Origin of the sequence: Kutzneria sp. NPDC052558, from assembly GCF_044547355.1 — a bacterium.
GTDB lineage: Bacteria > Actinomycetota > Actinomycetes > Mycobacteriales > Pseudonocardiaceae > Kutzneria.
Genome location: NZ_JBIUAG010000002.1, coordinates 363,472 through 586,325 on the forward strand (window position 1 = coordinate 363,472; position 222,854 = coordinate 586,325).

At 70.7% G+C, this 222,854-nt stretch carries 229 protein-coding genes and 1 tRNA gene (2 of these 230 only partly in view); 103 read left to right on the forward strand and 127 right to left on the reverse strand.

Going from position 1 to position 222,854, the window contains the following annotated elements; all coding sequences use genetic code 11:
- A protein-coding gene (locus ACIG5F_RS04705; RefSeq protein ID WP_396516006.1) for a VOC family protein crosses the window boundary here: on the reverse strand, window positions 1–456 show its 5' portion. Its footprint begins 183 nt before the window's first position; 456 of the gene's 639 nt are visible here — the first part of the coding sequence; the start codon lies at window positions 454–456; its stop codon lies beyond the left edge, outside the window.
- 196 nt (window positions 457–652) lie between these two features.
- Here ACIG5F_RS04705 and ACIG5F_RS04710 point away from each other — a divergent pair, with 196 nt between their 5' ends.
- Window positions 653–2,734, forward strand: a complete 2,082-nt coding sequence (locus ACIG5F_RS04710; RefSeq protein ID WP_396516007.1) for a PQQ-dependent sugar dehydrogenase — start codon at window positions 653–655, stop codon at window positions 2,732–2,734.
- On the opposite strand, the gene ACIG5F_RS04715 is transcribed toward ACIG5F_RS04710, so the two are convergent.
- A complete protein-coding gene (locus ACIG5F_RS04715) occupies window positions 2,731–3,372 on the reverse strand; it encodes an HAD family hydrolase (protein ID WP_396516008.1) in 642 nt (213 codons plus the stop codon). The genes ACIG5F_RS04710 and ACIG5F_RS04715 overlap by 4 nt on opposite strands.
- A 36-nt stretch (window positions 3,373–3,408) precedes the next feature.
- Here ACIG5F_RS04715 and ACIG5F_RS04720 point away from each other — a divergent pair, with 36 nt between their 5' ends.
- Window positions 3,409–4,578 carry an MFS transporter gene (locus tag ACIG5F_RS04720; protein WP_396516009.1) on the forward strand — a complete coding sequence of 390 codons (1,170 nt, stop codon included), beginning with the start codon at window positions 3,409–3,411 and terminating at the stop codon, window positions 4,576–4,578.
- On the opposite strand, the gene ACIG5F_RS04725 is transcribed toward ACIG5F_RS04720, so the two are convergent.
- Window positions 4,555–5,511 (reverse strand): o-succinylbenzoate synthase, encoded by a 957-nt coding sequence (locus ACIG5F_RS04725; protein WP_396516010.1) that lies wholly within the window; start codon window positions 5,509–5,511, stop codon window positions 4,555–4,557. The genes ACIG5F_RS04720 and ACIG5F_RS04725 overlap by 24 nt on opposite strands.
- Window positions 5,512–5,582: 71 nt before the next feature.
- On the opposite strand from ACIG5F_RS04725, the gene lexA reads away from it, so the two are divergent.
- On the forward strand, window positions 5,583–6,248 hold the full coding sequence (gene lexA, locus ACIG5F_RS04730) for a transcriptional repressor LexA (RefSeq protein ID WP_396516011.1): 666 nt from the start codon (window positions 5,583–5,585) through the stop codon (window positions 6,246–6,248).
- Window positions 6,249–6,257: 9 nt separating this feature from the next.
- Here lexA and ACIG5F_RS04735 read toward each other — a convergent pair whose 3' ends face one another.
- A complete protein-coding gene (locus tag ACIG5F_RS04735; RefSeq protein ID WP_396516012.1) occupies window positions 6,258–7,208 on the reverse strand; it encodes an NAD-dependent epimerase/dehydratase family protein in 951 nt (316 codons plus the stop codon).
- 92 nt (window positions 7,209–7,300) lie between these two features.
- Between ACIG5F_RS04735 and ACIG5F_RS04740 the strand changes: the two genes are divergently transcribed.
- On the forward strand, window positions 7,301–7,786 hold the full coding sequence (locus tag ACIG5F_RS04740; protein ID WP_396516013.1) for a CGNR zinc finger domain-containing protein: 486 nt from the start codon (window positions 7,301–7,303) through the stop codon (window positions 7,784–7,786).
- Here the strand turns inward: ACIG5F_RS04740 and ACIG5F_RS04745 are convergent.
- A complete protein-coding gene (locus ACIG5F_RS04745; RefSeq protein WP_396516393.1) occupies window positions 7,777–8,010 on the reverse strand; it encodes a hypothetical protein in 234 nt (77 codons plus the stop codon). The two genes, ACIG5F_RS04740 and ACIG5F_RS04745, sit on opposite strands and share 10 nt — an antisense overlap.
- A complete protein-coding gene (locus tag ACIG5F_RS04750) occupies window positions 7,968–8,798 on the reverse strand; it encodes an oxidoreductase (RefSeq protein WP_396516014.1) in 831 nt (276 codons plus the stop codon). The genes ACIG5F_RS04745 and ACIG5F_RS04750 overlap by 43 nt, the downstream gene beginning before the upstream one ends.
- Before the next feature lie 102 nt (window positions 8,799–8,900).
- Here ACIG5F_RS04750 and ACIG5F_RS04755 point away from each other — a divergent pair, with 102 nt between their 5' ends.
- On the forward strand, window positions 8,901–9,452 hold the full coding sequence (locus ACIG5F_RS04755; RefSeq protein WP_396516015.1) for a TetR family transcriptional regulator: 552 nt from the start codon (window positions 8,901–8,903) through the stop codon (window positions 9,450–9,452).
- Here ACIG5F_RS04755 and ACIG5F_RS04760 read toward each other — a convergent pair.
- Window positions 9,442–9,624, reverse strand: a complete 183-nt coding sequence (locus ACIG5F_RS04760) for a hypothetical protein (protein ID WP_396516016.1) — start codon at window positions 9,622–9,624, stop codon at window positions 9,442–9,444. The two genes, ACIG5F_RS04755 and ACIG5F_RS04760, sit on opposite strands and share 11 nt — an antisense overlap.
- A gap of 12 nt (window positions 9,625–9,636) precedes the next feature.
- On the opposite strand from ACIG5F_RS04760, the gene ACIG5F_RS04765 reads away from it, so the two are divergent.
- The 7 genes from ACIG5F_RS04765 to ACIG5F_RS04795 all read left to right on the forward strand — a co-directional run bounded on the left by ACIG5F_RS04765 (window position 9,637) and on the right by ACIG5F_RS04795 (window position 14,453).
- Window positions 9,637–9,909: a helix-turn-helix domain-containing protein gene (locus ACIG5F_RS04765; RefSeq protein ID WP_396516017.1), complete on the forward strand. Its 273-nt coding sequence runs from the start codon at window positions 9,637–9,639 to the stop codon at window positions 9,907–9,909.
- Window positions 9,902–10,069, forward strand: coding sequence for a hypothetical protein (locus ACIG5F_RS04770; RefSeq protein WP_396516018.1), 168 nt, complete (start codon window positions 9,902–9,904; stop codon window positions 10,067–10,069). Before ACIG5F_RS04765 ends, ACIG5F_RS04770 begins: the two co-directional genes overlap by 8 nt.
- Before the next feature lie 33 nt (window positions 10,070–10,102).
- Window positions 10,103–10,870 (forward strand): class I SAM-dependent methyltransferase, encoded by a 768-nt coding sequence (locus ACIG5F_RS04775; protein ID WP_396516019.1) that lies wholly within the window; start codon window positions 10,103–10,105, stop codon window positions 10,868–10,870.
- A gap of 34 nt (window positions 10,871–10,904) precedes the next feature.
- Window positions 10,905–11,732 carry a hydrolase gene (locus ACIG5F_RS04780; RefSeq protein WP_396516020.1) on the forward strand — a complete coding sequence of 276 codons (828 nt, stop codon included), beginning with the start codon at window positions 10,905–10,907 and terminating at the stop codon, window positions 11,730–11,732.
- Window positions 11,733–11,803: 71 nt separating this feature from the next.
- Window positions 11,804–12,298, forward strand: coding sequence for a D-alanyl-D-alanine carboxypeptidase (locus ACIG5F_RS04785; RefSeq protein ID WP_396516021.1), 495 nt, complete (start codon window positions 11,804–11,806; stop codon window positions 12,296–12,298).
- Between the two features lie 29 nt (window positions 12,299–12,327).
- The gene (locus ACIG5F_RS04790) at window positions 12,328–13,014 is read left to right on the forward strand and encodes a response regulator (protein ID WP_396516022.1); all 687 of its coding nucleotides are present in this window, start codon (window positions 12,328–12,330) and stop codon (window positions 13,012–13,014) included.
- Complete coding sequence (locus tag ACIG5F_RS04795) at window positions 13,014–14,453, forward strand: ATP-binding protein (RefSeq protein ID WP_396516023.1); 1,440 nt, start codon at window positions 13,014–13,016, stop codon at window positions 14,451–14,453. Before ACIG5F_RS04790 ends, ACIG5F_RS04795 begins: the two co-directional genes overlap by 1 nt.
- Here the strand turns inward: ACIG5F_RS04795 and ACIG5F_RS04800 are convergent.
- Complete coding sequence (locus tag ACIG5F_RS04800) at window positions 14,377–15,201, reverse strand: NAD(P)H-binding protein (RefSeq protein WP_396516024.1); 825 nt, start codon at window positions 15,199–15,201, stop codon at window positions 14,377–14,379. The genes ACIG5F_RS04795 and ACIG5F_RS04800 overlap by 77 nt on opposite strands.
- 74 nt (window positions 15,202–15,275) lie before the next feature.
- On the opposite strand from ACIG5F_RS04800, the gene ACIG5F_RS04805 reads away from it, so the two are divergent.
- Window positions 15,276–15,716, forward strand: a complete 441-nt coding sequence (locus ACIG5F_RS04805; RefSeq protein WP_396516025.1) for a MarR family winged helix-turn-helix transcriptional regulator — start codon at window positions 15,276–15,278, stop codon at window positions 15,714–15,716.
- A 38-nt stretch (window positions 15,717–15,754) separates the two neighbouring features.
- On the opposite strand, the gene ACIG5F_RS04810 is transcribed toward ACIG5F_RS04805, so the two are convergent.
- The gene (locus ACIG5F_RS04810; protein WP_396516026.1) at window positions 15,755–17,206 is read right to left on the reverse strand and encodes an MFS transporter; all 1,452 of its coding nucleotides are present in this window, start codon (window positions 17,204–17,206) and stop codon (window positions 15,755–15,757) included.
- Window positions 17,207–17,572: 366 nt separating this feature from the next.
- Between ACIG5F_RS04810 and ACIG5F_RS04815 the strand changes: the two genes are divergently transcribed.
- The 3 genes from ACIG5F_RS04815 (at window position 17,573) to ACIG5F_RS04825 (ending at window position 21,629) form a co-directional block, all read left to right on the forward strand.
- The gene (locus tag ACIG5F_RS04815; protein ID WP_396516027.1) at window positions 17,573–17,914 is read left to right on the forward strand and encodes an Lsr2 family protein; all 342 of its coding nucleotides are present in this window, start codon (window positions 17,573–17,575) and stop codon (window positions 17,912–17,914) included.
- A 489-nt stretch (window positions 17,915–18,403) separates the two neighbouring features.
- Window positions 18,404–19,372 carry a nucleoside hydrolase gene (locus ACIG5F_RS04820; protein ID WP_396516028.1) on the forward strand — a complete coding sequence of 323 codons (969 nt, stop codon included), beginning with the start codon at window positions 18,404–18,406 and terminating at the stop codon, window positions 19,370–19,372.
- Between the two features lie 31 nt (window positions 19,373–19,403).
- The gene (locus tag ACIG5F_RS04825; protein WP_396516030.1) at window positions 19,404–21,629 is read left to right on the forward strand and encodes an ATP-binding protein; all 2,226 of its coding nucleotides are present in this window, start codon (window positions 19,404–19,406) and stop codon (window positions 21,627–21,629) included.
- Between the two features lie 96 nt (window positions 21,630–21,725).
- On the opposite strand, the gene ACIG5F_RS04830 is transcribed toward ACIG5F_RS04825, so the two are convergent.
- From ACIG5F_RS04830 to ACIG5F_RS04840, 3 genes are all read right to left on the reverse strand, one after another.
- Entirely contained in the window at window positions 21,726–22,616 is an 891-nt protein-coding gene (locus ACIG5F_RS04830; protein WP_396516031.1) for a 3-methyladenine DNA glycosylase, read from the reverse strand.
- Between the two features lie 20 nt (window positions 22,617–22,636).
- The gene (locus ACIG5F_RS04835; RefSeq protein WP_396516032.1) at window positions 22,637–24,055 is read right to left on the reverse strand and encodes a purine-cytosine permease family protein; all 1,419 of its coding nucleotides are present in this window, start codon (window positions 24,053–24,055) and stop codon (window positions 22,637–22,639) included.
- A gap of 79 nt (window positions 24,056–24,134) precedes the next feature.
- Window positions 24,135–25,292 (reverse strand): FAD-dependent monooxygenase, encoded by a 1,158-nt coding sequence (locus tag ACIG5F_RS04840; RefSeq protein ID WP_396516033.1) that lies wholly within the window; start codon window positions 25,290–25,292, stop codon window positions 24,135–24,137.
- A 102-nt stretch (window positions 25,293–25,394) separates the two neighbouring features.
- Here ACIG5F_RS04840 and ACIG5F_RS04845 point away from each other — a divergent pair, with 102 nt between their 5' ends.
- The 5 genes from ACIG5F_RS04845 to ACIG5F_RS04865 are packed head-to-tail and all read left to right on the forward strand — an operon-like array spanning window position 25,395 to window position 31,485.
- Entirely contained in the window at window positions 25,395–26,735 is a 1,341-nt protein-coding gene (locus ACIG5F_RS04845; RefSeq protein ID WP_396516034.1) for an ABC transporter substrate-binding protein, read from the forward strand.
- Window positions 26,732–26,872, forward strand: coding sequence for a hypothetical protein (locus tag ACIG5F_RS04850; RefSeq protein ID WP_396516035.1), 141 nt, complete (start codon window positions 26,732–26,734; stop codon window positions 26,870–26,872). Before ACIG5F_RS04845 ends, ACIG5F_RS04850 begins: the two co-directional genes overlap by 4 nt.
- Window positions 26,869–27,825, forward strand: a complete 957-nt coding sequence (locus ACIG5F_RS04855; protein ID WP_396516036.1) for a carbohydrate ABC transporter permease — start codon at window positions 26,869–26,871, stop codon at window positions 27,823–27,825. The genes ACIG5F_RS04850 and ACIG5F_RS04855 overlap by 4 nt, the downstream gene beginning before the upstream one ends.
- Complete coding sequence (locus ACIG5F_RS04860) at window positions 27,822–28,673, forward strand: carbohydrate ABC transporter permease (RefSeq protein ID WP_396516037.1); 852 nt, start codon at window positions 27,822–27,824, stop codon at window positions 28,671–28,673. Before ACIG5F_RS04855 ends, ACIG5F_RS04860 begins: the two co-directional genes overlap by 4 nt.
- A gap of 4 nt (window positions 28,674–28,677) precedes the next feature.
- Entirely contained in the window at window positions 28,678–31,485 is a 2,808-nt protein-coding gene (locus ACIG5F_RS04865; RefSeq protein WP_396516038.1) for a glycoside hydrolase family 2 TIM barrel-domain containing protein, read from the forward strand.
- A gap of 59 nt (window positions 31,486–31,544) precedes the next feature.
- Here the strand turns inward: ACIG5F_RS04865 and ACIG5F_RS04870 are convergent, their stop codons facing one another.
- A complete protein-coding gene (locus ACIG5F_RS04870) occupies window positions 31,545–32,780 on the reverse strand; it encodes a hypothetical protein (protein ID WP_396516039.1) in 1,236 nt (411 codons plus the stop codon).
- 263 nt (window positions 32,781–33,043) lie between these two features.
- A complete protein-coding gene (locus ACIG5F_RS04875) occupies window positions 33,044–33,307 on the reverse strand; it encodes a hypothetical protein (protein ID WP_396516040.1) in 264 nt (87 codons plus the stop codon).
- Between the two features lie 262 nt (window positions 33,308–33,569).
- Between ACIG5F_RS04875 and ACIG5F_RS04880 the strand changes: the two genes are divergently transcribed.
- Window positions 33,570–34,439 carry a DUF4436 family protein gene (locus ACIG5F_RS04880; RefSeq protein WP_396516041.1) on the forward strand — a complete coding sequence of 290 codons (870 nt, stop codon included), beginning with the start codon at window positions 33,570–33,572 and terminating at the stop codon, window positions 34,437–34,439.
- Here the strand turns inward: ACIG5F_RS04880 and ACIG5F_RS04885 are convergent.
- The 15 genes from ACIG5F_RS04885 to ACIG5F_RS04955 all read right to left on the reverse strand — a co-directional run bounded on the left by ACIG5F_RS04885 (window position 34,436) and on the right by ACIG5F_RS04955 (window position 48,568).
- Window positions 34,436–36,223: a long-chain-acyl-CoA synthetase gene (locus ACIG5F_RS04885; protein WP_396516042.1), complete on the reverse strand. Its 1,788-nt coding sequence runs from the start codon at window positions 36,221–36,223 to the stop codon at window positions 34,436–34,438. The genes ACIG5F_RS04880 and ACIG5F_RS04885 overlap by 4 nt on opposite strands.
- A 43-nt stretch (window positions 36,224–36,266) precedes the next feature.
- Window positions 36,267–36,755 carry a hypothetical protein gene (locus ACIG5F_RS04890; RefSeq protein ID WP_396516043.1) on the reverse strand — a complete coding sequence of 163 codons (489 nt, stop codon included), beginning with the start codon at window positions 36,753–36,755 and terminating at the stop codon, window positions 36,267–36,269.
- Window positions 36,752–37,231 carry a hypothetical protein gene (locus ACIG5F_RS04895; RefSeq protein ID WP_396516044.1) on the reverse strand — a complete coding sequence of 160 codons (480 nt, stop codon included), beginning with the start codon at window positions 37,229–37,231 and terminating at the stop codon, window positions 36,752–36,754. Before ACIG5F_RS04895 ends, ACIG5F_RS04890 begins: the two co-directional genes overlap by 4 nt.
- A gap of 89 nt (window positions 37,232–37,320) precedes the next feature.
- The gene (locus ACIG5F_RS04900; protein ID WP_396516045.1) at window positions 37,321–38,412 is read right to left on the reverse strand and encodes an MCE family protein; all 1,092 of its coding nucleotides are present in this window, start codon (window positions 38,410–38,412) and stop codon (window positions 37,321–37,323) included.
- Window positions 38,412–39,332, reverse strand: coding sequence for an MCE family protein (locus ACIG5F_RS04905; RefSeq protein ID WP_396516046.1), 921 nt, complete (start codon window positions 39,330–39,332; stop codon window positions 38,412–38,414). The genes ACIG5F_RS04900 and ACIG5F_RS04905 overlap by 1 nt, the downstream gene beginning before the upstream one ends.
- On the reverse strand, window positions 39,332–40,303 hold the full coding sequence (locus ACIG5F_RS04910) for an MCE family protein (protein ID WP_396516047.1): 972 nt from the start codon (window positions 40,301–40,303) through the stop codon (window positions 39,332–39,334). The genes ACIG5F_RS04905 and ACIG5F_RS04910 overlap by 1 nt, the downstream gene beginning before the upstream one ends.
- Window positions 40,304–41,290: an MCE family protein gene (locus ACIG5F_RS04915; RefSeq protein ID WP_396516048.1), complete on the reverse strand. Its 987-nt coding sequence runs from the start codon at window positions 41,288–41,290 to the stop codon at window positions 40,304–40,306.
- Window positions 41,287–42,282: an MCE family protein gene (locus ACIG5F_RS04920; RefSeq protein ID WP_396516379.1), complete on the reverse strand. Its 996-nt coding sequence runs from the start codon at window positions 42,280–42,282 to the stop codon at window positions 41,287–41,289. The genes ACIG5F_RS04915 and ACIG5F_RS04920 overlap by 4 nt, the downstream gene beginning before the upstream one ends.
- 73 nt (window positions 42,283–42,355) lie before the next feature.
- On the reverse strand, window positions 42,356–43,501 hold the full coding sequence (locus ACIG5F_RS04925; protein WP_396516049.1) for an MCE family protein: 1,146 nt from the start codon (window positions 43,499–43,501) through the stop codon (window positions 42,356–42,358).
- A complete protein-coding gene (locus ACIG5F_RS04930; RefSeq protein ID WP_396516050.1) occupies window positions 43,498–44,283 on the reverse strand; it encodes an MlaE family ABC transporter permease in 786 nt (261 codons plus the stop codon). The genes ACIG5F_RS04925 and ACIG5F_RS04930 overlap by 4 nt, the downstream gene beginning before the upstream one ends.
- Window positions 44,283–45,032, reverse strand: a complete 750-nt coding sequence (locus tag ACIG5F_RS04935; RefSeq protein ID WP_396516051.1) for an MlaE family ABC transporter permease — start codon at window positions 45,030–45,032, stop codon at window positions 44,283–44,285. Before ACIG5F_RS04935 ends, ACIG5F_RS04930 begins: the two co-directional genes overlap by 1 nt.
- Window positions 45,029–45,730 (reverse strand): hypothetical protein, encoded by a 702-nt coding sequence (locus ACIG5F_RS04940; protein WP_396516052.1) that lies wholly within the window; start codon window positions 45,728–45,730, stop codon window positions 45,029–45,031. Before ACIG5F_RS04940 ends, ACIG5F_RS04935 begins: the two co-directional genes overlap by 4 nt.
- Window positions 45,731–46,022: 292 nt before the next feature.
- Window positions 46,023–46,517 carry a hypothetical protein gene (locus tag ACIG5F_RS04945; RefSeq protein WP_396516053.1) on the reverse strand — a complete coding sequence of 165 codons (495 nt, stop codon included), beginning with the start codon at window positions 46,515–46,517 and terminating at the stop codon, window positions 46,023–46,025.
- An 84-nt stretch (window positions 46,518–46,601) separates the two neighbouring features.
- The gene (locus ACIG5F_RS04950; RefSeq protein WP_396516054.1) at window positions 46,602–47,771 is read right to left on the reverse strand and encodes a PQQ-binding-like beta-propeller repeat protein; all 1,170 of its coding nucleotides are present in this window, start codon (window positions 47,769–47,771) and stop codon (window positions 46,602–46,604) included.
- A gap of 50 nt (window positions 47,772–47,821) precedes the next feature.
- Window positions 47,822–48,568, reverse strand: a complete 747-nt coding sequence (locus ACIG5F_RS04955; protein WP_396516055.1) for a DUF427 domain-containing protein — start codon at window positions 48,566–48,568, stop codon at window positions 47,822–47,824.
- A gap of 160 nt (window positions 48,569–48,728) precedes the next feature.
- Between ACIG5F_RS04955 and ACIG5F_RS04960 the strand changes: the two genes are divergently transcribed.
- From ACIG5F_RS04960 to paaI, 3 genes are all read left to right on the forward strand, one after another.
- Window positions 48,729–49,961: a DUF6801 domain-containing protein gene (locus ACIG5F_RS04960; protein WP_396516056.1), complete on the forward strand. Its 1,233-nt coding sequence runs from the start codon at window positions 48,729–48,731 to the stop codon at window positions 49,959–49,961.
- A gap of 210 nt (window positions 49,962–50,171) precedes the next feature.
- Window positions 50,172–51,296 (forward strand): helix-turn-helix domain-containing protein, encoded by a 1,125-nt coding sequence (locus ACIG5F_RS04965; protein WP_396516057.1) that lies wholly within the window; start codon window positions 50,172–50,174, stop codon window positions 51,294–51,296.
- The gene (gene paaI, locus ACIG5F_RS04970) at window positions 51,289–51,666 is read left to right on the forward strand and encodes a hydroxyphenylacetyl-CoA thioesterase PaaI (protein ID WP_396516058.1); all 378 of its coding nucleotides are present in this window, start codon (window positions 51,289–51,291) and stop codon (window positions 51,664–51,666) included. The genes ACIG5F_RS04965 and paaI overlap by 8 nt, the downstream gene beginning before the upstream one ends.
- Here the strand turns inward: paaI and ACIG5F_RS04975 are convergent.
- Window positions 51,657–52,640, reverse strand: coding sequence for a glycosyltransferase (locus ACIG5F_RS04975; protein WP_396516059.1), 984 nt, complete (start codon window positions 52,638–52,640; stop codon window positions 51,657–51,659). The two genes, paaI and ACIG5F_RS04975, sit on opposite strands and share 10 nt — an antisense overlap.
- Before the next feature lie 427 nt (window positions 52,641–53,067).
- On the opposite strand from ACIG5F_RS04975, the gene ACIG5F_RS04980 reads away from it, so the two are divergent.
- The 11 genes from ACIG5F_RS04980 to ACIG5F_RS05030 all read left to right on the forward strand — a co-directional run bounded on the left by ACIG5F_RS04980 (window position 53,068) and on the right by ACIG5F_RS05030 (window position 64,348).
- The gene (locus ACIG5F_RS04980) at window positions 53,068–54,561 is read left to right on the forward strand and encodes a sugar transferase (protein WP_396516060.1); all 1,494 of its coding nucleotides are present in this window, start codon (window positions 53,068–53,070) and stop codon (window positions 54,559–54,561) included.
- A 31-nt stretch (window positions 54,562–54,592) separates the two neighbouring features.
- Window positions 54,593–55,468 (forward strand): NAD-dependent epimerase/dehydratase family protein, encoded by an 876-nt coding sequence (locus ACIG5F_RS04985; protein WP_396516061.1) that lies wholly within the window; start codon window positions 54,593–54,595, stop codon window positions 55,466–55,468.
- Between the two features lie 65 nt (window positions 55,469–55,533).
- The gene (locus ACIG5F_RS04990) at window positions 55,534–56,202 is read left to right on the forward strand and encodes a polysaccharide deacetylase family protein (protein WP_396516062.1); all 669 of its coding nucleotides are present in this window, start codon (window positions 55,534–55,536) and stop codon (window positions 56,200–56,202) included.
- 82 nt (window positions 56,203–56,284) lie between these two features.
- Window positions 56,285–57,199 carry a glycosyltransferase family 2 protein gene (locus ACIG5F_RS04995; RefSeq protein ID WP_396516063.1) on the forward strand — a complete coding sequence of 305 codons (915 nt, stop codon included), beginning with the start codon at window positions 56,285–56,287 and terminating at the stop codon, window positions 57,197–57,199.
- Window positions 57,199–58,248 carry a GNAT family N-acetyltransferase gene (locus ACIG5F_RS05000; protein WP_396516064.1) on the forward strand — a complete coding sequence of 350 codons (1,050 nt, stop codon included), beginning with the start codon at window positions 57,199–57,201 and terminating at the stop codon, window positions 58,246–58,248. Before ACIG5F_RS04995 ends, ACIG5F_RS05000 begins: the two co-directional genes overlap by 1 nt.
- Before the next feature lie 63 nt (window positions 58,249–58,311).
- Window positions 58,312–59,643: a nucleotide sugar dehydrogenase gene (locus ACIG5F_RS05005; RefSeq protein WP_396516065.1), complete on the forward strand. Its 1,332-nt coding sequence runs from the start codon at window positions 58,312–58,314 to the stop codon at window positions 59,641–59,643.
- On the forward strand, window positions 59,633–60,811 hold the full coding sequence (locus ACIG5F_RS05010) for a glycosyltransferase family 4 protein (protein ID WP_396516066.1): 1,179 nt from the start codon (window positions 59,633–59,635) through the stop codon (window positions 60,809–60,811). The genes ACIG5F_RS05005 and ACIG5F_RS05010 overlap by 11 nt, the downstream gene beginning before the upstream one ends.
- A gap of 67 nt (window positions 60,812–60,878) precedes the next feature.
- A complete protein-coding gene (locus ACIG5F_RS05015; RefSeq protein WP_396516067.1) occupies window positions 60,879–61,967 on the forward strand; it encodes an acyltransferase family protein in 1,089 nt (362 codons plus the stop codon).
- Entirely contained in the window at window positions 61,964–62,788 is an 825-nt protein-coding gene (locus tag ACIG5F_RS05020) for a glycosyltransferase (protein ID WP_396516068.1), read from the forward strand. The genes ACIG5F_RS05015 and ACIG5F_RS05020 overlap by 4 nt, the downstream gene beginning before the upstream one ends.
- A gap of 16 nt (window positions 62,789–62,804) precedes the next feature.
- Entirely contained in the window at window positions 62,805–63,353 is a 549-nt protein-coding gene (locus tag ACIG5F_RS05025) for a dTDP-4-dehydrorhamnose 3,5-epimerase family protein (RefSeq protein ID WP_396516070.1), read from the forward strand.
- Window positions 63,350–64,348 carry a hypothetical protein gene (locus ACIG5F_RS05030; protein ID WP_396516071.1) on the forward strand — a complete coding sequence of 333 codons (999 nt, stop codon included), beginning with the start codon at window positions 63,350–63,352 and terminating at the stop codon, window positions 64,346–64,348. Before ACIG5F_RS05025 ends, ACIG5F_RS05030 begins: the two co-directional genes overlap by 4 nt.
- A gap of 10 nt (window positions 64,349–64,358) precedes the next feature.
- Here the strand turns inward: ACIG5F_RS05030 and ACIG5F_RS05035 are convergent, their stop codons facing one another.
- The 3 genes from ACIG5F_RS05035 to ACIG5F_RS05045 are packed head-to-tail and all read right to left on the reverse strand — an operon-like array spanning window position 64,359 to window position 67,297.
- Entirely contained in the window at window positions 64,359–65,771 is a 1,413-nt protein-coding gene (locus ACIG5F_RS05035) for an O-antigen ligase family protein (RefSeq protein ID WP_396516072.1), read from the reverse strand.
- Between the two features lies 1 nt (window position 65,772).
- Complete coding sequence (locus ACIG5F_RS05040) at window positions 65,773–66,477, reverse strand: hypothetical protein (RefSeq protein WP_396516073.1); 705 nt, start codon at window positions 66,475–66,477, stop codon at window positions 65,773–65,775.
- A gap of 4 nt (window positions 66,478–66,481) precedes the next feature.
- Window positions 66,482–67,297 (reverse strand): hypothetical protein, encoded by an 816-nt coding sequence (locus tag ACIG5F_RS05045; RefSeq protein ID WP_396516074.1) that lies wholly within the window; start codon window positions 67,295–67,297, stop codon window positions 66,482–66,484.
- A gap of 160 nt (window positions 67,298–67,457) precedes the next feature.
- Here ACIG5F_RS05045 and ACIG5F_RS05050 point away from each other — a divergent pair, with 160 nt between their 5' ends.
- On the forward strand, window positions 67,458–68,588 hold the full coding sequence (locus ACIG5F_RS05050; RefSeq protein ID WP_396516075.1) for an acyltransferase family protein: 1,131 nt from the start codon (window positions 67,458–67,460) through the stop codon (window positions 68,586–68,588).
- Here the strand turns inward: ACIG5F_RS05050 and ACIG5F_RS05055 are convergent.
- The 11 genes from ACIG5F_RS05055 to ACIG5F_RS05105 all read right to left on the reverse strand — a co-directional run bounded on the left by ACIG5F_RS05055 (window position 68,585) and on the right by ACIG5F_RS05105 (window position 79,290).
- Window positions 68,585–69,463, reverse strand: a complete 879-nt coding sequence (locus tag ACIG5F_RS05055; RefSeq protein WP_396516076.1) for a glycosyltransferase family 2 protein — start codon at window positions 69,461–69,463, stop codon at window positions 68,585–68,587. The genes ACIG5F_RS05050 and ACIG5F_RS05055 overlap by 4 nt on opposite strands.
- Before the next feature lie 14 nt (window positions 69,464–69,477).
- Window positions 69,478–71,025, reverse strand: coding sequence for an oligosaccharide flippase family protein (locus ACIG5F_RS05060; RefSeq protein WP_396516077.1), 1,548 nt, complete (start codon window positions 71,023–71,025; stop codon window positions 69,478–69,480).
- Entirely contained in the window at window positions 71,012–72,004 is a 993-nt protein-coding gene (locus tag ACIG5F_RS05065) for a hypothetical protein (RefSeq protein WP_396516078.1), read from the reverse strand. Before ACIG5F_RS05065 ends, ACIG5F_RS05060 begins: the two co-directional genes overlap by 14 nt.
- 8 nt (window positions 72,005–72,012) lie before the next feature.
- Window positions 72,013–73,266: a DUF4910 domain-containing protein gene (locus ACIG5F_RS05070; RefSeq protein ID WP_396516079.1), complete on the reverse strand. Its 1,254-nt coding sequence runs from the start codon at window positions 73,264–73,266 to the stop codon at window positions 72,013–72,015.
- Window positions 73,263–74,288: an NAD-dependent epimerase/dehydratase family protein gene (locus tag ACIG5F_RS05075; RefSeq protein WP_396516080.1), complete on the reverse strand. Its 1,026-nt coding sequence runs from the start codon at window positions 74,286–74,288 to the stop codon at window positions 73,263–73,265. Before ACIG5F_RS05075 ends, ACIG5F_RS05070 begins: the two co-directional genes overlap by 4 nt.
- A gap of 5 nt (window positions 74,289–74,293) precedes the next feature.
- The gene (locus tag ACIG5F_RS05080; protein WP_396516081.1) at window positions 74,294–74,944 is read right to left on the reverse strand and encodes a PIG-L deacetylase family protein; all 651 of its coding nucleotides are present in this window, start codon (window positions 74,942–74,944) and stop codon (window positions 74,294–74,296) included.
- Window positions 74,941–75,717, reverse strand: a complete 777-nt coding sequence (locus tag ACIG5F_RS05085; RefSeq protein WP_396516082.1) for a sugar phosphate nucleotidyltransferase — start codon at window positions 75,715–75,717, stop codon at window positions 74,941–74,943. The genes ACIG5F_RS05080 and ACIG5F_RS05085 overlap by 4 nt, the downstream gene beginning before the upstream one ends.
- The gene (locus ACIG5F_RS05090; RefSeq protein ID WP_396516083.1) at window positions 75,714–76,940 is read right to left on the reverse strand and encodes a class I SAM-dependent methyltransferase; all 1,227 of its coding nucleotides are present in this window, start codon (window positions 76,938–76,940) and stop codon (window positions 75,714–75,716) included. The genes ACIG5F_RS05085 and ACIG5F_RS05090 overlap by 4 nt, the downstream gene beginning before the upstream one ends.
- 304 nt (window positions 76,941–77,244) lie before the next feature.
- Window positions 77,245–77,841 (reverse strand): response regulator transcription factor, encoded by a 597-nt coding sequence (locus tag ACIG5F_RS05095; RefSeq protein WP_396516084.1) that lies wholly within the window; start codon window positions 77,839–77,841, stop codon window positions 77,245–77,247.
- A 340-nt stretch (window positions 77,842–78,181) separates the two neighbouring features.
- Entirely contained in the window at window positions 78,182–78,592 is a 411-nt protein-coding gene (locus ACIG5F_RS05100; RefSeq protein ID WP_396516085.1) for a TIGR03668 family PPOX class F420-dependent oxidoreductase, read from the reverse strand.
- Window positions 78,589–79,290 (reverse strand): TetR/AcrR family transcriptional regulator, encoded by a 702-nt coding sequence (locus ACIG5F_RS05105; RefSeq protein ID WP_396516086.1) that lies wholly within the window; start codon window positions 79,288–79,290, stop codon window positions 78,589–78,591. The genes ACIG5F_RS05100 and ACIG5F_RS05105 overlap by 4 nt, the downstream gene beginning before the upstream one ends.
- A gap of 125 nt (window positions 79,291–79,415) precedes the next feature.
- Between ACIG5F_RS05105 and ACIG5F_RS05110 the strand changes: the two genes are divergently transcribed.
- The gene (locus tag ACIG5F_RS05110; RefSeq protein ID WP_396516380.1) at window positions 79,416–79,847 is read left to right on the forward strand and encodes a nitroreductase family deazaflavin-dependent oxidoreductase; all 432 of its coding nucleotides are present in this window, start codon (window positions 79,416–79,418) and stop codon (window positions 79,845–79,847) included.
- 76 nt (window positions 79,848–79,923) lie between these two features.
- Here ACIG5F_RS05110 and ACIG5F_RS05115 read toward each other — a convergent pair whose 3' ends face one another.
- Window positions 79,924–81,414, reverse strand: coding sequence for a glycoside hydrolase family 28 protein (locus ACIG5F_RS05115; protein ID WP_396516087.1), 1,491 nt, complete (start codon window positions 81,412–81,414; stop codon window positions 79,924–79,926).
- A 366-nt stretch (window positions 81,415–81,780) separates the two neighbouring features.
- On the opposite strand from ACIG5F_RS05115, the gene ACIG5F_RS05120 reads away from it, so the two are divergent.
- The 3 genes from ACIG5F_RS05120 to ACIG5F_RS05130 are packed head-to-tail and all read left to right on the forward strand — an operon-like array spanning window position 81,781 to window position 85,237.
- Window positions 81,781–83,382 carry a GMC family oxidoreductase gene (locus ACIG5F_RS05120; protein WP_396516088.1) on the forward strand — a complete coding sequence of 534 codons (1,602 nt, stop codon included), beginning with the start codon at window positions 81,781–81,783 and terminating at the stop codon, window positions 83,380–83,382.
- Entirely contained in the window at window positions 83,379–83,810 is a 432-nt protein-coding gene (locus ACIG5F_RS05125; protein ID WP_396516089.1) for a hypothetical protein, read from the forward strand. Before ACIG5F_RS05120 ends, ACIG5F_RS05125 begins: the two co-directional genes overlap by 4 nt.
- On the forward strand, window positions 83,810–85,237 hold the full coding sequence (locus tag ACIG5F_RS05130) for a benzaldehyde dehydrogenase (RefSeq protein WP_396516090.1): 1,428 nt from the start codon (window positions 83,810–83,812) through the stop codon (window positions 85,235–85,237). Before ACIG5F_RS05125 ends, ACIG5F_RS05130 begins: the two co-directional genes overlap by 1 nt.
- Before the next feature lie 92 nt (window positions 85,238–85,329).
- Here the strand turns inward: ACIG5F_RS05130 and ACIG5F_RS05135 are convergent, their stop codons facing one another.
- A complete protein-coding gene (locus ACIG5F_RS05135) occupies window positions 85,330–86,823 on the reverse strand; it encodes an FGGY-family carbohydrate kinase (RefSeq protein WP_396516091.1) in 1,494 nt (497 codons plus the stop codon).
- A gap of 18 nt (window positions 86,824–86,841) precedes the next feature.
- On the opposite strand from ACIG5F_RS05135, the gene ACIG5F_RS05140 reads away from it, so the two are divergent.
- Together ACIG5F_RS05140 and ACIG5F_RS05145 are read left to right on the forward strand one after the other, a co-directional pair.
- Window positions 86,842–88,005 carry an NAD(P)/FAD-dependent oxidoreductase gene (locus tag ACIG5F_RS05140; RefSeq protein ID WP_396516092.1) on the forward strand — a complete coding sequence of 388 codons (1,164 nt, stop codon included), beginning with the start codon at window positions 86,842–86,844 and terminating at the stop codon, window positions 88,003–88,005.
- Complete coding sequence (locus ACIG5F_RS05145; protein ID WP_396516093.1) at window positions 88,005–90,245, forward strand: tetratricopeptide repeat protein; 2,241 nt, start codon at window positions 88,005–88,007, stop codon at window positions 90,243–90,245. The genes ACIG5F_RS05140 and ACIG5F_RS05145 overlap by 1 nt, the downstream gene beginning before the upstream one ends.
- Window positions 90,246–90,445: 200 nt before the next feature.
- Here the strand turns inward: ACIG5F_RS05145 and ACIG5F_RS05150 are convergent, their stop codons facing one another.
- The 10 genes from ACIG5F_RS05150 to ACIG5F_RS05195 all read right to left on the reverse strand — a co-directional run bounded on the left by ACIG5F_RS05150 (window position 90,446) and on the right by ACIG5F_RS05195 (window position 100,609).
- Entirely contained in the window at window positions 90,446–91,105 is a 660-nt protein-coding gene (locus ACIG5F_RS05150) for a class I SAM-dependent methyltransferase (protein WP_396516094.1), read from the reverse strand.
- Window positions 91,106–91,115: 10 nt separating this feature from the next.
- On the reverse strand, window positions 91,116–93,458 hold the full coding sequence (gene secA2, locus ACIG5F_RS05155) for an accessory Sec system translocase SecA2 (RefSeq protein WP_396516095.1): 2,343 nt from the start codon (window positions 93,456–93,458) through the stop codon (window positions 91,116–91,118).
- Between the two features lie 101 nt (window positions 93,459–93,559).
- Window positions 93,560–93,889 (reverse strand): hypothetical protein, encoded by a 330-nt coding sequence (locus ACIG5F_RS05160; protein WP_396516096.1) that lies wholly within the window; start codon window positions 93,887–93,889, stop codon window positions 93,560–93,562.
- Between the two features lie 6 nt (window positions 93,890–93,895).
- A complete protein-coding gene (locus tag ACIG5F_RS05165; RefSeq protein WP_396516097.1) occupies window positions 93,896–94,243 on the reverse strand; it encodes a hypothetical protein in 348 nt (115 codons plus the stop codon).
- A 151-nt stretch (window positions 94,244–94,394) separates the two neighbouring features.
- The gene (locus tag ACIG5F_RS05170) at window positions 94,395–95,669 is read right to left on the reverse strand and encodes a glycosyltransferase (protein ID WP_396516098.1); all 1,275 of its coding nucleotides are present in this window, start codon (window positions 95,667–95,669) and stop codon (window positions 94,395–94,397) included.
- Window positions 95,666–96,595, reverse strand: coding sequence for a DMT family transporter (locus tag ACIG5F_RS05175; protein ID WP_396516099.1), 930 nt, complete (start codon window positions 96,593–96,595; stop codon window positions 95,666–95,668). Before ACIG5F_RS05175 ends, ACIG5F_RS05170 begins: the two co-directional genes overlap by 4 nt.
- A complete protein-coding gene (locus ACIG5F_RS05180; protein ID WP_396516100.1) occupies window positions 96,592–97,317 on the reverse strand; it encodes a DUF998 domain-containing protein in 726 nt (241 codons plus the stop codon). The genes ACIG5F_RS05175 and ACIG5F_RS05180 overlap by 4 nt, the downstream gene beginning before the upstream one ends.
- 503 nt (window positions 97,318–97,820) lie before the next feature.
- On the reverse strand, window positions 97,821–99,287 hold the full coding sequence (locus ACIG5F_RS05185; protein WP_396516101.1) for a DUF1996 domain-containing protein: 1,467 nt from the start codon (window positions 99,285–99,287) through the stop codon (window positions 97,821–97,823).
- 15 nt (window positions 99,288–99,302) lie between these two features.
- Window positions 99,303–100,091 carry a DUF4142 domain-containing protein gene (locus ACIG5F_RS05190; protein WP_396516102.1) on the reverse strand — a complete coding sequence of 263 codons (789 nt, stop codon included), beginning with the start codon at window positions 100,089–100,091 and terminating at the stop codon, window positions 99,303–99,305.
- The gene (locus tag ACIG5F_RS05195) at window positions 100,088–100,609 is read right to left on the reverse strand and encodes a hypothetical protein (RefSeq protein ID WP_396516103.1); all 522 of its coding nucleotides are present in this window, start codon (window positions 100,607–100,609) and stop codon (window positions 100,088–100,090) included. Before ACIG5F_RS05195 ends, ACIG5F_RS05190 begins: the two co-directional genes overlap by 4 nt.
- A 178-nt stretch (window positions 100,610–100,787) precedes the next feature.
- On the opposite strand from ACIG5F_RS05195, the gene ACIG5F_RS05200 reads away from it, so the two are divergent.
- Together ACIG5F_RS05200 and ACIG5F_RS05205 are read left to right on the forward strand one after the other, a co-directional pair.
- Window positions 100,788–101,333: a sigma-70 family RNA polymerase sigma factor gene (locus tag ACIG5F_RS05200; RefSeq protein ID WP_396516104.1), complete on the forward strand. Its 546-nt coding sequence runs from the start codon at window positions 100,788–100,790 to the stop codon at window positions 101,331–101,333.
- Window positions 101,330–102,199 (forward strand): anti-sigma factor family protein, encoded by an 870-nt coding sequence (locus ACIG5F_RS05205; RefSeq protein WP_396516105.1) that lies wholly within the window; start codon window positions 101,330–101,332, stop codon window positions 102,197–102,199. Before ACIG5F_RS05200 ends, ACIG5F_RS05205 begins: the two co-directional genes overlap by 4 nt.
- A gap of 73 nt (window positions 102,200–102,272) precedes the next feature.
- On the opposite strand, the gene ACIG5F_RS05210 is transcribed toward ACIG5F_RS05205, so the two are convergent.
- A complete protein-coding gene (locus ACIG5F_RS05210; RefSeq protein WP_396516106.1) occupies window positions 102,273–103,901 on the reverse strand; it encodes a protease pro-enzyme activation domain-containing protein in 1,629 nt (542 codons plus the stop codon).
- A 131-nt stretch (window positions 103,902–104,032) separates the two neighbouring features.
- On the opposite strand from ACIG5F_RS05210, the gene ACIG5F_RS05215 reads away from it, so the two are divergent.
- Together ACIG5F_RS05215 and ACIG5F_RS05220 are read left to right on the forward strand one after the other, a co-directional pair.
- Window positions 104,033–105,019: a hypothetical protein gene (locus ACIG5F_RS05215; protein WP_396516107.1), complete on the forward strand. Its 987-nt coding sequence runs from the start codon at window positions 104,033–104,035 to the stop codon at window positions 105,017–105,019.
- Between the two features lie 140 nt (window positions 105,020–105,159).
- Window positions 105,160–106,704, forward strand: a complete 1,545-nt coding sequence (locus ACIG5F_RS05220; protein ID WP_396516108.1) for an LCP family protein — start codon at window positions 105,160–105,162, stop codon at window positions 106,702–106,704.
- Between the two features lie 37 nt (window positions 106,705–106,741).
- Here the strand turns inward: ACIG5F_RS05220 and tatA are convergent, their stop codons facing one another.
- Entirely contained in the window at window positions 106,742–107,005 is a 264-nt protein-coding gene (gene tatA / locus ACIG5F_RS05225) for a Sec-independent protein translocase subunit TatA (RefSeq protein WP_396516110.1), read from the reverse strand.
- A gap of 310 nt (window positions 107,006–107,315) precedes the next feature.
- Here tatA and ACIG5F_RS05230 point away from each other — a divergent pair, with 310 nt between their 5' ends.
- Entirely contained in the window at window positions 107,316–107,789 is a 474-nt protein-coding gene (locus ACIG5F_RS05230) for a helix-turn-helix domain-containing protein (protein ID WP_396516381.1), read from the forward strand.
- A 438-nt stretch (window positions 107,790–108,227) separates the two neighbouring features.
- Here the strand turns inward: ACIG5F_RS05230 and ACIG5F_RS05235 are convergent, their stop codons facing one another.
- Window positions 108,228–109,721, reverse strand: coding sequence for a flavin-containing monooxygenase (locus ACIG5F_RS05235; protein ID WP_396516112.1), 1,494 nt, complete (start codon window positions 109,719–109,721; stop codon window positions 108,228–108,230).
- Between the two features lie 111 nt (window positions 109,722–109,832).
- Here ACIG5F_RS05235 and ACIG5F_RS05240 point away from each other — a divergent pair, with 111 nt between their 5' ends.
- A complete protein-coding gene (locus tag ACIG5F_RS05240) occupies window positions 109,833–110,411 on the forward strand; it encodes a TetR/AcrR family transcriptional regulator (RefSeq protein WP_396516382.1) in 579 nt (192 codons plus the stop codon).
- Window positions 110,412–110,589: 178 nt separating this feature from the next.
- Here the strand turns inward: ACIG5F_RS05240 and ACIG5F_RS05245 are convergent, their stop codons facing one another.
- The 4 genes from ACIG5F_RS05245 to ACIG5F_RS05260 all read right to left on the reverse strand — a co-directional run bounded on the left by ACIG5F_RS05245 (window position 110,590) and on the right by ACIG5F_RS05260 (window position 115,897).
- Window positions 110,590–111,684: an NADAR domain-containing protein gene (locus tag ACIG5F_RS05245; protein ID WP_396516113.1), complete on the reverse strand. Its 1,095-nt coding sequence runs from the start codon at window positions 111,682–111,684 to the stop codon at window positions 110,590–110,592.
- Between the two features lie 97 nt (window positions 111,685–111,781).
- Window positions 111,782–112,783, reverse strand: a complete 1,002-nt coding sequence (locus tag ACIG5F_RS05250; protein ID WP_396516114.1) for an alpha/beta hydrolase — start codon at window positions 112,781–112,783, stop codon at window positions 111,782–111,784.
- Window positions 112,784–112,938: 155 nt separating this feature from the next.
- Window positions 112,939–113,997, reverse strand: coding sequence for a glycoside hydrolase family 27 protein (locus ACIG5F_RS05255; RefSeq protein ID WP_396516115.1), 1,059 nt, complete (start codon window positions 113,995–113,997; stop codon window positions 112,939–112,941).
- A gap of 817 nt (window positions 113,998–114,814) precedes the next feature.
- Window positions 114,815–115,897 carry an MFS transporter gene (locus ACIG5F_RS05260; protein ID WP_396516116.1) on the reverse strand — a complete coding sequence of 361 codons (1,083 nt, stop codon included), beginning with the start codon at window positions 115,895–115,897 and terminating at the stop codon, window positions 114,815–114,817.
- 111 nt (window positions 115,898–116,008) lie between these two features.
- Here ACIG5F_RS05260 and ACIG5F_RS05265 point away from each other — a divergent pair, with 111 nt between their 5' ends.
- From ACIG5F_RS05265 to ACIG5F_RS05280, 4 genes are all read left to right on the forward strand, one after another.
- Window positions 116,009–116,611 carry a TetR/AcrR family transcriptional regulator gene (locus ACIG5F_RS05265; protein WP_396516117.1) on the forward strand — a complete coding sequence of 201 codons (603 nt, stop codon included), beginning with the start codon at window positions 116,009–116,011 and terminating at the stop codon, window positions 116,609–116,611.
- Between the two features lie 113 nt (window positions 116,612–116,724).
- A complete protein-coding gene (locus ACIG5F_RS05270) occupies window positions 116,725–118,758 on the forward strand; it encodes a DHA2 family efflux MFS transporter permease subunit (RefSeq protein WP_396516118.1) in 2,034 nt (677 codons plus the stop codon).
- A gap of 118 nt (window positions 118,759–118,876) precedes the next feature.
- Window positions 118,877–119,251, forward strand: coding sequence for a hypothetical protein (locus ACIG5F_RS05275; protein WP_396516119.1), 375 nt, complete (start codon window positions 118,877–118,879; stop codon window positions 119,249–119,251).
- Window positions 119,252–119,306: 55 nt separating this feature from the next.
- Entirely contained in the window at window positions 119,307–119,915 is a 609-nt protein-coding gene (locus tag ACIG5F_RS05280) for a TetR/AcrR family transcriptional regulator (RefSeq protein ID WP_396516120.1), read from the forward strand.
- A 42-nt stretch (window positions 119,916–119,957) separates the two neighbouring features.
- Here ACIG5F_RS05280 and ACIG5F_RS05285 read toward each other — a convergent pair whose 3' ends face one another.
- The gene (locus ACIG5F_RS05285) at window positions 119,958–120,179 is read right to left on the reverse strand and encodes a DUF3618 domain-containing protein (protein WP_396516121.1); all 222 of its coding nucleotides are present in this window, start codon (window positions 120,177–120,179) and stop codon (window positions 119,958–119,960) included.
- Between the two features lie 98 nt (window positions 120,180–120,277).
- Here ACIG5F_RS05285 and ACIG5F_RS05290 point away from each other — a divergent pair.
- Window positions 120,278–120,354: transfer RNA gene (locus ACIG5F_RS05290), tRNA-Leu, on the forward strand.
- Window positions 120,355–120,554: 200 nt separating this feature from the next.
- On the opposite strand, the gene ACIG5F_RS05295 is transcribed toward ACIG5F_RS05290, so the two are convergent.
- The 9 genes from ACIG5F_RS05295 to ACIG5F_RS05335 all read right to left on the reverse strand — a co-directional run bounded on the left by ACIG5F_RS05295 (window position 120,555) and on the right by ACIG5F_RS05335 (window position 126,313).
- The gene (locus ACIG5F_RS05295) at window positions 120,555–120,911 is read right to left on the reverse strand and encodes a hypothetical protein (RefSeq protein WP_396516122.1); all 357 of its coding nucleotides are present in this window, start codon (window positions 120,909–120,911) and stop codon (window positions 120,555–120,557) included.
- The gene (gene tmk, locus ACIG5F_RS05300; RefSeq protein ID WP_396516123.1) at window positions 120,908–121,546 is read right to left on the reverse strand and encodes a dTMP kinase; all 639 of its coding nucleotides are present in this window, start codon (window positions 121,544–121,546) and stop codon (window positions 120,908–120,910) included. The genes ACIG5F_RS05295 and tmk overlap by 4 nt, the downstream gene beginning before the upstream one ends.
- Entirely contained in the window at window positions 121,524–122,117 is a 594-nt protein-coding gene (locus tag ACIG5F_RS05305; protein ID WP_396516124.1) for an exonuclease domain-containing protein, read from the reverse strand. The genes tmk and ACIG5F_RS05305 overlap by 23 nt, the downstream gene beginning before the upstream one ends.
- Before the next feature lie 229 nt (window positions 122,118–122,346).
- Entirely contained in the window at window positions 122,347–123,207 is an 861-nt protein-coding gene (locus ACIG5F_RS05310) for a helix-turn-helix domain-containing protein (RefSeq protein ID WP_396516125.1), read from the reverse strand.
- A gap of 10 nt (window positions 123,208–123,217) precedes the next feature.
- Complete coding sequence (locus tag ACIG5F_RS05315; RefSeq protein ID WP_396516383.1) at window positions 123,218–123,730, reverse strand: DUF6879 family protein; 513 nt, start codon at window positions 123,728–123,730, stop codon at window positions 123,218–123,220.
- Window positions 123,727–123,963, reverse strand: coding sequence for a hypothetical protein (locus ACIG5F_RS05320; RefSeq protein WP_396516126.1), 237 nt, complete (start codon window positions 123,961–123,963; stop codon window positions 123,727–123,729). Before ACIG5F_RS05320 ends, ACIG5F_RS05315 begins: the two co-directional genes overlap by 4 nt.
- A gap of 145 nt (window positions 123,964–124,108) precedes the next feature.
- Window positions 124,109–125,008, reverse strand: a complete 900-nt coding sequence (locus ACIG5F_RS05325) for an SDR family NAD(P)-dependent oxidoreductase (RefSeq protein ID WP_396516127.1) — start codon at window positions 125,006–125,008, stop codon at window positions 124,109–124,111.
- A complete protein-coding gene (locus ACIG5F_RS05330; RefSeq protein ID WP_396516128.1) occupies window positions 125,005–125,709 on the reverse strand; it encodes a methyltransferase domain-containing protein in 705 nt (234 codons plus the stop codon). Before ACIG5F_RS05330 ends, ACIG5F_RS05325 begins: the two co-directional genes overlap by 4 nt.
- Before the next feature lie 10 nt (window positions 125,710–125,719).
- The gene (locus ACIG5F_RS05335; RefSeq protein ID WP_396516129.1) at window positions 125,720–126,313 is read right to left on the reverse strand and encodes a TetR/AcrR family transcriptional regulator; all 594 of its coding nucleotides are present in this window, start codon (window positions 126,311–126,313) and stop codon (window positions 125,720–125,722) included.
- Window positions 126,314–126,402: 89 nt separating this feature from the next.
- On the opposite strand from ACIG5F_RS05335, the gene ACIG5F_RS05340 reads away from it, so the two are divergent.
- Together ACIG5F_RS05340 and ACIG5F_RS05345 are read left to right on the forward strand one after the other, a co-directional pair.
- Window positions 126,403–127,311 carry an alpha/beta fold hydrolase gene (locus ACIG5F_RS05340; RefSeq protein WP_396516130.1) on the forward strand — a complete coding sequence of 303 codons (909 nt, stop codon included), beginning with the start codon at window positions 126,403–126,405 and terminating at the stop codon, window positions 127,309–127,311.
- A 24-nt stretch (window positions 127,312–127,335) separates the two neighbouring features.
- Complete coding sequence (locus ACIG5F_RS05345) at window positions 127,336–127,953, forward strand: alpha-ketoglutarate-dependent dioxygenase AlkB family protein (RefSeq protein WP_396516384.1); 618 nt, start codon at window positions 127,336–127,338, stop codon at window positions 127,951–127,953.
- On the opposite strand, the gene ACIG5F_RS05350 is transcribed toward ACIG5F_RS05345, so the two are convergent.
- Complete coding sequence (locus tag ACIG5F_RS05350) at window positions 127,925–128,524, reverse strand: TetR/AcrR family transcriptional regulator (protein ID WP_396516131.1); 600 nt, start codon at window positions 128,522–128,524, stop codon at window positions 127,925–127,927. The genes ACIG5F_RS05345 and ACIG5F_RS05350 overlap by 29 nt on opposite strands.
- A gap of 232 nt (window positions 128,525–128,756) precedes the next feature.
- On the opposite strand from ACIG5F_RS05350, the gene ACIG5F_RS05355 reads away from it, so the two are divergent.
- From ACIG5F_RS05355 to ACIG5F_RS05370, 4 genes are all read left to right on the forward strand, one after another.
- Window positions 128,757–129,284, forward strand: a complete 528-nt coding sequence (locus tag ACIG5F_RS05355) for a hypothetical protein (RefSeq protein WP_396516132.1) — start codon at window positions 128,757–128,759, stop codon at window positions 129,282–129,284.
- Between the two features lie 35 nt (window positions 129,285–129,319).
- Window positions 129,320–129,793: a thioredoxin-dependent thiol peroxidase gene (bcp, locus tag ACIG5F_RS05360; protein ID WP_396516133.1), complete on the forward strand. Its 474-nt coding sequence runs from the start codon at window positions 129,320–129,322 to the stop codon at window positions 129,791–129,793.
- Window positions 129,794–129,807: 14 nt separating this feature from the next.
- Window positions 129,808–130,428, forward strand: a complete 621-nt coding sequence (locus ACIG5F_RS05365) for a hypothetical protein (protein WP_396516134.1) — start codon at window positions 129,808–129,810, stop codon at window positions 130,426–130,428.
- 278 nt (window positions 130,429–130,706) lie between these two features.
- On the forward strand, window positions 130,707–131,042 hold the full coding sequence (locus ACIG5F_RS05370) for a DMT family transporter (RefSeq protein WP_396516136.1): 336 nt from the start codon (window positions 130,707–130,709) through the stop codon (window positions 131,040–131,042).
- Window positions 131,043–131,076: 34 nt separating this feature from the next.
- Here ACIG5F_RS05370 and ACIG5F_RS05375 read toward each other — a convergent pair whose 3' ends face one another.
- Window positions 131,077–131,412, reverse strand: a complete 336-nt coding sequence (locus ACIG5F_RS05375; protein WP_396516137.1) for a winged helix-turn-helix transcriptional regulator — start codon at window positions 131,410–131,412, stop codon at window positions 131,077–131,079.
- A gap of 109 nt (window positions 131,413–131,521) precedes the next feature.
- On the opposite strand from ACIG5F_RS05375, the gene ACIG5F_RS05380 reads away from it, so the two are divergent.
- Window positions 131,522–131,986 (forward strand): group II truncated hemoglobin, encoded by a 465-nt coding sequence (locus tag ACIG5F_RS05380; RefSeq protein WP_396516138.1) that lies wholly within the window; start codon window positions 131,522–131,524, stop codon window positions 131,984–131,986.
- A gap of 176 nt (window positions 131,987–132,162) precedes the next feature.
- On the opposite strand, the gene rdgB is transcribed toward ACIG5F_RS05380, so the two are convergent.
- Window positions 132,163–132,768 (reverse strand): RdgB/HAM1 family non-canonical purine NTP pyrophosphatase, encoded by a 606-nt coding sequence (rdgB, locus tag ACIG5F_RS05385; protein WP_396516139.1) that lies wholly within the window; start codon window positions 132,766–132,768, stop codon window positions 132,163–132,165.
- The gene (rph, locus tag ACIG5F_RS05390) at window positions 132,765–133,538 is read right to left on the reverse strand and encodes a ribonuclease PH (protein ID WP_396516140.1); all 774 of its coding nucleotides are present in this window, start codon (window positions 133,536–133,538) and stop codon (window positions 132,765–132,767) included. The genes rdgB and rph overlap by 4 nt, the downstream gene beginning before the upstream one ends.
- 58 nt (window positions 133,539–133,596) lie before the next feature.
- Between rph and ACIG5F_RS05395 the strand changes: the two genes are divergently transcribed.
- On the forward strand, window positions 133,597–134,217 hold the full coding sequence (locus tag ACIG5F_RS05395; RefSeq protein ID WP_396516141.1) for a DUF2231 domain-containing protein: 621 nt from the start codon (window positions 133,597–133,599) through the stop codon (window positions 134,215–134,217).
- Here ACIG5F_RS05395 and ACIG5F_RS05400 read toward each other — a convergent pair.
- The 3 genes from ACIG5F_RS05400 to ACIG5F_RS05410 are packed head-to-tail and all read right to left on the reverse strand — an operon-like array spanning window position 134,214 to window position 136,437.
- On the reverse strand, window positions 134,214–134,984 hold the full coding sequence (locus ACIG5F_RS05400; protein ID WP_396516142.1) for an MBL fold metallo-hydrolase: 771 nt from the start codon (window positions 134,982–134,984) through the stop codon (window positions 134,214–134,216). The two genes, ACIG5F_RS05395 and ACIG5F_RS05400, sit on opposite strands and share 4 nt — an antisense overlap.
- A complete protein-coding gene (gene murI, locus ACIG5F_RS05405; RefSeq protein WP_396516385.1) occupies window positions 134,981–135,793 on the reverse strand; it encodes a glutamate racemase in 813 nt (270 codons plus the stop codon). The genes ACIG5F_RS05400 and murI overlap by 4 nt, the downstream gene beginning before the upstream one ends.
- 2 nt (window positions 135,794–135,795) lie before the next feature.
- The gene (locus ACIG5F_RS05410) at window positions 135,796–136,437 is read right to left on the reverse strand and encodes a rhomboid family intramembrane serine protease (protein WP_396516143.1); all 642 of its coding nucleotides are present in this window, start codon (window positions 136,435–136,437) and stop codon (window positions 135,796–135,798) included.
- Window positions 136,438–136,499: 62 nt separating this feature from the next.
- On the opposite strand from ACIG5F_RS05410, the gene ACIG5F_RS05415 reads away from it, so the two are divergent.
- The gene (locus ACIG5F_RS05415) at window positions 136,500–137,357 is read left to right on the forward strand and encodes an SMP-30/gluconolactonase/LRE family protein (protein WP_396516144.1); all 858 of its coding nucleotides are present in this window, start codon (window positions 136,500–136,502) and stop codon (window positions 137,355–137,357) included.
- Window positions 137,358–137,383: 26 nt separating this feature from the next.
- Here ACIG5F_RS05415 and ACIG5F_RS05420 read toward each other — a convergent pair whose 3' ends face one another.
- Window positions 137,384–138,136: a sulfite exporter TauE/SafE family protein gene (locus ACIG5F_RS05420; RefSeq protein ID WP_396516145.1), complete on the reverse strand. Its 753-nt coding sequence runs from the start codon at window positions 138,134–138,136 to the stop codon at window positions 137,384–137,386.
- A gap of 58 nt (window positions 138,137–138,194) precedes the next feature.
- Here ACIG5F_RS05420 and ACIG5F_RS05425 point away from each other — a divergent pair, with 58 nt between their 5' ends.
- Window positions 138,195–139,127: a LysR family transcriptional regulator gene (locus tag ACIG5F_RS05425; protein ID WP_396516146.1), complete on the forward strand. Its 933-nt coding sequence runs from the start codon at window positions 138,195–138,197 to the stop codon at window positions 139,125–139,127.
- Between the two features lie 26 nt (window positions 139,128–139,153).
- Window positions 139,154–139,522, forward strand: coding sequence for a nuclear transport factor 2 family protein (locus ACIG5F_RS05430; protein WP_396516147.1), 369 nt, complete (start codon window positions 139,154–139,156; stop codon window positions 139,520–139,522).
- 160 nt (window positions 139,523–139,682) lie between these two features.
- On the opposite strand, the gene ACIG5F_RS05435 is transcribed toward ACIG5F_RS05430, so the two are convergent.
- Genes ACIG5F_RS05435 through clpS form a run of 10 tightly spaced genes read right to left on the reverse strand, consistent with a single transcriptional unit; the run spans window position 139,683 to window position 144,706 of the window.
- Window positions 139,683–140,633, reverse strand: a complete 951-nt coding sequence (locus ACIG5F_RS05435; protein ID WP_396516148.1) for a PLP-dependent cysteine synthase family protein — start codon at window positions 140,631–140,633, stop codon at window positions 139,683–139,685.
- 7 nt (window positions 140,634–140,640) lie between these two features.
- Entirely contained in the window at window positions 140,641–140,919 is a 279-nt protein-coding gene (locus ACIG5F_RS05440; protein ID WP_396516149.1) for a MoaD/ThiS family protein, read from the reverse strand.
- A gap of 60 nt (window positions 140,920–140,979) precedes the next feature.
- Window positions 140,980–141,405, reverse strand: a complete 426-nt coding sequence (locus ACIG5F_RS05445) for a Mov34/MPN/PAD-1 family protein (RefSeq protein ID WP_396516150.1) — start codon at window positions 141,403–141,405, stop codon at window positions 140,980–140,982.
- Window positions 141,406–141,442: 37 nt separating this feature from the next.
- Entirely contained in the window at window positions 141,443–141,952 is a 510-nt protein-coding gene (locus tag ACIG5F_RS05450) for a hypothetical protein (protein ID WP_396516151.1), read from the reverse strand.
- Window positions 141,949–142,188: an ATP-dependent Clp protease adaptor ClpS gene (locus ACIG5F_RS05455; RefSeq protein ID WP_396516152.1), complete on the reverse strand. Its 240-nt coding sequence runs from the start codon at window positions 142,186–142,188 to the stop codon at window positions 141,949–141,951. The genes ACIG5F_RS05450 and ACIG5F_RS05455 overlap by 4 nt, the downstream gene beginning before the upstream one ends.
- Window positions 142,185–142,664 carry a hypothetical protein gene (locus tag ACIG5F_RS05460; RefSeq protein WP_396516153.1) on the reverse strand — a complete coding sequence of 160 codons (480 nt, stop codon included), beginning with the start codon at window positions 142,662–142,664 and terminating at the stop codon, window positions 142,185–142,187. Before ACIG5F_RS05460 ends, ACIG5F_RS05455 begins: the two co-directional genes overlap by 4 nt.
- Entirely contained in the window at window positions 142,661–142,897 is a 237-nt protein-coding gene (locus ACIG5F_RS05465) for an ATP-dependent Clp protease adaptor ClpS (RefSeq protein ID WP_396516154.1), read from the reverse strand. The genes ACIG5F_RS05460 and ACIG5F_RS05465 overlap by 4 nt, the downstream gene beginning before the upstream one ends.
- The gene (locus ACIG5F_RS05470; RefSeq protein ID WP_396516155.1) at window positions 142,894–143,868 is read right to left on the reverse strand and encodes a P1 family peptidase; all 975 of its coding nucleotides are present in this window, start codon (window positions 143,866–143,868) and stop codon (window positions 142,894–142,896) included. The genes ACIG5F_RS05465 and ACIG5F_RS05470 overlap by 4 nt, the downstream gene beginning before the upstream one ends.
- Window positions 143,865–144,422 carry a DUF2017 domain-containing protein gene (locus ACIG5F_RS05475; protein WP_396516156.1) on the reverse strand — a complete coding sequence of 186 codons (558 nt, stop codon included), beginning with the start codon at window positions 144,420–144,422 and terminating at the stop codon, window positions 143,865–143,867. The genes ACIG5F_RS05470 and ACIG5F_RS05475 overlap by 4 nt, the downstream gene beginning before the upstream one ends.
- The gene (gene clpS, locus ACIG5F_RS05480; RefSeq protein ID WP_396516157.1) at window positions 144,419–144,706 is read right to left on the reverse strand and encodes an ATP-dependent Clp protease adapter ClpS; all 288 of its coding nucleotides are present in this window, start codon (window positions 144,704–144,706) and stop codon (window positions 144,419–144,421) included. Before clpS ends, ACIG5F_RS05475 begins: the two co-directional genes overlap by 4 nt.
- Window positions 144,707–144,749: 43 nt before the next feature.
- Between clpS and ACIG5F_RS05485 the strand changes: the two genes are divergently transcribed.
- Both ACIG5F_RS05485 and ACIG5F_RS05490 read left to right on the forward strand, forming a co-directional pair.
- On the forward strand, window positions 144,750–146,033 hold the full coding sequence (locus ACIG5F_RS05485) for a nicotinate phosphoribosyltransferase (RefSeq protein ID WP_396516158.1): 1,284 nt from the start codon (window positions 144,750–144,752) through the stop codon (window positions 146,031–146,033).
- 7 nt (window positions 146,034–146,040) lie between these two features.
- Window positions 146,041–146,610, forward strand: a complete 570-nt coding sequence (locus ACIG5F_RS05490; RefSeq protein ID WP_396516160.1) for an isochorismatase family protein — start codon at window positions 146,041–146,043, stop codon at window positions 146,608–146,610.
- Between the two features lie 13 nt (window positions 146,611–146,623).
- Here the strand turns inward: ACIG5F_RS05490 and ACIG5F_RS05495 are convergent, their stop codons facing one another.
- Both ACIG5F_RS05495 and wecB read right to left on the reverse strand, forming a co-directional pair.
- Complete coding sequence (locus tag ACIG5F_RS05495) at window positions 146,624–147,271, reverse strand: choice-of-anchor P family protein (RefSeq protein WP_396516161.1); 648 nt, start codon at window positions 147,269–147,271, stop codon at window positions 146,624–146,626.
- Between the two features lie 101 nt (window positions 147,272–147,372).
- Window positions 147,373–148,536 carry a non-hydrolyzing UDP-N-acetylglucosamine 2-epimerase gene (gene wecB, locus ACIG5F_RS05500; protein ID WP_396516162.1) on the reverse strand — a complete coding sequence of 388 codons (1,164 nt, stop codon included), beginning with the start codon at window positions 148,534–148,536 and terminating at the stop codon, window positions 147,373–147,375.
- A 299-nt stretch (window positions 148,537–148,835) separates the two neighbouring features.
- Here wecB and ACIG5F_RS05505 point away from each other — a divergent pair, with 299 nt between their 5' ends.
- From ACIG5F_RS05505 to ACIG5F_RS05525, 5 genes are read left to right on the forward strand one after another with little or no spacing between them, the layout of a single operon-like run.
- Window positions 148,836–149,225 (forward strand): hypothetical protein, encoded by a 390-nt coding sequence (locus tag ACIG5F_RS05505; RefSeq protein WP_396516163.1) that lies wholly within the window; start codon window positions 148,836–148,838, stop codon window positions 149,223–149,225.
- Window positions 149,222–149,953 (forward strand): glycosyltransferase, encoded by a 732-nt coding sequence (locus ACIG5F_RS05510; RefSeq protein WP_396516164.1) that lies wholly within the window; start codon window positions 149,222–149,224, stop codon window positions 149,951–149,953. Before ACIG5F_RS05505 ends, ACIG5F_RS05510 begins: the two co-directional genes overlap by 4 nt.
- Window positions 149,954–149,965: 12 nt before the next feature.
- Window positions 149,966–150,553, forward strand: coding sequence for a biotin transporter BioY (locus ACIG5F_RS05515; protein ID WP_396516165.1), 588 nt, complete (start codon window positions 149,966–149,968; stop codon window positions 150,551–150,553).
- Window positions 150,554–150,555: 2 nt separating this feature from the next.
- Window positions 150,556–151,176 carry a lipoyl(octanoyl) transferase LipB gene (gene lipB, locus ACIG5F_RS05520; protein WP_396516166.1) on the forward strand — a complete coding sequence of 207 codons (621 nt, stop codon included), beginning with the start codon at window positions 150,556–150,558 and terminating at the stop codon, window positions 151,174–151,176.
- A 32-nt stretch (window positions 151,177–151,208) separates the two neighbouring features.
- A complete protein-coding gene (locus ACIG5F_RS05525) occupies window positions 151,209–153,242 on the forward strand; it encodes an ATP-dependent DNA helicase (protein WP_396516167.1) in 2,034 nt (677 codons plus the stop codon).
- Here the strand turns inward: ACIG5F_RS05525 and ACIG5F_RS05530 are convergent.
- The 4 genes from ACIG5F_RS05530 to ctaD form a co-directional block, all read right to left on the reverse strand.
- Window positions 153,239–153,595, reverse strand: a complete 357-nt coding sequence (locus tag ACIG5F_RS05530) for an OsmC family protein (RefSeq protein ID WP_396516168.1) — start codon at window positions 153,593–153,595, stop codon at window positions 153,239–153,241. The genes ACIG5F_RS05525 and ACIG5F_RS05530 overlap by 4 nt on opposite strands.
- Window positions 153,592–154,350, reverse strand: a complete 759-nt coding sequence (locus ACIG5F_RS05535) for a peptidyl-tRNA hydrolase (protein ID WP_396516169.1) — start codon at window positions 154,348–154,350, stop codon at window positions 153,592–153,594. The genes ACIG5F_RS05530 and ACIG5F_RS05535 overlap by 4 nt, the downstream gene beginning before the upstream one ends.
- Window positions 154,347–155,573 (reverse strand): phosphoserine phosphatase SerB, encoded by a 1,227-nt coding sequence (serB, locus tag ACIG5F_RS05540; protein WP_396516170.1) that lies wholly within the window; start codon window positions 155,571–155,573, stop codon window positions 154,347–154,349. Before serB ends, ACIG5F_RS05535 begins: the two co-directional genes overlap by 4 nt.
- Before the next feature lie 83 nt (window positions 155,574–155,656).
- A complete protein-coding gene (ctaD, locus tag ACIG5F_RS05545; protein WP_396516171.1) occupies window positions 155,657–157,399 on the reverse strand; it encodes a cytochrome c oxidase subunit I in 1,743 nt (580 codons plus the stop codon).
- A 291-nt stretch (window positions 157,400–157,690) separates the two neighbouring features.
- Here ctaD and ACIG5F_RS05550 point away from each other — a divergent pair, with 291 nt between their 5' ends.
- The 3 genes from ACIG5F_RS05550 (at window position 157,691) to ACIG5F_RS05560 (ending at window position 160,836) form a co-directional block, all read left to right on the forward strand.
- A complete protein-coding gene (locus ACIG5F_RS05550; RefSeq protein WP_396516172.1) occupies window positions 157,691–158,662 on the forward strand; it encodes a zinc-binding dehydrogenase in 972 nt (323 codons plus the stop codon).
- 38 nt (window positions 158,663–158,700) lie between these two features.
- Window positions 158,701–159,690, forward strand: coding sequence for an asparaginase (locus tag ACIG5F_RS05555; RefSeq protein WP_396516173.1), 990 nt, complete (start codon window positions 158,701–158,703; stop codon window positions 159,688–159,690).
- A gap of 135 nt (window positions 159,691–159,825) precedes the next feature.
- Window positions 159,826–160,836 (forward strand): SMP-30/gluconolactonase/LRE family protein, encoded by a 1,011-nt coding sequence (locus tag ACIG5F_RS05560; RefSeq protein WP_396516174.1) that lies wholly within the window; start codon window positions 159,826–159,828, stop codon window positions 160,834–160,836.
- Here the strand turns inward: ACIG5F_RS05560 and ACIG5F_RS05565 are convergent.
- Both ACIG5F_RS05565 and ACIG5F_RS05570 read right to left on the reverse strand, forming a co-directional pair.
- Complete coding sequence (locus ACIG5F_RS05565; RefSeq protein ID WP_396516175.1) at window positions 160,823–160,975, reverse strand: hypothetical protein; 153 nt, start codon at window positions 160,973–160,975, stop codon at window positions 160,823–160,825. The two genes, ACIG5F_RS05560 and ACIG5F_RS05565, sit on opposite strands and share 14 nt — an antisense overlap.
- A 29-nt stretch (window positions 160,976–161,004) precedes the next feature.
- Window positions 161,005–161,298 (reverse strand): SMI1/KNR4 family protein, encoded by a 294-nt coding sequence (locus ACIG5F_RS05570; protein WP_396516176.1) that lies wholly within the window; start codon window positions 161,296–161,298, stop codon window positions 161,005–161,007.
- Between the two features lie 107 nt (window positions 161,299–161,405).
- Here ACIG5F_RS05570 and ACIG5F_RS05575 point away from each other — a divergent pair, with 107 nt between their 5' ends.
- From ACIG5F_RS05575 to ACIG5F_RS05595, 5 genes are read left to right on the forward strand one after another with little or no spacing between them, the layout of a single operon-like run.
- Window positions 161,406–163,127, forward strand: a complete 1,722-nt coding sequence (locus ACIG5F_RS05575) for a sensor histidine kinase (protein ID WP_396516178.1) — start codon at window positions 161,406–161,408, stop codon at window positions 163,125–163,127.
- Complete coding sequence (locus ACIG5F_RS05580; protein ID WP_396516179.1) at window positions 163,079–163,735, forward strand: response regulator; 657 nt, start codon at window positions 163,079–163,081, stop codon at window positions 163,733–163,735. Before ACIG5F_RS05575 ends, ACIG5F_RS05580 begins: the two co-directional genes overlap by 49 nt.
- A gap of 26 nt (window positions 163,736–163,761) precedes the next feature.
- A complete protein-coding gene (locus ACIG5F_RS05585; RefSeq protein WP_396516180.1) occupies window positions 163,762–164,589 on the forward strand; it encodes a metallophosphoesterase family protein in 828 nt (275 codons plus the stop codon).
- Window positions 164,586–165,185: a 4'-phosphopantetheinyl transferase gene (locus ACIG5F_RS05590; RefSeq protein ID WP_396516181.1), complete on the forward strand. Its 600-nt coding sequence runs from the start codon at window positions 164,586–164,588 to the stop codon at window positions 165,183–165,185. Before ACIG5F_RS05585 ends, ACIG5F_RS05590 begins: the two co-directional genes overlap by 4 nt.
- The gene (locus ACIG5F_RS05595; RefSeq protein WP_396516183.1) at window positions 165,178–165,798 is read left to right on the forward strand and encodes a hypothetical protein; all 621 of its coding nucleotides are present in this window, start codon (window positions 165,178–165,180) and stop codon (window positions 165,796–165,798) included. Before ACIG5F_RS05590 ends, ACIG5F_RS05595 begins: the two co-directional genes overlap by 8 nt.
- Window positions 165,799–165,863: 65 nt before the next feature.
- On the opposite strand, the gene ACIG5F_RS05600 is transcribed toward ACIG5F_RS05595, so the two are convergent.
- Together ACIG5F_RS05600 and ACIG5F_RS05605 are read right to left on the reverse strand one after the other, a co-directional pair.
- Window positions 165,864–166,181 (reverse strand): hypothetical protein, encoded by a 318-nt coding sequence (locus ACIG5F_RS05600; RefSeq protein ID WP_396516185.1) that lies wholly within the window; start codon window positions 166,179–166,181, stop codon window positions 165,864–165,866.
- Window positions 166,182–166,209: 28 nt separating this feature from the next.
- Window positions 166,210–166,803, reverse strand: coding sequence for a polymorphic toxin-type HINT domain-containing protein (locus ACIG5F_RS05605; RefSeq protein WP_396516186.1), 594 nt, complete (start codon window positions 166,801–166,803; stop codon window positions 166,210–166,212).
- Window positions 166,804–166,813: 10 nt separating this feature from the next.
- On the opposite strand from ACIG5F_RS05605, the gene ACIG5F_RS05610 reads away from it, so the two are divergent.
- The gene (locus tag ACIG5F_RS05610; RefSeq protein ID WP_396516188.1) at window positions 166,814–167,611 is read left to right on the forward strand and encodes a LamG-like jellyroll fold domain-containing protein; all 798 of its coding nucleotides are present in this window, start codon (window positions 166,814–166,816) and stop codon (window positions 167,609–167,611) included.
- Window positions 167,612–167,661: 50 nt separating this feature from the next.
- On the opposite strand, the gene ACIG5F_RS05615 is transcribed toward ACIG5F_RS05610, so the two are convergent.
- From ACIG5F_RS05615 to ACIG5F_RS05625, 3 genes are read right to left on the reverse strand one after another with little or no spacing between them, the layout of a single operon-like run.
- Window positions 167,662–168,273 carry a pyridoxamine 5'-phosphate oxidase family protein gene (locus ACIG5F_RS05615; protein WP_396516189.1) on the reverse strand — a complete coding sequence of 204 codons (612 nt, stop codon included), beginning with the start codon at window positions 168,271–168,273 and terminating at the stop codon, window positions 167,662–167,664.
- Window positions 168,251–168,553 (reverse strand): hypothetical protein, encoded by a 303-nt coding sequence (locus ACIG5F_RS05620; RefSeq protein ID WP_396516191.1) that lies wholly within the window; start codon window positions 168,551–168,553, stop codon window positions 168,251–168,253. The genes ACIG5F_RS05615 and ACIG5F_RS05620 overlap by 23 nt, the downstream gene beginning before the upstream one ends.
- Window positions 168,514–168,756, reverse strand: coding sequence for a hypothetical protein (locus ACIG5F_RS05625; RefSeq protein ID WP_396516192.1), 243 nt, complete (start codon window positions 168,754–168,756; stop codon window positions 168,514–168,516). Before ACIG5F_RS05625 ends, ACIG5F_RS05620 begins: the two co-directional genes overlap by 40 nt.
- Window positions 168,757–168,947: 191 nt before the next feature.
- Between ACIG5F_RS05625 and ACIG5F_RS05630 the strand changes: the two genes are divergently transcribed.
- The 3 genes from ACIG5F_RS05630 (at window position 168,948) to ACIG5F_RS05640 (ending at window position 177,939) form a co-directional block, all read left to right on the forward strand.
- Entirely contained in the window at window positions 168,948–170,717 is a 1,770-nt protein-coding gene (locus ACIG5F_RS05630) for an HSP90 family protein (RefSeq protein WP_396516193.1), read from the forward strand.
- Window positions 170,714–173,431, forward strand: a complete 2,718-nt coding sequence (locus tag ACIG5F_RS05635) for a hypothetical protein (RefSeq protein ID WP_396516195.1) — start codon at window positions 170,714–170,716, stop codon at window positions 173,429–173,431. Before ACIG5F_RS05630 ends, ACIG5F_RS05635 begins: the two co-directional genes overlap by 4 nt.
- Window positions 173,432–173,961: 530 nt before the next feature.
- Complete coding sequence (locus ACIG5F_RS05640; protein WP_396516196.1) at window positions 173,962–177,939, forward strand: AAA family ATPase; 3,978 nt, start codon at window positions 173,962–173,964, stop codon at window positions 177,937–177,939.
- 58 nt (window positions 177,940–177,997) lie between these two features.
- On the opposite strand, the gene ACIG5F_RS05645 is transcribed toward ACIG5F_RS05640, so the two are convergent.
- From ACIG5F_RS05645 to ACIG5F_RS05655, 3 genes are read right to left on the reverse strand one after another with little or no spacing between them, the layout of a single operon-like run.
- On the reverse strand, window positions 177,998–178,732 hold the full coding sequence (locus ACIG5F_RS05645; protein WP_396516198.1) for a glycosyltransferase family A protein: 735 nt from the start codon (window positions 178,730–178,732) through the stop codon (window positions 177,998–178,000).
- On the reverse strand, window positions 178,732–179,463 hold the full coding sequence (locus ACIG5F_RS05650; protein WP_396516199.1) for a glycosyltransferase family 2 protein: 732 nt from the start codon (window positions 179,461–179,463) through the stop codon (window positions 178,732–178,734). The genes ACIG5F_RS05645 and ACIG5F_RS05650 overlap by 1 nt, the downstream gene beginning before the upstream one ends.
- Complete coding sequence (locus ACIG5F_RS05655) at window positions 179,463–180,200, reverse strand: glycosyltransferase (RefSeq protein WP_396516200.1); 738 nt, start codon at window positions 180,198–180,200, stop codon at window positions 179,463–179,465. The genes ACIG5F_RS05650 and ACIG5F_RS05655 overlap by 1 nt, the downstream gene beginning before the upstream one ends.
- 72 nt (window positions 180,201–180,272) lie before the next feature.
- On the opposite strand from ACIG5F_RS05655, the gene ACIG5F_RS05660 reads away from it, so the two are divergent.
- Entirely contained in the window at window positions 180,273–180,809 is a 537-nt protein-coding gene (locus ACIG5F_RS05660) for a DUF2165 domain-containing protein (RefSeq protein ID WP_396516201.1), read from the forward strand.
- Here the strand turns inward: ACIG5F_RS05660 and ACIG5F_RS05665 are convergent.
- Both ACIG5F_RS05665 and ACIG5F_RS05670 read right to left on the reverse strand, forming a co-directional pair.
- Complete coding sequence (locus tag ACIG5F_RS05665; RefSeq protein WP_396516203.1) at window positions 180,753–182,036, reverse strand: sensor histidine kinase; 1,284 nt, start codon at window positions 182,034–182,036, stop codon at window positions 180,753–180,755. The two genes, ACIG5F_RS05660 and ACIG5F_RS05665, sit on opposite strands and share 57 nt — an antisense overlap.
- A 14-nt stretch (window positions 182,037–182,050) precedes the next feature.
- Window positions 182,051–182,998, reverse strand: a complete 948-nt coding sequence (locus ACIG5F_RS05670; protein WP_396516205.1) for an acyl-CoA desaturase — start codon at window positions 182,996–182,998, stop codon at window positions 182,051–182,053.
- A gap of 128 nt (window positions 182,999–183,126) precedes the next feature.
- On the opposite strand from ACIG5F_RS05670, the gene ACIG5F_RS05675 reads away from it, so the two are divergent.
- The gene (locus ACIG5F_RS05675) at window positions 183,127–184,056 is read left to right on the forward strand and encodes a catalase family peroxidase (RefSeq protein WP_396516207.1); all 930 of its coding nucleotides are present in this window, start codon (window positions 183,127–183,129) and stop codon (window positions 184,054–184,056) included.
- A gap of 117 nt (window positions 184,057–184,173) precedes the next feature.
- Entirely contained in the window at window positions 184,174–185,403 is a 1,230-nt protein-coding gene (locus ACIG5F_RS05680) for a hypothetical protein (protein ID WP_396516209.1), read from the forward strand.
- Here the strand turns inward: ACIG5F_RS05680 and ACIG5F_RS05685 are convergent.
- Window positions 185,356–185,967 (reverse strand): nuclear transport factor 2 family protein, encoded by a 612-nt coding sequence (locus tag ACIG5F_RS05685; protein ID WP_396516210.1) that lies wholly within the window; start codon window positions 185,965–185,967, stop codon window positions 185,356–185,358. The genes ACIG5F_RS05680 and ACIG5F_RS05685 overlap by 48 nt on opposite strands.
- A gap of 71 nt (window positions 185,968–186,038) precedes the next feature.
- On the opposite strand from ACIG5F_RS05685, the gene ACIG5F_RS05690 reads away from it, so the two are divergent.
- Window positions 186,039–186,785: an IclR family transcriptional regulator gene (locus ACIG5F_RS05690; RefSeq protein WP_396516211.1), complete on the forward strand. Its 747-nt coding sequence runs from the start codon at window positions 186,039–186,041 to the stop codon at window positions 186,783–186,785.
- A 75-nt stretch (window positions 186,786–186,860) separates the two neighbouring features.
- Entirely contained in the window at window positions 186,861–188,207 is a 1,347-nt protein-coding gene (locus ACIG5F_RS05695; protein ID WP_396516212.1) for a hypothetical protein, read from the forward strand.
- 140 nt (window positions 188,208–188,347) lie between these two features.
- Here the strand turns inward: ACIG5F_RS05695 and ACIG5F_RS05700 are convergent, their stop codons facing one another.
- On the reverse strand, window positions 188,348–189,238 hold the full coding sequence (locus ACIG5F_RS05700) for a LysR family transcriptional regulator (protein ID WP_396516213.1): 891 nt from the start codon (window positions 189,236–189,238) through the stop codon (window positions 188,348–188,350).
- A gap of 99 nt (window positions 189,239–189,337) precedes the next feature.
- Between ACIG5F_RS05700 and ACIG5F_RS05705 the strand changes: the two genes are divergently transcribed.
- Window positions 189,338–190,213 carry an SDR family oxidoreductase gene (locus tag ACIG5F_RS05705; protein ID WP_396516214.1) on the forward strand — a complete coding sequence of 292 codons (876 nt, stop codon included), beginning with the start codon at window positions 189,338–189,340 and terminating at the stop codon, window positions 190,211–190,213.
- Window positions 190,214–190,228: 15 nt separating this feature from the next.
- Complete coding sequence (locus ACIG5F_RS05710; protein ID WP_396516215.1) at window positions 190,229–191,272, forward strand: YncE family protein; 1,044 nt, start codon at window positions 190,229–190,231, stop codon at window positions 191,270–191,272.
- On the opposite strand, the gene ACIG5F_RS05715 is transcribed toward ACIG5F_RS05710, so the two are convergent.
- From ACIG5F_RS05715 to ACIG5F_RS05730, 4 genes are all read right to left on the reverse strand, one after another.
- On the reverse strand, window positions 191,251–192,870 hold the full coding sequence (locus ACIG5F_RS05715; protein WP_396516216.1) for an ABC-F family ATP-binding cassette domain-containing protein: 1,620 nt from the start codon (window positions 192,868–192,870) through the stop codon (window positions 191,251–191,253). The genes ACIG5F_RS05710 and ACIG5F_RS05715 overlap by 22 nt on opposite strands.
- 136 nt (window positions 192,871–193,006) lie before the next feature.
- Entirely contained in the window at window positions 193,007–194,200 is a 1,194-nt protein-coding gene (locus ACIG5F_RS05720) for an RNA polymerase sigma factor (RefSeq protein WP_396516217.1), read from the reverse strand.
- On the reverse strand, window positions 194,197–194,547 hold the full coding sequence (locus ACIG5F_RS05725) for a YciI family protein (RefSeq protein ID WP_396516218.1): 351 nt from the start codon (window positions 194,545–194,547) through the stop codon (window positions 194,197–194,199). The genes ACIG5F_RS05720 and ACIG5F_RS05725 overlap by 4 nt, the downstream gene beginning before the upstream one ends.
- A 202-nt stretch (window positions 194,548–194,749) precedes the next feature.
- Complete coding sequence (locus ACIG5F_RS05730; protein ID WP_396516219.1) at window positions 194,750–195,688, reverse strand: pirin family protein; 939 nt, start codon at window positions 195,686–195,688, stop codon at window positions 194,750–194,752.
- A 36-nt stretch (window positions 195,689–195,724) separates the two neighbouring features.
- Here ACIG5F_RS05730 and ACIG5F_RS05735 point away from each other — a divergent pair, with 36 nt between their 5' ends.
- Entirely contained in the window at window positions 195,725–197,644 is a 1,920-nt protein-coding gene (locus tag ACIG5F_RS05735) for an acetoacetate--CoA ligase (protein WP_396516220.1), read from the forward strand.
- Here the strand turns inward: ACIG5F_RS05735 and ACIG5F_RS05740 are convergent.
- On the reverse strand, window positions 197,628–198,803 hold the full coding sequence (locus ACIG5F_RS05740) for an LCP family protein (RefSeq protein WP_396516221.1): 1,176 nt from the start codon (window positions 198,801–198,803) through the stop codon (window positions 197,628–197,630). The two genes, ACIG5F_RS05735 and ACIG5F_RS05740, sit on opposite strands and share 17 nt — an antisense overlap.
- Window positions 198,804–198,962: 159 nt before the next feature.
- On the opposite strand from ACIG5F_RS05740, the gene ACIG5F_RS05745 reads away from it, so the two are divergent.
- A complete protein-coding gene (locus ACIG5F_RS05745) occupies window positions 198,963–199,406 on the forward strand; it encodes a DUF6542 domain-containing protein (RefSeq protein ID WP_396516222.1) in 444 nt (147 codons plus the stop codon).
- Between the two features lie 97 nt (window positions 199,407–199,503).
- Here the strand turns inward: ACIG5F_RS05745 and ACIG5F_RS05750 are convergent, their stop codons facing one another.
- The 3 genes from ACIG5F_RS05750 to ACIG5F_RS05760 form a co-directional block, all read right to left on the reverse strand.
- Window positions 199,504–200,397 (reverse strand): glycoside hydrolase family 19 protein, encoded by an 894-nt coding sequence (locus ACIG5F_RS05750; protein WP_396516223.1) that lies wholly within the window; start codon window positions 200,395–200,397, stop codon window positions 199,504–199,506.
- A 168-nt stretch (window positions 200,398–200,565) separates the two neighbouring features.
- Entirely contained in the window at window positions 200,566–202,239 is a 1,674-nt protein-coding gene (locus ACIG5F_RS05755) for an MFS transporter (RefSeq protein ID WP_396516224.1), read from the reverse strand.
- Complete coding sequence (locus ACIG5F_RS05760; protein WP_396516225.1) at window positions 202,236–202,700, reverse strand: MarR family winged helix-turn-helix transcriptional regulator; 465 nt, start codon at window positions 202,698–202,700, stop codon at window positions 202,236–202,238. Before ACIG5F_RS05760 ends, ACIG5F_RS05755 begins: the two co-directional genes overlap by 4 nt.
- A gap of 467 nt (window positions 202,701–203,167) precedes the next feature.
- On the opposite strand from ACIG5F_RS05760, the gene ACIG5F_RS05765 reads away from it, so the two are divergent.
- From ACIG5F_RS05765 to ACIG5F_RS05800, 8 genes are read left to right on the forward strand one after another with little or no spacing between them, the layout of a single operon-like run.
- Window positions 203,168–204,409, forward strand: a complete 1,242-nt coding sequence (locus ACIG5F_RS05765) for an MFS transporter (protein WP_396516226.1) — start codon at window positions 203,168–203,170, stop codon at window positions 204,407–204,409.
- A gap of 14 nt (window positions 204,410–204,423) precedes the next feature.
- Window positions 204,424–205,599 carry a radical SAM protein gene (locus tag ACIG5F_RS05770; protein WP_396516227.1) on the forward strand — a complete coding sequence of 392 codons (1,176 nt, stop codon included), beginning with the start codon at window positions 204,424–204,426 and terminating at the stop codon, window positions 205,597–205,599.
- Between the two features lie 5 nt (window positions 205,600–205,604).
- Window positions 205,605–205,859 (forward strand): acyl carrier protein, encoded by a 255-nt coding sequence (locus ACIG5F_RS05775; RefSeq protein WP_396516228.1) that lies wholly within the window; start codon window positions 205,605–205,607, stop codon window positions 205,857–205,859.
- A complete protein-coding gene (locus ACIG5F_RS05780) occupies window positions 205,856–207,049 on the forward strand; it encodes a hypothetical protein (protein WP_396516229.1) in 1,194 nt (397 codons plus the stop codon). The genes ACIG5F_RS05775 and ACIG5F_RS05780 overlap by 4 nt, the downstream gene beginning before the upstream one ends.
- Window positions 207,039–208,001, forward strand: a complete 963-nt coding sequence (locus tag ACIG5F_RS05785; RefSeq protein WP_396516231.1) for a Gfo/Idh/MocA family protein — start codon at window positions 207,039–207,041, stop codon at window positions 207,999–208,001. Before ACIG5F_RS05780 ends, ACIG5F_RS05785 begins: the two co-directional genes overlap by 11 nt.
- Window positions 207,998–208,966, forward strand: a complete 969-nt coding sequence (locus ACIG5F_RS05790) for a phosphotransferase family protein (protein WP_396516232.1) — start codon at window positions 207,998–208,000, stop codon at window positions 208,964–208,966. Before ACIG5F_RS05785 ends, ACIG5F_RS05790 begins: the two co-directional genes overlap by 4 nt.
- Window positions 208,963–209,976 (forward strand): hypothetical protein, encoded by a 1,014-nt coding sequence (locus ACIG5F_RS05795; protein ID WP_396516233.1) that lies wholly within the window; start codon window positions 208,963–208,965, stop codon window positions 209,974–209,976. The genes ACIG5F_RS05790 and ACIG5F_RS05795 overlap by 4 nt, the downstream gene beginning before the upstream one ends.
- The gene (locus tag ACIG5F_RS05800) at window positions 209,973–211,169 is read left to right on the forward strand and encodes a condensation domain-containing protein (protein WP_396516235.1); all 1,197 of its coding nucleotides are present in this window, start codon (window positions 209,973–209,975) and stop codon (window positions 211,167–211,169) included. The genes ACIG5F_RS05795 and ACIG5F_RS05800 overlap by 4 nt, the downstream gene beginning before the upstream one ends.
- Here the strand turns inward: ACIG5F_RS05800 and ACIG5F_RS05805 are convergent.
- Both ACIG5F_RS05805 and paaK read right to left on the reverse strand, forming a co-directional pair.
- A complete protein-coding gene (locus ACIG5F_RS05805; protein WP_396516236.1) occupies window positions 211,156–211,869 on the reverse strand; it encodes a GNAT family N-acetyltransferase in 714 nt (237 codons plus the stop codon). The genes ACIG5F_RS05800 and ACIG5F_RS05805 overlap by 14 nt on opposite strands.
- A 147-nt stretch (window positions 211,870–212,016) precedes the next feature.
- Window positions 212,017–213,336 (reverse strand): phenylacetate--CoA ligase PaaK, encoded by a 1,320-nt coding sequence (gene paaK / locus ACIG5F_RS05810; RefSeq protein ID WP_396516237.1) that lies wholly within the window; start codon window positions 213,334–213,336, stop codon window positions 212,017–212,019.
- A gap of 136 nt (window positions 213,337–213,472) precedes the next feature.
- On the opposite strand from paaK, the gene ACIG5F_RS05815 reads away from it, so the two are divergent.
- Window positions 213,473–214,465, forward strand: coding sequence for a LacI family DNA-binding transcriptional regulator (locus ACIG5F_RS05815; RefSeq protein WP_396516238.1), 993 nt, complete (start codon window positions 213,473–213,475; stop codon window positions 214,463–214,465).
- Between the two features lie 3 nt (window positions 214,466–214,468).
- Here the strand turns inward: ACIG5F_RS05815 and ACIG5F_RS05820 are convergent, their stop codons facing one another.
- Together ACIG5F_RS05820 and ACIG5F_RS05825 are read right to left on the reverse strand one after the other, a co-directional pair.
- The gene (locus tag ACIG5F_RS05820) at window positions 214,469–215,095 is read right to left on the reverse strand and encodes a TMEM175 family protein (RefSeq protein WP_396516239.1); all 627 of its coding nucleotides are present in this window, start codon (window positions 215,093–215,095) and stop codon (window positions 214,469–214,471) included.
- Window positions 215,096–215,207: 112 nt separating this feature from the next.
- Complete coding sequence (locus ACIG5F_RS05825) at window positions 215,208–218,255, reverse strand: LuxR C-terminal-related transcriptional regulator (RefSeq protein ID WP_396516240.1); 3,048 nt, start codon at window positions 218,253–218,255, stop codon at window positions 215,208–215,210.
- A 223-nt stretch (window positions 218,256–218,478) separates the two neighbouring features.
- On the opposite strand from ACIG5F_RS05825, the gene ACIG5F_RS05830 reads away from it, so the two are divergent.
- The gene (locus ACIG5F_RS05830) at window positions 218,479–219,069 is read left to right on the forward strand and encodes a dihydrofolate reductase family protein (RefSeq protein WP_396516241.1); all 591 of its coding nucleotides are present in this window, start codon (window positions 218,479–218,481) and stop codon (window positions 219,067–219,069) included.
- Between the two features lie 169 nt (window positions 219,070–219,238).
- On the opposite strand, the gene ACIG5F_RS05835 is transcribed toward ACIG5F_RS05830, so the two are convergent.
- The 4 genes from ACIG5F_RS05835 to nhaA all read right to left on the reverse strand — a co-directional run.
- Complete coding sequence (locus ACIG5F_RS05835; RefSeq protein WP_396516242.1) at window positions 219,239–219,778, reverse strand: serine hydrolase; 540 nt, start codon at window positions 219,776–219,778, stop codon at window positions 219,239–219,241.
- Window positions 219,779–219,900: 122 nt separating this feature from the next.
- On the reverse strand, window positions 219,901–220,278 hold the full coding sequence (locus ACIG5F_RS05840; RefSeq protein ID WP_396516243.1) for a serine hydrolase: 378 nt from the start codon (window positions 220,276–220,278) through the stop codon (window positions 219,901–219,903).
- Between the two features lie 89 nt (window positions 220,279–220,367).
- Window positions 220,368–221,183 (reverse strand): transglutaminase domain-containing protein, encoded by an 816-nt coding sequence (locus ACIG5F_RS05845; protein WP_396516244.1) that lies wholly within the window; start codon window positions 221,181–221,183, stop codon window positions 220,368–220,370.
- A gap of 40 nt (window positions 221,184–221,223) precedes the next feature.
- Window positions 221,224–222,854 carry the 3' portion of a Na+/H+ antiporter NhaA gene (nhaA, locus tag ACIG5F_RS05850; protein ID WP_396516245.1) on the reverse strand. The gene runs 256 nt beyond the window's last position, so 1,631 of the gene's 1,887 nt are visible here — the last part of the coding sequence; the start codon falls outside the window, past its right edge; its stop codon occupies window positions 221,224–221,226.

The window sequence follows — 222,854 nt, forward strand, 5'->3', positions numbered from 1 at the left end:
GACGACCTCCTCGTTGGTCACCTCGACCGGCCAGCCGGTGGCCAGGGACCAGAACCGGCCCAGCGTCGACGGATCGGCGGCCTCGACCAGGATCGCCGCGACGGCCCCGGTGTCGTAGCGCGGATGCGGTGGCAGCACACAGAACTCGTTGCCCTCGGGATCGGCCAGCACCTCCCACGGCACGTCGCCCTGGCCGAGGTCGAGGCGGCGGGCGCCCAGGTCGAGGGCCCGGGCCACGACATCGTCCCGGCGGGTGGCCAGTTCGAGGTGGATGCGGTTCTTCACCGTCTTCGGCTCGGTTGCCGCCTGGAACACCAGCCCCAGGTCCCAGGCGTCGTCGGCTGGGGCCCGCAGGCTCGTCCCCGTGTTCGTCCAGCCCAGCAGCGCCGCCCAGAACCGGGCCTGGGCCGCCGGGTCCAGCGCGTCGACCACCACGTCCGCCAGCCGCGAGTCCATGCCCGGCAGCCTAATCCGGCACAGCCCGCTTCGAGTGCGCGCTGGCATTCGGCGCAACGCTGATCGCCCAGCACCACCGGTGGCGGCGCGGCGGTTGACGCGCCACCGGCCGCGCTCTTAGGCTGACTCGCCGATGTAAACGTTTGCAACTCCGCCGCCGCGCCTAGGAGTCCGATGCGAGTGGAAGGTGCGGGTTGTGGCCAGAAGACTAGCCAGACTGGTCGCCGCGGTGGCGGCGGCGCTGATCGTCACCGCCGGGGCGGCCGGTAACGCCTCGGCGGCGGACACCCTGCTGTCCCAGGGAAAACCGGTCGTGGCCTCCTCCTCCGGCGGCTGCTGCCAGCCGGCCAACGCCGTCGACGGCGACACCGCCACGCGGTGGGCCAGCGCGGCGAACATCGACCCGTCCTGGATCTACGTCGACCTCGGCGCGGCCTACGCCGTGCACCGGGTCCAGCTGACCTGGGACGCCTCGTGCGCCGCCGCCTACCGTGTCGAGGTCTCCCCCGACACGACCAACTGGACGGCGATCTACACCACCACCGCCGGCAAGGGCGGCGTGGAGAACCTCACCGGCCTCAACGGAAGCGGCCGCTACGTCCGTGTGTACGGCACGAAACGCTGCCGCACCGACGCCAGCAAGGGCTACTCGCTCGACGAGTTCCAGGTCTACGGCGCCGGCGGCGATCCGACCCCACCGACCCCGCCCGGCACGCCAACCCTGGTCAGCGACACTCCGTCCAGCGTCACCATCAGCTGGCCGGCCTCCACCGACAACGTCGGCGTGGCCGGGTACGACATCTACCACGACGGGCAGCTGTGCGCTCAGGTCGACGGGACCACGTTGACCGGCACGTGCACGGGATTGAGCCCCAGCACCAACTACGGCTTCTACGTCAACGCCCGTGACACCGCCGGCAACGTCTCCCAGCCCAGCCCCACGCTGTCGGTGACCACGCCGCCCTCGGACGACCACACGCCGCCGTCCGCGCCGACCAACGTGCACACGACTTCGGTCACCAGCACCAGCATCGGCCTGGCCTGGACCGCGTCCACCGACAACGTCGGCGTCACCGGGTACACCGTCTACAACGTGGTCAACGGCTCGCCGGTGGAGATCGGGGCGTCCAATGGGGCCACGCCCAGCGCCCAGCTCAGCGCGCTGTCCCCGAACACCACCTACCACCTCCAGGTCACCGCGTCCGACGCGAACAAGAACACCAGCGACCCCTCGCCCGTGTTGGACGTGACCACCACCGGCGGCTCCTGCACGCAGCCGGTCTGCACCGTGACCCAGGTCGGGGCCAGCGACGACGTGGTGTGGGGCCTGGTCACGCTGCCCGACGGCACGATCCTGTTCAACGAGCGGGATGTGCACGACATCGTGCACCTCAATCCCAAGACCGGGGCCAAGAAGGTCATCGGCGCCGTGCCCAACGTGCAGAGCACCGACGGCGAGGGCGGCCTGACCGGTCTGGAGATCAACCCGGTCGGCTTCTCGTCCGACCACTGGCTCTACATCATGCACACTTCCCTGTCGGACAACCGGATCGTGCGTGTCAAGTACGACCCGGCCGCCGACAGCCTGCAAACCTCGACCGAGCAGATCCTGGTCACCGGCATCGCCCGCAACAAGTTCCACAACGGCGGCCGGCTGCGCTTCAGCCCCGACGGCAAGTACCTCTACGCCGGCACCGGCGACGCCCAGAACGGCGACAACGCGCAGAACACCAGCAGCCTCAACGGAAAGGTGCTGCGCATCAACCCGGACGGCACCATCCCGGCCGACAATCCCTTCCACAACGCGGTGTGGAGTTACGGACACCGCAACGTGCAGGGGCTGGCCTTCGACTCCCAGGGCCGCCTGTGGGAACAGGAGTTCGGCAACAGCGTGATGGACGAGACCAACCTGATCGTCAAGGGCGGCAACTACGGCTGGCCCTCGTGCGAAGGCACCTCCGGCAGCTGCGGCAACGCCAACTACATCAAGCCCAAGCACACCTATCCGGTGGCGCAGGGCTCGTGCAGCGGCATCACCATCGTCCGTGACGTGCTCTACGTCGCGTGCGAGCGCGGCGCCCGCCTCTACCGCGAGGTGATCAGCGGTGACAGCCTGACCACCGTGCAGGTGTTCTTCGACGGCGCCTACGGCCGGCTGCGCACCGTGGAACCCGCGCCGGACGGCGGGATCTGGCTGACCACCTCCAACAACGGGGACAAGGACAGCACTCCCCACAACAGCAACGACCAGGTCTTCCACGTGAGCCTGGGCGGCTAGAGCACCGAGTCGACCGCTTCGCCGAGACTGTCCACGATGGACATTCCGGCGAAGTGGTCGCGGTGGTGCAAGGCGTCCCGGCCGGCGTGGTAGAGCCGGAAGCCGGTGCCGCACTCCCGCGCGGCGGCGGCGTCGTCCACGCTGTCGCCGACGAGGAGCACGGTGGACGGATCGAGGCCGAGCTCGTCGAGCTGCCGCCGCAGGTGCGGGGCCTTGCGGCCGTAGGCGCCACGCAATCCGTCCACCGCGACGAAGTAGTCGGCGATGCCGGCCTTGCGCACCAACGGCATCAGCTCGTCGTGCGGGTACATCGACAACAGCGACTGGCTGCGGCCGCTGTCCTGCCACCGCCGCAGCGACACCAAAGCGTCGTGGGTGAGCGGGATGTCGTCCCGTATCTTGAGATACTCGGTCCGGAAGTGCCCGGCCAGCGCGGACTGCTCGTCCTCGGACAGCTCTCGGCCGGCCAGCCGGTCGTAGAACAGCGGAATCGGCTGCGTGTGGTGGCGTTGGTAGGACTCGCGCGTGACGGCCGGCAGTCCGGCGGCCCGGAAGGCCGCGATGGTGGACTCGATCAGGGCCGGCCCGTCGCCGAACAGGGTGCCGTTCCAGTCCCAGACGATGTGCTCAATACTCATTTTTCCCTCCCCCTGCGAGGAGTATATTGGTGTCACGTGCTGACCCGACGCCTGACCGCCGTGCTGGCCGCCACCTGCGCCGTCACAGCCTCGAACCTGTACCTGATCCAGCCGGTGCTCGGGCAGGTCGCCGCCGAGCTGCGGATCGGCGAGGGCGTCGCGGGCATCGTGCCGACCACCACCCAGATCGGCGCCGCCGCTGGCATCCTGCTGCTGGTGCCGCTGGGCGACATCCGGAACCGGCGGCCGCTGATCCTGGGCATGATGGCCGCCACCACGCTGGCTCTGGTCGGGGCCGCGCTCGCGCCCTCGGTGGGCTGGCTGGCCGCCGCCGGCTTCCTGATCGGCCTGTTCACCGCCGTTCCGCAGGTGGTGCTGCCGCTGGGGGTCGCGCTGAACGGCGGCGAGCGCAGCGGTCACGTGGTCGGCATCCTCCAGGGCGGCCTGCTGGTCGGGCTGCTGGCGTCCCGGGCCTATGCCGGCGCGGTCGGCGAGGCGCTCGGCTGGCGGGCGGTGTACTGGTGCTCGGTCGCCATGATGGTCGTGGTGACCCTGGTTCTGCTGCGGATGCTGCCCAGCGCGCCGGCCCGGTCGTCGATCAGCTACCCGGATCTGCTGCGCACACTGCCGAAGTTGGTGCTGGGCAACCGGATCGTGCTGCGGGTGTGCGCCGCCGGGGTGGTCGTCGGCGCGGCGTTCGGCACGTTCTGGAACACGCTGCCGTTCGTGTTGCTCCACGCCTTCGGCCTCGGGCCGGCGGTCGCCGGCCTGTTCGGGCTGGTCGCCGCGGCCAGCGCGCTGACCTCGCCGCTGGCCGGGCGGCTCACCGACCGCCTCGGGCCCCGGGTCGGCCAGCTGGCCCTGGTCGGCGTGCTGGTGCTGGGCTGGGCGGCGCTGGCCGTCGGTCCACTGTGGATCGGCTGGCTGGTGCTCGGCACGGTGCTGCTGGACATCGGCGTGTGGGGCAACCAGGTGGTGAACCAGTCCGTCCTGTTCGGACTGGATCCGGATCACCACAATCGGTTGAACACCCTGTACTTCTTCACCCGCTACCTCGGCATCGCCGTCGGTCTCGCGGCGGGCTCGCAGCTGTGGGTCTACGGCGGCTGGCCGGCCGTCGCCACCCTCGGGCTGGGCCTGGCCGTGGTCGCCCTGCCGGCCGCCGTGCTGGCCGCGCCGCGGTCAGAGCGCCAGCACGCGGTCTAGCCGCTCCCGCCACCACGTCAGCCGTTCACCGGTCATCTCGTACCGTGCCAACAACTCCATGTCCGGGGTCGGCGCTTCTGTCGGCACCGGAAGGAATCCGTCCACCACCGTGAACGAGTCCCGCACCACGTCACCGGTCAACAGCGACAAAGTGCCCAGCCCGCAAGCGAAATCCAGCTCCGGCAACGCCCCGGCCAGCGCCAGCTGCGCCGCCAGGCCCACGCTGGTCTCCAGCGCCGAGGACACCACCACCGGCAGCCCCACCGCCTCCGCCACCCGCAGCGCCCGCCGCACCCCGCCCAGCGGCGTGCACTTGATCACCGCCACATCGGCCGCCTGCGACACGTCCACCGTCAGCGGATCCTCGGCCCGCCGGATCGACTCGTCGGCCGCGATCCGCACGTCCACCCGACGCCGCACCGCCACCAGCTCCTCGATCGTGCGGCACGGCTGCTCCACGTACTCCAGCCCGCCGGCCGCCCGGTCCAGCTCCCGGATCCGCGCCACCGCCGTGTCCACGTCCCACACCGCGTTGGCGTCCACCCGGATCGCGCCCCCGGGACCGAGCGCGTCCCGGACCGCTTGCAACCGCTCGATGTCCTCGCCCAGCGAGTCCGGGTGATCGGCCACCTTCACCTTCGCCGTGCCACAGCCCGACTTCGCCACGATCTCGTACGCCCGGTCGGCCGGCGCCACCGGCACCGTGCAGTTGATCGGGATCCGCGTCCGCACCGGCTCCGGCCACCCGTCGAAGCACTGCTCCCGCGCCGTCGCCAGCCACGTCGCCGCCACCGCGTCGTCGTAGTCGTCGAACGGGCAGAACTCCCCCCACCCGTTCGGGCCGCGCAGCAGCACCCCCTCCCGCACGGTGATGCCCCGGAACCGGGTCGTCATCGGGATCGAGTAGAACCGCGCATCGGAGAAGCTCGACATCACATCACCTTAACGTCTCGAACGCCTGAGCGGATTCGAGACGGGAATGGGAGTGCCTCTATGATCAACGGATGACCGCCTACCACGATTTCGACCCGTTCCAGGACATGGACGTGGAGTCGCTGCCGGAACGGCAGGTGCGAATCCTGGCCACGATCAGGGAGTGGGTGGTCGAGTACGGCTATGCGCCGAGCACGCGGGAGATCGCCGACCGGGTCGGGCTGAAGGCGCAGTCCACGGTGTCCAAGCACCTGGCGGCGCTGGAGGAGAAGGGCTACCTGCGGCGCAGCGCCTCGGTGTCGCGGCCGATCGACGTGCGGGACTTCCTGCGCGGCAGCGCCAAGAGCCGGGAACACGGCGACGGGGCGGTGAGCGTGCCGGTGGTCGGCGACATCGCCGCCGGTATTCCGATCACGGCCGAGGAACACGTCGACGACATTCTGACGCTGCCTCGGGAACTGACCGGTCGGGGCACGGTATTCGCCCTGCGGGTGCGCGGCGACTCGATGGTCGACGCGGCGATCTGCGACGGCGACATGGTCATCATCCGCAAGCAGCAGGAGGCCTATTCCGGGCAGATCGTGGCCGCCATGATCGACGGTGAAGCCACGGTGAAGGTGTACAAGAAGCACAACGGGCACGTCTATCTGGAACCGCGGAATCCGGCCTACGCGGTGATCGACGGCGACCGGGCCGAGATCCTCGGCGTGGTGGCCACGGTGCTGCGCTCGGTCTGACGGCCGGAGTCAAGGCCGGCCCGGACGACCGGCCAGATGCGGTGACAGCTTGAGGATCTGCCGCCGGGCCAGTGACCGGACCAGTGGCAGCACCAGCCGGGTCGGCAGCGCGGGCCGGCTGCACGCGACCACGTCGGCCATGATCTCGTCGAAGGTGTGCCGCTGGAAACGCAGCACCCGCTGGCTCTCCTCGGTGTCCAGCCAGTCCGTGCAGTAGGGCTCGGTGCTGAACGCCGACTCGGGCAGCTCGCCCAGCTTGTACGGGGCCATCGACCGGTACAGCAGGTCCCGGTAGCGGACCTGGCAGCCGGGCCCACCGCCGATCAGCCAGGTGCGGCCCCAGATGTCGGCCTCGATGCCGTTGGCCACGGCCAGCGCGGCGTCGTCCCGGTGCACCAGCTCGATCCGGTTGTCCAGCGGGATCTCGAACATGATCGGGTGCGGCCGGCGGGCGTGCGGCGGCGGCACGTCGGCGAAGCGGTAGACGGCCCACGGCCCCGGCGACTTCCGCACCAGCTCCTCGCAGCGGATCTTGTGCTCGGAGTAGTCGTCGGTGGCCACCACCGGATCGTCGGCCCGGCGCGGCGGCTCCAGGTGCTGGGTCGGGCCGTAGACGTCCAAAGTGGACGCGAACAGGACGCGGGAACCATTGCGGGCCACCGCGTCCAGCACGGCGGTCGTGCCGCCGATGTTGACCTCGCGGGCGGTCCCCGGGTTCTCAGCCACCTGCGGCGGGATCACGAAGGCCATGTGCACCACCACGTCCTGGTCGCGCACGGCCCGCTGCACGGCGTCCTCGTCGCGGATGTCGGCCCACACCACGTTGGTCGCGCCGCGGGCCCGCCGGAGGTTGGCCTTGCTCGGCACGTCGAAGCAGCGCACCTGGTGGCCCCGGCCGCGCAGCCGCGCCACCACGCTTGACCCGATGTTGCCGAACGCCCCCGTGACCAGCACTCGCATGGCACGGGATTGTGCCCGCGGGGCACCGCCGCCGACAGCGACCAAATGGATAGAGCGAGTTGGTTCCATTAGCGGTGTGCTAGGTTCGCCTCGTGCCGGAACCGCTGCCGGTCGAGCTGATGAACACGGTCCGGCCCGACGCCGACCAGCTGGGCGAGGCGCTGTCCTGGCTGGGTCCGGTCGGGCCGGTCGACCTCGACCAACTCCGTGACCTGCGGGCGGCGCTGCGGCGGCTGGCCGCGGACGCCACCGACGATCCCCGCGCGCCGGTGACCGCGATGTCCCGGCCCGACGCCCTGGCCACCCTGAACGCGCTGGCCGGCCTGGCCAGGGCCGAGCTGTCGTGGCCGGCCGACGGCCCGCCGGAACGCACCCTGCACGGCCCGGCGGTCGGGGTGATCGCGACTCTCGGGGTCGAAATGCTTGCCGGCGAGACCCGCGGCCGGCTGCGCGCCTGCCTGGCCCCCAACTGCGTGCTGTACTTCGTCAAGGAGCACACCCGACGCGAGTGGTGCTCGCCCCACTGCGGGAACCGGGCCCGGGTGGCCCGCCACTACCAGCGCCACCGTCAGGACTGACCGACGCACAGTGCGAAGACCGAGTTCACCGGGTCGCAGGACGAGCCGCTGGCCGCTCGGCTGGAGCTGCCCGAGGCGACGCCCTGCGCGTACGCCTTGTTCGCGCACTGCTTGCCGAACAAGCGGGCCGACGCCGAGTTCGTGGCCTCCGTGCTGGCCGCGTGGGCGCGGCGGCACACGTTCAGCCCGTCGGGAAGTCGGCCGAACGACTGACCTCCGCCCACTTCTCCATCTCCGCCCCGCGCCTGGCCTCCGACTCGCGGACCAACTCCACCGCCCGTGCGCCGAGCAGCAGCCGCAGCGGCGCCTCGTCGCCGTGCACCATGTCCACGATCACCTGGCCGGCGCGGACCGGGTCGCCCGGCCAGGTCGCGGACGTCTCGGCGCGGTAGCGGTTCATCGCGCCGACCGTGCCGTCGTAGTCGGGGTCGGTCGCGGCGTCGCTGGAGAAGGAGGCCCAGTCGGTGCGGAACGGGCCGGGCTCGATGATCGTCACCTTCACGCCGAACGGCTTGACCTCGTTGTTCAGCACCTCGGAGAAGCCCTCCACGGCGAATTTGGCCGACTGGTAGGCGCTCAGGCCCGGCGAGCCGCCGACCCGGCCGCCGACCGAGGAGAACTGGAGGATGTGGCCGCCGCGCTGCTTGCGCAGCAGCGGCAGGGCCGCCCTGGTCACGGTGACCGTGCCGAAGAAGTTGGCCTCGAACTGGTCGCGGAAGTCCTGTTCGGACGTGAACTCGATCGGCGCGCTGCTGGCGTAGCCGGCGTTGTTGGCCACCACGTCCAGGCCGCCGAACCGTTCCTGCGCGAACCGGACCGCCGCCTGTGCCGCCTCGGCGTCGGTGACGTCCAGGGCGAAGGTCGCCACCTTGTCGCCGTACTTGCGCACCAGGTCGTCGAGCTGTTCAGGCCGCCGCGCCGTCGCCAGCACGGTGTCCCCGGCGGCCAGCGCCGCCTCGGCCAGCTCACGGCCCAGGCCGCGGGAGCTGCCGGTGATCAGCCACGTCGTCATCTCGGTACTTCTCAGTGTGTAACTAACTGGATGGTTACATCAACCATGACAGCACCGGTGATGTTCCGTGTCAACTATCTGGTTAGTTGATACGCTGGTCACATGGCCAGGGACGCGCACGCCACCCGACAGCGGCTGCTCGACGCCGCCACCGCCGAGTTCGCCGAGCACGGCATCGCCGGCGCGCGCGTCGACCGGGTGGCCGCCGCCGCCGGCTGCAACAAGGCGCTGATCTACTCGTACTTCGGCAACAAGGACCAGCTGTTCGAGGCCGTCTTCGCCCGCGACATCGCCCAGTTCTACGAGCTCGTGCCCTTCGACGCCGCCGACCTACCCGGCTACGCCGGCCGGCTGTTCGACCACTACGAGGCCCACCCGGTGACCCTGCGCCTGTCCACCTGGTACCGCATGGAACGCGCCGACGTCGCCCTGCCGGCCGTCTCCGCCGTCAACAGCGTTCGCCTCGACCGGCTCCGCCAGGCCCAGGCCGACGGCTCCGTGCCCGTCCACTTCGACCCCGTGCAGCTGCTCGTCCTGCTCCAGGCCATCCCCGCCGCCTGGGCCACCACCAACCCCGAACTCGCCGCCGCGTCCTCCCGCGCCTTCCGCCGCCGCACCGTCGTCGACGCCGTGCGCAAGCTCCTCAGTCCGTGATCAGGTGGAACGCGCCGTACTCCGGCATGCCCGGCTCCAGCCACCGCGGCAGCTCCCGCCGGATGCTGGTGATCGCCCCGAACCGCTCCGGCGACCAGCTCTCCCGGGACCGGGCGGCCAGTTCATGGAGGACTTTCTCAGCTGGCTGCGGGAACACGTGCACGAGCCCCACACGTTGAACCGGTTGGCGGCGCACACGCACCTGAGTGAGAGGAGCCTGGTCCGCAAGTTCCGGCAGGCGACCGGGACCGGCATCGTCGACTGGATCGCCCGGGAACGGGTGGAGCGGGCGAAGACCCTGCTGGAGACCACCGACCACCTGGTCGCCGACATCGCGGCGCTGGTCGGCTTCGGCTCGGCCGAGTCGCTGCGCCGCTGCTTCGTCAAACACGTCGGCGTCTGCGCCTACCGCGCGAAGGTCCGGCCGACCCGTCCCTCCGGAGGAAACCATGGCTGAGATCACCGACGAGCAGGCCGCCGCCCGCCGCCGCGAGCGGTTCGGGATGCTGCCCGAACGGGTGCTTCCCGAGCACACCGGGGAAGTCGTGCCGCCCGAACGGTTCGAGTTCACCGGCGTCGACCCGGACACCGAGTGGATGATCCGCTACAGCGCCTGAAACTCGGTTGACCTCATGCGCTGTCATGAGGACATGACAGCGCTACCTGAGCACGTGCTCATCAACCGCGAGTACTGGGATGTCGAAGCCGCGCGCTACGTGGCCGCCGGCGAGCGGGCCTGGCGGAGCAACGAGGTGACGTGGGGCGTCTTCAACGCCCCGCAGAGCGAGGCCGCGCTGTTCCCGGACGACGTCGAGGGCATGGACGCCATCGAACTGGGCTGCGGGACCGCGTACGTCAGCTCGTGGCTGGCCCGGCGCGGCGCCCGGCCGGTCGGCATCGACAACTCGCAGGCCCAGCTGGCCACCGCCCGCCGGCTTCAGGCCGAGCACGGCATCGACTTCCCTTTGCTGCACGGCAATGCCGAGCAGGTGCCGTATCCCGACGCCTCATTCGACCTGGCCGTCAGCGAGTACGGCGCGGCGATCTGGTGCGACCCGTACGTCTGGATCCCGGAGGCCGCCCGCCTGCTCCGCCCCGGCGGCCGGCTCGCCTTCCTCTGCAACAGCGTGGTTTCCGTGCTCTGTGCCCCCGACGACGAGAACGAGCAGCCCACCGGACGTCTGCTCCGCCCGCAGCGGGGCCTGCACAAGACGGCCTGGTCCGAGGGCTGCGTCGACTTCCACCTCGGCCACGGCGACATGATCCGCCTGTTGCACGCCAGCGGTTTCGAGGTGGAGGACCTGATCGAGCTGCACGCCCCCGAGGGCGCGGCCGACTCGTCCTACGCCTACGCGCCGGCCGAATGGTCCCGGAAGTGGCCGGTGGAGGAGATCTGGAAGGCCCGTCGCCGCCCTTGACCTCGACATCACTGGAGGTTCCAGACTTCCGGTCATGACGATCTGGATCTGTGGCACCTGTGGGGTCGAGCATCCCGACACCGAGCAGCCGCCGGCGGGCGACTGCGTGATATGCGCGGACGAGCGGCAGTGGGTGCCGGAGTCGGGCCAGGTGTGGACGACGTTGGCGGAGCTGGCGGCCGACGGGCACGAGCTGGTGCACGAGGAGCTGGAGCCGGGCATCCACCGGCTGAACCGGAAGCCGCCGTTCGGCATCGGCCAGTGGAGCCATCTCGTGCGGACCCCGGGCGGCAACCTGTTGTGGGATCCGCCGAACCATCTCGACCGGCAGCTGGTGGACAAGATCACCGAGCTGGGCGGGGCCGAGGTGATCGTGGCGAGCCATCCTCACATGTACGGCTCGCAGGTGAGCTGGAGCCATGAGCTGGGCGACATCCCGGTCCTCGTGCACACCGCGGACCGGCGGTGGGTGCGGCGGGAGGACCCGGTGATCAAGGAGTGGAGCGGGGCCGTGGAGGTGCTGCCCGGGGTGACGGTGATCGAGGGCGGCGGCCACTTCCCCGGCGCGGCGGTCGCCCACGTCGCGACCGGGTCCGACGGCCGGGGCACGCTGCTCACCGGGGACACCATCGTGCCGGTGGCGGCCAAGGGCTGGGTGACGTTCATGCGCAGCTACCCCAACAAGATCCCGCTCTCGGCCGGGCTGGTGCGGCGCATCGTCGACCGCCTGGAGCCGTACCCGTTCGAACGCCTCTACAGCCTGCTGGGCGGCATGGTGACGACCGACGCCAAGGCGGCGGTGCGCGACTCGGCCGAGCGGTACATCGCCTGGGTCAGCGGGGCCAACGACCACCTCGGCTGAGCCGGACGACTGTCACACTTCCGTCACAGTCCCAGGGCGGGGCGGGCACACCCGGTCGGCACGCTGATCGCATGGACCGAAGCGTGGTGTTCGAGGTGGCGACCAAGGTGCTGGCCCGGCTGTTGCTACCGGCGGCCAAGGTGCGGCGGCCGAGGGCGGCTCACCATCTGGCCGCGCAGTGGGCGTTGGGGCTGAGGTTCCCCCGGGAGTCGCTGGAGGGCCTGCGGCCGCAGACGCGGCGGGCGTTCGAGGCGGCGCGGGCGGAGGCGTTCTGGCGGGACGGCCAGCTGATCGGACTGACCTCGGGGCACCGGGACGCGGCCGAGCAGCACCGGCTGTGCCAGGAGCTGGGCAGCCGGGTGTTGCCGCCGGGCCAGTCGGAACACGTGCGGGGCATGGCGCTGGACGTCCGGCCGACCGAGGGGGCGCGCTGGCTGGAGCTGCACGGCGACCGCTGGAACCTGTTCAGCCGCTACGACAACGAGCCCTGGCACTTCGAGCTGGCGGCGACGCGCCCGGCCCGGCAGCCGCGTCCCGGGGCGGCGCCGGTGCGCCGACCGTGCTAACCACTGTGTGTCCGATCGAGGGAGGCACGGTGGCCCAGCTGTTGCTCGTCGAGGATGACGCCGTGCTGGCCGAGGCCCTGGCCCGGGCCCTGACGGCGCTGGGCCACGAGGTGACGGTGGCGCCGACCGGCGAGCAGGCGCTGGAGTCGCTGTTCGAGCGGCGGTCGCCGACGGATCTGGTGCTGCTGGACGTGATGCTGCCGGGCATCGACGGCTTCGAGGTGTGCCGCAGGATCCGGGCCAGGTCGACGGTGCCGGTGGTGTTGCTGACGGCCCGGGGCGATCCGGTGGACATCGTGGTGGGCCTGGAGGGCGGGGCCGACGACTACGTGGTGAAGCCGGCCGAGCCGCGGGTGCTGGACGCCCGGGTGAAGACGATCCTGCGCCGGGCCTCGTCGAGTCGGCAGCCGCACACCGTGCACACCTTCGGCGACCTGTCCGTCGACAGCGAGGCCATGATCGTCACCAAGAGCGGCGAGGAGCTGCACCTGACGTCCACGGAGATCCGGCTGCTGCTGGAGTTCGCGGCCCACCCGGGCCAGGTGCTGAGCCGGCAGACGCTGCTCAAGCGGGTGTGGGACTACGGCTACGCCGGCGACTCGCGGCTGGTGGACGCGGCGGTGGCCCGGCTGCGGGCCAAGATCGAGCCGGACCCGGGCAACCCGACGCTGCTGCTCACGGCCCGGGGGCTCGGCTACCGCTTGGTCAAACCATAATGCGGTGGCATCCGGGCCTGCGCACGAGCATCGTGCTCACGGTCATCGCGATCACGGTCGCGGCGACCGGAACGATGGCGCTGCTGTCCTACCAGTTGCAGCAGACCGAGATCCGGGAACGGTTCAAACAGGCCGCGCTGGCCGACTTCGGCTCGGACCGGCAGCAGATCCACCAGTGGCTGGTCAACTCCGGGAACACCGGCCAGTCCAAACTGGACAGTGTCGGCCAGTACCTGGACGGCCGGCTGGCGCTGGACTGGTCCCTGCTGAACTTCAACGCCAACCTCGGCCCGCAGTCCTCGCTGGGCCCCGGCGGCTACGTGCCGGTCGCCGGCCGACCCGGCCCGTTCGACCGCAACCAGGTCGACCGGGCCCGGGCCGACGAGACGGCCCGGGTCGACTACGACGACATCGTCGACGGCAGCCTGCACTACATCGTCATGGGCCAGGCCGAGCCGGGCCTGATCCTGGTCGAGATCTACAGCACCGAGATCGCCGACCGGCAGCTGGCCAAGATCCGGCTCCAGCTCACGGCCGCGGCGGCCGGCGTGATCCTGGTCGGCAGCCTGCTGGGCCTGCTGGCCGCGCGGCGCATCCAACGCCGGGTCCGGGTCGCCGCCGGCGCGGCCCGCACGCTGGGCGCGGGCGCGCTGGACACCCGGCTGCCGGTGCAGGGCCGGGACGAGTTCGCCGACCTGGCCGGCTCGTTCAACTCGATGGCCCAGCGGCTGGGCGAGTCCATCGAGCAGCTGCGCCGCAAGGACGAGCAGCAGCGCCAGTTCGTCGCCGACGTCGCCCACGACCTGCGCACGCCGATGGCGGTGCTGATCGCCGCCGGCGACGGCCTGGCCGGGCCGGACCGGGAACGATCGGCCGAGCTGATCGCCGCCCAGACCCGGCGGCTGAGCGCGCTGGTCGAGGACCTGCTGGAGATGTCCCGGTTCGACGCCGGCGCGGCCGAGTTCCGGCCAGAACCGGTTGACCTGCAAGCACTCTGCGTGGACGTGGTGGAGATGGTCGGCGCCGGCATCCCGGTCACGGCCGACGGCGACGGCGTCGTCACCGGCGACCCGCGCCGCCTGCACACCATCGTCCGCAACCTGGTCACCAACGCCCTGCACCACGGCGCGCCGCCGATCACCATCGCCATCGACGGCACGGCCGAGCCGGCGGTCCGCGTGGCGGTGCGGGATCACGGTCCCGGACTGCCGCCGGAGCTGGGGGCCAAGGTGTTCGACCGGTTCGTGCGCGGCGACCGTTCCCGGCGCGGCGAGGGCAGCGGCCTCGGACTGGCCATCGCCTACGAGAACGCCGTCCTGCACGGCGGCCGGATCGAGGTGGCCAGCCCCGGCGGGGCCGAGTTCACCCTTGTCGTGCCACGAACTCCGTCCGGTGGTCTTCGGCCCACTGGCGGAAGGTCCGAGCCGGGACCCCGGTGATCGCCCGCACGGCGTCGCTGACGAGCGCGGGACGGCCGACGCTGGCGGCGAAGGTGTCCAGCAGCGACTCCATCACCTCCACCGGGATGTAGTCGGGTCGCCGGGCGAGGGCCTCCTGCCGGCTGATCCGCGCGACCGGGATCTCGCGCCCCAGCACCTCCCCGAGGATCGCGACCTGCTGCCGGACGGTCAGCGACTCGGGACCGGTCAGCGTCAGCGCCTCGCCGAGGTGGCCGCCGCCGTCCAGCAGCGTCTGGGCCACGGCCGCGATGTCGTCCTGGTGGATGGGCGCGAACCGGGCCTCCGGGTTGGCATCCTCCACAGTGGACCCACGCCGGATGGTCTCGCCCCACCACTGGAGGGCGTTGGTGGCGAAGGCGCCGGGCCGCAGCACGGTCACCGGCAGCCCGGAGGCCAGCAGCTTGTCCTCGACGACCTTGTGTCGCAGGGCGATCGAGTTGGTGGCGGCGTCCGGCTGGTCCACCGCCGACGAGGACACCTGCACGATGTGCTTGACGTCGCGGGCCGCGTCGAGGAACGCGTCGATGCCGTCGGGCTGGGTGTAGAGCAGCACCCGGTCGACGCCGTCGAGGGCCGGCCCGAGGCCCTCCCCGGTGCTCAGGTCCAACCGGAACTCCCCCGGCTCCGGACGGCTGCTCGCGGCCCGGAACGGGGTTCCGGCGCTGGTCAGGCGGGTGATGAGGCTGCGCGCGATGTGCCCGCGCGCGCCGGTGACGAGGACGGTCATGGCCGTGGTTCCCCCTACGATGAGTCATCGAGACGCATTAGCTTTGCAAGCAAAGCTAGTTTGGAGACAAAGACATGTCAACGGTGGACGACAGCGTCCGGGAGCTGCTGCTGTTGATGCCGCGTCTGGTCGGCCGGGCCAAGAAGCTGCCCGTCCCGGCCGAGCTGCGCTCCTTCGCGCTGGCCCCGCGGCACATCACGCTGCTGGCCTACCTGCTGTTCGACGGCCCGCTCACCGTCAACGAACTGGCCGCGCGACTGGAGATCGCGCCGACCACCGCCAGCCTCATGGTCGGCGAGCTGAGCCGGCAGGGCGTGCTCCAGCGCACCGAGTGCCCGGTCGACCGCCGCCGCACCATCGTCACCATCACCGACGATCACCGGCCCGCGGTCGAACGCTGGTTGTCGGCCGGGGCCAACGCCTGGCGAAAGGCGCTCGCACCGCTCACCCGTGAGCAGCGGGAACTGTTCGTGGGCACGCTGCGCGCCTACCAGGAGGCGGTCTGCGAGGGCTGACCGGCGTATACCGCCATCTGAAAAGCACTCGGAAAGGATCAGCCGGCGTCTACATCGGATCCGGCCGGCCGGGCCTCGGCCCGGACCACGCCGACGCGCCGCAGTTCGTACACCGCGATGACTATTGCCACCAGCATGAATCCGATGGCGCACCACAACGTCGTGGACAGCGCGGCCGGAAAGCCGCCGGCGACGCCGTCGTAGAAGACGGTGGCCAGCACGGCGGTGCCGATCGCGGTGCCGATCCGCTGACCGGTCTGCAACGCGCCGCCGGCCACCCCGGCGATGCTGTTCGGCACGCATTCCAGGGTCAAGGTGGTGTTGGGCGAGATGACCGCGCCGCCACCGATTCCGGCGAGCAGCAATGGGATCGCGATCGCGCCGCCAATCGCGTCTTGCGGGACCAGTCGCACGACCACCGCGACGGCGGCCAGCCCTATCATGATGAGACTCAGTCCCGCCACCGTCACCTTGCGACCCAGCCGGGAAACCAGCCGTCCGGCCACCGCCGCCATGATCGAGGAACCGAGCGCGAACGGGGTCACGGCGAGACCGGACTGCAACGGCGTGTAGTGCAGCCCGTTCTGCAGGAACAGCGACATCACCAGGAAAATGCCGGCGAACCCGCAGAAGTAGACCGATCCCAGCAGCAAACCGGACGAGTAGCCGGAAACCTCGGTGAACAACCGCAGGTCCAGCAGCGGCTTGCCGCCCCTGGCGGTCAGCCGCCGCTCCCACCACACGAACAGCAGCCCGAAAACCGGCGTCAGCACGGCGAATAGCCACAACCACCCGGACGGGCCGCTCTCCGTCTCCACGATCGGCAGCAGGACGCCGAGCACCGCGACGCCCAGCAGCAGCGCGCCGACATGGTCGATCTGGCCCCGCAATCCGACGCCGCGGCGGGCGGGATCCCTTTTGGGCAGCCACCGCAACGCCAGCGCGATGGCCAGCGCGCCGACCGGCACGTTGACGTAGAACACCCAGCGCCAGCCGGTCTCGTCGCCGAACGCGGCCAGGATCAGCCCGCCCAGCACCGGCCCGGTCGCGGTGGAAATGCCGATGGTCGCGCCGAGCAGGCCGAAGGCCCGGCCCCGCTCGGGGCCGGTGAACAGATCCTGGATCAGTCCGGAGTTCTGCGGGGTGAGCAGACCCGCGGCCAGTCCCTGCAGCAGTCGCGCGCCGATCAGCAGCGTCTCGTTGGGGGCGGCGCCGGCCAGCGCGCTGGTGAGCACGAAAGCCGTCAATGCGATGAGGAACATCACCCTTCGGCCGAGCACGTCACCCAGCCGGCCGCCGGCAACCAGTGACAAGCCGAAGGTGAGCGCATATCCGGACACGATCCACTGCACGGATCCGGCCGAGGCCCCCAGACCGTTCTGCACCGAGGGCAGGGCCACGTTCACGATGCTGACGTCGAGCAGGCTCATGAAGCCGGCGGCAAGGCTGACCGCCAGTGCTTTCCACCGCCGCGGATCCGGTTCGCTCACCGCCCCATCCTGCGCCACGCATGACGGCGCCGCCCAGCGGGCGGCAATCCTCCGCCGGTGGCGAATCCGGACCTAACGCTCTTCCCGCCACCACCTGATCCGGTGAAGAATCGGCGGTCACAACTGTCGTCGCTGGGCTGTTCGGCGTACTCGGCCGACATGACGGGCGACCGTCGTCTGACAACTTCCGCCCGATCGGCCGCTCGGGGGTGACCGACCCCACCCGGTTAGCCGCTTAATTTTGTTTCGAGTCGGTGAGTCATTATGTGCGGAGTATCGACTAGACTGGCCGCAGTCGCGTCAACGGGGCACGCCTCTTTGACAGCGAGCATTACGCCACGTTCCGACCCAGACGGAGAAACGTCCATGGCACAGAAGACCATCGTCCAGCTGATCGACGACCTCGATGGCGGTGAGGCCAACGAGAGCGTGTCCTTCGGACTCGACGGCGTCGAGTACACCATCGACCTGTCGGAGGACAACGCCAAGAAGCTGCGGGACGGCCTGTCGTCTTTCGTCGAGAAGGCGCAGCGAGTCGGTGGCCGCAAGCAGCGGGGCGGCGCCACCACCGCGGTGAAGGCCGGCGGCGACCGCGCCCAGAACCAGGCCATTCGCGAGTGGGCCCGCAGCCAGGGGGAGAAGATCTCCGACCGCGGCCGCATCCCGGCCGAGCTGGTGGCCAAGTTCCAGGCCGCCCACGGCAGCTGAACACCCAGGCATAACCTTCGATGGCGCCCGCGCACCGCGGGCGCCATCGGCGTGTCGGAACCCCGGCGAGTCGCGCTCAGCGACGCACCGAATGCGGGTTTCCGGCACATTCGACCAGCGGCACGTGCGGATCGCATGTGCCGGTAAAGGGCGGTGGGGCGGCGACGGCCGGCCGTAGCGCGCCGCGCCCGGAAGTGACAAATCCCGCTCTCGGGCGGCCATGACGGATTTCATGGCCGCCGGGGAGCGGGATTCGGTTGCCGTGAGCGGGTCGCGCGGACGTCAGCGGGGACCGCGGACCGGTCGTGCCCCGGCGGGACGGACCTCTGGGGCCGGACCCGCCGCTCCCCTCGACCAGCGGGTCCGTTTCCCCGAAGTCCCCGGTACGTCAACTATGGTGAACAAGCGGTCACGCCCGGAAGGGGTTGGCCGTTGCCAACCCAGGAAACACCCCGGACCGTGCCCTTAGGGGCTTCCATAATCGATCGTGTGCTGATCGTGGTGGACACGGATCCCGGCGTCGACGACGCCTTCGCCCTGGTCGGGCTGCTGGCCCGGGCCCGTCGGGGCGACTGCCGGGTGCTGGCGATCGGCACAGTGCACGGCAATCTGCCGCCGGCCCCGGGCGCGGACAACGCGCTGCGCATCGCCGAGCTGCTCGGCCTGGACCTCCCAGTGGCCGTCGGAGCGGCGAAACCGCTGGTCGGGCCGGAGATGCAGTCGGGCCAGATCGTGCACGGGGAGGACGGCCTCGGCGGCAACGCCGGCCCCGCGCCCCGGTCGAGGCCGACCGCGGAGTCGGCCGCCGAGCAGCTCGTCCGGTTAACCAGAACGCACCCGGGCGAGATCACGGTGCTGGCGCTGGGCCCGCTGACCAATCTCGCGCTGGCCCTTGCGGCCGAGCCGGAGCTGCCGACGCTGGTCAAGGACGTGGTGTGGATGGGCGGCGTGTTCGACCGCCCGGGCACGGTCGGCATCTGCCAGGAGCCCAACGCCTGGCACGACCCGGAGGCGGCCGAGCGGGTGCTGGCCGCCGGCTTCGCGCTGACCGTGGTGCCGATCGAGGCGGTCGAGCACGCCTGGGCCGACGAGGCCTGGGTCGCCGACCTGGCCCGCGTCGACCACCCGGTGGCCCGGGCGCTGACCGCCTGGCACAAGCAGTACCTGGACTTCTACTCCGGCACGGTGGCCTTCGAGCACGGCGGCCCGGGCATGCTGCTGTACGACCCGGTGGCGGCGGCGCTCGCCCTCAACCCCGGGCTCGGCCGGTACGAGAGCCACCAGGTGGTGGTCGAACTCCAGGGCTACCTGCGCGGCGCGACCCTGGTCGACCGCCGGCCGGCCCCGCTGCCGGGGACCGAGCTGCCGGCCCGCCGCCCGGCCCGGGTGGCCGTCGCCGCCGACACGGCCCGAATCCTGGCCGAATTGCTCGCCGACATCGCCGGCCTGGCCGGGTAGGTGTACTACCCTCGGTGACGGGGGTAGGAAAATGCGAGAGAGTTTCGGCCAGCACGTGCGGGCCCTGCGCACGCGGCGTGACCTCTCGCTGCGTGGACTCGCCGAGCGGGCCGGCATCACCCCCGGCTACCTGAGCAAGATCGAGAACGGCCGGTTGCCCTCCGTGGACATGGCCCGGGTGCTGGACGGCGCGCTCGACGCGGACGGCACACTGCTGGCCGTGCTGACGGTCGACCAGCTCCCCCGCCCGGCCCAGCTGCCGCTGGCGATGAGCGGCTTCGTCGGCCGCGAGGCCGAGGTCCGCGACCTGACCGCCGCCCTGGAGCGCCCGGCCGACACCCGGGTGCCGCTGATCATCGCCGTGGACGGCCCGCCCGGCGCCGGCAAGACCACCCTGGCCCTGCACTTCGCCCACCGGGCCATTCCCCGCTTCCCGGACGGCCAGCTCTACGCCGACCTGCGCGGCCACAGCCCGCACGACCGGCCGGCGCCGGCCGTCGAGGTGCTGGCCGACCTGCTGCGGGCGCTGGGCGTGCCGGCCGCCGGCACCGCCGACGTGGAGCACCTGGCCGCGCTCTACCGGTCGGCGCTGGCCGAGCGGCAGATGCTGATCGTGCTGGACAACGCGGCCGACTTCGCCCAGATCGAGCCGCTGCTGCCGGGCACCGACCGCTGCGCGGTGATCATCACCAGCCGGGAGCGGCTGTCCGGCCTCACCCTGCGGGCCAGCCCGCACCGGCTGACCCTGGGCCCGATGTCGGAGAGCGAGTCGCTGGCCCTGCTCACCACCGTGCTCGGCGCCGAGCGCGCGGCCCGGGAGCCGGCGGCGCTGGCCTCGCTGGCCGCCCGCTGCGGCCGGCTGCCGCTGGCCCTGCGGGTGGCGGCCGAGCGGGCGGTCATGATCCCCGACTACGACCTGCGCGACCTGGTGACCGAGCTGGATTCGGAACGCCTGGACGTGCTCGGCGTGGAGGACGCCGACGTCCGCACCGTCTTCTCCTGGTCGCTGCGCCGCCTCGACCCCGACGCCGCCCGGCTGTTCCCGCTGCTCGGCCTGCATCCCGGCCCGCAGATCAGCGGCCGCGCCGCCGCCGCGTTCGCCGGCATGCCGCACGCCTTCGCCCGCCGCGCCACGGCCCGCCTCACCCACGCCCACCTGCTGCGGGCCGTCGGCCGTGACCGCTACACCTTCCACGACCTGATCCGCGACTACGCCGCCGAGCTGGCCGACCGCGAGGTCAGCGACACCTCGGCGGCGGTGCACCGGCTGGCCTCCTGGTACCTGCACTCGGCCGCGGCCGCCTGCCACGTGCTGGCGCCGTTCCGTCTCGACCCGATGGACAAGGGCGAGATCCCGCCCGGCGTGCACCCCCTGGCCTGGACCTCGGACGAGGCCGGGGCGCTGGACGCGCTGCGGTGGTGCGACGCCGAGCTGGCCAACATCGTGCCGATCATCCAGCTGGCCATGGAGCACGGCCACGACCAGCTGGCCTGGCAGCTGCCGGTGACGCTGTGGACGTATCTGCTGCAACGGCGGCCGTGGACGGTGTGGCTGCGCAGCCACGAGCTGGCCCGGCAGGCGGCCCGCCGGCTGGGCGACCGCGCGGCCGAGGGCTGGGTGGTGACCAACCTGGCCGAGGGCTACCGGCGGATGGGCGACCTGGAGCAGGCCGGCCGCCTCTACGACGAGGCGCGGGCCCTGCGCGGCCGGGTCGGGGACCGCTACGGCCTGGCCTGGGCCCTGGCCGGCTCGGCCTTCCTCGCCGCCGATCTCCGCGACCACACGCGGGCGCGGTCACTGGCCGACCAGGCCACGCAGATCTTCGTGGAGTACAACGACATCCAGGGCCAGGCCCTGTGCCTGATGACCCGCGGCGACGTGCTGCGGCTGCGCGGCGACCTGGACGGCGGCCTGGCCCTGTGCACGCTGGCCCTAGGCATGATGGTGGACATCGCCTCGCTGGAGGGGCAGGTCTACGTGCTGCGCAAGATGGTGGAGATCCACATGCTGCGGCACAACTTCCCGCACGCGCTGGCCCTGCTCGACGACGCCGTGAACACCGGCCGGGAACTGCGCGACCGCTGGGCCCAGGCCGAGGCCCTGACCCGGCGCGGCGACGTGCTGATGGAGATGGGCCGCCGCGACGAGGCCCGCGGCTCCTGGCAGCAGGCCGTCGCCCTCTACGACGAGATCGACGACACGACCGGCAGCCGCTCGGTCCGGGAACTCCTCGCCGGCGCACTCCCCATCGCATGACCCCTTGATGCCACATGCGCTTCCCATGTGGCATATCCGGCCCCCCTTTAACCCCACATGCGCTTCCCATGTGGCGTCAGGACGCAAATGGGAAGCTCATGTGGCGTTTGCTTTGGCGAAGGTCAGGGTGGCGCGGCAGCAGGCGATGAGGCGCTCCCGCAAGGGGGCGGCCTGGTCGGCGAAGGCGGCCTGCATGCACGCGTACTCGGCCCGCCCGGCGGCGTCCTCGATCCGCACCGGCTCGTAGCCCAGCGCCGACAGGTCGTAGGGGCTGGCCTTCATGTCCAGCTCGCGGATCCGGGATGCCAGCTCGAAGCAGTCGGCCACCAGCTCGGACGGCACGTACGGCTCCATCTTGTACGACACCTTGTACAGATCCATGTTGCCGTGCAGGCATCCCGGCTGCTCCAGCTCGACCTGGGACTCCCGGGTCGGCTGCAACGCGTTGCGCGGGCGGGCCGGCGGGGTGAAGAAGCGGAACGCGTCGAAGTGTCCACATCGGACGTTCGACGCCTCCACCAGCTCGTCGGTTCCCTGATGCCCCAGGCGAAGCGGCCAGCCGAAGTGCCGCACCTGCTCCGGCGTCTGCCGGTACACCATGGCCCACTCGTGCAGCCCGAAGCAGTTCAGCCGCGGCGGCCGGGCGGCGGTGGCGGTCAGCAGGGCCAGGTAGAACTCGGCGGTGCGGACCCGGGCCTCGGTGCAGGCGGCCGGATCCAGCGTCACGCCATCGGCCACCCGGTGATAGCCCCGGTAGTCGAGGAACTCGTCGGCGTCGCCGGCCAGCACCACGCCCAGGCCGGGATGCCACCGTTCCAGCCGGCCCGGGCGCTGCGAGTAGTAGGTGAACAGGAAGTCGTGCACCGGGTGCTTTTCCTTGGCCAGCGAGCGTTCCCGGTGCGGCTGGGTCCAGCGGCGGACCCGGTCGACGTGCGCGCGCTGCCGGGCCAGCCACTCGGGTTCGGCCAGCACCGTCGTCGCGTCCACCCGACAACGGTAACCGGCGGTCAGGCGGCGGTGGCCCGGGCCCTGAGCGTGGCCAGGGCGTAGAGGATGCCGGAGAGCAGGAAGCCCAGCACCACGCCCAGGTTGGTCATGGCCAGGGTGCTGTTGGCGATGGCCGCCGGCATCAGGTAGCCGGTGATCACCGCCAGGTGCGGGTCGGCCGAGGTGACCAGCCCCAGTCCGACGACGGTGCCGACGACCATGGCGCCGATGCCGGCCCAGTTGAACGCGCCGTAGCGACCGTGCACGTCCTCCAGGGCGGCGCTGTCGTAGCCGTCGCGGCGGTGCATGAGCAGGTCGACCAGGAACACCGCGGCCCACGCCGCCGCGGCGACCCCGGTGATCAGCAGGAACGCCTGGAACACGCTGGCGAAGGTGGGCGCGATGAACACCATGTAGATGCCGCCGACGATCATCAGCACGCCGTCGATGCCGGCGGTCACCGGCCGCGGCAGCCGAACCCCGATGGCCTGCAACACCAGGCCCGACGAGTACAGGTCGACCGCGCCGGCGGCGGTGACGCTGAGGATCACGCTGATCAGGTACGGCACCAGGAACCAGGTCGGGGCCTGGGTCGCCAGCGCGCCGATCGGGTCCTTGGCCACCGCGCCGGCCAGCGCCGGGTCGCTGGTCGACAGCAGCACGCCCAGCAGCACCAACAGGCCCTGGGTGACGCCGCCGCCCGCCGCGGTCCAGCCGAGCACGGCCCGGCCGGGCGTGCTGCGGGGCAGGTAGCGGGAGTAGTCGGCGCCGGCGGCCAGCCAGCCCAGGCCGGTGCCGGCCATGGTCAGCACGATGCCGGCCAGGAAGACCACGCCGGAGCCGGCCTTCCCGGAGCCGAGGTCGAAGTGCAGGTGGGGCAGCACGACGATCAGGTAGACGACGGTGACCACGGCGGTGATCAGGGTCAGCCAGCGCTGCACCCGTTGGATCACGTGATAGCCGTAGACGCCGAGCACGATGGTGCCCAGCGCGATCACCGCGAAGGCCACGGCCACCATGCCGGTGTTGCCCAGGCCGGGCGAGAGCCGTTCGAGCACGGTCCGGGTGGCCAGCGCGCCCAGGGCCACGCTGATCGTCTCCCAGCCGACCACCGTGATGTAGGTGATCAGCGTCGGCAGCCGGCTGCCCAACACGCCGAACGAGGCCCGGCTGAGCATCATGGCCGGCGCGCCGCCCCGCGTGCCGGCGATCGCCACCGCGCCGACCAGCGGGTACGACAGGGCGATGCCGATGACCACGGCCAGCATCGCCTGCCACCAGTTCAGGCCCACCGACACCACGAACAGGCCGTAGCCGACCGGCAGCATGCTCAGGTTGGCCGCCGACCACACCCAGAAGTGCCGGCTCGGCCGGCCGTAGCGCTCGTCGTCGGGAACCTGCTCGATGCCGCGCTGCTCGATGCCCCGGTCAACGGTCACTGTCTGTGTATCCCCGTTCACGCGCTCACCGTAGCGGGGGAAACCGGCTCTCATCGAAAAGCTGTCGAAAGTGAGATCTTCAGGCAATCGGTTCGGTCCAGTCGATGTGGTGGGCGTACAACCAGGCCCGCGACTGCTGCCGGTCGTTGAGCTGCTCGGCCAGCACCTCGTCGCCGCTGTCCTGGGTCTGGCCGTCGTTGGCGCTGGTCGCCACCAGCCGCTCCACGCGCTCCCGCCGGATCCGCTCGTAGGCCGGGAAGGCGGCCTGCCTCGGCAGGTCGCGCAGGCACTTGGCCAGCACCACCGAGTCCTCCAACGCCATCGACGCGCCCTGGCCGGCGGCCGGGGACGCGGCGTGGGCGGCGTCGCCGACCAGCACCATCGGGCCACGGTGCCAGCGGGGCGTGGACGGCACGTCGTAGGCGTTGCCGCCGATGATCTCCGGCCAGGTGGCCTCGACGATCCGCCGCGACGGCGCGGCGTCGGCGATGAAGAACTCGGCCGCCCGGCGCCGCCAGCCGTCGGCGCCGGTGGCGGCGATCTCCTCCCGGGACAGCTCCGGGCCGGGCAGCCGGGCGAACCAGTGGGTCTCGCCGTCCGGCGAGGTGGTGTAGCCGAAGAAGGCCCGCTTGCCCTGGATCATCCGGTACGCGTCGGGCGAGAGCGGCAGCGTCGTGTCGTCGGTGTAGCCGTACAGCACGTTCAGCCCGGTGTAGCGGGGCGGGGGCGCGGACGGGTCGATGAGCGTGCGGACCCGGGAGTGGATGCCGTCCGCGCCGACCAGCACGTCGCCGACCGCTCGTGAGCCGTCCTCGAACACCGCGGCGATCCGGTCCCCCTCGGGCACGGCGTCGACGAGGCGTTTGCCGTGGCTGACCGGAATTCCCCGGCTGTGTGCCTGTTCGGTCAGCGCCCGGTAGAGGGCGGAGCGGCGCATGGTCCGGGGATCGTGGCGGGTCTCGATCTGGCCGGCGATGTGTTGTCGGCCCAGCACCTGGCCGCTGCCGCTGAGGAACTCGACCGTGGTGGCCGGGAAGGACACCGCCTCGACGGCCTCGGCCGCGTCGACCGCGGCCAGCGCGTCCATGCCGTTGTTCATGATGGTCAGGAACGCGCCGACGTCGTCGCCGCCGACCGGATAGGCCTCGAACACGCCGGCGTCGATGCCGGCCTTGTGCAGCGCGAGGGCGGTCGCCGGTCCGGCGACACCGCCCCCGATGATCAGCACCCGGGTCATGGACCGGTGAGCGTACCGCCGCGGGCCCTGGTGGTCCCTCTCGCGAATCTATGATTGTGTGAACAAAATCGCCGCCGCCGTGGGAACGAAAGGGGGCAGCGCGTGACCATCGGTCGCCGACGCCTGCTCGGACTAGGACTCGGCGCGTTGGGCGCCGCCGCGCTGGCCGGCTGTGCGCCGCCGGGCGCGAACCCGGTCAACTCGCAGCCGGTGGTCCCGGCCGCCGCGCCCGGCGAGAAGATCACGCTGACCTACTGGGCCTGGCTCAAGGATCTGCAGAAGGTCTGCGACATCTGGAACGCCAAGAACCCGAACGTGCAGGTCGAGGCGGTGTTCAGCCTCGGAGGGGCCAGCGGCGGCTATCAGAAGATGTACTCGGCGCTGGCCGCGGGCGGCGGTCCGGACCTGGCCCAGGTCGAGCTGCGCAGCGTGCCGGAGTTCATGCTCGTCGGCGGCCTGGTCGACCTGTCCCGTTACGGCGCCGACCAGTACTCCTCGCGTTACGACGCCGCGGCGTGGGGCCAGGTCAACTTCAACGGCGGTGTGTACGCCATCCCCCAGGACACCGGCCCGATGGGCTGGTACTACCAGCCGGCGGTGCTGGCGAAGGTCGGCGGGCAGCCACCGGCCACTTGGGACGAATGGGCCCAGCTGGCCGAGGCCCTGCACAAGAAGGATCCCAGCGTGTACCTGGAATCCTTCTCGGTGGCCGATGCCTCCCCGTTCATCTCCTACGCCGCGCAGGCCGGGGCCAGGTGGTTCACGCCGACCGACGACGGCTGGCTGGTCAACCTGACCGACGACGCCTCCCTGTCGGTGGCCCGGTTCTTCGACAAGGCCGTGGACAACCAGTGGGTGCAGACCGCTTACGACGCCTACAGTCCCGGCTGGACGGCCGCCGCCGGCAACGGCCAGATCGCCGCCCTGACCGGGGCTTCCTGGGGCGACGCGCTGGTCGAGACCATCGGCACCGGCGCGGGCAAGTGGAAGGTCGCCCCGATGCCCAAGTGGCCCACCGGTTTCGGCTCGACCGCCTTGGGCGGCTCCAGCGCAGCGGTGCTGGCCAACAGCAAGCACCCCAAGGAGGCCATGGAGTTCGCGGTGTGGATGACCACCTCCCAGGAGGGCGTCGACGCCATGATCAAGTACTGCGGCATCGGCTGGTCCCCGGCCCGCGACTACATCGGCGCCCAGCGCCAGCAGCCCAGCCAGTTCTTCAGCGGCCAGAACTACAACACCGAGGTCTTCGTGCCGGCGGCCAAGCAGCAGCCGACCGACTGGCACTGGTGGCCCATCACCCAGCGCACCATCTACGCGCTGTCCGACCAGTTCCGGCTCAAGCTGACCAGCGGACAGTCCTTCGTGGACAGTCTGCACATCACCCAGAAGACCACTGTGGACACTCTGCGTCAGATCGGCCTGACCGTGCAGGAGGCGAAGTGAGCACCACAAGCACCTCCGCGCGGCCCACGCCCGCCGCCTTCTCCCCGACCGCGCGGCCGACGCCCGCCATCGCCACCCCCATCCGGCAAGCGCTTGCCGCCGCCGTCGTCCCTGTCACCGCGCGGGAGGCGAAGTGACCACCTCCGAGACCGCCGCCGCCACCCCCGTCGTCGCGGCCCCGCCGACCGCCCCGGCCCGCCGGCATCGCCGGATGTACGTTGCCGCGCCGTGGATCCTGCTCGCCCCCTTCCTGGCCCTGTTCCTGCTCACCGTGCTGGGCCCGGTGATCCTGGCCGTGGTGCAGAGCTTCACCCGCATCAACCGGGCCGGCCTGTTCGGGGAGAAGGGCGTCACCAGCGGGTTCGCCGGATTCGACAACTACGCGCAGGCGCTGTCCAACAGCAACTTCATCCAGGCCATCGGCCGGGTGCTGCTGTTCGGCATCGTGCAGGTGCCGGTGATGACGGTGTTCGCCACCGTGCTGGCCCTGCTGCTGGAGTCGGCGTCGGCCCGCTGGCCGGCGTTCTTCCGGGCCGCCTACTTCCTGCCGTACGGCATTCCCGGCGTGATCGCCACGATTCTCTGGTCGTTCCTGTACGTGCCCGGCCTGAGCCCGATCATCGACGTGGGCAAGCTGGTCGGCCTGGACATCGACTTCCTCGGCCCCAACACGGTGCTGTGGTCCATCGCCAACATCGTCACCTGGACCTACACCGGCTACAACATGCTGGTGATCATCGCCCAGCTCAAGGCCATCCCGTCGGAGATCTACGAGGCGGCCCGGGTGGACGGGGCCTCGCCGCTGCGCATCGCCGCCTCCATCCAGCTGCCGCTGATCCGGCCGGCGCTGATCCTGAGCGTGGTGTTCAGCATCATCGGCACCCTGCAACTGTTCGTCGAGCCGATGGTGCTGCGCACGGTGGCCCCGGCGATCGTCACCGAGTACACGCCCAACCTCAGCGCGTACACCAACGCCTTCGCCTACAACGACTACGGCATCGCCTCGGCCGAGGCCGTGATCACCGCGGTGGCCGCCTTCATTCTGTCGTTCGGCTTCCTGGCCTGGACCAACCGGAAGGGACGGTCATGACCACCGCCCGCAGCCGCGGCTGGACCATCGTGGTCACCGCCGTGCTCGTCATCGTCGCGGTCTACTTCCTGGTCCCGGTGTACTGGGTGATCGTGGCCGCGACCAAGTCCTCCGGGGACCTGTTCACCACGCCCGGTTTCTGGTTCGGGCGCACGATGGAGCTCTGGAACAACATCGTGCAGGTGTTCACCGCGTCCGACCACATCTACCTGCGCTGGCTGTTCAATTCCGTGATCTACGCCGGCGTGGGCGCGCTGGTCGCCACCTATCTGGCCGCGGCCGGCGGCTACGCCATCGCCAAGTACGACTTCCGCGGCCGCAACCTGGTGTTCGCCACCGTGCTCGGCGGTGTGCTGGTGCCCAGCACGGCGACCGCGCTGCCGCTGTTCCTGTTGTTCAGCAAGCTGGGCCTGACCAACACCTACTGGGGCGTGCTGCTGCCGGCCATGGTGTCGCCGTTCGGCCTGTACCTGTGCCGGATCTACGCCAGCGCCACGGTCGACGACTCGGTGCTGGAGTCGGGCCGGCTGGACGGCGCGGGCGAGCTGCGGATCTTCCACTCCCTGGTGCTGCGCAGCATGGCCCCGGCGCTGGTCACCGTGTTCCTGTTCCAGCTGGTGGGCATCTGGAACAACTTCCTGCTGCCGCTGATCATGCTGGCCGACGACAAGCTGTACCCGATCACGTTGGGGCTCAACGCCTGGCGCAGCCAGGTCGACCGGTCTCCGGAGTTCTACCCGCTGACCATCGGCGGCCTGCTGGTGTCGGTCGTCCCACTGGCCATCGCCATGGTTTTCCTCCAGCGGTACTGGCGCGGCGGGCTGACAGATGGTTCTGTGAAGGGTTAAGGGCGTGACGTACTACGAGGACTTCTCCCCCGGCTCCCCGAACCGGCTCGCCCCGCGTTCGTGGGTGCGGTCCAGCGCGCCGACGCTGTCCCTGGGTGGCGACTGGAAGTTCAAGCTCTGGCCGCACGCGGACGCCCCGCTGGAGGATCCGGCCGACTGGGACACGCTGCCGGTGCCCTCGCACTGGGTGCTGCACGGGGACGGCAAGTACGGCCGGCCCATCTACACCAACGTGAAGTACCCGTTTCCGGTCGATCCGCCCTTTGTGCCGGACGCGAACCCGACCGGCGACCACTTCCGCACCTTCACCTTGCCGGACTGGGACATCGACCGGTTCGTGCTGCGCTTCGACGGCGTAGAGTCGACGTACAAGGTGTGGCTGAACGGCGCCGAGGTGGGCGTGGGCAAGGGAAGCCGGCTGCCCACCGAGTTCGACGTCACGGATTTGCTGGCGCCGGGCGAGAACTCGCTGCTGGTGCGGGTGCACCAGTGGTCATCGGCCACCTACCTGGAGGACCAGGACCAGTGGTGGCTGCCCGGCATCTTCCGGGACGTCACCCTGCTGGGACGGCCGGCCGCGCGCGTCGACGATGTGTGGGTGCGGGCCGAGTTCCTTGACGGCCATGGGGTTCTCACGCCCGAGGTGACCGGCTCGTTCCCGATCACCCTGTCCGTTCCCACGCTGGACGTCTCGGTGACCTGGCAATCGGCCGCCGATGTCGCCCCGATCTCGGTCGGGCCGGTCGAGCCGTGGAGCGCGGAATCCCCGCGCCTCTACGACTGCACGGTGGCTTCCGCCGACGAGACCGTCCACTTGCGACTGGGCTTTCGCACCGTGCGTATCGAGGGCGACCAGTTCCTGGTCAACGGCCGCAAGGTGATGTTCTACGGCGTGAACCGGCACGAGACCCATCCCGTGCTGGGCCGGGTGTTCGACGAGGACTACGCCCGCGAGAACCTGCTGCTGATGAAGCGGCACAACATCAACGCCATCCGCACCAGCCACTACCCGCCCGACCCACGGGTGCTGGAGCTGTGCGACGAGCTCGGCCTCTGGGTCATGCTGGAGTGCGACCTGGAGACGCACGGCTTCGAGTTCGATGAGTCCATAGTGGACAATCCCAGCGACGATCCCCGCTGGCGGGACCAGTTCCTGGACCGCATGCACCGCACCGTCGAACGGGACAAGAACCACCCGTCGATCGTGATCTGGTCGCTGGGCAACGAATGCGCCAACGGCCGCAACCTGGCCGCCATGGCCCAGTGGACCCACGAGCGGGACCCCGGCCGGCCGGTGCACTTCGAGCGGGACCTGGCCAGCGCCTACACCGACATGCACTCCCGCATGTACGCCACTCTGGAGGAGCTGGCCCAGATCGGCACCACCGGCTGCGGGCACGGCGGCATCCGGCCGGAGGAGATCGTGCGCCAGCGGCACCGGCCGTTCGTGCACTGCGAGTTCGGCCACGCCATGGGCAACGGGGCCGGCAGCCTGGCCGACTACCAGGCCGTGTACGAGCGCTATCCCCGGCTGCACGGCGGTTTCATCTGGGAGTGGCGGGACCACGGCATTCTCACCAAGGCCGCCGACGGCACGCCGTTCTACGCCTACGGCGGGGACTTCGGCGAGGTCGTGCACGACGGCAACTTCGTGATGGACGGCATGGTGCTGTCCGACGGCACCCCGTCGCCGTCGCTGGTCGAGTACGCCGCCGTGATCGCGCCGATCGTGTTCGGCGACGAGCCCGGCACGTTCCGCAGCCGGTACCACAGCGTCGACACCTCGGACGTCGAGTTCAGCTGGGCCCGAACGGTGGACGGCCGGGAGGTCGAGCGCGGGGTGCTGGAGGTCCTGCCGGCGCCGCCGGGCGAGTCCGGGGTCTTCGAACTGCCGGAGCAGGCCCTGGACGTGGCCGTCGACAGCGAGACCTGGCTGACGCTGGAGGCGGTGTCCGGACATCTCGTCGGCTCCCGCCAGTACCAGCTGTCGCAGCGGTCGCCGGTTTCCGTGACGCCGACCAAGGGTCTCGGCGGCGCCGTCTTCGATCCGCGCACGGGTTCGTTGCTGCGCATCGGTTCCGTGCCGATCAACGGGCCACGGCTGGAGTTGTGGCGTGCCCCCACCGACAACGACGCGCGGGCCGGCGAGTGGCTGTGGCGGGAGCGCGGGCTGGACCGGCTGGAGCACCGGGTCCTGGACGTGCGCATCGGCGACGACGAGGTGATCGTGGCCGTCCGGGTCGCCGCCGCCACCGCTGCCCGCAGCGTCGACGTGACGTATCGGTGGTTCGGCGTTCCCGACGGTGTCGGGCTCCGGGTCGACGCCGTGCCCAGCCAGGGCTGGGACTGCACCTGGCCCCGCATCGGCGTCCGCTTCGAACTCCCCGCGGTGGACCAGGTCTCGTGGTTCGGCACCGGCCCACTGGAGTCCTATTCGGACAGTGCAACCGCCGCCCGGGTCGGCCGGTTCGAGAGCAGCCTTGACGACCTGAACGTCGTCTACGCCAAGCCCCAGGAGACCGGACACCGGCCCGAACTGCGGCGCCTGATCCTGGACAACCGGCTGCGGATCGACACCGTGCCCGACCGGACCGGCCACAGCCCCGGCTTCAGCCTGTCCCGCCACACCCCGCAGCAGATCGCCGCGGCCGCCCATCCCCACGAGCTGCCGCCCAGCGACCGGGTCTACCTGTTCCTGGACAACGCCCAGCACGGCCTCGGCTCCGCCGCCTGCGGCCCCGACGTGCTGCCGGAGCACGCCCTCTACCCCGCCGCCCACTCCTTCACCATCACCCTCCGCACCCACTCCTGAGCTTGGAAGGGGGCTTTCCTCCACTCGGAGTGGAGGAAAGCCCCCTTCCAAGCGCAAATTCAGGGGGTGAGGGCGATGGCGGTCACGAAGGGTAGTAGGCGGAGGGCGGCGGGGTCGGCGGCCAGGGGGACGGCGACGGGGGTGAAGCCGGTCTGCGCGGCCAGGGTTCGGGCCAATTCGTCCACATCGGACGGTGTGGTCTCGTCGGCCCAGCGCCGGGTGGCGGCCAGCGGGTCGCGGCGGGCCTCGCTGTGGGCCTGCAATCCGGCGGCAACGGCGTCGTGCCAACACAATCCGGCGGCCACGCCGACGCCGGGCTCCGGGCCCGGCTGGTCCAGCCACACCCGGCGGCGGCCGCCGGTGACCAGGTCGGTGCCCCACACCCAGCCCGGCCCGGCGGCCAGCGCGCCGTAGCTCGCCATCGCCGCGAGCACGGCCCGCACCTTGGCGGTCTCCGGATCCCGGGCCCAGCCCAGGACCTGGTGCGCTGGCCAGCGCCGGCGCGGATCCGGGACGGTCGCCCAGCTGACGACGCCGGCCTGCTCGACGGCGGAGAGCAGGCCAACGTGCGGGTCGACGAACGCCGGCAGCCGGTCGAGCAGCTCGTCCGGGGCCAGCGGGTCGGTGGACGGGGCGGCCTCGATGGCCGGCCCGCCCCACTGGTAGCGGTGTTCGGTGATCTCCAGGGACGCCAGGTCCAGCCGCAGCAGCACCGGTTCCGTCGCGGCGGACCCGCCGGTCAGGTAGCGGAAGCAGGTCAGCGCCACCTGGGTGCCGATCAGGGCGGAGGCCGGGCCGTCGAGCGGCCGTCCCGGTCGGGCCGCCGGCACGAGCCGCCGCCACGCAGCCTCGACCGGTCGGCCGCCGGCGGTGTGCACCGGGGTGAGCCAGGCGTCGCCGCCCCGCAGCAACACCTGGGCCACCGACACGTTCGCGGCACGGCAGCGCCGGCTGAGCTCGATCAACTCACCGATATCGGACGACACGTGCACAACCAGATCGGCCTCGGCCAACCGGCCGCCGATTCCGTCGGCGGAACCGGTCACGACGCGTTGGAATTCGTCGCGCACCCGGTATTCGGGCACGTCACCGGTGAGCACCAGGGTGTTGCGCCAGCCGGAGCCGATGCCGGACCGCAGCACCGCGCCCAGCACCGGCCCGTCCCCGACCAGCACCACCCGTGCCTGCCGAAGGCGGTAGAAACCCTGCTCAGAGGGGGAATTCTCGATCTCGGAGCGGTACATCACCGCTTCGGTCGCGGTCAGCCCACCCAGCAGCCGCGCGCACTGGCTCACGTCCGCTCACCGAGCCGCACCACGGCCGGCGAACCGCGCCGCAGGTGAATAGAAGGTTAACACCGTGCCATTCGCACCCATTTTACGTCGGTGACCGAAATAGACGGCAGGATGCCTCATGAAATGCCTCGATTCGCCTCGGTCTACCCCCGAACACCAACTGTAGGCATTTCATTCCGCCCATGATCACACCGTCGACCGGTCGTCCGTGGAAGGTGACACGAACCCCCGGATTCGTGGCCCCCATCACAGGTCGCAACGGATCACAGACCCTCGACCAGGGCCCGCACCTCCGGGTCGCGGATCTCGAAGACGCCCAGCACGCCGATGCGCTCCAGCGCCGGCTTCAGCTCCCGCATCTGGTCCACGATCTCCGTCCACTGCGCACTGCCCGGCTCGACCTCGGCCAGCGCTTGCACGTTGCCGACAAACGCGGCGACCGACCCCTTGCGCACGGACACGCCCCCGAACTCGGCGTACTCCTGACCATCGGCCAACACGTCCTCGGGCTTCACCGGCTTGTTCATCACTGAGCTCCCTTCGAGTTGCGTGCCATCTGCACACAACAGGAACACTAGCCGTCATGCGTGCAAATTGCACACAGTTGTCGAAGTGAGCCGCGTCACATATCCAGGACCGTCCAGAATGGACGGGCAAGGCGACCTGCCCGCGGTTGCCGGCTTCCTTGACTTTCCGGACCCGTCTGTCCACGATGCACACCGACTTCGCCGCAAAACCGACAAAGTTTCGGTCTCCTCCGGCGGTGACGCACGGCCTGAGAAGGTGGACATGAGCGACGAATCCGCGCCCCGGCGGCGACCTTGGCTATGGGTGGTTCCGGTGGTGTTGGCCGTGCTCATCACCGCGGGCAGCCTGAGCGTGTACTTCTCGCAGCGCGCGCAGAGCCAGACCGAGACGGTCCTCGGCGACACCGGCGCGGCCGACCGCGTGGACGTGCTGTTCTACGTGCAGAAGCTGGATCCGGTCAGCCAGACGCTGTCCGCGCAGGTGAGCATCGCCCCCAAGGGCCGCTTCGCCGACGCCGACGGCTTCCCGGCCAAGGACATCGTGCTGCACCAGGACGCCAGCAAGGGCGACACGATCACCTTCAAGGCCGGCAAGAGCCCCGGCGTCAACGACGTGCAGGTGCTGCTGTCCGACGGCGTGATCACCGACTACCCGTTCGACAGCTACAAGACCGACTTCGCGTTCTTCGCCGAGAGCAACAACGAGATCGCGCCGGTGGCCGTCACCTTCGCCAGCGGCGACACGTTCTTCGGCCTCACCCCACGCGACAGCAAGACCGACGACGGCGTCTTCACCTTCTCCGCCGACGCCGGCCGCACGGTCGGCATGTTCGCCTTCGCGCTGTTCATCATGCTGTTCATGTGGTGCCTGAGCATCGCCGCCGTCATCGCCGCCACCTTCGCCATCGCCGGCCGGCACGGCCTGCTCTGGCCGTCCATGAGCTTCATGGGCGCGCTGCTGTTCGCCTTGGTGCCGCTGCGAAACGCGGTGCCCGGCGGCCCGCCGATCGGCTCGGTCATCGACTTCGGCGCGTTTTTCATCGCCGAGGCGCTGATCTCGCTGTCGCTGATCTGCACGGTGGTCATCGGCTACCGGGTGGAGCTGGTCAAGAAGCGGGAAGCCGCCGCCTAGAAGCGAATGCCGCCGGCGGCGACCTCGGCGACATAGCCGTCGTAGATCGGCACGTAACCCCGGTCGCGGTCGGCCAGCACGTAGACCGGGCCGCCGCCGGCATAGCCCTCGTCGCGCAGCTCGACCTTGCGGCTCTTGAACGTGGACGTCTGCTCGACCTCGTCGATCACCCTGAGGAACAGGGGAATCGCGTAACCGGGCAGGTTTTTCACCAGGTGCGCGGCCAAGGCCCGGCCGTCGAAGTCGCCCCGGAGCTTGATCGCGGCCATGCCGGCGCGGCCCTCCACCCCGGGCACCTCGACGCCGTACACCACGGCCTGCTCGACCGCCGGCCACTCCGACAGCGCCGCCTCGACCTCGGTGGTGGCCACGTTCTCACCCTTCCACCGGAAGGTGTCGCCCAGTCTGTCCACAAAGGCCACATGCGACCAGCCCTGGTCGCGGACAAGGTCGCCGGTGTTGAACCAGCAGTCGCCGCGACGGAACCCGTTGCGCACCAACTTCTTCTCGGTGGCGTCGTGGTCGGTGTAGCCGTCGAACGGGGCCCGGTCGGTGACCTTGGTGATCAGCAGCCCAACCTCGCCGGCGCCGACCTTGCGCAGGCGCCCGTCGGCGCCCCGGGCCGGCTGCCCGGTGTCGGCGTCGAACGCGACCACGGCGAACGGCAGCGGACAGACCCCGGCCGTGCCGCCGAGGTTGAGCGCGTTGACGAAGGCCAGGTTGCATTCGCTGGCCCCGTAGAACTCGGCGACCCGGCCGATGCCGAAGCGTTCGGTGAACTCGTCCCAGATCTCCGGCCGCAGCCCGTTGCCGACCACCACGCGCACCCGGTGCGTGCGCTCGTTGGGCCGCACCGGCTGGTTGAGCAGATAGCGGCACAGCTCGCCGATGTAGCAGAACGCGGTGGCCCGCGTGCGCTGGATGTCGTCCCAGAACCGCGAAGCCGAGAAGTTGCGGCCCAGCGCCAAAGTCGCGCCCGAGCCGAGCACCGAGGACAGTGACACCGTCAAGGCGTTGTTGTGGTACAGGGGAAGGCAGCAGTACAGGGTGTCGGCCGAGGTGAGCCGCACGCCGAGGTGGCCGAGGCCGGTCATCGCCTTGAGCCAGCGGAAATGGCTCATCGGGCTGGCCTTGGGCAGGCCGGTGGTGCCGGAGGTGAAGACGTAGAACGCCTTGTCGCGGGCGTGGATCAGCGGCGTCTGCACCGGGTCGTGGTCGTCGGCGGTGACCGCCGCCGCGTCCAGGTCCGGGTAGCCGGCCAGCGCATCGTCGCCGTCCGGCAGGCACAGCACCTCCCCACGGATCTCCTTGGCCGGCAAGGACTCCAGCGCCTCACGGCATTCGCCGCCGACGATCAGCACGGTGCTGTCGAGCAGCTTCTGGCTGTGGTTGAGGACTTCGCCGCGCTGGTGGGTGTTGAGCATGCCGGCGACGGCCCCGAGCTTGACCACCGCCAGCACGGCCAGCAGGGTCTCCGGGCGGTTCCCGGCCAGGATGCCGACCGTGCGACCCGGCCGCACGCCGTGGGCGTTGAGCACCGCCGCGTAGCGGTTCACCCAGAGGTTGGCCTGGCCGTAGGACAGCTCCGTGTCCTCGAAGCGCAGGAACGGCCGGTCCGGGTGGCGGTGGGCGGCCCGCTGGAACACGTGGCCGACCGAGTCGCGACTGGTCGGACCCACGGTGACCAGGCCGATCGCGCCGTGCAGCAGGCTGGGCGCGTCCAGCATCATGCCGGGCAGCGCCCTGACCACGTCGACCAGGCCGATCCGCTCCGTCGCGTTCATTTCCGGCATGCTACCGACCGGTAGGTATCGAAACAACGGTTCGCTACTTCGTTCGCAGGTCGGTGATCACCCAGTGGTCGCCTTGACGCTGCGCGGTCACCGTCAGCTCGGCGGCCGCGACGCTGCTCCGGTTGGTGTCGCCGCGGGTGGCCTGCTGGTCCAGGAACACCAGCAGCTGCGCGTGTTCGCCCTGCAACAGGGTCACGCCGCTGTCCACGACCGTGGTCGTCAACATCAGCTTCTGGGCCGGGGCCTGCCTCGTGACCTGGGCGAACAGGTCGTTGTACTGGTTGCGGGCGTTGCCGGCGAGAGCCTGGGCGGCGGCCTGCTCGGTGACGGCGGTGTTGTCGTATCGGTAGGAGAACACCTTACCCAGCGCCGAGTTCACGTCCCCGATGACCTTGCTGGTGGCCGCCGGGTCGACCAGGGCCCGGTTGGCGGTCGCGGGATCGTCCCAGAGGCCGGTCGCCTCGATGCGGAACCAGCTTCCCAGGGCCACCAGGGCGATCGCCGCCGCCACGAGCCACTTCACGACTGCACCTGCACCGGCGCGAGGGCGCTGACCCGCCAGCCCTGGTCGGTCCGGGTGAGGTCGGCCTGGAACCGGGTGCGCTTGGAGGTCTTGGCCTGCCCGTCCGGCGTCACGTCCAGCTGCACGGCGGCGATCAGCTTGGCGGTGCCGGCCCGCTGGTCGAGCGCCGTCACGGCGGCGTCGACAACCTGGGCGGTGGTGACGGTTTTGGCCTGTTCCAACTGTTTGCGGCTGTCCTGGCCGGTTTGCGCCAGCTGGTCGTGCAGGGCGCCGGTGGAGACGGCCAGCCAGGCCCGCAGCCCGTCGTCGATCTTCCGGTAGTCCAGGGTGTTCAGGGTGGCGATGTCCCGCTCGGCCGCCTGGGCCACCGCCTGCCGGTCGAGGGCGTACAGGCGGGCGTCGTCGTGGGCGGCGCTCCACCACGACCAGCCGCCCCACGCGGCGAACACCGCCGCCAGGATCACCACGATCTTCATCTCGGCTCCTTTTTTGTGTCATGAAGGGCCCCTTACTGACGCTGAACGTCAGTAAGGGGCCCTTCATGACGTTCAATGGCCGGCATGACTCATCCGTTCGGGGCGTTCTGGGCGCCGCGGACGCCGGTGCCGGAGTCGGCCGGCAGCGCGCAGCGGGCCTGGGTGTTCAGCGGCTTGCCCGGCGTGACGTCGAGTCCGGTCTTGCGCTCCGTGCCGTCATAGCCGGCGGTGCAGCCGAGCGGGTCGAAGAACGTCAGCGACAGGCCGAAGTCGGCGGCGCCGTCAGCCACGGAACTGGAGCCCGCGGCGATCGCCTGCGGCGCGGCGACCAGGAGTTCCTGGATGGCGTTGTGGCGGCCCAGGGCCACGGTCGAGGTGGTGAGCAGGTTGGCGATCAGCACGCCGAGGCTGGGGTCGGTGTCCCGGATCAGCTGGCTGACCTGGGCCGACAGCTGTGGCACGGCCCCGATGAAGCGGCGCAGATCCCCGTCGGAGCTTTGCAGCTGCTCGGCGATGAGCTTGGTGTTGGCCCCGAACTGGCTCAGGGCCTCGGCTTCGTCGTTCTGGGTCGTCAACACCGTGGTCGAGTCCGTGACCAGCTGGGTCAGCTGCGGCATGTGCCGGGTGGCCGCGTCGACGAAGGAATGCGTGCTGTCCAACAGGGTTTGCAGGTCGGCGGTCGTGCCGCGGGTGGCCGTGTCGAGCTCGTCGACCAAGGTGTGCAGGGAATCCGGCGGCACCGACTGGACCAGGCTGTCGATAGTGGTCAGCAAGGTCTGCGCGGGCAACGGAATCGTGGTGTCGCCTTGCGGAATCACCGAACCTTGTTGGAGCAGCGGGCCGTCGGGCTTGCGGGGCCTGAGGTCCACGTACTGCTCCCCCACCGCCGAGCGGTTGGCCACCACGGCCTCGACATCGGCCGGGATTGCTTGCTGCGTAAGGTTGAGTGTCACGTACACACCGTCGTCGGCGAGCGTGATCGGCCCGACCCGACCGGCCGGCACGCCCCGGTAGGTCACCTCGGCGTTGGTGAAAATGCCGCCGGCGTCGGCCAACTTCATCGTCACGGTGTAGCCGCCGGTGCCGAACAGGCCCACATAGCGGGCGGCGACATAGGCGACGGCGGTCAGGCCGACCAGCAGGAAGGCGGCGACCTTGAGGCGTACCCCGGACGTCAGCATCAGTGGCCGTCCTTCAGGTAGACGTTGAGGTAGTCGCCCTTGATGTCGTCGAGCACCGCGTCGGTGAACGGGAAGGTCACCAGCACCTGCAACGCCTTCGGCAGGTTGTCCCCCGCGGCCGCCAACTGCTGGAGCGTCGGCTGCAAGGCCTTGAGATCGGCGACGAGGTCGTCCTTGCTGCGGTTGACCGTGTCGGTGGCGACCGCGCTGAGGTGATCGAGGGCGTCGACCATTTTCGTCAGATCGTCCCGCTGCTGCGCCAACACGGTCATGCCCGGGGTCAGGCCGTCGATGGCCCCGGTGATCTGGCTCTTGCGGTCGTCCAGCGTCTTGGCCAGCTTGGCCAGGCCGTCCAGGGCCTTGGTGATGTCGTCCCGATGCCCGTCAAGGCCGGCCACCAGGGTGTCCACTTTGGACAGAAGATCGCGGACGTTGTCCTCGTTGCCGCCCAGCGCCAGGTTCACCTGTTGGGTGATCGTCTGAAGCTGGGCCACGCCGCCGCCGTTGAGCAGCATAGACAGCGCCCCCAGCACCTCCTCCACCTGCGGGTTCCGGTTGGTTCGGGCCAACGGGATCGTCGCCCCATCGGCCAGGGCCGGTCCGCTGCCGGTCGTGAGCTCGACGAACTTCTCCCCCAGCAGGCTGGACTGCCTGAGGTAGGCATGGGCGTCCGCCGGCAACCGCACCTCGCCGTTGACCGTCATCGTCACCAGCGCGCTCCAGCCGTCCGGGGCCAGTCGCACCTTGTCGACCCGCCCGACCGGCACGTCGTTCACCTTCACCGCCGCCTGCGGCACCAGATCCAGCACATCGGCGAACTGCGCCGTGACCCGATACGGCCGACTGCCCACATCCGCCCCACCCGGCAGCGCACAGGCGGTGGCCAGCAGAACCGTCGCCACAGCCAGCAATCTGCGCATCAGCCCACCGCCGGCAACGGCAGAACCGGCTGGTCGCCGGGCGCGAACTCCCGGATGTCGACCCGCCCGGACAGCGACTTCGTCGCCGGGTCGTAGGCGTTGAGCACGTTGCCCAGGGCCAGCGGCGCGACCTTCAACGCCTCGTCCAGCGACGCCTTCTCCTTGGCCAGCACCTGACTCACCGCCGCCAGCTTGTCCACATTGGACTTCAGTCGACCCCGGTTGTCCTGGATGAACTTCTGCACCGCCGACAACGCCGTGGCCAGCTGCGACAGCGCAGCCCCCAGGTCGTTGCGGTCCGCCGCCAGGAAGTCCGACACCTGCCCCAGCCGCTCGGTCACATCCCGCACCTGGTCGTCGCTCGCCGCCAGCGTCGAGGTGAACTTCTGGAGGTTGTCCACCGTGCCCGTGAAGTCGTCCTTGCTGCCGGCCAACGTCCCCGCCGCCTGGCCCAGCTGTCGGACCATGTCGTTCAGCTTCCGCCCGTTGCCGTCCAAGACCTCCGCCCCGGTCTTCACCAGCTCCGACAACGCCCCGTCCCCGTTCGCCCCCTGCGGTCCCAGCGCCGCCGCCAACTGGTTCAGGCTGCCGTACAACTGATCCAGCTCCACCGGCGTCGCTGTGCCGTCCTCCCGGATGACCGCGTCCTGGCCCAACTCCGGCCCCTTGGCGTAGGCCGGCGCCAGCTGCACGAACCGATCCGCCACCAGGCTCGGCGCCATGATCACCGCTTTCACCCCGCTCGGCACCCTGATGCCCGGGTCCACGGTCAACCGCACTCTGACCTGCGTGCCGGCCGGGCGGACCTCGTCCACCGTGCCCACCTTGACTCCCAGCACCTTCACATCGGAGCCGGCATAAACCCCCACCGCCTCGGCGAAGTAGGCCGTGATGCGCAGCGGCGCGACGTCGGCCAACGGCCCGAACACCGTGCTGGCGACGATCAGGAGCATGCTCAGGACCTGGTTCATCTAGTTGCCCCCTGATCCCGGCGGACGACAGTCCCGGCCCGGCGTGGCCGGCACCAGGCCGCACAGGTAGGTGTCGATCCAGCGGCCGTTGCCCAGGGCGTTGTCCAGCAGGCGGTAGTACGGGCCGAGCAGGGCCAGCCCCCTGTCCAGGTTGGCCTGGTTGCGGTGCAACACATCGGTGACCCGGTCCAGCTCATCCAGGGTCGGCCCCAGCTGGGCGGTGTTGTCGGCGACCAGGCCGGACAGCTGCTCAGCCAGGGCCTGGCTTCCCTTCAGCAGACCGGAGATCGCGGATCGGCGCTGCTGAACCTCTTGCAGCAGCGCGGCTCCGTCGCCGATGAGCCGGCGGAACTGGTCGTCGCGGTCGGCCAGGGTCCTGGTGATCTGCTGGGCGCCGGCCAGCAGCTCCTTGAGCCGGGTGTCGCGGCTGGAGATCGACTTGGCCAGCCCGGACAGGCCGTCGACGGTGGCCCGGATCTGCGCCGGGGCATTGCGGAACGTGTCGCTGAGGACCTGGAAGCTCTGCGCCAGCCGGGCCGTGTCGATCTGGGTGACCGTGCCGGCCAGGTCGTCGAACGCCGCCACCACGTCGTACGGCGCGGCCGTGCGCTCCCGGGGAATGGCCTGGCCCGGATCCTGCTGCCCGCTGCCTTTCGGGTCCAGCTCCAGGTACTTCTGCCCCAACAAGGTCTTGATCTCGATCGACGCCGTCGTCCGATCCCCGATCCAGGCGTCCCGGACTCGGAACGCCACCCGCACCTGGTCACCGGCCAGCGTCACCGCCGTCACCTCGCCCACCTTCACCCCCGCCACCGCCACCTCGTCGGCCGGCTTGAGCCCCGCCGCCTCGCTGAAGTAGGCCGAGTACCCGGTCGTGCCGAACGGCAGCTCATCGGCGAAGAACACCCCGGCGGTGACCAGGACCGTCACCGTCACCCCGGCCGCCGCGACCATGGCGGGACTGAGTTCAAGGAAGCTGCGCTTCACCGGCACCTCCCTGCCGTCACCGGAATCCCTGGCGTCGTCCCGCCCGGGGGCGTGGGCGCATCCGTGGTCGCGCCGCACAGGTAGAAGTTCAGCCAGGAGCCGTAGGACGCGGTGCGGCCGATGGCGTCGAGTTTGGTCGGCAGGGTGGTGAGGAACCGGTCGACCAGGCCCTCGTTGGCGGCGAGGTTGGCGGCGACGCCGCCGAGTTGGGCGATGTCGTCCTTGAGCGGCTGGCGGCCCTGCTGGAGCAGACCGCTGGTGGCGTCGGCAAGACCGGACAGCCCGCTGACGGCGTCGCCGAGCGAGGTGCGGTCGGCGGCGAGGCCGGAGACGAGTTGCTGGGTGGTGGACACGAGCGCCGAGAGCTGGTCGTCGTGGGAGTTCACCTGGGCCAGCACGGAGTTCAGGTGATCGACGACCTGGCCGATCACCTGATCCCGTTGGGCCAGCGTGGAAGTCAGGGATGCGGTGTGGGCCAGCAGGTCCTCGACGGCGCCGCCCTCGCCCTGCAACACCTGCACGATCTCGCCGGCCATCTGGTTGACGTCGCCGGGCGACAAGGCCCGCAGCAGCGGCTTGAACCCGTTGAGCAGGGCGGTCAGGTCCAGGGCCGGGGAGGTGCGGTCGAGCGGAATCCGGCCACCCGGCGGCAGCAGCTGGTTGGGGTCGCCGCCGCCCTCGCCGAGGGAGATGTAGCGCTGCCCGACCAGGTTCCGGTACTTGATCGCGGCGGTGGTCGACGCGGGCAGCGGATGGTCCCGCTCGACCGTGAACTCGACCTCGGCGACCCGCTGCTCGGCGACGGCGATCCGCGCCACCTGCCCGACCTTCACGCCGGCGATCCGCACGTCGTCGCCAACGGTGAGCGCGATGGCGTTACTGAACTGTGCGGTATAGTTCACCGTGTCCCCCGTGCCGGGACTGGCAATGGCGATCGCCAGCGCCACCGTGGCCACCACGGTGACCACCACAAACACCACCCCCTTCACCAACGCCACCCTCACCCCCACCACCCCCGCGAGTCCCGCTTAGCGACACACCGAATGCACGTTTCCGGCAGAAAGTTCATTCGACCGTCACCTCCGCGCCCCGGTAGAGCGGCCCGACGAGGACGCTGCCCCAGCTGGGCATCTCCTTGCCCAGCAGCGCGCCGATGAAGTCGTTCTCCTGCGCCGAGTTCGGCGCGGCGGTGACCGGGTAGCAGGCCGGTCCGCCACGGTCGTCGTAGACCGGATTGTCCTTGCCGGGCACGTATTTCCCCCTTGCCGGCTCGACGTTCACCGTGACGTGCAGGCCGGGCTCGTTGGTGCCCTTGCCCAGCACCTTGTCCATCTCGGGCGCGAACGCGGTGAGGGCTCGCAGCATGCACGGGTACTCGGGCGAGTACCGGGCCAGCAGGCTGAGGGTCGGCACGCTGGCGGCGGAGAGCCGGATGATGTTGTCCCCGTTGCGTTGCAGGAACGTGGCGAGGTCCTGGGAGCCGGTGGTGAGGTTCTGGAACAGGCTGACCAGGTTGGCCCGCTGGTCGGCGACGGTGCGGCTGGTTGTGGTGAGATCCGACAGCGCCTGCACGACATCGGGCGCGATGCGGCTGTAGTTGTCGGTGACCTGGGCCAGTTCCCGCAGGCCGGCGGTGAACTCGTCGAGATGCGGCGTGAACTGGTCGACGTCGCTGCCGAGCCAGGTGAGGGTCTGGCCGAGCGCCGCGCCGCGCCCGGCCAGAGCCCCGGCCAGAGTGCTCAAAATGGAGGACAACTTCTGTGGCTGCACGGACTGGAGCATCGGCATCAGGTCCCCGACCACCTGCTCCACCTCGACCGCCGCCGCCGAGCGGTCCTGTCCGATCACGTCCCCGCCGGCCAGGTGAGGGCCGGCTTTTCCTTGCGGGGCAACGAGGTCCACGTAGCGTTCGCCGAACAAGGTCTTGGGCAGCAGGCGCGCGGAGACGTCCCGGGGGATCTGGTCGATCAGGTCCGGCCGCATGGCCAGGCCCAGCTCGGCCCCGGATCCGTTGGTGCGAATGTCCCGGACCTCGCCCACCACCACGCCGCGCAGCTTCACCTCGGCGTCCGGGTGGAGCTGGTTTCCGACGTGGTCGGTGCGCAGCGTCACCATCGCCACCGGCGTGAAGTCCTTGCGGTACACGGCGACCGCCAGCGCCACCACCAGGGCCATGATCGCCAGGTAGACCAGGCCGAACAGCCGCTTCATCCCGCCACCTTCACCGTGGTGGTGGCGCCCCAGATGGCCAGGCTCAGGAAGAAGTCCAGCATGCTGACCGCGACGATGGTCGTGCGCACGGCCTTCCCGACCGCGATGCCCACCCCGGCCGGGCCGCCGGTCGCGCGGTAGCCGAAGTAGCAGTGCACCAGCATCACGACCACGCTGAACACCAGCACCTTGCCGAACGAGTACAGAACGTCGTTGGGCGGCAGGAACAAACCGAAGTAGTGGTCGTAGGTGCCGGCCGACTGGCCGTAGAACACCACGGTGATCTCTCGGGACGCCAGGTACGAGCACAGCAACCCGATGGCGTACAGGGGAACCACCGCGACGAAGCCGGCCACCACCCTGGTGCTGACCAGATACGGCAGGCTGCGCACGGCGATGACCTCCAACGCGTCGACCTCCTCGGCGATCCGCATCGCCCCCAGCTGGGCCGTGAAGCCGGAGCCGACCGTGGCCGACAACGCCAGGCCGGCCACCAGCGGAGCGATCTCCCTGGTGTTGAAGTAGGCCGACATGAAGCCGGAGAACGCCGCCACCCCGATCTGGTTCAGCGCCGAATACCCTTGCAAGCCGACGACAACGCCGGTGAACACGGTCATGCCGACCATCACGCCGACCGTGCCGCCGATCACCGCCAGGGCGCCCGAGCCGAAGCCGACCTCGGCCAGCAGGCGGACGACCTCCTTGAAGTAGCGCCGGATCGCGAACGGGACCGCGGCCAGGGCCCGCAGGAAGAACAGCAGCTGATCGCCGAGCGCCTCCATCACATTCCCTTCGACGGCACGATCCGCAGGTACACCGCGGTGATCACGGCGTTGACCAGGAACAGCAGCAGGAACGTGATCACCACCGACTGGTTGACCGCGTCGCCCACACCCTTGGGGCCGCCCTTGGGGTGCAGGCCGCGGTAGGACGCCACCACGCCGGCCAGGAAACCGAAGATCATCGCCTTCAGCTCGCTCACCCACAGGTCCGGCAACTGGGCCAGGGCCGCGAAGCTGGCCACGTACGCGCCGGGCGTGCCGCCCTGCATGATCACGTTGAAGAAGTAGCCCCCGGCCACCCCGACCACGCTCACCAAGCCGTTGAGCAGCACCGCCACCGAGGTCGCGGCCAGCACCCTCGGCACCACCAGCCGGTGGATCGGCGAGACCCCCAGCACCGCCATGGCGTCGATCTCCTCGCGGATCGTCCGCGAGCCCAGGTCCGCGCAGATCGCCGAGCCGCCCGCGCCCGCGATGATCAGCGTCGTCACGATCGGGCTGGCCTGCTGGATGATCGCCAGCACGCTGGCCGCGCCGTCGAAGGACTCCGCGCCGATCTGCGAGGTCAGCGAGCCCAGCTCCAGGCCGATCACCGCGCCGAACGGGATCGACACCAGCATCGAGGGCAGGATGGAAACGCTGGCCACGAACCAGAACTGCTCGACCAGCTCCCGGCCCTGGAACGGCCGCCGCAGCAGCTGGCGGAGAACTTCCAGGCCCAGCGCGAACATCTGGCCCACGGCGGTCATCGCGGGGCCACGCAGGTCGCCGTGCCGCCGCACAGGAACGTCAGCGTCGTCCGCAAGGTGTTGCCCGGCCCGGACACCAGGCCGGTGAACAGCGGGTCGAGGTTCTCGGTGACGCCGCAGTGGCGGAACGGGGGGATGGTGAACGTGCCGGAGATCGTGCCGGTCGACAGCGGGCTGAGGAACGGGCCGCTCTGCACGATCACCGCCTCGTCGCTGCGGCAGTTCGGGCCGACGTTCAGCGCCACGCCGTGCACCTTGGCGTTGGTCAGCGCGAACGCCGCGTGGATGGTCGCGGTGAGGGTTCCGTTCAGCAGCACCGATCGCACCGACGCGGTCGGCACGACCGTGATCGTCGCCGTGGCCGGCATGAAGCCGAAGGTGACGAAGTAGCTGTCCGCTGGCGGCAGCGCGAGGTCGCCGGTGATCTCCACCCGCAGCGGGTTGCTGCCCGGCACGATCACGAACTGCCCGTCCAGCCGGCCCGGCCCGATGACCAGGTCGGAGCCCAGCTTGGCCACCCGTGTTGTCGTGTCAACGCGATAGTGCACCGGCGTCGGCGGGTTGTCGGCCGGCTGCGCGCCCGCCGACGGCGGCGCCGCCCCGCCGGCCGCCGGCGGCGTCGGCGCCGCGTTCGCCGACGTTCCCGCGCCGATCGCGCAGCCGATCAGGACCGCGATCGCCCACCACCGCTTGGCCATGAATTCCCCATCGCGCCGAGAATTGCCTGCCGGCGGACGCTACCCACGGGTAGCCCACGTCACAAGGAAAAGCCCACACCGACGGGGAAGTTGTCAACGACGCACAAATTCCACGAGGCGACCATTGCGCCGAACCGACAAAGCGGAAGACGAATGAAGGCCAAGCCGGGAGAAGACGCAGTCACCACCCCGGGGCTCCAGCGAAACCACCGCACGACACCACCTGGGTTGGTCGGGCCGGGCGACCGCGCGGCACACAACCACGTCCTGCCGTCGAGCGAGGGGCCGCCGGTCAGCACCCCTCGGCCTTGGCGAAGGCGCGGTCGAGGTCGGCGTTCTGGCGGAGGGTGGCCATGGGGTTGCCGGCGTCGGTCAGGCCGACCATCCCCGTGCTGACGTCGGCGACGGCCTGCTGGAGGGAGGCGCCGTCGTCGGGCGGCACCTGGGCGATGCGGGATCTGGCCTGCCGCAGGGACTGCTGGGCGGAGTCGATGGTGGCGAGGGCCTTGGCCACGGCCGAGGAGCCGTCGGGCACGGGCGGCGGGCCGGCGGCGCGGATGGCGGTGGCCTCCCGAGTCAGGTCGGAGTACAGGCCGTCCAGGAAGGAGGCGAGGTCGGCCGGGGTCTGCTGCGGGGCCGCGGTGATCGACGGCGTGGCCTGGCAAACGCTTGCGGCCCAGGCGATGGCCGGCGCGTCGGGGTCGGGGGCGGGCGGCGGCGAGCCGCAGGCGGCGACCAGAAGCAGGCCGAGAAGCGGGGCGAGGCGAGCGCGGGTGAGGCGAATCATGCGGGGAGGGTCGACCCGCGCCGGCACGGGCGACAAGGAGCGCCGCGGAATTTGTCATGGACGGATAGTCCGCGGGGGAAATCGCTAACCGATGGACGTGAGAACGCCGTTGCGGGACCCGACGATGAGGTGGCCGTCGGCGGAGAGGGCGGGATAGGAGTCGACGGGGGCATGGAGATCGACGTCGAACAGCACCGTGCCGGCGGGGGAAAGACCGAAGACGTGGCCGGCCTGGTTGGCGTAGTAGAGCCGGTAGGAACGATCCAGGATGGTGGAGCTCCAGATCTCCTGGCCGTCGACCTTGTACGAGGTGACGACCTTGCCGGTGGCGACGTCGAAGGCGGTGACCGTGCCGCCGTGGTCGCCGACGTAGGCGAGCCCGCTGGCGGTGACGGAAGGGGAGGAGTAGGTGATGAACCGGCGAGCGTTCCAGGCCGGGGAGCCGTCGGGGTGGTAGGCCCACTCGCGGGAGCCGTTGGTGCCCAACAACACCGTGCCGTCGGGAGCCAGCCCGGCCGACACCTCGGTGATGTCGTCCTGGGGGTCGCGGCGCCACAGGACTGTGCCGTCGGAGGAGACGGCGGAGAGGCCGGCGTCGGCGGTGGTGTAGATCCGTGAGCCGTCGGTGACGACGGAGCCGTAAGAGACCTGCCCGACAGACACCGTCCACAGTAGACTATGTGCGGCAACGTCGATGGCGGTGACGTGCCCGGCCAGGTCGCCGACGTAGATCCGTTGGCCGTCAACGGAAGCGGGCGAGGTCGGCGCCCCCGGCAGAACCACCGACCACAGCAGCCGACCGGACGGGGACAGCACCAGCAGCCGAGGGCCGGGTGGTGCGAACACGATGTCGCCGTCGGGCAACACCAGCGACGACACGGAAAGGTCGCCGCCGCCGGTGTATCCGGAGTCGTAGGTCCACCGATCCTGGCCGGTGGCCGGATCGATGGCATGCAGCACGCCGGCCGACGACGAGGCGTAGATGGTTCCGTCGGCCCCGATGACCGGGCCGGGTGTCACCGCCCCTTCGAGATCACGCTGCCACCGCACGGTTCCCGACACAGGACCGTCCGATGTGGACGATCCGCTGTGCCGGGCGTCGCGCAACGCGGCCGGCCACGCCGACCACGTCGAGACGCCCGGCGACGACGACGGCGCGGTGGCCGACGGCGACACCGTGGCCACCGGGGCAGCCACCGAGGCGGAGCAGCCGCCGACGAGCAGCAAACCCATGGCCAGCAGCAACTTCCGCACGACTCCACCCTAACCACGGGCGGGCCGGGAAGATCCTTACGGAAGTCTGACTACGAGAAGTGCGTCCGAGGCCGCTCCAGCTCCACCCCGTCCACGAACACGTCCACCTTCTCGTTGTAGAAGGCGATCATCCCGGCGATCGGCAGCAGCTGCCGGGTCGGGAAGTCGTAGCACCAGGCCAGATCGGCGTGCACGGTGTCGCCGCTGCGCACCGACCAGTACCCGGTGGTCCGCCCCTTGTACGGGCAGGCGGTCTCGGTCGCCGACGGCGCCAGCCGGGAGAAGTCGACCTCGGTGCGGTTGAGGTAGTAACGGGTCGGCAGCCCGGTCTCGAACACCAGCACCGGCGAGGAGGACTCGGCCAGCACCAGCCCGTCCAGCTCCACCCGGACGGTCCGGGTGGAACGCAGCGCGTCGACCCGCGTGTACGGGTTGCGCGGGTGGACGAAGATCTCCTCGTCCTCCTCGAACCAGGAATCCAAGGCGTCCCAGTCGAACTTGACCAGGCCGTCCTCGAACACCCGGACAGTGCTCGGCTTGCGCACCTCGTCCACCCGCAGTCCGTGCCGGCGGGCGGGACCGTGGCGCAGGTGCTGCACGTGGTCCTCGTCGACCAGCACGTCCGGGTCGATGTCGGCGACGGGGATGTAGTACTGCGGATAGAAAGGCCATTCCCAGACGTAGCGGGCGTTGGTCGTGTCGAAGACGGTCCGGCCGCCCAGCACTCCCCGCACGCGGCGGGGCGCCGGCTCGCTGTGGCCGGCCGGCACGGGCGCTTCGGGATAGTCACGCGTCACGGCTTCGAGCCTAGGTTCTTGTCACGAAGCGAGCAATTCCCCCCGAGCCGAATCTGTCATGGAACCGCAAGTTTTCCGGGCCTTCTTGCCCGGCGGTAAGGGCCTCATTAACTTCGGCCGGCAAACAGGTTCCCTTCTGCGACACGAAAGAAGGACAGCTGTGAATCATCGAACATTGGGGGCGGCCACGGCGGCCGCGCTGGTGCTGACCGGCCTGGCCGTCGGGGCCGGCGTGTCGGCGGCGGCGTCCACCGCGGTGGACAAGACGCTGACGTTCACCTGTCCCTTCCCGCTGATCGGCAACCAGGTGCTGTCGGTGCGGATCCGGGCCACCATGTCCACTCCGGCCACGGTCGGCGGCGACCTGGTGACAACCGACTTCTCGGCCACCGCAACGGTTCCGCCCACCGCGACCCAGGGTCTGCAACTGGTCGGGGCGACCACGATCGAGGGCACCGCGAAGGCCGGCGTCACCCTGAACGAGGCCGGCACACCCATCGACATCACCATTCCCGGCCTGACCATCCCGTCCACGCCGGTGCCGGCCTCCGGCTCGTTCGACACGGTGGCCTCCGGCCCGGTGCCGACGGCGACGATCACCAAGGCCGGCGCCACAACCGTGAGCGTGGGCGGCTTTTCCACCACGCTGACGCCGAAGAAGGCCGACGGCACGCCGACCGGCCTGGGCACCTTCACCTCCGACTGCACCCTGGACCCGGGCCAGGACGCGCAGCTGATCAGCTTCCAGGTGTCCGACGGCCCGCCGCCGACCACCACCACGACCACGCCGCCCCCGACGACGACCACCACGACAACTCCGCCGCCCACAACGACAACCACCACCGCACCGCCGACGACGACCACGACGTCGGCCCCGGGCGGCATCACCTACAGCTACGGCATCATCGGCCACTCGGTGATCAAGAAGCTGCACGGCACCGTCCCGATCAACGGCGGCATCACCGCGAAACTGGACCTGGGCACCGGAAAGTACGACGCCGACCTGGCCCTGGCCCCGACCACGGCCACGTTCGCCATGTTCGGCTTCCTGCCGGTCACCACGAGGATCGCCTTCCAGCCCGAGGGCAAGACCACCGGCGCCGTCACCAACGGCGCGCTGGACGCGACCTCCCGGCTGACCGTCAAGATGCCGCGGATCAGCGTGTTCGGGCTGCCCATCAGCCGGTCCAAGTCCTGTGGCGCCAGCAAGCCCTCGGTGGTCAAGATGGTCTCCGGCCCCGGCTTCGACGTGCTCAAGGGCGGCACGCTGTCGGGCAGCTACGCCCTCGCCCCGCTCACCGGCTGCGGCCCGTTCACCGGCTTCATCAGCGCCCTGGCCACCGGCCCCGGCAACACCATCGACCTCACCCTGGCCCCCACCCCCGCGCACTGACCGATGTCATGAAGGGCCCCTTCCTGACGTTGAACGTCAGGAAGGGGCCCTTCATGACAACAAAAATCTGCCGGAAACCTGCATTCGGTATGTCTGTGAGCGGGACTCGCGGAGGTTCTGTGGGGGTTGTGACAAAAACCAAGGCGGACTTGGTGGCAGGCAGTAGGGTCGTGGCAGGAGAATTCCGGGGTCACGATGGGGTGGCGAGCGATGACGGCTGTCCGCACCGACGCGAGCCAGCTGTGGGCCCGCCTGCCCAGTCACCTCGGGGCCCGGTTCCGTCCCTACGCCGGACGGCTGGCCCGGGACGTGGTCCGCGAGATCCAGCATTCGGTGCCGGCCTACGCCCGCCCGCTGCGCGGCAAGTTCGGCCAGGTCCTCGTCGGCGGCGTGGAGCGGGCGATCGTGCACTGCTTCGACAGCGTCGGCAATCCCGGCGCCGAGACCACGGAGTGGACCGAGTGGTTCAGGTACGTGGGCCGGGTGGAATTCAGCGAGGGCCGCGGCACCGAGTCGTTGCAGACCGCCGTCCGGGTCGGGGCCCGCGTCGCCTGGCGCAACCTGTCCAGCGCCGGCCGGGAGCTCGGCGTCCCGCCGGATGTGCTGCTGCTGACGGCCGAAGCGATCTTCGCCTACGTCGACGAGCTGTGCCGGGTGGCGGTCGAGGGCTACGCCGAGGCGAAGCGCCAGGCCACCGCCGGCGACGAACGCCAGCGCACGCAGCTGCTGCGACTGATCCTCGCCGACCCGCCGACGCCGACGGAATCGATTGAGGCGCAAGCGGTCGCCGCCGACTGGCCGCTGCCGCCGAGCGTCGCGGTGATCGCCCTCACCGCGGCCACCAGAGCCCCGATCGACAGCCTGACCGACGGCAGCTGCATCCTCACCGCCGACCCCGACAAGGTTGTCAGCCGCACCTCGGCGCTGCTGGCCGTCGGCCCGAGCGTGCCGCTGGCCCAGGCCCGGCAGTCGCTGCTCCTGGCCCGCCGCGCGATCTGCCTGGCCCAGCGCGGCGTCATCGACGGCCCGGTCGTCCGCTGCGACGACCACCTGCTCACCCTGCTCCTGCACGCCGACGACTTCCTGCTCGACGAGCTGAGCCGCCGCTGCCTGGCCCCGTTCGCCGGCCTGACCCCGAAGCAGCGCGAGCGGCTGTCGGCCACGCTGCTGGCCTGGCTGGACACCCGCGGCGGGGTGAACGAGATCGCCGCCCGCCTGGACGTGCACCCGCAGACCGTCCGCTACCGCATGCACCAGATCGACCGGCTCGTCGGCGAGCTCATCCACGACCCGGTCCGCCGGCTGGAACTGGAGATCGCCCTGCGGCATGGTTGACGTCGTGTACGACCGCGACCTCGCCAGCAAGTCGCTGGGCATCGTCATCGAGCAGGACGAGCCCGGCACGGCCACCGCCACCATGACCGTCACCGAGACGATGCTCAACGGGCACGGCATCGCCCACGGGGGCTACGTGTTCCTGCTCGCCGACACCGCTTTCGCCTATGCCTGCAACAGCTACGGGCCGGTGACCGTCGCCCAGTCGGGGCAGGTGACCTTCCTACGGCCGGCGGCGCTGGGCGACGAGCTCGTCGCAAGGGCGATCGAGCGGGATCGCTTCGGGCGCAACGGGATCTACGACGTGACGGTGACGAAGGGGGACGGCACGGTGATCGCCGAATTCCGGGGCCAGAGCCGTCAGACCTGAACGCCGGTCCACGTGTGCAGCGCCTTCTCCAGCGCCACGGCCGACTCGGTGCTGTCCATGGCCGCCGCGGTGCGCAGACCGCCGGCGACCAGACGCAGCCGCAGCTCACGGTCCAGCATCAGGCGGACCAGCGACTCCGCCATGGTGTGCACGTCGCCGGGCTCGACCAGCAGGCTGTCCCGGTCGTGCTCGGCGAAGTCGGAAAGGGCGCTGCCGCGGACGCCGACCACCGCCGAGCCGCACGCCATCGCCCGGGCGGCGCTGGCCGCGGTGCCGAGATGGACGGCGTCGCGCTGGTACACCTGGCGCACCAGCTCGTAGGTGGGCAGCGACCTCAGGTAGCGGATCCAGCTGGGGAGCTGCTCCGGGCGGCGACCTTCGCCGAAGGCGGTGACCTCCATGGTGGGCAACAGTGCCCTGGTCCGTTCCAACGCCTCCAACGCGGTCGCCGCCCCGGAGTGCGGTCCGACCAGCACGCTCACCCGGTGCCCGCGCGGCAGCGCCGGATGTGGCGGCCGGAAGACCGCGAGGTTGAGCCCCTGCGACACGACTGTCACGGCGGAGCTGGGCACACCGAGTCCGAACAGGGCTCCGGCAAGGCGCTCCGACGTGGCGATCTTGGGCACGGCCAGCCGCAACTCAGGGTCCGCCCCCCACTGCTCACGGGACTGAACCAGCTGCCCTGCCCGGCCATGGCGGTCGGACAACGCGGGCAGCAGCTTCGACGTGCTGGCGTCGGTCGCCAGCACGACATCCCCGTCCGGCACGACGTCCGGGGTCAACCGTGCGGTCGTCACGACCCGCACCGAGGACAGGCCGCGGCCCCTGCGCGACCAGCCGGGCACTCGCAGCCCCGCTCGCGCACGCAGCCGGACCACGCTGATCTCGTGGCCACGGGCCGCCAACTCGTCGGCATATCCCTGGATCACCTGCGCACCGACAACCGGTGTCGGACACACGAAGGTGACACGCATACCGGCACTCCACTCCACTAGAGACGTCAGATGCCCCGCACATCGAGCCCGGGGCCCCGACGTTACGACCCCGTGGGGCCGCACCCGGTTCAACTGCGCCGCCCCCTTCGGGGTTATGCGGCCGTTCAGCCCAATTGCCGACCACACCGGCGGAGCTGTTGTCACCGCCGGTAGTCGACGTGAGGGTCGCTGCGGCAAACGCAGCAACGCCGCTGAGCCGAGTGCAGCACGCCGTCCCTCTACCGGGTGATCAACCCGGGATTTGTTGCCAGCAAAGCGAAAGGGGCGCTGTAACGCGCCGTGTGCGTCCGCCGAGAAGGATCGTGGACGTCCACCTCGTTCTCCGGTTCCAACACAGTTGAGGTCGTCGCAGTCGGTCCTGCACAAGGGAATGTGTATGAGAGGGCAACCGAGGGGGACCCCGAGGATGGCACTGCTGCCGCACGAGCACTCGCACCTGTTGGCCGTCACGTCCACCCGCTTCCACGGCCGGCACCGGCACCACCGGTCGCCGCTGACCGTGTGGGAGAGCCGATACCGCACCGCGGTGATCATGTCCGACGTGCTGGCCACCGCGGTGGCCACACTGCTGGCGACCGTCCTGATCGGACGGGAGCTGCCCGACTACCTGGGCCAGCTGCCGCGACTGGTCAGCGTGGCCGCGCTACTCATCGTGGTCGCCGCCCTGCCGGCCAACCGGGCCTGGGACCCGAAGGTCCTGGGCCAGGGCGCCGAGGAGTTCCGAAGACTCGGCAAGGCGCTGATCGCCACCGCTGTCACGCTGTCGGTGGCCGGCGTCGCGTTCGAGCTGACGCACCTGCGGTTATGGGTGTTCTTCGTGGTTCCGGCGGTCGGGGCGGTGGCGTTCCCCGGCCGCTATCTGCTGCGTCGGCTGCTGCACAGCCGCCGGGGCAAGGGTGAGTGCCTGCTGCCGGTGATGGCCGCGGGCAGCGTGGAGTGGGCGGCCGACCTGATCGCCCGCACCCGCAAGGAACCGCACAACGGCTGGCGGGTCGAGGCCGTGTGCACGCCGGACGGCTTCGGCCAGGACGGCACCCAGGAGGTCGCCGGCGTGCCGGTGGTCGGCGCGCTGGGCGACCTGACCGAACGGGCCCAGCCCGGCGGCTACCGGGTGGTCGCGGTGGCGTCGGATCCCTATTGGACTCCCATGCAGCTGCAACGGCTGGCCTGGGAGCTGGAGGACACCGAGTCGGAGCTGGTGGTCGCGCCGGTGCTGATGGAGCTGGCCGGGCCGCGGCTGCACGTGTCCGGTGTGGTCGGCCTGCCGCTGCTGCGGGTGCAGGCGCCCACGTTCGGCCGGGCCAAGCGGGTGATCAAGAGCATCGTGGACCGGATCGGCGCGCTGGTCCTGCTCACGCTGCTGGCGCCGGTGCTGCTGGCCATCGCCGTGGTGGTCCGGGCCGACGACGGCGGGCCGGTGCTGTTCCGCCAGCGGCGGGTCGGCCACGGCGGCAGGCCGTTCACCATGTGGAAGTTCCGGACCATGGTGGTCGACGCCGACGCGTTGCTTGACCAGCTGCGGGCCAGCAACCAGGGCGCGGGGCCGCTGTTCAAGATGCGGCAGGACCCGCGCATCACCGGGCCCGGGCGGCTGCTGCGGCGGTACTCGCTGGACGAGCTGCCACAGCTGATCAACGTGCTCACCGGCTCGATGTCGCTGGTCGGGCCGAGGCCGCCGCTGCCGCACGAGGTCGAGCAGTACGGCTCGGACGCCGGGCGGCGGCTGCTGGTGAAGCCGGGCCTGACCGGGCTGTGGCAGATCAGCGGGCGCAGCGACCTGCCGTGGGACGAGGCGCTGCGACTGGACCTGCGGTACGTGGAGGACTGGTCGCTGGCCCTGGACGCGGTGATCCTGTGGAAGACCGTGCGCGCGGTCTTCAGCGGAACGGGCGCGTACTGACATGGCCGGCTGGCGGGGAGTGCGGGCACTGGTGACCGGCGCGACCGGCTTCATCGGTTCCCATCTGGTGCGCAGGCTGATCGGCCTCGGGGCCGTCGTGCACGCGGTGAGCCGGCGACGGCGCACGGACGGGGCGGTCGTCTGGCACGTGGCCGACCTGTGCGACGCCGACCAGGTCGCCGCGCTGGTCCGCGCCGCGGGACCGGAGGTGGTGTTCCACCTGGCCAGCGAGGTCACCGGCGCGCGGGAGGTCCGGCTGGTCCGGCCCACCCTGGAGAGCAATCTGGACAGTGCGGTCAACCTGCTCACGGCGGTCGCCGACGCCGTGCCGCCCGGCCGGCTGGTGCTGGCCGGCTCGGTCGAGGAGCCGCGCCCCGAGGACGGCGACGCGGTGGCGTGTTCCCCTTACGCGGTGGCCAAATGGGCCGTGTCGGGCTACGCGCGGATGTTCCACCAGCTCTGGGACGTGCCGGTGACGACGCTGCGCATCGGCATGGTCTACGGCCCGGGGCAGCCGGACCTGCGCAAGCTCATCCCTTATGTGACAACGGCGTTGCTGCGGGGTGAAGCGCCGGAGCTGACCAGCGGGACCCGGCTGGTGGACTGGATCTACGTCGACGACGTGGTCGACGCGTTCCTGGCCGCGGCCGTCTCGGCCGCCGCGCCGGGGCGGGTGTTCGACATCGCCTCGGGCAGCCAGTTGTCGATCCGGGACACCATCGAGCTGTTGGCCAAGATCATTGGAGCGCCGCAGCAGCCGCGCTTCGGGGCCGTCGCCGACCGGCCGCTGGACCGGGCCCAGGTGGCCGACATCGGGCCGGCGGTCGAACTGCTGGACTGGCGGCCGCGCACCGGTCTGGAGATCGGCTTGCGCCGGACAGTCGATTGGTATTCATCCAACCCGTAACGGATTCGACCGGAACGTCCGATATCAAGGCGAATCGGTCGGGGTTCGCTGGAGGTGGGACGCTCATGTCGGTGTCGGTCGTGAACCTCACGGTGCACGGAATCGGGCCGACCGAGCGGCCGCTGGAACCCGACGAGGACCGGACCTGGGTCACCGTCGAACAGTTCGAGCAGGTGCTGGACGCGGCGGTGGGCCGACCGGACGTGCGGATCACCTTCGACGACGGCAACGCCTCCGATGTCCGGATCGCGTTGCCGCGTCTGGTGGAACGCGGCCTGAAGGCCGATTTCTTCGTGCTGGCCGGGTTGTTGGGACAACCCGGCCGGCTCGACCGGCCCGACCTGCACGAGCTGACGCGGGCCGGCATGCGCATCGGCTCGCACGGCTGGGCCCACCGGGACTGGCGGCGGCTGACCGACGAGCAGGCCCGCGAGGAGATCGTGCAGGCCAGCAAGGTGCTGGGCGAGCTGACCGGCGAGCCGGTCACCGAGGTGGCCGTTCCCTTCGGCTCCTACGACCGGCACGTGCTGCGCCGGCTGCGGCACGCGGGCGTGCGCCGCGTCTACACCAGCGACGGCGGCCGCGCCACTGCCGACTCCTGGCTGCAACCCCGCAACAGTCTGCACCACGACATCGGGCCCAAGTGGGCGCACGATGTGCTGACCGGACGGCCATCCCTGCCCCTGCGCGCCCGCCGAACGGCGGCACGGACGGTCAAACGCCTGCGTGGCTGACCGGTAACGCCTTGTGGTGCAACACCTTTAGGGCAATCGACGCTGTGGTAACACGGTCCGCTCGGCACACGATGACGTGCACATGAGGGCACGGACCGCGATCGTGGTCGTCACGTACAACAGCGCGCCCGTGCTGGGCGACTGCCTGCGCTCCCTGGCGCGCGGCGCCGATGGCGTCGAGCTCACCGACGTCGTCGTGGTCGACAACGCCTCCCGCGACGGCACGGTCGAGCTGGCCGAGACGTTCGCCGACCTTCCGATGAGGACGGTCCACATGGGCCGCAACGCCGGCTACGCCGCCGGCATCAACGCCGGGGTCAACGAACTGGATCTGGCCGAGCTGGACTCGATCCTGGTCATCAACCCCGACTGCCGGCTCACGCCCGGCGGCCTGGCCGTCCTGTCGGAGGTGCTGACAGTGCCTGGCCGAGGCATCGCGGTGCCGCGACTGGTCAATCCGGATGGTTCTCTGCAACCGTCGCTGCGGCGTTTACCCACTGTGCGTAGAGCGTTGGTGGAAGCGGTGATCGGCGGCACCCGGGCCGGGCGCATCGGCAAACTCGGCGAACTGGTCACGGATCCCCGTGAATACGAGCAGGCGGCGCCGGCGGCCTGGGCCACCGGGGCGGCGATGCTCATCTCGGTCGACGCCCTGTTGCAGACCGGGCCGTGGGACGAGTCCTTCCTGCTCTACAGCGAGGAGACCGAGTTCGCGCTGCGCGCGGCCGATCGCGGCTGGTCACTGTGGTACGAGCCGGCCGCGGTGGTCGAGCACATCGGCGGCGACTCGGACACCAACCCCATGCTGGCCGCGCTGCTGGCGGTGAACAAGGTGCGCCTGTTCCGCCGCCGCCGCGGAAACATGGCGGCCCTGGCCTACTACTTCGCTGTAGTGCTGGGAGAATCGGCACGGGCGATGGCCGGCCGGCAGACCTCACGGGCCTCGGTGGCGGCGCTGCTACGGCCGTCCCGCCGGATCCACACGTTGGCCGGCTGATGCGCTGGCTGCGGTTCGACGAGCTCGGCCCCCGCGAGCTCGACGCCTGGCACGCCATCCGGTCGGCCAATCCGGCGCTGGACAGTCCTTATTTCCACCCGGGTTTCGCCGCCGCCGTGCACGCGAGCGGCCGGACCGTGCACGTCGCCGTGGACACCGACGACGCCGGCCGTGTCCGGGCGTTGCTGCCCGGTCACCGTGCGGGATCGACGCTGCGGCCGGTCGGGTGGCCCGGGGCCGACTTCCAGGGGCCGATCGTGCGTCCCGGGGAGTCGTTCTCCCCCTTGACATTGCTCAGCGCCGGCGTGCGGTCCTTCGAGTTCGATCATCTGGTGGACGGCGTGGCCGAGTTCGAGCCGTGGATCCGGTCCCGCCGGGTCTCGCCGCACGTGGACGTCAGCGGCGGGCTGGACGGCTACCTCGGCCGGGCCTCGAAGTCGGGGCGGGACAACATATCCCAGGCCCGTCGGCGCGCGGCCAAGGCCGAGCGCGAGCTGGGGCCGGTCAAGTTCCAGGTCGACGTGGTCGACGAGGAACTGTTGGGCCAACTGGTGGAACTCAAGCGCGGGCAGTATCGGGCAACCGGCGCAAGGGACTTCTTCGCCGAGCCCGATCGGCTCAACCTCTTGCGCCGCTTGCTGCACACTAGGGACGAGGGCTTCGGCGGGCTGCTGTCCACACTGCACGCCGGCCCGAACTTGATCGCCGCTCACTTCGGCATCCGCTCGGATTCCGTTCTGCACTGGTGGTTTCCGGTGTACGCGCCCGAGCACGGCCGGCTCGCGCCGGGCTGGATGCTGTTGCGGGAGCTGGTCGTCGCGGCGCCCGCGCTGGGCATCGACCGGATCGATCTGGGCCGCGGCGACGACGAGTACAAGCGCCGGGCCAAAACCGGGGAAACCCAGGTGGGGCAAGGCATCGTCACCCGCAGCGGCGGCCGGCTGGCCCTGCGCCGGGTGGCCGACGGCATGGTCGCGGCGGCCAAATCCTCCCCGCTGGCACCGGGATTGCGCCGAGTGGCGCGAGGGTTGCGGAACCTCAGGAGGTAACGAGGCCGATGCCTTCCCCGATCAATGGGTGCGCGCAGGTCGAGCGCCATGGAGGCATCGCAGATGAAGATCAGCGTGTTCGGGCTCGGGTACGTCGGGTGCGTGTCGGCTGCTTGTCTTGCCGCACAGGGCCACCGCGTGGTCGGCGTGGACGTGAACCAGATCAAGGTGGACCTGATCGCCGCGGGCAAGGCCCCGGTGGTCGAGGAGCGCATCGGCGAGCTGACCGCGCAAGTCGTAGCCAGCGGGGCGTTGCGGGCCACCACCGACGTGGCCGACGCCGTCGCCGAGACCGACGTGTCGCTCATCTGCGTCGGCACTCCCTCGGCTCCCAACGGAAGCCTGTCCACGGTGTACCTGGAGCGGGTGTCGGAGGAGATCGGCGCGGCGCTGGCGGCCAAGGGCGGCCGGCACACCGTGGTCTTCCGCAGCACCATGCTGCCGGGCACCTGCCTGGACCTGCTGCTGCCGATCCTGGAGAAGTCCTCGGGGCTGACCGCGGGCGTGGACTTCGGCGTGGCGGTGAACCCGGAGTTCCTGCGTGAGGGCACCAGTGTCCGCGATTTCTTCGACCCGCCCAAGACGGTGATCGGCGAGTTCGACGCCGCCAGCGGGGACGTGGTGGCCGCGCTGTACGAGGGCCTGCCCGGCGAGGTGTTCCGGGTGCCGGTGCCGGTGGCCGAGATGACCAAGTACGCCGACAACGCCTTCCACGGCCTCAAGATCGCCTTCGCCAACGAGCTGGGCGCGGTGTCCCGGGCGCTGAACCTGGACTCGCACCGGGTGATGGACGTGTTCCTGGCCGACCGCAAGCTCAATGTGAGCCAGGCGTATCTGCGGCCCGGCTTCGCCTTCGGCGGCTCGTGCCTGCCGAAGGACCTGCGCGGCCTGGTGTACGCGGCCCGGCGGGCCGACGTGTCGGTGCCGCTGCTGTCGCACGTGCTGCCCTCCAACGAGGAACATCTCAAGCGGGCCTTCGAGTTCATCGCCGCCACCGGCCGAAGACGGGTGGGCCTGTTCGGCCTGTCGTTCAAGCCGGGCACCGACGACCTGCGCGAGAGCCCCCTGGTGGAGCTGGCCGAACGCCTGCTGGGCAAGGGTTACGACCTGCGCATCTACGACGCGAACGTGACCCTGTCGCGGCTGATGGGGGCCAACCGCGAGTACATCGAGGGCCGGCTGCCGCACCTGGGCGAGCTGCTGACCACCTCAGTCTCCGATGTCATGGCGCACGCCGACGTCTGTGTCATCGGCTGCCGGGACAACGCCGTCCTGGAGGCGCTTCGCCCCGAGAACGTCACCACCGCGGGTGAGCGCGTGATCGTCGACCTCGTCCGCCTCCCCGACGCCGAGCTGCGCCGGGAACGACCTGGATACGTGGGCCTTGGCTGGTAAAGCACTCATCCTCGTGGAGAACCTGTCCGTCCCGTTCGACCGCCGCGTGTGGCAGGAGAGCAAGGCGCTGCGCGACGCCGGCTGGGACGTGCACGTGATCTGTCCACAGGGGACGAAACAGGACCGGGAACCGTACGCCGAGATCGACGGGGTGAAGATCCACCGGTATCCGCTGAAGGCGGCCACCGGCGGACCCCGTGGCTACCTGTTCGAGTACGCCGCCGCGGTGTGGCACACCTTCCGGCTGGCCCGCGGGATCGGGCCGGTGGACGTGGTGCACGCCTGCAACCCGCCGGACCTGCTGTTCCTGGTGGCGCGCTTGCTCAAGCGCGGCGGCGCGAAGTTCGTCTTCGACCAGCACGACCTGGTGCCGGAGCTGTACCTGTCGCGGTTCCACCGCGGCGAGGACTTCCTGTACCGCGCGGTGTGCCGGCTGGAGCAGTCCACCTACCGCACCGCCGACGTGGTGATCTCCACCAACGAGAGCTACCGCCAGGTGGCGCTCAAGCGCGGCGGCATGGCCCCGGACAAGGTTTTTGTGGTCCGCAGCGCGCCGGCGGTGGAGCGGTTCCACGAGGTGGCGCCGGAGGAGGAGCTCAAGAAGGGCAAGCCGCACCTGCTGTGCTACCTGGGCGTGATGGGGCCGCAGGACGGTGTGGACTACGCCTTACGCTCGCTGGCCCGGATCCGGGACGAACTCGGACGCACGGACTGGCACGCGGTGTTCATGGGCGGCGGCGACACCTGGGAGCAGATGGTCGCGCTGGCCCACGAGCTGGGGCTGGACGACTGTGTCGAGTTCACCGGCCGGGTCAGCGACGCCGACCTGCTGCGCTACCTGTCGACCGCCGACGTCTGCCTGGCGCCCGACCCGCTCAACCCGCTCAACGACGTCTCCACCATGAACAAGATCATGGAATACATGGCCATGGCCAAGCCGATCGTGTCCTTCGACCTGGTCGAGGCGCGGGTGTCGGCCGACGAGGCGGCGGTCTACGCCGCGGCCAACGACGAGTCCGAGTTCGCCAAGCTGGTGGTCAAGCTGCTCGACGACCCGGCCGAGCGCAAGCGCATGGGCGAGCTGGGCCGGGCCCGGGTCGCCGGCCCGCTGTCGTGGGAGAACTCCCGCAAGGCTCTGCTGTCGGCCTATGCGGCGGCCCTGACGTGAGCGAGCTCGCGAGCGAACCGTCCACAACGGAGCGAACGCGACCACCCGGCGCCGGCGAGGTGCCACGGTGAATCAGCCCTTGGCGGCCGGGGCGGGCGTTCGCAAGCCCTCGGCCGACCTGGCCACCCGGGTGCCGTCGCTGACCGGCCTGCGCTGGGTGGCCGCGTTCCTGGTCTTCGGCTTCCACGTGCACGCCGAGAACATGTTCGCCGATCCGACCGTGCAGCACGTGCTGCTGATCGTGTTCGGGCAGGCGGCGGTCTGCGTCGACTTCTTCTTCGTTCTCTCCGGATTCGTGCTCACCTGGTCGGGCCGGCCGGGCACGCCGGCCCGCAAGGTGTGGCGGCGGCGGGCGGCCAAGGTCGTGCCCAATCACGTCGTCACCTGGCTGATCGCCCTGGGCGGCATGATCCTCACCGGCAAGAGCCTGTCCATCGCCGCCGGGGTGGTCGGGCTTTTCCTGCTCCAGTCCTGGGTTCCCGACCAGAGCATCTACTTCGCGGTGAACACGCCGTCGTGGTCGCTGTCCTGCGAGGCCGCCTTCTACTTCGCGTTCCCGCTGCTGTACTTCGGCATCAACAAGATCCGGGACCGCTTGCTGTGGCCGACGGCCGTCGCCCTGGTCGCGGTGGTGCTGCTGATTCCGGCGCTGGTGCTGCCGCTGCCGGTGCTGACGCAGTACTGGATCGTCTACATCTTCCCGGTCAGCCGGGCCGTCGAGTTCGCGCTGGGCATGGTGCTGGCCCGGATCGTGCGGGCCGACAAGTGGATCAACATCGGGCTGCTGCCGTCGATGGCGCTGTGCGTGTTCGCCTACTGGCTGTGCGCGTACCTGCCGGGCATGTTCGGGGCCACCGCCGGCGCGGTGATCCCGATCGCCCTGCTGGTGACCTCGGCCGCGGTCGCCGACGTCACCGGAAAGTGGTCGCCGTGGCGGCATCCGGTGTGCGTCTGGCTCGGCGACCTCACGTTCGCCTTCTACCTGCTGCACCAGATCGTGCTGAGATTCGCCGACAAGGCTTTTCACCTGGACGCGTTGCCCACGCCGAGCGCGGCGGGCTTGACTCTCCTGCTGCTGGCCGCCACCGTAGTGGCGGCCTGGCTGCTCTTCAACGTGGTGGAACAACCCATGATGCGACTACTCCGGGGCCGATGATGACCAGCGTCGTCATCCCCGCCCACAACGAGGAAGCCGTGCTCGGGCGCTGCCTGGGCACGCTGCTCGCGGACGCCGACGAGGACGAGTTCGACGTCGTCGTCGTGCCGAACGCGTGCACCGACAACACCGCCGAGGTGGCGCGGCAGTACGGCGTGCGGGTGCTGGAGACCCCGTACGGCGGCAAGGCGCACGCGCTGCGCCTGGGTGACGACGCCTGCCGCGACTTCCCCCGGGTGTACCTGGACGCCGACATCGAGCTGAGCACGCGGTCGGTGCGCGAGCTGGTGGCCGCGCTGGACAAGCCCGGGATTCTGGCCTGCGCGCCGGTGCCGCGGTGGGATCTGACCGGCGCCGGGCCGATCGCCAGGCGGGTGCACCGGGTGCACGACCGGCTGATCGCCCCCAGCCGCGTGCTGTCCGGGGTCGGCGTGTACGTGCTGTCCAAGGACGGGCACGCCAAGGCGTTCCCGTTGCCCGACATCATCTCCGACGACGGCTGGGTGCACCGGTCGTTCACCCCGCTGGAGCGGACCGTCGTGCCCTCGGCCGAGTCGGTGGTGCGGCCGGCCCGCACCGTCCGGGCCCACCTGCGCCGCCGGGTCCGGCTGCGCCAGGGCAACCGGCAGCTGGCCGCGATGGGCCGGCCCGCGCCCGAGGGGCAGCTGCGGCTGAGCGCCCTGGGCTCGCTGATCACCCGGCGCTCGGTGTCCGTTGTGGACGCCGCGTGTTATCTGACCGTGCTCGTGCTCGACCGGGTCCTCACGCGGGCCAAGGGCAGCGCCCCGGTGGGGTGGGCGTCCGACGAGAGCACCCGTTGATGGGAACCAGTCACTGATGCGTGTGGAACCGGCCGGCATCGACGGCGTTCTGCTCTTCCTGCCCACCCCGCACCGCGACGACCGGGGGCTGTTCACCCGGACGTTCGACGAGGCCATCGGGGAGAAGCACGGGGTGACCGGCTTCCTCCAGGACAGCCAGTCCCGGTCCCGGCAGGGCACGATCCGCGGCATGCACGGCCGCGGCGGGCGGGGCGAGGCCAAGCTGGTGCGGTGCGCCCGCGGCGCCGTGCACGACGTGCTGGTCGACGCCCGCCCCGACTCGCCCACCTTCGGGCGGGTCGAATCGTTCCGTTTGGACGATGAGACCTTCGCGACGCTCTATGTGCCACCGGGTCTGCTGCACGGCTTCCAGGCGCTGACCGAGCAGGCCGATGTGTGTTACCGAATCGACCGTGAACACGACCCCGCCGAGGACCTGGCCGTCCGCTACGACGACGCCGAGCTGGCCATCGCCTGGCCGCAGCCGGTGACCGTGGTCAGCGCGCGGGACGCCGGCGCCGGCTCGTGGGCCGCGCTGAAGTCCACTTTGGAGAGATCACCATGAGACGAACCACAGCCGCCGTGACCGTCGGGGCGGCGGCGATGCTGCTGACAGCGTGCACCGGATCGACACCCGTGGCCGATCCGGTGAGCACCATCCCGAGCACCACGACCACCGGCAGCACCACGGCTGCGTCCAGCACCACCAGCTCTCCCCCGTCGTCCACGACGACCACCAGCTCCAAGCCCGCCGGCTCCTCGGCCCCGCCGGCCGGCCGCTCCGGCGCCGGGCGCTGCCCCGCCTATCCCAACCCCTCCTGCACCGGTGTTCCGCCCGGCACCAAGCTCAAGGAGCTCGCCCCCAACGTGCCCGACGGCGACGGCTACCGCGTCACCGACAACGGGGCCGTGCTGGACGGGGTGCACATCGCCGGCAACCTGCTGATCACCGCGTACAACGTGACCGTGCGCAACAGCCAGATCGACGGCTGGGTCGACGACCAGTACGGGAATTCCTACTACTCGTACACGATCCTCGACTCCACCGTCGGCAAGCCGACCGGCTGCGACTCGCTGCCCGGCGTCGGCCAGGGCTCCTACACCGCGCGGGGCGTGCTGGTCCAGAACCACAGCCACGGCTTCCAGGCCGGCGGCAGCAACATCGCGATCCACGACTCGTACGCGCGCATCTGCTCCAACCCCGGCGATCACTCCGACGGCATCCAGAGCTACGGCGCCGGCGACAACATCGTGTTGGACCACAACACTTTGGACGAGCGCGGCGTCAAGGACATCACCGCGCCGATCTTCCTCACCGACCAGCGCAACAACGTCACCGTGACCGACAACCTGGTCGCCGGCGGCACCTATTCCATCCAGGTCAAGAACTTCGGCGGCGCCGTCGTGGTGACCGGCAACCGCATGGTCGCCAACTCCTGGGAGTACGCGCCGGTCGAGTCCGAGTGCTCGCGCATCCAGTGGTCCGACAACACCTTGGTGACCATCGACGCCAACTACGGCATCACCGGCACTGTCGGCCCGCTCCCCTGCGCCGGCTGATCCACCGCGCTCAGGCGACGGCCTCGGGGAGGGGGTCGCGCCGGCGACGGCGGCGGGCGGCGAAGCCGCGCAGCCAGGCCCAGCGGTAGCGGATCCAGTACAGCACGCCGAACTGGTCCTCGTGCGGGGCGAGCTGCTTGGCCGTCCGCAGCAGCGATCCGGCCGCGCCGATGAGCACGAACGTGAAGCCGGTGACGGTGGCGAAGCCGAGCAGGTCGAAGGTGGCGGAGCCGATGAGCGGGGCGACCAGGCAGGCGCAGATGGTCAGGGCCAGGTCGCGCGCGCCGGGGTCCTTGCTCAGGTAGCGGGCCCGCAGCGCGGAGTAGAAGGCGCACAGGAAGATGGCGATGAAGGCGGCCAGGCCGACGAAGCCGGTCGACACCGTGGTCAGGATGTACTCGTTGTCGAACACCTCGTGCTTGCCGGCGTACCAGGTGCCGGGCCCGTGCCCGAACAGCGGATGCAGGCTGATCTGCTTGGCCGCGACGGCAGAAGCGTAGGTGCGGTGCGAGATGCTGCTGTCGTTGCCCAGATTCGCGAACAGGTCGAACAGCGCGCCGAGCAGGCTGGGCACCGCGAGCTTGATGACACCGAGGAAAACCCCGCCGACGAGCAGGGTGTACCAGCGTCTCTTGGCCGGCCAGCCGATGAAGAGCACCACGGCGGCGCCGACGATGCTGAGCACGGCCGACCGCGAGACCGAGAACATCATGCCGGCGGCGATGATCCCGCAGCAGATCCACCAGCGCAGCGCCGGCTCGCCGCGTTGCTTGGCCTGGAAGGCGAAGTGCGCGGCCAGCGGCAGCAACATGGCGCACACCACGCCGAATTCGATGGGGTGGCCGGTGGTTCCGGCGACCCGGGCCAACGCGTCCCGGGTCTGCACGGCGCTGTCGTCGGACGTCGCACGCAGGCCCGGCAGCACCATGTACTTGGTGAGGTCGAGCTTGAGCAGGAACTGGAGGCAGCCGACCAACGCGATCCCGGTGCCGCACACGACACTGGTCTTGAGCACCCGGTCCAGCCGGAGCAGGCCGCGCACGCCGTCGTTCATCATCAATGCCACGGCGCAGTTGGCGGCGACCAGCACGATGGCGTGGTCGGACAGCTTCACCTCGTCCGCCGGCAATGGTCCGTAGTTGGCGTAGCCGTAGGAGAGCAGCACCGCGACCATGTAGACGAACAGGCTGGTGCGAACCGGGGTTCGGCCCTTGGCCATGCCCAGCGTCAGGGTCAGCTGGGCACACACCCAGCAGATGCCGGCGAAGAGCGCCGCCACGTTGCCGGGCGTCAGCGACAGCGGAATTCCCTTGAACACCAGCCGTGCCGGCACCAGCATCAGCACCGCGATGAAGACGCAGACCAGCGTGGCCCCGTCGGCCAGGGTCCGGTTCGCCTTGCCGGGCAGGAAGTCCGTCGACATGTCAGGCGCCGTTCGACGCCGACACGAGCGCCTTCTCGTTGGCCGCCCCGGCCTTGCGCCGGCGGGCCTGGTAGTAGCTCTCGAAGGCGTAGGCGGCGCAGAGCGCGGCCACCATGCCCATCGCCACGGCGACCGCGGCCGCCCTGGTCTTGTTGCCGCGCTGGGCGACCGGGGTGGTCGGCTGCACGGCGACGTCCACCGTGATGAACGTCTGCGGCGGGGCGTTGAGCACCTGCTGCCGGCCGGCCAGCTCCTGCTTGACCCGCTCCACGCAGCGTTTGGCGATGTCCTGCGCCGCTTGGGGATCGCGGCTGTCGCCCTCGACGAACACGAACGGCCCGGCGACGATCTGCTCCTGCTGGTTGGTGCTGCCGTTGGTCACCTTGTACGAGGGGTCCCCGGTCGGCGACGCGCCCAGGGCGGCGGCGACCTCCGGCGTGTTGAGCGCCTGGATCACGATGGCCGCCGCGTTGTTCAGGCCCTGGTCGAAGTTGAGCAGCGGGTTGGTGATGGTGCCCTTGTCGGTGGGCAGCGCCGGCAGGCTGCCCCCGGCCAGCGGCTGGTCCAGCACCAGCACCGAGGTCGAGGTGTAGGTGACCGGAACCGTCAGGTAGATCCCGCCGGCCGCCGCCACGGCCAGCAGGAAGGCCGGCACCGCGACGTACCAGCGTCGGCCGAGCACGAGCACGGTCTGCCAGAAGTCCATCCGGCTACACCGTCCCGTTGGCGTTGTCGTCGTTGAGGGTGCCGGAGAAGGCGTCGCCGCGGACGGTGAGGATCGCCTTGTCCTTGGCGCGCGCCATTCTCAGGGTCGGTGGGTCGAGGTCATCGGGAGAGCGGGTGAGCTCGGCCACCGTGTCGGGGGCGCGCAGCCGGCGGGACTCGCGCATCCGGTCAAGGGCGTACGCGCCGCCGAGTCCGAGCAGCAGGACCAGGGCCAGGGCCGCGCCGGTCAGCTGGAGCTTCAGCGTCATCTTGGTGACCGGGGTGGTCGGCGCGATCACGTCGACGATGGTCACGTAGGTGATCGGCGGGGCGTTGAGCGCCTTCTGCCGGTTGACCAACTCCTGCCGGAGCTTGTCCTGAGCCTTCTTCACGATGTCGCTGGCGGCCTGCGGGGTGGTGCTCTCGCCCTCGATGTAGACGAACGGCCCGGTCTGGCTGCTGCTGAGCAGGTCCGGGCTGCTCGACCCGTCGTTGATCAGCAGCGAGGTCGAGCTGTGCGGCCCCACGCCGAGCTCGTCGACCACGGTGGGCGTGGTGACGGCCTGGATCAGGATGCCAGCCGTGGTCTTGAGGCCGTCGTTGAAGTTCAGCAACGGGTTGGTCAGGCCGGTGGGCTTGCTCGGGTCCAGCGAGATCGTGCCGCCGCCGGCCGGGGTGGCCAGCACCATGAAGGCCCGTGACACATAGTGCGTGGGCACCAACAGAAAGGTGACGGCGGCGGCCAGCACGGCCAGCAGCACCACCGGCGGGCCCACGTAACGACGGCGCAGCAGGCCCCACATGGATTTCCAGAATTCCATAGGCCCTTGCCCCGTTTCGTGAGTGCCGGTCACGGCGACCGCGGCATCCGAGGAATCGCCGACCTGGGAAATGCTGTTACAGCGCTGGGCTGAACGGAGCAGTGTGGGTTGCTCCAAGGGTTCTCGTTACGTGAGCGGGGGCGCGCGCGATGTGAGGGGCATGGACTCACCTGCCCGCCCGCGGCTCGTCGGGCTGGACGGCATCCGGGGACTGGCGGCGCTGTTCGTGGTGCTGCACCACAGCTACCTGATGGCGTTTCCCGGTTTTCCGGTCCTGCACGCGCCCGCTTGGACGAGTTTCCTGCTGTATGGGCATTTCGCGGTGGTGGTGTTCATCGTGCTGTCCGGTTTCTCGCTGGCGGTCTCGCCCGCGCGCAACGGCTGGCGGCTGGACGGCAAGGCGAAGTTCGCGCGCAGGCGGGCCTGGCGGATCCTGCCGCCGTACTGGCCGGCGCTGCTGTTCAGCCTGGTGATCGCGTGGACGCTGGTCCCCCAGCCCGGCGAGGGTGTGCCGACCGGGAAGTCCGTTGTGGTGTACGGCCTGCTCTTGCAGGACGTGTTCGGCTCGCCCAGCCCCAACGGCGCGTTCTGGTCCATCGCCGTGGAGGCGCAGCTGTATTTCGTGTTCCCGCTCATGCTGCTCGCGCTGCGGCGCTTCGGCGCGGCGGTGATGCTCGGCGCGGCAACGGCGGTCGTGGTGCTGATCGGCGCGCTGGCGCCGCATGTGTCCGCTGTGGACGCTTTGATGCGGTTCACGCCCCAGTTCGCCGCCTTGTTCGCCGCCGGCGTGGTCGCGGCCGGAATCGTTCAGGCGAGCGAGAAGTGGCGGCGCGTGCACTGGCAGTGGTGGGCCTTCGCCGCCGCGGTGCCGGTTGTGGCGCTGATCGCCGTGATGGGCCCGGTCTGGACCACCAGCAACTTCCTCTGGGTCGACCTGGCCGCCGGCCCGGCCGTGGCGCTGCTGCTGGTCGCCGTGGCCACAAGGCAGCCGAAACCCTTGGTGCGCCTGCTCGACACCCGTCCGATGCGCAGCCTCGGCTCGTTCTCCTACAGCCTGTACCTCACGCATGCGCCGATCGTCGTCGTGGTCTACACGTTCGTGGTCGGCCCGCTGCTCGGCGCCGGCATGGTCGCCTTCGGCCTGATGCTGCTGATCTGCGTGCCGGTGACGGTCGCCTTCGCCCGCGGCTTCGCCGCGCTGTTCGAGATCCCCTTCGTCAAGCACCGCAGCTGGGCCGCCCTGAGGACGGCCCTGACCGCCAAGCCCGAACCGGTCCCGGTCGCCGACTAGCGGGGGACGAGGTCGCGGGCCAGCCGCACCAGCTTGCGGGCCCGCCTGGTGGCCACGATCCGTTGCCGCTTGGCATACATGCGGCCGATCTCCAGCATCGCCCTGCGGCGCTGGTCCTCGGACAGGCCGTCGACGGTCCGCACGTGGTCGACCATCTCCCGGCACTGCAAGGTGGTCGCGAAGTGCGCCTGCCACGACGGCACGTCCAGCCGCCGGGCCAGGATCGCCGGCGTCTCGTGCTTCCAGTTGCGCTTGGCCAGCACCTCCGGCACATGGCCCCAGGGCCCGGCCAGCGCCAGCTTGGTGGCGTACACCTCGTCCTCGCGCAGCATGTTGCGCCGCCCGATGCCGACCACGGATGCCCGGCGCACCATGCCGTACAGCGGATCGATGATCAGGTGGCTCTCGTTGAGCAGCCGCAGCATCTCGGTCAGCCGCACCACCGGATCGCCCGACCGCAGCGCGGTTCCGGTGTACGGGGCGGTCGCGGTGTGGCCGTCCGGGCCGGTGTAGTCGACCTGGCTGGTGACCAGGATCAGCCGCGGATCCTCGGCGAACACGTCGAGCCCGCGGGACACGCAGTCGGGGGCCAGCCAGTCATCGTCGCCGACCCAGCGGAAGAACTCGCCACGGGCCAGCCGCATCGCGCCGATGAAGTTGTTGAGCAGCCCCACGTTCACCGGGTTGCGGTGGTAGACGATCCGCGAGTCCTCGGCCGCCAGCGACCGGCACAGCTCCTCGGTGCCGTCGGTGGAGGCGTTGTCGCTGATCACCAGCTCCAGGTCGGCATGATCCTGGCCGAGCACCGAGCGCACCACCGGCTCGATCCGCTCGACCCCGTTGTAGGTCGGCAGCCCCACGGACACCAGCGGCATGGCAACTCCTCCAGTCAGCGGGCCCGGGCCAGCCGCGTGCGCAGCCGCCGGAACTGGTCGATCGGCACCACGGTCAGCACAAAAACCAGCAACCCGACCAATCCGGGCACGAACAGGTGCAGGAACACCCCGCCGTCGATCAGACGCACGGCGACCAGAGTCGCGCCGGTGCACAGCACCGCGCCGACCGCCGGCCGGATCAGGGCCGGCAACACCGGAAGCAGCGGCACGCCGGCCCGGTGCAACGCGCCAACGGCCAGCGGCAGCGCCACCACCAGGGCCACGATGCCGTGGGCGATTGCCGCGCCGCGGATGCCGTCCAGGTGCGTGCCGAACCACAGCGCCGGAATCAGCGCGATCGCCCAGCCGGCGTTGAGCACCACCGTCGAGCGGGTCGCGCCCAGCGAGGTCAGGATGTCGAACGACAGCGAGGTCAGCATGCGCACGACCATCAGAACCGTGAGGAACCGCAACACATACGCCGACGGCCCCCACTGGCCGCCGTACAGGAACACCACCATGTACGGGGCGAGCACCGCCATCAGCGCGGCCACCGGCAGGATCGCCGACACCAGCACCGGCACCGACTTGCGCACCCCGGCGGCCAGCGCCTCGGGTTCCTGCTCGGCCAGCCGGGAGAAACTGGGGATGGAGACGTAGCGCACGGCCGTGCCGACCAGGCCCGGCACCCAGTTGGAGACGTTGAACGCCAACAGGTAGTAGCCCAGCGCGGTCGCGCCGAGCACATTGCCGACGATCACGTAGTCGGCGTTGAGCAGCACCGACTCCACACCCAGGCTGGCCGCCAGCGGGATGCCGAACTTCAGCAGCTTGCGCGCGACCGCACGGTCGAAGCCCAACCGAGCCGGCAGGTTTCCCATGCGCCACACCAGGATCCCGGTGACGACGCAGCCGGCCACCTGTCCCCCGGCGAAGCTGTAGGCCCCGGCCCCGGCGAACGCCAGCGGAACCGCGACCACGAAGTTGGCCGCCATGCCGATCATCGTCGCCTTGGTCAGCCGGTCCTGCTCGAACCGCCGCATCAGCGCCGCGCTACGACAGGACGTGATGCCGTCGATGATGATGATCACGGTCAGCAGCCGCACCACCGGGGCCGCGTCCGGGGCGCCGGCCAGCGCGGCGAAGGCCGGCGCGCCGAAGAAGAAGACGGCGTAGACGACCGTGCTGAACGCGATGGCGATCGTGGTGCCGGTCGGCGCCATGTCCTCCAGCTTGCCGCGCCACTGCACGCCGGCCGCGATCACGCCGATGTCGTTGACGTGCATGACAAACGCCGTGGCCGCCAAGGCCACCGCGAACACGCCGAAGTCGGCCGGCGCCAGCAGCCGGGCCAGGATCAGGCCGATGGTGAAGGACCCCAGCTTGGTGCCCAGGTTGCCGACCAGGCTCCAGCGCAGGCCCCGCCCGGCCTTGCGACCGATCGCTCCGACCGGCGCGGCGGCCTCGCCACCTTCGGCGGGCGAATCCACGCCCGTCTGCCCGCCGATCGTGCCGACCGGCGCCGATTCCCCCTGCCCCGCCGGTAACTCAGACTCGCTCAAGCCAGATCTCCCGCCAGAACGGCACGAACTCGCGCGGGCAGCTGGCGTTGTACACCCCGGCGCAGACGATGTCCTCCAGGATGATGCACGGGCTCTTCATGGTCAGCAGCTCGCCGGTCTTCTCGTCCAGGCACTTGTCCACCCGGGCCTGCACCCGCGCGGTCTGGCCGCAGTAGCGGGCCATCTCGATCTCGAAGCCCATGCCCCGGTTGAGCATGTCCTCGTTGAGGGTGGCCAGGATCGCTTCCTTGCTCTTGACCCGCACCAGCTCGCCGGGTTGCAGGTTCAGGTGCGCGGTCGGCGTCTTCTTGCCGGGCTGGCCCTTGATGAAGCCCCAGCGCATGCCCTCCTTGAACCACAGCCGGCGCGGCAGCCTGCTGCGGCTGACGTCCTGTAGCCGGTTGAACAGGCCGACCAGGAAGGCCTTGAACGACTCCCAGGCGGTGACGTTGCCGGTCTTGACGTCGTCGACGTACTGGCCGAGGTCGCGGAAGGGCAGGCAGACCGGCGCGGCCCGGAGCAACTCGGTGGCCTGGCAGGAGAAACGCTCCCCGCCGTCCGGCCCGGGCTCCTTGTGGGTGTTGGCCACCAGCAGCGGCAGGTCGATCCGCCCGGTCGGCTCCGGCTGCGCCACCGCAGTTCCCGGCTCGACCTTCTTGAGCCAGGCCTGCTTCCAGTACATGGAGCACGCGGTCTGGCAGCCGCCGTGGGCCGAGCCGTCGCAGCGGGCCCCGGCCAGGTGCACCGAGTTCTCCATCTTGCGGATGCCGCTGCGGCTGATGGTGTCGCAGAGCTTGTGCGCGACCTTGTGCACGGTCATGCGCTGCCCGCAGAACCGGACCATCTCCGGCATGAACGGCAGGTTCTCCAGCTCGCCCCGGTCGTCGAGGGTGGCCAGGATCTCCTCGATGCTGCGCACCTCGACCAGATCGCCGACCCGTAAGCCGAGGGTGGGCGCGGTGGTCACGGACTGGGTCATCTTCGGTGTCACTCCTTCACCAGGCCGGCGCCGCGCAGGGCGTCGGCCGCGTCCGCGACCGTGGCGAACGGCAATCCGGATCGTTGCGCGACGTCCAGCAGGCTGTGCTCGCCGTCGGACAGGTTCAGCACCCACAACATCGCCAGTTGGGCCTGTTTCGTGTCACTGCGCCCGCCGAGCGAGTCGTACAGGCCGCGCCGGCCCAGCTGCGGCTCGCCGTATGGGCTCAGGTTGACGTAGCGGCGGTCGCGCTCCAGCACGGTCACCGCCGCCCACAGCGTCTCCAGGGTGTCGGCCATCGACTCCTCGGTGACGAAGTCCGGGTTGTCGCCGGAGGTGTGGTACTCGGGGTAGCCGGCGTACGGCGTGCGGGTGAGGCTGCCGACGCCGAGGTTGAAGCCCGGCGAGCAGTACTGGCGCTCGTCGTAGCCGTACGGCGAGAAGTCGAGAATCGTGTGCTCCCGCCCCGATTCCCGCAGCACGTGCTCGACCGCCCGGTCCATCGGCGCGTCGCCGCGGCGGCTTCGCTTGTACGTCACCGAACCCCGGTCGCCGGCGCAGGCGATGGTCAGCCCGCCGTGGATGCGGTCCACCCGCTCGAAGTTGCGGGCCAGCCAGGTGATCGCCCCGATCGTGCCCGGCGCGAAGATGAACCGGTAGGTATACCGGGGTTTCCCCGCCGCGAGCCGCTTGGCCAGCTCGACCGCCACCGCCACGCCGGCCATGTTGTCGTTGGCCAGCGAGGGATGGCAGATGTGGCACGAGATGATGATCTCGTCGGTGAGCTCGCCCGGGACCACGTGCTCGCCGTAGCTGAGGTGACCGTCCGCCAACGTGGAGTCGATGAGCACCTCGTAGTCGCCGTCCGGCAACGACTCCAGCACGTCGTGCCGCAGGCAGAAGCCCCACCGCTCGGCGTAGTAGCTGGTCCGGTACGGGATCAGCGTCGGCTGCTCCGGCAGCGTGTGCAGGTGCTCCCGCAGCTCGGCCAGCGGCATCGTCGCGTGGATCGGCGTGCTGTAGCCGACGATGTGCAGGTTGTGCTCCGCGAAGTCGATCACCTTGCGGCCACTGGGATCCTTCACCCAGGCGTCGCGGATGTTCCACTCCCGGGGCACGGTCCAGTCCAGCACCTCGGTCCCGGTCGGCACCTCGGAGACGGCCAGCTCGACCTGCTCGCCGATGATCTCCAACGTCCGGCGCAGGCCGTTGCCGGTGATGCTGCGGCACACCGGGAACAGCCGCTCCACCAGCTCCTTCACCGAATCGGCCGCATGTCCGGGCCGAGGGTGCCCGCCGAGGTCCGGTCCGACAGCCGGGCCAGCCGGGTGAAGCGCTGCTTGAAGTCGTGCTCGGTGAGCCCGAAGCGCTGGTACGCCTCGTAGAGCTCGACCGCGCCGTCCTTGACCGACCAGGCGGCGTGGAAGTCCGGCATGGCCGCCCGGATCCGGGCGAAGTCGACCCGGTAGGACCGCGGGTCGGCGCCGGCCTCGCCGGTGATCACCAGCTTGGAGCCGGGCACCGCCTCGATCACCTCGCCGGCGATCTCGGCCACGGTCAGGTTGTTCAGCTCGGCTCCGACGTTGAACGCCTTGTTGTGCACCGATTCCTTGGGCGCGACCAGGGCGCAGGCGAACGCGGCCGCGATGTCCTTGGCGTGCACCAGAGGCCGCCACGGGGTGCCGTCGGACAGCACCCGCACCTGGCCGGTCAGGTGCGCGTGCCCGACCAGGTTGTTCAGCACGATGTCCGCGCGCAGCCGGGGCGAGAAGCCGAAAGCGGTGGCATTGCGCAGATACACCGGCGTGAAGTCGTCGTCGGCCAGCTCGGCCACGTCGTCCTCGACCCGTACCTTGGACTCCGCGTACGGCGTCACCGGGCGCAGCGGAGCGTCCTCGTCGACCAGGCCGTCGCCGCCGGACGCGCCGTAGACCGAGCACGTCGAGGCGTACAGGTAGCGCTTGACGCCGGCGTCCTTGGCCAGGCGGGCCAGCGTGACCGAGGCGTGGTGGTTGATGTCGTAGGTCAGCTGCGGGGCCAGCGAACCCAGCGGGTCGTTGGACAGCGCGGCCAGGTGGATCACCGCGTCCACATCGGACAGGTGCTCGGCGGTGACGTCCCGGAGGTCCACCGCGATGCCGGCCGGGTCGGCCGGCTGGTCGCCGAGCACGCAGTCCGCGAACAGGCCGGAGTCCAGGCCCACCACCTCGTGCCCGGCCTCGGCCAGCACCGGGGCCATCACAGTGCCCAGGTAACCCTGGTGTCCGGTCAGCAGCACGCGCATCCGGGTCATCCTCCAGCCAGGTCGAGAGTCAACTTGTTGACGTGGAACGCTTCCGCGTACCGGGCCTTGCACTCGATGCCCCGGATCCGGGCCAGGCCGAAGAAGGCCTCGCGGTCGTACCAGGGACGTTCGCGCTGCGACGGGTAGTGCTCGTGCAGCAGCCGCACCTTCGCCTCGGCGATCTCGTCGGCCAGCGGCTGGTACACCGCCGGGCGGCCGAGGTCCCCGTCCCACTTGACGATCTCGTAGCCCAGGGCCAGGTGGTCGCGGAACACCTGCGGCACCAGCTCGGCCAGGCCGCGGTGATCCTGGTGCGCGTCACCGGTGTTCGGGGCGAAGATCAGGTCGGGGTCGGTGCGCGAGCGCAGTTCCTCCACCGCCGCCTTGGCTTCGTCCCAGTGCGCCGGCAGCCGGCCGTCGCGCAGCTTCGTCACCGTCACGCTCAGCCGCGCGCCGGGACAGAACGCGGCCAGGGCGGCGTGTTCCTCGTCCTCGCGCGGAGTTCCGCCGCCGCTCAGCACGAGCGCGTCCACCTGGATGCCGGGATTGGCCTGGCACAGGGTGAGCAGACTGCCGCCCGCCCCGATCGCGATGTCGTCGCAGTGGGCGGCGAGCAGGGCGACACGGCGCGGGCGCCCGGCCGAGAGTGCGATCATTCACGTTCCCACAGCGCCCAGGGCCGCTCGCCGCGCGAGTAGGCCTCGTCCAGTGCGACCCGTTCCTTCACCGTGTCGGTGGGCTTCCAGTAGCCGCGGTGCGGGTAGGCCATCAGCCGGCCCTGCTTGGCCAGCTGCACGCAGCCGTCGGCGACCAGGTCGCCGCCCTCCGGGATGTGGTCGAAAACATCCTGGCGCAGCACGAAATACCCGCCGTTGGACCACAGCGGCATCTCGTTGACCGGGGTGATGCCCGAGACCAGGCCGCCGGCCCCGAGCTCGACGCAGTGGAAGCTGCCCGGCGGCGGCACCACCATCATGGCCGCGCCCGCGTCGGAGTTCCGGAACCGCTCGATGATCTCCGGCAGCGGCGCGTCGGTCAGCACGTCGGCGTAGTTGGCCAGGAACATCTCGTCGCCGTCGAGGAAATCCCGCACCCGGCGCAGCCGCTCGCCGATGGCCGAGGAGATCCCGGTCTGCACGAACGAGATCTTCCAGTCCGAGATGTCGGTGGACAGCATTTCCACCTGGCCCCGCGACAGCACGAAGTCGTTGGAGGTGGTCTCCTGGTAGTTCAGGAAGAAGTCCTTGATGTGGTGGGCCCCGTAGCCCAGGCACAGGATGAACTCGGTGTGCCCGAAGTGGGCGTAGTAGCGCATCACGTGCCAGATCAGGGGTCTCGGCCCGACCAGCTGCATCGGCTTGGGCACGTCCGCGGAGGTGCCGGTGCGCATCCGCATGCCGTGCCCGCCGCAGAACAGGACGACCTTCACGACTTCACCTCGAGTTCGGGGATGGGGAAGACCAGGCTGCCGCCCCATTCGCGGACGTAGGCCAGCTGCTCGACCAGCTCGTCGCGCAGGTTCCAGGGCAGCACCAGCACGTAGTCGGGACGGTCCTCGGCGATCCGCTCGGGCGGCAGGATCGGGATCCGGGTGCCGGGCGTGAACCGGCCGTGCTTGTAGGGGTTGCGGTCCACCGTGTACGCCAGCAGGTCCGGCCGGATGCCGCAGTGGTTGAGCAGCGTGTTTCCCTTGCCCGGCGCGCCGTAGCCGACCACCGTCTTGCCCTCGGCGGCGGCTTTGGTCAAAAACGCCAGCAGATCCCGGCGGACCTTGGCCACCTGGGCCGCGAATTCGGTGTAGCCGGACAGTTCGTGCAGACCGGCCGCCTTCTCCCGGGCCAGCACGTCGTGCACCCGGGCGCTGGGCTCGCCGGCGGCCTCGGTCGGCCGCGCCCACAGGCGGATCGAGCCGCCGTGCGTGGGCAGCAGCTCCACGTCCACAACGGACAGTCCGCCGGTGGCCAGCGCCCGCTGGGCGGAAGCGACCGTGTAGTACTGGAAGTGCTCGTGGTAGATGGTGTCGTACTGGTTGAGCTCCATCAGGGTCAGCAGATGCTGCACCTCGATGGACACCCAGCCGTCGTCGGCGACCAGATTGCGCAGCCCCTTGGTGAACCCGATCACGTCGGGGATGTGCGCGTAGACGTTGTTGGCCACCACCAGGTTCGCCGGCCCGTGTTCGTCACGCACCTGCGCACCGCTGTCGGGCGTGAGGAACGCGGTCCGCGTCGGCACGCCCTTCTCCCGGGCGGCCTGCCCCACGTTGACCGAGGGTTCCACGCCCAGGCAGCGGATCCACCGCGCGACCATGTGCTGGAGCAGGTATCCGTCGTTGCTGGCCACCTCGACCACGAAGGAGTCGGAGTCCAGGCCGAGCCGCTCGACCGCGCCGTCCACGAACCGCTTGGCGTGCTCCACCCAGGACGTCGAGTACGAGGAGAAGTACGCGTACTCGGTGAAGGTGTCCTCGGGAGTGATCAGCGGCGGGATCTGGGCCAGCCAGCACTGGGTGCACACCCGCAGGTGCAGCGGGTAGGTCACCTCGGGCTCTGCCAGCTGCTCGGCGGTGAGGAAGCGTTCACACGGCGGCGTCGCGCCGAGGTCGACCACGCCTTCCAGGCTCGTCGAGCCACACAGCCGACAGACCGCCATCCGCCACGCTCCCCGCGAGATTTTCGCCAGCGCGACGCCCGATCGGCGTCGCCGTACCCTGATTCGCTTCGTGCACACCGGGTGTTACCGGGGCGCGGAAGCGGGGAACGGCCCGCCACGCCAACCACTAGCCCGTTCGGCGTAGCCCTTCAACACCTTCGTTGGAACCAACGAGCGCGGGTCGCGGCCGGATACGCGAAACGGGCGTCACACGGGGACCCCACTCGGTGTGGCGGAACCGGGTGGGGACCGCGCGTGACGCCCGCGCGAGATGAGTCTGGCTCAGGTCGGACGAGACCGGCCCCTAGATCAAACCCGCTCGAAGGGCGCAGGCCACCGCGTGCACGCGGTTGTGCACGTTGAAGCGCTTGGTCGCGCTGAGGATGATGCTCTTCACCATCCGGTCGGAGCAGGCCATGATGTCGGCGATCTCGGGCGTGTCGTGCCCGTCGGCCATCAGTTGCAGCACGGTCAGCTCGCGCGGGGCGAGCATCGCGCCGTCCGGGCCGGCGATCTCCCGGCGCAGGTTCTCGGCCTGCTCGGCCAGGCTCGGCGCCGAGACGCCGGTGGCCGCCTCCATCACCGCGCCGGCCAGCCGGCTGCTGGTCGCCGCGGACCGCGGCAGCAGGGCGACGACCCGACACCGGTGCAGCGACGGCGCCTGTTCGGGGTCGACGTTGTCGGTGGCCACCACGGTGGGCAGCGGGGCCGCCTGGGCGGCCTTGGTGAGCGCGCCGATGAAGTCGGCGTTGACCCGGTCGGTGACCGTGAGCGCCACGTCGGCGTCCGCCGGCAGCCGGCTGGGCACCACCAGCATGCCGGGCTGCGCCCTGATGTAACTGGCCAGGCCGACCGCGGAGATCGGATCTCCCGCCTGTACGAACACCCTCACCCGCGCCATGGGTCCTCCCGACCGACTTGCTTCACGGTATGCAGGAGGTAACTCGCCCCGTCTCCAGAAGTTGTTCACAGAGGCATCTATAAGGGCGTGCCGACAGCGTGAGGACACTCCCACCTCACACCGGACATCGGGTCGAATCAACCCCCGCGGTACCGGTTCCAGGACTTTTCCCAGTTCTGTTCTCGATCTTCAACGGATCATGCGCGCAGGTGGAAGCGGTTTCGGGCCGGTCTTCGAACGACGTTCGTTGACGGCGCAACACGTTTCACCATGCGCGACAACGGTGTTTGACGGTTGGTTCGACCGCTATCCGCGTCCACAGTGGCCTTGGTCACTCCAATCACGGGAATGCGTTCTCGGCGCCCCAGTTCACATCCGTGACCACGTCGATCCGGATCACCGGCCCGGTCGGCGGCCGTTCGCGGTACTGCGCATATTTCTCACACAGCCAGGACACAGGTTCACGCCGTTGCGCCTGCTCGGTCAGCACCCGCGCGACGCCGTCCACCCGCACCCACCACAGCCGTCGCCAGTCCTCCTCGTAGTGGTCGACGAGCAGGCTGACCTGGTCGTTCTCCCGAATGTTGCGCAGCCGCCGCAGCGTGGTCGTGGTCTTCGGCTTGTGGTCGACGGCGATCACCACCACCCGGCCCCGCAAGGCGAAGGTCACCGGCACCAGATGCGGCCGGCCGTCGGCGCCGACGGTCGCCAGTCGAGCAACCCTCGCCGCCGCCACCCGTTCCAGACTCATGACGGCATGCCGACCAGATCGGCCAGCACCTCGACCGCGTACGCGAAGAACTCGTCCGCCGGGTCCACGCTGCCCACCAACTGGCCGAAGAGCTCGAAGCTGACCATGCCGAACAGCTGGGTCCAGGCCACGATCGCCCGGGCCATGATCTCCGGCGGCAGCTCCGGGGCCACCACCTCGGTCACCGCGCGGCACTGCTCGGCCAGGCCGTCGGACAGCACGCCGGCGTCGCGCGCCGGCCGCAGCGTGCCCTCCGCCCAGGCCGCCCGCAGCACGTTGACCATGACCAGTGGCACCTTCTGCGCCTCGACGATGGTCGCCTCCGGGGCTCGGTAGCCCGGCACCGGCGAGCCGTAGATGAGGGCGTACTCGTGCCGGTTGTCCCGGGCCCAGTCGCGCACCGAGCGGCAGACCGCCTGCCAGCGGCCGCGCAGGTCCCGCTCCGGCAGCCGCCGGTCGGCCGCCGTCGCCGCCTCCCCGAGCGACCGATACGCGTCGATGATCAAGGCCGTGAGCAGGTCGTCCTTGCTCGGGTAGTAGCGGTAGAGGGCCGAGCTGACCATGCCCAGCGCGCGGGCCACCGCCCTAAGCGACAGGCCGTCCGCGCCGGCCACCGCCAGCTGCCGCCGGGCCTCGTCCTTGATCTCCGCGGTCAGCTCCGCCCGGGCGCGATCACGCGCCGTCCGTCCAGCGTTCACGCTACGCACCCTATCAGAGCAGCGCCCATTTTCGAGAGCACCGCTCTTGACTGCGCGCACCGATCCGTGTTCACTGTTCTCAAGCAAGAGCACCGCTCTCGAATCGGAGAAGGCAGATGACCACCATGACCCGCTACATCCAGCCCAAGCACGCGACGACCCTGTTCAACCGCGTGGTCGCCGGCCTGACCCGACTCGGCGTCAGCGTGTGGGGCAGCCGGGTGCTCGCCGTCCGCGGCCGCAAGTCCGGCGAGTGGCGCACCACCCCCGTCAACCTGCTCACCATCGACGGCGTTCGCTACCTCGTCGCCCCTCGCGGCCACACCCAGTGGGTCCGCAACCTCCGCGCCACCGGCGCCGGCCAGCTCCGCCTCGGCCGCCGCGTCGAGACCTTCGTCCCCACCGAGCTCGCCGACGCCGACAAGCCGGCCATCCTGCGCGCCTACCTCAAGCGCTGGAAGTTCGAGGTCGGCGTCTTCTTCGACGGCATCGACCACACCGCCACCGACGCCCAGCTCCTGGAGATCGCCCCCGGCTACCCCGTCTTCCGCATCTGACCCCGCCCCCGGCGCTTGGAAGGGGGCTTTCCTCCACTCGGAGTGGAGGAAAGCCCCCTTCCACACCGGGAACCGGTCAGCTGGAGCACTTTTCGGTGGAGCCGGAGTTGCTCAGGCGCAGTGTGGTGCCGCCGGTCAGGCAGTAGCCGCTGACCTGCTGCAGGCCCAGGTCGTAGTCGGCCTTGCCGGCCTGCGCGGTCACGTGGTCCAGGGTCAGGCCGGTGGCGGCGTTGGCGATGATGGCCGGCCGCGAGTCGGACTTGTCGAACGTGAAGCCGCTGTTGGTGAAGGTGATGCCGGAGACGTTGTGCAGGTAGAACCCGTACGCCGGCCGGGTGCCGATGCTGTTGGGGTTGTAGTCGGAGCCGCTGTTGCTGGGCACGCCGCTGGACACGGAGCCGCTGCCGCCGGGCAGGTCCAGGTGCACGTTGTCGAAGGTGACGTCGCTGATCGCGTGCCCGGACTCGCCCCACAGGGTCGGGCTGAACTTGCCGGCCTTGGTGCCGGTGATGTTGCTGTAGTGGATGTCGCTGATGCTGCCGACCCCGGGGCTGCCGCCGCAGCGCTTGCGGGTGCCGATCTTCTGCATGATCGGGGACTGGGTGTTGGACATGGTGATGTCGTCGTAGTGCACGTTGCTGATGTGCGCGCCGTCCATGGACACCAGGCCCAGCCCGGACTTGCCGGCGCCGGTGATGGTGATGTGCGAGAACTGGTAGTCGGTGAAGTCGCCGCAGGTCTCGGACCCGAACATGAGGGCGTTGCAGCAGCCGGCCGACAGCTTGGCGTTGGTCACGGTGACGTGGCCGTTGGGCAGCGTCTTGCCCAGGGCCCAGTCGCTCTTGAACACCAGGGCGTCGTCGTTGGCGGCGTCGGTGATGTTGGTGATCGTCACGTTCGTGGTGCTGATGATGTTCCAGCCGTCCCGGTCGCCGGCGGTGGAGATCGTCAGATGGTCGGACACCACGTGGTCGCAGCCGTTGATCAGCGCCGCGAAGTGACCGCCGCGCTTGAGGGTGACGCCGGACAGCGTGAGGTTGGCGCACCGGGTCAGTGAGATGATCTTGTCGGCCTGGCCTGACTTCGGGTTGCCGGTGATCAGATGGCCGCCGCCGTCGATGGTGCCGGCGCCGGTGAAGCCGATGTTGGTCAGGCCGTCGCCGTAGAACATGGCGTTGTGGAAGTGGCTGTGCCCGTAGTCCTGGTACTTGTCGTTGGGGTTGGACTCGGGCTTGTCGTAGCCGGAGGAGGCCCCGGTGATGGTCGAGCCGGCGTCCAGCTGGATGGTGACGTTGCTCTTGAGATGCACGGTGCTGGACGACAGATAGCTGCCCGAGGGCACCTCGACAATGCCGCCGCCGGCCTTGTTCGCCGCGTCGATGGCCTTGTCGAACGACGCGGCGGCGTTGGTCTTGCCGTCGGCCTTGGCCCCGTAGTCCTTGACGTTGAAGGTGGTCGCGTGCGGCTGGACCGTGGCCGCCGCGGCGCCTCCGGCGCAGAACACGACGATCCCGGCCACCGCGACGGCCGGCAACAGGGCCGTTCTCCGCAACACTGCGTAGCGCACGCTATCCTCCCAGGGACGAGGAAATGTAAACGTTTACATCGCGGCGGCCCGGCCAGACTAGAAGCGCCGAACGCGCGGAGTCAAGGGCCGCCAAGACAGGAGAGCGCGAGGCCCCGCCGATGCTTCACCCGGTTGGTGGATTTCGAGCGCCGCCACCCAACGCGCGCCACCACCTAGCCGATGCGGCGCTCTCAATCCAGCAAGGGTGAGGCATCGGCCCCAAAGGGGCCGATGCCCGCGCGGAACGCGCGGCATGAACACGGCGCGTTCGGGAAGCTTGATCACCGGTAGGGTGGCCGTCTTGCCGTCGGTCGGACGGCGGGATAGGTTGCAGGGAAAGCGCTTTCCCAGGGCGTGGGGAGGACCGTGGAACACGCGGATGTGCTCGTGGTGGGGGCCGGAGCCTCCGGCGGCGTGGTCACCGGCGCGCTGGCCGAAGCCGGCTTCGACGTGGTCTGCCTGGAACAGGGCCACTGGCCGGACCGGACCGACTTCCCGGCCCTGCGGCCGACCTACGAGCTGGAGGCGCGCGGCGGCTGGGGCGGCAATCCGACGCTGCGCGGCCGGCCGGAGGACTACCCGGTCAACGAAACCAGTTCCGACATCGCGACGCTGATGTACAACGGCGTCGGCGGCAGTATGGTGCTGTACGCGGCGGACTGGCCCCGCCTGCTGCCCTCGGACTTCCGCACCCACGCGCTGGACGGCGTCGGCGACGACTGGCCGCTGACCTACCACGATCTCCAGCCGTTCTACGAACGAACCGACCGGGCCTTCGGCGTCTCCGGCCTGGCCGGCGACACCTCGCTGCCGCCGGGCGGCGAGTTCCCGTTGCCGCCGCTGCCGATCGGCGACGGCGCGCTGCGCATGGCCCGCGCCCACGATCGCCTCAAGTGGCACTGGTGGCCGGCCCCCAACGCCGTGCTGTCCCGCCCCTATCAGGGCCGAAACGCTTGCGCCCACTACGGTTCCTGCATGCAGGGCTGCCCGGAGGGGGCCAAGGCGTCCACCGACGTGACGCACTGGCCGAACGCGATCAAGGCCGGCGCACGGCTGATCACCGGAGCTCGCGTCGCCCGCATCCTCACCAACGCCCAGGGTCTGGCCATCGGCGCGGAATACGTGGACCCGGACGGGAACTGGGACATCGTCAAGGCCGACGTGGTGATCATGGCGGCCAACTCGGTCGGCACCGCGCGCATCCTGCTCAACTCCGCGTCGCCGCGTTTTCCCCACGGCCTGGCCAATTCCAGCGGATTAGTGGGCCGGCGGCTGATGGTGCACCCGTTCGCCAACGTCACCGGCTACTTCGACGAGCCGGTGGACGCGGGCGGCCACGTCGGCGCGAAGATCGTCAGCTACGAGTTCTACGAGACCGACCCGGACCGCGACTTCGTGCGCGGCGCGAAGTGGAGCCTGGCCCCGACCGGCGGCCCGCTGAACGCGGCGCTGCCCTCGCGGGCCGGGAACTCGGTGTGGGGCAAGGAACATCACGCCCATGTGCGCAGCCATCTCGGGCACTCGCTGAGCTGGTGCATCTTCGGCGAGGACCTGCCCGACGAGGACAACCGGGTGGAGATCGACGACAGCCTCACCGACTCCTCCGGCATTCCCGCGCCCAAGGTCACCTACCGGGTCGGCGAGAACTCCCGGCGGCTGCTGGACTTCAACATCGAACGGGCCCAGCGCTCGTTCGCCGAGGCCGGCGCGCACCGCACCGCCGTGGAGTCGCTGATGCGGTTCTCCGGGTGGCATCTGCTGGGCACCGCCCGCATGGGCGAGGATCCCTCGACTTCGGTGGTCGACGGCTGGGGCCGCGCCCACGACGTGCCCAATCTCTACATAGCCGACGGCAGCGTGTTCGTCACCTCCGGCGCGGTCAACCCGACCAGCACCATCGTGTCGCTGGCGCTGCGCAACGTCGAGCACCTCATCGAAAACCGGCGCGAGCAAAGGACTCCCCGATGACCGACGACAGGCTCCGGAGCTGGCTCGGCGCGGTCGCCGACGACCTGATCCCGGCGGCCGACGGCATGCCCGCGGCCACCGAGGTCGGGGTGGCCGGCAGCCAGCTGGACCTGGTGCTGGCCGTGCGGCCGGACTTGGCCCGCGCGCTGAACCGGGCCTGGGCGCTGGCCGGCGAGCAGCCGCCGGGGCCGGCCCTGCGGCTGCTGGCCGACCTCGACCCGCGGGCCCACCAGGCCGTGCTGGAGATCGTCTCCGGCGCGTACTACACCAGCGATCTGGTCAAACGGCTGCTGGGCTACACCGGCCAACAGCCGATTCCGGTGCGCCCGGAGGACTATCCGGCCTATCTGGCCGAGGGCCTGCTCGACCGCGTGCTGGAGCGTGGACCGGTGCACCGAGACCCCGACTCCCTGTCACGGAGGCAGTGATGCTCGTGTCCGACCAGACGGCGTTCGCCGGGCTGACCGGGGACCAGGTCGACATCGTCGAGCCCGCGACCGGCAAGGTGATCGGCTCGACCCTGCTGGCCGGCGCCGAGGACGTCGCCGCCGCGGTGACCAGAAGCGTTGCCGCGCAACCGAAGTGGGCCGACACCGCGCCGGCCGAGCGGGCCGAGATCCTGCTGCGGGCAGCCCAGCTGATCCACGATCACGAAGACGAGTTCGTCCACTGGGGCATCCGCGAGTGCGGGGCCATCGCCGGCAAGACCACGCACGAGGTCCATTCCGCCCGGGGCGAGCTGATCGCCGCCGCCGCGCTGGCCACCGAGCCCTATGGCCAGCTGCTGCCGTCGACCGGGCGGATGAGCTACGGCCGGCGGATCCCGTTCGGCGCCGTGGGTGTGATCGCGCCGTGGAACTTCCCGCTGGTGCTGGCCATGCGGGCCGTCGCCCCGGCGCTCGCGCTCGGCAATTCCGTGCTGCTCAAGCCCGACCACCAGACCCCGATCTACGGCGGCCTGCTGATCGCCCGGCTGTTCGAGGCGGCCGGGCTGCCGGCCGGGCTGCTGGAAGTGTTGCCCGGCAAGGCCGACGCCGGTCAGGCGCTGGTGGCCGACCCGCGGGTGCCGATGATCTCGTTCACCGGCTCCACCCGGGCCGGCAAGATCGTCGCCGCCACCGCCGCCGAGCACGTCAAGAAGGTGTCGCTGGAGCTGGGCGGCAACAACGCCACCATCGTGCTGGCCGACGCCGACCTGGACGCGGCCAGCTCGGTCGGGGCCTGGGGCTCTTTCCTGCACCAGGGCCAGATCTGCCTGACCACCGGTCGGCATCTGGTGCAGCGCAAGGTGGCCGACGAGTACCTGGACCGCCTGGCCGCCCGCGCCGCCAGGCTCAAGGTCGGCGATCCGGCCGACGCCGACACCCAGATCGGCCCGATCATCAACGCCACCCAGCTGGCCAACGTCGACCGCATCGTGCGGGCCTCGGCCTCGGCCGGCGCCTCCGTCCGGGCCGGCGGCACGCACGAGAACCTGTTCTACGCGCCCACGGTTCTCGCCGACGTCACCCCGGAGATGCCGGCCTTCACCGACGAGATCTTCGGCCCGGTCGCCCCCGTCACCGTCTTCGACACCGAGGACGAGGCCGTCGCCCTGGCCAACGCCACCGCCTACGGCCTGACCGCCTCCGTGCTCACCGCCGAGCCCTTCCGTGGCTGGAAGCTGGCCGAGCGCCTGCGGGCCGGCATGGTGCACGTCAACGACACCACCGTGAACGACGACCCCACCGTGCCCTTCGGCGGCGTCGGCGCCTCCGGCAACGGCGGCCGCTACGGCGGCCAGGCCAACTGGGAGGAGTTCACCCAGTGGCAGTGGGTCACCGTCCGCGACACCCCACCCGCCTACCCCTTCTAGCCCGTCTGGTGTCATGAAGGGGCCCTTCCTGACGTTGGACGCCAGGATCGGTCCCTTGATCTTGGAGGGATGGCGGGGGACGGGCCATTCCTCTACTCGGAGTGGAGGAATGGCCCGTTCCCGGCGGCGCGGTGTTGTTGGGCGGCGAGGAAGTGGGCGGTGGGCAGGGTGGCGGGGTAGAGCGAGCGGTAGTGGGCGTAGTAGTCCTCGTACGGGCCCGAAGGATCGGGGTGGACGGTGCGCTCGACCGGGTTCCAGGTTGTCACGTCAACGCCGGCGGCGGCCGCGGCGAGCATGGCGTCGCCGAGGCTGGCGCCGATGCTCTCGCGGGTGAGCTGCTGGGGTAGGCCGGTGACGTCGGAGACGATCTGGGTCCACAGCCCGCCCTGGGTGCCGCCGCCGACGGCGACCAGACGCCGGGCGGCCCCGCCGGCCTCGGTCATGGCCTCCAGGTTGTGCCGCACGCCGTAGGCAATGCCCTCCAGAACTGCACGGTACAGTTCACCCGGGCCGTGGGACACGGTCAGGCCGGCGATCACGCCCCGGGCCGACGGGTCGAACAGCGGGGTCCGCTCGCCGGCGAAGTACGGCAGCACCAGCAATCCCCGGCTGCCGGCCGGCACATCGGCCGCCCGGGCCACCAGGTCCTCGAAGGTGCCGCCGACCAGACCCCGCAGCCAGTCGGTGACCGCGCCGGAGGTCGCCATGCCGGCGGCCAGGGTGCTGGTGAGAGGAAAGACGCCGGAAGTGGTCCACAGCCCCGGATGCGGCCGCGGCTGGTCGACCACCTGGACCATGAACATGGTGGTGCCGTACATGACCATGGCGTCCCCGGGCTCCCGGACGCCGACGCTGACGGCCTCGGCCCATGCGTCGATGGTGCCGGCGGTGACCGGCAGCCCCTCGGGCAGCCCGGTCGCTTCGAAGGCCGCCTTGGTCACATGCCCGACCACCTCGGTCGGCCACACCAGCTCCGGCAGCGGCAGCCCGGGCGCGACGACGGCGGCCCAGTCGGCGGCCCACTCCCGCCGGCCCAGGTCGTACAGCGGCGAGCACTGGCTGGCCGAGTGGTGGTCCAGCAGGTACCGCCCGGTCAGCCGGTGCACCAGGAAGGACGAGGCCATCAGCAGCATCCGGGTCCGGGCCCAGACGTGAGGCTCGTTCACGGCCAGCCAGCGCAGCTTCGGCCCCACCGCCTGACTTGTCAGCGGCGAGCCACCCCGGCGGAGAATCTCCTCACCTCCGAACAGGTCCGTCAGTTGCGAGATTTCCACGGTTGCCCGGGTGTCGACGCCGTAGAGGATGGCTGGCCGCAGCGGCGCGCCGTCGGCGTCGGCCGGCAGCAGGCACGGCCCGATGCCGCTCACCGCCAGTCCGTTCAGGCGTTCACCGGCGGCTGTCTGGACCAATTCCCGAGCGATGGACACGAAGTCCCGCCACCACACGTCCTCGGCGTCGTGCTCGAACCAGCCGGGCCGGGGCGTGGAGACGGCGTGCGGGCGGCTCACCCGGTGCCGAACCGTGCCGTCCTCGGCGGCCAGGACTCCCTTGGATGCCGACGTTCCGATGTCGATGCCGATGAACATCCACCTATCCTCGTCGACATGGATCAGATCGCGATCGTCGGCGCGTCGGCCGCCGGCCTGACGGCGGCCGAGACGCTGCGCCGTGAGGGCTACCAAGGCCGCATCACTCTCATCGGCGACGAGGCGCACCCGCCCTACGATCGCCCGCCGCTGTCCAAGCAGGTGCTGGCCGGCCAGTGGGAGCCGGAGAAGACGCAACTGCGCAAGGCCGAGCAGATCGCCGACCTGAACGCCGAGTTCAGGCTGGGCGCGCCGGCCGCCGGCCTCGACCTGGACGCCCGCGAAGTCGTGCTGGCCGATGACGCCCGGGTCGGCTACGACGGCCTGGTCATCGCCACCGGCGTCGCGCCGCGGCGGCTGCCGTTCGGCCACGATCTCCAAGGCGTGCACCTCCTCCGCACGCTCGAACAGGCCGTGCAGCTGCGCACCGAACTCCTCACGCAGCCCAAGACCGTGGTCATCGGGGCCGGCTTCCTCGGCGCGGAGGTCGCGGCCACCGCCCGCACCCTGGGCCTGGACGTCACGCTGGTCGACCCGCTGCCGGTGCCGATGGCCCGCCAGCTGGGCGAGACCGTCGGCAAGCTGCTGGAGCAGCTGCACCGGGACAACGGCGCGCGGGTGCTGATGGACACCGGCGTGACTGAACTCCTCGGTTCAGATGGCCGTGTCACCGGGGTCCGGCTGACCGACGGCAGCGTGCTCGACGCCGGCTGCGTGCTGGTGGCGATCGGCGCGACGCCGGTCACCGACTGGCTCGCCGGCTCCGGCCTGACCGTGGACAACGGCGTGGTCTGCGACAGCCGCTGCCTGGCCGCGCCCAACGTCTATGCGGCCGGCGACGTGGCCAACTGGGCGCACCCGCGCTACGGCCGGATGCGCCTGGAGCACCGGATGAACGCCACCGAGCAGGGCATGGCGGTGGCCCGCAACCTGCTCGGCGCGGACCAGGAGTTCGCCCCGGTCCCGTACTTCTGGACCGACCAGTACGACGCCAAGGTGCAGGCTTACGGCGTGGTCGGCGAGGGCCTGGAGTACCGGGTGGTGGCCGGCGACCCGGGCGAGCGCAAGTTCGCCGCCCTCTACGGCCGCGACGGCGTCGTCACCGGCGGCGTCGGCTGGAACCTGCCACGGGAGATCCGCAAGCTGCGGCAGGCCGTGGTCGACCAGTCCCCCATGCCGTGATGCCTAGCTCAGCCTTCGCGGCCGGCTCTGAATTCGGCGCAGAGCTGGAGCGGTTGCTCGCCAGCCGGGGCATGTCCTGGCGGGTGCTGGCCGACCGCGTCGGCTACACGCCGAGCTGGCTGAGCAAGGTCAAGAACGGCACGCCGCCCTCGGCCGAGCTGGCCCGGCGCTGCGACCAGGTGCTGGACGCCGGCGGCCGGCTGATGGCGCTGGCGACCGAGGCGGTGCCGGCCCGGCCGGCCCAGCTGCCGGCGGCCGCCGCCCGGTTCGTCGGCCGTGAGCGGGAGCTGGGCCAGCTGCACGAGGCGCTGGTCGACGACCGCCAGCTCGGCACGCCGGCCGTGGTGGCGGTCGACGGCTCGCCCGGCGTCGGCAAGACCGCGCTGGCGTTGAAGCTGGCCCACGACGTGGCCACCGATTTTGTCGACGGCCAGCTGTACGTGGACCTGCGCGGCTACTCCCCCGACGGCGGCCCGGCCCGCCCGTCCGACGTGCTCGGCGACTTCCTGGCCGCGCTGGGGGTGGCCACCGACTCCATGCCGGCCGACCAGGAGCAGCGGGCCAAGCTGTTCCGGTCCCTGGTCAACCAGCGCCGCCTGCTGATCGTGCTGGACAACGCCGCCGACTCGGTGCAGGTCGAGCCGCTGCTGCCGGGCTCGGGCTACTGCGCGGTGATCGTCACCAGCCGGCGGCGGCTGTCGGGCATGGCCATGCGCACCAACGCCCGCCAGGTCACGCTGGGCCCGATGACCGGCGAGGAGTCGCGGCTGCTGCTGCGCAACGTGATCGGCGACGACCGGGTGGACGCCGAGCCGGCCGCGATCACCGCGCTGGCCAAGCACTGCGCGCATCTGCCGCTGGCGCTGCGGATCGCCGCCGAGCGGGTGGCCACCCACCCGCACCACCCGGTGGACGAGCTGCTGGAGGAGCTGGACGCCGACGAGCAGCGGCTGGACGGCCTGGCCACCGACGACTCGCTGGCCGTCCGATCGGTGTTCTCCTGGTCGTACCGGGATCTTTCGGCCGAGTCGGCCCGCATGTTCCGGCTGCTCGGTGTCTTCCGACGCGGCCATATCAGCACGCCGGCGGCGGCCGCGCTGGCCGGCGTCTCCCCGGTGCAGGGCCGCCGGCTGCTGGAGCGGTTGGCCAGCGTGCACCTGGTCGAGGGCGTCGAGCGCGACCGCTACCGCATGCACGACCTGCTGCACGTCTACGCCGCCGAGCTGGTGCAGACCGAGGAGACGGAGCAGTCCCGGCACGAGGCCGCCGTCCGGCTCACCGACTGGTATCTGCGCACCGCCGAGCGCGCGAACGAGGCGCTGGCCCCGTTCCGCGTGCACATGCTTGAAGTGCCGGCCGCCGGGCCGACCGTGACACCACTGGACTTCGACACCCCGGTGGCGGCTTTGCGTTGGTGCGACCGGGAAGTCGCCAACCTGGTGCCGGTGATGGAGACGGCCATGGCCTACGGGCTGCCCGGCACCGCGTGGCGGCTGTGCATCGCCTCGTGGGACTACTTCCGGCTACGCACGCCGCTGGGGGTCTGGCTGGCCACGCACGAGCTGGCCACGCAGGCGGCGCGGGCCGAGGGCAACCGGTTCGCCGAGGCCTGGGTGCAGACCAACCTGGCCGTGGCCAAGCACCGCCTGCACGACTTCGACGCCGCGACCCGCCTGTACGAGGAGGCGCTGGCCACCCGGCGGGAGATCGGCGACCGGCACGGCGAGGCGTGGACGCTGGCCGGACTGGGGCTGCTGGCCGTCGACCAGCGTGAACCCGATGCCGCGCAGTCGACCGCCGACCAGGCGCTGGCCCTGTTCCGCGACCTGGGCGACCGGCACGGCGAGGTCACCACCATGGCCACCCTCGGCGAGGTCCGGCGGCTGCGCGGCGACCACCACGGCGCGCTGGTCACGCTGCACGAGGCGCTGTGGGTCGCGCAGGACAGCGACGACGCCGCCGACCAGGCCGAGACGCTGCTGAAGATCGCCTCCGTCTACCTGGCCGACGGGCAGGCCGGCCGCGCGCTGGACAGCCTGGACCAGGCGCTGGTCGCGACCCGGGACGTGCGCAACCGCATGATCGAGGCGAGCGCCCTGTTCCGGCGGGGCATCGTGCTGCGGGAGCTGGACCGGGCCGACGAGGCGCGGGAGTCGCTCAGCGCCGCGCTCGTGCTGTACGAGGAGGTCGACGACCGCCAGGCCCGCGACGTCCGGGCCGAACTCGACGCGCTGGGCTAACCCGAGCACGACTCGTCCGGTTCCGGGTGACGCAGGCGACACCAGCCGACCGACGATCGGGTGTTTCCACTTTTGCTCAACTCGTCAACACTGTTGCCGCACAGCCGCGTTCGTCATAGTTGGTGGGCGCGGTGCCGTCGTCGGCGGGCGGGTCCACTGGGGGTGGCCCTGCCCGTCGGCGGCTACCCGTTTCCGGTGTGTCACGGCACTGTGAAGAAGACCATCGGATTGTCCCGGCCCGGCCGCAGCGGCTCGTCCAGTCCGAGTTCCCGTTTCACGGCAAGCAGTTCTGCAAAGGTTTCCGGCGCACGCCGGGCCGAGGGCGTGAAGAAGTCGATGCCGTGTTCGGCCAGCCAACGAACCAACACCGCACCCTCGCTGAACGGCATCGTCCGCCGGCCGTGGAACACGTCGTGCACGCTCACCGGCGTGGCGTTCAGCCGGCTGAACAATTCGGCGATGTACCAACGGGCAAAGCGCGCACTGTGGGCGGCGTCCAGGAACAGGTAGTCGATCTCCGCCGGCAGCTGAGCCTTCCTCACATCGCCCTTGGTGAAGGTCCAGCGCTCGTCGGCCGGCACCGACTCCAGCACATGGTCGACCACGTCGTACGACAGAAGCCGCCCGGATCCGTTGTCCCGCAACGCACTCAGCAGCCAGGTGGTGGACCAGCCGTGAAAGGCGCCGATCTCCACCACGGTCGCCGGCCGCAGCTCGCGCAGCCGCAGATAGGTCAGCTCGGCCTCGATGTCGTCGAGCTGCGCTCGAATCCCGGGCAGCCGCCGGCGCTGCTGCTCGCGCACGGCGGCCAGGTCGTCGGCGTACTTGCGGTAGAGCTCGATGGCGGTGGTCAGGTCCACCGCCGGGACGCTACCGCCTCGCGCTCCCGCCCAGCAGCCGGCCCACGCCCCGCACGCTGCGCTCCAGGTCCGAGCCGAACGGGTTCTCGTGCACCAGGTAGGTCCAGGTCGCGGTCGGCCGGGACAGGCCCTCGCCGGACAGGTCCACGCCGTCCTCGGTGATCTTGGCCGTCTCGAAGGTCTCGACGGTCTTCTCGCCGGCCACCCGGAACAGCGCGTTGAACGCCGGGATCGCCGCCCGGTGGTACTCGGCGATCGGGCTCTCCCGGGACAGCGCCCACAGGTGGATGCCCTCGCGCAGGTCGGCCAGCATGGCCAGGTGCTCGGCCCAGCCGCGGTCCAGGTGCAGCAGCGCGATCTGCCGGGCCGCCTCGACCAGGACCTCCTCGCCGACCTTGTCCAGCACCTCCCGGTACCGGTCGGGCGCGGCCTTCTTCAGCTCCTGGGCCGCCAGGTCGGTGCGCAGCAGCTGGTCGCGGCGCTCGCCGAGCATCTTGCGGTGCTGCGCCGAGAGCTGGTTGTAGCGCCAGGTGTTGGCGTGCATCTCCAGGTTCTCGGCCTCGGCCACCCGCTGGGCGTGGGCGATGGTGTGCGGGGCCAGCTTGTCGGTGACCCGGCCGCCTTCCTCGATCTTGCCCGGTCCCGGCTCGTCGGCGGCGAACTGGGTGACGATGTCGTCGCCGAAGCTGGCGAAGAACACCGACCGGCCGGGGTCGCCCTGCCGGCCGGCGCGTCCGCGCAGCTGGTCGTCGAGGCGGGAGCTGTGGTGGCGGCCGGTGCCGATCACGTACAGGCCGCCCAGCGCGGCCACCCGCTCGTGGTCGGCGCCGTCCGCGCCGCCGAGCCGGATGTCGGTGCCGCGGCCGGCCATCTGGGTGGAGACCGTGACCGTGCCGTACTGGCCGGCCTCGGCGACGATCGCCGCCTCCTCCGCGTCGTTCTTGGCGTTCAGCACGACGCAGGGCACGTCCACCTCGGCCAGCCGGGCCGCCAGCGCCTCCGACTCGGCCACGTCCTGGGTGCCGATCAGCACCGGACGGCCGGTCTCGTGCGCCTTGACGATCTCCTCGACGATGGCCGCGTTCTTGTCGATCACCGTGTCGTAGATGCGGTCCGGCTCGTCCACGCGGACGCACGGCGCGTTCGGCGGCACCTCGGCCACCTGGAGGTCGTAGAAGGTGCGCAGCTGGTCGGCCGCGGCCAGCGCGGTGCCGGTCATGCCGCAGACCTTGGGGTAGCGCTTGAGCAGGGCCTGGACCGTGATGGTGTCCAGCACCTCGCCGGTCTCGCTGGCCGCGAGCGCCTCCTTGGCCTCGACCGCCGCCTGGAGGCCGTCGGGCCAGCGCTGCAACCGGGCCACCCGGCCGCGGGAGGGGTTGATCAGCTGGACCTTGCCGTCGCGCACGATGTAGTCGACGTCGCGGCGCAGCAGCACTTCCGCGTGCAGGGCCACGTTCACCCGCGGCAGCGTCGTGCCCACATGCTCGGCCGAGTACAGGTCGATGCCGCCCAGCGCGCGCTCCACCGCCTCCGCGCCCGCGCCGGTCAGGTAGACGTTGCGCTGCTCGTCGTCGATCTCGTAGTGCATGCCCGCGCGCAGCAGGCGCACCACGTCCGGCAGCTCCCGGTCCGGCTCGCCCGCCGCCGCCGCGCCGGCCAGCACCAGCGGCACGCGGGCCTCGTCCACCAGGACCGAGTCCGCCTCGTCGACCAGGGCCACGCCCGGCACCGGGGACACCAGGTCCTCGACCTTCGTCGCCGTGTGGTCGCGCAGCTCGTCGAAGCCGATCTCGCTCACCGAGGCGTAAGTGACATCCGCCGCGTACGCCTCGCGGCGGCGGTCCGGGTCGCAGGCGCCGCTGATCCAGTTCACCGTGACGCCCAGCATCGCGTACAGCGGGCCCATCCACTCCGCGTCGCGGCGGGCCAGGTAGTCGTTCACCGACACCACGTGCACCGGCCAGCCGTGCAGGGCGTAGCCCGCCGCCGTGATCGCGCCGGCCAGGGTCTTGCCCTCGCCGGTGGGCAGCTCCACCACTCGGCCCTTGAGCATCCAGCCCGTGGTGGTCAGCTGCACGTCGAACGGCCGCTCCTTGAGCGTGCGGCGGGCCGCCTCCCGGCCCAGGGCCAGCAGCTGCGTGAGGTCCTTGTCGTCGTAGTCGCTGCGGTCGTCCTTGCGCAGCTTCTCCGCCGCCTGCGTCAGCTGCTCGTCCGTCAGCTCCCGCAGCTCCTCCTCGCGCGCGCCAGCCGCGGCCACCACCGCGTGCAGCTTGCTCGTCTCACGAGCAACCGCACGGCCCTGTAGCAGCCGCCAGAACCCGGTCGTCAGGCGCTTCTTGCGCTCCCCCGCCACAGCACCTGTTTACCATCCCGACACCCCGCGCCGCGCCCGTCGACCGACCCCAACCACCCGCAAGATCGCCCCCGTCTCCCCCATACGCCCCTTTTGCCCGGTTACGCCGTGTCGGCCAGCGGCTGCTCGTCCAACAACTCCTTCAGCCTGGCCATCGTCAGCAGGACCTCCCGCTCCCACTCCTGCTGCCGCTCGCGCTCCTCGTCGTCGATCGCGTCCAACTGCGCCAGCACCCACGTCCGCATCAACGCCGTCGGCTGCATCCCCCGCTCCTCCGCCACCCGCCGCAGCTGCTCGATCCGGTCCACCGGGATCCGCACGCTGTAGACCGCGCTCGGATTCCTCGGCGGCACCTGATGCCGCTTCCACTCCACGTCGACGTCCCGCGCCGCCTCGGCGTCGAGCGCCGCCTGCTCCAACCTGTCATCCACCGTCCGTCACGCCCTCTCCATGTAGATCGCCCGCGTCCGCCGGTCCGCCGGCCACGCGGTGGCAACGCGCCACACACCGGTCGGCGGATGGTCTTCCGGCACCACCACCACGATCAGCACCCGTCCCATGCCACGCGAGCGACCCACGATCCGAATCGCCTCCCTCGTCCGCGACCCGGGGTCCCGGGCCACCAGCCGACGCGGATCGAGCGCCGCTTGGACAGCGTGTTCGGGCGCGATGTCCACCGCACCCGGGTACCGCAGCGAGCGGCGCAGGTGTGTCGGGTCGGGCACGTGCACGACATCGATGGGCAGGAACCCGATCGGCACACCGTCATAGAGATCGTCACTCACCACCAACGTAATACAGAGTATTACGCACAACCGCAGTGCGCACCCCCGAAACAACAGCCGATCGAGTGCAATCACTCAAGGTGACAAAAAGGCCCGTTCCCCGCAAGAAACGCGAGGAACGGGCCCGAAGGCCGCGACGCTGAGTGACCGGTCAGGCGGAGCGCTCGGCGCGCTCGCGGGGGGAGCCGGCCTGCTCGGGCAGGCGGGGGTGGTCGGCGAGGTGGGTGAGGCGGCGGGACTCGGACATGGCCTCGGCGTAGACCTCCTCGAAGGTGGCCAGGGTGGTGCTCACGCCGTGGGTGCCGATGATCTCCAGGCTCTCCTTGCCCATGCGCTCCCGCTCGGCGTCGTCGGAGAACAGCTGAGTGAGGCGGGCGGCCAGGGTGGGCACGTTGCCGGGCGGGTAGAGCCAGCCGTTGCGGCCGGGCCGGGCCAGGTGGGGCAGGGCCATGGCGTCGGCGGCGACGACGGGCTTGCCGGCGGCCATGGCCTCCATGGTGGCCAGGCTCTGCAACTCGGCGATGCCGGGCATGCAGAAGGCGTCACACGAGGCGTAGGCGTCGAGCAGCTCCTCGTCGGAGATGAAGCCGCGGAAGGTGACCCGGTCGGCGATGCCGAGCTGGCCGGCGAGCTGCTCCAGGGCCTCGCGCTTGCTGCCGTCGCCGACGATCTCGGCCCGGACCTTGAGCTCGGCCGGGATCAGCGGCAGTGCCCTGATCAGCTCGTGGACCCGCTTCTCCTCGTCGAGGCGGCCGACGAACAGCACGGTGCGGTGCTCGTCGTCGGGCGAGACGGCCCGGTCGACGTAGCGGTCCAGGTCGATGCCGCAGGAGATGGCCCGCGCCTGCTGGGGCAGGCCGTTGTCCATGAGCAGCTGCACGGCGCGCGGCGTGGGCGCGGTGACCACGGCGGCGTTGCCGAAGCCGCGGGTGAGGTCCCACCAGGCCAGCTTGGACGCCAGCGAGCGCAGCACCACCGGCATCCGCATGTGGCCGAGGATGTTCTCCGGCATGAAGTGGTTGGTCGCCACCAGCGGGATCCGCAGCTGCTCGGCCTGCCAGATCAGCGCCCTGGTCAGCAGGAAGTGCGACTGGACGTGGATGATGTCCGGCTTGATCTCGGCCAGCAGCGGGGCCATCGCCTTCTGCGCGGGCCACGGCCACGCCACCCGGAAGGACGGGTGGAACGGCGTGCGAAACGCCTTGAACCGGTGGACGGTGACCCCGTCGACCTCTTCCACCGACGGCCGGCCGGTCGGGGCCGGGCACATCACGTGCACCTCGTGCCCCCGGGAGGCGAGGCCGACGGCGAGCCGGTGGGTGAACCGAGCCGCCCCGTTGACGTCCGGCGGGAAGGTCTCGGCGCCGATCACGATGCGCAGTCCGGAGGCCGCCTCGTGCCGATCGGGCACCTGGGACCAGGTCATTTCGTACTCCCGTCGTAGTGCTGGGTCGTCATCCCGGGCGCGACAAGCTGCCGGTCGCCGTCGACGACTGTATTAGCTGGCGGTGTTGACTTCGGTCGACGCAGCGTGAGCACGACCACGCCGGTGGCGGCGACCACGGCGCAGGTCAGGGCTCCGGCGACCACTGGCACGGAGGTGTCGGTGGCTTCACCGAGCAACACCACGCCCAGCCCGACCGCGACCAACGGGTCGATCACGGTCAGGCAGCCGATGACGACCTCGGGCGGACCGCTGGCGTAGGCGTGCTGGACCAGCCAGCCGCCGACCACGATGCCGGCCGCGATGCCGATGACCTCGGGCAGCGGGAAGGGATGGCCGCCCTCGGTGAGTTGTTGGAGCGTGCCCCGCATGAGCAGGGACACGAAGCCGAAGCTGATGCCGGACGCGGTGGCGAAGCCGAGGCAGCGGATCGCGCCGGTGTTCAGCGCGGCGATGGCGGACAGGCCGCCGACCACGCCCACGACCAGCACGGTGGCCCGCATCTCGGTGTCCGGCGCGACCACCGTGGCCTTGGCCCCGGTCGCCGCCAGCAGCACGAACGCGATGGTGCCGACGGTGCTGGCCACCACCGCCCCGATGGCCACCCGGTCCAGTCGCAGCTTCTCGATGCGCACCGACATCACGGTGGTCAGCGCGAAGGCCAGGATGCCGATCGGCTGGACCACCGACAGCGGCGCGAGCCCGAGGGCGGTGGCGTGCAGCCCGGCCCCGGCGGCGGCGATGGCGATGCCGGCCAGCCACAGCGGCTGGCGGGCCAGCCGCAGCACGGTGGCCAGCCGCAGGCCGCGTTCGTCGGTGCTCTCGCTGAGGCCGCCGTGCTGCAACCTCGCCGAGACGGCGTTGCAGCAGGCCCCGAGCACCGCCAGTGCGATCGCGAGCGGGATCATCGGGCACCACCCTCGACCAGGCCGGCCTCCTGGTGGCGCTCCACCGCCGGCCTCGCGCCCCGCCACAACGCCATGCCCAGTACGAACAACAGCGCCATGTCGATGCCGAAGAGTATACGCTCGGCCAGGCCGAGGTAATTTCTCACGAATCCGAGAAACGGCAGCCAATCGGGCTCGTTGATGGCCAGCTGGATTCCCGCGAACGTGGCGAGCACGATTGTGCTGGCCATCGACAGGCGCAGCACGACCGGCGCGAACCGCTCCCACCCCGGAGTCAGCTGGCAGCGCCTGGCCAGCATGAACCCGGCCGCGGACAGGCACGGGAAGAAGAAGATCGCGGCCCACCGGTGCACGGTGCCGGAAATCGAGGACACCATCGGACTCGGGTCGGTCGGAAAGAGCAGTGCGACCACGAGACCGACACACCACACGGTGACGAGCACGGTCAGCAGCGTCCCCCGAACAATTCCCACCCCGGCCAGGCCGACCATCAGCGCGACCGAGCCCACTGCCAGCGCGATCAGACTCGTGTCGAAATACCTGGACCCCTGTTTCGCGAACACATAGTCGCTGATCGTGTGCCTGATCGGATTGAGCTGTCCGCTCGACTCCAGGTGCAGGTACACCATCGGCAGCAGCGCGGCGACAAAGCTGACGATCGCGAGCAGCGCCCACGTCCGACGCCTGTCCCTGGTTCGGCCCCCAGCCGCCTGGTCGCTCACGCCGTCGATTCTCACCTCATCCGCACACACGGGTCCATGGGGGACACCCCTGGTTTAGGGGTGGGGAAAACCCCCGGACCACCGGAGCCGAACACCACCCGGCGCAGGTGGCGGGCCCCTCGGCCGGGGACCGCGCCAGCGAATCCCCGGTCAGCGGCACCGTACTGCCCGACCGACAGCCCAACGACAGGATCGACCACGTGGCGCGCCACACTATCGAGTGTGATACGGATCACATTTAATTCAGGTCACGATCAGGTTTCGGAATGAAAGTTGATCTTGGCGTATCTCAGCGTTCTCTCAGTCAATCCCTTATCACTATCCTGTCGTGTTCACCGGACACCTTGCGGAAGTTGCCTACCGGTTTACTCCACGTTCACCCCTGGCAGAAATAGACGTAAAACACCGAACGCCCCACCCGACTGGCTGTCGGGTGGGGCGTTCGCAGGGTGGGCGCCGCGCGGCTGGCCGCGGGCCGGGACGGCGCCCTTCAGGGGTGAGGGTCAGCTGCTGGTCATCGAGCAGGCCGCCATCGAGGGCAGGTTGCCCTGCGGCTGCGCGGCCTTGGCCTGGTTGAACAGGTTGAGGATCTGGTTGATCAGGAACTGCCGGTTGTTCTGCAGCGAGCCGAGAATGGAGTTGTTGATGAAGTCCTGCGTGGCCTGGCTGCCGGCCGCCTGGAGGCGGTTGTTGGCGTCGTTGAGGAAGTTGTCCATCTGGTCCAGGTCCTGGTTGACCGAGGACTGCACCGACGCCGGGATGGCCGGCATCTTGGCCCGCACGTCCGGGCAGGTCACGCGCTGGTTGCCGGTGGACGCCGGCTGACCGGTGGCGCCCTTGCCGCCGCCGGTGTTGCCACCGGTGTTGCCGCCGTTGCCGCCGCCCTGGCCCTGGTTGACGCACTTCTGGCCGTTGTTGATGCAGCCGACCACGGCGTTCATCTGCTGGGTGTTCATCACGTTCTCCCAGTCGGCGTGGTCGGTCGCCGGGCTGTGCAGCTGGCCGTCGAAGCCGTCCACCGCGAACACCGAGCCGTTGGGCACGGACTGGTAGACCAGGTCGTACTCCAGCGCCGGCACGGCCTTGGTGCCCTTGGGGCACTGCCCGTTGGCCTTGGGGAACACGATGTGCGTGCGGTGGTTGGCCGAGTCGGTGTTCTTGCCGTCCCAGCAGGACGGGAACTGCATGATCCGCTCGACCGCGCTGCCCTGCGGGCAGACCGGGTACTTGTTGGTGACCCGGTTCTCGAAGCCGGTGCAGGTCCAGGTGGCCTTGGCGTTGGCAGGGCCGTTGGTGACCTCCTTGGCGTCACCCATGATCGCCCGCAGGAACTGCGGGGCGGCGGTCACCTTGCTGGCGCCGGCGCTGCTGAACTTGATCGTCACCTGGTTGGGCTCGACCAGCCGGCCGATGTTGCCCTTGTCCGGGCCCTGCTGGTTGTTGTTCTTGCCGTTGGGCTCCTGCTTGACCCGGATGACCGGCCAGAAGAACGTCGACTTGTCGCCGTTGGCGCAGGTGGTGCCGCCGGCGGCCAGGCTGCGGTCGTTGGAGCGGGCCGTGGTGGTCCGGTTGCCGACGTAGTCGTGCACGTGCAGGGCGCCGTGGTCGACGCCCGGGGTGACGATGAAGTTGTCGGAGTTGTGGTGGTTGTCCTGGTTGGTGCCGCAGTCCTCGGTGAAGGTGCCGCTCGCGCCACCGGTGTTGGTGTTGCGGTTGGGCTGGACCTTCTTGATGTCGATGAAGTCGTTGGCGAACGGGCCGATCTTGTTCGAGCCCGGGTTGGGCGCCTTCGCCAGCAGGGCCTGGACGCTGGCCATCTCGGGCGAGTCACCCCCGGTGGCGGCGAACGAGTCGCCCATGCCCGCGGCGACACCGATGCCCACGGCCGATCCGGCGGCCAACACGAGGCCGCCGATCACCGCGGTCAGCCGCGTCCCGCGCGACCAGGGCGTCCTGAGTTTTCCTGACACTGAATTCTCACCTCGTCATGCGGAGTTGACGACCCTGCGGATGATCATCACGGTGCCCCAGCCCAACACGCCGATGAGCAGCACGCCGACGAGCACGACGGCCGGGGAGGGCCGGGTGTCGACGGCGGTGGTCGCCGGGGTGGACTGCTGGACCGCGGACGCCGTTGTCGGGGTGGCGCCGGCGCCCTGGGCGGCCTGCGAGCCGCCCTGCGCCTGATCGGTCGTCTGAGGAAGGGCCGGATCGGACAGCGCGGCGGAGTCCACCAACTTGGTGTCCTCCAGCACGGTCATGTGCTTCATGACCGTGCTCACCGCGCCCTGAGCGAACTGCTTGATCAGATCGTTCTTCGTCCCCGCACGCGCCGCGGCGACAGCCGTGAACACCTTTCCGCTCGCCTGGCGAACCAGGTTCACGTAGTCGTGGTCGAACGTCGCGCCCGCCTCGTCGTGCAGCTGGGCGAGCCAGCCCTGCTGGTCGTCGTCGGGCTGGCCGGGCAGCTGCACCCCCAGCTTCTCGGCGGCCTGGGCCGCCTGCTGGTTGAGTGCCGTGTCGTCGGCCACCAGCGTGGCGGCCGCGGTTCGCACCGCGGCCGCCTGCGCCTGGTTTCGGGCCATGCCGCCGGCAGCGATCTCCCACATGCCCGACTGCATGACCATCGTCAGCACGTCCTGGTCGCTCTGGCTGACGCTCTGATCACCCTGGGTCGTCTCGCCCGGAGCCGCCGCGTGCGCCACCGCCGCCATGATCGGGGACATCATGGCGAGCACGGCGGCCGCGAGCAGCGCGAGGACCCTGGTGATCATGACGTGGCCGCCACCTTCTTGCCGTCGGGTCCGATGGCGAACCACATCCCGCCCTGGCCCTGCCCGGTGGTGTCACCGGGCTTCTGGTCAGGGGCGTACCGGTAGAGCGGCCAGCCGCCCAGCGTCATCTGCTTGGTGCCGTCCGACCGCGTGACCTCGCCGACCAGGCCCTGGCCGACGCCCTCGACGGTGACCGAGCCGTCCTGGGCCGAGACCGGCTCCCAGGTCAGCGCGCACTCGCCGTCGCAGGTCGCCTTGGGCGGCGAGGCCGAGTCGTGCGAGTACATGTAGAGGGTGAACCCCTGGTCGTCCACGACGATCTTGCCGATGCCCGCGTTGGCCACGCTGAGCGTGGCGTTGTTGGCCGGGGCGTCGGCGTCGGTGGTGTACACCGGGGTGGCGACGGCCTCGGCCGCGGTGGCCGCCTGGGAGCCCGCACACGCGGAAGTGAACGCGAGCGGCAGCAGGCCCAGCGCGGCGACGGCGATCAACCGGCCACGGCTGTGGCTCAGGTGCACGGTGTCGTCCTTTCGAGCGAGGTGCGGGGTCGCCACTAAGTACTCAGCGCGCTCGGATTCGGCTCACTTGTGGGTGCAACCGCTCACATTCACAGTTGACTGTGACCAATTGCTACGTAGAGTGCACTTCCGCAAACACGTTCGTGGCATCAAGATGTCTCCCGTGGTGCGGTACCGAATGACCAGACGCGACCAGCCCGTGGCGGCCAACGCCGCCGGCGGGGACTCGACGCTGGTCACCGCGCTCTACCAGGAACATCGCGGCGCCCTGTTCGGCCACGTCCTCCGGCTCACCGGCGGCGACCAGCAGTGGGCCGAGGACGTCGTCCAGGAGACGCTGTTCCGGGCCTGGCGCAACGCGGACAAGCTCGACGACGCCCCCGGCCTGTTGCGGGCCTGGCTGTTCACGGTCGCCCGCCGGATCGTGATCGACGGCCGGCGCAGCAAGGGCGCGCGGCCGCCGGAGACCGAGGCCGGGCCGCTGGAGATGGTGGCCGTGCCCGACGGCACCGACAAGGCGCTGTCGGCCATGGTGGTGGCCGAGGCGCTGCGCAGCCTGTCTCCCGAGCACCGCGAGGCTATCCTCCAGACATACCTCAAGGACCGGTCGGTGAACGAGGCCGCCGAGGTCCTGGGGGTGCCACCGGGCACGGTGAAGAGCCGGGTGTACTACGCACTGCGGGCCCTGCGGCGAGCCCTGCAGGATCGGGGGATGACCACATGACATCGCCGACCGACCACGTGGACGTCGCGGCGTACGTGCTGGGCGCGCTGGAGGAGTCGGACAACGCGGCCTTCGAGCGGCACCTGGCCACCTGCCCGCGCTGCCAGGCCGAGCTCAACGAGCTGTCCGGCCTGCCGTCGCTGCTGGACCAGGTCCGCGGCAGCGGTCTGCTGGCCGACCTGCTCGGCGACGACCTGAGCGGCCCGGCCCACGGCAACATCGCCCCCGGCTCCGGCCTGAGCACTCCCCCGTCGATGCTGGGCAACACCAGCCCGTTCCCCAGCGGCCCGCCCGCCCCGCCGAGCGGCCCCCGGCACAGCCCGCGCCAGCCCGTGGGCGGCATGCCCAACCTGTCCGACTTCCGCCCGGGTCCGCAGCTGCCCTCGCCGCCGCGGACGGAGGACAAGGTGCTGCAGGGCGTCATGGTCGACATCGCCGACGCCCGGCGCCGCCGCAAGCGCACCGGCTGGCTGGCCGCGGCCGCGGCGGCCGTGCTGATCGTCGGCGGCCCGCTGCTCACCCTGGGCCTGACCGGCGCCTTCGGCGGCGGGCCCGCGGAGACCATCCAGGCCAGCAACGGCCCGGTGAACGCCAAGATCGGCCTGACCGGCAACGACCACGGCACCGACGTGTCGTTCACGCTGGCCGGCGTGAAGGGCCCGCTGGACTGCACGCTCTACGCGGTGGCCAAGGACGGCACCCGCCGCGCGGTGAGCAGCTGGACGGTCAACTCGACCGGCTACGGCATGCCCGGCAACCCGGAGCCGCTGCGCATCGACGGCAACGTCGCGATCTCCCGCGCCGACCTGGCCAAGCTGGAGTTCGCCCGCGAGGGCGGGCCCGACATCCTCGACGTCGACGTCTGAACTTCTCGCCCCGTGAACGTCTGTGGCGCACGGCCTCCGCCGTGCGCCACAGACGTATAACGATGAGACTTGCTCAGCCCAGCAGGGCATCACCCAGCGTGATGCCGTTGGGGGTGCCCCAGCCGCTGGCCATGTCGTAGCCCGCAGCCGCCTGATAGAAGCGGTTGTCCCCGACTGTCACGTCGTTGACAGCCGCACCGCCCAATGCGTACAGCCGCGGATTCAGCTGGCCGACCGTGAGCTTGCCCAGCACCCCGGCCCGCTGGTTGATCAGCGTCAGGTAGGACGCCCACAGCGGGGCCGCCGCGCTGGTGCCGCCGTTGCGACCCCACGCGCCCTGGATGTAGACGGAGTACTCGCCGCCGGTCGCCGCCGCCGACACGTCCGGCACCTGCCGCTTGCCGTCCGTGCCCTGCCAGGTCGGCTTGTCGAACACCATCGACTGTCCGCCGCCGCCGGCCCAGCCGCCGCCCTGGTTCCAGGTCGTCTCCGAGGCGCGCGTGCCGTCCGCGTTCAGGGTCAGCGTGGTGCCGCCGACGCTGGTCACGTACGGGTCCGAGCCCGGGAAGTCCACCGCCAGGTCGGCCGCGTGCTGGGTGTTGGCGTCCCGCTCGCAGTCGTAGGCGCCGGCGTCGCCGGCCGGGGCGAAGAAGGTCATGCCCTGCGCCGCCGCCTGCTTGGCCACCGCGTCCACCGCCTGCATCGAGGCGAGGCTGCGGTCGTACTCGCACAGGCCCCAGCTCGACGACACCACCGGCACGTTGTCGGCGACCAGCGCGTTCCACATGTCCACCTCGGCCGAGGTGGTGTTGGGCGCGGTGTAGACGACCAGGTTGGCCTTCGGCGCGATCGCGTGCGCCACCTCGATGTCCAGCTCCACCTCGGCCTGGGCCGAGCCGGCGTCGGTGTTGCCGCCGTCGATGTTCTTCACCACCGGCGGCGTGGTCGGCAGGGTGTACTGGCGGTCGTAGGTGTCGATGTTGGCCTGGTCGAACCTGCCGAACTCGAACAGGGCCAGGGTCTGGCCGGCGCCGGTGTCGAACCCGGTCAGCCCGTAGCCGGACCGCAGCTCGGTCGGCGTGTAGCCGCCGCCGGGGCCGCTGCCGACCCTGGGGCCGGACACCTCGGCGGTGCGCCGCTGGGGCAGGTAGTGCTCGTCCAGGCCGGTGACGCCGCTGACGACCGAGGCCAGCGCCGTCGGCACCTTGGGCGTGGACTCGGCGGCGGCGAAGTCGCGGCCGAGGCCCGCGTCGTGCCAGCTGGCCATCGAGGTGTTGAAGGCGGCGCCCAGCTGGTCGGCGCTGCCGGTGGCGTCCACCGCGAGCCGGTTCGCGCTCACCCCGGTGACCGTCAGGCCGCGCGAGCGCAGGTAGTCGGTGACCCGGTTCACATCGGACTGGGTCGGACCGAAACGATCCCGAAACTGTTGCGGCGTAACGTGCTTGGCACGGCCGGCGGCCTGGTCGGCGAGCAGTTGGTCCAGTTCGGACTGATTGCGCAGCTTCAGGCTGACGGCCACGGACAGGCGCTGGCTGCCGGGTAACGGGCCGGTTCTCACCGCGCGGTCGAGTCCGGGCACGACGCTCGCCACGAGCGGCGAGAACGCCGGGGTCGGCTGCGCGAGCGCGGGTGCGCCCACGCTGACCAGCGACAACGGACCTGCGGTGAGGATCGCGACCATGGTGCGGCGGGACAGGGCCACTTGCACTCCTTCGAGTGGTATCGATCACTCAGCGCCCCTAAAATAGACCAGTCCGACGTGAGCAGTTGAACCAACGGGTGGAACCACCCGCCTCATCCGCGTACGGACCGTCGCCGCTTGGAGGTACCCGCGTGACCCGCACCTTCGCCGCAGCCCTTGACCTCGGACCCGCGCCGGAACACGAGGAGGAGCTGGGCGAGGTACTGCGCAGAGGGCCCTTCCACCTGGCGTTGCAAGCCGCCATCGCGGCCAGCGGGCTGAGTCTGGAGACCGTGCAGCGCCGGTTGCAGGCCCGCGGGCACGAGGTCAGCGTGGCCAGCCTCAGCTACTGGCAGCGGGGCCGCAGCCGGCCCGAGCGGGCCAGCTCCCTGGACACCGTGCGCAGCCTCGACACCGTGCTCGGCCTGCCGCCCGGCTCGCTGATCAGCCTGCTCGGGCCGGCCCGGCCGCGGGGACGGTGGGCCAACCACGTGCCCGGCTCCGTGCCGTACACCGAGCTCGGGCACAGCGAGCGGACCGTGGAGATCCTGTCCGACACCCTGGACCCGGAGACCAACCAGCGGCTGGAGACCCTCAGCCACCACCAGGACCTCTACCTGGACGAGGACGGCCGCGGCTACCGGATGGCCGTGCGGCGGGTGCTGCGGGCCCGGGCCGACGGGGCCGACCGGATGCTGGTGATGAACGTCGGCGACGACCCCGAGGCCGGCAGCCCGGTGTTCACCGCCGGCGTCAACTGCGTGCTCGGGCGCACCGTGTACGACGCCGAGGAGGACGTCACCGCCGCCGAGCTGCTGTTCCACCGCAAGCTGTCCATCGGCGAGACCTACCTGGCCGAGTACGAGATCAGCGGCGTCAACCCGAACGTGCGCACCACCGAGCTGACCTTGGGCTTCCGGCAGCCGACCCGCGAATGCGTGCTCCAGGTCGTGTTCCACCCGCAGGCCGTGCCGGCCCGCTGCTATCCCGTGTGGCAGCCGCAGGCCAAGCAGCAGGCCGCCGGCCGGCGCGGCCGCCGGGAGGAGGCCGAGCAGCGCATCGAGCCCAACGGCAGCGTGCACGTCGCCCTGGTCGACATCCCCGCCGGTCTGTACGGCTTGAGGTGGGACTGGGAGTAGCACCTTCGGGTGTTAGCCGGGCAGGGCGGGTGTCGGCGGTAGCCGATCGGCGTGACCCGGTATAGAACCGATGCGGGCCGATCGGCAACCTTTCCCGACATGTCACGTCCTGGTGACGGGGACCGCCGCGCGGGCCCGGCATGCGGAAGGGGCAGGTGTTGGACAACCGGTATCGCTACGGGAGCTCCTACCGTCGGCCGTATCGGCCCGTGCCCCGGCCGAGCAACGCCGTGCGCAACGTCAAGATCGGGGTGTCGATCGCCTCGGCGCTGACGCTGCTGCTGACCTGGTTCGGCTGGTCCCAGCTGCAACAGATCAACAGCGGGCTGACCACCGCCGACGTCATCGAGTCGGGCGCCAGCACCGAGTCGCCGGCCGACGGGTCGGAGGACATCCTGCTGGTCGGCATGGACAGCCGGACCGACGCCCAGGGCCATCCGCTCTCGCCCGACCAGCTGGCCCTGCTGCACGCCGGCGGCGACGACGGCGAGTCCAACACCGACACGATGATCCTGGTGCACATCCCCAACGGGGGCGGCCGGGCGACCGCGATCTCCATCCCGCGCGACTCGTTCGTGAGCATCGCCGGTGGCCACGGCACCCACAAGATCAACTCGGCCTTCGCCTGGGGCAAGAACTCCGCGCTGGCCGGCCTGCGGCAGCAGGGCCTGTCCGGCACGCAGCTGGAGGTGCAGTCCAACCAGGAGGGGGCCAAGACCGCGATCCGGACCGTGCAGGACCTGACCGGCGTCACCGTCGACCACTACGCCCAGATCAACCTGGCCGGGTTCTACGACATCACCCAGGCCATCGGCGGCGTGCAGGTGTGCCTCAAGAACCCGGTGGACGACAGCTTCTCCGGCGCGCACTTCGCGGCCGGCGAGCAGACCGTGTCCGGGGCCGCCGCGCTGTCGTTCGTGCGGCAGCGGCACGGGCTGCCCGAGGGGGACCTGGACCGGATCCGCCGGCAGCAGGCGTTCATGGCCGGCATGGCCCAGAAGGTGCTCTCCGCCGGCACCCTGGCCGACCCCGGCAAGCTGGCCGACCTGGCCGACGCGATCAAGAAGTCCGTGGTCCTTGACCAGGGCTGGGACCTGGTCGGCTTCGCCCAGCAGCTGCGCGGCCTGACCGGCGGCAGCACCCAGTTCACCACCATCCCGGTGCAGAGCATCTCGTACCAGACGCCCGAGGACGGCGACGCCGTGCAGGTCGACCCGTTCCAGGTGCGGGACTTCGTGCGAGGCCTGACCGCCACCACCAGCAAGCCCGCGCCGCCCGCGATCACCGTGGACGTCTTCAACGGCACCACCGTCGACGGCCTGGCCGCGCGGACCATGAACGAACTGGTGTCCAAGGGCTACGGGCAGGGCGAGACCAGCAACACCATCGCGCGGTCCTCCACCCTGGTCACCTACGGCTCCGGCCCGCAGGCGCAGGCCGACGCGCAGAAGGTGGCGCGGGACCTGGGCAACGGCGTCACCGTGTCCCAGGAACCCAGCCTGGCCGACGGCCACGTCGAGGTCTACCTGGGCAGCGACTACCGCGGGCCCGGGGCCCAGGGCTGGGCCGCTGGTGGCAAGCTGCTCCCCAATAAATGGGCGCTGCCCGGGGCGGCCCTCAGGGCCGCTCCGACCACCTCATCCGACGCGCCGATCACGGCGGACGGCGTCACCTGCGTCAACTAGCCCCGGCCGATGGCGGCCGGGGCTGGTTCGGCGAGGCTCAGGACTGGACGTTGCCCTGCTGCTGCGTGGTGTGCTGCGTGGCGCTGGGCTGCTGCGGGGTCTGCGTCAGCTGCTGGGGCGGGGCGGGCTGGGCCGGAGTGTCCTCCGCCTGGCCGTCCTTGGCCCCCATCTCAGCCTTGAAGATCCGCAACGACTGGCCGATGCCGCGAGCGGCAGACGGCAGTTTCTTCGCGCCGAACAGCACCACGATCACCAACAGGATGATGACCAGGTGCGTTGGGGTGAAAAAGTTGAATGGCATCGCCGTCCAGCCTAACCCACCCGCGGCCGGGAACAAGCCCGCCAACCGGCCGGACACCCCCTGGCAGCCCTGCGGCCACCTTCGCCCCGAGCCATCCCACCGGCCCGCGCCCAGGTCCCCGCGCCCACCCGCTCCGCCCCGGTTCGCCCCGGTTCGCCGCCGCCTCGAACCGCGACGGGCCCTGGTGGGTGCGCTTCCTGCTCGCGGTGGTCGTCCTGGCCGAGCCCCTGCGCCCGTTCGGGTGACGGCATCGTCCGAAAAGTTCTCGCGAAACCGCGTAAGGAACCGTCCCGTGCGCGCTCTCATCTACGTGCGGATCGACCCGATGACATACCAGCGCGTGCTCGGCGACGAGCTACGCAAGCTGCGCAAGCAACGCGGCTGGACCAGGAAGGTGCTGCAGGGGAAGCTGCAGACCGAGGTCTCGCTGCAGACGCTGGCCACCTATGAGCTGGGCACCAGGCAGTGCTCGGTGGTCCGGCTGGCCGAGATCTGCCTGGCCCTCGACGCCATGCCCCATGACCTGCTGGCCCGGGTGCACGGCCGGATCTTCACCGACACCCCCGGCGGCGACCACATCCGGCTCGAGCTGTCCCGCGTGGTCGAGGACGGCCAGCCCGAGCTGCTGCCCCTGCGCCGCTGGGCCCGCGACCGCCTCCGCGTCGCCGGCGGCCGCACCTCCGAGGTGCAGCTCGACCTGCCCGCCCTCCGCCAGCTGGCCGAGCTCTGCGGCGTCGACACCGTGGACCTGATGTCCAGGCTGCGGCAGCTCATGACCCACTGAGACTCCGGTCGCCCTCTCCCCGGCGACCGGCCACCACCCGGTGCTCCCAGCGGCCACGCCCCGGCGAGCACCACCAAGCACCACCCCAGGATGTCGCACCCCGGCACCCGACCTGGCTCCACCGGACGCCTGGCTCCACCACAGGCCTGGCTCCACCGGACGTCTGGCTCCACCGCCCCACCCGGCGCCACCTCGATGCCGGCCCCGGCACACCGCGCCCCTCCCCCGCCACCCCGTTCGTCACATGCGGTCCGCACGTGACGGGGAGAGGCAAGCACGACGCGCAGGTGCCACCAGGACTTCCCTGACCGACACCCCTTCGCCGGTCAGGGAACCGCGTGTCCCACCACGCGAGAAGCCGGCCGCGGACCCCACCGCGGCCGGCTTCGTGGGAGACCGAACACCCCGAAACTCGTCTCCCGGCTCCTCGCGTCCCCGTCAGCCGACCGGAGTCGGGGTGCGGGTGGCGGTCAGCAGCTCGTAGTCGGCGAGCTCGACCTTGCGCGTGCGGACCTTGTACTGCCAGACGAAGCCCGGCCACACGGTGCGGTTGACGCCGGCCGAGTCGAGGTACCAGCTCTTGCAGCCGCCGACGCTCCAGACGCCCTTGCGCAGCTTGCGCTGGATCTCCAGGTTGAACTTGCGCTGGGGGACGGGCCGCACGTCCATGGCGGCGGCGCGATGGGAGTCGAGCAGCTGGAGGCACTCCAGGACGTAGCGGCTCTGGGCCTCGATCATGAGCACCACGGAGTTGTGGCCGAGACCGGTGTTGGGCCCGAGCAGGAAGAACAGGTTGGGGAAGCCGGAGACGCCGATGCCGAGGTAGGTTTCCAGCCCCTTCTCCTGCCACTGGCTGGTCAGGTCGACACCGTTGCGGCCCTTGATGTCGAGGTAGTCGAAGGCGTCGGTGACGTGGAAGCCGGTGCCGAAGATGATGGCGTCGACCTCGTGCTCGACGCCGTCGGCGGTGACGACCGAGTGCTCCCGGACCTCGGTGATGCCGTCGGTGACCAGTTCGACGTTGGGGCGGTTGAAGGTGGCGTAGTAGTCGTTGGAGATCAGCACCCGCTTGCAGCCCATGGTGTAGTCGGGCGTCAGCTTGCGCTGCAACTCCGGGTCGTGCACCTGCTGCTTGATCTGCTTGCGCACGGGCTGGGAGGCGAAGGCCATCAGCTTCGGGCTGAACGTGAAGGCCAGCGCCCGAGCGTCCAGCGCCCAGAACAGGGCGGTCCGCCGCAGCCACTGGGTGAGCGGCAGGTTGCGGAAGAGGGTCTTCTCGATCTTGCTGACGGGCCGGTCGCCCTTGGGCATCACCCACGCCGGCGTGCGCTGGAAGACCGTGATGCGCTCGGCCTGCTTGGCGATCTCCGGCACGAACTGGATGGCGCTGGCCCCGGTGCCGATCACGGCGACGCGCTTGCCGGTCAGGTCGTAGTCGTGGTTCCACTGCGCGGAATGGAAGCTCTCGCCCTTGAACCGCTCCATGCCGGGCAGATCGGGAATGGAGGGGATGTGCAGCGCCCCGATGCCGGCCACGACGGCCCCGGCGGTGTAGGTGTCGCCGGACTCCGTCCGCACGGTCCAGAGCTTGGTGTCGTCGTCGAACGACGCGCCGACGACCTTGACGCCGAACCGGATGTGCTCGCGCAGCCGGTGCTTGTCGGCCACGATCCGCAGGTAGTCCCAGATCTCCCGCTGGCCGGCGTACAGGCGGCTCCACTCGGGGTTCTGCTCGTACGAGAAGGAGTACAGGTGCGACGGGATGTCGCAGGCGCAGCCCGGGTAGGTGTTGTCCCGCCAGGTGCCGCCGACGTCCTCGGCCTTCTCCAGGATGACGAAGTCGTGCCGGCCGGCCTGCTTGAGCTGGATGGCCATGCCGAGCCCGGAGAACCCGGTGCCGATGATGACGACGCTGGTGTCCTGCCCGCCCATGTCCCGAATCCCTCCGTCGGCCTTTACCCGCAAGTAGGTTACTACGAGTAGGTTACCTTGGGTAGACTCACTCCCGTGACGAGCGCAGCCGACACCGGCCGACGCAGGCGGATGCCCCGGGCGGCCCGCAAGGCCCAGATGCTGGCGGTGGCCGAGGAGGTCTTCGCCGAACGGGGCTACGTGGCCGCCTCCATGGACGAGATCGCCGAGCGGGTCGGGGTGTCCAAGCCCATGCTGTACGAGTACTTCGGCTCCAAGGAGGGCCTGCTCGTCGGCTGCATCGACAAGGCCCGCACCGAGCTACGGGAGGCCACCGAGCAGGCCGTCATCGGCGCCGACAGCCCCGAGGCCATGCTCCGCCTCGGCCTGCTGGCCTTCTTCCGCTTCATCGACGAGCGCCGGCAGTCCTACGGCCTGCTCCGCCACGAGGCGGCCGTCACCGTGCCGTCGGCCGTCGAGGAGATCGAGGCGATCCGACGCCAGCAGACCGACCTCATGATCGGCTGGATGGCCCTGTCCCTGCCCGGCGCCGACCCCATCGAGCTGGAGGCCGCCGCCGAGATCCTGGTCGGCTCGTGCGAACGCCTGGCCCAATGGTGCGAGCGCCGCCCCGAGGTCACCCCGGAGCGCGCCACCGACCTGCTCATGACCGCGGTCTGGACCGGCCTCTCGTCCCGCGCCGGCGACTGACCGGGCAGCACCACGCCCGCCGACGACCGACCCGGCGGCACAACACGACGCCCGCGGGCGTCGCCGGTGCCCGACACGAGGCCCGCAGGCCTTGTCGGCCCGCAGCCATCAGTCCCCACCGGCACTGGCGGCCTCTGGGCGCCAGGCCGCGGGCATCGGCTTCACCGCGCGGCGAGCGTCAGCGTGGGCGGTCCACCGACCAGCCGGTGCGGGCGGCCCACTGGCGGGCACGGCCGAGGATCTGGTCGATGAGGTCGCCCTTGGCCTCGGCGTACTCGTTCATGTCGAACCACTCGCGGGTGGCGAGCTCCCGCTTGAGCTGCTCGTAGGCGACCCGGTCGGCCGGGGTGGCCCGGAGCCAGTCCCCGAACAGCAGGTGGTCGCGTTCCCAGGCCCCGCCGGTCGGGCAGATGTGCACGTGCACGTCGAGCTGCTCGGTGCGGACCATGCGGTGGTCGGGCTGGCGCACCCGGAGGTGATAGCCCGCGGCTTCGAGTTGGGGCAGGTAGGTGTCCTCCCTGTTGGCGTCGGCGACGCTGACCTGGATGTCGACGATGGGCTTGGCGGCGAGGCCGGGCACGGCGGTGGAGCCGACGTGGTCGATGCGGACGGCCTTGTCCCCCAAGGCATCCCGGATGCGGTCGCGTTCGGCGCGGAAGCGGGCGGGCCAGGCCGGGTCGTAGTCGACGATGGTGATGGCCCGCTTCTCCCGGCCGCCGATGAGGCTGCCGCCGGCGAGCTGCTCCCGCACGGCCATCAGCACGAAGCCGAGCAGGTTGGCGCCGAGCCACGTGCCCGGGCGGGCGGCCCGCTCGTCGTCGGCGGTCAGGCCGATGCCCCAGATCCGGTCCAGCGGCGAGGCCTCGACCAGCACCCGGTCGCTGGTGCCGAGCAGGTACCGGCCCAGCAGGGCCTGCTGCCCGAACTTGGCCAGGTTGCCGGCGACGACCACGTCGAACCGGTTGGCGGCCCACACTTCCTCGTCGTAGCCCCGCACCTCGCGGCCCAGGTTCTTGGCCTCGTTGGGGTGCCGGGCCCGCAGGATCCGCGCGGCGGTCTCCCCGTCGCCGAACAGCAAGGCCTTGCGGTGCATCATGAAATGCTCGGCGGTGGGAAAGACCAGCCCGTCGACGGTGAACTCGGCCGGCCACCACTGGCTCAGGCAGGAGGCGCCGACGCGACCGTCGCGGCGGGGCTCGTGCCCCCAGAAGTAGACGTACTTCAGCCGCCGGCCCGCGGCCTCGGCGCGGACCAGGTCCTCGACGCTGCGCATCACCACCTTTCTTGTCCTACCAGCAACCGGTGGGCCCGGTCTCCCGCATTTGCCGAACTCGGCCCATCGTCCACATCGGACGGCGGATCGGCGGGCATCAGGTCATGGGCGTCACCCCGATCGCGGCCATCAGCATCGGGAAGGACACGTGCAGCTCGCGCTGCCAGTACGGCCAGGAGTGGGTGCCGGGCCCGTACAGGTCGAGCGTCGCCGGAATGTGCAGCAGCCGCAACCGGTCGACCAGCGCGGACGTCTCCGCGCCGTGCAGCGCCTCGCTCTCGTTGAACCCGGTCCCGGGTGGGTCCAGCGGGCCGGGCTGGCCGTTGCCGGAGGCCACGAACAACCTGGTGCCACGCAGCGCCCAGGCCAGGTCGACCGGGTTGTGCGCGGCCCAGACCAACGGCTGCCTGGTCGGATCGCCCCAGAGGTTGTTCGGGTCGTGGCCGTTGCTGGTCACCACCGAGGTGACCTGGGTGATGGCCTCCTGCGACAGCGTGGTGTCCAGCGCGCCGCTGTAGGAGGCGGCGGCCTGGAACATGCCGGGATGCCGGGCCGAGTAGTCGAACGCGCCGAGCCCACCCATGGACAGTCCGGCGATCGCCCGGCGCGTCCCGGCCCGGTAGCCGCGCTCCAGCAGCTGCCGGAGTTCGACGGTGTGGAACGTCTCCCAGGCCGGGCCGCTCAGCCAGTTCGAGTAGTAGCCGTCGGGCCCGGCTTCCGGCATCGCCACCAGCACGTCGGCGCCGGCGGTCAGCGCGGCCACGTCGGTCTGACGGGTCCACGACGTGTAGTCGTCGCAGCAGCCGTGCAGGAGATAGAGCACCGGCCAACGGGCGCCGGGCCGGGAATCCCAGTCCGGCGGCAGTAACAGCCGGGCCCTAGCAATTCGGCCCTGTGCGGTGCGGCCGAGCGCCGGCGACTGGATCGTCAGGTCGAGAGTCCTTGGGGCGACCAAGGTCTGGCTCACCACGGTCGCTCCGTCGTCGGCCGTCACCTGCTGCGCCGCCCCCGCGATCGAGGCGACCGAGCCGGCCACCAGGCCGGCCACCACCAGCGCCACCCCGACCAGGAGGCGCCAGATCACCGCACGTGTTCGCATGGGCACACAGTGGCACACGTTCCTGGCAGTCAAGGCGATCCTGTCCCGGGACGGACAGAAGGACACCGGGTTGGCCGAGTGCCGGGACCGGAAAAGGTGCGTGCTCCTGGGGTTTCGCCGCCAGGAGCACGCCCTTCGGTGATGTCAAGCGCGGGTCAGTGGACCCGGTAGACGACCGTGCCGTGGGCCGGCACGGAGGCGCTGATCGGGCCCGAGGTGGTGGACTTGGCCTTGGACCACAGGTCGGTCAGGGTGTGCGTGCCCGAGGAGACGCCGATCGCCGACAGCGTGGTGGAGATCTTGGCGGTCGAGCCGGTCTCGTTGAACAGGGCGACGGCGGTGTCGCCGTCGGCCAGCGGCTTGCGGATCACGTGCAGGCCGTCGGCGGACGAGATCTCGTTGCCCTGCACGCCTTTGGCGTCCTGGTCCAGCGCGATCACGTCGGCGTTGCGCAGGATCGTCAGCGTGGCCGCGGAGGCCTTGCGGATGTCCGAGCCGATCAGCAGCGGCGCGGCCATCATGGCCCACAGGGTGAAGTGGCTGCGGTACTCGGTGTCGGTCATCTTGCCGTTGCCGACCTCGAGCATGTCGGGGTCGTTCCAGTGGCCCGGCCCGGCGTACTTGCCCAGCTTGATGTCGGCCTTGTAGATGGACAGCATCTTCGCGTAGGAGTCGTTGATGTCGCCGGTGGTGCGCCAGGAGTTGCCGACCGGCGCGGCCCAGGTCCACGGCTGGTTCTGGCCCCACTCGCAGATCGAGTACAGGATCGGCCGGCCGGTGGCGGCCAATGCGTCACGCATCGCGGTGTACCGCTTCTTGGCGTCCTGGCCCTGGTTGTTGCAGTTGTCGTACTTGAGGTAGTCCACGCCCCACGACGCCCACAGCGCGGCGTCCTGCTTCTCGTGCCCCAGCGCGCCGGGGAAGCCGGCCTTGTTGCACGTCTTGGTGCCGGCGCTGGTGTAGAGCCCGAACTTCAGGCCCTTGGCGTGCACGTAGTCGGCGACGGCCTTGATGCCGTGTGGGAAACGGGTCTTGTCCGGCACCAGGTTGCCCTTGCCGTCCCGGCTCGACTGGGCCCAGCAGTCGTCCAGGTTCACGTACTGGTAGCCGGCGTCCTTGAGCCCCGTGGACACCAGGGTGTCGGCGATGCCCTCGACGAAGGCCTCGTTGAACTGGGCGCCGCACTGGGTGAGGTTCCAGTTGTTGAAGCCCATCTGCGGGGTTCGGGCCAGCCCGTTGTCCAGGGCCAGCGCCGGGGGTGGCGGCGGTCGTCCCCAGCACCCCCGAAGCGATCAGCGCCGCGACCGCGGCCAGCGCGGTCAGCACAGTCCTGCGCACGTTCGTTCCTCCAGCTTGTCGGCTTCGGACACGTGCGCGGCGGCGACGGCGAGCGGGTCAGAACGTAGGAGGTCCAGACCGCGAGCACAAGGATCTTCTGGCCATATGCCTCCTTTCGCCGGCGGACATCGGAGCGTCGGCTGGTCCGGTCGGCCTACGTGCCAGTAGTTATCACGGGTCCAGGCCAACCGACCGGACGGGTGAAGCCGTGAGCGCGCACGGTGACGCTCCGTGTTCACATCGTGGTCAAACCCGGCGCTACTACACCTTTGAGTTAGTAGTCCCTTAACGAAATGGAGTATTGAGGACACCGCCATCTGGTGGCTCAATGGGTCCGGCGCGGATCCGTCTCCGCGCCCGTGCTTACACGAAAGGGTGACGCCCGCCATGCGACCTGGTCAGCCGGACATCGACCACGTCGATCTCCCGATCGGGACCGCCGGGCGCCTTTCCGGTTTCCCCACCCTTCCCCTTCTCGGGTGACGAATGTGTCATCTGCGCGACGCGGGGCAACCCGCGCATCAGCCCAGCCATGCCGGCCGGGAACCGAACACAGGAGGTGCTATGACAGAAGTCCTGGACCCGCGTCTGACGGAGCCACCGACCCATGACCGCGACGGCGGTCACAGACGGATGCGCTCCACCGCACGCCGGGCGGCGGTTTTTCCCGACCGCTGAGCCGGCGCCGGCAGATCACCGCGCGTCCTGACTTCCGGTGGAGAGGGCCCCAGGGCCACGGTGGCCCTCTCGCCGGGAGTTCGACGCCAACCCCACCGCCGCCGTCACCAGCACGACCACCGCCAATGCCGCCGCGACCTGCGGCAACGCCTCCGGCCCTGCGGCGCCGAGCACCGCCCCGCCGACCATGCCGGACAGGCCGACGCCGAGCCAGCCAGCCGTCCCGTCGAGCACCGGATCGGCGATCAGCCGGCTCGTCGCGGCGTCCGCCACCCCGCCGGCCACGCCCCAGATCCCCAGCACCACGGCCGCGCCGACCGCGGAGCCGTGCACCTGCGACAGCGCCGCCGCGAAGGCGGCAAAGAGTGCGGTGGACGCCATCAAGGCCGCCTTCGCACCACTCCCCCGCCCCGCCAGCGCGCCGACCGCCACACCCAGCCCGAAGGCCAGCAGCAGCGGGGCGACGACCGCACCGTGCAGGCCCGAACCCGCCGCCAGCACCGTCGCGAGCAGGGTGAACACGGCCAACCCGGCTACCCGCAAGATCACCTTCAGGCCGGCGGCGAGCACCACCCGTGGATCACCGATCGGGTGTCGATCGATCGTGGCCACCGGCACGCCGAGTAGCGCGTCGGCCGCCCCGATGGCCGCCAGCACGGCCAGCAGCACGAACACCGACCGGTAGCCGGCCTGGTCGGCGACCAGGGCCGCCAGCGGCGCGCCGAGCGCGGCCCCAGCCGCCATCCCACCGGCCATGCCCCGGCCGCCGGCCCGCACGACACAGGCCGCGCCGAAACCCGACACGACTCTCACGGCGAGCAGGAGAACGACATCACCGACGATTGCCGACAATCCGTTTCCGACGGCCAGAACGGCCAGGCCGATGAGCGGAAGCCGACGAGGATCGATCCGCCCGACAAAGGGCAGCGCGATCGCGCAGGCCAATCCGAAAACGGTGACCAGCTGCGCCGCCTCGGCGTCGGAAACGTCAAGTTCTATGGTCAGGGACGGGACGACACCGGCGACCGCGAACACACAGGAACCGACCGAGAATCCGCGCAGCGCGGCCGCGACGCGGCGGATCGGACGGTCCGACATACGATTTCGCTCCACCAGGGCAATTGAACTGTTCGGGTGACGCCCACGCTACGCCGAACGGACCGCCCCTGACCCGGCGTGGACCGGCGGCGTCGAAGTAGGGTCCCCGGAATGTCGTCCCCGTCGCGCAGACGCGTCCCCCTCGACACGCCGGAACGCCTCGCGGAGGTGCAGACCGCGGCCCTCAACGCGGTCTCCGAGGTCGGCTACGAGCGGTTCAACATGGACCTGGTCGCGCAACGGGCGCACGTCAGCAAGGGCAGCCTCTATCAGCGCTGGCCGTCCAAGGCGCATCTGCTGGTGGCGGCGCTGAACGCCAACCGGATCGAGGTCGAGGCGCCCGACACCGGGTCGTACCTCGGTGACGTGCGCGAGCTGCTCAAGCTGTGGCTGCGGGTGGACGTGCTGGGCGACCGCCGCGGGCTGGTCCTGGCGCTGCTGGAGGGCAGCCGGCGGGATCCCGAGCTGGCCCGGCTGATGACCGAGCAGCTGAAGCAGGGCGGCACCAATCCGATGGCCGAGGTGCTGGCCGCGGCCTCGGCCCGCGGCGAGCTGCCGCCCGGGGTTGACCTGGAGCTGCTGGCCGAGCTGCCGATGTCGCTGGCCATCAACTTCCTGCTGTTCCGGGACATGCCGCTGACCGAGGAGCTGGTCGACCGGATCGTGGACGGCCTGCTCGCGCCGCTGCTGGGTCACGGGGATCACAACGAATAGAACAGAACTGTTCTGTACGATCGACCCGGGATCTCACCTCTCCGGGTGATGTCCGCTGCGGCGGACCGCGCGGTGCGGTGAAGTCGGAACCAACTCGGGACGAGGGGGCCTGGATGGCTGCCACCACCGCTGTCGAGCCGGACACCGCGAACGTCAGCCGCGGCCGGACGAACGCGATCTTCGGTGTCGTGCTGCTCGGCGTGCTGCTGGCGGCGCTGGACCAGACCATCGTGGGCACCGCGCTGCCCACGATCGTCGGCGACCTGGGCGGGGCCGGCCACCTGTCCTGGGTGGTCACCGCCTACCTGCTGGCCGAGACGATCATGACGGTGATCGTCGGCAAGTTCGGCGACCTGTTCGGCCGCAAACGCATGTTCCAGCTGTCGGTGGTGATCTTCGGCGTCGGCTCGTTCTTCTCCGGCTTCGCCGACTCCATGACCTGGCTGATCATCTGGCGCGCGGTGCAGGGCATCGGCGGCGGCGGCCTGATGGTCACCGCCACCGCCCTGATCGCCGACTTCATCCCGCTGCGCGAACGCGGCAAGTACCAGGGCATCCTCGGCTCGGTCTTCGGCGTGGTCACGGTGGCCGGCCCGATGCTCGGCGGCCTGTTCGTCGACCACCTGTCCTGGCGCTGGGCCTTCTACGTCAACATCCCGCTGGTCGTGGTGGTGCTGGTCGTCGCGGCGGCGGCCATGCCCTCGGTCAAGTCCGCGCTCAAGCCGGTCGTCGACTACCTGGGCATCCTGCTGATCGGCCTGGCCGTGACCGGGCTGACCCTGGTCACCAGCTGGGGCGGCACCACCTACGCGTGGAACTCGCCGGAGATCATCTGGATGTCGGTCGGCTCGGTGCTGCTGCTCGGGCTGTTCGTCCTGGTCGAACTGCGGGCCAAGGAGCCGATGCTGCCGATGCGGCTGTTCCGCAACCCGGTGTTCACGGTGTCGGGCATCCTCAGCTTCATCGTCGGCTTCGCCATGCTCGGCGCGCTGTCGTTCCTGCCGACGTACATGCAGTACGTGCAGGGCACCGACGCCACCACCTCCGGCATCCGGCTGCTGCCGATGGTGATCGGCCTGCTGGTGTCGTCCATCCTGTCCGGCAACATCGTCAGCAAGACCGGCCGGTACAAGATCTTCCCGATCCTCGGCAGCATCGGCATCACCGCCGGCCTGTACCTGCTCTCGCTGCTCAACCCGGACACCGGGCTCGTGCTGTCCTCGCTCTACATGCTGGTGCTCGGCGTCGGCATCGGCCTGGCCATGCAGGTGCTGACCATCGCCGTGCAGAACACCGTCGACTACGCCGACCTGGGCGTGGCCACCTCGGGCGTGACGTTCCTGCGCTCCATCGGCAGCTCGTTCGGCGCGGCCATCTTCGGCTCGATCTACTCCAGCCAGCTCGCCACCAACCTGGGGACCACGCTGGCCCGCAACCCGCTGCCCCAAGGCGTCGATCCACACGTGACAGCCGTGCCGGCTCTGCTGCACGCCCTGCCCGACGCGATCTCACGCCCGATCGTGCAGGCCTACTCCGACTCGCTGCACACGGTGTTCCTCTACGCCGTGCCGGTCGGCGTGCTGGCGCTGTTGGTCTCGTTCTTCCTCAAGGAGGTGCCGCTGCGGGACACCTCCCGGGCCAGCGCGCCGGAGCTCGGCGAAGGCTTCGCGATGCCGGATTCCCGGGACTCCGACCAGGAGCTGGAACGGCAGATCGCCACCCTGATGTTCCGGGAACGCCACAAGGCCGCGCCGGCCATCCTCAGCCGCGCCGGCTCCAGCCTGGACGAAGGCGGCGTGTGGTGCCTCAAGCGCGTCAAGGTCCTGCACAAGCTGCACCGGCCGGCGACGGTCGAGGCGATCGCCGAGAAGCACCGGCTGCCCGGCAAGGTGATCGAACCGGCCTTCGTGGCCCTCGAGTACGCCGGCTACCTGGAACGGGACGGCGACGAGCTGAACCTGACCGAACGCGGACACGAGGAGTTCGACCGGCTGGCCAAGGCCTGGCGGGGCTGGCTGGTCGAACGGCTGTCGGACTGGCGGCCGGAGAGCCGGACCGACCTGAGCGAGGCCATCGACCGGGTGGCCATGCGAATGATCGAACAGGCAGGAGACGAGCAGCGACAAGGGCGGCATGCTGTGGTGTAACGCGGATGGCGGTCACCCAATCGGTGTAACGTCGTCATGCGTCTGACGGGGCCGCGTCTCACCTGGGCGGCCCCGTCGGCCAGGGGAGGCCGCGACGCAACGGGGAGGGTGATCAACGATGGGCGCCACACCGATACTGGTGAACTACCAGCCTCAAGGCGAGGACTGGACCGTCAACGTCGAATCCGGCGGCACCGTGCTGACCGAACAGGCCCCCGGCCTGATCGCCGCCCGCGACCGGGCCGACCAGATGGTCGAAAAACTGACCGGCCCCGGCAGCGACCGCAAACCCACCGTCGTGCACCTGCTCGAAGGAGACGCGTTCGCCTTCACCACGGCCTACCTGCACGCCCGGCACGGCCTGAGCACCACACCCACGCCGCCGCCCGTCGCCCCGCCGCCCACCCTCGGCGAGAACACCCAGGAGATGGACCTGTCCGAACTCGCCGACGACACCACCGAGGACGGCAACTCCAACCACCCGACCGGCTGAAAGCACCTAGGATGATCCCGAAAGGCGACCCATAGCCGGATCGGGAGGCTTGGTCTTGGCCACAACCTCGTACGCGGAGCAGGCAAACGCGGCCGCCCGCGGCCGGCCGAGAGACTCCACCCGCGACGAGGCCCTGCGCCGCGCCGCGCTGGAAGTCATGGCCGAAGTCGGCTACCGGGCCCTGACCATGGACGCCGTCGCGGCCAAGGCCCGCGCCGGCAAAGCCACCATCTACCGGCGCTGGGAATCCAAACTCGACCTGGTCATCGACACCGTCAACCAGCTCGTGCACCAGAACATCCCCGAACCCGACACCGGATCGCTGCCCGGCGACCTCCGGGAATTCCTCAGCGCCTTCGCCGCGTTCCTGTCCGGCCCCACCGGCAAAGCCGCCCAGGCGCTGGTCGGCGAACTCCCCCACGAACCCGAACTCGCCACCGCGTTCCGCGAAACCTTCCTCGTCGCCCAACGCGACGTGCTCCGCGGCATCCTCGACCGCGGCACGGCCCGCGGCGAAGTCCGGCTCGACGCCCCCCGCGGCATGGCCGTCGAACTCGCCGGCGCCGCCCTCACCTACCGGCTCATGCTCACCGGCGACCCGCTCGACACCACCTTCGTCGACCGGCTCGTCGACCAGGTCCTGCTCCCCCTGCTGAGACCCTGAACACACGAGACCCCCGCTCTCGGCGGGGGTCTCGTCCTCAGATCAGCGGAACAGCCTGCGCACCACCAAGACGCCGACCAGCACCCCGACGCCGATCAACGCGTACTTCACCCGCGGATCGGACAGCCGGGCCCGGACCGCGTCCTTGCCCTGGTCCACGTACTGCTTCGGATTGGCCTTCACGGCCAACTCGTCCAGGGTGGCGGCCAGCGCGTCCCGCGCCTGCTCGATCTCGCGCTGAATGGTGTCAGGATCGCGAGCCACATGTCCTCCTCGCCGTGCGTGCCACAACCACCGTAGTTGACCACGTTAGGCCCCGCTCCTGGGGCCCGCCGGAGGGAGCCCGCTAGGCTTACCAGCAGGGGGCCGTAGCCCAATTGGCAGAGGCACACGGTTTAGGTCCGTGCCAGTGTCGGTTCGAGTCCGACCGGCCCTACCACGTAGTTATCATTCACACCACGCACCGAACAGGAAATGTCACGATGCGTGGCGCTTTGTTTACGGAGAGTTGCGACGGGTGTGATGTACGCCGTCTGCCGCAGGGCCAGACGTTGACAACGTTCGGAAAGGCTCGTTCAGCTCGGCACGCACGACCGTGCCGTCCTCCCCGCTCCAGAGCCTCCTGAAGACGCCGCAACATCACGGGGTCCACAACTGGCAAGAAACCACGACCAAGTGCGGTGCCAGGCGGTGCCCTGGTTCGGGCAGTGCCAGTAGCTCTTGGACGATTTCTTGAAGGTCGCCGCTCTCCTTCACCCAGACAGTGCCACCGCCGTAGCTCTCATCCAGCACCCGCACCCCGATCACCTTGGCACGGTCGTAGATCCACAGCGCATCGGTGTACTGCTGGCGGCTGTGGCTACCGACGATCCCCTCCAGCTCGGCGTGCTGGTTCGCGATCGGCCGGAAGTGCCAGCCGGCTTCCCGCACCGTGATCAGTTCCTGGAGCTCCGGGAAGCGACGCAGGGCTTCCTCGATACTGACCGCGGGGATCACGAGCGCACCGCCTTGCTGGTGGCGAGCAGCGGCAGAAGCCGGTCCCGAATGGACGCCGCGGTCTGCTCAGGCGGGCGCTCGCCACAGTCGACCCGCAGCACCTCGAAGCCGGCGTCGACCAGACGCTTGGCAGCCTCGCGGTAGTAAGCGACTTCCGTGTGGCTGCTGCCCGACATCAGTTGGAAACGGTTGTGCGGCCCACGCTTGCAGAGCCGCTCGGAGATGACGTCAGGATCAGCGTCGAGGATGACGGTCAGGTCTGGGCGGTCAACGTCTTCGTTGAGCTGCCACAGAAAATCTGGCGCGATGTCATCGAAACGCTGGACTACCACGTAGCGGTCGGAGATCACGACGTCGCCGGCGGCGAGATAGGGCCGGATCTCCGTCACCAGGTGGTGGTAGCGATCAGCGGCGTACAGGCACGCCAAGGCGTGGCCGCTGACGGTCTCAGTCAACTCATGGCAGAGCTTGCCGATCGGGCCGGCGGACGGCTCGACGGTGACGTAGACGTGTTCCCCTTGGGCCACAAGCAGTTGCGCAAGGTGGTGCACGATCGTGGTCTTGCCGGCGCCGCTCGGCCCGTCGACGCTAACGAAGATGCCGCTGCCGCTCTCAGAACAAAGTCGCAGGCTCATCGTCGCCTCCTCCAGGTGAATCACCGCGGAGTTCTTCCAAAGTGAGCGGCCGGTCATCGGAAGTGTTGGCAAGGCGCAGGAACAGCCGGGCCGTCACCAACGCGTCGTACGTCGCCCGGTGAGGCACCAGGTCCTCGGCCAGGTCCTCGTCGAGCTTGAACGCCTCGACCAACGCGCCGAGCTTGTAGGTCGGTTGGCCTGGGAGCGTCCGACGGGCGAGCTTGAGCGTGTCGAACACCTCTCGGCAGTCCCACTCCCCCAGCTTGCGTTGCAGCACACCAACATCGACGTGCGCGTTGTGGGCGACAAGCGCATCCGCGTCCAGCGCCTTCAGCACCTCAGCCGCGATGTCCTCGAAGGCCGGCGCGTCGGCGACCGTCTTGTCGGTCAGGCCGTGGATCCGCGTCGCGAAGTTTCGGATCGGCAACTCCGGCTTGACCAACCAGTTCACCGGTTCGCCAATCTCACCGGCGACGATCGGGACGGCGGTCAGCTCGACGAGATCCGGCGGCTGCTGCCCGTTGCCCTCGACGTCCACGACGACGTAGATAAGGCTCGTCCAGTCCGTCATGCTGCGCTCCCGTTCCACCCGATATCCGCGCGACCATGCCACCGGAGAGTAGGGAGATCAACGGAGAACGGACAGAAAATTTCCGCAGATTTCTTGAAACGCTCGGACGAGGTCCAAGGGAAGCAACATCGCGACAGGGAGCACCGGTATTTGTCGTGCTGTCACGACGCTGGCGTGGTTGGACTTTCCGCGGAGTGGGGCCTATCGAGGAGCACCTACGCGCCTGCCACTAGCTCCCCTGCTCCCCGTCCTCATCCGCCGCCAGGTCGTCGATGACCCGCATGATGATCGCCCGAGCTGACCGGCCGTAGCTGGCGACAGCAGCCAGCGACTCGAATATGCCACCGTAGAGCTCGATCTCCTGCGGCTGAGCCAGATTCAGCTCGGCCGAGAACGTCTCCACCATGGCGCGGTCGTCGTCGAGCAGCCAGAAGCCGTGCGCCGGCGCGACCACGTAGGCGGTCTCGAACCCGATGATGCCGAGCTTCACGTTCGGCAGCGCCGAAAGGGAGATGAGCCGGTCGAGCTGGCCGAGCATCACCGCAGGCGGACACAGCCGGTACCGCAGTGTCGCCTCGGTCAGGACGAAGTGGAACCGCTTGTCCGCGCGGTACAGGATCTCCTGCCGCTTGATCCGGGCGGCCACGGCCTCGTCGATGTCGTTGCGCACTTTGAGGACGGTGACACTCTGGGCAAACCGAGCACGGGCGTACTCGGCGGTCTGCAGCAGCCCCGGGATGAACGTCGACTCGAAGGCCCGGAAGAACCGGGTCCGAGCATCGAGGTCAGCGATCTCCTGCTGATGGGGCTTCAGGCCAGTCTTGAGCTGGCGCTGCCACTCCGCGTGCTGGATCTCCAAGGTGTGCAGCGAGGCCAGGAGGGCTGCCGCTTCGCCTTCACTGCCCGTGGCAGTGGTCCAGGCGCGGATGTCGTCGTCAGTCGGCGTCTGCTTGCCGTTCTCCAGCTTTGACACCTTGGAAGGCGGCCACGACAACGACTCCGCGAGCTGCCGGCCGCTGAGGTTAGCGGCCGTACGTAGCTCGCGGAGTCGCTTGCCCAGGGCGTCCCGCGCTTCGTGGACGCTGGTCACGCCGGTGGTTCTATTCGGTGGCAAAGTCATCCCGCCTGGTGCCGCGGTGCCAAGCGGCATCGCGCCAGTAGTTGTGCTTCACGATCTCGCTGGTGTCCTCGATGATCTCACCACCCAGGAAGTTCTCATCGGGGTCGAAGTGCATCCGCACCAGCTTGCGCGAGTCGAACAGCCAGTAGTCGTAGTCCGGCAGTCCAGCGGCGTCCTCGCGCCGGATGTAGCGCGTCTCCTCGCCGGCCGCGTTGGTGTGCTCGGAGCAAAGCAGGCCGAAGCGGCTGTAATCGGTGAGCGGCAGGCTCACCACACGAACGCGCGCGAAGCGGCGCCCCTCGGCGGTCGCCTCACGGATCATGGTCAGCCAGTTCTGGAACCATCCCATGTCGACCGGCTCGCCGGCGACGAACTGCCGGAAGGCCGTCGCCTCGTTGTTCGACTTGTAGAGGTCGCGCGTCTCCAGGCGGTAGGCGGTGTGCTCGAAGCTGCGGAAGAGCTGACTGAACTCGGGACCGATAAGCAGGCTCAGCGCTCTCCCTCCTGTTCCAGGTAGCGACGCGCGTAGAACTTCAGGACCTCTTCGGGGATCTCGATCAGGGTCTCGTGGTCGGGCACAGGGCCGACGTCCGCGAGGGCTTGGGGGTCAGTCACCCTCCAGCCCTGGGCGATGTACGTGACCCGGTCGGGCCGGTCCGTGGCGAACAGGGTTGGCGACTGGCCTTCTTGGGACTCGGGGTCCTTGCCGAGGAAGCTGGCTCGCACGATGCGCCTCCGTTGCTAGAAACTTGGCGAACGGTTCTCGCCAGGGTGGCGAAGGGGCACGAGGATGTCAACGGAGCGGCTGGCGGGAGCAGACGAACGCCCCCTCTGTGGTGGGCACGTCGGGCGAGCAATTGTCGCGTGGGGATTAGCCAGCGTTCGATGGCAGGGGGTAGTGGACTTGGGTCTGGTGTTGTGAGGTTTGCCAGAGGGTGGGGGCGTCGGCGGGGCGGGTGGCGGAGGCGGGGATGGGGAGGGGAGCGGGGCGGCCGGTGATGCCTAGGGGGCCGGAAGGGCCGACGAAGGCGCCGGTGGGGAGATCAGGGGTGAAGGCGGCGTAGAGGGTGGGAGCGGCACCCTGCGCGGGGGTGCTGACGAAGAGGCTGAAAACGTGCTCACCGAACCAGCGGGCAGCCGGGGGCATGTCGTTGCCGACGAGACCGGTGACGGCGATGCCGGGATGCACGGCGAACGACCGGAGCGAGGTGCCGGCCGTGCGGCGGGCAAGCTCCTGGGCGAAGACCAGGTTGGCGAGTTTGGACGTGGCGTAGGCGCCTCGAAGGCCGCCCCGGTAGCGGTGCTCGCTGTTGAGGTCGGCCAGCGTCACCGACTTCATGCGGGCGACCAGGGCACTGACCGTGACCACACGAGCGGACGACGCCTTGAGCAAGGCGGGCAGCAGCAAGCCGGTGAGCGCGAAGTGTCCGAAGTGGTTGGTGCCGACGGTCAACTCGAAACCGTCCTTGGTGAGGCGCCGATCCCGGCCGCCGACGATCGCCGCGTTGTTGACCAGCAGGTCCAGCGGCCGACCGGTCGACAACACGGTCTCGGCGGCCCGGCGCACCGACGCGAGGTCGGACAGGTCCAGCGCGAGCGTCTCGACCGCAGCTCCGGGCGTCTCGGTGCGGATGGACAGCGCCAACTGGTCCAGCCGAGCCTCGTTCCGGCCGGTCAGGATCACCGAAACGCCCCGACGTACGAGGCCACGGGCGGTTTCCGCGCCGATGCCGCCGTACGCGCCGGTCAGCAGGGCAAGGGTGTCGGTCATCGAATTGCCCCCGCGAGGAGTTCGTAGAAGATCGGGGCGCCGGTGGTGGTGAGGCGGTGGAGGAAGCGGGTTCGTTCCGTCAGGACCAGATCTCCACGGTCGAGTAGGTCGGCGATGGCTGGGCCGAAGCCGTCTTGATCTGAGGGGTCCAGCCACTGTTCGTGGATGGTGAGGGCGAAGGGGGCGTTGGGGGGTAGGAGGGAGAGTGCGTTGAGGAGGGCGGCGGGCGGGGCGTGGGTGCCGCCGAAGGCGCCGGCGGAGATGAGGGCGGTGGGGTGGTGGGCCCGTAGTTGGGGAAGCAAGGGGTCGGTGGTGGAGGCCAGGTCGCCCAGTAGGTAGTCGGAATAGGTGGTGGGGCGGTCGCGCAGGCAGGCATCGCGGGCGGCGGGGAGGGCATCGACGCCGATGACGCGGGTGGCGCCGCCGGAACGGAGAAGCTCGCCGACGAGGCCGGTGCCGGAGCCGAAGTCGAGGACGGTCAGCGCGGCGGGATCCGGTGCGAGGCGCAGGAAAGCCTCGGCGACGACCTGGGGCGAGCGGCACTGCAGCAGGTCCTGCACGATGTGCTCGTAGAGGCCGGGCACCGCATAGATTCGCGGATAGTCGTGCAGATGCACGACCTCGTCGTCGGCCAACGCGACATACTCGCCGTCAGCGGCCGGCGGGCCGATGAGGCGGACGGTGTCGAACGGGGCAGCCATGCCCGCGAGACTACGAGACCGAAAGCCCGCGCAGCTGGTGGTCCAGGATCGACAGCGCGGCCTCAGGGGTGTGGCGCCCAAGGAGCAGGGCCTCGCCGAGGCCACTGACCAGGGCCAGCAGGACATCGGCTGCCAGCACCGGATCGAGGTCGGCCACCAGTTCCCCGTCACGCTGGGCGGCGCTGATGCTGCTGGCGACCGCGTCCCGAAGCTGGGCGTGGCCGTCACGGAAGCGAGCCATGAGAACGGGATCGTTGTGGGCCCGGACGAGGAAGGCGTTGGCCACCAGGGACTCGGTGCGACTGTTCTCGTCGACGGGGAGCAACGCGGCCAGGATGGCCCGCAGAATCCCCCGCGCGTTCCGGGGCGCGGTGTCGACCTGGGCGGCGATCCGCCGCTCCACCCGCTCACGGAGGTAACCGGTCGCGTGGGCCAGCAGCTGATCCCGGTTTCGGAAGTAGTGCTGGATCAGCCCCTTGGACACGCCGGCCTCGGTGGCGACCTCACCGAGGCTCACGCCCTCCAGGCCCTGGGTGCTGGCGATCCGCCAGAGGGCCTCGACGATCTCCCGCCGCCGCTGCTCGTGGTCGACCACCTTGGGCACGATCACCCCGCCTTTCGCAATACGATCGGCTTGCCAAACCGCCTCGCCCGGTTTTACGATCCGATCGTATTGTAAAACTGGAGGCGCCGATGAGTGTGGGGACGTTCACCTCGCCGCAGGCTCGGGCCGAGTTCGACCTGGCCTACGAGGCGGGGATGCGAGCACTGCCGGAACCGACGGCCACCCATGACGTGCGCACCGACTTCGGATCGGTGCGGGTGTACCGGTTCGGGCCGGCGAAGGGCGCTCCGATCGTGCTGCTGTCCGGGCATGGCGGCACGGCCCTCATGTGGCGGCCCAACCTCGCCGCGTTCGCCGAACGTCATCCGGTGTACGCGCTGGACCTGCTCGGTGAGCCGGGTCGTAGCGAGCAGACCTCGGCCATCCGCGACGGCGCGGACCAGGCCGCCTGGTTGCACGCCGTGCTCGCCACGCTGGATCTCGACGGCGTCCACCTCGTCGGCGCTTCGATCGGCGGCTGGCACGCGTGCAATCTGGCCGTGCGCGCCCCCGCCCGCCTGGCCTCGATCAGCTTGCTCGACCCTGCGAACACCCTGGGCCGCATCACGGCGGCGCTGGTGTTCCGGGTCGGTCTGGCCAGCCTGCCGCTGATCTCGCGCTGGGGACGCCCGGCCTTTCTCAGGTGGATCTCCGGCGGCGACACCGGGCCGGCGGACGACCCGGTCGCCACGGTGATCGACGCTGGCATGCGCGGCTACCGCATGAGGTTGCCGACGCCGAAGTACTTCACGGACGACCAACTGCGATCGATCCGTGTTCCGGTGCTCGCGCTGGTCGCCGGTCGCAGCGTCATCCATCGTCCCGAGGCCGCACACGCCCGGGCCAGCGCGCTGATTCCCCACGTCCAAGCCGAGTTGTGGCCCACCGCCACCCACGGCATCTCCGGAACACACGCCGAAGAGGTCAACGCCGCAGTGCTGCGCTTCATCGCCGACTCGCCCGCGAGTAACACGCCCCTTCAACTGCGCAGCGAATAGAAACAAGCGGTGCACACGTCTTCGATGTTCGGGCGGGAACCGGTCGAGATCGCGCCGGGAGCGGTCCACACCCCGGACTGGCTGAGTCTCGACGAGCAGCGGCGGCTGGTGGTCGCGTGCCGCGAATGGGCCGCTCCCCCGGCCGGCATGCGGCACACGCGGCTGCCCAGCGGCGGCGTCATGTCGGTGCGGACGGTGTGCCTGGGCTGGCACTGGACGCCGTACCGCTACAGCCGGACCACAGAGGACGGATCGCCGGTGAAGCCGATGCCGGACTGGCTGGCCGAACTGGGCACGCGGGCGGTCGGCGATCCCGGCTACCGACCGGACGTCGCGCTGGTCAACTTCTACGACCAGGCCGCGAAAATGGGCATGCACCAGGACAAGGACGAGCGCAGCGACGCGCCCGTGGTGTCACTGAGCATCGGAGACAGCTGCGTGTTCCGGTTCGGCAACACGGAGAGCCGAAACCGGCCGTGGACCGATGTGGACCTGCGCAGCGGTGACCTGTTCGTGTTCGGCGGGCCGTCGCGGTTCGCGTATCACGGGGTGACGAAAACCTGGCCGGGCAGCGGTGATCCGGCGACCGGCATGGCCACCGGCCGCATCAACATCACGCTTCGGGTGTCGGGCCTGGACTGACCGGCCGCATCCCGTCGCACACCACGCCGACGATCATCTCCGGCGTCGCGGTGCCCTGCCGGGCCATGACCAGGCAGCCCACCATGAACGTCTTCACGTCGGCCGCGGTCAGGTCGGGCCGCACCTCGCCGGCCGCCTGGGCCTTGGCCAGCAGCTCGCCGAGGCCGGTCATCATCACCGTGCGCGCCTGGTCGGTCAGCTCCTGGCTGAAGCTGCCGCTGGCCGCCAGGGCGTCGAACAAGGCCTTGTTCAGGCCGGCATCGCGCACCATGTGCTCGAAGAAGGCGAAGAAGGCCTTGCCGACGTCCGGCCCCTGGGCCAGCGCCTGGGCGGTCTCGCCGACCGCGTTCAGCCGCTCCACGATGATCGCCTGGAACAGCGCGTCCTTGGTCGGGAAGTGCCGGTAGACGGTGCCGACCCCGACCCCGGCCCGGCGCGCGATCTCGTCGATCGGCACGGCCAGGCCCTCCTCGGCGAACACCTGCTGGGCAACCTCGAGGACCCGGGCGCGGTTGCGCCGGGCGTCGGCGCGCAACGGCCTGCCGGCGACCGTGGAGTCGGCTGAAGTCACGCCCACGACTGTATGACGCCGGATGGCCGCCGGTCGCCTGCCGACCGGCGTTCGTCACCACAGTGGACCAACCGGACATGCGACGGAATTCTGTGGTCACGCCCACACTCCGTCGCCGGTCGGTTACGGCTTGGCCACATCCGTGCACCAGCTGTGCCTCGACCGTCGTAACCGGTTGGCCCGGACACCGGCGGGGCGGCCAAGGTGGAGGAGTTGTCGGAGGGGAGCGCGAGTGCGGATCGTCAGGCTGGTCGGGGCGGCGTGCCTCGCCACGCTGCTGGCCGGGTGCGGGGCGACCGCCGAGCCCAAGCTGTCGGTCGTGGCGAGCGACACGAACCCCACCGTCGGCCAGATGGCGCGCACCCTGGACGCGGCCTTCGGGGACCGCCGGACCTGGCCCAACGGCCTGGCCATCACCCTGTCGCAGCCCCGGTCGACCACGCCCAGCAGCTCCGCCTACCCGCAGGCGGCCCGGGCGGCGGTGTTCGAGCTGACCGTCGAGAACGGCACGGCCTCCACGTACAAGCCGTCGCAGCTGGCGTTGAAGGCCACCATCGGCGGCCAGCCGGCCCAGGAGGTGGTCGATCCGGCGCAGGGCCTTGGTGGCTACGTGGCCGCGCAGGAGGACCTCGCGCCGGGCAAGTCGGTGCAGCTGACCGTGGCCTTCGCCATGCCGGAACAGCCCACCGGCCTGCGGGTGCTGGTGCTGCCGGACGTGGTCGACGCGGTGCCGGCGGTGGCCTTCGCGGGGACCGCCTAGCCGGATTGTCGGCGCCGCACGCTACGTTCGGCGGTATGACAGAGCAGACGCGGCTGGCCGTCGGCGACGCGGCGCCGGACTTCACCCTCCTGGACAGCGAGGGCAACAAGGTCTCGCTGTCCGACTACCGCGGGCAGCAGGTCGTCGTGTACTTCTACCCGGCCGCCGGCACGCCGGGCTGCACCAAGCAGGCCTGCGACTTCCGGGACAACCTGGCCGAGTTCAACGACGCCGGCTTCGCGGTGCTGGGCGTCTCCCCGGACAAGGTGGAGAAGCTGGCCAAGTTCCGGGACGCCGAGGGCCTGACCTTCCCGCTGCTGTCGGACGCGGACAAGTCGGTGATGCAGCGCTGGGGCGCCTTCGGCGAGAAGCAGAACTACGGTCGCACGGTGCAGGGCGTGATCCGCTCCACGTTCATCGTGGACAGTGCGGGCAAGATCGCCAAGGCCTCGTACAACGTGCGGGCGACCGGGCACGTGGCCAAGCTCCGCAAGGATCTCGGCATCTGATCACGGCGACGGCGGTGGTCGACCGGACCCGCCGCGAGACGGTCCGGTGGCAGGGGGCGGAGCTGGCGTTCCGCTCGGCGTCGCTGGTGAAGCTGCTGATCGCGTTGGACGTGCTGGACCGGCGGCCGGTGACGCCGGCGCTGCGCGAGGCGCTGCGGCTGATGTTGTCGGCCAGCGACGACGACGTGGCCAACGAGCTGTGGGAGGCCGACGGCGGCCCGGAGATCGTCGAGCGGACGGCCCGGCGGCTGGCCCTGCCGGCGGCCCGCCCGCCGGAGATCGCCGGCCGCTGGGGCGACACGATGCTGGGCATCGGCGACGTCGTGGCGACGTATGAGCACATCCTGGGCTCGCAGTGGCGGGACCTGATCGTCGGAGCCCTGGCCGCCGCGCCCCGGCACGGCTCGGACGGCTTCGACCAGCACTTCGGCATTCCCCGGCTGCCGCGGCCGTGGGCGGTGAAGCAGGGCTGGTCGGCCAGCCCGGCGGATGTGGTGTTGCACTCCAGCGGCCTGGTCGGGGCCGGCTGGCGCTTTGTCGTGGTCGTGCTGGCCTCCTTCCCCGTCGGCACCGAGTGGGCGACGGCCGCGGCGGCGGTGGATGGCGAGGTCAGCGCCCTCTCGTCCGGGCTGTGAACCCCCGATTGGGGTAAGGTGGCGGCGAGGGCTGGCGAATGGCCGCCCCAGTTCTACGCAGAGGGTGATACGCCGTGTGTGGTTCCTCCACACCAAGCGGTCCTGAGCGTCCCTCCAAGTTCGTCCTGCGGGTCCACTTCCCGACCCGGGGCGGTTGAGTCCGGCCGTCCGGCCCCATCTCCCGCTAGCCGCCTGAAATTCGGCGGTCCCTTTCGCGTGCCCCGACCCACGTGTGGTGGCGTCGGCCGTTGGCGCGCGCCCGAAACCTGGACCCAGCAATGCTGATGTGGATTCTGCTCGTCCTCGCCATCGTCGCCGAGGTGTTCGCGACGATCATGTTGAAACTGTCCAACGGACTGACCCAGCCGCTGCCCGTGCTCGGCCTCATCGCCGGCTACGCGCTGGCGTTCTTCTTGGAGTCACGGGTGATCCAGCTGGGCATGCCGATGCCCGTCACCTACGCCGTGTGGGCCGGCGGCGGCATCGCCCTGGTCGTCGTGGCCAATCGCGTGCTGTTCTCGGAACCGGTGTCCGCGCTGACCATCGGCGGCATGGCCCTGATCCTGGCCGGCGTGCTCGTGGTGCAGCTGTCCGTCACTCACTCGACGGCGTGATTGCCTCCGTGTGCCGTCGAGGCCAGAAGATTCGTCACCCCTGAGAGTCGATGATCGCGCCGGTGCGGTCGGCGCGGGACTGGCCCCAGTCGTAGAGGGATTGCAGCACTGGGGCCAAAGTCTCGCCTTCGGGGCTGAGGCGGTAGTCGGTGCGCAGCTCGGGTTCGCTGGTGGCGTCGCGGAGGACGAGGCCGTCGGCTTCCAGTTCGCGGAGGCGTTGGGTGAGCATTTTCTCGCTGATGTCGGGGATGAGGCGCTTGAGCTGGCCGTAGCGCAGCGGGCCCTGCTTGAGGCGGGCGAGGATGAGCACCCGCCAGCGGCCGCCGACGACGTCGAGGGTGAGCTCGACCGGGCAGTGGTAGTGCCGCAAGGGTTCCTCCCCTGGGTGCGTACCGGAAAGTGCGTACTTGTCGGCCTCCGGCGGTGGTGGTTGCGTCGGCCGGGTGATCACGGGCCAGGGTAAGGGGAGGGAGCCGCTCGTGGGCGAGAACGAGCCGACGCTGTACGACTGGGCCGGCGGGGAGAAGGCGCTGACCGAGCTGACCGAGGCGTTCTACCGGCAGGTGCTGCGGGACGACCTGCTGGAGCCGCTTTTCCGGGGCATGTCGCCGGAGCACCCGCACCGGGTCGCGCAGTGGCTGGGCGAGGTGTTCGGCGGGCCGAAGACATACACCGAGGAACGCGGCGGCTATCCGACGATGCTGGCCATGCACCTCGGCAAGGCGATCACCGAGCCGCAGCGTCGGCGCTGGGTGAACCTGCTCCAGGACGCGGCCGACGAGGTGGGCCTGCCGGCCGACCCGGAGTTCCGGGCGGCGTTCACCGGCTACCTGGAGTGGGGCACGCGGATCGCGCTGGCCAACTCGCAGCCGGGCGCCTCCCCGGTCAAGCAGGCGCCGGTGCCGCACTGGGGATGGGGAGTCGCGCCGCCCTACCTGCCGTGAGAACCGCCTGTCACGCCGGCGCAGTAGCGCGAAAAGAGGGGAGCGCCGGCGTGCCCCATGTCATGAAGGGCCCCTTCCTGACGTTGAACGTCAGGAAGGGGCCCTTCATGACACAAGCCGGGTGCCGGAAATCGACATTCGGTGTGACGGAGAGCGTGCCTCGCCGGGGGGTGAAGTCAGGTGAGGGCGGCGGTGATGTGGGGCAGGAGGAGGCGCAGGGCGCGGCCGCGGTGGGAGAGGGCGTCCTTCTCCGCGGGGTCGAGTTCGGCGGAGGTGCGGGTCTCGCCCTCGGGCACGAAGATCGGGTCGTACCCGAAGCCGTTGGAGCCACGGGCCTCGCGGATGAGGGTGCCGCGCCACTCGCCGCGGACGACGACCTCGGGGCCGCCGGGCAGGACGAGGGCCGCCGCGGAGACGAAGGCGGCGCCACGGCGCTCGTCGGGGACGTCGCCCATCTGGCCGAGGACGAGGTTGAGGTTGGCGGCGTCATCGCCATGGCGGCCGGACCAGCGGGCGGAGAGCACGCCGGGCATGCCGTTCAGGGCGTCCACGGTCAGGCCGGAGTCGTCGGCGATGGCCGGCAGGCCGGTGGCGGCGACGGCGTCGCGGGCCTTGGCCAGGGCGTTGCCCTCGAAGTCGGGCGCGGTCTCGGGGGCCTCGGGGAACTCCGGCACGGCATCGAGGCCGATGACCTCGATGCCGGTCACGTCCGCGGCGACCATGATCCGGTCCAGCTCGACCAGCTTCTTGGCGTTGCGCGTGGCCAGCAGCAGCTTGGTCACGACTTCCGCCTGCCCTTGGCCGAGGGCTCGGGCAGCTGACCCGGGTAGGGCAGCGCCAGCGCCTCGGTCTGGAGCCGGGACAGCTCGGCGCAGCCGGCCAGGGCCAGGTCCAGCATCTGGTCCAGGGTGGACCGCGCGAAGGTGGCGCCCTCGCCGGTGCCCTGCACCTCGACCAGCGTGCCGGCGTCGGTGGCGACCACGTTCATGTCGACCTCGGCCCGGGAGTCCTCCTCGTACGGCAGGTCCAACCGGACCCGGCCGTCGATCACGCCGACGCTGACGGCGGACACCGAGCACGACAGCGGCTTGGGGTCGGCCAGCCGGCCGGCGGCGTCCAGCCAGGTGATGGCGTCGGCCAGGGCCACGTAGGCGCCGGTGATGGCGGCGGTGCGGGTGCCGCCGTCGGCCTGGATGACGTCGCAGTCGATGACGATGGTGTTCTCGCCCAGCGCGGACAGGTCGATGCAGGCCCGCAGGGCCCGCCCGATCAGCCGGCTGATCTCGTGGGTGCGGCCGCCGATCTTGCCCTTGACCGACTCCCGGTCGCCCCGGGTGTGGGTGGCCGAGGGCAGCATGGCGTACTCGGCGGTGACCCAGCCCAGCCCGGACCCGGCGCGCCAGCGCGGCACGCCCTCGGTGACGCTGGCCGCGCACAGCACGCGGGTGTTGCCGAACTCGACCAGCACGGATCCCGCCGGCCACTGCTGGTAGCCACGGGTGATCTTGATATCGCGGAGCGACTCGTCGCCTCGGCCATCTGCTCTAACCACGCGGGCTAGCCTACGGGCACCGATTGAACCGCCGACGCGCTCCCAACGTGAGGTTGTCATGAACCTTGCCGCGAACACGTACACCGTCAACGGGCTGCCGCTGCACCCGCTGCTGGTGCATGCCGTCGTGGTGCTGCTCCCTCTGGCCGCGGTCGGCAGCATCGTGATCGCCGTCTACCCCAGGTGGCGCCGCCGCTACTGGCTGCCGGTGCTGGTGCTGGCCGTGCTGGGCATCGGCGCGGTGCCGATCACCCAGCAGGCCGGCGAGGAGCTGTACGACAACCTGAAGGTCAACAACCCGGAACTCAACCACCACGCCGACCTGGGCCACGCCCTGCTGCCGTACGCGATCACGTTCGGCGTGATGGTGGTGTTGCTGCTGGTCGTGGGCCGGCTGGCCGACCGGGAACGGGCCACCAGCGGCGTCCGGGCCACGGCCGCCGCCACGGCACGGCAGCAGCCGGTCGCGCCGGGTGTGCACAGCATCGAGGAGCTCGACGAGGAGACGGCCGCCCCCGGCACAATCCAGAACGGCCGGCAGTCGGCGGGCCGGTTCTGGGGCCTGATCACCATCCTGGTCTCGCTCGCGGTGATCGCCAGCGCCGTGGCCGTGACCTACGAGATCTTCCTCATCGGCGACAGCGGGGCCACGGCCGTCTGGAAGGGCGTGGGCGGCTAGACCTCGTACGACCGGCCCTGCTCGGCGACGAGCACCTCGCCCTCGAACTCGCCGCGCGCCTCGGCCAGCACGACCTGCGGATCGGTCCACGGCGCGATGTGGGTGAGCATGAGACGGCCCACCCCGGCCCGGCACGCGGTCTGCCCCGCCTGCCGGCCGGACATGTGCATGTCCTCCGGCCGCGTCGGCAGGTCGGTCCACGTGGCCTCGGCCAGCAGCAGGTCGGCGCCGGCGGACAGGGCGTCCAGCGCGGGGCAGGCGGCGGTGTCCCCGGAGTAGACCAGGGCCTGGCCGTCGTGCTCGATACGGAAGCCGTACGCCTCGCACGGGTGCGTGACCAGCGCGGACGTCACCTTCAACGGGCCGATCTGCACGGTCTCGCCGGTCAGCGGGTAGAAGTCGAAGACCGTGGAGAAATCGGTGGTCAGCCGCTCGGCGTCGTTGGGCGCGTACTGGGCGGCGAAGCGCCGGGCGGTGTCGGACGGGCCGTGCACCGGCAGTCGCCGTTGCTGCGGCGAGTACGGCGGCCGGGGGTGGTACTGGCGCAGCACCGCGAGCGCGCTGAAGTCGGCGCAGTGGTCGGGGTGCAGGTGCGAGAAGGCGATCGCGTCGATGTCGAACGCGCTCATCCGGGCCTGCAACGCGGCCAGGGCGCCGTTGCCCAGGTCCAGCACCAGCCGGAAGCCGTCCGCCTCGACCAGATAGCACGGGGCGGGCGCGGCCGGCCCGGGCACGCTGCCCGAGCACCCGATGATGGTCAGCTTCACGGCGTAGAGGGTGACATGGCGGCGCCGACCGCTCCCACCTGCGGACCAAGGAACCGGCGGGCCAATCGCAGGAAGGGCTCGGCCGGCCCGGTGGCGAGGAACTCGTGCTCGGCGAACTCCCCTCCGGTTTCCCGCAGCAGGTCGTGCCGGGTGAGCACGCGGACCACGTCCTTGGCCGTCTCCTCGGCGCTGGACACCAGCGTCACCTGGTCCCCCATCACGATCTGGATCACGCCGGTGAGCAGCGGATAGTGCGTGCAGCCGAGGATCAGCGTGTCCACGTCGGCGCGGTGCAGCGGCTCCAGGTACATCTCGGTCAGCCCCAGCACCTGCCGGCCCGAGGTGATGCCGCGCTCCACGAAGTCGACGAACCGCGGGCAGGCGGCGCTGGTCAGCGTGACCTGCGGGGCGGCGGCGAAGGCGTCGTCGTAGGCGCGGGACTGCACGGTGCCCTGGGTGCCGATCAGGCCGATACGGCCGGAGCGGCTGGTGGCCACGGCCCGGCGCACCGCCGGCTGCACGACCTCGACCACCGGGATGTCGTAGCGCTCGCGGGCGTCCCGCAGGCAGGCCGCCGACGCCGTGTTGCAGGCGATCACCAGCATCTTCACGCCGCTGGCCACCAGTTGGTCGAACGCCGCGAGCGCGTACCGGCGGGCGTCGGCGATGGGCAGCGGACCGTACGGGCAGTTGGCGGTGTCGCCGAGATAGCGGACGCGTTCGCCGGGCAGCTGGTCCATGATCGCGCGGGCGACGGTCAAGCCGCCCACTCCGGAGTCGAAGATCCCGATCGGTGCGTCGGCGGCGATGCTCACGCCGCGAGACTACCGGCGGTGCGGGCTGGTCGGTTGGCCATCGCGACCAGCCAGGCCGCCAACAGGCCGCCCAGCGCGCCGAACGCGTGCGCCTGCCACGAGATCTCCGGGTTCACGTTGGGCAGCAGGCCCCACAGCGCGCTGCCCCAGTAGAACAACAGCACCGCGGCCACCACGAGCTGCTTGAGGCTGCGGTTGAACACGCCCCGCACCAACAGGAACATCAGCCAGCCGAAGGCGATGCCCGAGGCCCCGACGGTGGACACGCCGGTGTCCTCGGTCAGCCACACCCCCAGGCCGCTGATCACCCAGATCGTCGCGGTGACGGCCACCCACTGCCGCACCCCGATGGCCATCGCCAGCCAGCCGAACAGCAGCACCGGCAGCGTGTTGGAGGCCAGATGCTGCCAGCTCACGTGCAGCAGCGGCGCCCAGATGATGCCGGGCAGGCCGCTCACCACGTGCGAGACGATGCCGTAGTCACTGAGCCTGCCCCGGAAGACGGCCAGGTTTACGAATTCGACCACGTAGAGCAGCGCGGTGAAGGCGCCGATGACCACGGCGGCCTGGAACGGTCGCGGCGGGAGCACCCGGTGGACGGGCTTGCCAGGCGCCGACGGTACGGGAAGGGTAGCCACGTAACCGAGAGTAAGCCGATTACCGATCCAGGGCATCCGGCACAACCCCTAAGGAAACACTAGTGGTCGAAGTTGCGGTGCGCGGCGAGGCGACGCTCGGCGAGGGCCCCACGTGGGACACGTCGACGTCCACGCTGCTGTGGGTGGACATCCTGGGTAGCGCGGTGCACCGGTACGACCCGGGCAGCGGCCGTGACGACGTGCTGCCGACGCCGCAGCACGTGGGGGCGGCGAAGCCCCGGTCGGGTGGCGGGCTGGTCGCCAACCTGAGGGACGGGATCGCGCTGCTCGACGCGGACGGCACGCAGCGGTGGCTGGTGTACTGGGAGCGCGAGGGCGTGCGCGGCAACGACGCGGCGGTGGACGGCGCGGGGCGGCTGTGGGCCGGCACCATGCGCTACGACACGGCCGAGGGCGGCGGCTGGCTGGCCCGCGTGGAGCCGGACGGGGCGGCCAAGGTGCTGCTCGACGACGTGACGATCAGCAACGGTCTGGGCTGGAGCCCGGACAACACGCTGCTGTATTACATCGACACGCCGACGCAGCGGATCGACGTGTTCGACTACGACCTGGCCACGGGTGCGGCGACCAACCGCCGTCCACTGTGCACGGTCGAGGGCACCCCGGGCTCGCCGGACGGCCTGTGTGTGGACGCCGACGGCTGTGTGTGGGTGGCGTTGTGGGACGGCCACGCGATCCGCCGTTACACGCCCGAGGGCAAGCTGGACCGCGAGGTGCCGATGCCGGTGGCGCGGGCGACCGCGTGCGCGTTCGGCGGGCCGGACTTCACCGACCTGTATGTGACGACCGCTCGTGAAGGGCTCACGCCGGAGCAGCTGGCCGAGCAGGAGCTGGCGGGATCTTTGTTGGTGCTGCCCGGTTTCGGCGTCGGCGTGCCGTCCACCCTGTTCGCCGGCTAGGCCGCCGGAGCCGACCTGGGCGTCGGTCAGAAGGCGCGCAGCAGCAGCGAGGACGCGGTGATCAGGCCAAGGATGCCGATCACCGAACGCAGCGCGGGGGCCGGGAGGTGCCGGGCGAGGCGGGCCCCCAGGGGCCCGCCGATCGCCGTGGTCACGGCCAGCACGATCGCCGCCGGCCAGTTCACCGGGGCGGTGAAGCAGAAGATCAGCCCGGCCACGCCGTTGGCCACGGTCTGCAGGACGTTCTTCATGGCGTTCATGCGATGGGCGTCGTCGGTGACCAGAAGTCCGATCAGGGCAGCGAAAATGATGCCGACGCCGGCGCCGAAGTAGCCGCCGTACGCGCCGTTGGCGGCCATGCTGGCCACCAGCGCCGGCGTGTTGCGGCGCGCGGAGACCGTGCGCAACTTCTTGGCCAGCAACGGTTGTGTGAGCACGAGCACCGCGCCCACGGCCAGCAGGACCGGGGCCGCGTAGTCGAAGACCTTGCCGGGCAGGATGAACAGCAGGATCACGCCGAGGACAGAGCCGATCGCCACCGGCGGCACGACTTTGCGCAGGGTCGCCGCCTGGCCCCGCAAGTCCTTGCGCAGCCGGATGGTCGCGGCCACCGAGCCGGGCACGACGCCGACGCAGTTGGTCACGTTGGCGGCCAGCGGGCTCAGCCCGAGACCGATCATCAGCGGAAAGGTGAGGATCGCGCCCGCGCCGGCGACGGCGTTGAGCATCCCGACGATCAGTCCGGTCGCGGCGACGAGACCGAGGGCTAGTGGCGTCACTCCTTGAGGGTCGACCCGACGGCATTGATGCGTCCAATGAACATTTCCCATGGAAACGATGCGTGCTACACATCACTACGTGGACGTGGACGAGCTGCGCTGGTTCATCAGGGTCGCCGAGAGCCGGACCGTGACCGAGGCGGCCGAGACGCTGCACCTGTCCCAGCCGGCGCTGTCGCGAGGCCTGGGCCGGCTCGAACGGGAGGTCGGCGCGCCGCTGTTCGACCGGGTCGGGCGGGGTTTGCGGCTCAACGCCAATGGTCAGGCGCTGCTGGAGGGCGCGCGGCGGGCGGTGTCCGCGGTCGACGGCGCGCGGCAGTCCATCGGCGAGTTGGCCGACCCCGATCGCGGGACCGTGAACCTGGCGTTCCTGAACACCATGGGGCCGCTGGTCGTGCCGACGCTGCTGAGCGGATACCGGCCACGCCGCCCGAACGTGCAGTTCCGGCTGCGGCAGGGCGGGACCGAGCGGATCGAGCAGTACCTGCTGGACGGGCTGGTCGACCTGCTGTTGATCTCCACTCCGGGGTCGCCCGGCATCGTCTGGCAGCCGCTGCTGCGGGAGCCGCTGGTGCTGGTCGTGCCCACCCACCACCGTCTGGCCGGGCGGTCGACCGTGCGGCTGGCCGAGGTGCGCGACGAGCCGTTCGTGATCTTCTCGCGGGGCTTCGGGATGCGGCCGACCACCGAGCGGCTGTGCGCCGAGGCCGGATTCTCGCCGCGGATCGCGTGCGAGGGCGAGGACGGCGCCACGCTGCGGGGGCTGATCGGCGCCGGCTGTGGCGTCGGACTGATGGGGCCCGGTCCCGCTCCCCTGCCCGACGTCGTCGAGCTGCCCGTGTCCGACCCGCCGTGCTACCGGATGATCGGGCTCGCCTGGTGCGACCGCTTCATGCCGGCCGCCGCCGACGCCTTCCGCTCCTTCGCCCTGGCCGAGGCCAAACCCCCTGGCACCTGGCGCCCGTTCACGCTAGCCTCAGATTCGGAGTAAACGTTCCGTTTAGGGGGTAGATCGAGATGACCGCACCCGCCGAGGTGTTCCGCCAGCTGGTCGACGGCGTCGTCGGCCACAAGTGGGACCAGCTTCCCCTCTTGTACGCCGAGGACGCCGTCGTCACCCACCCGTTCAGCACCGATCCCGCCGTCGCCCGCCTGGAGGGCCGCGCCCAGATCCGCGAGCACTTCGCCCAGGCCGCCGAGATGGCCGTCGACTTCCGCGCCGAGGACCTCGTCGTGCACCAGACCACCGACCCCGAGGTCATCGTCGGCGAGTACACCTACCGCGGCAGCCTGGGCGGGCAGGACATCGCCATGCCGATGATCCTGGTGGTCCGGGTGCGGGACGGGTTGATCGTCGAATCCCGCGACTACACCGGCGGGCGCTGAACACGTCGCGCGACCACACCGGCTGACCTTGATCTGAAGGAATCCACCACCCACCCTCCCGGGGGGCGTGCCCAAACCCATTCTACCGGCGGCCACGCACGGCCGATCTTGGAATCGGGCGGTTGTGGACAACTTCAGAGTTGTCCACAACCGGGGTCGGTCAGGCCCAGAGGTGGCCGTCCATGCGTTGGGCGGCCTCGTCGAGGGTGCCGGAGTAGGCGCCGGTGGACAGGTACTTCCAGCCGGCGTCGGCGACGACGAAGACGACGTCGGCGGTCTTGCCGGCGGCGGCGGCCTTCTCGGCGGCGGCCAGGGCCGCGTGCAGGATGGCGCCGGTGGAGATGCCGGCGAAGATGCCCTCGGACTCCAGCAGCTGCCGGGTCCGGCGCAGGGCGTCGTAGGAGCCGACGGAGTAGCGGCCGGTCAGCACCTCGGGGTCGTAGAGCTCGGGCACGAAGCCCTCGTCGAGGTTGCGCAGACCGTAGACCAGCTCGCCGTAGCGGGGCTCGGCGGCGATGATCTGGATGTCGGGCTTGTGCTCCCGCAGGAACCGGCCGGCCCCGACGAGGGTGCCGGTGGTGCCCAGGCCGGCCACGAAGTGGGTGACCGACGGCAGGTCCCGAAGAATCTCGGGACCGGTGCCGTCGTAGTGCGCCTGCGCGTTGGCCGGGTTGCCGTACTGGTAGAGCATCACCCAGTCGGCGTTCTGCTTGGCCAGCTCCTTGGCCATGGCCACGGCCTGGTTGGAGCCGCCGGCCGCCGGCGAGAACACGATCCGGGCGCCGTAGGCCTGCAGCAGCTGCTTGCGCTCGGTGGAGGTGTTCTCCGGCATCACGCAGACCAGGCCGTAGCCCTTGAGCTTGGCCGCCATGGCCAGCGAGATGCCGGTGTTGCCGGAGGTCGGCTCGAGAATGGTGCAGCCCGGCCACAGCGTGCCGTCGCGCTCGGCCGCCTCGATCATGGCCAGCGCCGGCCGGTCCTTGATCGAGCCGGTCGGATTGCGGTCCTCCAGCTTCGCCCACAGCCGCACCGTCTCCGACGGCGACAGCCGGGGCAGCCCAATCAGGGGCGTGTCACCGAGGGCGTCGAGCAGCGAGTCGTACCGGGCCACGGCGAGGTCAGCGGCTGCCGCCGGCCACGGCCGGCAGGATGGTCACGTTGTCGCCGTCGGCGACCTTGGCCTCGAGCCCGCCGGCGAAGCGCACGTCCTCGTCGTTGACGTAGATGTTGACGAACCGGTGCAGCACGCCGTCCTTGACCAGGCGGGACTTCAGGCCGCCGTGGTTGGACTCCAGGTTGTCGATCACCTCGGCGAGGGTGGCCCCGCTGGCCTCGACGGACTTCTCACCGCCGGTGTGGGTGCGCAGGATCGTCGGGATCGAGACGGTGATGGCCATGTGCTGTCTAACCTCCGCTATCGGCCTTGACTGTTGGCTGGGACGCCCGGCGACGGCCGGTTATTCCCGGTAGGACTCGACGATCTCCACCGGCTCCTCGGCGATGTCGCCGTCGACGATCCGGTAGGACCGGAACTCGTGGCTGTCCGGCTCCCGGGTGGACACCAGCACGTAGTGCGCCTCCGGCTCGCCGGCGTAGGACACGTCGGTGCGGGACGGGTAGGCCTCGGTCGCGGTGTGCGAGTGGTAGACCACCGCGGGCACCTCGTCGTTGGCGTCCATCTCCCGGTATAGCCGCAGCAGGTCGCCCGACTCGAACTCGTAGAACGTGGGCGAGCGGGCGGCATTGAGCATGGGCACGAAGCGCTCGGGCCGGTCCGGCGACGGGCCCGCGATCACCCCGCACGCCTCGTCGGGATGGTCCCGGCGGGCGTGTTCGACGATGGCCTCGACCAGGTCACGGCGGATCACCAGCACGGGACCCATCCTAGTAGGTGGCCGGTGTTGTCCCGAGTCGTGGGAATCAGCCGGTCAGCTGGTCGGCCAACTCCGGACGCAGCGCGGTGACGAGCTGTCCTTGCAGGTCGGCGAGCAGTCCGGCCCGCCGCACGGCGGCGTCACTCGATCGGGTGTCACCTTCGACCTCGCGCGGCACCCAGACCAGCCGGGCCTGGCCCAGCACCATGATCCAGTCGTCCACGCCGGACAGCGGATAGCTCGCCGGGCCCGCGTCCGGGATCGAGGCCAGCACCCGCCGGGCCGCGTCCCGCAGCTCCTCACGCAGGCCCACGCCGTGACGGGCCAGGAACTCCTGCGCCGACGGGCCGTAGTCGGAGACCGGCGGCAGCACCCGGTCCAGCAGGGCCAGCCGCTCCCGGTCGAACCGCAGCCGGTCCCGGAACCTGCCCTGCGGCGGCGCCTCGTCCAGCATCCGGGCCAGCGTGCCGATGCCCTCACGCAGCGCCGACACGGTGAGCTCGCTGAGGTTGAGCAGCACCTGGCTCTCGCCGACGACCACGTCGAAGCCGCTCACGGGGTGTTCCTCTCGATCATCGGCCGCAGCCCGAAGCGCAGCATCCGGGCGGCGATCACCTCGGCGTCCTCCCGGGTCTCGGCCAGGCCGACGGTGGCCTTGCCGGCGACGGCGATCTGTCGGGTCAGCGCGACCGCGTCGGCCGCCGGCAGCCCACAGACCCGGTTGAGGACGTCGGCGACGACCGCGTCCTTGCTGTGCAGGTCGTTGTAGGCGACCACCCGGAAAACCGTCACTGCGGTCCCACCTCCACCAATTCCGGCCGCAACGTCACCAGGATGTCGTGCTGCACCGCGCTCAGGTAACCCGCGACGACAGCCCGTTGAGTGTCGGTGTTCGGCGGCGTGTCCCGATCCGTGAACAGCAGGCGTCCGACGCCGAGCACCCGCAGCAGGTCGTCGGCGTCGGCCGCCGGATAGCGCGGGGGCCACGGGCCGTCCAGCGCCGCCAGCACCCGGCGGGCCGCCGCCAGCAAGTCCGCCTTCGCGGCGTTGCCGTGCCGCTTCTCGTACTCCGCCTGTTCACGGCGCGACTTGTAGGCCGGCGGGAACAGGTCGTTCAGCACCCTCCGCCGCGACAGCGACCACCGGTTGCCGTCGAGCTCCGCAACCAGCACCCCGACCGTGCGCCGGAGCACCGCCACGCTCTCCACTCTCAGCGACAGCACCAGGAAATCGCCGTACAGCGCGACGTTCTCCTCCAGCGTGGTCACCGGTCGGCCCGCCCGACCGAGGCGTCCAGGCCGTAGGTGTGCAGCCGCGCCACCATCGCCTCGGCGCCGGCGCGGTCGGCGGCGGAGATCATCGCCGAGCCGTGCTCGTGCACCCGCCGCATGCCGGCGATCGCCTCGTCCATGGACAGCCCGACAATGCGCTGGAACACGTCCACGACCAGCGGAAACGTGTTCACCTCGTCGTTGTGCACGACAATGTGCCAATCCGTCACAATCCCCCCAAAGCCTCCGGCCAAGCGTCACGGTACGCCGGAATGCCGGCGACCGTGGTGGCGGCGAGGATCCCGTGCACGATGGCCCGGGCGAAGACCTGCGCGCCGGCCTCGCAGACGCGGTCCAGGGCCATGCCGCGGACGCCGGACAGCTCCTGCCGGCCGGTGGCCAGGGCGAAGATCGTGTCGCCGTCGTACATGGCGTGGGCGGGGCGGATGGCGCGGGCGAGGCCGTCGTGGGCGACCGCGGCCACGCGCTGGCATTCGGCCTTGGACAGCACGGCATCCACGGCCACGACGCCGATGGTGGTGTTCAGCGCCGATCGCTTGGGCTTGAGCTCCACGGCCGGCGTGCCCGGAGCCGACAGCCCGAACTCGCCGTCGATCTCGTGGTCCGAGGCCCACGGGACGCCGACGGGATTCACCGCCTCCCCCATGGCATTCACGGCGACGATGGCCCCGACCGTCAGGCCATCCACGACCGTCGAAGCCGTTCCGATGCCGCCCTTGAGCGACCCGCAGCGTGCCCCGGTTCCGGCGCCGACACAGCCCTGCTCGACCGGGCCATCGGTGGCCGCTGCACAGGCGGCGTAGCCGAACGAGGCGTCCGGACGATGGCCCCACTCCCCCAGCTTCAGGTCGAACAGCACCGCCGACGGCACCACCGGCACCACTTCGTGCGGCAACTCCCCGACGCTCACGCCGTGGTTGCGCTCGGCCAGCCACCGCACCACGCCGTCGGCCGCCGCGAGCCCGAAGGCGCTGCCGCCGCTCAGGCACACCCCGTGGATCTCCTGCACCAGCCGGGACGGCTCCAGCACATCGGTCTCCCGGGTGCCCGGCGCGCCGCCGCGCTGGTCCACGCCGGCGGTCGCACCGTCCGGCACGAGGACCACGGTCGTGCCCGTGGCCCAGCCGTCGCCGAGCCGCTGGTGCTGCCCGACCAGCACGCCCGGCACGTCGGTGATCACGACGACACCGCGGTGACCAGGCTCTCCTGCACCCAGGTCAGCCAGTGGTAGACGCCGAGATGGGACGAGCGTGGATCGTCCTCCGGCAGCTCCTCCGGCATGTCCTCGGTGACGTCCAGGGCCGTGCCCAGGGCCAGCCGCACGTCGTTGATCGCCGACAGCCAGGCGTCGGCGTCCTCCATCGACAGCACGATCTGGCCGCCGTCCGGCGGGCACGTCTCCATCACGACCTGCGCCACGCCCGTCTTCACCGCCAGCAGCTCCGGCTCGTGCAGGCTGCGCATCGCCGCCGCCGAGTCCATGTCCTCCTGGCTGGGCTGGTCGTCGTCCAGCCGGTGGAAGTCGGGCAGCAGCCGCGACAGGATCGGGTCGTCGGGCGCGGTGGACGGCCCCACCTTGATCCCGGTCAGCTCGGCCAGCTCGTCCTCGGGCGCGTCCTGCTCACGGGCGGCCAGCATGTCCAGCACCTGGCCCACCAGCCCCCGCAGGATCGCCGCCTCCTGCCGGTCCACCTCGGCGACGATGCGCTCGCCCTGCCGCCGCCAACCCCTCATGAATCCTTCTGCATGGTCGCCCACAGGCCGGCGGCGTGCAGTTTGGCCACGTCCGACTCCACCTTCTCCTTGCTGCCGGACGAGACGATCGCCCGGCCCTTGTGGTGCACGTCGAGCATCAGCTTGGTGGCCTTCTCGCGGCTGTAGCCGAAGATCTTCTGGAGCACGTAGGTGACGTAGGACATCAGGTTGACCGGGTCGTTCCAGACCACGGTCAACCAGGGGTTGTCCTCGCTGCCGACCTCACTTACCTCCGGAAGCTCATGCTCGACGGGCGTGGTCATACCGCCAATGGTGTCATGCCGTTCCCCGTTAGGCTGATCAGCTATGACCAGTTCGAGCACCGCGCTGCTCACCGACCACTACGAGCTGACGATGCTGTCCAGCGCGCTGCGGGACGACACCGCCGACCGCCCCTGCGTGTTCGAGGTGTTCGCCCGCCGGCTGCCCGACGGCCGCCGCTACGGCGTGGTCGGCGGCACCGCACGGCTGCTGGACGCGATCACCCGGTTCCGGTTCGACGACGCCGAGCTGAAGCGGCTGGAGACGGCCAGGGTGGTGGACGACCGGACGCTGGACTGGCTGGCGGACTACGCGTTCACCGGCGACGTGGACGGCTACCCGGAGGGCGAGCTGTACTTCCCGGGCTCGCCGATCCTGACCGTGCGGGCCCCGTTCGCCACCGGCGTCGTGCTGGAGACGCTGGCCCTGTCGATCCTCAACCACGACAGCGCGATCGCCTCGGCGGCGGCCCGCATGGTGACGGCGGCCAACGGCCGTCGCATGATCGAGATGGGCTCCCGGCGCACGCACGAGGAGGCGGCGGTGGCCTCGGCCCGCGTGGCCTACCTGGCCGGCTTCACCGCGACCTCGAATCTGGAGGCGGGCCGCCGCTACGGCATCCCGACCGCCGGCACCTCGGCGCACGCCTTCACGCTGCTGCACGACAGCGAGGCGGAGGCGTTCCGGGCCCAGGTGGAGCAGCTGGGCGCGGGCACGACGCTGCTGGTCGACACGTACGACATCACCAAGGGCATCGCCACGGCGGTGGAGGTCGCGGGCCCGGAGCTGGGCGCGATCCGCATCGACTCGGGCGATGTGGGCCCGCTGGCCCGGCAGGCCCGCGAGCAGCTGGACTCGCTCGGGGCCCGCAACACGAAGATCGTCGTCTCCGGCGACCTGGACGAGTACGCCATCGCGGCGCTGCGCGCGGAGCCGGTGGACTCCTACGGCGTGGGCACCTCGCTGGTGACCGGATCGGGCGCGCCGACCGCGGGCATGGTCTACAAGCTGGTGGAGGTGGCCGGAAGGCCGGTGGCCAAGCGCAGCTCCCACAAGGAATCCCGCGGCGGCCGCAAGGGCGCGCTGCGGCGTTTCCGCGAAACGGGCACGGCGGTCGAGGAAGTCGTCTACACCGAAGGCAACCGGCCCGAGCTCGGCGAGCACGACCGCGAGCTGCAGATCCCTCTGCTGCGGGCTGGACAGGTGGTGGCGGACCTGCCGACCATCGAGCAGAGCCGCGAACGGCTGCGGCAGGCCCTGGTCAGCGTGCCGTGGGAGGGCCTGAAGCTCTCGCACGGCGAACCGGCGATCCCGACTACCTTCCTGTGAGGCTGCGATGGCTACCGCACTGATCGTCGTGGACGTGCAGAACGACTTCTGCGAGGGCGGCTCGCTGGCGGTGGCCGGCGGCGCGGCCGTGGCGGCCGACGTCTCGCGGCACATCAGCGAGAGCTCGTACGACCACGTGGTGGCGACCCGGGACTACCACCAGGACCCGGGCTCGCATTTCAGTGACAACCCGGACTACGCGTCGAGCTGGCCGGTGCACTGCGTGGCCGGCACGCCCGGCTCGTCGTTCCACCCGGAGCTGGACGTGTCCTCGATCGAGGCGGTGTTCTCGAAGGGCGCGCACGCGGCGGCGTACTCGGGCTTCGAGGGCGTCGGGCCCGGGGGCAAGTCGCTGGAGGACTGGTTGCGGGAGCGCGGCGTGGACCGCGTGGACGTGGTCGGCATCGCCACCGACTACTGCGTGAAGGCGACGGCGAAGGACGCGCAGCGGCTGGGCTTCAATCCCACCGTGCTGCTGGACCTGACCGCCGGCGTGGGCGCGAAGAGCACCGACTTCGCGCTGACCGAGCTTCAGAGCGAAGGCGTGCGGTTCGTGGGGAACCCGAGGCTCGGCTGAGCCCCGGGTCGCGTCACGAGGTGGGCGAGCAGGCGGCGTGGCCGACGATCACGTCGCCGCTCATCGGGCCGCCGCCGTTGGGGAACAGGACGATGTGCAGCATGTTGATGGTCACGCTGCCGTCGTTGGGCTCGGCCTGGATGACCTCGTTGAAGGTGATCCGGGCCTGCGGGTTGTCGGCCGGGCCGACGGTGGTGGTGTAGTTGGCCGGGATGGGCTTCGGCGCGTCCACGCCCTGTAGGCCGCTGAACTGGAAGTTGGCCGTGGTGGACGTGGTGGTGGCGGCGCAGCTCGCGGCGTAGCTGGCCAGCTTGATCTCCGGGCCGCCGTAGGGCGTCAACGCGGTGAGGTCGAAGCTGTCGCCGGTGGCCTGCATCTTGGCGGTCTTCGCGCCGGCGTCCTTGGTGCACGTGGTGTTGCCGGCGCCGAAAGTGGCCACGCCGGCGGCCCGCGTGCCCTTGCTGGTGTTCTGCTGGTCGGCGGTGACGTCGCACGGCGCGATCGGCGGCACCGTCACGGGGCGCCCGGCCCGCGTGACGTCGACCGATCCCAGCGAGGTCTGACCAAGCGGCGTCGCCTCGGCCGGAACCGCCGTGAGCGCCATCGCCGCGACCACGGCGACCGCGCCGGCTCCGACGCGCCGCGCGCTCCTGCTCAGCATTCGGGTCCTTTCTTCGGTGAGGGTCGTTCACGTCCGATCATCTGCGTCCGGTCGCCGTCATGTAACCCGACGGCGTAGTAGCCACCCAGACGAGTGACACGTCAGCGGATTGCCACCAATTCGGGGGTGTGCGTGCCCACTCCGCCGGTGCCCAGCAGCCGGTCGAGGGCCGCCACCACCCGTTGGCCCGCCCGGCCGTCACCGAACGGATTCTGTCCGGACGGCAGGCGCAGGTGGGAGCCGAGCAGCCAGTCGGCCTCGGCGACGATGCGGGTGTCGTCGGTGCCGACCACCCAGGCGTAGCCGGCGTCGACCGCCTCGGTGCGTTCGGTGTGGTCCCGGACCACCAGCGCCGGCACCCCGAAGCTCGGCGCTTCCTCTTGCAGGCCGCCGGAATCGGTGACGACCAGGGCCGCCTGCCGCAGCACGCGGACCAGGTCGGGGTAGTCCAGCGGCTCGCACAGCCAGACCCGGTCGTGGCCCTGCAACGCGCCCGAGACCTGGGCCTGCACCGCCGGGTTGGGATGCATCGGCAGCAGCACGTGAACGTCGGGGTGACGGTCCACCATGGACCGCACGGCGGCCAGCACGCGGTCCAGCGGCGCGCCCCAGGACTCGCGGCGGTGCATGGTCACCAGCACGATCCGGCCCTGGTCGGCCTGGACGCGCGCCTCCAACTCCAGCAGATCCTTGCTGCGGGGCGGCAGTTTGGCCGCGACGACGTGCTGCAAGGCGTCCACAATGGTGTTGCCGGTGACGGTGATGCGGTCGCCAGGCACGGATTCCGCGCGCAGGGCCCGCGCGGCGGTCTCGGTCGGCGCGAGGTGCAGGGCGGCGATCCGGGAGATCATCTGACGGGTGCCCTCTTCGGGGAAGGGCGAGGTCAGGTCGCCGGTGCGCAGCCCGGCGCCGAGGTGCGCCACCGGCACGCCGCGCCAGTAGGCGGCCAGCGCGCCGGCCAGAGCGGTGGACGTGTCGCCCTGGACCATCACGGCGGCCGGGTGGCGGCGCACGATCAGCTCGTCCAGCCGCCGCAGCATGCCGGCGACCAGCTCGGCCTGGCTGCCGATCTCGCGGCGCAGCGGGATGAAGGCGTCCGGCCGCAGGTCGAAGGCGGCCAGCGCCTGCTCGACCATGCCCACGTGCTGGCCGCTGTGCACGATCATCGGGCGCAGCAGGGGATGGCCGGACAGCGCGAGCGCCACCGGCGCGGCCTTGAGTGCTTCTGGCCGGGTGCCGGCCAGCAACAGCACTTCGGTGCTCAAAGGGGCCAGCTCCTCACATGTCCCGTGTGGACGGTCGGCGGGCTGGGGGTGACGTGCGCATGCGGGGGTCCTCCTGCGGCAGGTGAAGAAGGGCGAGCCTTGGACTATTGACCTTCACCCGAACTAGGCAAAGCTCGCCGACCCACATGAGGGACACCGTTCCACCGTTTCGCCCAGCCACCGCTACTCAGTGTGCCGATCTCAGCCGGTTCAGCGTCACCTAGCCACCCGTTCCGGCCGTTCAGGGGTCGTTGCGTGACTCCGATACCTCGCTGGACGCGAACATGAAAGGACCACGCGTGACTGCTGTGACAACCCTGCGCGTCCCGGTGGCGAACCGGGCCGCCGCGGTGCTGCTGGTCGCGGCCGCCGCCGGGCTGGTGCTCGCGCGCCCGCTCCACCGGGCCGTGGAGATCTCCCTGGCCGGACTGGTGACCCCGTCCGTCCACACCGGACAGGCGGGCCGGTCGGCCTACCTGCTCGTGCCGCTGCTCCTGCTGACCTCGGTGTTGATCGCCCTCGTCCCCCGGATCACCCGAAAAGCGTTGGTGGCGCTGGGTTTCACCGCGCTGACGCTGGCCGCGGTCGACGTGCTGGCGGTATGGCTGGGGTCGGCGGCCGGCGTGCTCGGCGCGGTGGCCTCGCTGGTGGTGTTCGGGTGGTTGACCGTGCGGCGGGAGAAGTTGTGAAGCTGGGTGACCCGACCAGACTGGAATGGCACTTCTTCGTGCCCTGCCGGGACGAGCAGTCCGTCATCGGCGGCACCGTCACGTACCTGCGGCAGACGTTCAAGGCCGCGCACGTCTGGGTCATCGACGACGACTCCGACGACCGGACCGCGGCCGTGGTGCGTGGCCTGCGCCGCATCGAGGGGCGGCACATCCACCTCGTGCAGCGCTACCGGCCGCAGGCGCGGACCGGCAAGGAAGACGCCCTCGACGCCGCCTACCGGGCGCTGAAGGTGTGGCAGGGCCGGCACGCCACGCCCGAGCGGGCCATCATCACCGTGCTCGACGCCGGCAGCCGGCCGGCCTGGAACTGCCTCGGCATCACCGCCGCCCAGTTCGACGATCCCGAGACCGCGGCCGTGCAGATCGACGTGCGGACCAACGGCGAGGGCCGCAGCTGGTTCAAGCGACTGGCCAACGCCTGCCTCGCCCGCCCCGCCGACGCGAACCCGTTGAGCGGCAACGGTCGGTTCATCCGCCTGTCCGCGCTGGACTCGATCGCCGGGCCCGAGGGCCAGCCGTGGCGAGGCATGCGCCCGCTGCCGCTCGGCTACGCCCGCGACACCTTCGTCTACCAGCCGCCCACGCCCAGCCGGCTGCCCGGGCCCGAGATCGCCGCCGGCGTGAGGAAAGTCCCAGTAGTCCCCCACCCGTCCCCGATTAGGGTCACTACGAGTAACTCGTTGTGAGGAGGGGACCCGATGTCCGTGCTCGCTGTGACCGACCGCCGGGCCGTGCTGGCCGACGTGATTCCCGGGGCGCTGGCCAAGGATGCCGTGCTCGTGCTGTCCGGGGCCGCGCTGACCGGGCTCGCGGCGCAGATCGCCGTGCACATCCCGGGCAGCCCCGTGCCGGTCACCGGCCAGACCTTCGCCGCCCTGCTGGTCGGCGCCGGCCTCGGCTGGAAGCGTGGTGGGCTGTCGCTGGCCCTGTACTTCGTCGCCGGCCTCGCCGGCGTGCCGTGGTTCACCGGCGGTGAGGCCGGCTGGGCCGCCGTGACCGGCGGCTACCTGATCGGCTTCATCGCCGCCAGCGCCCTCGTCGGCGCCCTGGCCCGCGTGGGCGGCGACCGCACTCCGCTGCGCACCGTCGGCACCATGGCGCTGGGCAATCTGGTCATCTACTCCATCGGCGTGCCGTGGCTGATGGCCGCCACCGGCATGGACTTCCGCGCCGCGTTGCTGGCCGGAGTCGTGCCCTTCCTGCTCGGTGACGCACTCAAGGTCGCCCTCGCGGCGGGCCTGCTGCCCGGCACCTGGGCCCTGGTCCGCCGCTTCCAGCAGTCCTGACCGTGCGGCGGGTCGATCTCGGCGTCGTCGACTACGAGCGGGCCGCCGCGGACATGCGCGGGTGGGTGGCCGAGCGTCAGGAAGGGCGGGCCGAGGACCGGCTCTTCCTGCTCAGCCACCCGCCCGTGGTCACCTACAGCCCGCGGACGGATCCGGCCGATCTACCGACCGGCATGCAGCTAGTCGAGGTGGACCGCGGCGGGTACGCCACCTATCACGGGCCAGGGCAGTTGGTGGGGTATCTGGTGGTCGACGTGCGGCGGCGCGGGCCGGTGGACATCGTGCGGTGGGTGGAGAACGGGCTCATCGAGGCGCTGGCGGCGTTGGGGTTCGCGACCATCCGGCGGGACACGCCGCCCGGCGAGAACAGCCTCGTCGGCGTGTGGACGCCGGACCACCGCAAGCTGGTGTCGATCGGCATGCGGATCCGGCGTGGGGTGACCAGTCACGGGTTCGCCATCAACGTGGACCCGGACATGTCGGTGTACCGGGACTTCACGGCGTGCGCGCTGCCCGGCGTGACGATGTGCTCGCTGGCGGAACTGGCTTCGGAGCAGGGAGTTCCGACGCCGTCAGAGGCCGCGGTCCGAGACGCGGCCGCCACGGCGCTCGGCGCTGCATAAGCCTGTCGGGGATAGCGGGTAACGTCTTGCCCGTGCCGGAACTGCCTTCAGTCGAAGAACTGCTCGCCGAAGCCGTGGAAGCCCTCGGTGGCAAGCAGCGGCCCGGGCAGGTGGAGATGGCGCTGGCCGTCGAGCGCGCCATCCGGACCGGCGAGCACCTGGCTGTGCAGGCCGGCACCGGCACCGGGAAGTCGTTGGGCTACCTCGTGCCCGCGGTACGGCACGCCGTCGCCGAGGACGCGACCGTCGTCGTCTCCACGGCCACGATCGCGCTACAGCGGCAGCTGGTGGACCGGGACCTGCCGCGGCTGGCCACGGCGCTGAAGAAGACCCTGGGCCGCGAGCCCACGTTCGCCATCCTCAAGGGCCGGCGCAACTACCTGTGCATGCACCGGGTGCATTCCGGCGCGCCGGACGAGCCCGAGGACGAGGGCCTGTTCGACGCGTTCGCGATCTCCCGGCTGGGTCGGGACGTGAAGCGGCTGCACGAGTGGTCGTCGGACACCGAGACCGGCGACCGGGACGAGCTGGTGCCCGGGGTCAGCGACCAGGCGTGGCGGCAGCTTTCGGTCAGTGCCAAGGAATGTCTGGGCGTGTCCAAGTGTCCGATCGGCGTGGACTGCTTCGCCGAGCGGGCCCGGGCCGAGGCCGGCCGGGCCGATGTCGTGGTCACCAACCACGCGCTGCTGGCGATCGACGCCCTTGAGGGCTACAAGGTGTTGCCCGACCACGATCTCGTGATCGTGGACGAGGCGCACGACCTGGTGGACCGCGTGACGTCGGTGGCCACCGCCGAGCTGTCCACCGCCGCGCTGGCGATCGCCGTGCGGCGGTGCGGGCGGCAGATCGAGGAGGACGTCGCCGACCAGCTGTCCGAGGCCGGCGAAGGCCTGGAGATCGTGCTGTCGGAGATGCCGATCGGCCGGCTGGACGCGATGCCCCGGGCGCTGGCCGGCGCGCTGGCCGCGGTGCGGGATTCCGCGCACCGCTGCATCACCGCCCTCGGTCCGGAACGCAAGGAGGATCCGGAGGGCGCTGTCGGCCGCAAGCTCGCGCTGGCGCTGCTCGACGAGATCCACGACACCGCGGTCCGGCTGCTGGAGGCGTTCGACGAGGACGAGGCCCACCGGCGGGACGTGGTGTGGCTGGCCGGCGACTTCCGTGACGACAGCAAGCCGCCCACGGTGAAGGTCGCGCCGCTGGGCGTCGGCGGCCTGCTGCGGGAACGGCTTTTCGCGCCACGGACCACAGTCCTCACCTCCGCCACGCTCACCCTCGGCGGGACCTTCGACGCCCTGGCCCGGCAGTGGGGGCTGCCCGCCTCCAGCCAGGTGCCGGTGGTCGACGCCACCGCCACCGAGAAGGAAGTGCCGTCCGACCTGAGCGCTCCTCGCTGGAGCGGCATGGACGTCGGCTCCCCGTTCGAGCACGGCCGCAGCGGAATCCTCTACCTGGCAAGGCATCTGCCCACCCCCGGCCGCGACGGCCTGCCGCCGGCCTACCTCGACGAGCTCGTCGAGCTGGTCAACGCCGCCGGCGGCCGGACCCTCGGCCTGTTCTCCTCGATGCGCGCCGCCAAGCAGGCCAGCGAGGCCATCCGGTCCCGCATCGAGTATCCCGTGCTGTGCCAGGGCGAGGACTCCACCGCCCAGCTGGTCAAGAAGTTCGCCGAGGACGTGCGCTGCTGCCTGTTCGGCACGCTGTCCCTGTGGCAGGGCGTGGACGTGCCCGGCGACTCCCTGCAACTCGTCGTGGTGGACCGGATTCCCTTCCCCCGCCCCGACGACCCTCTCGCGTCGGCCCGCCAGCGGGCCGTGGAAGCCCGCGGCGGCAACGGTTTCCTCACCGTCGCCGCCACCCACGCCGCCCTGCTGCTCGCCCAGGGCGCCGGCCGGCTGCTGCGCTCCACCAACGACAAGGGCGTGGTGGCCATCCTCGACCCCCGCCTGGCCACCGCCCGCTACGGCGGCTTCCTGCGCGCCTCTCTACCCCCGTTCTGGACCACCCACGACCCGGAAGTGGTGCGCGCCGCCCTCAAACGCCTCGACGCCGCCGCGTCGGCCTAGCCGTTCAGCCGGACGGTCACCGGGGCGCCGTGCTCGACGGTGCGGCTGACCTTGCACTCGCGGGCCACGGCCCGGGGGACGATGGTGGCCAGGGGTTCGTCGGCCGGCAGGTCGAAGGCGATGTCGACGCTGCTGAGCTCGTGCGCGGACTGCGTTCCCGTCGCGATGACAGCGAAGTCACTTCCGCCTCGGCGGGTGATGAGCTGCTCGGCGGTCATCGCGGCACAGGCGGCGAGGGCGGCCTCCAGCAGCTGGACCGGCGAAAAGCCGTCGCCGCCGACCTCAACGGTCGCCCCGTTGGCAGTGCGGGCCACGAACCGGCCCTCGCCCACGCGCCGGACTGTGACGCTCACGAGGCCCGCTGCGCGACGACGGTGACGGTGCCGGGGGCGACCTCGGTGAACCCCGCGTCCCGCACGGCGACGACGCCACGGGAGTGCCAGGCGCCGGCGGGGTCTTCGCCCGGGGTGAGGAGCTTCCAGTCAGCGGGCTCCGGAGTCCTTACGGCACAAGGGAATCCAGCGGCCTGCCAGGCGGCGAGCTCGTCGGCCGGCAGCAGGGCGGCGAGCAGCATGGTGGCGTGCCCGACCTGGGCGGCGGCCTTGCCGGCGGTCATCGGCACATCGGGATTGATCCACAGCACCGGAACCCCGGGCGGGGCGGCCCCCGGTTCGTCGAACGGCAGCTCGCTGCCGGTGATCTGGAGCCGCTTCACCTCGTACGGCGTCTCGGCGACCTTCCACGGCAGCAGCGCCCGGGCCTCGGCGTCGCCGACCCGCACGGTCACCCCGGGCAGCGCCTGCACGGCCTCCCAGTGCGCCCCACGGGCCCGTCGCGACACCTTGCGGATCCGGCCGTCGATCCACGCCGTCACCTCACCGTGCCACTCCCCCTCGGGCTCGGTGGCCCGGGGATCGAGGCAGACGGCGATCGCCGCCGCCGCGGCGGCCTCCAGCAGCGGCGTCCGGTCCGGCGGCGTGGCCTTCTCGATGCGCAGCACGATCGGCATGGCCCGGACCTCGGCGGGGTCCTCGTCGGAAGTGTCCTGCGGCGCGGGGCGGCGCAGCCACCAGGCGTAGCGGTCGGCAAGCGGTTGAAGCACGTTCACAGGCGCAATGGTTCCAGACCGTCGGCGGCGTCGGCCGCCTCGACCTCGGCGCGGGTGACGCCGAGCACGAACAACACGGCGTCCAGGAAGGGGTGCGAGAGGGCGGCGTCGGCGACCTCACGCAGGGCGGGCTTGGCGTTGAAGGCGACGCCCATGCCGGCGGCGGAGAGCATGTCGATGTCGTTGGCCCCGTCGCCGACGGCGACGCACTGGGCCAGCGGGATGTGGAAGGCGTCGGCGAACTCGCGCAGCGCGGCGGCCTTGCCGGCCCGGTCGATGACCCGCCCGGTGGTGCGCCCGGTCAGCCGGCCGTCGACGACCTCCAGCTGGTTGGCCATGCAGAAGTCCAGCCCCAGCTCGTCGGCGAGGCCCTGGATGACCCGGGTGAAGCCGCCGGAGACCACGCCGCAGCGGAAGCCCAGGCGCTTGAGCGTGCGAACGGTGGTGCGGGCCCCTGGCGTCAGCTCCAGCTCGGCGGCGACGTCGTCGAGCACGGTCTCGGGCAGCCCGGCCAGCAGCGCGACCCGCCGCTCCAGGGACTGGGCGAAGTCCAGCTCGCCCCGCATGGCGGCCTCGGTGATCTGCCGGACCTGGTCCTCGCAGCCGGCGCGGGCGGCCAGCATCTCGATGACCTCGCCCTGCACCAGCGTGGAGTCCACGTCGAAGACGACCAGTCGCTTGGCCCGTCGGGTCAGCCCGGCCCGCTCCACCGCCACGTCCAGGTTGACTCGTGAGGACACCTCGGCCACCGCGTTGCGCAGCAGAGTGTCCTGCTCGCCGGTGTCGTCGGGCACCGAGACCCGCAGCTCCAGGCCGGTCACGGGATAGTCGGCGACCCGGTGGATGGCGTCGATGTTCACGCCCAGCGCGGCCAGCTTGCGGGCGACCTCGGTGAACGCCCGCGCGGTGACCGGCCGGCCGAGCACCACCAGCACGTGGCTGGAGCCGTTCTGGGAGGAGCTGCGCGGGTCGGCCCCGACCTCCACGTCCACGTTCATCGCGACGCTGGCCATGGCCTGCTCGACCGACTCCTGCAGGCCCTCCGGGTCGCGCTCGTCCTTGACCAGAACCCCCAGCACCAGCTTGCCCCGGATGACCACCTGCTCCACGTCGAGCACCTCGACGCCGTGCCGGGTGAGCACCGCGAACAGCACCGACGACACGCCGGGCTTGTCCGGCCCGGTGACGGTGATCAGGACCGTGCTGGCTTGGGGGCTAGTCACCCGCTCAGTTTGCCGGAAAAGCAAGCGGGCCCCGGTGTGTCGGTGATCACCGGGGCCCGCTTGCTCGAATGTTCAGTTGACGGTCACTTCTCCGTCGGGTCCTCGCTACCCGTGACGGCCGCGGTGAGCACCTCGGACGGGGCCGGCGTGTGGCCGTACTCCGCCTCCAGCCGCAGCCGCTCCACCATGTGCGGGTAGTGCAGCTCGAAGGCCGGCCGCTCGGAGCGGATCCGCGGCAGCGAGGTGAAGTTGTGCCGCGGCGGCGGGCAGGAGGTCGCCCACTCCAGCGAGTTGCAGTAGCCCCACGGGTCATCCACCTCGACGACCTCGCCGTACCGGTAGCTGCGGAACACGTTCCAGATGAACGGCAGCGTGGACGCGCCCAGGATGTACGCGCCGATGGTGGAGATGGTGTTCAGCGTGGTGAAGCCGTCGCTGGCCAGGTAGTCGGCGTACCGGCGGGGCATGCCTTCGGCGCCCAGCCAGTGCTGCACCAGGAAGGTGGTGTGGAAGCCGATGAACGTGGTCCAGAAGTGGAGCTTGCCCAGGCCCTCGTCCATCATCCGGCCGGTGATCTTCGGGAACCAGAAGTAGATGCCCGCGTAGGTGGCGAACACGATGGTGCCGAAGAGCACGTAGTGGAAGTGCGCCACCACGAAGTACGAGTCGGACACGTGGAAGTCGATCGCCGGCGCGGCCAGCAGCACGCCGGTCAGGCCGCCGAAGAGGAAGGTGATCAGGAAGCCGACGCTGAACAGCATCGGCGTCTCGAAGGTCAGCTGCCCCTTCCACATGGTGCCGATCCAGTTGAAGAACTTCACACCGGTCGGGACCGCGATCAGGAAGGTCATGAACGAGAAGAACGGCAGCAGCACCGCGCCGGTGGCGTACATGTGGTGCGCCCACACGGTCACCGACAGGGCCGCGATGCCCAGCGTCGCGTAGATCAGGCCCTTGTAGCCGAACAGCGGCTTGCGGCTGAACACCGGGAAGATCTCGGACACGATGCCGAAGAACGGCAGCGCGACGATGTAGACCTCGGGATGGCCGAAGAACCAGAACAGGTGCTGCCAGAGGATGACGCCGCCGTTCTGGGGGTCGAACACGTGCGCGCCCAGATGCCGGTCCGCCAGCAGGCCGAACAGGGCCGCGGTCAGGATCGGGAAGGCCAGCAGCACGAGGATCGAGGTGACCAGGATGTTCCAGGTGAAGATCGGCATCCGGAACATGGTCATGCCGGGGGCGCGCAGGCAGACCACCGTGGTGATCATGTTGACGCCGCCGAGGATGGTGCCGAGGCCGGACAGGATCAGGCCGACGATCCACAGGTCCGCGCCGACGCCGGGCGAGTGCACCATGTCGGATAGCGGGGTGTAGGCGAACCAGCCGAAGTCGGCAGCGCCGCCCGGGGTCAGGAAGCCGGCGACCACGATCGTGCCGCCGAACAGGTAGGCCCAGTAGGCGAACGCGTTCAGCCGCGGGAAGGCGACGTCCGGCGAGCCGATCTGCAGCGGCAGCACGAAGTTGGCGAAGCCGAACACGATCGGCGTCGCGTACAGCAGCAGCATGATCGTGCCGTGCATGGTGAACAGCTGGTTGAACTGCTCCTGCGAGAGGAACTGCAGCCCGGGCTGGGCCAGCTCGGTGCGCATGAGCAGGGCCATCGCGCCGCCGACCATGAAGAAGGCGAACGAGGTGACCAGGTACATGATCCCGATCTGCTTGTGATCGGTCGTGTGGAACAACCGCAGCAGTGCGGATCCCTTGACCGTCGTTCGCGTCGGATAGGGACGCGTAGCGATCGGCTGCGGTGCTACGGCCGTCACGATGCCCTCCAGCCAGTGTCATCTCGGGAAACCAGTTGGATCGTAGACCGGCGAGATCAGGTCAGCTCGCCTGGGCCGGCACTGACCGGTCCGAGTGACCGCCGTCACCACTCGTGATCGCACGATCGGACACGGAACCGGCGATTCGGGCGGCGGCGGCCTTGCTCGCGAAGGGTGTCGACGTCCCGGCCGCAAGATCGACTCCAAGACCGACTTGACACGTTTGCTCGCGTATCTCCGCAGGTGAAGAGGTATTGACCTCCAGTTAGCTGGAGCTTGGAAGCTTGATCCATGCGAGTGGTCAGCGTGCGTGCCTATGGTGGTCCCGACGTCCTCGAACTGCGTCACGAACCCGATCCGGTCGCGGGTGACGGCGAGGTGCTGATCGACGTCGAGGTGGCCGATGTGCTGCTGCTGGACGCCCGGCTGCGATCGGGCTGGGGCCGGCAGTGGTTCGACCTGCGGCCGCCTTATGTCCCGGGTGCGGCGGTGGCCGGCCGAGTCGGACCGGAAGGCCGGCGGGTCGTCGCCCACACGGGAAGCAGCGGGGGCTACGCGACCCGGGTCGCGGTGCCCTCGACGCACGTGGTGCCGATACCCGACGGGGTGTCGACGCAGGACGCCGCCGCGTTGGCCACCGACGGCGTCACGGCCACGGCCCTCAGCGATCTGGTCGCCGTCCGACCCGGCGAGCGGGTGCTGATCACCGCGGCGGCCGGCGGCATGGGCGTGTTGCTCGTGCAGCTGATGCTGGCCGCGGGGGCCGAGGTGGTCGGGGCGGTTCGCGGCGACCGCAAGCTCGCGTTGGTGCGCGGGCTCGGCGCGGAAGCCGTGGACTACTCGGCCGCCGACTGGGCCGATCGGGCCCGGGCCGCCGTCGGCGTGGAGTCGAGCGCCGACGGCGGCCCGGCGCCGGCCGGCTTCGACGTGGTGCTGGACGGCGTCGGCGGCTCGATCGGGCAGGCCGCGTTCGAGCTGGTCGTCGACGGCGGCCGGATGTCCGCCCATGGCGCGGCCGATCCCGAGGTCGCGCCGGTCGATCCCGCGGCGGCGGCCCGCCGCGGCGTGCGGCTGACCGGCATGGAGACAGTGCAGTTCGAGCCCGCCCGTCGCAGCGAGCTGATCGGCCGAGTCCTGGCCGAAGCCGCGGCCGGCCGGGTGCGTCCGGTGATCGGCCGGACGTTCCCGCTGGCCGACGCGGCGATGGCGCACAAGGAGGTGGAGAACAGGACGGTTGCAGGGAAAACCTTGCTGCTCGTGTGACCTATCCCTGACGCGGCGCATGTGGTACGCCAGTGCAGGTGACCGACTTCGTGACGGTGATCGCGCTCGGTGGAACCATCGCCATGGCCAGGCCGGCCGACGGCAGCACCGGGGCCGTGCCGGCGCTCGACGTGGACGAGCTGCTGGCCTCGGTGCCGGGGCTGGACAAGGTCGAGGTCGAGCTGCGGACGATCGCGTTCCGGTCGCTGCCCGGGGCCTCGGTCGGCTTCGACGACCTGACGGCGCTGGCCGAGCTGATCACGGCAGAGATCGACGCCGGGGCTCGGGGCGTGGTGGTCACGCAGGGCACCGACACCATCGAGGAGACGGCGTTCTTCCTCGACACCAGCGTGCTGGACGGCGCTCCGGTGGTGGTGACGGGCGCGATGCGCAACCCGTCGCTGGCCGGTGCCGACGGCCCGGCCAACCTGCTCGCCGCCGTCCAGGTGGCGGCCAGTGAGCAGGCCGACGGGCTGGGCTGCGTCGTGGTGTTCGCCGACGAGGTGCACGCCGCGAGGTACGTCACCAAGGCCCACAGCGCGAGCATCGCCGCCTTCGTGTCACCGAACACCGGCCCGATCGGCTACGTCGTCGAGGGCACGCTGCGGCTGCTGAACCGGCCGGCCGACGTGCTCAAGGTGTACGTGCCGCAGGGCGCGCCGGAGCCGACGATCGGCCTGGTCACGGTGACGCTCGGCGACGACGGCGCCCTGATCAAGGCCATCGGCGACGCCGTGGACGGCCTGGTGGTCGCCGCCTTCGGCGCCGGCCACGTGCCGGTGGCCCTGGTGGAGCCGCTCGCCGAGCTGGCCGAACGCATGCCGGTGATCCTCGCCTCGCGCACCGGCGCCGGGCCGGTGCTGGCCGAGACCTACGGCTTCCCCGGCTCGGAGCAGGACCTGCTGCGCCGCGGCCTGATCGGCGCCGGCTTCCTCAGCCCGGTCAAGGCCCGCATCCTGCTGCGCCAGCTGCTGGCTGCTCGCGCCGGCACGGACGACGTACGCAAGGCGTTCACCGGCGAGGAGTGACTGCGGCCTGGGTTTGAGCTGTCCCCCGCGTGGGGCATACCGGGTTGGGGCCGTCCGGGCCGGATGGCAGCCTGGGCGGGGATCGACCGTGACCAGGGGCCGCCGCCGCGCGGAGGCGGACCGCGAGGAGAACACATGGCCCGTCCGTCCATTCAGCCTGTTGTCTGGCAGCCGCCGGCCGCCCCCGAGCGGGCCCGGCGATCGGACAGCGCGCCGCCGATGCCGACACCGCGGGTGCTCGCGATCAACGGCGTCGGGCCCGAGGACGTCGTCGTGGACGAGCAGGGCCGGCTGCTGACCGGCGTGGCGGACGGGCGCGTGCTGCGACTGTCCGACCAGGGTCGGCGGATCGAGCAGGTGGCCGATACCGGGGGCCGGCCGCTGGGTGTGGAGCTTCTCGGCGATGGCCGGCTGCTGGTCTGCGACGCCCTGCGGGGGCTGCTGGCCGTCGATCCCGAGGGCGGTTCGGTGCAGCCGCTGGTCACCGCGCAGGCGATGGCCGGCGGGCGGCCGCTGGGGCTGTGCAACAACTCCGCGGTGGCCCGGGACGGCACCGTGTTCTTCACCGATTCGACGCAGCGGTTCGGCCTGGAGCACTTCATGGCCGACCTGCTCGAGCACAGCGGCACCGGTCGGCTGCTGCGGCGGGACGTCTCCGGCGAGGTCACCGAGCTGCTCGACGGGCTCCAGTTCGCCAACGGGGTGGCCCTGGCCGCCGACGAGTCGTACGTGGCGGTCGCCGAGACCGGCTCCTACCAGGTCCGGCGGGTGTGGCTGACCGGGCCCGACACCGGCCGCAGCGAGGTGCTCGCCGACAACCTGCCGGGCATTCCCGACAACATGAGCACCGGCGAGGACGGTCTGATCTGGATCGCCCTGGCCACGCCCCGCAACGCGGTGCTGGACTGGTCCGCGCCCCGGCATCCGGTGGTGCGCAAGGCCACCTGGGCGCTGCCGCCGGCGATGCTGACCAAGTTCGAGGTGCGCACCACGTGGGTGGTCGCCATCGACGACACCGGCGCCATCGTGCGGGACCTGCAGACCTCCGCGCCCGGCTACCACATGGTCACCGGCGTCCGGCAGCACGACGGGCAGCTCTACCTCGGCAGCCTGCGCGAACAGGGCATCGCGGTCATCGACCTGTGAGGCCTTCGACGAACGACCGGAAGTCCGGCGCGAGGGCCAGCTCGGTGTGCCGCTCGGTGTCGATCCACGTCACCGAGGGCTCGGCGGACTGGCGGTAGTCCAGCGCGATCCAGCAGTGGCCGGCGCCCGAGACCGGCACCACGCCGTCCGGCAGGCCCCACTCGTCGCTCAGATCGGGGCCGTCGAGCAGGGAGTCGAGGCCGGGGTGCGGCCGATGCCCATCAGGTCGGTGAGCGGCGCGTGGTCGTCGGCCCACGCGGTCGGCGCCGAGGTCGGGAAGCGGCGGCGGCCGCAGGCCACGATGCCGCCGTTCTGGACACGGAGGAGATCGAGCAGCGCCGCCGGCAGGGTGACGCCGAGCAGCTCCTGCGCCTCCCGGACCGCCTCGTCGGTGAGCTGCGGCTGCACGTCGTAGGTGCCGCCGCCCCAGAACACGGCCTTGATCTCCTCGAAGTCCGCCACGCCGGCAGCCTAGGCCCGTGACCGGGGAGAGTGCAGGTGGCTGTACTCCCGATGGACCGGGAAATGGGTCAGACTCGAATTCCGAGAGGGCCTGAGGGGGTGGCGTCATGGCGCGGCTGCGCGGGTTGGGGTTGGCGGCGCTGGCCCTGCTCGGGCTGCCGCTGGCCGCGGTGGACCTGGTTGCGCTGGTCTTCGGGGTGACGCCGGTGGTGCTGGCGATCCGGCGGCTGCCGAGGGTGGCTCGGGAGTTGGCGGGCGAGTGGTGCGGGGTGGAGATCGCGGAGCCGTACACCGCGGCGCCGCTGCCACCCCGGCCCAGGCACGACGGCATGTACGAGGTGCGCAGGCGGCTGTATCGCCGGCCGCAGGTGCCGGCGTATCGCCAGCAGTCCCACTGGCTGGCCTCGGACGGGGCGACGTGGCTGGACCTGCTGTGGTTGGTGGTGAACCCGCTGGTCGGCACGGTGCTGGGCCTGGTGGCGGCGGTGGTGGGCGTCCCCGGGCTGAGGTGGCACGGGCAGTGGACCCGCGCGCTGCTGGGGGCGAGGAGGCCGTGGCCGAACTGGGTGCGAGACCGCGTGATGCTGGTGTTGGACGGCGCGCAGCTGACGGCGTTGGCGCTGGTGGGGCTGCTGCTGGCGGTGTTGCAGGTGGCGGCCGGGGTGCTGACGCTGGCCGGGCTGGCCGGCCCGCTGATCGCGCTGGTGGAGAACTCCCGGACCTTCGTCAACCAGTACCGGCAGCGGGTCGGCGGTATCGACGAGCCGTACCGACCGGCCCCGCCGCCGCCACGACCCGAGGCGGACGGGCTGTACCGGGTACGGCGGCGGGTGTACCGGTCGGCGACGGTCCCGGCCCGGATGGCCCGGCTGTATGGGCTGGCCGGCGATCCGGCGACGGGCCGGGACCTGTTGTGGATGCTGCTGAACCCGCTGGTCGCGATGGTGCTGCTGGCGGCGCCGTGCGCGGCGATGCTGGTGGGCTTCGGCCAGCTGACAACGACGGTCACCCTGTTGTGGCGACACACTCAGCAGTGGTGGCTGGGGCCGGTCGGGCTGGCGACCGCGTTGGCCGTGCTGGTCGTGGCCCCGACACTGCGGAGCTGGCACGACCGCTGGACAGCCGTGCTCCTGGCGCCGACCAAGGCGGCTCGGCTGGCCAAGCGGGTGGAGCGGCTGACCGAGACCCGCGCGGACGCGGTGGACACGCAGGCGGCGGAGCTGCGGCGGATCGAGCGGGACCTGCACGACGGGGCGCAGGGGCGGCTGGTGGCCATGGGCATGGCGCTGCGCACGGTGGAACGGCTGCTCGACGTGGATCCGGAGACGGCGCGCCGGCTGATCGTGGAGGTCCGGGAGAACACGGCGACGGCGCTGACCGAGATCCGCGAGCTGGTGCACGGCATCCACCCGCCGGTGTTGGCCGAGCGCGGCCTCGCCGACGCGATCCGGGTGGTCGCGCTGGACAGCCCGCTGGACGTGGAGGTGGCCGCTGACCTGCCCGGACGGCTCGATCCGCCGGTGGAGTCGGCCGCCTACTTCGCGGTGCGTGAGCTGCTGACCAACGCCGCCAAGCACTCAGATGCCGACAAGGCGCGGGTCGACGTCAGCCACTGCGACGGGCTGCTGCGGATCGTGGTGTACGACGACGGCCACGGCGGCGCAGACACGGCGGGCGGGACCGGCCTGCTGGGCGTGCGCCGGCGGCTCGGTACTTTCGACGGAGTCCTGGACGTGCGCAGCCCCGCCGGTGGGCCGACCACACTGACGATGGAGATCCCGTGCGTGTTGTCATCGCGGAGGACGTCTACCTGCTCCGATCCGGCCTGACCCGGCTGCTGGAGGCGTACGGCTTCGAAGTGGTGGCCGCGGTGGAGTCCGGTCCGGAGCTGCTGGCGGCGCTGATCGAGCACCGGCCCGACGTGGCCGTGGTGGACGTGCGGCTGCCGCCGACCTTCACCGACGAGGGGCTGCGCGCGGCGATCGAGGCCCGTCGCACCCATCCGGGCCTGCCGGTGGTGGTGCTGTCCCAGCACGTCCAGCAGCTGTACGCCCGCGAGCTGCTGGCCGACGGCGGCGCGGGCGTCGGCTACCTGCTCAAGGACCGGGTCTTCAACGACGAGCAGTTCGTGGACGCGCTGCGGCGGGTGGCCGCCGGCGGCACCGCGATGGACCCGGACGTCGTGGCCAAGCTGATCGCCGGCACACCGCCGCTGGCCAAGCTCAGCCCGCGGGAGCGGGAGGTGCTGGAGCTGATGGCCGAGGGGCGGTCCAACGCGGCCATCGGGCAGCGGCTCTACCTGTCCGACAGCGCCGTGAGCAAGCACATCGCCTCCATCTTCGGCAAGCTCGGCCTGGCCGCGTCCGACGACGACAACCGCCGAGTCCTAGCAGTTCTGGCACATATCGCCGGGAATTCGTCCGACAGCCGACCCTGACCGGTCCGATTGCCTACGATCGAACGGTGAAGTTGTTGGCGGTCAGCGACCTGCACATCGCGTACGAGGAGAACCGGACGATCACCGAGGGCCTGCGGCCCGAGTCGGACGACGACTGGCTGATCGTCGCCGGCGACGTGGGCGAGATGTCGGCCGACATCGAGTGGGCGCTGGGCCTGCTGCGGGAGCGGTTCGCCAAGGTGATCTGGGCGCCCGGCAACCACGAGCTGTGGACGCCCAAGGACGACCCGGTCCAGCTGCGCGGCGTGGCCCGCTACGAGCACCTGGTCGAGATGTGCCGGCGGCTGGACGTGGTCACGCCCGAGGACGACTACCCGATCTGGCCCGGCGAGGGCGGCCCGGTGGTGATCGCGCCGCTGTTCCTGCTCTACGACTACACGTTCCGGCCGGAGGGCACCTCCAACAAGGAGGAGGCCCTGGCCAAGGCCCACGAGGCCGGCGTGGTCTGCACCGACGAGTACTTCCTGCACCCCGACCCGTACCCCAGCCGCGAGGCCTGGTGCGAGGCGCGGGTGGAACTCACCGAGAAGCGGCTCTCGGCGCTGCCGCCGGAGCTGCCGACCGTGCTGATCAACCACTGGCCGATGGTCCGGGAACCCACGCGGATCATGTACTACCCCGAGTTCGCGCAGTGGTGCGGCACCGTGCTCACCGCCGACTGGCACCTGCGGTTCCGCTCGGCCTGCTCGGTCTACGGCCACCTGCACATCCCGCGCACCACGCACTACGACGACGTGCGGTTCGAGGAGGTCTCCGTGGGCTATCCGCGGGAGTGGAAGAAGTTCAAGCGCTCCGGCCCGTGGCTGCGCCAGATCCTGCCGGTGAAGCCGTGATCGAGGAACTGCTGCCGGAGAAGGTGGCCTTCGCCGAGGCGTTCGACGACCACTCCGCGGTGGAGCTGTTCCCCGAGGAGGAGGCCGTCATCGTCCGCGCCGTGGACAAGCGGCGCCGGGAGTTCAGCACCGTCCGCTACTGCGCGCGGCAAGCCATGAAGTCCCTCGGGCTGCCCGAGACCCCCGTGCTGCCCGGGGAACGCGGCGCCCCCCAATGGCCCGCCGGAGTCGTCGGCAGCATGACCCACTGCGCCGGCTACCGGGCCGCTGCGCTGGCCTGGGGCAAGGACATCGTCACCATCGGCATCGACGCCGAGCCCGACCAGCCGCTGCCCGAAGGCGTGCACGAGGCCATCGCCCTGCCGTCCGAGATGTCCGTGCACGGCCGGCTTTTGTTCAGCGCCAAGGAAAGCGTCTACAAGGCCTGGTTCCCGCTTGCCCGCAAGTTCCTCGACTTCTCCGAGGCCGAGCTCACCTTCGCCGACGGCACCTTCTCCGCCCGCATCCTCGTTCCCGGCCCGGTCGCCGGCTTCGAGGGCCGCTGGCTGATCAAGGACGGCTTCGTGCTCACCTCCATCGTGGTCCCCGTTGCCTGACATCGCTTGGCGCGCGGCGGTTTCCGCCCTCGGCGGCACCCCCGTCCCCACGGATATCGCCGCGCGCTACAGCGAGCCCCACCGCCGCTACCACAACCTCACCCACGTCCGCGCCGTCGTCCGCGACGCCGTCACCCTCGTTCCCCTGTCCGATCGGGACACGTCGTTGCTGATCCTCGCCGCCTGCGCCCACGACGTCGTCTACGACGCCCTCCCCGGCACCGACGAGCACCTCAGCGCCGACTGGGCCCGCTCCTGGCTGGCGAAGTCCAACCTCTCCCCCATCGCCGACCGCGTAGCCGACCTCGTCCTGGCCACCATCACCCACACCGCCGACCCCTCCGACCCCGTCGCCTGCGCCCTCCTCGACGCCGACCTCGCCATCCTCGGCTCCACTGTGGACGACTACACCGCCTACGCCACCGCCGTCCGCCAGGAGTACTCCGCCGTCCCCGACGACACCTGGCGCACCGGCCGCTCCCGCGTCCTTTCCGGCCTCCTGGGACGGAATCAGCTCTACCTCACGCCCACCGGCCGCGACCGCTGGGAAGCCCCGGCCCGCAGCAACCTGGCCCGGGAACTGAGTTCCCTAGCCAACGAAACCAATCCGTAGGCCGGGAACGCAGAACGTGACCCTGTTGCGCTAATTCGAGAGAGTCTCGCCGCTCGATCACACGTTCAGCCTTGACCGGACCCAAGTTCCAGAAACTGACTGTAGACCGTTCGCTGCAACATGGCATAAGCATGCTGATAACGAGCAATCTCCACAGTCTCCGAGTCCGCCTCCTCAATCAGCTTGTCAATCCGCTCCACCAGCCTGTCCAGAAATTCCAGCACATCCGGAACCGCCGGCTGAAAAACACCCCGCTGCACGAACGGAACCACCGTGCTCACGTAATGATCCGCAACCATAAGACCGACGCGAATATCGGCCGACTCTTCCAGCGAACCACTCTGCGGAACCGGAGCCGCCCGCCACAGCAGGTAGGCGTCCATGAAAGCAAGCATAAACCTTCCTAGTGACTCAACGATACCAGAAGCTGATCACCTTGCCATCTCTAATCATACCCCCCGGGCCACCGCCGACCGTCCTGTAGGTGTCGACCTTCACGCCGTCAGAGCCCTCTACGCTTGCCGCCTTGAACACCCCGCGACCCTTATTGTTCTCGGGATCCGAGTCCAGCCAGGCCTTAGCGTCCGCAAGGCACTCCTCGGGAGTCTTACCTTCCGGGGCGCCATGCTTATTATAATGATAGGTAAAAGTGTCATCGGGAGTATCGAAGGAGCCGCGGTCAAATACATCACCTACCCCATTCGGACAAGCAGATCGGTTATGAACCAACACCGGGACGGCACCGGCCAGCACAAAGTAGGTGTGGCCGGAGTCAACAGTGAGATCATAAGTGGTGACCGCCAAGATCCGAGCGGAAACCGATTCAACAGTGGCCGACTTGCCGCCCACCGTCTTGAGTGTGTCACCCCTCTTCAGATCGACAGCAGGCGTCCATTGCGTCGTACTAACGTCCCAGAACGGGTGGTTGACCGTGGCCTCAATTTGCTCAACACCAGTGTCGGTCCGGATTGAGAGATCGATAAAGTCCCGGTCATCGGTCGTCACATGGACTTCGGTGACCGCTGGTACCAATGCGGGCAGCTCCTATCTGCAGTATTCGAAGGCCTTCAACGCCTGGACCTTCGTCAGCACGAGCAACGACGCCACCACGCCGGACGCGTTCCCGGCGCCCACGCTCCAGGCGACAGCGACCAACCCGGCGGCGTGGAAGGCAACTGGCAAACTCACTATCGGCGGCGTGACGCTGGGCAATGGCAATGTCGGCGACTACTTCAACGGGTCGATCTCCGATGTACGGGTGTACCAGCGGGCGCTCACGTCGACGGACGCGAGCCTGCTGGCCAACTCGGCCCCGGTGGAGGCCGGTGCGGTCACCACGGGCAACGCCATCGGCAACCTGAACCGGACGGTGTACGACGAGCCGAACCTGCGCACGGTCATCGTCGCGCTGGGCTCGAACGACATCCTGGCCGGCAAGTCGGCGACCGAGATCGAGAGCAACTTCACGGCTCTGCTCGGGCCGAACGACGCGCGGGGGCTGGCGAACTACCGGCGAGCCGATGGCGGGGTGCTGCACCGGATTCTCACCACCGTGCCGCCGCTGGGGCTGGATCCCAACGACGCCAGGGAGAAAGCGCGGCGGCAGCTCAACTCGGACATCATCAGCCGTAGTGGAAACTACTTCGCCGACGGCCTTCTCGACTTCGATGCCGCCGTCCGCGACGGTGCCCACGCCAACAACATCAACCCGCAGTACCTGACCAACAACGTCCCGAACGACGCGTACTACGAGAAGTTGGCGCAGACGCTGGCGGACGCGGTGAACGATCTGCCGCCGGACGCCACGCTCTGATCTGGACCACAGCGGGCTCGGTCGTCGAGGCGATCGGGCCCGCTGTGATGTCAGTAGAGGCGGGCGGCGTAGGCGGGGCCGTAGTAGTCCTCGAGCTCAGGCAGGGGGACCTCCTGGGCCTCGAGGGCCTTGGCGATGACCGCGCGGGAGGCGACGGCGTCGGGGGCCCAGGTGTCGGGGTTCCAGAGGTCGGAGCGGAGGAAGGCCTTGGCGCAGTGGTGGAAGACCTCCTCGATCTCGACCAGCATGACGATCCGGGGGCGATTGCCCTTGACGATCATCCGGTCGAAGAAGGGGGCGTCGGACAGCAGGCGGGCGCGGCCGTTGACGCGGAGGGTGTCGCCGCGACCGGGGATCAGGTAGAGCAGGCCGACGTGGGGGTTGGACAGGACGTTGTGCCAGCCGTCGACCCGGCGGTTGCCGGGGCGGTCGGGCACGGCGATGGTGCGGTCGTCGAGCACGAGGGTGAAGCCGGGCGGATCGCCCTTGGGCGAGACGTCGCAGGTGCCGTCGGCGGCGCTGGTGGCGATCAGGCAGAACGGCGAGGCGGCCAGCCACTGCCGGTCGACGTCGTGCAGCGCGGGCCGCACCTTGTCGGCGGCACGGGGCAGCGGCGGTCCGACCAGGGCGGTGAGTTCGTCAGCCGATGTGATCTCGCGCAAGGTGTCCCCCCTCGACGACGGATGGTCCGTCGCCGAGCTTACGGGTGCGGGATCGGACGAAGCCGCCGATGAGAAGCGGGGCGGTGAGCAGGGCAATCGCGAAGTAGGGAGGGTCGTAGACCTCGGGACGGGGCCAGCCGATGTTGACGGCCATGAAAAGACCCCCGGCGTTGACGAGAATTCCCCAGCGGCCCAAGGAGAAGTGCTCGGAGGTGGGAAGACGGCCGCGTAGCCGGGCGATCAGGGTGGGGGTGGTGACGAGCAGATAGGCCAGGTACACCAGGACAACCGAGACGCTGAGTGGTCGCCGCCGAGCACGGGAAACGCCCCGGAGGTGGGAATCCGGCGGTCCACGATCGAGTCGGCGCCGGGTAGGCCCAGGTCCAGCCCGCGGGCGACCTCCTCGTCCCACTTGGTGGTGGGCAGGGCGGCCTCGACGGCGCGACGAGCCTCCGGCCCGGAGTTGTCGTGCATGTGCCCCATGGGGTGCTTCCGCTGTCGGCGTGGATGCCGGCGGTGTTGCTGGCCGGTGAACAGATGCGCACCGGCCGGGAGGGCACACAATCGAGCGAACTGCCCGCCGCCGGCCGGAAAGGCGCGGATCTGGGTATTCGACGCCTCCCCTGCGCGAAAGTTGCCCGCGCTCGGGGCCGAAACCCTCTACCCTGCTGCCCGTGAACCGCACGTTCCAGGTCGACCTGCGCGGTGTCGTGGACCTGCTCAGCCACCACTTGTACGCCAGTCCACGGGTGTATCTGCGCGAGTTGGCGCAGAACGCGGTGGACGCGGTGACGGCCCGGCGGGCGGCGGATCCGGCGGCGCCGGCGGAGATCGGGATCGTCACCGGCCCCGACTCGGTGACGGTGACCGACACCGGCATCGGGCTGACCGAGGCGCAGGTGCACGAGCTGCTGGCGACCATCGGCCGCAGCTCCAAGCGGGACGAGCTGGGCTTCGCCCGGCACGAGTTCCTCGGCCAGTTCGGCATCGGCCTGCTGTCGGCGTTCCTGGTGGCCGATGAGGTCCGGGTGACGACGCGCGCGGCCGGAGCGCCGGCGGTGCGCTGGACCGGACACGCCGACGGCACGTACGACATCGGGCCGGCCCAACGGGACGACGTCGGCACCACGGTGGAGCTGGCCGCCCGCCCGGGCACGGAGCAGTGGTTCGCGCCGCCCACGGTAGCCGAGCTGGCCCGCCTGTACGGCTCGATGCTGCCGGTGCGGGTGACGGTGGACGGCACGGCGGTCAGTGGGGAGGGCACACCGTGGCGAGGCGATGATCGCCCGCCCGGGGTGAGGCAAGCCGATCTGGTCGGCTACGCGCAGGAAACTCTGGGCTTCACGCCGTTCGACGTGATCGAGCTGGCGGTGCCGGAGGCCGGCCTGACGGGGGTGGCCTACGTGCTGCCGTTCCCGGCGAACCCGGCCGAGCACGCCGGCCATCGGGTCTACCTCAAGGGCATGCTGCTCACCGAGAGCGCGCAGGGTCTGTTGCCGGACTGGGCGTTCTTCGCCCGCTGCGTGGTCGACGCCGGCGAGCTGCGGCCGACCGCCAGCCGCGAGGCGCTGTACGCGGACAACCTGCTGGACAGCACCCGGCAGGCGCTGGGCGACCAGCTGCGCGGCTGGCTGGTCGGGCTGGCCCGGGCCGACCAGTCCCGGCTGCACAAGTTCCTCGGCGTGCACCACCTGGGCGTGAAGGCGCTGGCCCTGCACGACGACGACATGCTGCGGCTGGTCGAGCAGTGGTGGCCGATGGAGACCAACGTGGGCCGCATGACGCTGGCCGACTTCCGGGCCCAGCACGGCGAGATCCGCTACTGCGCCACCGCCGACGACTTCCGGCAGCTGGCCGGGGTGGCCGCGGCCCAGGACATCGCGCTGGTCAACGGCGGCTACACCTACGACGCGGAGATCATCGAGCGGCTGCCGGCGATCGAGCCGGGGCTGACGGTGTCCCGGCTGGACCCGACCGATCTGGCCACCCGCTTCGACGCGCTGCCGCCGGACACCGAGCTGGCGCTGCGGCCGTTCCTGACCGCGGCGCAGCGGGCGATGGACCGGCTGGGGTGCGAGGTGGTGCTGCGCTCCTACGAGCCGGCGTCGCTGCCGGTGCTGTTCCTGGTCGACCGCTCGGCGGCGTTCCAGGCCGAGCTTCGAGCGACCAAGCAGCGCGTGGACGAGCTGTGGGCGGGCGTCCTGTCGGCGTTCGACAAGCCGGCCGACGACCGGCCGCAGCTGGTGCTCAACCACCGCAACCCGTTGGTACGCCGGGTGTGCGGGCTGTCCGACCCGGAGCTGGTCGGCCTGTCGGTCGAGGCGCTGTACGGGCAGGCGCTGCTGCTGGGCTACCACCCGATCCGGCCGGCCGACGCGGCGCTGCTCAACCGGTCCTTCCTCGGTCTGCTGGACCAGGCCGTGCCCACGGAGGAGAACCGGTGAACGAGCAGGAGCTGGAGGACCGGCTGGACCAGGTCGGCCGGATGCCGTACGGGCGCGGCCAGGTGGCGGCGGTCGAGGAGCTGCTGCGGCACGTGGACGCGGCCGGCAGCGATCGGCTCAAGTACGTGACGCGGCTGCTGGCCACCACCGCGTACCAGTACGGCGGCGAGCCGGCCAAGGCGTTCGTGACCTTCTCCTGGTGCCTGGCCGCCTACGACCGCGGCGAGGGCGACCCGGGCCAGGACCACCACCTGTTCTGGTACTTCAAGTGGATGGTCAGCTCGCTGACCATGTTCCCGGAGGTGCCGCTGGACCGGACGTTCGGCGTGCTGGACGACATGGAGCGCCGCTACCGGCTGGCCGGGCACAGCATGAATCCGGTGCACCAGTACCGGCGGCTGGTGGCCCAGCACATCGGCGACCGGGAGACGGCGGCCGAGCAGTACCGGCTGTGGTGCGCGGCGCCGCGCGGGGCGATGGCCGACTGCATCGGCTGCGAGCCAACCGCGAAGGTGTCGTACCTGAACTGGCAGGGCGCGCACGAGGACGCGGTGGCGCTGGCGCTGCCGGTGCTGGACGGCCAGCTGACCTGCGTGGAGCAGCCGCAGGCCATCCTCACCGAGCTGCTGATGCCGTACCTGCGCACGGGTCGGACGGCCGAGGCCGCCGACGCGCACCGCGGCGCGTACCGGGCGATCCAGGGCAACCGGGCCGAGTTGATCTCGGTGGCCGACCACGTCGCCTTCTGCTCCCGCACCGGCAACCACGCCCGGGCGCTGGAGCTGGTCGAGCGGCACCTGGGCTGGCTGAAGGACCCGCCGACCCCGTTCGCGGAGCTGCGGTTCAGTGCCGTGGCCGCGGGGGCGCTGGGCCGGATCGCCGACGCGGGCCACTCGGACCTCACCGTACGCCGGGGGTCTGACGAAATCGGCGTGGCGCGGTTGCGGGACGAGCTGACCGAGCGCGCGCTGGCGCTGGCCGCCCGGTTCGACACCCGCAACGGCACCGGCGAGGTCGGCCGGCTGACCGCCGAGATGCTGGCGGCGGAGCCGCTGGTCGAGCACCTGCCGCTGTCCGGCCCGGCCCGCAAGGCGGCGGCCCGGCCGGCCCCGGAGCCGCCGAAGGCGGAGCTGCCGGACTCCCCCGAGGAGCTGGCCGAGCTGGCCGAGTCCCAGTGGTCGCGGTCGGATGTCGCCGAGTCGCTGGCCACCTGGGCACGGTTCGACGAGGTGTGCGCCGACACGGCCGGCACGCTGCTGGCCCGGCGGCTCAACGCGCTGGGCGCCGTTCAGGCCGAGACGGATCCGGGGCTGGCCGAGCAGACCTGGCAGCGGGCCGCCGAGCTGTGCGCCGAGGCCGGGGACGAGCCGCGCCGGCAGTCGATCCTGAGCCGGATCGGGATGCTGCACTGCCTGACCGACCGCGGCGAGCAGGGCCATCAACTGCTGGTCGAGACGTGCGCCGAGCTGGACCGGATCGGCGACCTCGACCGCCGGATCGCCGTTCGGCTGCGGCTGGTCGGCGGGCTGGAGGCGCTGCACCGGCACGAGGAGGCCGACGCGGTCCTGGCCGGGCTGGATCCGCTGGTCGCCGAGTCGGACGATGCCGAACTGGCGGCCCAGGTGGCGCTGGACCGGGCCCGCCGCCGGGGTTCGGTCGAGGACGCCGACCGCGCGGTGGAGTTGTGGCGGGCGATCGGGCCGTGCAATGCGCTGTGCCTGGCGATCGTCTACGCGGCCAACGCCCGCGCTCGCGCCGGCGACCTGGACGCGGCGTACCGGTTGATGGGCGAGGCGCTGGCCGCCACCGATCCGGTCCTGCGGGGCCAGGCCGCGCATCAGCGTGGACGGATGGCCATGGACCTCGGCCGGCCGCAGGACGCCTACGACTGCCTGGTCGACGCCATCGCCGCCCTGGACACGGCCGGGAACGGCGTCGGCGTCGCCTACGCGCAGGTCGACCTGGCCGCCGCCTGCCTGGGGTTGGACCGGCCCGACGAGCTGGCCGACAGCGCGGAGGACGCGCTGCCGGTGCTGCTGCGCATCGACGATGCCGACGAGACCGCGCGGGCCCGGTTCCTGCTGGCCAAGGGCTACCGGGCGCTGGGCCGGGGTGTGCCGGCCCTGGAGCTGCTGGACCAGGTGGCCGAGCACTGCCGGGCCGGCGGCAACCCGGCCGGCGTGGCCCAGATGCTGTCGAACGCCGCCGAGATCCTGGATTCGCTGGACCGGGACGCCGAGGCCGCGCAGCGGTTCGCCGAGGCCGCCGAGGCCTATCGCGAGTCCGAGTTGCCGGTGGAGGAGCTGTCCTGCCGCCGGCGCTGCGCGACGTCGTGGCTGTGGGACGGCGAGCAGGACTCGGCCGTCGAGGCGCTGGCCGCGGCCGACGCCCTGGCCGCGGGTCTCGGCGAGACCGAGCCGGCGCTGGTGTGGGAGCAGGCCATGCTCGGCTACGACGGGGCGCGGGTGCTGGCCAACACCGAGCGGTTCGGGGAGGCCCTGGTGCGGGTGGCCCCGGTCGCCGAGCGGTTCCGGCGGCTGGGGGCGTACACCGAGGCCGCGATGGCCGAGGCGCTGCGTGGGCGGCTGCTGGTCGACCTGGACCGGCTGCCCGAGGCCGAGCGGGTGCTGACCGAGGCCCTGGCCGCCCTGCCGGAGGAGCTGGAGGGTCCGCGTCAGCAGCTGGCGGCGTTGCTGGATCGGATCAGAAGCTAGGAGAAGCCACGGGTCCTGTCAGGGGGAAAGGACCCGTGGCCAGTCTGTGGGGGCCGCGCACTCGGGAGAGTGCGAGGCGCCGGCTACCCGGGGGCCGAGCCGCGGGCCGAGCCGCGGCGCCGGAGGCGGCACCATGTCACAGGACACCCGCCGCGCCGCGGGTGTGTCGGCGGCGCCGACTCCTGCCCTCTGACCCACCGGCTGCTGTGAAGCCGGTGGGTCAGTGTTCCCCCCGGAACACTTGTGCGGGCGCTGCGACCTTGATCCCGTCCCTGAGCAGACCCCTCTGCTCCTCAGTGACTCGCGGGACCAACTCCGCTGGAACCTCATCCCCGGACCGGACCGCCCTTCCCCGACGAGCCGGTCGGAAACGCACGTCACAGAGCTTTCCAGGCCCTGGCCGGGGGTGTGGCCTCACGCGGGCGTCCGGTCCGTAAAATGCCTGATCAGACTGGCGCGACGGTTTTCCGGTCCGGACGTGCGGACCGGCGCAGGCAACTACTGGGACGACTACGGGCAGGCCGCGACAGATGAGCAGTTCGGCACCGGTGCTGGGGCCCAGGGGGCAGTTCGCGGAGCGGTTCGCGCTGCTCTACGCCGAGGCGGGCGAGCCGCCGCTGAAGCGGGTGACCGAGTCGGTGGCGCGGGCCCGGAAGGTGGACGAGAAGGGCCGTCCGGTGCGGGTGCCGGCCCAGCGGGTCAGCGACTGGCGGCGCGGCCGGAACGTGCCGGCGCGGTTCGCGGCGCTGGCGGCGGTGCTGGAGGTGTTGGTCGGCGAGGCCCGCAAGCTGCGGCCGCAGCCGGTGGTGGAGGGCCTGTACGACATCGTGGCCTGGCGCCGGCTGTGGGAGCAGGCGCTGGCCAGTCCGGTGACGACTGACGGCGAGCCGGCCGAGCAGCAGCCGCCGGCGGAGGACGCGGGCGCGTGCCCGTACCGCGGCCTGGCGGTGTTCCGGCAGGAGGACTCGGGCTGGTTCTACGGCCGTGAGCGCAGCACCTCGGCCCTGGTGTCGCGGCTGGCCTCGGCGGTGCGGACCGGCGGCATCGTGATGCTGGTCGGCGCGTCCGGCGCGGGCAAGTCCTCGCTGATGCGGGCGGGCATGGGGCCGGCGGTGCAGGAGGGCGCGCTCGGCCCGGGCTCGTGGCCGACCCTGGTGCTGACGCCGACCGTGGACCCGCTCAAGGAGCTGACCCGGCTGGTGCCGGAGCTGGCCGACCCGATCGACGACGGCCTGGTCGAGTTCGAGGAGGCCAAGTTCACCGCCCGGGTGCGGGAGGCGATCGCGGCCTACGGCACGCGGGTGGCCGGCCCGGGCGCGCGGCCGGTGCTGATGGTCGACCAGTTCGAGGAGGCCTTCACCCTCTCCGACGACGAGCAGCGGCGGGCGCTGTTCGTGGCGGCGCTGCACGCGGCGTGCACGGGCGAGGGCCAGGCCCTGGTCGTGCTGGGCGTGCGGGCCGACTTCTACGGCCGCTGCCTGGACTACCGCGAGCTGGCCGAGGCGTTGCAGGACCGGCAGATGGTGCTGGGCGCGATGTCGGTGGCCGAGCTGCGGGACGCGGTGGCGCGGCCGGCCCGCGCGGTGGGGCTCCAGCTGGAGTCGGGCCTGGTCGACCTCATGCTGACGGACCTGGGCGTGAACACCTCGCGCAACGGCCAGGGCAGCTACGACGCCGGGGCGCTGCCGCTGCTGTCGCACGCGCTGCTGGCGACCTGGCAGCGGCGGCAGGCGGGCCGGATGACCGTGGCCGGCTACCGGGCGGCGGGCGGCATCCGGGGCGCGGTGGCGGCGACGGCCGAGCGGGCCTGGGCCGATCTGGACGCCGCCGGCCAGGCGGCGGCGCGGCCGGTGCTGCTGCGCCTGGTGCGGGTCGGGGAGGACACGCAGGACACGCGCCGTCGCTCCAGCCGGCAGGAGCTGCTGGAGCAGGCGGTGAACCCGGCGGCCACCACCGAGGCGCTGGAGGTGCTGACCCGGGCCCGCCTGGTCACGGTGGACGCCGGCATCGTGGAGATCACCCACGAGGCGCTGTTGCAGGCCTGGCCCCGGCTGCGCGGCTGGATCGACCGGGACCGCGCCGGCAACCTGCTGCGGCAGCGGCTGGAGGAGGACGCGGAGAGCTGGGAGGCCGAGCACCGGGACGCCTCGCTGCTGTATCGGGGCGGCCGGCTGGAGGCGGCCCAGCAGTGGGCGCACTCGGCCGACGCCGGCGTGCTGACCACCGTGGCCACGGCGTTCCTGGACAGCTCGATCCGGCACCGCCGCCGCAACGCGTGGGTGCGCCGCTCGGCCGCGGCGGCGGTGGTGCTGCTGGCGGTGATCGCCGTGGTCGCGGCGACGATGGCCGTGAACCAGCGGGACGACGCGGTGTTCGCCAGCGTGCTGGCCGAGACCGACAACGCCATGACCAACGACCCGACGCTGGGCGCGCAGCTGGCGATGGTGGCGCACCAGATGCGGCCGGACAGTCCGGACGCCAACTCCCGTGTGCTGGCGGCGGCCTCGGTGCCGCTGTCCACGGTGCTGACCGGGCACACCGGCGCGGTGTACCTGACCACGTTCAGCCCGAACGGCCAGCTGCTGGCCACCGCCAGCTACGACAACACCGTGCGGCTGTGGGACGTGAAGGACCCGCACAAGCCGGCGCCGCTGGGCGAGCCGATCGGCGGCTTCGGCAGCTGGGTCAGCTCGGCGGTGTTCAGCCCGGACGGCAAGACCCTGGCGGCGGCCGGCGACGACCACCTGGTCCGGCTGTTCGACATCGGCGACCCGGCCCACCCCAAGCCGATCGGCCAGCCGCTCAACGCCGACACCGGCACCATCTACCTGATCGCGTTCAGCCCCGACGGCAAGACCCTGGCCGCCGCCTGCGAGCACCAGAAGGTGCAGCTGTGGGACGTGCGCGACGTCGCGCACCCGACGCCGGGCCGGGCGCTGACCGGGCACACCGGGCCGGTGCGCTCGATCGCGTTCCGGCCGGACGGCGGCTACCTGGCCGCCGGCGGCGACGACGGCAGCGTGCTCGTCTACTCGCTGGCCACCGGGGCCCGGGTCGGCGCGCCGCTGACCGGCTACAAGGACACGGTGCACTCGGTGGCGTTCAACCACGACGGCACCATGCTGGGCACCGGCAGCGGGGACGGCTCGGTGCGGTTCTGGGACACCACCGACCCGACCGGCGCGATGCCGGCCATCGGCCTGCCGCTGACCGGACTGGGCGCGGTGTGGTCGGTGTCGTTCTCGCCGCCGGACGGCAAGGTGTTCGCCGCCGCCGGCTCGGACGGCTCGCTGCGGCTGTGGAACATGGCCAACCCGACCCTGCCGCTGCTCATCGGCCAGCCGCTGACCGGCAGCAACGGCCTGGACGCGCTGGGCTTCAGCCCGGACGGCCGGACGCTGGCCACCGGCGGCAACGACACCGACGTCCGGCTGTGGTCGCTGCCGCCGACCTCGGGCATCGGGCACGCCGCCGGCCTGGGCAACCCGACGGTCCGGCCGGACGGCAAGATCATGGTCACCGGCTCCGGCGACGGCGTGGTCCGGGTGTGGAACATGGCCGACCCGGGGCTGCCGCACCAGCTCGGCGATCCGCTGACCGGGCCGTCGGGCGTGAGCCAGCTGCGGTTCACCCCGGACGGCCGGACGCTGGCCGTGGTCTACGGCAACAAGGAGATCGACCTGTTCGACATGGCCGATCCCGCCCATCCGCGGCGGCTGGGCCGGCCGATTCCGCTGGGCACCCGGTACTCCTCGCTGCTGGCGATCAGCCCGGACGGCAAGACCCTGGCCACCGACCACGACGACCACAGCGCCGAGCTGTGGGACATCAGCGACCCGGCCGAGCCGAAGCCGCTGAGCGAGCCGGTGATCACGCACGGCCCCAAGACCAGCGACTACATCTACGACGGGGTGTTCACCAACGACGGCAGGACGCTGATCACCGTCAGCGCGGTGCGGACCGTGCGGCTGTGGGACGTCAGCGATCCGCGCCACCCGAAGCCGCTGGGCCAGCCGCTGACCGGGCACGCCGACGCGGTGATCCGCCTGGCGCTGTCGCCGGACGGCAGGACGCTGGCCACCGCCGGCGACGACGACTACGTGCTGCTGTGGGACATCAGCGACCCGGCCGCCCCCAAGCGGATCGCCTCGCTGACCGGCTACACCAAGAGCATCGGCTCGCTCCAGTTCAGCCCGGACGGCCGGCGACTGGTCACCGGCAACTCCGACCAGGGCATCCGGCTGTGGAACGTGGCCGACCCGGCGTCACCGCAGCCGATGGGCGTCTCCATGGTGCCGACCAACCTGTACGGCTTCGGCGTGGCCTTCGTGCCGGGCACGGACTTCCTGGCCTACACCACGTCCGCGGACAACGTGGTCCGCACCCTGGACATGGACGTGGAGCACTCGGCCCAGCGGATCTGCGCCGACACCCGCAACATCCTGACCCCGGCGGTGTGGAACCTGCACCTCTCGCAGCTCCCCTACTCCCCGCCCTGCCCGAACTGACCCCTCGAAACGCCAGGAACGGCCCTTTCACTGCGCCAGTATCGGGCCTTTCCTGGCATCAGAAGAGGGCGGTGGCGCGGAGGGCGGCCAAGCGCTGCCTGACCATCAGCACGGACTCGTCCCCCAGCGACCGCCACGAGCCCGCGCCGGTGGTCTGGGTGTCGTGCAGGCGGTGCAGCCAGGTGACCTCCGGCGTGATGTAGCCGGGGGTCAGCTCGGCGACGGCGACCATCATGGCGGTGTCCTCGGAGCGGGGGTTGGCCGCCCAGCCGCCGACCGCCCGCACGATGCCCGGCCGCAGCGTCAAACCGGCGCAGTGCACCGGAAGTTCGCCGCGTTCCTCGACGTACAGGCCGAACGCGCCGGGCTCGACCAGCCCGGCCGGCCACTCCAGGGCGAAGGACTTGCGGGTGCCGTCGGACAACAGGTCGTCGGCCTGCGCGGCCACCCAGTGCACCCGAGGATGGCTCGCAAACGCCGCGATAGCCACGCTCAGGGCGCCGGGCAGCAACAGGTCGTCCGAGTCGAGCACGTGCACCAGCGAGCCGTCGATCCGCGACAGGGCAACGTTTCTGGTCATGGCGATGCCGAGCTGTTCCAGGTTGGCCGCGTGCCGGGCGAACGGGAACTGCTTGACCACCCGCTCCAGCTCCGGCGCGACGCCATCCTCCTGAACCACCCACTCCAGCTCCCAGCCGGGCGGAAGCTGTTGCGCGGCAACACTGTTCCCAGCCTCGGCCAACAGCTCGGCCCGGCCGGCGTGGGCCGCGGTGAGCACCGACAGCAGCGGCATCAGACTCGCTCCCTGATCGCGGCGATCCGGTTGTGCACCATCAGGTACGAGGTGCCGACGAGGTTGGAGCCCCAGGCCGGGTCGTGCACGGTCTGCCCGTCGTGCATGCGGTAGATCCAGCTCTCCTCGGGCTCCAGATAGCCGGGCGTGAGCTCGGACAGCGCGGCCAGTAGCTCGATGTCCTCGGTGCGGGGATTGGCCGCCCAGCCGCCCAGCGCCCGCACGCTGGCGGTCCGCATGGTCAGGCCGGCGCAGTGCAGCGGGCACATCCGATGCTGCATGAGGTAGTCCCCCACCAGCCTCGGCCGCACGATTCCCGTTGGCAGCAGGAGGAAGTACGTGAACCAGGCGCCGTCGCGGTCCAGGTATCTGGGCCGGGCCGCCACCCAGTGCAGCTCCGGGTGCTCGGCGAAGCGCTCGATCGGGCCGGCCAGCGCTCCGGGCAGCAGCAGGTCATCGGAGTCCAGCGTGCGGACCAGGTCGCCGCGCGCCCGGGACAGGGCCAGGTTGCGGGTGTCCGCGATGCCCCGCTGCTGGCCGTTGGCGTGGTAGCGAACCTGCGGCACGGCCTCGACGATCTCGGCCAGGTGCGGGTCGTCGCCGTCCTCCTGCACCAGCCACTCCAGCTCCCAGCCAGGCGGAAGCTGTTGGGCGGCAACGGATTCCCCGGTCGACGGCAGGAAGTCGGCCCGGCCGGCGTGGGCGGCGGTGACGATGGACAGCAGCGGCATCAGAATCCCTTGCCCCACCTTCGCATCGACTCGATACGCTGCCGGATCGCCTGCCAGCACGCGGGATCCAGGTCCGGCCAGTCGTCGGCCTTGGTCATCTGCCCGGGGTGCTGCCGGTACAGCCACGTGACCTCGGGCGTGTGGTAGCCGGCGGCGAGCTCGGCCACCGCCACCACCAGGGCCATGTCCTCGGCCCGGGGCAGCGCGGCCCAGCCGCCGACGGCCCGGGCCAGGTCGGTGCGCACGGTCAGGCCGGCCGGGTGGAAGGGGCCGCGGCCGTGTTCGAGCACGTAGTCGTTGACCGCGCCGGCCTCGATCCGGCCGGTCGGGGAGATCGGCGCGAACGCGACCCGGCTGCCGTCGGGCATGAGGTTGTCGGCCTGGCCGGCGACCCAGCCGATGTCGGGCTCCCGGGCGAAGGCGTCGATCACGGTGGCCAGCCCGCCGGGGGCCAGCAGGTCGTCCGAGTCGAGCACGTGCACGAGGTCGCCGCGGGCCCGGGACAGGGCCAGGTTGCGGGTGCCGGCCACGCCCATCCGGGCGCCCAGCCCGCGGTGCGAGGCCTGCGGAAAGGCCGCCGCGAGCGGAGCGAGGACCGGCTCCGGGCCGTCCTCCTCGATGATCCACTCCAGCTCCCAGCCGGCCGGCAGGGCCTGCGCGGCCAGGCTGTCGCCGGTGGCCGGCAGCAGCGGGGCGCGGTCGGCGTGCGCGGCGGTCAGCACGGACACCAGGGGCATGACCGTGAACGTACTGGACGGTCCCGGCCAATCCCGCCCAGAGTGACGAACGGCCCACGTAGAGTCCGCGACATGCGTTTTCTCAACAGACTCGGCGGCCCGAAGGTCGTCGTGGGGGTGCTCGCCGCCATCAGCGCGCTCCAGCTCGCGCTGATCACCATCGGCAACATCACCGACTACAACACCAACTACGCCTTCGTGCAGCACGTGTTCGCGATGGACACCACGTTCAAGTCGCCGAACCTGATGTGGCGGGCCATCACCAGCCCCGGCCTGGTGACCGCGGCCTACGTCCTGATCATCATCTGGGAGGGGCTGTCGGCCGTCGCCCTGATCGCCGCGGTGGTGGCCTGGATCCGGGGCAGCCGGCTGGCCCAGCGGCTGACCTCGCTGGGCTGGCTGATGGAGGCGATGCTGTTCGGCGGCGGCTTCATCGCCATCGGCGGCGAGTACTTCCAGATGTGGCAGTCGTCGAAGTGGAACGGGCTGACCGCGGCCCTGCAGAACGTGATCATCGCGTCGGTGGGCCTGATCCTGACCCACCTGCTCACCTCAGGCCGGCGTGAGGGCGCAGGGGACCTCCAGGAAGACGACGGTCGGCCCGCCTAGCGGGCTGGTCACCAGCAGGGTCCCGTCGAACGCGGCCAGCCGGCGCTCCAGCCCGTGCAGGCCGCCGCCCGGCTCGACACTGGCGCCGCCACGCCCGTCGTCGCCGACCACGGCCACCAGCTTTCCGTCCGTATAGGACAGCCGCAGCCACACGTTGTCGGCCCCGCTGTACTTGGCCACGTTGGTCAGCGCCTCGGCGATCGCGAAGTACACGGCCGACTCCACCGGCTCCGGCGGCCGCCCCGGCACGTCGATGGCCACCGTCACCTTGGCCGGACTGGCCAGCGCCAGCGCCTGGAGCGCGCCCTCCAGGCCCCGGTCGGCCAGCACCGGCGGGTGGATGCCCCGCACCAGGTTGCGCAGCTCGGCCAGCGCGCTGGTGGTCGACTCCCGGGCCTCGGCCAGCAGCTGCTTGGCCGCCTCCGGGTTGTCGTCCACCGTCTCCTCGGCCATGCCCAGGCTCATGCCCAGGGCCACCAGCCGGGCCTGCGCCCCGTCGTGCAGGTCCCGCTCGATGCGCCGCAGCTCGGCGGCGTGGGTGTCCACCGACACCGCCCGCGACTCCGACAGCTGGGTCACGCGGGTGGTCAGCTGGGCGTTGGCCACCTCGATCTCGGTCGGCCCGAGCAGGCCGGCCGTGACGATGGCGTTGAGCCACATCAGCCGGGGTGTGACCCAGATCCAGAAGATCCAGATGCCCAGCCCGAGCAGGGCCAGCCACAGGGTGTCGGCCTCGGTCTGGGCCCGGAACGCGCCCACGCTGCCGACGTCCGAGCCGGGCGGTAGCCAGCGCCACCACACCGGCAGCGTCACGTAGAACAGGCCGGCCAGCAGCAGCGACACCACCAGCAGGTTGGTGACCAGGCCGACGACCAGGTTGGCCACCAGCCAGCACAGGTCCCGCCAGGTGGCCGGGTCGGCGCCGGCGATGCGGAAGCGGGCCAGCCAGTTGTCCTCGCGGCGGATCGGCCGGTAGGGCCGCGCCACCTCGCGGCCGAGCAGGCTGCCGGCCACGCCGCGGTGCAGGTCGGCGAACCACCGGCACATCGCGATCGAGCCGATCACCGCCGGCACGCCGACGCCCAGCGGGATCAGCGAGGCCGACACGATGACCAGGACCAGGGGAACCAGGCCGAGCTGGCTGCCCAGGGCCAGGCCGAGCGCCAGCGGCACGATGCGCAGACGGGTCATCATGCCGGCGCCCACGTGGGTGATCTGAGGTGCCACAAGAGTCATTCTCCTCACGCCCGGGGCGTCGACAGCCGCTTTGCGGCAAGTCGCGCCGGATCCGGCCACCGAACGTCGGTGACCCAGCCCAGCCGCTCGAAGATCCAGATGACCCGGGCGCTGGGATCGATCTGCCCCTTCAGCGCGCCGTGCCGGGCGCAGGTGGGGTCGCTGTGGTGCAGGTTGTGCCAGGACTCGCCCATGCTCAGGATGGCCAGCCACCACACGTTGCGGGACTTGTCCCGCACCTCGAACTCCTCGTCGCCGAAGGTGTGGCAGATCGAGTTGATCGACCAGGTCACGTGGTGCAGCAGGGCGATGCGGACCAGCGAGCCCCAGAAGAACGCGGTCAGCGCGCCGTGCCAGGACATGCTCCACAGGCCGCCGATCAGCGCCGGGGCGAACAGCGACACCGCCATCAGCAGCTCGAAGCGCTTGTGCACGGCCTTGATCGCCGGATCGGCGGCCAGGTCCGGGCAGAACTTGTCGATCGAGGTCCGGTCCCGGTCGAACAGCCAGCCGACGTGGGCGTAGGCCAGGCCCTTGGTCAGCGCCTTCCAGTCCGAGCCGAAGCGCCACGGCGAATGCGGATCGCCGGCCCGGTCGGAGTACTTGTGGTGGCGGCGATGCGTGGCCACCCAGTCCAGCACGCCCATTTCCAGCGACAGGCTGCCGGCGATGGCCAGGGCCACCCGCAATGCCGGCTTGGCCTTGAACGAGCCGTGCGTGAACAGGCGGTGGAATCCGACCGTGACCCCGAAACCGGACAGGAAGTAGAACACGACCGTGATCACGATGTCGTGCCAGCCCAGGCCCCAGCCCCAGGCCAGCGGCACGGCGGCGAGCAGGGCGAGGAACGGGACCACGACGAACACGCCCAACAGGACCTGTTCCACCCGGCCCTTCGGCTCAGGGTCGATATCGGGCTTGGCCAGCGTCGCGGTCACGAGCACCTCCGTCATGGGGCCGAACGTGAGACAAACACTGCCGGGTGGGGAAGCCCAGGTCAGGATGCCTGGACACCGAAAGCATGGTGGGCTTAGACCTACTGTCGACTGCCGCCCGCCACGATGATTGGACCGCTCCCGCGATGACCGCTGAATCCCCCTTGCCCGTCCAGGTCGTGGACACCATGGAGCACCTCGACGGTCGCCACCCCGGCTACCGGCGGGCCCACGCCCGCGGCGCCTGCTTCACGGGCACGTTCACGCCCACCGGCGAGGCCGCCAAGTACACGACGGCCGCTCACCTGACCGGCGGGCCGGTCTCGGCCACCGTGCGGTACTCCAACGGCAGCGGCAATCCCGCCGTGCCCGACACCCAGCCCGGCGGCCGCGGCATGGCCACCAAGTTCCACCTGGCCGACGGCACCGCCACCGACCTGATCGGCGTGAACCTTCCTCGGTTCCTGGTCGCCACCCCCGAGCAGTTCCTGGACCTGGTGCGGGCGCTGGCCGCCGACAAGGACGCCGGCACCGACGACAAGGCCAACCTCCAGGCCTTCCTGGCCCGCAACCCCGGCTCCGTGCCGGCGTTCCAGGCGGCGGCCGACCTCGGCGTGCCGGCCAGCTTCGGCACCACGTACTACAAGGCGCTGCACGCGTTCGTGTGGGTGAACGCCGACGGCGACCGGCAGGCCGTGCGCTACCGCTGGGAGCCGGCGCTGGGCGTGCAGAAGCTCGACGCCGACCAGATCGCCAACGAGGACGAGCAGTTCCTGCTCGGCGAGTTCGCCGACCGCCTCAAGGGCGGGCCGATCTCCTTCACGTTGTTCGTGACCCTGGCCGACCCCAGCGACCCCACCAACGACGCCACCAAGGTGTGGCCGGAGGACCGCCCGGAGATCGAGGTCGGCACGCTGACCATCACCGGCGAGGTCTCCGACCAGGCCCACTGGGCCGCCCAGATCTTCGACCCCACCAACCTCACTCCGGGCATCGAGCTGTCCGACGACCCGCTGCCGAACCTGCGGCACTCGGCCTACTCGGTCTCCTACGACCGCCGCAGCCACGGCGAGTAATCCCCATTTCTGTCATGAAGGGTCCCATCCTGACGGTGAACGTCAGGATGGGACCCTTCATGACATTCGGCGCTAGGCTGTGATCACGGAGGGTCACCCAACGAGGGGGAGCGCCACATGACGGATCTGCCACTTGTCTCCGGCCCCGACTTCCCGATCGGGATCTACTGGCCCCCGCCGCCGGAGGAGACCACGGCCCAGCGCTACCAGGAGATCGCCGCCGCCGGCTTCACCTTCGTGATCACCGGCAACTACCTGGACGACGGCCCGATCATCGACTGGACGCTCAAGCAGGCCGACTCGGCCGGCCTCAAGGTGATCGTCTTCGAGGACACCCAGCTGCTCAACCTGACCCGCTGGTTCACCATCAGCGACGACCGCTCCGTGCCGATGTCGATCACCATGGCCGACGGCGGCGAGCTGATCCGGCGGGTGGAGAGCGTCTACGGCGTGCACGCCTCGCTGGCCGGCTACAGCCTCTACGACGAGCCGGACTACAACAAGTTCGACACCGTGGGCAAGGCCTTCCAGCTCGTCCGGCAGCGCGCCCCGGGCCGGCTGCCCTACGCCAACCTGCTGCCCGACCTGGGCCGCCCGGCCGGCGACTACCCCAACTACGTCGAGCAGTTCTGCCAGGTGGTGCAGCCGGCGCTGATCTCGTTCGACCGCTACCCGCTGCTGCCCGACCCGGGCTCGTTCGACGTCAACTACTTCGCCAACTGGCTGGACATCCGCGACGCCGGCCTGCGGCACAACCTGCCGACGTGGACCTACATCCAGTCGGTGGGCACCAACTGGTACCGCGTGCCGACCGTGACCGAGATGCGGTGGCTGATCAACGTCAGCCTGGCCTACGGCTGCAAGGGGATCCAGTACTTCACCTACTGGCAGCCGGATCCGGCCCGCGGCGAGGGATTCCAGCCGGCGCTGATGGACCTGGCCGGCCGGCCCACCGCGCTGTACCAGGGCGCGACGACGATCAACAACGGCTGGCTGCGGCCGGTCGGCCGGGAGCTCAAGCCGTTGGTGTCGGAGCGGACCGTGCACTACGACGACCCGGCCGACCCGCCTCGGGTCATCCCGTTCACGCCGGACGCCTACGTCGCCGGCATCAGCGGCGACCCGGTGATCCTCGGGCAGTTCACCGGCGGCGGGCCCGGGCGCTGGCTGCTGGTGACCAACCGCTCGTTCGCCGAGCCCGCCCTCAGCTCGGTGACGTTCGGCCCGGCGGTGTCGGCGGTGACCCAGTTCGACCCGGCCACCCAGACCTACCGTCCGGTGCGCAACTCCTCGTCCGTCTCAGTCATGCTGCCCGCCGGCGGCGCCACCCTGTTCCGCGTGCAGTAGCCAGGCCTCGCCCTCTCGGTAGAGCCGGGTCGTGGCCTCGTCGGCCAGACCCGGCAGCCCCAGCCGCACCTGGTGGCCGACGGCCTCCTGGAGATAGGCCAGATGCCGGTAGCCGACCGGGAAACGCTGTAGCCGCCCCGGATCCAGGCTCAGCACGGCCGCCGGATCGACCGGGTTCATCCGGTCGGTCTCGTAGATAGGCTGCCGGTGCACGATGCGCCATTCGCCTTCGTGGCGCGCGAAGAAGTCGTAGAACCGGCCCGTGCACACCACATCCACCTCCACGTCGTGCACGGTCCCGCGCTGGGTGATGGTCATCTTGGTCTGGGCGACGGCCCGGTCCCCGGCCACGTCGGCCGCGGTGCCGCCGAGGAAGTGCAGTATCCGCACCCCGTCGGCGAAAGCCTTGCGGCTGGCCCGGATGAACTCCTGGTACGGGCCCTGGAACCAGGTCGCGCTCATCCAGCCGTCGGGGTGCCAGAGTCCGGCGAACCGGGTCCAGTCGCCGGCGTCGCGATAGAGGGCCCAACGCTGCACCACCGCGGCGATCCGCTGTTCGTCCATGCCTCGACGCTAGGAGCGACCGCCGAGTACGGTCGACACCGGACTTCCACCCAGTGAAAGGACCGTCGACGATGGCGGACGAGCCCCGGCGCAGCGTGGTGCGCAGGCTGCTCAGCGTCCTGGCCACCTTCGACGCCGCCACCCCGACCCAGTCGCTGACCGAGATCGCCGCCCGGACCGAGCTGCCCCTGCCCACCGCGCACCGCTTCCTGGCCGAGCTGACCACCGGCGGCTGGCTGGAGCGGCTGCCCGACGGGCGCTATCGGGTCGGGCTGCGGCTGTGGAAGCTCGGCGCCCTCGCCCCGAGCTACCGCAACCTGCGCGAGCTGGCCCTGCCGTACATGCAGGACCTCTACACCGCCACCCGGGAGAACATCCAGCTGGCCGTGCTCGACGGCGGGACCGCCCTGTGCGTGGAGAACATCAACAGCGTCCGCTCGGTGCCGACCAAGACCCGCATCGGCGGCCGTCTTCCCCTGCACGCCACCGGGGTCGGCAAGGTGCTGCTGGCCGCCGCCGGCGCCGAGCTGCTCACCTCGTTGGCCGAGAAAGGACTTCGCCGCTTCACCCGCTACACGATCATCGAGCCGGGGCGGCTGTCCCGCACCCTGGACACCGTGCGGGACGAGCAGGTCGCCTTCTCCCGCGAGGAGATGACGCTCGGGGCCTGCTCGGTCGCCTCGCCCGTGACCACCGAGGCCGGTGCCGTGGTCGCCGCCGTGTCCATCGTCGCCCACTCCTCGGTCGACATCGACCGCCTGGCCTTCGCCGTGCGCACCGCCGCCAGCGGCATCTCCCGGCAGACCCGCCTGCTGTGAGGCATTGACCACGGGCGGTGAGATTGCGAGGATGACGCCTGCCTCCGCCAGAGTGACGCTTCCGGAGGTGTACCCATGATCCGGTTCCCAGCGCTGCTGGGCTCGGTGGCACTGGCCGTGACCTGCCTCGCCGCGCCCGCGGCCCAGGCGGCGGCCGGGCCGGCGGTGACGGTCGGTCCGGCCACGAGCAGTCGTGTCGGCCCGGAGTTCGCCGGCTTCAGCTACGAGAAGGACCGCGTCGGCGCGGGCATGTTCGACGCCAAGGACACCGACCTGGTGCGGCTGTTCCGGCTGTTGGGCCCGAGCTCGCTGCGCATCGGCGGCAACCTGGTCGACATGACGCCCTGGAACCCCGACGGGGCCGGCGGCTCGGCCACCGAGGTGGCCCCGGCCGACGTGACCAAGCTGGCCGCCTTCGCCAAGGCCACCGGCTGGAAGGTGATCTACGGGATCAACCTCAAGACCAACACCGCGGCCAGCGCGGCCAACGAGGCGGTGTTCGCGGCCAAGGCGCTGGGCAGCAGCCTGGAGGCGTTCGAGATCGGCAACGAGCCGAACTTCTTCCGCACCGAGCAGACCTACGAGGCCTCCTACGAGGAGTACGTCGCGGCCATCCGGGCCCAGCTGCCCAACGCCGTGTTCGACGGACCGGGCGTGACCAACGGGCAGAACGCGTGGCTGCCGCCGTTCACGGCCAAGGAGAAGGCCAACGGCCTGAACATCGTCACCATGCACAGCTACATCGGCGACCAGACCACCGGCACCATCGCCGGCATGCTGGCCTCCAACGGCAAGGGCTACGAGGAGAAGGACGAGACCGCGCTGCAAACCGCCAAGGCGGCCAACCAGATCCCGCAGTGGCGGATGAGCGAGGCCAACTCCTACTACCACGGCGGCACCGCCGGCGTCAGCAACGTGCAGGCCGCTTCCCTGTGGTCGCTGGACTTCATGTACGGCATCGCCGCGCACAACGGTGACGGCGTGAACTTCCACGGCGGCACCTCCACCCAGTGGCCGCTGAACTACTCGCCGATCGCCTTCAACGGCCTGGTCCCGGTCGGCGTGCAGGGCGTGTTCTACGGCGAGCTGCTGTGGTCCCTGGCCGGTTCCGGCGCGCTGCACCCGGCCACCGTCACCGGCGCCACCGACGTGACGGCGTGGGGCATCGGCAACAACGTCATCGTCAACAACAAGGGCACCACGGCGCAGACCTTCACCGTCACCCTCAGCTCGGCGGCCCTCATGGGCACCGAGTACGTGCTCACCGCCCCCACGATCGACTCAACGGCGATCACCCTCGCCGGCTCGGGCGTGGACGCGCACGGCGCCTTCCACCCGGCGCCGAAGCTGGTCCGGGTGCACGGCAAGCAGGCCACCATCACCGTACCGGCCGGCAGCGCCGCCCTGCTCAAAACGCTCTGACTTACGCCACATGCGCTTCCTATATGGGCCCAGACGCCACATGGGAAGCGCATGTGGCATCCCCACCGCCTAATGCCACATGCGCTTCCCATGTGGGTTCAGATGCCAAATGGGAAGCGCATGTGGCAAAAGGAGGGGGGTTACGCCAGGGCTGCTTGTATGGTGGAGCGGAGCCAGCGTTGGGCGGGGTCGGCGTCGAGGCGGGCGTGCCAGCACATGGCGACCTCCACCTCCGGCAGGCCGCCGGGGATGGGAACCGCCCGCACGCCAAGGGTTTCCCCGTACAGCTCGACCAGCCGCGCCGGCACGAGGCCGATGTAGTCGCTGGAGGCCACCAGGTGCATGGCGATGACCGAGGTGGGCACGACGGCGGCCACGTGCCGGCGCAGCCCGGCGGATTCCAGCATGTCGTCGAGGGGTCCACGGGCGCGGCCCCGGCGCGAGGCCGAGACGTGGGGGTACCGGCACAGCTGGGCCAGCGTCGGCCGCTGGGGTAGCGGAACGTCGGTGCGGACGACGCCGATCAGGCGCTCGCGGTAGAGCGGGGCGCTGCGCAGGTCGGGCCCGAGGTCGTCGGTGACGCCGATGTCGAGGTCGATGGCGCCGCTGCGCAGCGCCTCGGAGCTCTCGGCGCCCTCAGCGACGAAGCGCAGCACGACCCCGGGCGCGACGGCGGCGACGGCCTCGACCACCGCCTTGATCAGGGTGATGGCCACGCCGTCGTTGATGCGGATGGCGAAGGTGCGCCGCAGGTCGGCGACGGAGAGCTCACGGTCGGCGCTGATCAGCGCGGCCGCCTCGTCCAGCAGTGATCGCACCCGGGGTGCGGTGCGCAGCGCGAACGGCGTGGGGGTCATGCCCCGGCCGGCCCGCACCAGGATCGGGTCGTCCATGGCCCGCCGCAGCCGGCCCAGCGCCCGGCTGGTGGCCGGGATCGACAGGTGCAGCCGCTCGGCCGCGGCCGTGACGCTGCCGTCCTGGAGCAGGGCGTCGAACACCCGGAGCAGGTTCAGGTCGAGCTGATCCGCCATAGTTGCATCGTACGCAACTCTGCCTTGTCGAAGTTGCGTGGCGCGACCGTCCTGAGCATCCCTAGCGTTGGCGGCACACCAACTCAGGGAGCAGACGCCATGCATGTGTTCGTCACGGGAGCGACCGGCTGGATCGGCTCGGCGGTCGTGGACCAGCTGATCGACGGCGGCCACGAGGTCACCGGACTGGCCCGCTCCGACTCGTCGGCCGCGATCCTGGCCGGCAGGGGCGCGAAGGTCCAGCGCGGGGACCTCGACGATCTGGACAGCCTGCGGGCCGGCGCGGACGCGGCCGAGGCCGTGGTCCACCTGGCCAACAAGCACGATTTCTCCGACCACGCGGGGACCAACGCCGCCGAGCGGGCGGCGGTGCAGGCCCTCGGCGAGACGCTGGCCGGCTCGCACCGGCGGTTCGTCGTCGCCTCCGGCCTGGCTTTCATCGCGCCCGGCCGGGTCGCCACCGAGCTGGACAAGTCCCCGTTCCACGGCGTCGACTCGATGCGCGGCGGCAGCGAGAACCTGGCGCTGGACTTCACCGCTCAAGGCGTGGACTCGATCATCACGCGGTTCGCGCCGACCGTGCACGGGACGGGCGACCGCTGGTTCCTGGCCGAACTGGTGTCGATTGCCCGGCGCACCGGCGTTTCGGCGTACGTGGACGAGGGGGCCAACCGCTGGTCGGCGGTGCACGTCGCGGACGCGGCCGGGGCCGTGCGGCTGGCCCTGGAGAAGCCGGTTCCGGCCGGCACGATCCTGCACGCCGTGGCCGAGACCGAGATCTCGACCCGGGCGATCGCCGAGGCCATCGGGCGCGGCCTCGGTCTGCCGGTCGAGTCGGCCCCGGAGGAGCACTTCGGCTGGGTGGGCCGGTTCTTCGGCGCCGAGATGTCGGCCGCCAACCACGCCACCCGCACGCTGCTGGACTGGACGCCGACCGGCCTCGGCCTGTTCGAGGATCTCGTTTCCTATTTCTGACAAGGAGTTCTCGCCATGATTCGCACCGGTGACCAACTCGCGGTGGTCAGCCAGAGCGGCCCGACCGTGACGCTGTTCGACGCCGTCAGCCACGAGGCGCGGACGGTGCTGACGCTGCCGGCCGAGCCGCATGAGCTGCTGTTCGACCCCGAGCACCGAAAGCTGTACTGCACCAGCACTTATCACGCCGGCTACTACGACGAGAACGACGGCCGCAACCATCTGCTGACGGTGATCGACCCCGACGCCGGGGAGATCGTCGAGGTGCTGGACCTCTCGCCGGAGCACGGCCCGCACGGGCTCGCGCTCGACCCGGTTCGACGGCTGCTGTACGTCAGCGTCGAGGCCGGGCCGGCCGGCCCGGGCGGCGTTGTCGTGCTGGACACCGAAACCCGCCGTGTGGTGCGGCGGATCGACACGCTGGCTCCGGGCCCGCACTGGTTCGCCATCGGCGCCGACGGCATTCTCGGTTACGCCACCAACAAGGAAGCCCCGTACGTGACCGTGGTCGAGCTGGCCACCGGCGTGCTGGTGGACAAGATCGCGGTGCCGGGCAGCGAGGGCATCTCGCTCAGCCCGGACGGCTCGACGCTGGCGGTGGCCGCGCCGAAGGCCGCCCACAACGGCGAACCCGGCAAGGAGCCGGGGGTGCGGCTCATCGACACCCGGACCGGCACGATCGTTCGGACCCTGCCGACCGAGCGGGCCCTGCTCGCGGTGCACTGGACGGCCACCGGGTTGCTGCTGGCCGGCGAGCTCGGACCGGGCGGCGTGGTGTTCGACCAGGCCGACCGGCGCGACGCCCGATTGCTGGTGTGGGCCGGGCCGTCGCCGACCGGCGTCGAGCTCGTCGGCTCGCTGCCGGTGGGCGCGGGCCCGCTCACCCTCACGTCCTCACCGGACGGCGAAAGGGCCTACCAGGCCAGCATTTTCAGCTCCACGGTGGGAGTGGTCGACGTGACCGTGCCGACCACTCCCACCCTCGTGGAGACGCTGTCCATCCCGCGTGCCAGTCAGGCCGGCGCGCACGGGCTCGCCTACATCCCGGCCGTGGCGTGAACCCGCCTGCCATTGCGCAGTTCTAGCTCGGCCCCGGCCCACCGGCGGCGGAACAGGCGGTCGTGGGAGACCACGACCACCGCCCCGGCGTAGTTGTCCAGGGCGACCTCCAGTTCCTCCACCAGGGTCAGCGACAGGTGGTTGGTCGGCTCGTCCAGCAGCAGGGCGTCCACTTCGGACACCAGCAGCCGGGCCAGCGACAACCGCCGTTGCTGCCCAACGGAAAGCGCACCGACCGGGGTCTTCAGGTCGGACTCGGCGAACAGGCCCAGCGACAGCAGTCGCTCGGCGTGCTCATCGAACGTGCCGACCCGGCCACGGGCGAAGGTGGCCAGCACGGTCCGATCGGGCATGCGCACCACGGATTCCTGAGCCAGGAAGCCGATGCGTCCATTTCGGACAGTGGTGCCGGCGTCCGGCCGCAGCTGCCCGGCCAGCACCGCCAGCAGGGTGGACTTGCCGGCGCCGTTGGGGCCGCAGACCAGCAGCCGGGAGCCGGCCTCGATGGTCAGTTCATCGAGAGAAAGCCTTCCCTTCACGGAAACATCGCTGGCAGCGAGCACAACGCCATCAGCAGCGCCGCCCGCGATGGGGGCGTCGAGCCGGAGCGGATCGGGCGGCCGGGGCACGGGATCCGCCCACAGCCGGTCGATCCGCTCGGCGGCGGAGCGCACCCGAGTGGTGATGCTGGCCTGCACCCGCTGCCCGTCCCCGTTGTACTTGCACTTGTTGTGGTCCTTGATCGGCCGGCCCGGGGCGACGTCGTAGGCGGTGGTCGCGCCGAACCGGGTCCAGTGCTCGATCTCGGCGACCCAGTCCAGGTACCGCTGCTCCCACCGCCGGCGGGCCGCCCACTTCTCGGCCAGGAACCCGGCGTATCCGTTGCCGTAGCGGGTGATCGCCCGCCGGTCCCCGTCGACCTCGATGATCGCGGTGGCCACCCGGTCCAGCAGCAGCCGGTCGTGGGTGACCACCACCAGCGTGCCCCGGTGCGCCAGCAGCCGTTCCTCCAGCCACTCCAGCGCCTGGGCGTCGAGGTGGTTGGTGGGCTCGTCGAGCAGCAGCAGCTCCGGCTCGGCCGACAGCACGCAGGCCAGGGCCAGCCGGGCCCGCTGCCCGCCGGACAGCCGGCCCAGCTGCCGATCGCGGGGCAGATGTCCGATGCGCAGCAAGGACATCGCCGCTTCGACCTTCGCGTCGGCCCGGTAGCCGTCGCGAAGTTCCAGCGCGGCCAACAGTTCCGCGAAGGTGTCGACGTCCTCCGGGCCGACCTCGCCGATTCTCCGTTCCAGGTCACGGATCTCGGCCAGCGCGGCGTCGATCGCGTCCTGCACCGTGGCGGTCTCGGGCAGGTCGAGAACCTGCCCGAGATGCCCGACACCGCCGGGAGCCCGCACGATGACCTCGCCGTCGTCGGGCCGCTCCTGTCCGGAGATCAGCCGCAGCAGCGTGGACTTGCCCGACCCGTTCTCGCCGACCACGCCGACCCGTTCCCCGGGCCGGACCGTGGCCGACACGGCGTCGAGCACCCGCCGGTGCGCGAACCGTTTACTCACAGCGCGAAGGGTGAGTTGAGCTGCCGAAGACACATTTGACATGAGACACCTGCCGCGAGAAGGAGAGAATGCGGGAGTGCCCGCCGGGCGGTCGCGCCTCGGTCGCGGGCTCTGGGTGCTCTCAGATCATGAACATAGTGGGACGAGAATGCCATCGCCCGGCGATGGCGTCAACCAGTTAGCCGAGATCGTCGATCCGGCGAAGAAGATGCTGGGCCGTCGGCTCGTTGAGGCCGAGCGCCACCGCCCGCTCATAGGCGACGCGGGCGGAGTCCTTGTCCCCCAGGCGATTCAGCAGCTCAGCCCGACTGGCGTGCCACCACGGGTAGCCGTCGAGGCCGGCGATTGCCTCCACCAGCGCCAAACCGGCGACGGGCCCGTCCCGCTCCCCGACGGCGACGGCCCGGTTCAGGCGCGCCACCGGCGTGTCGTGGATGGTCACCAGCACGTCGTACCAGGAGACGACGGCGTTCCAGTTGGTGTCCTCGTAGGTCAGCGAAAGCGTGTGGCAGGCGGCGATCGCGGCCTGCACGGCGTAGCGGTCCGGCCGGTCGGCGCTGCGCCGCAGGGCCACGCCGACCAGCTCCACGCCCTCCTTGATCGCCGGGCCGTCCCAGCGTGACCGGTCCTGCTGGGCCAGCAGCACCGGCGTGCCGTCGGCCGCGAACCGGGCGGCCCGGCGCGACTCCTGCAACAGCATCAGCGCCAGCAGGCCCAGCACGGTCGGCTCGTCGGGCATCAGCCCGGCGAGCACGCGGCCCAGCCGGATCGCCTCCAGCGCCAGCTCCCGCCGGCCCTCGTAGCCCTCGTTGAAGATCAGGTAGACCACGGTGGCCACGCCGTCGAGCCGGTCCGGCAGCTCCTCGGCCGCCGGCACCCGGTACGGGATGCCGGCCTGGGCGATCTTCTGCTTGGCCCGGGTCAGCCGCTTGGCCATGGTCGCCTCCGGCACCAGCAGCGCGCGGGCCACCTCGGCCGTGGACAGGCCGCCCAGCGTGCGCAGGGCCAGCGCCACCTGGGCGTCGACCGACAGGAACGGGTGGCAGCAGGTGAACACCAGTCGCAGCAGGTCGTCGCGGACCGTCTCCGGCGGCTCGTCCGCTGGGTGCTCCATCGCGGCGGCCTCCAGTTCGTCCCGTCGACCTTCGCGGCGGATGTGGTCGATGGCCCGGCGCTTGGCCGTGACCAGCAGCCACGCGCGTGGCTGGTCGGGCACGCCGTCGCGCGGCCACGTCTCCAGGGCACGCACCACTGCGTCCTGGGCCGCGTCCTCGGCCAGGGTGACGCTGCCGGTGACGCGGATCAGCGTGGCCAGGACGCGCGCGTACTCCTCGCGCACCAGCCGCGCGACCGCGTCACCGGCGGAGCTCATGCGAACGTGACCACCGGGCGGATCTCGATGACCCCGCCGCTCCAGGCCGCCGGGATCATCGCCGCGGTCTTCACGGCCTCCTCCAGGTCGGCGCATTCCAGCAGGTAGTAGCCGGTCAGCGCCTCCTTGGTCTCCGCGTACGGGCCGTCGGTGGTCAGCACGTCGCCGCCCTTGCCGCCCTGGACCCGGACCGTGGTGGCGGTGGCCGTGGAGTGCAGGGCGTTGCCGCCGCGCAGGACCGCCGCCGCGGCCTGGCCGAACTCGGCGTAGTCGCCGCTCATGTCGGCCGGACGGGACTCGTCCCAGTCCATGTCCTTGCTGTAGATCAAGGCCAGATACGTAGTCATGGCTGCTCCCGAGTGCTGCGGGTCGGCTCCGTTCGCCGACCGTCACCCTAGGGACGAACGGCCCTCCCCGCCGCAGGACACCTCGCCCCAATTTTTTTTCTACGTGAGTGGCTCATTTCGCATCTGGGGCCACCTGAGCCACTCAGGTGGCCCGAAACGACGAAATGAGCCACTCACGTGGAGAAGGGGGGAGGTGGGGGAGTCAGGCGCGGCGGCGGGGGCGGAGGCGGACGCCGGGCAGGGCCGGGGCTGGGATCCGAGCGCCGTCATGGCCCTTGACCAGGCCGAACCGGTCGCCGGTCTCCCACTCCTCGCGGGCCCGGGCGATCTCGTCGTGGTCGCGGCCGACAAAGTTCCACCACATCACCAGGTCGTCCTCGTACGGTGTGCCGCCGATCAGCACCGCCCGCGCGCCGACCTCGCTGGTCACGGTGACGTGGTCGCGGTTGGCGCCGAGATACAGCATCGGCCCGGACGGCAGGTCGTGGCCGAGGGCGGACAGCGAGCCGTCGACCACCACCAGGGCGTGCTCGAAGTCCCGGCGCAGCGGCACGGTGGCGGCCTCGCCCGGGGCCAGGGAGAAGTCGGCCCCGACCAGGGGGCTGTAGGTGGTGGCCGGCGACACCACGTCCCCGATGGCGCCGATGAACACCGTGGCCCGAAGGCCGTGATCGGAGAAGACCGGCAGGTCGGTGTGCTGTTCGAAGGACGGGGCGACGCTGTCGGAGGCGGCGGGCAGGGCCAGCCAGAGCTGGAGGCCGTCGAGCAGCGGCCGGTCGCCCAGGGAGAACTCGGAGTGCGAGATGCCGCGGCCGGCGGTCATCAGGTTGAGCTGGCCGGGCTTGATCACGACGTCGCTGCCGAGGCTGTCCCGGTGCCGGATCTCGCCGGCCAGCGGCCAGGTGACGGTCTGCAGGCCGGTGTGCGGATGCGGCAGCACGGTCATGTCGTCGCGCTGCGGGCCGAACCGGTCCAGAAAGCACCAGGCCCCGACCGTCGGCAGCGTCCGGTGCGGCAGCAGCCGGTCCACCTTGATCGCCCGCACGCCGCCGAGCGGCACGGCCCGGGCGGCCAGCAGCTGGACGTCGCCGGCGGCCGCGCCGTCCTCGTCGAGGGAAGGATTCGTGCACATGTTGCTCATGACCGGGCCCCTGTCAGAAGTACGCTGATCCCCACTATGACAGGGCCCGTCTGGATCCCGAGCCAGGCTGTCGTCGACGGCTCGACCGTCGAGCGCTACCGGCGCTGGCTGAGCACGCACGGAGGGCCGGACCTGCCCGACTACACGGCGCTGCACGCGTGGTCGGTGGCGGAGCCGGCGCGGTTCTGGGGCTCCCTCTGGGAGTACTTCGACATCCTGGCCACGCCGTACGACGAGGTGCTGGCCTCGGCCGAGATGCCCGGCGCGCGGTGGTTCACCGGGGCCGAACTGAACTACGTCGACCAGGTGTTCCGGCACGTCCGCGAGGGCACGGCGGTGGTCGACGAGCCGGAGCCGGGCGGCGTGGGCCGGCGGCTGAGCTGGGCGGAGCTGCGCCGGCAGGTGGCGGCGGTGGCGAACACCCTGCGGGGGCTGGGGGTCGAGCGCGGCGACCGCGTGGTCGGCTACCTGCCCAACATCGCCGAGGCGGTGGTGGCGTTGCTGGCCACGGCCAGCCTCGGCGCGATCTGGTCCTCGTGCGGCCAGGACTACTCGGCCCCGGCCGCGGTGTCGCGGCTCGGGCAGCTGACGCCGAAGGTGCTCATCACCGCGGACGGCTACCGCTACAACGGGAAGCCGCAGGATCGCCGCGAGGCGATCACCTTGCTGCGTAATGAGATTCCCTCACTCGAAGCCACGATCATGGTGTCCCGGCTGGGTTTGGAGCTGCCCGGGGTGACGCCGTGGTCGGTGGACGGCGATCATCCGCTGACCGTCGAGGCGGTGCCGTTCGACCACCCGCTGTGGGTGCTGTTCTCCTCCGGCACCACCGGAAAGCCCAAGGGCATCGTGCACGGCCACGGCGGCGTGGTGCTGGAGCACGTCAAGCAGCTGTCGCTGCACCTGGACCTGCGGCCGGAGGACACCTTCCTCTGGTACACGTCGCCGAGCTGGATGATGTGGAACTTCCAGGTCGCCGGCCTGCTGGTCGGGGCCACGATCGTCTGCCACGACGGCAATCCCGGCTTTCCGACGCCGGGCGCGCTGTGGGATCTGGCCCGGCGGCTGGAAGTCACGGTGCTCGGCACCAGCCCGGCCTATCTCCAGGCGTCGGAGAAGGCGGGCGTGCACCCGTCGCTGCCGACGCTACGTACGTTGGGGGCCACCGGATCCGTGGTGCCACCGGCCGCATACCGTTGGGTGGCGACGGAACTGGGCTCGGAGGTGGCGCTGGCCTCGACCAGCGGCGGCACCGACGTGGTCACCGCCTTCGCCGGCGCGGTGCCGACGGAGCCGATCTGGGCCGGCGAGATCTCCGTGCCCTGCCTGGGCGTCGCCTTGGAGGCGTGGGATGCCAATGGCCGGAGCGTCATCGACGAGGTCGGCGAACTTGTTGTCACCCAACCGATGCCGTCGATGCCACTGTCCTTCTGGGACGATCCCGACGGCCTCCGCTACCATGAAGCCTACTTCGCCCACTACCCCGGCGTGTGGCGGCACGGGGACTGGATCACCATCACGGGCCGTGGCACCGTGGTCGTGCACGGACGGTCCGACTCCACGTTGAACCGCAACGGGGTCCGCATGGGCAGCGCCGACATCTACGCCGTGGTCGAGAAGCTGCCGGAGGTCGCCGAGTCGCTGGTGATCGGGGCCGAGCAGCCGGACGGCGGTTACTGGATGCCGCTGTTCGTGGTGCTGGCCAACGACATCGAGCTCACCGAGGAGCTGACCGACAAGATCAAGGCGGCGATCCGCCGGGACGCCTCGCCCCGGCACGTGCCCGACGAGATCATCGCCGTGCGCGGCATTCCGCACACCCGGACCGGCAAGAAGCTGGAGGTGCCGGTGAAACGGCTGCTCCAGGGGGCAGCCGTGGCCGACGTCGTGGACCCGCAGTCGGTGGACGACGCCAGCCTGCTGGACGTGTTCGCGGGGCTCAGTTCACGCAGGTGACGCCGGACGCCGTGATCGACTGGCTGGTGTCGGCCGGGGTCGAGCCGGTCAGGACCGGCGAGCGGTCGGTGCTGGCGCCGGCGGCCTTGCCGGTCGGCGTGGCCGGCGTGGTCGTGGTGGGGGTGGTGGTCGAGGTGGTCGCGGTGGCGCTGAACCTGGCCGCCACGAACTGCTTGACCTGGGCCGGATCCACCTCGACGGCGTCGCCGTCGGCCGGCGTCCAGTAGGTGATGTTGACGATCGGAATGGTGTCGAAGGTGATGTTGCCGCCGGAGATGCCCTGCACCTGCTGGGCGAACTGCAACAGGTTCCAGTCCTGGTCCAGCACGACGGAGTTCTGCACGGCGGCGATGATCGCGTCCAGCTTGCTGGGGCTGGTCAGCGTGCCGACCGAGAGCAGCTGGTGCACGGCCGAGGCCAGGAAGGCCTGCTGGCGGCGCTCGCGGTCGATGTCGCCGTTGTCCAGGCCGTGCCGCTGCCGCACGAACTGCAGCGCCTGCACGCCGGACAGGCTCTGCTCGCCGGCCGGGAAGACCGCGCCGGAGTACTGCCGGTCGTCGACCGCGTGGTTGAGGCACACCGGCACGCCGCCCAGCGCCTGGCTGATCAGGTCGAAGCCGTAGAGGTTGATCTCGGCGTAGTGGTCGATGTGCACGCCGGTGAAGTTCTGCACGGTCTGGATCAGCGCCTTGCGGCCCTCGGTCTGCGAGCCACCGTGGTTGTTCATGCCGATGGAGTAGGCCGAGTTGATCTTGTGCTTGCCGAAGCTCTCGCCCTCGCCGTCGACGATGCTCACGTACGAGTCACGCGGGATGGAGATGGCCGATGCCTTGCCGCCGTCGCCGGGCACGTGCACCACGATCAGCGTGTCGGTGTTGAGGAAGCCGTCGTCCGGGCCGGCGTGCAGCGAGGCCAGCACGTCCGGGGGCAGCGGGTTGCCGTGCACGTCGGTGCGGCTGTCGATGCCGACCAGCAGGAAGTTGGTGTCCTGGCCGTCCTGGTGCGGCACGGTGGCCGCGGCCGCCGGCGGTGTGTGGTGCTCGATCACGTTGTCCGTGGTCAGGTGGGTCTGCGCCTGCTGGAGCAGGCTCCAGCCGTAGCCCGACAGGCCGATGACCGCGACCGAGGCCAGCGCGACCACGGTTCTGCCTGTGATCAACGCGGATCTGCCTGCACGCACGGTTCCTCCCCGGACTCGTGGACTACCCCCACTTCGGCAGACGCCGAAGCGCCCGATCCGGTTGCATGTGTTCTGTGACGCAACCTGGGGCGGGCACGGGACGTCACTACCCTGAACGGGACGACGTGAAGAGGGAGCATGGAAAACGAGACGACGACCGCGCGCCGCCCGTGGGGACTGCCCTGGTGGGCCGCCATCCTGCTGCCGCTGGTGACCACCGCGGCCGGCGCTTACGCGGACCTGACCTTCGAGCACAGCCTCGGCGTGCCCTTCCAGGCCGCCTACGCGGGCGGATGCGTGCTCGCGGTGCTGCTTGTCCGCCGCCGCAACCTGTTCGGGCCGATGGTGCAGCCGCCGCTGATCATGCTGTTCGCCGCCGCCCCGGCCGTCCTGGTGGCCAACGGCAACGCGCTGAGCGGCGGCCTGGCCGGCCAGGCCCTGACCGTGGCCACGCCCCTGGTGGACAACTTCATGACCCAGGTCGGTGTGACGATTGCCACGCTCGTGCTCGGCCTGATCCGCCTGATCCTCACCCGCCGCCCGGCCGCCCCGACCCCCGAGCCGGAGCCGATCGCCGCCTGAACCCGCCGCCGGATTGTTGAACAAAGGAAGGGGGCCTTCCTCCACTCGGAGTGAAGGAAGGCCCCCTTCCTGGCATCGACGGCGGGGTGGGCGGGGCTCAGCAGGTGAGGTTGCTGCCCGGGGAGACGCCCAGCAGGGCCGCGTACTGCTGGTAGAGGTTGACCCGGTCCTGCATCTGCGCGGTGTTGTGGCCGTCGCACTCCAGGCCGCCGTTGATGGCCCGGATGGTCGCCCCGAAGCCCTGGCCGTTGACCATGGCGGTGTGCGAGGCGGTGTTGGTCGCGCCGGTGCCGGTGAACCAGTACCAGAGGCCGGTCTGCCAGGCCACGGACGGGTCCTGCTCGACCAGGTACGGGTTGCCCAGCAGGTTGAGGCTCAGGTAGTTGCCGGCGGCGTAGTAGTTGAAGTTCCAGCTCAGCTGGAGCGGGCCGCGGCCGTAGTAGGCGTAGGTGCCGGCGGGGCAGCCGTAGGACTGGCTGGTGTCGCAGTAGTTGCCGGACTTGTCGATCTCGGTGATGTAGACCAGGCCGCCGGTCTCGTGCGAGACGTTGGCCAGGAACGCGGCGGCTTCCTGCTTCTTCACGGTGTCGCTGCCGGTGGTGGCGAAGGCCGGGAACTTGGCGATGGCCGCGGTCAGGCCGGCGTAGGTGTAGAAGCTGTTGCGGCTGGGGAACATCTGATTGAACTGGGCCTCGCTCACGACGAATCCGGTGGTGCCGCCACCACCGCCGCCGCCCCCGGAGCCGCCGGTACAGGCGCCCTGGTCGGCCCAGACCCCGGAGCCGCCGGTGCTCGGCGCCTCACCCTGGGTCCACCACTTGGCCAGCCAGTTGTCGCCGTTGTAGGAGGCGGTCATGCCGCCGGTGTAGACCTGGGTGGCGCTGTAGGCGGCGGCGCACGTGGCCGCGTTCGCGGTGGCAGGGGCCACGACCGCGACGGTGGCGGCCATGGCGAGGGTCGCCAGTCCCGCCAGGAAACGTCGTAACGACAAGGTGATCACTCCTCGACGCGCAGGGGTGCGTAGGCCCGGGGAACCAGCAAGCGCGGCGGGAGTGGCGGCTGCGCCGACGCTCTTCTCCTTCGGGCAACCCCACTAGACCGGATTGGTCTATACCAGTCAAGAGTGTGAATACGCGATTACGCCGTCCGGCCGCGAGTGTTACGCCGATCGGCCGCGCAGCAGCGAGGCCAGCGCCGCGACGGCGGCCATGACGGCCGCCGCGCCGAACACGGTGATCAGTCCATCGTGGAACGGACCGGACACAAGCGACGGAAAGAAGGTGTTGCCGGTCAACGCGGTCACGTGATCGGGCGGCAGGGTCTTGAGCACCCCACTGGGTTCCAGCAGGTGCGCAATCGGACTGTCCCCCAGAAACGCCGCGAACAGGGTGCTCACTGGCGGCAGCGAGGCCACCGACTGCGCGGTGGCGGCCGGCACGCCCTGGGCCTGGAGGCCGGCGCTGAGCGTGCTCGGCAGCGAGCCGGCAAGACCGACGATCATCAGCGAGAAGAAGACGCCGATGGACAGCGAGGTTCCGGAGTTCTGGAACGTGGACCGCATGCCCGAGGCCACGCCCCGGTCGGCCGCCGGCACCGCGCCCATGATCGCCGAGGTGTTGGGGGCGGAGAACATGCCCTGCCCGACACCGCTGACGAACAGCAGCAGGGCGAACAGCGGGTAGGAGAAGTTCACCGGCAGGGCCAGCAGGCCGAGGAAGGCGATCACCACCAGCACCAGGCCGCCGGTGGCGAACAGGCGCGCCCCGAACCGATCGGACAGGAAGCCGGAAATCGGGCCGGCTATGAGGAATCCGAACGTCAGCGGCAGCAGGTAGATGCCGGCCCACAGCGGCGTGTCCTCGAAGTCGTAGCCGTGCAGGGGAAGCCAGATCCCCTGTAACCAGATGATCAGCATGAACTGCATGCCGCCCCGGGCGATGGCGGTCAGCAGCGCGGCGATGTTGCCGGCGGCGAAGGCCCGGATCCGGAACAGCCCCAACCGGAACATCGGCTCGGCGATCTTCGTCTCGGCGACGCAGAACACCGCCAGCAGCGCCAGCCCGAGCCCCAGTCCACCCAGGACGATCGGACTGGTCCAGCCGGTGGAATGTCCGCCGTAGGGCTGGATTCCGTACGTGATCGCGGCCAGCAGCGCCCCGGTGCCGGCGGTGAAGGTCACCGTGCCGACCCAGTCGATGCGGGCCGGCCGGGGCGTGCCGATCTCGCGCAGGCTGCGGTAGGACCAGATCGCCCCGCCGACGCCGACCGGCACGCTCACCCAGAACACCGCGTGCCAGTCGATCACGGCCAGCAGACCGCCGGCCAGCAGACCGATGAACTGCCCGGCCAGCGCGGTGATCTGGTTGACGCCCAAGGCGGTTCCGCGCTGGCTGGCCGGGAAGGCGTCGGTGATGATCGCCGCCGAGTTGCCGGTCAGCATCGCCCCGCCGAACGCCTGCACGACGCGCCAGCCGATCAACCACAGCGCGCCCGCGCCGCCCAGGAACGGATCCAGCGACAGCGCGACCGAAGCGGCGGCGAAGATCGCGAAGCCGGCGTTGTACATGCGGACCCGGCCGAACATGTCGCCGAGCCGCCCCAGCGCCACCACCAGCACCGCCGACACCAGCAGGTAGCCCATGATCATCCAGAGCAGGTAGCTGATGTTGCCCGGGGCCAACGGATCCAGCCCGATGCCGCGGAAGATGGCCGGCAGCGAGATGATCACGATCGAGCCGTCCACGGTGGCGATGAACACGCCGAGAGTGGTGTTGGACAGCGCGATCCACTTGTAGCGCCCGCCGACCGCGGAGGCGTGCTCGACCGCCGTCACAGCCGCTGCGCCAACCGGTCCAGCAACGGCAGCACGGCCAGCAGCTTGCGCCGCTCGGCCGCGGTGAACTCCTCGGCCATGGCCCGGCCGAGCCGTTCGGCGCTGGCGGATCGCCGCTGCGACAGCATGTTCCGGCCGGCGTCGGTGATGGAGGTCAGCAGCTTGCGCCCGTCGGCGGCGTCGGCCTCGCGCCGGACGAGGCCACGACTGTCCAGATCGGACAGTGTCACGCCCATCGCCTGGGGCCGGATCCGCTCCAGCTCGGCCAGGGCGCCCGAGGTGGCGGGACCGTCCCGGTCCAGCCGGGCCAGCACCGACACCTCGGACAGGGTCACGTCGCCCACCGCGTGGGCCTGTCGCAACCGGCGCGCGATCCGGCCGACGGCGACCCGCAGGTCGGCGCCGGCCCGGACCAGGTCCGGGGACATGCCCTCGGTTGATGTGTCTGTCAGCTCCGCCACGACTAGCAACAGTAGGTTTATCAGTCCAGCCTGACAAGATGGCGCACGAGTGACCGACTAGTGACGCTAAGTATCCGAAAATAGTTCACGGATTCGCTGGGCCGAATAGCCGCCGAGAAATGACGGCAACGATTCCCGACACGCCCCGAACCGCCCAACCTCATTCGCGAGGCGAATCGGTCACCACCACCCCCGACGCTCACTGTGAGTAGCATTACTACTCTGTTCGTGTGCATCACTGAAACGCTCTTGAACCCGTGCGGGGGGCGGGCTAGCTTCCGAACAGCGCCAAAAACCGGCGGAAACTGGGGGCCGAAGATGAACGCATCGCTGCCCGAAGAGGCAGAGCTGGGCTGAGAAATCCTCTCCGTCGCTTACCGTCAATAAAGTCTCGCGAACACTGACAACGTTGTCGCAGCATTTCCCGGTGCTGCGCGGATTGGTGGACGCATGCGCTCGGGGACCGCATGAGCAGGCTGCCACCCTGCTTCCGCTGGTACTGGTTCAGCCAGACCGCCAGCTTCGTGGGGGACCGCCTCACCGGCTTCACCGCACCCAGCATCGCCATCCTGGTCCTGCACGCCTCCAGCGCCGAGGTGGGCGTGCTGTCGGCCACCGGCTGGCTGGCCTACCCCGCCTTCGGCATGCTGGCCGGCGGCCTGCTGGCCCACGTCCGCAAGCGCCCGGTGCTGGTGGCCGGCGAGCTCACCCGGCTGGCCGCCTTCGTGATCGTGGGTGTGCTGGCGATGCTCGGCCACATCAGCGTGGCCGGCCTGATCGTCGCCGTCGCGATCGCCGGCGTGGCCACGGTGTTCGGCGACGTGGCCAGCCAGACCTACCTGCCGACGCTGGTCGAGTCCCGCTCGCTGTTCGCCGCCAACTCCCGGTTGCAGAGCTCCGACAGCCTGTCCAAGCTGATCGGGCCGGCGCTGGCCGGCACGGTGATCGGCCTGGTCGGCCCGCTGGCCGCGCTGGCCGTCAACGGGCTGCCGTTCGCGTTGTCGGCCTTCGGCCAGTCCCGGGTGCGCACGCTGGAGCCGGCGCCCGTGCCGCCGCGGCGCGATCCGGTGCTGGTGCGGATCCGAGACGGGCTCACCCAGGTCGGACGGACGCCGATGCTGCGTCAGATCGTGCAGGGTTCGGCCATCCGCAGTTTCGGCATCGGCATCGTGGATACCGTGTTGCTGCTGTTCGCCTACCGCGCGCTGGGACTGTCCAGTGTGGGCGGTGGCCTGCTGCTGGCCGCGGGCTCGCTGGGCGGGCTGACCGGGGCCTTCCTGGCCGCGCGGCTGGCCGCCCGGTTCGGCGTGCGGCGGATGATGCTGCTGTCCGGCCTGGAGGGGGCTTCCTGGGTGGCGCTGCCGTTGTGCCTGCTGTTCGCGCCGGTCGCGGTGCTGGTGGCGATCCGCGTGTTCTCCTCGGTGTGGCTGCCGGTGTGGGCCGTGCTGACCACGGGCCTGCGGCAGTCGCTGGCCCCGGCCGGCCACGAGAGCACGGTGCACGCCACCGCCCGCACGCTGGTCTCCTCGGCCACGCCGGCCGGTTCGCTGGTCGGCGGCGTCGCCGCCGGGCTGGCCACCAGCTGGTTCGGCGTCACGCACGGGCTGGTGCTCGTGCTCACGGCGGGCGGCCTGCTCGCCAGTTGCAGTGTGCTGGCGGTTCGCCGCGTCAGCCTCGGTCTCACCCAGCCCGAACTGGTTCCGGCCTGATTGGGGAAGAAGCTATGCATCCGTTGACAACCAGAAGGATCAACGCCAAGGAATTCGCCGACATCAAGCACACGGTGGCGATCCGCTCCCGCGCCCGGCACGCCCTGCGGGCCGACCCGGGCTACGCCGCGCCGGTGCCGCAGGAGGTCAGCCTCCAGCTCACCTACCGCTGCAACCTGCGCTGCACCCACTGCTACCAGTGGAACGAGCAGGGCTTCTTCCGCGACTTCAGCCCCCAGCGCCAGAAGACCGAACTCGACATCGAGATCGTCGACAACGTGCTGCGCACCACCGCGGCCACCCGCTCCAAGCTCTTCCTCTGGGGCGGCGAACCCTTGATGCACACCAAGTTCGGCCAGGTCGCCGAGCTCCTCGAGCGCTACCCCCGCACGGTCAACATGTGCACCAACGGACTGCTGTTCAAACGCAAACTCGACGACCTGCTCCGCATCGGCGAGAACCTCAACCTCCTGGTCAGCCTCGACGGCCTCGGCGAAGACCACGAAGCCCTGCGCGGCAAGGGCACCTTCACACGCACCATGGACAACATCCAGATGATGCTCGACCTCAAACGCGAAGGCCGCTTCCACGGCGAGCTCTCCCTGTCCTGCATGGTCTCCCACGTCACCGCAGGCAAGATGTACGAGTTCATGGAATGGGCCGAACAACTCGGCGTCAACACCGTCTACTTCCAGTTCCCCTGGTACATCAGCCCCGAAGTCGCCAGCCAGATGGACGCCGTCTACGAACAGTCCTTCGCCTGGCTCAAACCCGACACCGGCACCAAACAACCCACCTGGCACTCCTACACCTACCAACTCCCCGAGGAACAACTCCCGGTCCTGCGCGAGTCCATGGCCCGCCTGGCCTCCCGCGCCTGGAGCGTGCGGGTGCGGTACCAGCCGCAACTGGAAGCCGACGAGGTCGAGGACTTCATCCGCGGCACCTCCCGCCCCGCCCAGAACCGCTCCAAATGCCTGGCGGTGTCCAACCGCATGGAGGTCCACGCCGACGGCAACGTCAGCTCCTGCAAGTTCTTCCCCGAGTTCGTGGTCGGCAACCTCTACGACACCGAGATGACCGAGCTGTGGCAGAGCGAAGCCTTCCGCAAGGTCCGCTCCATCCTCTCGGCCAACGGCATGATGCCGGTCTGCTCCAAGTGCATTCTCCTTTACCTGAACGGGGTGTGAGCGTGATGGACGAGGTCGAGGACAAGGTGCGCGGTGTCCTGGTGGAGGTGCTGGCCAACGGGATGAGCATCGAGGAGGTGGGCCGGGACGCCGATCTGGTCGAGGAGTACGGCCTGGACTCGCTCCAGATGATCTCCTTCCTGCTCGGCATCGAGGACACCTTCGACCTGGAGCTGGACTACGAGAACCTGGAGCTGGACCACCTCCGCTCGGTGGCACAGTTCGCCTCCTACGTGCGACAGCTGGCTCCGGCGGCGTGAGCGCGGTCGTCCTGGGGACCTTCGACGCGGAACGCTGGTGGCGGCCGGAGGATCTGGCCACCCTGCCGGCGGTCGGCTCCACCGAGGGGGTGGCCGATTCGATGGACGAGTTGCTGGCCGGCTTCTGCGCGCCCGGGGACCTGCTGGTCACCCGGCGTCCGGTCGCGCCGGCGGTCGCCGAGGGGTTGGCCGCCTGTGGGATCACGTTCACGGGGCACTCCCTCGATGCCGACGGAACCGTGGAAAGCGCTATCCTGGCCGACCCCTCGACCCAGGCTCTGCTGCGCGACCACGACGAACTCCGCCCGTACGCGGTGCTTCCGGACACCGTCCGTCTCGATTGGACGGACGGTGTGCCAGCTCTCGACGCGGTCGTGGCGGTGAACTCCAAGACATGGTCCAACGAACTGGCCGTGGCCCTGGGCCTGCCCGGCACCGCAACGGTGGTCCGGTCGGTCGAGGAGCTGACCGCCGCGGTGGACGGGACCGTGGTGGTCAAGGACCCGTTCGGCGTGTCCGGGCGGTCGATGCTGGAGGTCGCCACGCCCGGCGTCCTGCGGGCCGTCACCCGCACGCTGGCCAAGCAGGACAAGCGAATCGAGCTGGTGGTGCAGCCCAAGATGGACAAGCGGCTGGACTTCTCCGGGCACCTGGAGGTGTTCCGGGACGGCCGCTGGGAGTTCCTGGGCGTGCAGGGCATGAACAACCGGGGTTTCCGCCACATCGGCTCCGCGCCGGCCTCGGCCGAACTGCTGGGCCTGGTCGAGCGCAGCGGCTACGTCGAGGTGCTGGGCTCGGTGGCCAAGGCGGTGTCGGCGGCCGGCTACTGGGGCCCGGTGGGCGTGGATTCCATGGTGCTGGCCGACGGGACCGTCGTGCCGATCCTGGAGATCAACGCCCGCCGGTCGCTGGGCCTGCTGTCGCTGCGGCTGGAGCAGCGGCTGCCCGGGTTCCGGCTGTGGCAGCTGGAGCTGCGCGTGCCCGACGGCCAGGGCGTCGAGGACGTGATTGGCGCGGTGCAAGGGCTGGATGTGGTGGTGTTGAGCGGCAGCGGGCTGGCCGCGCCGGGCGGACGGGTGTACTTGGGGTTGGTGTGCCCGTCCGCCGAGGTCGGCCGGTTGCAGGACGCGGTGGTGGCCGCGCTGGCCGCCGCCGGGCTGACGCCGAAGGGAGTCGTGGATGCCGCTTGACATCGGGCTGGTCGGCGCCACCGGGATCGCGGAGAAGGCGGTGCTGCGGCCCAGCGCCGCCTTCGACGACGTGACCGTGCGGGCGGTGGCGGCGAGCGATCCGGTGCGGGCCAAGGAGTTCGCGCTGCGCAACGGGATCGACCGGGTGCACGGCTCGTACGCCGAGCTGGTGGCCGATCCCGGGATCAACACCGTCTACGTGTCGCTGCACAACTCCGCACACCGGGAGTGGGTGGTCGCCGCCGCCGAGGCCGGCAAGCACGTGATCGTGGAGAAGCCGCTGTGCCTGTCGGCGGCGGAGTGCGCGGAGATCTCCGCCGCCGCGGTCGGCGTGCGGGTGATCGAGGCGGTGCCGACGATCGGCCATCCCTGGGCGGCGGCGGTCCGGGAGATGATCGTCGACGGCCGCTACGGGCCGCTGACCGCGATGCACACCGAGATCCGCTTCGGCGTGCCGGCGGCGGGCAGCTACCGGGAGCGGCCGGAGCTGGGCGGCGGGATCTTCCTGGACAGCGCCAGCTACTGGCTGCAAGCCGTGCAGGCGACGGTCGGGCTCGACGGGGCCGTCGGGTCCGGCCGGTCCGCCTTCGACGGGCCCAACGGCGTGGACCGGTCCTTCGACGCCACGCTGACCTGGCCGAACATGATCGCCGAGCTGCACTGCGAGGTCGGCGACAAGCACATGGCCAACCACGAGTTCGTCTTCGCCGAGGCCTCGGTGCGCATCCGCAACTTCCTGCTGCCGGCGGCCGGCACGCTGCCGCTGAACCTGGTCATCCGGCGGGCCAACGGGACCAAGACCGTGGAAGCGTTCCCAGCGGTGGGCTACTACGACCTCCAGCTGGCCCGTGCCCGTGCCATTGTGACCGGTGGCGGCGGCGAACTCGCCGACGCCGTCGACCGCATCACGCTGATGGCCGCCATCCATCGGCAGGCCAGGGAGTCCTCATGACCAGCATCAACAGCTACCAGCGGCACGTCGACGACGGGCAACTGGCCGGTGTGCTCGCGGCGGCGGGCATCGAGCCGACCCGGCTGGCCGGCCGGGTGCAGTTGAGCGAGGCCAGCTACAACACGGCCTACCGACTCAAGCTCACCGACGGCTCCGGACTGGTGCTGAAGATCGCCCCGGACCCGTCGATGCCCGGCCTGTCCTACGAGCGCGACCTGATGCGGACCGAGACCCTGTTCTACCGCACGGCGACCGCGCTGCCGGTGCCCGAAGTGGTGCACGCCGACTTCTCACGATCGGTGCTGGACACCGACTTCCTGCTGATGACCGAGCTGCCCGGCGGCAACTGGTACGGCCTGCGGGAGTCGGTCGCCGACGACGACCGCGTGCGGCTGCGGCGGGATCTCGGCGGTCTGGTCGCCGGCCTGCACCGGATCACCGGCGACGTTTTCGGCTACCCGCAAGGGGAAACCTCGACCAGCTGGCGCACGGCCTTCCTCGGCATGCTGGACGCGCTGCTGGCCGACGCGCTGCGCTGGGAGACGCCGCTGCCGCGCTCGGTGACCCAGATCCGCCAGCTGATCGGCGCGAACGCCTACGTGCTCGACGACGTCAGCACGCCGTCGCTGGTGCACTTCGACCTGTGGCCCGGCAACATCCTGTTGCAGGACGGGCAGATCACCGGCATCGTCGACGGCGAGCGGGCCTTCTGGGGCGACCCGCTGGCCGAGATGGTGTCGCTGGCCCTGTTCGGCGACATCGCCGACGACGCCGCGTTCCTGGAGGGTTACGGCGGCATCGAGTTCGACGACTCGGCGCGGCGGCGGATCGCGCTGTACCAGAGCTACCTGTACCTGATCATGCTCATCGAGGGCGATCCGCGCGGCTACTCGGGGCCCGACCGGGAGGGCCTGGTCAAGATCACCTCGTTGTGCCTGCGCAAGGCGCTGGGGGTGTTGCAGTGATCGAGATCCTGACCTCCGGCGTGGCGCTTGGCGTGCACGTGCCCGGCCTGCTGCTGGCCGACCGGCTGCGGGAACGGGGTGTGCCGGTCGGCGTGAGCGTGCTGGAACGCCTGCTGCCGGCCAGCAAGCTGGCCACCACGGCCACCATGAAGTTCGCCTTCCACCGGAACTTCCGCGTCGCGCTGGCCGGGCAGCGGGTAGCCGGCTCACCGGCCGACTCGGTGGACCCGGCCGCGGTGGAGGCGCTGTTCGCCGACTGGCGGGCCCGCGGCGTCGACCGGGTCGTGGTGTTCTCCGGCTTCTGGCTGCCCATTCTCGCCGGCTACGACTGCGAGATCGACGTGTGCCACGTGGATTCCGTGGAGTCGCCGTCCTTCACCAAGACAGTCACGGATCTCAGCGTTCGCCACGTGCGGCTGGCCGACGCCGAGGCCGGCACGATCCCGTGCAGCATCCCGGTCAGCGGCGAACCGCCGGTGCCGTGGGCCGATCGCGAGCAGCGGGTGTTCCTGCACGGCGGCGGCTGGGGCATGGGCACCTACCGCGAGCGGGTCGGCGAGCTGCTGGAACACGGGCTGCGGCTGGACGTCATCGCCTACGAGGGCCGGGACGTGACGGCCGAGGGCGTGCGCTACTTCATGGTCGACCCGGAGTGGCATCCCTGGCTGGACAACGGATATCCGCCGTTCGGCGAAGTCGGCGCCCCGTTCGCCCGCGGCGTCGGCCACCACGGCTCGTTCGACCTGACCCGGGCCGCGATGGCCACGGTCAGCAAGCCGGGCGGCGGCACCCTGCTGGACTCGCTCTGGTCGGCCACCCCGGCCGTGTTGCTCGAACCCTTTGGCGCGCATGAACAACGCAACGCCGACCTGTGGTGCGCGCTGGGTTTCGGCATCCCGTTCGACACCTGGCGCGAGTCCGGCTTCGACCCGGAGTTGTTGCGGCCCTTGCACGAGGCGCTGCTGAAGGCCGAGGTTCCCAACTACGCCGAGGAGTTGGCCCGCCGATGACGACCGTGCAGACCACCTGGCCGCTGTCCATCTGGCAGCGCCAGTGCATGACCGACGAGCAGGTGCGGCCGGGGGTGTTCACCGATCCGCACTTCACCATCAACGCGGTCGTCGAGCTCGACCTGCCGCTGGATCTCGTTGTGCTGCAACGGGCCCTGGACGAGCTGCTGGGCCGGCACGAGCTGCTGCGCACCCGGTTCACCGAGGACGCCCAGGTGGTCTCCCCTCAGGTCGACGGTGTCATCGAGCAGGTCGATGAGGTCGCCCTGCACTTCCCGGTGCCGGCCGACGCCCCGTCGCCGCTGGTCCTCACCGTGGCCGGGAACATGCTTTCCCTGCACCTGCACCACCTTGCCTGCGATCCGCCCACGGTCTGGGCCGCCCTGACCGAGCTCGCCGCCCTCTACACCGCCGAGCTCGGCGGCCCGGCCGTGCCGCCGCCGTCGGCCCAGTTCGGCGAGTACGTGGCGCACGAGCTGGAACAGGAGCGGCTCGGCGTGGACGCGGCCCGGGCCTGGTGGGAGAGTTCCCTGGGCGGCAAGCGTTTCGCCCGCGTGCGCCCGGACGCCGGTGCGAACGGGTTCGAGTACCGGGACGAACTGCTGTCCGCCGACGACTACGCTTCGTTGGAACGCTTGGCCCGCAACCACCGTGGCGCCACCTTCACCACCATGTTCGCCGCCCTGGCCTGCGCCATGGGGCCGCGCATGGACAGCGGCGACCTCATCTTCTCCACCGTGTTCCGCAAGCGCGACCGTCCACAGTGGCAACGAATGCTCGGCCCCTGCTTCGCCCCCACCTTCGTGGCCATCCCCGAGCCGCCGGCCCACCTCACCGCCGACTACTCCCGCGCGGTTCGCGACGTGCTGCTGAAGTCCCAGCGGCACAACCGGTTCGACCTCATCGAGCTGCGTGGCCTCAGCCCCGACATGGCCGAGGCCACCACGCTGCGCACCTTCTTCGAGCTCATCCCGGCCGAACGCCCGGTCGGCCTGGCCTTCGGGCCGGCGACCGGCCGCGTGGTCAACGCCGCCGGGCCGATCATGCAGATGAAGACCCGGATGAGCGTGCGGGCCCGCAACACCGAGGACGGCTCCGTCGTCGGGCACGTCAGCGGCGGCCCCGACGGCTGGCAGGAGTCGACCGCCCGCCAGATCTGGCGTGACGTGGGCGAAATCGTCAGGCGTGGATGAACGGCGTCGTGGTGGCCAGCTGCACGAAGCCGAGCCGTCGCAGGATCGGGCTGCTGTCGTCGGAGGCGTCGACCTGGAGGTAGCGGAATCCCCGCGCCGCGGCCAGCCGTGCCCGGTGCGCCACCAGGGCCTTGAACAGTCCTCGTCCGCGCCAGGACGGCAGCGTGCCGCCGCCCCACAGGCTGGCGAACTCCGTGCCACGGTTGAACTCCACCCGCGCCGCCGACACCGGCTGCCCGTCGGCCAGCACCACGAAGCCGAGCTGGTTGTCGGGGTCGGCCAGCAGCCGCCAGGCTACCTTCGAGTAGTCGCCGTCGAAAACCTCGTTGTGCACCTGGACGAACAGCTCGGCGGTGGCCACATCGGTCACCGGGACGATCTCCGTTCCGGCCGGCAGCGGCGCGTCGGTCGGCAGCTCGTCGATCACCGCCACCAGCAGCGCCTCGGCCGGCTCGGCGACAAAACCGGCCCGGCGCAAGCGATCCTGGAGATCGGCCGGCTTGTCGTAGGAGTAGTGCTTCCACTCCCATGGCAGCCCCAGCTCGGTGAACGTCCGGACGTGCTCGGCGATCGCCGCGTCCGCCGTCGACTCGTCCAGGTCGGTGCTGACCACCCCGGCCCAGTCGTCCTCGATCAGCACGTCTCCGTGCGCGCGGCGGATCTGGCGGTCGAACTCCCCCAGCACAAATTCTCGGTCCACCGCCGTAGTATGCCGCCACGGCCGACCTGAAGCCCCCCGCGTTTCGCCCCGGCGACCGCACCGGCCGCTGACCGAACGTCATGAAGGGGCCCTTCCTGGCGTTGAACGAGAGGATCGGTCCCTTGATCTTGGGGTGGAGGGACGGCGTCAGTCCTTGGGGCGCTCGTCGATGACCCGCTTGAGCTTGCCGACCGAGCGCTCCAGCGTCTCCGGGTCCACGATCTCGACCCCGACCGTCACGCCGACGCCGTCCTTGACCCGGCCGACGATCTCGGCGGCCGCGGTGACCCGCAGCTCGGCGGCGGCGTCCGGGCGGGCCTCCACGACCACGGTCAGGTGGTCCATCCGCTCACGGCGGCTCAGCCGCAGCTGGAAGTGCGGGGACAGGCCCTCGGTGCCGAGCACGATCTCCTCGATCTGGGTGGGGAACACGTTCACCCCGCGCAGGATGATCATGTCGTCGCTGCGGCCGGTGACCTTGTCCATGCGCCGGAACGCCGGCCGGGCCGTGCCGGGGCGCAGCGCGGTCAGGTCCCGGGTGCGGTAGCGGATGATCGGCAGGGCCTGCTTGGTCAGCGAGGTGAACAGCAGCTCGCCGGTCTCGCCGTCGGGCAGCACGGCGCCGTAGACGGGGTCGATCACCTCGGGCAGGAAGTGGTCCTCCCAGATGTGCAGGCCGTCCTTGGTCTCCACGCACTCCTGGGCCACGCCCGGGCCCATCACCTCGGACAGGCCGTAGATGTCCACCGCGTGCAGGCCGGCCCGTTGCTCGATCTCGGTCCGCATCTTCTCGGTCCACGGCTCGGCGCCGAAGATGCCGACCCGCAGCGAGCTGCTGGCCGGGTCGATGCCCTGCCGCTCGAACTCGTCGAGCAGGGTCAGCATGTACGTCGGCGTGACCATGATGATCTCGGGCCGGAAGTCGGTGATGATCTGCACCTGGCGCGCGGTCATGCCGCCGGAGGCGGGAATGGCCGTGCAGCCCAGCTTCTCCACGCCGTAGTGCGCGCCGAGGCCGCCGGTGAACAGGCCGTAGCCGTAGGCCACGTGCACCTTGTGGCCGGGGCGGCCGCCGGCGGCGAAGATCGAGCGGGCCATCACCGTGGCCCAGGTGTCGATGTCCTCGGCCGTGTAGCCGACCACCGTCGGCTTGCCGGTGGTGCCGCTGGAGGCGTGGATGCGCCGGACCTGCTCCTGCGGCACCGCGAACATGCCGAACGGGTAGTTGTCGCGCAGGTCGTGCTTGGTCGTGACCGGGAAGTCAGCCAAATCGGCCAGCTCCCGGCAGTCCTGCGGCCGCACCCCGGCCTCGTCGAACTTCTTGCGGTAGAAGGGCACGTTCTCGTAGGCGTGCCTGAGTGTCCACTGTAGACGCTCGAGCTGGAGCGCCCGCAGCTCGTCGACGGACAGCCGCTCGGCGGCCGTCAGCTCCTCGGCGGCCGGCGCCGCGCCCCATCCTGCGGTCATCGTCGACTCCATGGTTAACCGACCGAACGGACGGTTAAGAATGTGCCGTGGAGCCGGCCTTGTCAAGGATGCGGCGCACGGCCGCCGGCTGTCCTAAACTGGGTGTGAGGGGGTGGCCACAGGGCGAGAGGAAGCAATGCCGCGAGCAACGATTCGCGACGTCGCACGGGCGGCGGGCGTGTCGGTCTCCACGGTGTCCAGGGTGTTCACCCGACCCGAGCTGTTCCGCGACGAGACCCGGCTGAAGGTGCACGCCGCCGCCGAGCAGCTGAACTACTCCCCCAACCGGAACGCGGCCTCGCTGACCACCGGCCGGACCGCCAACATCGGGCTGGTCGTGCCCAACCTGGCCAATCCGCTGTTCCCCGAGATGATCAAGGCCGCCCAGCACGGCGCCCGGGAGCACGGGCTGGCCGCGCTGCTGGCCGACAGCGACGACAGCGCCGCTGACGAGGAGAAACTCGTGCACGCCCTGGCCAAGGACGTGGACGGGCTGATCCTGTTCTCCTCACTGCTGTCCGACGAGCAGATCGCCTCAGTCGACTCGCTCCGGCCGCTCGTCTTCGTCAACCGGCACGTGCCCGGGCACCGCAGCGTGCTCGTCGACGCAACTCACGCCATGTCGCTGCTCACCCAGTACCTGGTCAACCTCGGGCACACCGCCGCCACCTACCACCCCGGGCCCGAGAACTCCCGGGTCGCCCACGAGCGGCTGTCCGCCCTGCGCAAGGCCGGCTCCGCCGCCGGCATCGAGCTCACCGTGATGCCCATGGGCCCGGCCACCTTCGAGTCCGGCAGCGAGGCCGCCGACGCGATGGTCCGCCAGCCGTTGCCGACCGCCGTGCTGTGCTTCAACGACCAGATGGCCATGGGCGTGGTCGCCCGCCTGCTCCAGCTCGGCGTGCGCATCCCCGAGCAGACCAGCGTCACCGGCTGGGGCGGCACCAAGATGGCCGCCTACTCCACCCCCGCCCTCACCACCCTGGCCGCTCCCCTGGCCGACCTGGGCTCCGCCGCTGTCGCCGAGCTCCTGCTGGCCCAGAACGACGACCCCGACACCGACCCGGCCCCGGTCACCCTGGAGGCCACCCTGCTGGCCCGCGCCACCACCGGCCGCGCCCGCGACTGAGTCCTATTCGGACAGTTGGGCCGACTTCGGCGGGGCGCCGGCGTACACCAGGCGGGCCACCAGCGGCGGCACCAGCAACAGCAGCAGGCTGTAGTAGTTGGTCGCGGGCACGATCACGACCAGCACGAAGGCGACGACCAGCGCGAGCGTGGTGCCGAAGGTGTTGAACAGCCAGCGGCGGTCGATCTCCGCGTTGTCCCGCAGCAGCGCGGGGTCGGCCCGCACGATCAGCGTCATCACCGACACGCAGGCGCTGTTGGCCAGGATCGTGCCGATGTAGAGCAGGCTGGTGAACAGGTTGATGCTGAAGCCGCCGACCATCTGGGTGGCGAACGGCATCACGATGACCGTCAGCAGCCACAGCATGTTGGTCACGGCCAGCGGGGTGTTGTAGGCGCGCACCTGCTCGAACAGCCGGTGGTGGGCGAACCACTGCCGGCCGATCACCACGAAGCTGAGCAGGAAGCTCCAGATCGTGGCCTGGTTCTCGGTGATCGCCTCGACCGGGTCGCCATGCGCGGCCACCACCTCCGGCACCACCTCGGTGAGCGGCAGGATCAGCAGGGTCAGTGCGATCGCGACGACGGCGTCGGTGAAGAACACCAGACGCTCGGGCGACTTCTCGGTCATCGGTTCCCTCGGACGGATCGGAGCGCGGGCGGGCCAGCCTAACCGGCCGCGGAGGATACCGCGCGAACCCGTGTCCATTCGGGATAGGACGACGTCCCCTCGGGGGCAGGCGTCACTGCCCGTCCGACTCGAACCGGCCCGCCGCCATTGTCGCCAGCTCGGTGCGATTGCCTATGCCCAGCTTGGCGAAGATGTGCGACAGGTGGGTCTTCACCGTGCCCCGGCTCATGAACAGCTCGGCCGCGATCTCGGGATTGTTCAGGCCCGCCGCCGCCAGCTTGGCCACCCCGAGCTCGGTCGGCGTGAGGCTGGCCCAGCCCGCGTTCGGCCGGGAACGGGGACCGCGGGTGCGGCGGACGTACTCGATGGCCGCGTCCAGGGACATCGCCGTGTGGTCGAGGCCGGTGAGGCCGGCGATGGCCTCGACGCTGTCGACGCAGCCGAGGCGTAGACCGTGCTCGACCCGGATGGCGAGCGCGCGGTGGTGCAGGTCGAGATCGCTGCGAAGGCGGCCTTGCTGGTCGTAGGCGTCAGCGAGGACGCGAGGCATGCGGAGCTCGCCGGCCATCGCGACGGCCCGGTCGAGCAGCGCGGCGGCCTCCTCGCGGCGGTCCAGGCCGATGAGGGCCGCAGCGAGGGGCGGGATTGATTGCACGGCGATGCAGGTGACGTGCAGAGCCGGCGCGGCGGCTTGGCGTAGCCAGTGCTCGGCCTCGTCGAACTCGGCGCGGGCGAGGTAGAGGCTGCCCAGCGCGGGGGCCAGGCCGGGCACGACGACCGGCATCTCGGCGTTGTGCACGAGCTTGAGGACCGGCTCCAGCACCCGCAGGCCGGCTTCGGTGTCGCCGGCGGCGGCGTGCACGAGGGCCAGGACGCTGCGCGTGGTGCCGACCCGGTTGAAGTCCGCGAGCGGCGCGGCGATCTCGACCGCTTCCCCGGCCAGCTCGCGCGCCAGGCCGATGTCGCCCGTCACCAGGGCACTGACCGCCCGGAACCCCAGCGCCGTCGCCGCGACCCCGCGGTCGCCCCGACGCAACAGCTCCGCCGACGCGGTGGCCAACAGCGGCACCGCCTGCTCGTGATCGTCCCGCAGGTGCAGCACAATTCCTTGCAGCGCAAGGGAAGCATCGCGTACGAACTCGTCCCCCGAGATCTCGGCCGAGCGCAGCGCCGTCATCCCCTGCCGCCACGCGCCGTCCAGATCGGCGAACAGCCGGCTCACCGCTTGAAGCACCAGCGGCAGGCCCCGATCCCGCTCCTCCGCCGCCAGTTCCAGCGCCCGCTCCAACGCTTCCGCGCCCACCTCCACCGGACCCGCCACATCCGCGACGAGCGCGATCCCCGTGAACAGCCTGGCCTGCAACGGCGAACTGTCCTCCGGCGCCCGGTCGATCGCCCGACGCAGGAAGTCGATTCCCTCATGCCCCGGGCCGTGCAGATGCCACAACCACGCCAACCCCGCCGCCAGCCGCCGCCCCTTACCCGGGTCCTCCGCCGCCAGGCCGTGCTCCAGCGCCGCCCGCAGATTCCCGTGCTCCGTCTGCATCCGGACCCGCCAGACATCTTTGTCCGGCGGTCCGTCCGCACGCCGCGGGTTGTTGTCCGGGCCCTCGGCATAGGCCAGGAAGTGGTCCAGATGCCGGTCCCTTGCCTGGTGCTCCTCGCCGGCCTCGCGGAGGCGGGCGGCGGCGTAGTCGCGGATGGTCTCCAGGAGTCGGTAGCGGCCGTCCTCCGCGACGACGAGGGACTTGTCCACCAGGGCGGCCAGCGGGCCCAGGACATCCCCGTCGCAGACGGCGCGGGCGGCGGGGAGCGTGAAGCCGCCGTGGAACACCGCGAGGCGGCGGAAGACCGTCCGCTCGGTGTCGTCGAGCAGGTCATGGCTCCACCGCACCGAGGCCGCAAGCGTTTGCTGTCGGACGGACACGCCGCGTGGACCCCGCGTGAGCAGGGAAAACCGGTCGTCGAGGCCCGCTTCGATCTGCTGCGGGGTGAGGGTCCGCAGCCAGGCCGCCGCCAACTCCAGGGCCAGCGGCATGCCGTCCAGGCGCTCGCACATCGAGGTCACCGCCTCGCGGCCGGCGTCGTCCAGCTCGAACCCCGGCACCACCTGCCGCGCCCGCTCCACGAACAGAGCCAGTGCCTCGTCGGTGACAATCGGCGGCACCCGCCACACCACCTCGCCCGGCAGGCCCAGCGGCTCGCGGCTGGTCACCAGCACCGTCACCTCCGGGCACGTGCGCAGCAGCTCCCCCGCCAGGTCCGCCACCCCGCCCAGCACCTGCTCGCAGTTGTCCAGGCACAGCAGCAGCCGACTCCCCCGCAACTGCGGCGCCAACTGTCCCGAGCCGGACAGCAGCCGGCCGGCCTGCGGCTGAGCGCCCGCCCCCACCGGCGTTTGCCGATCCCGGCCCACCACCGCCCCGGCACCCTCCGACCCCGCGTTGACCAGCGCCCTCGCGGCCTCCGGCGCGACGTTGACCAGCGCGCCGACTGTCTCCGTCACCGCGTGCACGACCAGCGCGGGGTCGGTGATCTCGGCCAGTTCGACCCACCACGCGCCCTGCGGCCAGTACTCGGAGTGGTTGGCGGCGAGCTGCGCGGCGAGGCGGGTCTTGCCGCTGCCGCCGGGGCCGGCCAGGGTGACCAGCCGCTCGCCCAGCAGGAGGGTGCGCAGCGCCGCGAGCTCGGCGTGCCGGCCGACGAAGGTGGTGAACTGCACCGGCAGGTTGTTCGGCACCCGGTCCAGCGACCGCGGCGGCCGGTCGTCGCCGATGGCGTACAGGCGGATCGGGGACATGAGGTCCCGCAGGCGGTGCACGCCCAGGTCGTGCGGCGGCACGGGCAGCTCGGCGGCCGTGGTGGCCGACAGCAGCGTCTGGCCGCCGTTGGCGATCTCGCACAGATGCCGCGCTCGGCGGGCCGTCGGCTCGCTGTCCTCCCCGGTGTGCAGGGCGATCCGCAAACGCTTGGCGTGTGGGTCGTCGGCGAAGGCCCGCCGCAGGTTCTCCGCCGCCGCGACCGCCTCCTCGACCGAAACGAAGGCGGCCTTCGTGGCGTCCAGCAGCCCGTCCAGGCGCTGCCGCGACTGTCTCGTTGGATCGTTCGGCCCGGCCGCGCCCAGCGGGTCGAGACCGGCGGCCAGGTGCGTCACGGACATGCCTGGGCATCCTGCCAGGCGCCGCCGCCCCCGCCACCGCGATCGCTCACACCGGCCCGTCGCGCCGGCCACCACCACCGCCGTCGACCACCGCAAGAGCCCCCACCCCGGGCCACCGAGTCAGCCACCTCGGCCCGGCATCTCGGCCACGTGGCAGATCTATCGGCCACCCGGTGCGGCGAAGCTTTGACCAGCAACGGAACACGAACCCAAGGAGCACGAGATGTCCCAGGTCATCGCCAACATGTCCATGTCGCTCGACGGCTTCGTCGCCGACCCGAACGACGGCATCGAGCAGGTCTTCGGCTGGTACGGCAGCGGTGACGTGGCCGTGCCGACCGCGGTCGAGTGGGCCACCTTCCGCACCTCCGAGGCCAGCGCCGGGGTGCTGCGGCACGGGCTGGCGACCATCGGCGCGCTGATCGGCGGCCGGCGGCTGTTCGACCTGACCAGCGGCTGGAACGGCATGCACCCGATGGGCGTGCCGGTGTTCATCGTGACCCACTCCGTGCCGTCCGAGTGGCCCCACCCCGAGGCCCCGTTCACCTTCGTCACGGACGGCATCGAGAGCGCCGTCGCCCAGGCCAAGGCGGCGGCCGGCGGCAAGGATGTGGCGGTGGCCAGCCCGACGATCGTCCGCCAGTGCCTCGACGCCGGCCTGCTCGACGCCGTGCAGGTCGACCTGGTGCCGGTCCTGCTGGGCAAGGGCATCCCGTTCTTCGGCGAGCTGGCCACCGGCCCGGTCCAGCTGGACGGCCCGACGGTGGTGGAGGGCCAGGGCGTCACCCACCTCACCTACCGCGTCCGCCGCTGACCGCCCCACCCCCACCCACGTCGCCACCCAATCCCGACTTTCCGCCACATGTGGACCACATTCGACTTTGTGAGTCGAATGTGGTCCACATGTGGCAAAAGCGGATGGGTGGGGGTGGCCGGGGTGGGCTGCCCCGGGCTTGCATTCGGTCTGTTGCTGAGCGCGGGGGTCAGGGGCAGTAGGCCTTGTTGGTGAGGGATTGCAGGGCGGTGGCGGCGGTGGCGTTGTAGTTCAGGGGCGTTGCGTAGATCTCGAGGCGGTGGGCGCCGTCGAGGGTGCTGGTGAGGTCGGCGGTGAAACCCTGGATGTAGCCGCCGTGGCCCCAGTTGGTGAGGCCGCAGGAGGTGGTGGTGGCGTTGAGCCCGAGGCCGTAGTTGTTGGTGAACGGCAGGGCATGGGTCATCTCGGTCAGCTGGGCGGGCTTGAGCAGGCGGCCGTCGAACAGGGCGGTGATGAACGTGTCGAGGTCGGCGGGGGTGGAGACGAGGGCCCCGGAGGCGCCGGCGATGGTGGAGTTGAGCTCGGTGACGTCGACGGGACGGCCGTCGACGACCAGGTAGCTGTGCGCGTGCGGACCGCCGCCGAGCCAGGGGTAGTCGCCGGGCGCGAAGGTGTCGTGCAGGCCGAGGGGTTGGAAGATGCGGCGAGACTCCTCGACGCCCCAACTGTGCCCGGTGACGGTGCAATCCCGACTGACGGCCGCTGACACAGGAGAGTGCGAGGCCCCGCCGGTGCTTCGCACGGTTGCTGGATTTCGGCCGCCGCCACCCGACGCAACCACCCGCCCGAGCCGGATGCGGCGGGCTAAATCCAGCAAGGGCGAGGCGCCGGCTACCCGGGGGCCGAGCCCCGCGCGGAACGCGCGGCATGAGCACAGCCGTCCGGCAGCACGCCGGGCAGGTACCGGTCGACGGGGGCGTCGAGGTCGACCTCGCCCTCGCCAACGAGCTGGAGCACGACGGTGGCCAGGAAGGCCTTGCTGATGCTGCCCACGCGGAACCGGCCGTCCACCGGCATCGGCGTCGACGTGCCGACCACCGCCGTCCCGGCCCGTACGGTGCGGACGCGGCCATGGTCGGTGATGCGGACCAGCACACCGGCGACGCCGTTGCGCACCGCGGTGTCGGCCAGCTGCTGGATCGGGTCGGGAGCCGGCGCGGCCAGGGCGACACCCGGCGCCAGCGCGACCAGGCCGGCGGCGATTGTCATGGTGGCTAAGAGTTTTCTCACCCGACCGAGTCTGCCGACCCGTGAGCCCGGGGCACGTCCACCCACGGATTGAGTTGTCCCCTAAGGGTTTATCGCATCACCGCCTCGGGGACGGCCAGGTCCTCGGCGGTGTAGACCGCCCGAACGGCGGCAGGGTCGTCGCGCCCGCAGGCCTCGGCGATCCGGTCCATGAGCTGGTCGAAGTCCTCGCCGGTGGCGCCCTTGAACGACTCGTCCATACGCCCCCATTCGTCCCAGGGGAGGGTCTCGACCTTCAGCACGGATGCGAGGTCCCGGATCAGGTTGGCGCGGATTTCCCCCACGCCCCAGGCGAAGTCGACGCCGTACACGCCGAACAGGGCGCCGTCGACCTCGCCGGTCCGGTACCACTGCCAGGCCTCGCCACCGGTCAAGAACTCGCCGGGGGCCAGGTCGTCGGGCCGCGGCACGAACGTGCGGCCCAGATGCTCCACGTCGACCCGCCGCCACCGGGCGCCCTCCCGGTACTCGACGACCCAGTGGTCGACGTTCTTGCCGGCGACGAAATACGTGCCGAAGCCGCACCGGGCCCGGGCCGCGATCCCCCGCTGCCGCAGCAGCGCCGTGGCCAGGGTCGCCCAGTGCCGACAGGTTCCGACCACCCGCCGGTCCGGCGGCCTCGGCACGTGCAGGGGCGCCGGGTCGATCGCGATCAGGGCATCGATCAGCCCGCTGGCCGGGCGGATGTTGCGCTCCCCCCACCGTTGCTCCGGCACACCGGCCGCCGCGGCGTCGGTGGGCTGGACGAACAGGGGCGTCACCGCCGCGCAGATGCCGACCGGGTCCTCGGGCAGGCCCGTGGTCAGCGGGACCTGCGCCGGGGACACGGCGGTGAACACACCCGGCGCGGCGTAGTCGATGTCCATGTCGCCGATGCTAGGGGCGGGGTCTGACAATCCCCGAAAACTAGGCCACCGGATTGCGGTGCCGGTCGATGACCGCCCGCGCCCGGGCGGTTTTCACCGCTGCGGACAGGGTTTCGATGTCGAACGAGCCGTAGTGGCGCTGCCCGTTGATGAAGAACGTGGGCGTGCCGGAGACGCCGGACAGGTCGGCCGACTGGACGTCCTGCGCGATGCGGGCCTCGAACTGGTGCCGTTTGAGGTCGTCGTGGAAGCGCTCGCGGTCCAGCCCGAGCTCCTCGGCGTACGAGAGCAGGTCGATGATGCGCAGGTTCTCCTGGCGCCGCATCAACAGATCGTGCATGGCCCAGAACGCCCCCTGGGCCGCCGCCGCCTCGGCGGCCTCGGCGGCGATCTGGGCCTGGGGGTGCACGTCGGTCAGCGGCAGATGCCGCCACACGTAACGGAGATCGGTGTCGGCCAGCAGGTCCCGCACCGCCGGCTCGGCCAGACCGCAGTAGGGGCACTGGAAATCCCCGTACTCGACGACGGTGACCGAGGCGCCGGCCGGCCCGCGGATGTGGTCGCGCTCGGGGTCGACCTCGTCGATCAGGTCGATCAGCTGCTCGGAGGTCCCGAGCAGGGCCAGGGCCTTCTTCTTGGGCGACATGAACCGGGTCGTCCGGTACACCGCCCACGTCACCGCCGAGGACAGCAGCACCGCGGTCAGCACGCCGACCTTGGCCTGGTCCAGCTGCGGCCCCTCGAAGGCCAGGGTGGCGATCAGCAGCGACACCGTGAACCCGATGCCGGCGATGGTGCCGCTGCCGGCGACGGCGAGCCAGCCGACCGGCGGCCGGATCCGGCCGCGGCTGAGCCGGGTGATCAGCCAGGTGGAGCCGAACACGGCCACCGGCTTGCCGACGACGTAGCCGAGCACGATGCCCAGCGTCACCGGCGAGGTGTAGGCGCGGGCCAGGAAGCCGCCGTCGATGGCCACGCCGGCGTTGGCCAGGCCGAACAGCGGCACGATCACGTAGCTGGTCCACGGGTGGAACATGTTCTGCAACCGGGAGTTCGGGGACAGGCTGCGGTTGAGCCCGACCGTCGCCTCCCGGGCCAGCTGCGCGGTCGGCTGCTCACGGAACAGCCGGAACAGGCCGGTGGCGCGCTCCAGGTCGTCCCGGGCCGGGGTGTACGCCGAGGTGGCCAGGCCGACGCCGAGCCCGACGACCACCGGGTCGACGCCGCTGTCCAGCAACGCCAGCCACGACACGAAACCCAGCACGGTGAGCACGACGCCGCTGCGCACGCCCACCACCCGCAGCACGATCAGCACCGTGAACACCAGCACCGCGACGACCAGTGGCAGCACCCGGATCTGCGAGCTGTAGGCGATGGCGATCACCAGCAGCGACACCAGGTCGTCGACGACAAAAACCGTGAGCAGGAACACCCGCACCCGGTCCGGCACGCCCCGGCCGAGCAGCGTGAGCAGCCCCAGGGCCAGCGCCGTGTCGGTGGACATGGCCACGCCCCAGCCGTGCGCGCCGGGGCCGCCGAGGTTGACCGCCGTGTAGATCAACGCCGGCAGCACCAGCCCGACCAGGCCGGCGGTGAACGGCAGCAGGAACCGCCGCCGGTCCCGGAAGTCGCCCAGGTCGAACTCGCGCCGCGCCTCCAGGCCGACGACCA

Excerpts from the sequence above, each read along its gene's own strand:
- ACIG5F_RS04715 (WP_396516008.1), bottom strand. The coding sequence starts at position 3,372 with ATGAGTATTGAGCACATCGTCTGGGACTGGAACGGCACCCTGTTCGGC.
- ACIG5F_RS04725 (WP_396516010.1), bottom strand. The coding sequence starts at position 5,511 with ATGTCGAGCTTCTCCGATGCGCGGTTCTACTCGATCCCGATGACGACC.
- lexA (WP_396516011.1), top strand. The coding sequence starts at position 5,583 with ATGACCGCCTACCACGATTTCGACCCGTTCCAGGACATGGACGTGGAG.
- ACIG5F_RS04735 (WP_396516012.1), bottom strand. The coding sequence starts at position 7,208 with ATGCGAGTGCTGGTCACGGGGGCGTTCGGCAACATCGGGTCAAGCGTG.
- ACIG5F_RS04750 (WP_396516014.1), bottom strand. The coding sequence starts at position 8,798 with ATGACGACGTGGCTGATCACCGGCAGCTCCCGCGGCCTGGGCCGTGAG.
- ACIG5F_RS04755 (WP_396516015.1), top strand. The coding sequence starts at position 8,901 with ATGGCCAGGGACGCGCACGCCACCCGACAGCGGCTGCTCGACGCCGCC.
- ACIG5F_RS04770 (WP_396516018.1), top strand. The coding sequence starts at position 9,902 with ATGGCTGAGATCACCGACGAGCAGGCCGCCGCCCGCCGCCGCGAGCGG.
- ACIG5F_RS04775 (WP_396516019.1), top strand. The coding sequence starts at position 10,103 with ATGACAGCGCTACCTGAGCACGTGCTCATCAACCGCGAGTACTGGGAT.
- ACIG5F_RS04780 (WP_396516020.1), top strand. The coding sequence starts at position 10,905 with ATGACGATCTGGATCTGTGGCACCTGTGGGGTCGAGCATCCCGACACC.
- ACIG5F_RS04785 (WP_396516021.1), top strand. The coding sequence starts at position 11,804 with ATGGACCGAAGCGTGGTGTTCGAGGTGGCGACCAAGGTGCTGGCCCGG.
- ACIG5F_RS04795 (WP_396516023.1), top strand. The coding sequence starts at position 13,014 with ATGCGGTGGCATCCGGGCCTGCGCACGAGCATCGTGCTCACGGTCATC.
- ACIG5F_RS04800 (WP_396516024.1), bottom strand. The coding sequence starts at position 15,201 with ATGACCGTCCTCGTCACCGGCGCGCGCGGGCACATCGCGCGCAGCCTC.
- ACIG5F_RS04805 (WP_396516025.1), top strand. The coding sequence starts at position 15,276 with ATGTCAACGGTGGACGACAGCGTCCGGGAGCTGCTGCTGTTGATGCCG.
- ACIG5F_RS04815 (WP_396516027.1), top strand. The coding sequence starts at position 17,573 with ATGGCACAGAAGACCATCGTCCAGCTGATCGACGACCTCGATGGCGGT.
- ACIG5F_RS04825 (WP_396516030.1), top strand. The coding sequence starts at position 19,404 with ATGCGAGAGAGTTTCGGCCAGCACGTGCGGGCCCTGCGCACGCGGCGT.
- ACIG5F_RS04840 (WP_396516033.1), bottom strand. The coding sequence starts at position 25,292 with ATGACCCGGGTGCTGATCATCGGGGGCGGTGTCGCCGGACCGGCGACC.
- ACIG5F_RS04860 (WP_396516037.1), top strand. The coding sequence starts at position 27,822 with ATGACCACCGCCCGCAGCCGCGGCTGGACCATCGTGGTCACCGCCGTG.
- ACIG5F_RS04875 (WP_396516040.1), bottom strand. The coding sequence starts at position 33,307 with ATGAACAAGCCGGTGAAGCCCGAGGACGTGTTGGCCGATGGTCAGGAG.
- ACIG5F_RS04880 (WP_396516041.1), top strand. The coding sequence starts at position 33,570 with ATGAGCGACGAATCCGCGCCCCGGCGGCGACCTTGGCTATGGGTGGTT.
- ACIG5F_RS04885 (WP_396516042.1), bottom strand. The coding sequence starts at position 36,223 with ATGAACGCGACGGAGCGGATCGGCCTGGTCGACGTGGTCAGGGCGCTG.
- ACIG5F_RS04895 (WP_396516044.1), bottom strand. The coding sequence starts at position 37,231 with ATGAAGATCGTGGTGATCCTGGCGGCGGTGTTCGCCGCGTGGGGCGGC.
- ACIG5F_RS04900 (WP_396516045.1), bottom strand. The coding sequence starts at position 38,412 with ATGCTGACGTCCGGGGTACGCCTCAAGGTCGCCGCCTTCCTGCTGGTC.
- ACIG5F_RS04905 (WP_396516046.1), bottom strand. The coding sequence starts at position 39,332 with ATGCGCAGATTGCTGGCTGTGGCGACGGTTCTGCTGGCCACCGCCTGT.
- ACIG5F_RS04910 (WP_396516047.1), bottom strand. The coding sequence starts at position 40,303 with ATGAACCAGGTCCTGAGCATGCTCCTGATCGTCGCCAGCACGGTGTTC.
- ACIG5F_RS04925 (WP_396516049.1), bottom strand. The coding sequence starts at position 43,501 with ATGAAGCGGCTGTTCGGCCTGGTCTACCTGGCGATCATGGCCCTGGTG.
- ACIG5F_RS04930 (WP_396516050.1), bottom strand. The coding sequence starts at position 44,283 with ATGGAGGCGCTCGGCGATCAGCTGCTGTTCTTCCTGCGGGCCCTGGCC.
- ACIG5F_RS04935 (WP_396516051.1), bottom strand. The coding sequence starts at position 45,032 with ATGACCGCCGTGGGCCAGATGTTCGCGCTGGGCCTGGAAGTTCTCCGC.
- ACIG5F_RS04940 (WP_396516052.1), bottom strand. The coding sequence starts at position 45,730 with ATGGCCAAGCGGTGGTGGGCGATCGCGGTCCTGATCGGCTGCGCGATC.
- ACIG5F_RS04945 (WP_396516053.1), bottom strand. The coding sequence starts at position 46,517 with ATGATTCGCCTCACCCGCGCTCGCCTCGCCCCGCTTCTCGGCCTGCTT.
- ACIG5F_RS04965 (WP_396516057.1), top strand. The coding sequence starts at position 50,172 with ATGACGGCTGTCCGCACCGACGCGAGCCAGCTGTGGGCCCGCCTGCCC.
- paaI (WP_396516058.1), top strand. The coding sequence starts at position 51,289 with ATGGTTGACGTCGTGTACGACCGCGACCTCGCCAGCAAGTCGCTGGGC.
- ACIG5F_RS04975 (WP_396516059.1), bottom strand. The coding sequence starts at position 52,640 with ATGCGTGTCACCTTCGTGTGTCCGACACCGGTTGTCGGTGCGCAGGTG.
- ACIG5F_RS04980 (WP_396516060.1), top strand. The coding sequence starts at position 53,068 with ATGGCACTGCTGCCGCACGAGCACTCGCACCTGTTGGCCGTCACGTCC.
- ACIG5F_RS04990 (WP_396516062.1), top strand. The coding sequence starts at position 55,534 with ATGTCGGTGTCGGTCGTGAACCTCACGGTGCACGGAATCGGGCCGACC.
- ACIG5F_RS04995 (WP_396516063.1), top strand. The coding sequence starts at position 56,285 with ATGAGGGCACGGACCGCGATCGTGGTCGTCACGTACAACAGCGCGCCC.
- ACIG5F_RS05000 (WP_396516064.1), top strand. The coding sequence starts at position 57,199 with ATGCGCTGGCTGCGGTTCGACGAGCTCGGCCCCCGCGAGCTCGACGCC.
- ACIG5F_RS05005 (WP_396516065.1), top strand. The coding sequence starts at position 58,312 with ATGAAGATCAGCGTGTTCGGGCTCGGGTACGTCGGGTGCGTGTCGGCT.
- ACIG5F_RS05020 (WP_396516068.1), top strand. The coding sequence starts at position 61,964 with ATGATGACCAGCGTCGTCATCCCCGCCCACAACGAGGAAGCCGTGCTC.
- ACIG5F_RS05025 (WP_396516070.1), top strand. The coding sequence starts at position 62,805 with ATGCGTGTGGAACCGGCCGGCATCGACGGCGTTCTGCTCTTCCTGCCC.
- ACIG5F_RS05030 (WP_396516071.1), top strand. The coding sequence starts at position 63,350 with ATGAGACGAACCACAGCCGCCGTGACCGTCGGGGCGGCGGCGATGCTG.
- ACIG5F_RS05035 (WP_396516072.1), bottom strand. The coding sequence starts at position 65,771 with ATGTCGACGGACTTCCTGCCCGGCAAGGCGAACCGGACCCTGGCCGAC.
- ACIG5F_RS05040 (WP_396516073.1), bottom strand. The coding sequence starts at position 66,477 with ATGGACTTCTGGCAGACCGTGCTCGTGCTCGGCCGACGCTGGTACGTC.
- ACIG5F_RS05045 (WP_396516074.1), bottom strand. The coding sequence starts at position 67,297 with ATGGAATTCTGGAAATCCATGTGGGGCCTGCTGCGCCGTCGTTACGTG.
- ACIG5F_RS05050 (WP_396516075.1), top strand. The coding sequence starts at position 67,458 with ATGGACTCACCTGCCCGCCCGCGGCTCGTCGGGCTGGACGGCATCCGG.
- ACIG5F_RS05055 (WP_396516076.1), bottom strand. The coding sequence starts at position 69,463 with ATGCCGCTGGTGTCCGTGGGGCTGCCGACCTACAACGGGGTCGAGCGG.
- ACIG5F_RS05065 (WP_396516078.1), bottom strand. The coding sequence starts at position 72,004 with ATGACCCAGTCCGTGACCACCGCGCCCACCCTCGGCTTACGGGTCGGC.
- ACIG5F_RS05075 (WP_396516080.1), bottom strand. The coding sequence starts at position 74,288 with ATGCGCGTGCTGCTGACCGGACACCAGGGTTACCTGGGCACTGTGATG.
- ACIG5F_RS05080 (WP_396516081.1), bottom strand. The coding sequence starts at position 74,944 with ATGATCGCACTCTCGGCCGGGCGCCCGCGCCGTGTCGCCCTGCTCGCC.
- ACIG5F_RS05090 (WP_396516083.1), bottom strand. The coding sequence starts at position 76,940 with ATGGCGGTCTGTCGGCTGTGTGGCTCGACGAGCCTGGAAGGCGTGGTC.
- ACIG5F_RS05095 (WP_396516084.1), bottom strand. The coding sequence starts at position 77,841 with ATGGCGCGGGTGAGGGTGTTCGTACAGGCGGGAGATCCGATCTCCGCG.
- ACIG5F_RS05100 (WP_396516085.1), bottom strand. The coding sequence starts at position 78,592 with ATGAGTCTGGAACGGGTGGCGGCGGCGAGGGTTGCTCGACTGGCGACC.
- ACIG5F_RS05110 (WP_396516380.1), top strand. The coding sequence starts at position 79,416 with ATGACCCGCTACATCCAGCCCAAGCACGCGACGACCCTGTTCAACCGC.
- ACIG5F_RS05125 (WP_396516089.1), top strand. The coding sequence starts at position 83,379 with ATGACCGACGACAGGCTCCGGAGCTGGCTCGGCGCGGTCGCCGACGAC.
- ACIG5F_RS05130 (WP_396516090.1), top strand. The coding sequence starts at position 83,810 with ATGCTCGTGTCCGACCAGACGGCGTTCGCCGGGCTGACCGGGGACCAG.
- ACIG5F_RS05135 (WP_396516091.1), bottom strand. The coding sequence starts at position 86,823 with ATGTTCATCGGCATCGACATCGGAACGTCGGCATCCAAGGGAGTCCTG.
- ACIG5F_RS05140 (WP_396516092.1), top strand. The coding sequence starts at position 86,842 with ATGGATCAGATCGCGATCGTCGGCGCGTCGGCCGCCGGCCTGACGGCG.
- ACIG5F_RS05145 (WP_396516093.1), top strand. The coding sequence starts at position 88,005 with ATGCCTAGCTCAGCCTTCGCGGCCGGCTCTGAATTCGGCGCAGAGCTG.
- ACIG5F_RS05170 (WP_396516098.1), bottom strand. The coding sequence starts at position 95,669 with ATGACCTGGTCCCAGGTGCCCGATCGGCACGAGGCGGCCTCCGGACTG.
- ACIG5F_RS05175 (WP_396516099.1), bottom strand. The coding sequence starts at position 96,595 with ATGATCCCGCTCGCGATCGCACTGGCGGTGCTCGGGGCCTGCTGCAAC.
- ACIG5F_RS05190 (WP_396516102.1), bottom strand. The coding sequence starts at position 100,091 with ATGATCACCAGGGTCCTCGCGCTGCTCGCGGCCGCCGTGCTCGCCATG.
- ACIG5F_RS05200 (WP_396516104.1), top strand. The coding sequence starts at position 100,788 with ATGACCAGACGCGACCAGCCCGTGGCGGCCAACGCCGCCGGCGGGGAC.
- ACIG5F_RS05205 (WP_396516105.1), top strand. The coding sequence starts at position 101,330 with ATGACATCGCCGACCGACCACGTGGACGTCGCGGCGTACGTGCTGGGC.
- ACIG5F_RS05220 (WP_396516108.1), top strand. The coding sequence starts at position 105,160 with ATGCGGAAGGGGCAGGTGTTGGACAACCGGTATCGCTACGGGAGCTCC.
- tatA (WP_396516110.1), bottom strand. The coding sequence starts at position 107,005 with ATGCCATTCAACTTTTTCACCCCAACGCACCTGGTCATCATCCTGTTG.
- ACIG5F_RS05235 (WP_396516112.1), bottom strand. The coding sequence starts at position 109,721 with ATGGGCGGGCAGGACACCAGCGTCGTCATCATCGGCACCGGGTTCTCC.
- ACIG5F_RS05240 (WP_396516382.1), top strand. The coding sequence starts at position 109,833 with ATGCCCCGGGCGGCCCGCAAGGCCCAGATGCTGGCGGTGGCCGAGGAG.
- ACIG5F_RS05245 (WP_396516113.1), bottom strand. The coding sequence starts at position 111,684 with ATGCGCAGCGTCGAGGACCTGGTCCGCGCCGAGGCCGCGGGCCGGCGG.
- ACIG5F_RS05250 (WP_396516114.1), bottom strand. The coding sequence starts at position 112,783 with ATGCGAACACGTGCGGTGATCTGGCGCCTCCTGGTCGGGGTGGCGCTG.
- ACIG5F_RS05255 (WP_396516115.1), bottom strand. The coding sequence starts at position 113,997 with ATGGGCTTCAACAACTGGAACCTCACCCAGTGCGGCGCCCAGTTCAAC.
- ACIG5F_RS05260 (WP_396516116.1), bottom strand. The coding sequence starts at position 115,897 with ATGTCGGACCGTCCGATCCGCCGCGTCGCGGCCGCGCTGCGCGGATTC.
- ACIG5F_RS05265 (WP_396516117.1), top strand. The coding sequence starts at position 116,009 with ATGTCGTCCCCGTCGCGCAGACGCGTCCCCCTCGACACGCCGGAACGC.
- ACIG5F_RS05270 (WP_396516118.1), top strand. The coding sequence starts at position 116,725 with ATGGCTGCCACCACCGCTGTCGAGCCGGACACCGCGAACGTCAGCCGC.
- ACIG5F_RS05275 (WP_396516119.1), top strand. The coding sequence starts at position 118,877 with ATGGGCGCCACACCGATACTGGTGAACTACCAGCCTCAAGGCGAGGAC.
- tmk (WP_396516123.1), bottom strand. The coding sequence starts at position 121,546 with ATGAGCCTGCGACTTTGTTCTGAGAGCGGCAGCGGCATCTTCGTTAGC.
- ACIG5F_RS05305 (WP_396516124.1), bottom strand. The coding sequence starts at position 122,117 with ATGACGGACTGGACGAGCCTTATCTACGTCGTCGTGGACGTCGAGGGC.
- ACIG5F_RS05325 (WP_396516127.1), bottom strand. The coding sequence starts at position 125,008 with ATGACCGACACCCTTGCCCTGCTGACCGGCGCGTACGGCGGCATCGGC.
- ACIG5F_RS05330 (WP_396516128.1), bottom strand. The coding sequence starts at position 125,709 with ATGGCTGCCCCGTTCGACACCGTCCGCCTCATCGGCCCGCCGGCCGCT.
- ACIG5F_RS05340 (WP_396516130.1), top strand. The coding sequence starts at position 126,403 with ATGAGTGTGGGGACGTTCACCTCGCCGCAGGCTCGGGCCGAGTTCGAC.
- ACIG5F_RS05345 (WP_396516384.1), top strand. The coding sequence starts at position 127,336 with ATGTTCGGGCGGGAACCGGTCGAGATCGCGCCGGGAGCGGTCCACACC.
- bcp (WP_396516133.1), top strand. The coding sequence starts at position 129,320 with ATGACAGAGCAGACGCGGCTGGCCGTCGGCGACGCGGCGCCGGACTTC.
- ACIG5F_RS05370 (WP_396516136.1), top strand. The coding sequence starts at position 130,707 with ATGCTGATGTGGATTCTGCTCGTCCTCGCCATCGTCGCCGAGGTGTTC.
- ACIG5F_RS05395 (WP_396516141.1), top strand. The coding sequence starts at position 133,597 with ATGAACCTTGCCGCGAACACGTACACCGTCAACGGGCTGCCGCTGCAC.
- ACIG5F_RS05425 (WP_396516146.1), top strand. The coding sequence starts at position 138,195 with ATGCGTGCTACACATCACTACGTGGACGTGGACGAGCTGCGCTGGTTC.
- ACIG5F_RS05430 (WP_396516147.1), top strand. The coding sequence starts at position 139,154 with ATGACCGCACCCGCCGAGGTGTTCCGCCAGCTGGTCGACGGCGTCGTC.
- ACIG5F_RS05440 (WP_396516149.1), bottom strand. The coding sequence starts at position 140,919 with ATGGCCATCACCGTCTCGATCCCGACGATCCTGCGCACCCACACCGGC.
- ACIG5F_RS05445 (WP_396516150.1), bottom strand. The coding sequence starts at position 141,405 with ATGGGTCCCGTGCTGGTGATCCGCCGTGACCTGGTCGAGGCCATCGTC.
- ACIG5F_RS05475 (WP_396516156.1), bottom strand. The coding sequence starts at position 144,422 with ATGAGGGGTTGGCGGCGGCAGGGCGAGCGCATCGTCGCCGAGGTGGAC.
- clpS (WP_396516157.1), bottom strand. The coding sequence starts at position 144,706 with ATGACCACGCCCGTCGAGCATGAGCTTCCGGAGGTAAGTGAGGTCGGC.
- ACIG5F_RS05485 (WP_396516158.1), top strand. The coding sequence starts at position 144,750 with ATGACCAGTTCGAGCACCGCGCTGCTCACCGACCACTACGAGCTGACG.
- ACIG5F_RS05490 (WP_396516160.1), top strand. The coding sequence starts at position 146,041 with ATGGCTACCGCACTGATCGTCGTGGACGTGCAGAACGACTTCTGCGAG.
- ACIG5F_RS05495 (WP_396516161.1), bottom strand. The coding sequence starts at position 147,271 with ATGCTGAGCAGGAGCGCGCGGCGCGTCGGAGCCGGCGCGGTCGCCGTG.
- ACIG5F_RS05515 (WP_396516165.1), top strand. The coding sequence starts at position 149,966 with ATGTCCGTGCTCGCTGTGACCGACCGCCGGGCCGTGCTGGCCGACGTG.
- ACIG5F_RS05550 (WP_396516172.1), top strand. The coding sequence starts at position 157,691 with ATGCGAGTGGTCAGCGTGCGTGCCTATGGTGGTCCCGACGTCCTCGAA.
- ACIG5F_RS05560 (WP_396516174.1), top strand. The coding sequence starts at position 159,826 with ATGGCCCGTCCGTCCATTCAGCCTGTTGTCTGGCAGCCGCCGGCCGCC.
- ACIG5F_RS05575 (WP_396516178.1), top strand. The coding sequence starts at position 161,406 with ATGGCGCGGCTGCGCGGGTTGGGGTTGGCGGCGCTGGCCCTGCTCGGG.
- ACIG5F_RS05600 (WP_396516185.1), bottom strand. The coding sequence starts at position 166,181 with ATGGACGCCTACCTGCTGTGGCGGGCGGCTCCGGTTCCGCAGAGTGGT.
- ACIG5F_RS05625 (WP_396516192.1), bottom strand. The coding sequence starts at position 168,756 with ATGGGGCACATGCACGACAACTCCGGGCCGGAGGCTCGTCGCGCCGTC.
- ACIG5F_RS05640 (WP_396516196.1), top strand. The coding sequence starts at position 173,962 with ATGAGCAGTTCGGCACCGGTGCTGGGGCCCAGGGGGCAGTTCGCGGAG.
- ACIG5F_RS05645 (WP_396516198.1), bottom strand. The coding sequence starts at position 178,732 with ATGCCGCTGCTGTCGGTGCTCACCGCGGCCCACGCCGGCCGGGCCGAG.
- ACIG5F_RS05650 (WP_396516199.1), bottom strand. The coding sequence starts at position 179,463 with ATGCCGCTGCTGTCCATCGTCACCGCCGCCCACGCCGGCCGGGCCGAC.
- ACIG5F_RS05655 (WP_396516200.1), bottom strand. The coding sequence starts at position 180,200 with ATGCCCCTGGTGTCCGTGCTGACCGCCGCGCACGCCGACCGCGCCCCG.
- ACIG5F_RS05660 (WP_396516201.1), top strand. The coding sequence starts at position 180,273 with ATGCGTTTTCTCAACAGACTCGGCGGCCCGAAGGTCGTCGTGGGGGTG.
- ACIG5F_RS05670 (WP_396516205.1), bottom strand. The coding sequence starts at position 182,998 with ATGACGGAGGTGCTCGTGACCGCGACGCTGGCCAAGCCCGATATCGAC.
- ACIG5F_RS05675 (WP_396516207.1), top strand. The coding sequence starts at position 183,127 with ATGACCGCTGAATCCCCCTTGCCCGTCCAGGTCGTGGACACCATGGAG.
- ACIG5F_RS05680 (WP_396516209.1), top strand. The coding sequence starts at position 184,174 with ATGACGGATCTGCCACTTGTCTCCGGCCCCGACTTCCCGATCGGGATC.
- ACIG5F_RS05685 (WP_396516210.1), bottom strand. The coding sequence starts at position 185,967 with ATGGACGAACAGCGGATCGCCGCGGTGGTGCAGCGTTGGGCCCTCTAT.
- ACIG5F_RS05690 (WP_396516211.1), top strand. The coding sequence starts at position 186,039 with ATGGCGGACGAGCCCCGGCGCAGCGTGGTGCGCAGGCTGCTCAGCGTC.
- ACIG5F_RS05695 (WP_396516212.1), top strand. The coding sequence starts at position 186,861 with ATGATCCGGTTCCCAGCGCTGCTGGGCTCGGTGGCACTGGCCGTGACC.
- ACIG5F_RS05700 (WP_396516213.1), bottom strand. The coding sequence starts at position 189,238 with ATGGCGGATCAGCTCGACCTGAACCTGCTCCGGGTGTTCGACGCCCTG.
- ACIG5F_RS05705 (WP_396516214.1), top strand. The coding sequence starts at position 189,338 with ATGCATGTGTTCGTCACGGGAGCGACCGGCTGGATCGGCTCGGCGGTC.
- ACIG5F_RS05710 (WP_396516215.1), top strand. The coding sequence starts at position 190,229 with ATGATTCGCACCGGTGACCAACTCGCGGTGGTCAGCCAGAGCGGCCCG.
- ACIG5F_RS05715 (WP_396516216.1), bottom strand. The coding sequence starts at position 192,870 with ATGTCAAATGTGTCTTCGGCAGCTCAACTCACCCTTCGCGCTGTGAGT.
- ACIG5F_RS05720 (WP_396516217.1), bottom strand. The coding sequence starts at position 194,200 with ATGAGCTCCGCCGGTGACGCGGTCGCGCGGCTGGTGCGCGAGGAGTAC.
- ACIG5F_RS05725 (WP_396516218.1), bottom strand. The coding sequence starts at position 194,547 with ATGACTACGTATCTGGCCTTGATCTACAGCAAGGACATGGACTGGGAC.
- ACIG5F_RS05730 (WP_396516219.1), bottom strand. The coding sequence starts at position 195,688 with ATGAGCAACATGTGCACGAATCCTTCCCTCGACGAGGACGGCGCGGCC.
- ACIG5F_RS05735 (WP_396516220.1), top strand. The coding sequence starts at position 195,725 with ATGACAGGGCCCGTCTGGATCCCGAGCCAGGCTGTCGTCGACGGCTCG.
- ACIG5F_RS05745 (WP_396516222.1), top strand. The coding sequence starts at position 198,963 with ATGGAAAACGAGACGACGACCGCGCGCCGCCCGTGGGGACTGCCCTGG.
- ACIG5F_RS05765 (WP_396516226.1), top strand. The coding sequence starts at position 203,168 with ATGAGCAGGCTGCCACCCTGCTTCCGCTGGTACTGGTTCAGCCAGACC.
- ACIG5F_RS05770 (WP_396516227.1), top strand. The coding sequence starts at position 204,424 with ATGCATCCGTTGACAACCAGAAGGATCAACGCCAAGGAATTCGCCGAC.
- ACIG5F_RS05775 (WP_396516228.1), top strand. The coding sequence starts at position 205,605 with ATGGACGAGGTCGAGGACAAGGTGCGCGGTGTCCTGGTGGAGGTGCTG.
- ACIG5F_RS05785 (WP_396516231.1), top strand. The coding sequence starts at position 207,039 with ATGCCGCTTGACATCGGGCTGGTCGGCGCCACCGGGATCGCGGAGAAG.
- ACIG5F_RS05790 (WP_396516232.1), top strand. The coding sequence starts at position 207,998 with ATGACCAGCATCAACAGCTACCAGCGGCACGTCGACGACGGGCAACTG.
- ACIG5F_RS05800 (WP_396516235.1), top strand. The coding sequence starts at position 209,973 with ATGACGACCGTGCAGACCACCTGGCCGCTGTCCATCTGGCAGCGCCAG.
- paaK (WP_396516237.1), bottom strand. The coding sequence starts at position 213,336 with ATGACCGCAGGATGGGGCGCGGCGCCGGCCGCCGAGGAGCTGACGGCC.
- ACIG5F_RS05815 (WP_396516238.1), top strand. The coding sequence starts at position 213,473 with ATGCCGCGAGCAACGATTCGCGACGTCGCACGGGCGGCGGGCGTGTCG.
- ACIG5F_RS05820 (WP_396516239.1), bottom strand. The coding sequence starts at position 215,095 with ATGACCGAGAAGTCGCCCGAGCGTCTGGTGTTCTTCACCGACGCCGTC.
- ACIG5F_RS05825 (WP_396516240.1), bottom strand. The coding sequence starts at position 218,255 with ATGTCCGTGACGCACCTGGCCGCCGGTCTCGACCCGCTGGGCGCGGCC.
- ACIG5F_RS05830 (WP_396516241.1), top strand. The coding sequence starts at position 218,479 with ATGTCCCAGGTCATCGCCAACATGTCCATGTCGCTCGACGGCTTCGTC.
- ACIG5F_RS05840 (WP_396516243.1), bottom strand. The coding sequence starts at position 220,278 with ATGACAATCGCCGCCGGCCTGGTCGCGCTGGCGCCGGGTGTCGCCCTG.
- ACIG5F_RS05845 (WP_396516244.1), bottom strand. The coding sequence starts at position 221,183 with ATGGACATCGACTACGCCGCGCCGGGTGTGTTCACCGCCGTGTCCCCG.